The organism is Arthrobacter sp. TMN-49, from assembly GCF_054511095.1.
Genome location: NZ_JBTNDH010000001.1, coordinates 1 through 230,686, shown reverse-complemented (window position 1 = coordinate 230,686; position 230,686 = coordinate 1). Strand labels below are relative to the sequence as shown.

At 63.2% G+C, this 230,686-nt stretch carries 197 protein-coding genes, 5 tRNA genes, 3 pseudogenes and 1 riboswitch (1 of these 206 cut by a window edge); of the genes and pseudogenes, 109 read left to right on the top strand and 96 right to left on the bottom strand.

Going from position 1 to position 230,686, the window contains the following annotated elements:
• Positions 1 to 532: the 5' portion of a PheS-related mystery ligase SrmL gene (srmL, locus tag ACX80E_RS01025; protein ID WP_459299655.1), read on the bottom strand. 587 nt of this gene lie to the left of the window's left edge; the window shows 532 of its 1,119 coding nt (coding positions 1-532); its start codon is at positions 530 to 532; the stop codon falls past the left edge of the window.
• A 185-nt stretch (positions 533 to 717) separates the two neighbouring features.
• On the opposite strand from srmL, the gene ACX80E_RS01020 reads away from it, so the two are divergent.
• Together ACX80E_RS01020 and topA are read left to right on the top strand one after the other, a co-directional pair.
• The gene (locus ACX80E_RS01020) at positions 718 to 2,343 is read left to right on the top strand and encodes a DUF7059 domain-containing protein (RefSeq protein WP_459299653.1); all 1,626 of its coding nucleotides are present in this window, start codon (positions 718 to 720) and stop codon (positions 2,341 to 2,343) included.
• 290 nt (positions 2,344 to 2,633) lie between these two features.
• Positions 2,634 to 5,432, top strand: coding sequence for a type I DNA topoisomerase (gene topA / locus ACX80E_RS01015; RefSeq protein ID WP_459299651.1), 2,799 nt, complete (start codon positions 2,634 to 2,636; stop codon positions 5,430 to 5,432).
• Between the two features lie 69 nt (positions 5,433 to 5,501).
• Here the strand turns inward: topA and ACX80E_RS01010 are convergent, their stop codons facing one another.
• The 3 genes from ACX80E_RS01010 to ACX80E_RS01000 all read right to left on the bottom strand — a co-directional run bounded on the left by ACX80E_RS01010 (position 5,502) and on the right by ACX80E_RS01000 (position 9,613).
• Positions 5,502 to 5,942, bottom strand: a complete 441-nt coding sequence (locus ACX80E_RS01010) for a TlpA family protein disulfide reductase (protein WP_459299649.1) — start codon at positions 5,940 to 5,942, stop codon at positions 5,502 to 5,504.
• A 56-nt stretch (positions 5,943 to 5,998) separates the two neighbouring features.
• Positions 5,999 to 8,965 (bottom strand): Tn3 family transposase, encoded by a 2,967-nt coding sequence (locus ACX80E_RS01005; protein WP_459299647.1) that lies wholly within the window; start codon positions 8,963 to 8,965, stop codon positions 5,999 to 6,001.
• Positions 8,966 to 9,040: 75 nt separating this feature from the next.
• The gene (locus tag ACX80E_RS01000) at positions 9,041 to 9,613 is read right to left on the bottom strand and encodes a recombinase family protein (protein WP_459299645.1); all 573 of its coding nucleotides are present in this window, start codon (positions 9,611 to 9,613) and stop codon (positions 9,041 to 9,043) included.
• A gap of 320 nt (positions 9,614 to 9,933) precedes the next feature.
• On the opposite strand from ACX80E_RS01000, the gene ACX80E_RS00995 reads away from it, so the two are divergent.
• The 6 genes and pseudogenes from ACX80E_RS00995 to ACX80E_RS00970 form a co-directional block, all read left to right on the top strand.
• Positions 9,934 to 10,431, top strand: coding sequence for a hypothetical protein (locus ACX80E_RS00995; protein ID WP_459299643.1), 498 nt, complete (start codon positions 9,934 to 9,936; stop codon positions 10,429 to 10,431).
• 11 nt (positions 10,432 to 10,442) lie between these two features.
• Positions 10,443 to 10,952: a hypothetical protein gene (locus tag ACX80E_RS00990; RefSeq protein ID WP_459299642.1), complete on the top strand. Its 510-nt coding sequence runs from the start codon at positions 10,443 to 10,445 to the stop codon at positions 10,950 to 10,952.
• Positions 10,953 to 11,099: 147 nt separating this feature from the next.
• Positions 11,100 to 11,543: a lactococcin 972 family bacteriocin gene (locus tag ACX80E_RS00985; protein WP_459299640.1), complete on the top strand. Its 444-nt coding sequence runs from the start codon at positions 11,100 to 11,102 to the stop codon at positions 11,541 to 11,543.
• 198 nt (positions 11,544 to 11,741) lie between these two features.
• The gene (locus ACX80E_RS00980; protein ID WP_459299639.1) at positions 11,742 to 14,009 is read left to right on the top strand and encodes a hypothetical protein; all 2,268 of its coding nucleotides are present in this window, start codon (positions 11,742 to 11,744) and stop codon (positions 14,007 to 14,009) included.
• A 2-nt stretch (positions 14,010 to 14,011) separates the two neighbouring features.
• On the top strand, positions 14,012 to 14,653 hold the full coding sequence (locus ACX80E_RS00975; RefSeq protein ID WP_459299637.1) for an ATP-binding cassette domain-containing protein: 642 nt from the start codon (positions 14,012 to 14,014) through the stop codon (positions 14,651 to 14,653).
• 111 nt (positions 14,654 to 14,764) lie between these two features.
• Positions 14,765 to 15,121, top strand: a pseudogene (locus ACX80E_RS00970) (Tn3 family transposase); the annotation flags it as partial.
• Between the two features lie 90 nt (positions 15,122 to 15,211).
• On the opposite strand, the gene ACX80E_RS00965 reads toward ACX80E_RS00970, so the two are convergent.
• A complete protein-coding gene (locus ACX80E_RS00965) occupies positions 15,212 to 18,145 on the bottom strand; it encodes a helix-turn-helix transcriptional regulator (protein ID WP_459299635.1) in 2,934 nt (977 codons plus the stop codon).
• Between the two features lie 148 nt (positions 18,146 to 18,293).
• Here ACX80E_RS00965 and ACX80E_RS00960 point away from each other — a divergent pair, with 148 nt between their 5' ends.
• From ACX80E_RS00960 to proC, 4 genes are all read left to right on the top strand, one after another.
• Positions 18,294 to 18,524, top strand: coding sequence for a hypothetical protein (locus tag ACX80E_RS00960; protein ID WP_459299633.1), 231 nt, complete (start codon positions 18,294 to 18,296; stop codon positions 18,522 to 18,524).
• A 137-nt stretch (positions 18,525 to 18,661) separates the two neighbouring features.
• Positions 18,662 to 19,645: a Ppx/GppA family phosphatase gene (locus ACX80E_RS00955; RefSeq protein WP_459299631.1), complete on the top strand. Its 984-nt coding sequence runs from the start codon at positions 18,662 to 18,664 to the stop codon at positions 19,643 to 19,645.
• 11 nt (positions 19,646 to 19,656) lie between these two features.
• Positions 19,657 to 20,511 (top strand): sugar phosphate isomerase/epimerase family protein, encoded by an 855-nt coding sequence (locus ACX80E_RS00950; RefSeq protein ID WP_459299629.1) that lies wholly within the window; start codon positions 19,657 to 19,659, stop codon positions 20,509 to 20,511.
• 303 nt (positions 20,512 to 20,814) lie between these two features.
• Positions 20,815 to 21,651, top strand: coding sequence for a pyrroline-5-carboxylate reductase (gene proC, locus ACX80E_RS00945; protein ID WP_459299627.1), 837 nt, complete (start codon positions 20,815 to 20,817; stop codon positions 21,649 to 21,651).
• A gap of 46 nt (positions 21,652 to 21,697) precedes the next feature.
• Here proC and ACX80E_RS00940 read toward each other — a convergent pair whose 3' ends face one another.
• From ACX80E_RS00940 to ACX80E_RS00920, 5 genes are read right to left on the bottom strand one after another with little or no spacing between them, the layout of a single operon-like run.
• Positions 21,698 to 22,249 (bottom strand): methylated-DNA--[protein]-cysteine S-methyltransferase, encoded by a 552-nt coding sequence (locus ACX80E_RS00940; protein WP_459299722.1) that lies wholly within the window; start codon positions 22,247 to 22,249, stop codon positions 21,698 to 21,700.
• Between the two features lie 52 nt (positions 22,250 to 22,301).
• Complete coding sequence (locus ACX80E_RS00935; protein WP_459299625.1) at positions 22,302 to 22,940, bottom strand: RNA polymerase sigma factor; 639 nt, start codon at positions 22,938 to 22,940, stop codon at positions 22,302 to 22,304.
• A complete protein-coding gene (locus ACX80E_RS00930) occupies positions 22,913 to 23,422 on the bottom strand; it encodes a methylated-DNA--[protein]-cysteine S-methyltransferase (protein ID WP_459299623.1) in 510 nt (169 codons plus the stop codon). The genes ACX80E_RS00935 and ACX80E_RS00930 overlap by 28 nt, the downstream gene beginning before the upstream one ends.
• A 50-nt stretch (positions 23,423 to 23,472) precedes the next feature.
• The gene (locus tag ACX80E_RS00925) at positions 23,473 to 24,159 is read right to left on the bottom strand and encodes a potassium channel family protein (protein ID WP_459299621.1); all 687 of its coding nucleotides are present in this window, start codon (positions 24,157 to 24,159) and stop codon (positions 23,473 to 23,475) included.
• The gene (locus tag ACX80E_RS00920) at positions 24,152 to 25,558 is read right to left on the bottom strand and encodes a TrkH family potassium uptake protein (protein ID WP_459299619.1); all 1,407 of its coding nucleotides are present in this window, start codon (positions 25,556 to 25,558) and stop codon (positions 24,152 to 24,154) included. Before ACX80E_RS00920 ends, ACX80E_RS00925 begins: the two co-directional genes overlap by 8 nt.
• A 144-nt stretch (positions 25,559 to 25,702) precedes the next feature.
• Here ACX80E_RS00920 and ACX80E_RS00915 point away from each other — a divergent pair, with 144 nt between their 5' ends.
• The 6 genes from ACX80E_RS00915 to ACX80E_RS00890 all read left to right on the top strand — a co-directional run bounded on the left by ACX80E_RS00915 (position 25,703) and on the right by ACX80E_RS00890 (position 31,124).
• A complete protein-coding gene (locus ACX80E_RS00915; protein ID WP_459299720.1) occupies positions 25,703 to 26,851 on the top strand; it encodes an acetoin utilization protein AcuC in 1,149 nt (382 codons plus the stop codon).
• A gap of 71 nt (positions 26,852 to 26,922) precedes the next feature.
• The gene (locus ACX80E_RS00910) at positions 26,923 to 27,591 is read left to right on the top strand and encodes an ArsR/SmtB family transcription factor (RefSeq protein WP_459299617.1); all 669 of its coding nucleotides are present in this window, start codon (positions 26,923 to 26,925) and stop codon (positions 27,589 to 27,591) included.
• Positions 27,592 to 27,747: 156 nt separating this feature from the next.
• The gene (gene gdhA, locus ACX80E_RS00905; RefSeq protein WP_459299615.1) at positions 27,748 to 29,088 is read left to right on the top strand and encodes an NADP-specific glutamate dehydrogenase; all 1,341 of its coding nucleotides are present in this window, start codon (positions 27,748 to 27,750) and stop codon (positions 29,086 to 29,088) included.
• Positions 29,089 to 29,417: 329 nt separating this feature from the next.
• Entirely contained in the window at positions 29,418 to 30,539 is a 1,122-nt protein-coding gene (locus tag ACX80E_RS00900; protein ID WP_459299613.1) for a 3-deoxy-7-phosphoheptulonate synthase, read from the top strand.
• Positions 30,540 to 30,676: 137 nt separating this feature from the next.
• Positions 30,677 to 30,913 carry a helix-turn-helix domain-containing protein gene (locus tag ACX80E_RS00895; protein WP_459299611.1) on the top strand — a complete coding sequence of 79 codons (237 nt, stop codon included), beginning with the start codon at positions 30,677 to 30,679 and terminating at the stop codon, positions 30,911 to 30,913.
• 112 nt (positions 30,914 to 31,025) lie between these two features.
• On the top strand, positions 31,026 to 31,124 hold the full coding sequence (locus ACX80E_RS00890) for a 30S ribosomal protein bS22 (protein ID WP_074712200.1): 99 nt from the start codon (positions 31,026 to 31,028) through the stop codon (positions 31,122 to 31,124).
• Between the two features lie 210 nt (positions 31,125 to 31,334).
• Here ACX80E_RS00890 and ACX80E_RS00885 read toward each other — a convergent pair whose 3' ends face one another.
• Positions 31,335 to 32,147 carry an HAD family hydrolase gene (locus ACX80E_RS00885; RefSeq protein WP_459299608.1) on the bottom strand — a complete coding sequence of 271 codons (813 nt, stop codon included), beginning with the start codon at positions 32,145 to 32,147 and terminating at the stop codon, positions 31,335 to 31,337.
• Between the two features lie 162 nt (positions 32,148 to 32,309).
• Here ACX80E_RS00885 and ACX80E_RS00880 point away from each other — a divergent pair, with 162 nt between their 5' ends.
• A complete protein-coding gene (locus ACX80E_RS00880) occupies positions 32,310 to 32,612 on the top strand; it encodes a glutaredoxin family protein (RefSeq protein ID WP_459299606.1) in 303 nt (100 codons plus the stop codon).
• 173 nt (positions 32,613 to 32,785) lie between these two features.
• Positions 32,786 to 33,484, top strand: coding sequence for a redox-sensing transcriptional repressor Rex (locus ACX80E_RS00875; protein WP_459299604.1), 699 nt, complete (start codon positions 32,786 to 32,788; stop codon positions 33,482 to 33,484).
• Between the two features lie 112 nt (positions 33,485 to 33,596).
• Here the strand turns inward: ACX80E_RS00875 and ACX80E_RS00870 are convergent, their stop codons facing one another.
• The 3 genes from ACX80E_RS00870 to ACX80E_RS00860 all read right to left on the bottom strand — a co-directional run bounded on the left by ACX80E_RS00870 (position 33,597) and on the right by ACX80E_RS00860 (position 35,833).
• Positions 33,597 to 34,316 (bottom strand): hypothetical protein, encoded by a 720-nt coding sequence (locus ACX80E_RS00870; RefSeq protein WP_459299602.1) that lies wholly within the window; start codon positions 34,314 to 34,316, stop codon positions 33,597 to 33,599.
• A 137-nt stretch (positions 34,317 to 34,453) separates the two neighbouring features.
• Positions 34,454 to 34,924: a hypothetical protein gene (locus ACX80E_RS00865; RefSeq protein WP_459299600.1), complete on the bottom strand. Its 471-nt coding sequence runs from the start codon at positions 34,922 to 34,924 to the stop codon at positions 34,454 to 34,456.
• A gap of 351 nt (positions 34,925 to 35,275) precedes the next feature.
• Positions 35,276 to 35,833, bottom strand: coding sequence for a YceI family protein (locus ACX80E_RS00860; protein ID WP_459299598.1), 558 nt, complete (start codon positions 35,831 to 35,833; stop codon positions 35,276 to 35,278).
• Between the two features lie 165 nt (positions 35,834 to 35,998).
• On the opposite strand from ACX80E_RS00860, the gene ACX80E_RS00855 reads away from it, so the two are divergent.
• From ACX80E_RS00855 to ACX80E_RS00825, 7 genes are all read left to right on the top strand, one after another.
• The gene (locus tag ACX80E_RS00855) at positions 35,999 to 36,661 is read left to right on the top strand and encodes a histidine phosphatase family protein (protein ID WP_459299596.1); all 663 of its coding nucleotides are present in this window, start codon (positions 35,999 to 36,001) and stop codon (positions 36,659 to 36,661) included.
• Positions 36,662 to 36,784: 123 nt separating this feature from the next.
• On the top strand, positions 36,785 to 37,372 hold the full coding sequence (locus tag ACX80E_RS00850; protein ID WP_459299718.1) for a TlpA family protein disulfide reductase: 588 nt from the start codon (positions 36,785 to 36,787) through the stop codon (positions 37,370 to 37,372).
• Positions 37,373 to 37,388: 16 nt separating this feature from the next.
• The gene (locus tag ACX80E_RS00845; protein WP_459299594.1) at positions 37,389 to 38,144 is read left to right on the top strand and encodes a cytochrome c biogenesis CcdA family protein; all 756 of its coding nucleotides are present in this window, start codon (positions 37,389 to 37,391) and stop codon (positions 38,142 to 38,144) included.
• Entirely contained in the window at positions 38,144 to 39,850 is a 1,707-nt protein-coding gene (gene resB / locus ACX80E_RS00840) for a cytochrome c biogenesis protein ResB (protein ID WP_459299592.1), read from the top strand. The genes ACX80E_RS00845 and resB overlap by 1 nt, the downstream gene beginning before the upstream one ends.
• Positions 39,850 to 40,935, top strand: coding sequence for a c-type cytochrome biogenesis protein CcsB (gene ccsB / locus ACX80E_RS00835; protein ID WP_459299590.1), 1,086 nt, complete (start codon positions 39,850 to 39,852; stop codon positions 40,933 to 40,935). The genes resB and ccsB overlap by 1 nt, the downstream gene beginning before the upstream one ends.
• Positions 40,936 to 40,964: 29 nt before the next feature.
• Positions 40,965 to 42,218 (top strand): alpha-L-fucosidase, encoded by a 1,254-nt coding sequence (locus ACX80E_RS00830; protein WP_459299588.1) that lies wholly within the window; start codon positions 40,965 to 40,967, stop codon positions 42,216 to 42,218.
• A gap of 230 nt (positions 42,219 to 42,448) precedes the next feature.
• Positions 42,449 to 44,122: a ribonuclease J gene (locus ACX80E_RS00825; protein ID WP_459299586.1), complete on the top strand. Its 1,674-nt coding sequence runs from the start codon at positions 42,449 to 42,451 to the stop codon at positions 44,120 to 44,122.
• Positions 44,123 to 44,241: 119 nt separating this feature from the next.
• Here ACX80E_RS00825 and ACX80E_RS00820 read toward each other — a convergent pair whose 3' ends face one another.
• The 3 genes from ACX80E_RS00820 to ACX80E_RS00810 form a co-directional block, all read right to left on the bottom strand.
• On the bottom strand, positions 44,242 to 44,418 hold the full coding sequence (locus ACX80E_RS00820) for a hypothetical protein (RefSeq protein ID WP_459299584.1): 177 nt from the start codon (positions 44,416 to 44,418) through the stop codon (positions 44,242 to 44,244).
• A 422-nt stretch (positions 44,419 to 44,840) separates the two neighbouring features.
• On the bottom strand, positions 44,841 to 46,478 hold the full coding sequence (locus tag ACX80E_RS00815) for an ABC-F family ATP-binding cassette domain-containing protein (protein WP_459299582.1): 1,638 nt from the start codon (positions 46,476 to 46,478) through the stop codon (positions 44,841 to 44,843).
• Positions 46,479 to 46,971: 493 nt separating this feature from the next.
• Positions 46,972 to 47,493: a hypothetical protein gene (locus tag ACX80E_RS00810; RefSeq protein ID WP_459299580.1), complete on the bottom strand. Its 522-nt coding sequence runs from the start codon at positions 47,491 to 47,493 to the stop codon at positions 46,972 to 46,974.
• A 799-nt stretch (positions 47,494 to 48,292) separates the two neighbouring features.
• On the opposite strand from ACX80E_RS00810, the gene ACX80E_RS00805 reads away from it, so the two are divergent.
• From ACX80E_RS00805 to ACX80E_RS00790, 4 genes are all read left to right on the top strand, one after another.
• Positions 48,293 to 50,086, top strand: a complete 1,794-nt coding sequence (locus ACX80E_RS00805) for an ABC transporter ATP-binding protein (RefSeq protein ID WP_459299578.1) — start codon at positions 48,293 to 48,295, stop codon at positions 50,084 to 50,086.
• Complete coding sequence (locus ACX80E_RS00800; protein ID WP_459299576.1) at positions 50,086 to 51,831, top strand: ABC transporter ATP-binding protein; 1,746 nt, start codon at positions 50,086 to 50,088, stop codon at positions 51,829 to 51,831. Before ACX80E_RS00805 ends, ACX80E_RS00800 begins: the two co-directional genes overlap by 1 nt.
• A gap of 112 nt (positions 51,832 to 51,943) precedes the next feature.
• The gene (locus ACX80E_RS00795) at positions 51,944 to 52,087 is read left to right on the top strand and encodes a hypothetical protein (protein WP_459299574.1); all 144 of its coding nucleotides are present in this window, start codon (positions 51,944 to 51,946) and stop codon (positions 52,085 to 52,087) included.
• A gap of 72 nt (positions 52,088 to 52,159) precedes the next feature.
• Positions 52,160 to 53,206, top strand: coding sequence for an LLM class flavin-dependent oxidoreductase (locus ACX80E_RS00790; RefSeq protein ID WP_459299572.1), 1,047 nt, complete (start codon positions 52,160 to 52,162; stop codon positions 53,204 to 53,206).
• A 155-nt stretch (positions 53,207 to 53,361) separates the two neighbouring features.
• Here ACX80E_RS00790 and ACX80E_RS00785 read toward each other — a convergent pair whose 3' ends face one another.
• The 6 genes from ACX80E_RS00785 to ACX80E_RS00760 all read right to left on the bottom strand — a co-directional run bounded on the left by ACX80E_RS00785 (position 53,362) and on the right by ACX80E_RS00760 (position 58,585).
• Positions 53,362 to 53,832 carry a UPF0158 family protein gene (locus ACX80E_RS00785; RefSeq protein WP_459299570.1) on the bottom strand — a complete coding sequence of 157 codons (471 nt, stop codon included), beginning with the start codon at positions 53,830 to 53,832 and terminating at the stop codon, positions 53,362 to 53,364.
• Positions 53,833 to 54,045: 213 nt separating this feature from the next.
• Complete coding sequence (locus tag ACX80E_RS00780; RefSeq protein ID WP_459299568.1) at positions 54,046 to 54,429, bottom strand: RNA-binding S4 domain-containing protein; 384 nt, start codon at positions 54,427 to 54,429, stop codon at positions 54,046 to 54,048.
• Positions 54,430 to 54,546: 117 nt separating this feature from the next.
• Positions 54,547 to 55,548: a sugar phosphate isomerase/epimerase family protein gene (locus ACX80E_RS00775; RefSeq protein WP_459299566.1), complete on the bottom strand. Its 1,002-nt coding sequence runs from the start codon at positions 55,546 to 55,548 to the stop codon at positions 54,547 to 54,549.
• Between the two features lie 4 nt (positions 55,549 to 55,552).
• On the bottom strand, positions 55,553 to 56,728 hold the full coding sequence (locus tag ACX80E_RS00770; RefSeq protein ID WP_459299564.1) for a Gfo/Idh/MocA family protein: 1,176 nt from the start codon (positions 56,726 to 56,728) through the stop codon (positions 55,553 to 55,555).
• 11 nt (positions 56,729 to 56,739) lie between these two features.
• Positions 56,740 to 57,846, bottom strand: coding sequence for a Gfo/Idh/MocA family protein (locus ACX80E_RS00765; protein WP_459299562.1), 1,107 nt, complete (start codon positions 57,844 to 57,846; stop codon positions 56,740 to 56,742).
• 4 nt (positions 57,847 to 57,850) lie between these two features.
• Positions 57,851 to 58,585 carry a sugar phosphate isomerase/epimerase family protein gene (locus tag ACX80E_RS00760; RefSeq protein ID WP_459299560.1) on the bottom strand — a complete coding sequence of 245 codons (735 nt, stop codon included), beginning with the start codon at positions 58,583 to 58,585 and terminating at the stop codon, positions 57,851 to 57,853.
• 138 nt (positions 58,586 to 58,723) lie between these two features.
• Here ACX80E_RS00760 and ACX80E_RS00755 point away from each other — a divergent pair, with 138 nt between their 5' ends.
• Together ACX80E_RS00755 and ACX80E_RS00750 are read left to right on the top strand one after the other, a co-directional pair.
• Complete coding sequence (locus ACX80E_RS00755) at positions 58,724 to 59,971, top strand: ROK family transcriptional regulator (RefSeq protein ID WP_459299558.1); 1,248 nt, start codon at positions 58,724 to 58,726, stop codon at positions 59,969 to 59,971.
• A gap of 10 nt (positions 59,972 to 59,981) precedes the next feature.
• The gene (locus tag ACX80E_RS00750; RefSeq protein ID WP_459299556.1) at positions 59,982 to 60,338 is read left to right on the top strand and encodes a LacI family DNA-binding transcriptional regulator; all 357 of its coding nucleotides are present in this window, start codon (positions 59,982 to 59,984) and stop codon (positions 60,336 to 60,338) included.
• 11 nt (positions 60,339 to 60,349) lie between these two features.
• On the opposite strand, the gene ACX80E_RS00745 is transcribed toward ACX80E_RS00750, so the two are convergent.
• The 3 genes from ACX80E_RS00745 to aceA all read right to left on the bottom strand — a co-directional run bounded on the left by ACX80E_RS00745 (position 60,350) and on the right by aceA (position 64,487).
• Positions 60,350 to 61,054, bottom strand: a complete 705-nt coding sequence (locus ACX80E_RS00745; protein ID WP_459299554.1) for a DsbA family oxidoreductase — start codon at positions 61,052 to 61,054, stop codon at positions 60,350 to 60,352.
• A 342-nt stretch (positions 61,055 to 61,396) separates the two neighbouring features.
• A complete protein-coding gene (aceB, locus tag ACX80E_RS00740) occupies positions 61,397 to 63,061 on the bottom strand; it encodes a malate synthase A (RefSeq protein ID WP_459299552.1) in 1,665 nt (554 codons plus the stop codon).
• A 103-nt stretch (positions 63,062 to 63,164) separates the two neighbouring features.
• The gene (gene aceA, locus ACX80E_RS00735; protein ID WP_459299550.1) at positions 63,165 to 64,487 is read right to left on the bottom strand and encodes an isocitrate lyase; all 1,323 of its coding nucleotides are present in this window, start codon (positions 64,485 to 64,487) and stop codon (positions 63,165 to 63,167) included.
• 149 nt (positions 64,488 to 64,636) lie between these two features.
• Here aceA and ACX80E_RS00730 point away from each other — a divergent pair, with 149 nt between their 5' ends.
• The 5 genes and pseudogenes from ACX80E_RS00730 to ACX80E_RS00710 form a co-directional block, all read left to right on the top strand.
• On the top strand, positions 64,637 to 66,133 hold the full coding sequence (locus ACX80E_RS00730; RefSeq protein ID WP_459299548.1) for a helix-turn-helix domain-containing protein: 1,497 nt from the start codon (positions 64,637 to 64,639) through the stop codon (positions 66,131 to 66,133).
• Between the two features lie 117 nt (positions 66,134 to 66,250).
• Positions 66,251 to 67,093 (top strand): DMP19 family protein, encoded by an 843-nt coding sequence (locus ACX80E_RS00725; RefSeq protein ID WP_459299546.1) that lies wholly within the window; start codon positions 66,251 to 66,253, stop codon positions 67,091 to 67,093.
• Between the two features lie 124 nt (positions 67,094 to 67,217).
• Positions 67,218 to 67,736: a GIY-YIG nuclease family protein gene (locus tag ACX80E_RS00720; RefSeq protein WP_459299544.1), complete on the top strand. Its 519-nt coding sequence runs from the start codon at positions 67,218 to 67,220 to the stop codon at positions 67,734 to 67,736.
• 603 nt (positions 67,737 to 68,339) lie between these two features.
• Positions 68,340 to 70,226: an FAD-binding monooxygenase gene (locus ACX80E_RS00715; protein ID WP_459299542.1), complete on the top strand. Its 1,887-nt coding sequence runs from the start codon at positions 68,340 to 68,342 to the stop codon at positions 70,224 to 70,226.
• Positions 70,227 to 70,424: 198 nt separating this feature from the next.
• Positions 70,425 to 71,342 (top strand): annotated as a pseudogene (locus ACX80E_RS00710) (ATP-binding protein); the annotation flags it as partial.
• Positions 71,343 to 71,999: 657 nt separating this feature from the next.
• On the opposite strand, the gene ACX80E_RS00705 reads toward ACX80E_RS00710, so the two are convergent.
• The 8 genes from ACX80E_RS00705 to ACX80E_RS00670 all read right to left on the bottom strand — a co-directional run bounded on the left by ACX80E_RS00705 (position 72,000) and on the right by ACX80E_RS00670 (position 79,859).
• Complete coding sequence (locus ACX80E_RS00705) at positions 72,000 to 72,398, bottom strand: hypothetical protein (RefSeq protein ID WP_459299540.1); 399 nt, start codon at positions 72,396 to 72,398, stop codon at positions 72,000 to 72,002.
• A 46-nt stretch (positions 72,399 to 72,444) separates the two neighbouring features.
• Positions 72,445 to 73,254, bottom strand: coding sequence for an HpcH/HpaI aldolase family protein (locus tag ACX80E_RS00700; protein ID WP_459299538.1), 810 nt, complete (start codon positions 73,252 to 73,254; stop codon positions 72,445 to 72,447).
• Positions 73,239 to 74,024, bottom strand: coding sequence for a 2-oxo-hept-4-ene-1,7-dioate hydratase (gene hpaH / locus ACX80E_RS00695; RefSeq protein ID WP_459299536.1), 786 nt, complete (start codon positions 74,022 to 74,024; stop codon positions 73,239 to 73,241). The genes ACX80E_RS00700 and hpaH overlap by 16 nt, the downstream gene beginning before the upstream one ends.
• An 89-nt stretch (positions 74,025 to 74,113) precedes the next feature.
• Positions 74,114 to 75,187 (bottom strand): 3,4-dihydroxyphenylacetate 2,3-dioxygenase, encoded by a 1,074-nt coding sequence (hpaD, locus tag ACX80E_RS00690; RefSeq protein WP_459299534.1) that lies wholly within the window; start codon positions 75,185 to 75,187, stop codon positions 74,114 to 74,116.
• Between the two features lie 27 nt (positions 75,188 to 75,214).
• Positions 75,215 to 76,720 (bottom strand): 5-carboxymethyl-2-hydroxymuconate semialdehyde dehydrogenase, encoded by a 1,506-nt coding sequence (gene hpaE, locus ACX80E_RS00685; RefSeq protein ID WP_459299532.1) that lies wholly within the window; start codon positions 76,718 to 76,720, stop codon positions 75,215 to 75,217.
• Between the two features lie 34 nt (positions 76,721 to 76,754).
• Positions 76,755 to 77,459, bottom strand: a complete 705-nt coding sequence (locus tag ACX80E_RS00680) for a GntR family transcriptional regulator (protein WP_459299530.1) — start codon at positions 77,457 to 77,459, stop codon at positions 76,755 to 76,757.
• Positions 77,456 to 78,928 carry a fumarylacetoacetate hydrolase family protein gene (locus tag ACX80E_RS00675; RefSeq protein ID WP_459299528.1) on the bottom strand — a complete coding sequence of 491 codons (1,473 nt, stop codon included), beginning with the start codon at positions 78,926 to 78,928 and terminating at the stop codon, positions 77,456 to 77,458. The genes ACX80E_RS00680 and ACX80E_RS00675 overlap by 4 nt, the downstream gene beginning before the upstream one ends.
• 202 nt (positions 78,929 to 79,130) lie before the next feature.
• Positions 79,131 to 79,859: an IclR family transcriptional regulator gene (locus ACX80E_RS00670; protein ID WP_459299526.1), complete on the bottom strand. Its 729-nt coding sequence runs from the start codon at positions 79,857 to 79,859 to the stop codon at positions 79,131 to 79,133.
• A gap of 201 nt (positions 79,860 to 80,060) precedes the next feature.
• On the opposite strand from ACX80E_RS00670, the gene ACX80E_RS00665 reads away from it, so the two are divergent.
• The 3 genes from ACX80E_RS00665 (at position 80,061) to ACX80E_RS00655 (ending at position 83,476) form a co-directional block, all read left to right on the top strand.
• Positions 80,061 to 80,531: an Lrp/AsnC family transcriptional regulator gene (locus ACX80E_RS00665; protein ID WP_459299524.1), complete on the top strand. Its 471-nt coding sequence runs from the start codon at positions 80,061 to 80,063 to the stop codon at positions 80,529 to 80,531.
• Positions 80,532 to 80,714: 183 nt separating this feature from the next.
• Positions 80,715 to 81,800 (top strand): histidinol-phosphate transaminase, encoded by a 1,086-nt coding sequence (hisC, locus tag ACX80E_RS00660; RefSeq protein ID WP_459299522.1) that lies wholly within the window; start codon positions 80,715 to 80,717, stop codon positions 81,798 to 81,800.
• Between the two features lie 23 nt (positions 81,801 to 81,823).
• Positions 81,824 to 83,476, top strand: coding sequence for a thiamine pyrophosphate-binding protein (locus ACX80E_RS00655; RefSeq protein WP_459299520.1), 1,653 nt, complete (start codon positions 81,824 to 81,826; stop codon positions 83,474 to 83,476).
• Between the two features lie 179 nt (positions 83,477 to 83,655).
• On the opposite strand, the gene ACX80E_RS00650 is transcribed toward ACX80E_RS00655, so the two are convergent.
• The 4 genes from ACX80E_RS00650 to ACX80E_RS00635 form a co-directional block, all read right to left on the bottom strand.
• Positions 83,656 to 85,164 carry an APC family permease gene (locus tag ACX80E_RS00650; RefSeq protein WP_459299518.1) on the bottom strand — a complete coding sequence of 503 codons (1,509 nt, stop codon included), beginning with the start codon at positions 85,162 to 85,164 and terminating at the stop codon, positions 83,656 to 83,658.
• 190 nt (positions 85,165 to 85,354) lie between these two features.
• Positions 85,355 to 86,764, bottom strand: coding sequence for an aldehyde dehydrogenase family protein (locus ACX80E_RS00645; protein WP_459299516.1), 1,410 nt, complete (start codon positions 86,762 to 86,764; stop codon positions 85,355 to 85,357).
• A 163-nt stretch (positions 86,765 to 86,927) separates the two neighbouring features.
• Positions 86,928 to 87,893 carry an AraC-like ligand-binding domain-containing protein gene (locus tag ACX80E_RS00640; RefSeq protein WP_459299514.1) on the bottom strand — a complete coding sequence of 322 codons (966 nt, stop codon included), beginning with the start codon at positions 87,891 to 87,893 and terminating at the stop codon, positions 86,928 to 86,930.
• 99 nt (positions 87,894 to 87,992) lie between these two features.
• Positions 87,993 to 88,604 carry a TetR/AcrR family transcriptional regulator gene (locus ACX80E_RS00635; RefSeq protein WP_459299512.1) on the bottom strand — a complete coding sequence of 204 codons (612 nt, stop codon included), beginning with the start codon at positions 88,602 to 88,604 and terminating at the stop codon, positions 87,993 to 87,995.
• 144 nt (positions 88,605 to 88,748) lie between these two features.
• Here ACX80E_RS00635 and ACX80E_RS00630 point away from each other — a divergent pair, with 144 nt between their 5' ends.
• Together ACX80E_RS00630 and ACX80E_RS00625 are read left to right on the top strand one after the other, a co-directional pair.
• Positions 88,749 to 90,695 carry a primary-amine oxidase gene (locus ACX80E_RS00630; RefSeq protein ID WP_459299510.1) on the top strand — a complete coding sequence of 649 codons (1,947 nt, stop codon included), beginning with the start codon at positions 88,749 to 88,751 and terminating at the stop codon, positions 90,693 to 90,695.
• A complete protein-coding gene (locus ACX80E_RS00625) occupies positions 90,676 to 91,155 on the top strand; it encodes a hypothetical protein (RefSeq protein WP_459299508.1) in 480 nt (159 codons plus the stop codon). Before ACX80E_RS00630 ends, ACX80E_RS00625 begins: the two co-directional genes overlap by 20 nt.
• A gap of 56 nt (positions 91,156 to 91,211) precedes the next feature.
• On the opposite strand, the gene ACX80E_RS00620 is transcribed toward ACX80E_RS00625, so the two are convergent.
• A complete protein-coding gene (locus ACX80E_RS00620) occupies positions 91,212 to 92,531 on the bottom strand; it encodes an MFS transporter (protein WP_459299716.1) in 1,320 nt (439 codons plus the stop codon).
• 224 nt (positions 92,532 to 92,755) lie between these two features.
• On the opposite strand from ACX80E_RS00620, the gene ACX80E_RS00615 reads away from it, so the two are divergent.
• Positions 92,756 to 93,667, top strand: a complete 912-nt coding sequence (locus tag ACX80E_RS00615) for a LysR substrate-binding domain-containing protein (RefSeq protein WP_459299506.1) — start codon at positions 92,756 to 92,758, stop codon at positions 93,665 to 93,667.
• A 28-nt stretch (positions 93,668 to 93,695) separates the two neighbouring features.
• Here ACX80E_RS00615 and ACX80E_RS00610 read toward each other — a convergent pair whose 3' ends face one another.
• From ACX80E_RS00610 to ACX80E_RS00595, 4 genes are all read right to left on the bottom strand, one after another.
• The gene (locus ACX80E_RS00610) at positions 93,696 to 94,121 is read right to left on the bottom strand and encodes a GNAT family N-acetyltransferase (RefSeq protein WP_459299504.1); all 426 of its coding nucleotides are present in this window, start codon (positions 94,119 to 94,121) and stop codon (positions 93,696 to 93,698) included.
• 258 nt (positions 94,122 to 94,379) lie between these two features.
• The gene (locus tag ACX80E_RS00605) at positions 94,380 to 95,549 is read right to left on the bottom strand and encodes a hypothetical protein (protein WP_459299502.1); all 1,170 of its coding nucleotides are present in this window, start codon (positions 95,547 to 95,549) and stop codon (positions 94,380 to 94,382) included.
• Between the two features lie 114 nt (positions 95,550 to 95,663).
• Positions 95,664 to 96,941, bottom strand: a complete 1,278-nt coding sequence (locus ACX80E_RS00600; protein WP_459299500.1) for a hypothetical protein — start codon at positions 96,939 to 96,941, stop codon at positions 95,664 to 95,666.
• Between the two features lie 152 nt (positions 96,942 to 97,093).
• Positions 97,094 to 98,020: an NADP-dependent oxidoreductase gene (locus tag ACX80E_RS00595; protein ID WP_459299714.1), complete on the bottom strand. Its 927-nt coding sequence runs from the start codon at positions 98,018 to 98,020 to the stop codon at positions 97,094 to 97,096.
• A 224-nt stretch (positions 98,021 to 98,244) separates the two neighbouring features.
• On the opposite strand from ACX80E_RS00595, the gene ACX80E_RS00590 reads away from it, so the two are divergent.
• Both ACX80E_RS00590 and kynA read left to right on the top strand, forming a co-directional pair.
• The gene (locus ACX80E_RS00590) at positions 98,245 to 99,003 is read left to right on the top strand and encodes an alpha/beta hydrolase (RefSeq protein WP_459299498.1); all 759 of its coding nucleotides are present in this window, start codon (positions 98,245 to 98,247) and stop codon (positions 99,001 to 99,003) included.
• A 36-nt stretch (positions 99,004 to 99,039) separates the two neighbouring features.
• Entirely contained in the window at positions 99,040 to 99,888 is an 849-nt protein-coding gene (gene kynA / locus ACX80E_RS00585; RefSeq protein WP_459299496.1) for a tryptophan 2,3-dioxygenase, read from the top strand.
• 778 nt (positions 99,889 to 100,666) lie between these two features.
• Here the strand turns inward: kynA and ACX80E_RS00580 are convergent.
• From ACX80E_RS00580 to ACX80E_RS00560, 5 genes are all read right to left on the bottom strand, one after another.
• Positions 100,667 to 101,842, bottom strand: a complete 1,176-nt coding sequence (locus ACX80E_RS00580; protein ID WP_459299494.1) for a DUF3322 domain-containing protein — start codon at positions 101,840 to 101,842, stop codon at positions 100,667 to 100,669.
• Positions 101,839 to 105,267: an ATP-binding protein gene (locus tag ACX80E_RS00575; RefSeq protein WP_459299492.1), complete on the bottom strand. Its 3,429-nt coding sequence runs from the start codon at positions 105,265 to 105,267 to the stop codon at positions 101,839 to 101,841. The genes ACX80E_RS00580 and ACX80E_RS00575 overlap by 4 nt, the downstream gene beginning before the upstream one ends.
• The gene (locus tag ACX80E_RS00570) at positions 105,264 to 105,956 is read right to left on the bottom strand and encodes a DUF4194 domain-containing protein (protein WP_459299490.1); all 693 of its coding nucleotides are present in this window, start codon (positions 105,954 to 105,956) and stop codon (positions 105,264 to 105,266) included. Before ACX80E_RS00570 ends, ACX80E_RS00575 begins: the two co-directional genes overlap by 4 nt.
• The gene (locus tag ACX80E_RS00565) at positions 105,953 to 107,407 is read right to left on the bottom strand and encodes a DUF3375 domain-containing protein (protein WP_459299488.1); all 1,455 of its coding nucleotides are present in this window, start codon (positions 107,405 to 107,407) and stop codon (positions 105,953 to 105,955) included. The genes ACX80E_RS00570 and ACX80E_RS00565 overlap by 4 nt, the downstream gene beginning before the upstream one ends.
• 89 nt (positions 107,408 to 107,496) lie before the next feature.
• Positions 107,497 to 108,642, bottom strand: coding sequence for an alpha/beta hydrolase (locus ACX80E_RS00560; protein ID WP_459299486.1), 1,146 nt, complete (start codon positions 108,640 to 108,642; stop codon positions 107,497 to 107,499).
• A 255-nt stretch (positions 108,643 to 108,897) separates the two neighbouring features.
• On the opposite strand from ACX80E_RS00560, the gene ACX80E_RS00555 reads away from it, so the two are divergent.
• Positions 108,898 to 109,632: a queuosine precursor transporter gene (locus ACX80E_RS00555; RefSeq protein WP_459299484.1), complete on the top strand. Its 735-nt coding sequence runs from the start codon at positions 108,898 to 108,900 to the stop codon at positions 109,630 to 109,632.
• 110 nt (positions 109,633 to 109,742) lie between these two features.
• Here ACX80E_RS00555 and tgt read toward each other — a convergent pair whose 3' ends face one another.
• From tgt to ACX80E_RS00535, 4 genes are all read right to left on the bottom strand, one after another.
• Complete coding sequence (tgt, locus tag ACX80E_RS00550) at positions 109,743 to 111,104, bottom strand: tRNA guanosine(34) transglycosylase Tgt (protein WP_459299482.1); 1,362 nt, start codon at positions 111,102 to 111,104, stop codon at positions 109,743 to 109,745.
• An 80-nt stretch (positions 111,105 to 111,184) separates the two neighbouring features.
• A complete protein-coding gene (locus ACX80E_RS00545; RefSeq protein WP_459299480.1) occupies positions 111,185 to 111,901 on the bottom strand; it encodes an SRPBCC family protein in 717 nt (238 codons plus the stop codon).
• Positions 111,902 to 111,981: 80 nt separating this feature from the next.
• Complete coding sequence (locus ACX80E_RS00540; protein WP_459299478.1) at positions 111,982 to 112,521, bottom strand: NUDIX hydrolase family protein; 540 nt, start codon at positions 112,519 to 112,521, stop codon at positions 111,982 to 111,984.
• 55 nt (positions 112,522 to 112,576) lie between these two features.
• Positions 112,577 to 113,245 carry a VOC family protein gene (locus ACX80E_RS00535; RefSeq protein WP_459299476.1) on the bottom strand — a complete coding sequence of 223 codons (669 nt, stop codon included), beginning with the start codon at positions 113,243 to 113,245 and terminating at the stop codon, positions 112,577 to 112,579.
• 71 nt (positions 113,246 to 113,316) lie between these two features.
• On the opposite strand from ACX80E_RS00535, the gene ACX80E_RS00530 reads away from it, so the two are divergent.
• Entirely contained in the window at positions 113,317 to 113,916 is a 600-nt protein-coding gene (locus tag ACX80E_RS00530; protein WP_459299474.1) for a YdeI/OmpD-associated family protein, read from the top strand.
• 50 nt (positions 113,917 to 113,966) lie between these two features.
• Here the strand turns inward: ACX80E_RS00530 and ACX80E_RS00525 are convergent, their stop codons facing one another.
• Positions 113,967 to 114,467 (bottom strand): Lrp/AsnC family transcriptional regulator, encoded by a 501-nt coding sequence (locus tag ACX80E_RS00525; RefSeq protein ID WP_459299472.1) that lies wholly within the window; start codon positions 114,465 to 114,467, stop codon positions 113,967 to 113,969.
• Between the two features lie 113 nt (positions 114,468 to 114,580).
• Between ACX80E_RS00525 and ACX80E_RS00520 the strand changes: the two genes are divergently transcribed.
• Together ACX80E_RS00520 and ACX80E_RS00515 are read left to right on the top strand one after the other, a co-directional pair.
• Positions 114,581 to 115,819, top strand: a complete 1,239-nt coding sequence (locus ACX80E_RS00520) for a trans-sulfuration enzyme family protein (RefSeq protein ID WP_459299470.1) — start codon at positions 114,581 to 114,583, stop codon at positions 115,817 to 115,819.
• Between the two features lie 51 nt (positions 115,820 to 115,870).
• Entirely contained in the window at positions 115,871 to 116,617 is a 747-nt protein-coding gene (locus ACX80E_RS00515; RefSeq protein ID WP_459299468.1) for a phosphatase PAP2 family protein, read from the top strand.
• On the opposite strand, the gene ACX80E_RS00510 is transcribed toward ACX80E_RS00515, so the two are convergent.
• Positions 116,511 to 117,590 carry a glycoside hydrolase family 76 protein gene (locus tag ACX80E_RS00510; protein WP_459299466.1) on the bottom strand — a complete coding sequence of 360 codons (1,080 nt, stop codon included), beginning with the start codon at positions 117,588 to 117,590 and terminating at the stop codon, positions 116,511 to 116,513. The genes ACX80E_RS00515 and ACX80E_RS00510 overlap by 107 nt on opposite strands.
• Before the next feature lie 137 nt (positions 117,591 to 117,727).
• Here ACX80E_RS00510 and ACX80E_RS00505 point away from each other — a divergent pair, with 137 nt between their 5' ends.
• Positions 117,728 to 118,507: an SDR family NAD(P)-dependent oxidoreductase gene (locus ACX80E_RS00505; RefSeq protein ID WP_459299464.1), complete on the top strand. Its 780-nt coding sequence runs from the start codon at positions 117,728 to 117,730 to the stop codon at positions 118,505 to 118,507.
• On the top strand, positions 118,504 to 119,709 hold the full coding sequence (locus ACX80E_RS00500) for an acyl-CoA dehydrogenase family protein (protein WP_459299462.1): 1,206 nt from the start codon (positions 118,504 to 118,506) through the stop codon (positions 119,707 to 119,709). Before ACX80E_RS00505 ends, ACX80E_RS00500 begins: the two co-directional genes overlap by 4 nt.
• Before the next feature lie 98 nt (positions 119,710 to 119,807).
• On the opposite strand, the gene ACX80E_RS00495 is transcribed toward ACX80E_RS00500, so the two are convergent.
• Positions 119,808 to 120,611, bottom strand: coding sequence for a DUF1684 domain-containing protein (locus ACX80E_RS00495; RefSeq protein ID WP_459299460.1), 804 nt, complete (start codon positions 120,609 to 120,611; stop codon positions 119,808 to 119,810).
• Between the two features lie 130 nt (positions 120,612 to 120,741).
• Here ACX80E_RS00495 and ACX80E_RS00490 point away from each other — a divergent pair, with 130 nt between their 5' ends.
• The 13 genes from ACX80E_RS00490 (at position 120,742) to ACX80E_RS00430 (ending at position 129,367) form a co-directional block, all read left to right on the top strand.
• Entirely contained in the window at positions 120,742 to 121,308 is a 567-nt protein-coding gene (locus ACX80E_RS00490) for an SRPBCC domain-containing protein (protein ID WP_459299458.1), read from the top strand.
• Between the two features lie 130 nt (positions 121,309 to 121,438).
• A complete protein-coding gene (ppc, locus tag ACX80E_RS00485) occupies positions 121,439 to 124,258 on the top strand; it encodes a phosphoenolpyruvate carboxylase (protein WP_459299456.1) in 2,820 nt (939 codons plus the stop codon).
• A 124-nt stretch (positions 124,259 to 124,382) separates the two neighbouring features.
• Positions 124,383 to 124,688, top strand: a complete 306-nt coding sequence (locus ACX80E_RS00480) for a hypothetical protein (RefSeq protein WP_459299454.1) — start codon at positions 124,383 to 124,385, stop codon at positions 124,686 to 124,688.
• Between the two features lie 222 nt (positions 124,689 to 124,910).
• Positions 124,911 to 125,396 carry an Asp23/Gls24 family envelope stress response protein gene (locus ACX80E_RS00475; protein WP_459299712.1) on the top strand — a complete coding sequence of 162 codons (486 nt, stop codon included), beginning with the start codon at positions 124,911 to 124,913 and terminating at the stop codon, positions 125,394 to 125,396.
• Complete coding sequence (locus ACX80E_RS00470) at positions 125,393 to 125,596, top strand: DUF2273 domain-containing protein (RefSeq protein WP_459299452.1); 204 nt, start codon at positions 125,393 to 125,395, stop codon at positions 125,594 to 125,596. The genes ACX80E_RS00475 and ACX80E_RS00470 overlap by 4 nt, the downstream gene beginning before the upstream one ends.
• Positions 125,593 to 125,976, top strand: a complete 384-nt coding sequence (locus ACX80E_RS00465) for a hypothetical protein (RefSeq protein ID WP_459299450.1) — start codon at positions 125,593 to 125,595, stop codon at positions 125,974 to 125,976. The genes ACX80E_RS00470 and ACX80E_RS00465 overlap by 4 nt, the downstream gene beginning before the upstream one ends.
• Positions 125,973 to 126,587: a DUF6286 domain-containing protein gene (locus tag ACX80E_RS00460; protein WP_459299448.1), complete on the top strand. Its 615-nt coding sequence runs from the start codon at positions 125,973 to 125,975 to the stop codon at positions 126,585 to 126,587. Before ACX80E_RS00465 ends, ACX80E_RS00460 begins: the two co-directional genes overlap by 4 nt.
• Positions 126,584 to 127,201, top strand: a complete 618-nt coding sequence (locus ACX80E_RS00455) for a hypothetical protein (protein WP_459299446.1) — start codon at positions 126,584 to 126,586, stop codon at positions 127,199 to 127,201. The genes ACX80E_RS00460 and ACX80E_RS00455 overlap by 4 nt, the downstream gene beginning before the upstream one ends.
• Before the next feature lie 37 nt (positions 127,202 to 127,238).
• Positions 127,239 to 127,433 (top strand): CsbD family protein, encoded by a 195-nt coding sequence (locus ACX80E_RS00450; RefSeq protein WP_459299444.1) that lies wholly within the window; start codon positions 127,239 to 127,241, stop codon positions 127,431 to 127,433.
• Between the two features lie 22 nt (positions 127,434 to 127,455).
• Entirely contained in the window at positions 127,456 to 127,713 is a 258-nt protein-coding gene (locus tag ACX80E_RS00445) for a GlsB/YeaQ/YmgE family stress response membrane protein (protein WP_459299442.1), read from the top strand.
• A 132-nt stretch (positions 127,714 to 127,845) separates the two neighbouring features.
• The gene (locus ACX80E_RS00440) at positions 127,846 to 128,415 is read left to right on the top strand and encodes an RNA polymerase sigma factor (protein WP_459299440.1); all 570 of its coding nucleotides are present in this window, start codon (positions 127,846 to 127,848) and stop codon (positions 128,413 to 128,415) included.
• Positions 128,412 to 129,005 (top strand): Asp23/Gls24 family envelope stress response protein, encoded by a 594-nt coding sequence (locus ACX80E_RS00435; protein ID WP_459299438.1) that lies wholly within the window; start codon positions 128,412 to 128,414, stop codon positions 129,003 to 129,005. Before ACX80E_RS00440 ends, ACX80E_RS00435 begins: the two co-directional genes overlap by 4 nt.
• The gene (locus ACX80E_RS00430) at positions 129,002 to 129,367 is read left to right on the top strand and encodes a hypothetical protein (RefSeq protein ID WP_459299436.1); all 366 of its coding nucleotides are present in this window, start codon (positions 129,002 to 129,004) and stop codon (positions 129,365 to 129,367) included. Before ACX80E_RS00435 ends, ACX80E_RS00430 begins: the two co-directional genes overlap by 4 nt.
• 25 nt (positions 129,368 to 129,392) lie before the next feature.
• Here the strand turns inward: ACX80E_RS00430 and ACX80E_RS00425 are convergent, their stop codons facing one another.
• Positions 129,393 to 130,319, bottom strand: a complete 927-nt coding sequence (locus ACX80E_RS00425; RefSeq protein WP_459299434.1) for a pseudouridine synthase — start codon at positions 130,317 to 130,319, stop codon at positions 129,393 to 129,395.
• A gap of 92 nt (positions 130,320 to 130,411) precedes the next feature.
• On the opposite strand from ACX80E_RS00425, the gene ACX80E_RS00420 reads away from it, so the two are divergent.
• Positions 130,412 to 130,855, top strand: a complete 444-nt coding sequence (locus ACX80E_RS00420) for a GNAT family N-acetyltransferase (RefSeq protein WP_459299432.1) — start codon at positions 130,412 to 130,414, stop codon at positions 130,853 to 130,855.
• A gap of 51 nt (positions 130,856 to 130,906) precedes the next feature.
• Here the strand turns inward: ACX80E_RS00420 and ACX80E_RS00415 are convergent, their stop codons facing one another.
• Complete coding sequence (locus ACX80E_RS00415) at positions 130,907 to 131,731, bottom strand: DNA-formamidopyrimidine glycosylase family protein (RefSeq protein WP_459299430.1); 825 nt, start codon at positions 131,729 to 131,731, stop codon at positions 130,907 to 130,909.
• Positions 131,724 to 136,652 (bottom strand): ATP-dependent helicase, encoded by a 4,929-nt coding sequence (locus ACX80E_RS00410; RefSeq protein WP_459299428.1) that lies wholly within the window; start codon positions 136,650 to 136,652, stop codon positions 131,724 to 131,726. The genes ACX80E_RS00415 and ACX80E_RS00410 overlap by 8 nt, the downstream gene beginning before the upstream one ends.
• A gap of 206 nt (positions 136,653 to 136,858) precedes the next feature.
• Here ACX80E_RS00410 and ACX80E_RS00405 point away from each other — a divergent pair, with 206 nt between their 5' ends.
• On the top strand, positions 136,859 to 137,428 hold the full coding sequence (locus tag ACX80E_RS00405; RefSeq protein WP_459299426.1) for a hypothetical protein: 570 nt from the start codon (positions 136,859 to 136,861) through the stop codon (positions 137,426 to 137,428).
• A 36-nt stretch (positions 137,429 to 137,464) separates the two neighbouring features.
• Here ACX80E_RS00405 and ACX80E_RS00400 read toward each other — a convergent pair whose 3' ends face one another.
• The 7 genes from ACX80E_RS00400 to ACX80E_RS00370 all read right to left on the bottom strand — a co-directional run bounded on the left by ACX80E_RS00400 (position 137,465) and on the right by ACX80E_RS00370 (position 144,184).
• Entirely contained in the window at positions 137,465 to 138,121 is a 657-nt protein-coding gene (locus ACX80E_RS00400; protein ID WP_459299424.1) for a DUF4232 domain-containing protein, read from the bottom strand.
• 171 nt (positions 138,122 to 138,292) lie between these two features.
• Entirely contained in the window at positions 138,293 to 138,997 is a 705-nt protein-coding gene (locus ACX80E_RS00395; protein ID WP_459299422.1) for a YcnI family copper-binding membrane protein, read from the bottom strand.
• A 92-nt stretch (positions 138,998 to 139,089) separates the two neighbouring features.
• Positions 139,090 to 139,713, bottom strand: a complete 624-nt coding sequence (locus ACX80E_RS00390) for a hypothetical protein (RefSeq protein ID WP_459299420.1) — start codon at positions 139,711 to 139,713, stop codon at positions 139,090 to 139,092.
• Positions 139,714 to 139,741: 28 nt separating this feature from the next.
• On the bottom strand, positions 139,742 to 141,301 hold the full coding sequence (locus tag ACX80E_RS00385; protein ID WP_459299418.1) for a sensor histidine kinase: 1,560 nt from the start codon (positions 141,299 to 141,301) through the stop codon (positions 139,742 to 139,744).
• On the bottom strand, positions 141,292 to 142,029 hold the full coding sequence (locus tag ACX80E_RS00380) for a response regulator transcription factor (protein ID WP_459299416.1): 738 nt from the start codon (positions 142,027 to 142,029) through the stop codon (positions 141,292 to 141,294). The genes ACX80E_RS00385 and ACX80E_RS00380 overlap by 10 nt, the downstream gene beginning before the upstream one ends.
• 206 nt (positions 142,030 to 142,235) lie before the next feature.
• Positions 142,236 to 143,132: a diacylglycerol kinase catalytic domain-containing protein gene (locus ACX80E_RS00375; RefSeq protein ID WP_459299414.1), complete on the bottom strand. Its 897-nt coding sequence runs from the start codon at positions 143,130 to 143,132 to the stop codon at positions 142,236 to 142,238.
• Between the two features lie 8 nt (positions 143,133 to 143,140).
• Entirely contained in the window at positions 143,141 to 144,184 is a 1,044-nt protein-coding gene (locus ACX80E_RS00370; RefSeq protein ID WP_459299710.1) for an SPFH domain-containing protein, read from the bottom strand.
• Between the two features lie 80 nt (positions 144,185 to 144,264).
• Between ACX80E_RS00370 and ACX80E_RS00365 the strand changes: the two genes are divergently transcribed.
• Positions 144,265 to 145,026, top strand: coding sequence for an NUDIX hydrolase (locus tag ACX80E_RS00365; RefSeq protein WP_459299412.1), 762 nt, complete (start codon positions 144,265 to 144,267; stop codon positions 145,024 to 145,026).
• Positions 145,027 to 145,203: 177 nt separating this feature from the next.
• Here the strand turns inward: ACX80E_RS00365 and ACX80E_RS00360 are convergent, their stop codons facing one another.
• Entirely contained in the window at positions 145,204 to 145,470 is a 267-nt protein-coding gene (locus tag ACX80E_RS00360; protein ID WP_459299410.1) for a Txe/YoeB family addiction module toxin, read from the bottom strand.
• Positions 145,467 to 145,715 (bottom strand): type II toxin-antitoxin system Phd/YefM family antitoxin, encoded by a 249-nt coding sequence (locus tag ACX80E_RS00355; RefSeq protein WP_459299408.1) that lies wholly within the window; start codon positions 145,713 to 145,715, stop codon positions 145,467 to 145,469. The genes ACX80E_RS00360 and ACX80E_RS00355 overlap by 4 nt, the downstream gene beginning before the upstream one ends.
• A gap of 736 nt (positions 145,716 to 146,451) precedes the next feature.
• Here ACX80E_RS00355 and ACX80E_RS00350 point away from each other — a divergent pair.
• Positions 146,452 to 148,794 carry a coiled-coil domain-containing protein gene (locus ACX80E_RS00350; protein ID WP_459299406.1) on the top strand — a complete coding sequence of 781 codons (2,343 nt, stop codon included), beginning with the start codon at positions 146,452 to 146,454 and terminating at the stop codon, positions 148,792 to 148,794.
• Between the two features lie 439 nt (positions 148,795 to 149,233).
• Positions 149,234 to 149,416, top strand: coding sequence for a hypothetical protein (locus ACX80E_RS00345; RefSeq protein ID WP_459299404.1), 183 nt, complete (start codon positions 149,234 to 149,236; stop codon positions 149,414 to 149,416).
• Positions 149,417 to 149,926: 510 nt separating this feature from the next.
• Here ACX80E_RS00345 and ACX80E_RS00340 read toward each other — a convergent pair.
• Entirely contained in the window at positions 149,927 to 151,330 is a 1,404-nt protein-coding gene (locus tag ACX80E_RS00340; protein WP_459299402.1) for a GntP family permease, read from the bottom strand.
• Positions 151,331 to 151,415: 85 nt separating this feature from the next.
• The gene (locus tag ACX80E_RS00335) at positions 151,416 to 151,940 is read right to left on the bottom strand and encodes a gluconokinase (protein ID WP_459299400.1); all 525 of its coding nucleotides are present in this window, start codon (positions 151,938 to 151,940) and stop codon (positions 151,416 to 151,418) included.
• A gap of 191 nt (positions 151,941 to 152,131) precedes the next feature.
• On the opposite strand from ACX80E_RS00335, the gene ACX80E_RS00330 reads away from it, so the two are divergent.
• A complete protein-coding gene (locus ACX80E_RS00330) occupies positions 152,132 to 152,866 on the top strand; it encodes a FadR/GntR family transcriptional regulator (RefSeq protein ID WP_459299398.1) in 735 nt (244 codons plus the stop codon).
• A 331-nt stretch (positions 152,867 to 153,197) separates the two neighbouring features.
• Here the strand turns inward: ACX80E_RS00330 and ACX80E_RS00325 are convergent.
• Positions 153,198 to 153,287 (bottom strand) — tRNA-Ser (locus ACX80E_RS00325).
• Positions 153,288 to 153,367: 80 nt separating this feature from the next.
• On the opposite strand from ACX80E_RS00325, the gene ACX80E_RS00320 reads away from it, so the two are divergent.
• Positions 153,368 to 154,543 carry a DNA glycosylase AlkZ-like family protein gene (locus ACX80E_RS00320; RefSeq protein WP_459299396.1) on the top strand — a complete coding sequence of 392 codons (1,176 nt, stop codon included), beginning with the start codon at positions 153,368 to 153,370 and terminating at the stop codon, positions 154,541 to 154,543.
• 15 nt (positions 154,544 to 154,558) lie between these two features.
• Positions 154,559 to 155,026: a hypothetical protein gene (locus ACX80E_RS00315; RefSeq protein ID WP_459299394.1), complete on the top strand. Its 468-nt coding sequence runs from the start codon at positions 154,559 to 154,561 to the stop codon at positions 155,024 to 155,026.
• An 11-nt stretch (positions 155,027 to 155,037) separates the two neighbouring features.
• Here ACX80E_RS00315 and tadA read toward each other — a convergent pair whose 3' ends face one another.
• Positions 155,038 to 155,532, bottom strand: coding sequence for a tRNA adenosine(34) deaminase TadA (gene tadA / locus ACX80E_RS00310; protein ID WP_459299392.1), 495 nt, complete (start codon positions 155,530 to 155,532; stop codon positions 155,038 to 155,040).
• Between the two features lie 22 nt (positions 155,533 to 155,554).
• Between tadA and upp the strand changes: the two genes are divergently transcribed.
• Complete coding sequence (gene upp / locus ACX80E_RS00305) at positions 155,555 to 156,193, top strand: uracil phosphoribosyltransferase (protein WP_459299390.1); 639 nt, start codon at positions 155,555 to 155,557, stop codon at positions 156,191 to 156,193.
• 107 nt (positions 156,194 to 156,300) lie between these two features.
• Here the strand turns inward: upp and ACX80E_RS00300 are convergent, their stop codons facing one another.
• Positions 156,301 to 157,089 (bottom strand): formylglycine-generating enzyme family protein, encoded by a 789-nt coding sequence (locus ACX80E_RS00300; RefSeq protein ID WP_459299388.1) that lies wholly within the window; start codon positions 157,087 to 157,089, stop codon positions 156,301 to 156,303.
• 22 nt (positions 157,090 to 157,111) lie between these two features.
• Positions 157,112 to 157,840 carry an aggregation-promoting factor C-terminal-like domain-containing protein gene (locus tag ACX80E_RS00295; RefSeq protein WP_459299386.1) on the bottom strand — a complete coding sequence of 243 codons (729 nt, stop codon included), beginning with the start codon at positions 157,838 to 157,840 and terminating at the stop codon, positions 157,112 to 157,114.
• A gap of 2 nt (positions 157,841 to 157,842) precedes the next feature.
• Positions 157,843 to 158,039, bottom strand: a riboswitch (cyclic di-AMP (ydaO/yuaA leader).
• A gap of 200 nt (positions 158,040 to 158,239) precedes the next feature.
• Between ACX80E_RS00295 and ACX80E_RS00290 the strand changes: the two genes are divergently transcribed.
• From ACX80E_RS00290 to ACX80E_RS00275, 4 genes are all read left to right on the top strand, one after another.
• Positions 158,240 to 158,698 (top strand): MarR family winged helix-turn-helix transcriptional regulator, encoded by a 459-nt coding sequence (locus tag ACX80E_RS00290; RefSeq protein ID WP_459299384.1) that lies wholly within the window; start codon positions 158,240 to 158,242, stop codon positions 158,696 to 158,698.
• Complete coding sequence (locus ACX80E_RS00285; RefSeq protein ID WP_459299382.1) at positions 158,699 to 159,964, top strand: MFS transporter; 1,266 nt, start codon at positions 158,699 to 158,701, stop codon at positions 159,962 to 159,964.
• 640 nt (positions 159,965 to 160,604) lie between these two features.
• Positions 160,605 to 161,438 (top strand): winged helix-turn-helix domain-containing protein, encoded by an 834-nt coding sequence (locus ACX80E_RS00280; RefSeq protein ID WP_459299380.1) that lies wholly within the window; start codon positions 160,605 to 160,607, stop codon positions 161,436 to 161,438.
• A 167-nt stretch (positions 161,439 to 161,605) separates the two neighbouring features.
• Positions 161,606 to 162,127 (top strand): SixA phosphatase family protein, encoded by a 522-nt coding sequence (locus ACX80E_RS00275; RefSeq protein WP_459299378.1) that lies wholly within the window; start codon positions 161,606 to 161,608, stop codon positions 162,125 to 162,127.
• Here the strand turns inward: ACX80E_RS00275 and ACX80E_RS00270 are convergent.
• From ACX80E_RS00270 to ACX80E_RS00260, 3 genes and pseudogenes are all read right to left on the bottom strand, one after another.
• Positions 162,124 to 164,160, bottom strand: coding sequence for a YhgE/Pip family protein (locus tag ACX80E_RS00270; RefSeq protein WP_459299376.1), 2,037 nt, complete (start codon positions 164,158 to 164,160; stop codon positions 162,124 to 162,126). The genes ACX80E_RS00275 and ACX80E_RS00270 overlap by 4 nt on opposite strands.
• Positions 164,157 to 165,044, bottom strand: coding sequence for an ABC transporter ATP-binding protein (locus ACX80E_RS00265; protein ID WP_459299374.1), 888 nt, complete (start codon positions 165,042 to 165,044; stop codon positions 164,157 to 164,159). The genes ACX80E_RS00270 and ACX80E_RS00265 overlap by 4 nt, the downstream gene beginning before the upstream one ends.
• A gap of 209 nt (positions 165,045 to 165,253) precedes the next feature.
• Positions 165,254 to 165,939, bottom strand: a pseudogene (locus ACX80E_RS00260) (N-acetylmannosamine-6-phosphate 2-epimerase).
• Between the two features lie 643 nt (positions 165,940 to 166,582).
• Here ACX80E_RS00260 and ACX80E_RS00255 point away from each other — a divergent pair.
• The 3 genes from ACX80E_RS00255 (at position 166,583) to ACX80E_RS00245 (ending at position 169,012) form a co-directional block, all read left to right on the top strand.
• Complete coding sequence (locus tag ACX80E_RS00255) at positions 166,583 to 167,314, top strand: FadR/GntR family transcriptional regulator (RefSeq protein WP_459299708.1); 732 nt, start codon at positions 166,583 to 166,585, stop codon at positions 167,312 to 167,314.
• A 208-nt stretch (positions 167,315 to 167,522) separates the two neighbouring features.
• Positions 167,523 to 168,269, top strand: coding sequence for an alpha/beta fold hydrolase (locus ACX80E_RS00250; protein ID WP_459299372.1), 747 nt, complete (start codon positions 167,523 to 167,525; stop codon positions 168,267 to 168,269).
• Positions 168,266 to 169,012, top strand: coding sequence for an esterase/lipase family protein (locus ACX80E_RS00245; RefSeq protein ID WP_459299370.1), 747 nt, complete (start codon positions 168,266 to 168,268; stop codon positions 169,010 to 169,012). The genes ACX80E_RS00250 and ACX80E_RS00245 overlap by 4 nt, the downstream gene beginning before the upstream one ends.
• A gap of 143 nt (positions 169,013 to 169,155) precedes the next feature.
• On the opposite strand, the gene ACX80E_RS00240 is transcribed toward ACX80E_RS00245, so the two are convergent.
• A tRNA-Arg gene (locus ACX80E_RS00240) sits at positions 169,156 to 169,228 on the bottom strand.
• 298 nt (positions 169,229 to 169,526) lie between these two features.
• Here ACX80E_RS00240 and ACX80E_RS00235 point away from each other — a divergent pair.
• Positions 169,527 to 171,356: a phosphoenolpyruvate carboxykinase (GTP) gene (locus tag ACX80E_RS00235; protein ID WP_459299368.1), complete on the top strand. Its 1,830-nt coding sequence runs from the start codon at positions 169,527 to 169,529 to the stop codon at positions 171,354 to 171,356.
• 116 nt (positions 171,357 to 171,472) lie between these two features.
• Here ACX80E_RS00235 and ACX80E_RS00230 read toward each other — a convergent pair whose 3' ends face one another.
• From ACX80E_RS00230 to ACX80E_RS00215, 4 genes are all read right to left on the bottom strand, one after another.
• Positions 171,473 to 172,639 carry a globin domain-containing protein gene (locus tag ACX80E_RS00230; RefSeq protein ID WP_459299706.1) on the bottom strand — a complete coding sequence of 389 codons (1,167 nt, stop codon included), beginning with the start codon at positions 172,637 to 172,639 and terminating at the stop codon, positions 171,473 to 171,475.
• 109 nt (positions 172,640 to 172,748) lie between these two features.
• On the bottom strand, positions 172,749 to 173,198 hold the full coding sequence (locus ACX80E_RS00225) for an RrF2 family transcriptional regulator (protein ID WP_459299366.1): 450 nt from the start codon (positions 173,196 to 173,198) through the stop codon (positions 172,749 to 172,751).
• The gene (locus tag ACX80E_RS00220) at positions 173,198 to 173,656 is read right to left on the bottom strand and encodes a hypothetical protein (RefSeq protein WP_459299364.1); all 459 of its coding nucleotides are present in this window, start codon (positions 173,654 to 173,656) and stop codon (positions 173,198 to 173,200) included. The genes ACX80E_RS00225 and ACX80E_RS00220 overlap by 1 nt, the downstream gene beginning before the upstream one ends.
• 59 nt (positions 173,657 to 173,715) lie before the next feature.
• A complete protein-coding gene (locus ACX80E_RS00215) occupies positions 173,716 to 175,137 on the bottom strand; it encodes a phosphomannomutase/phosphoglucomutase (protein ID WP_459299362.1) in 1,422 nt (473 codons plus the stop codon).
• 96 nt (positions 175,138 to 175,233) lie between these two features.
• Between ACX80E_RS00215 and ACX80E_RS00210 the strand changes: the two genes are divergently transcribed.
• Positions 175,234 to 177,402 (top strand): RecQ family ATP-dependent DNA helicase, encoded by a 2,169-nt coding sequence (locus ACX80E_RS00210; protein WP_459299360.1) that lies wholly within the window; start codon positions 175,234 to 175,236, stop codon positions 177,400 to 177,402.
• A gap of 98 nt (positions 177,403 to 177,500) precedes the next feature.
• Here ACX80E_RS00210 and ACX80E_RS00205 read toward each other — a convergent pair whose 3' ends face one another.
• From ACX80E_RS00205 to ACX80E_RS00190, 4 genes are all read right to left on the bottom strand, one after another.
• Positions 177,501 to 178,217, bottom strand: coding sequence for a hypothetical protein (locus ACX80E_RS00205; RefSeq protein ID WP_459299358.1), 717 nt, complete (start codon positions 178,215 to 178,217; stop codon positions 177,501 to 177,503).
• A gap of 14 nt (positions 178,218 to 178,231) precedes the next feature.
• Positions 178,232 to 178,594 (bottom strand): PadR family transcriptional regulator, encoded by a 363-nt coding sequence (locus ACX80E_RS00200; RefSeq protein ID WP_459299356.1) that lies wholly within the window; start codon positions 178,592 to 178,594, stop codon positions 178,232 to 178,234.
• A gap of 316 nt (positions 178,595 to 178,910) precedes the next feature.
• Positions 178,911 to 179,001, bottom strand: a tRNA-Ser gene (locus tag ACX80E_RS00195).
• Between the two features lie 116 nt (positions 179,002 to 179,117).
• Positions 179,118 to 181,241, bottom strand: a complete 2,124-nt coding sequence (locus ACX80E_RS00190) for a prolyl oligopeptidase family serine peptidase (protein WP_459299354.1) — start codon at positions 181,239 to 181,241, stop codon at positions 179,118 to 179,120.
• Between the two features lie 94 nt (positions 181,242 to 181,335).
• On the opposite strand from ACX80E_RS00190, the gene ACX80E_RS00185 reads away from it, so the two are divergent.
• The gene (locus tag ACX80E_RS00185) at positions 181,336 to 183,279 is read left to right on the top strand and encodes an FAD/NAD(P)-binding protein (protein WP_459299352.1); all 1,944 of its coding nucleotides are present in this window, start codon (positions 181,336 to 181,338) and stop codon (positions 183,277 to 183,279) included.
• A gap of 67 nt (positions 183,280 to 183,346) precedes the next feature.
• Here the strand turns inward: ACX80E_RS00185 and ACX80E_RS00180 are convergent, their stop codons facing one another.
• Entirely contained in the window at positions 183,347 to 188,104 is a 4,758-nt protein-coding gene (locus ACX80E_RS00180) for an ExeM/NucH family extracellular endonuclease (protein WP_459299350.1), read from the bottom strand.
• Between the two features lie 291 nt (positions 188,105 to 188,395).
• A tRNA-Ser gene (locus tag ACX80E_RS00175) sits at positions 188,396 to 188,483 on the bottom strand.
• Between the two features lie 95 nt (positions 188,484 to 188,578).
• On the opposite strand from ACX80E_RS00175, the gene ACX80E_RS00170 reads away from it, so the two are divergent.
• From ACX80E_RS00170 to ACX80E_RS00120, 11 genes are all read left to right on the top strand, one after another.
• Entirely contained in the window at positions 188,579 to 189,562 is a 984-nt protein-coding gene (locus tag ACX80E_RS00170) for an NAD(P)H-quinone oxidoreductase (protein WP_459299348.1), read from the top strand.
• 156 nt (positions 189,563 to 189,718) lie between these two features.
• Positions 189,719 to 190,357 (top strand): PadR family transcriptional regulator, encoded by a 639-nt coding sequence (locus ACX80E_RS00165; protein ID WP_459299346.1) that lies wholly within the window; start codon positions 189,719 to 189,721, stop codon positions 190,355 to 190,357.
• Complete coding sequence (locus tag ACX80E_RS00160; RefSeq protein ID WP_459299344.1) at positions 190,354 to 191,079, top strand: ABC transporter ATP-binding protein; 726 nt, start codon at positions 190,354 to 190,356, stop codon at positions 191,077 to 191,079. The genes ACX80E_RS00165 and ACX80E_RS00160 overlap by 4 nt, the downstream gene beginning before the upstream one ends.
• A 1-nt stretch (position 191,080) precedes the next feature.
• Positions 191,081 to 194,008 (top strand): FtsX-like permease family protein, encoded by a 2,928-nt coding sequence (locus ACX80E_RS00155; RefSeq protein ID WP_459299342.1) that lies wholly within the window; start codon positions 191,081 to 191,083, stop codon positions 194,006 to 194,008.
• Between the two features lie 271 nt (positions 194,009 to 194,279).
• Positions 194,280 to 196,547 carry a carbon starvation CstA family protein gene (locus ACX80E_RS00150; protein WP_459299340.1) on the top strand — a complete coding sequence of 756 codons (2,268 nt, stop codon included), beginning with the start codon at positions 194,280 to 194,282 and terminating at the stop codon, positions 196,545 to 196,547.
• An 11-nt stretch (positions 196,548 to 196,558) separates the two neighbouring features.
• Complete coding sequence (locus ACX80E_RS00145) at positions 196,559 to 196,750, top strand: YbdD/YjiX family protein (RefSeq protein ID WP_459299704.1); 192 nt, start codon at positions 196,559 to 196,561, stop codon at positions 196,748 to 196,750.
• 33 nt (positions 196,751 to 196,783) lie between these two features.
• Positions 196,784 to 197,434 (top strand): bacterial proteasome activator family protein, encoded by a 651-nt coding sequence (locus ACX80E_RS00140; protein ID WP_459299338.1) that lies wholly within the window; start codon positions 196,784 to 196,786, stop codon positions 197,432 to 197,434.
• Between the two features lie 5 nt (positions 197,435 to 197,439).
• Positions 197,440 to 197,943, top strand: coding sequence for a hypothetical protein (locus ACX80E_RS00135; RefSeq protein ID WP_459299336.1), 504 nt, complete (start codon positions 197,440 to 197,442; stop codon positions 197,941 to 197,943).
• A gap of 146 nt (positions 197,944 to 198,089) precedes the next feature.
• The gene (locus ACX80E_RS00130; protein WP_459299335.1) at positions 198,090 to 199,145 is read left to right on the top strand and encodes an iron ABC transporter substrate-binding protein; all 1,056 of its coding nucleotides are present in this window, start codon (positions 198,090 to 198,092) and stop codon (positions 199,143 to 199,145) included.
• Positions 199,146 to 199,150: 5 nt separating this feature from the next.
• Entirely contained in the window at positions 199,151 to 200,749 is a 1,599-nt protein-coding gene (locus tag ACX80E_RS00125; RefSeq protein WP_459299333.1) for an ABC transporter permease, read from the top strand.
• A complete protein-coding gene (locus tag ACX80E_RS00120; RefSeq protein WP_459299331.1) occupies positions 200,746 to 201,891 on the top strand; it encodes an ABC transporter ATP-binding protein in 1,146 nt (381 codons plus the stop codon). The genes ACX80E_RS00125 and ACX80E_RS00120 overlap by 4 nt, the downstream gene beginning before the upstream one ends.
• 213 nt (positions 201,892 to 202,104) lie before the next feature.
• Here the strand turns inward: ACX80E_RS00120 and ACX80E_RS00115 are convergent.
• The 4 genes from ACX80E_RS00115 to tmk form a co-directional block, all read right to left on the bottom strand.
• Positions 202,105 to 202,180, bottom strand: a tRNA-Thr gene (locus ACX80E_RS00115).
• A gap of 109 nt (positions 202,181 to 202,289) precedes the next feature.
• On the bottom strand, positions 202,290 to 203,837 hold the full coding sequence (locus ACX80E_RS00110) for an alpha/beta hydrolase (RefSeq protein WP_459299329.1): 1,548 nt from the start codon (positions 203,835 to 203,837) through the stop codon (positions 202,290 to 202,292).
• An 18-nt stretch (positions 203,838 to 203,855) separates the two neighbouring features.
• Entirely contained in the window at positions 203,856 to 205,025 is a 1,170-nt protein-coding gene (locus ACX80E_RS00105; RefSeq protein ID WP_459299327.1) for a DNA polymerase III subunit delta', read from the bottom strand.
• Positions 205,022 to 205,693, bottom strand: coding sequence for a dTMP kinase (gene tmk / locus ACX80E_RS00100; RefSeq protein ID WP_459299325.1), 672 nt, complete (start codon positions 205,691 to 205,693; stop codon positions 205,022 to 205,024). The genes ACX80E_RS00105 and tmk overlap by 4 nt, the downstream gene beginning before the upstream one ends.
• Before the next feature lie 165 nt (positions 205,694 to 205,858).
• On the opposite strand from tmk, the gene ACX80E_RS00095 reads away from it, so the two are divergent.
• Both ACX80E_RS00095 and ACX80E_RS00090 read left to right on the top strand, forming a co-directional pair.
• Positions 205,859 to 207,064 (top strand): trans-sulfuration enzyme family protein, encoded by a 1,206-nt coding sequence (locus ACX80E_RS00095; protein WP_459299323.1) that lies wholly within the window; start codon positions 205,859 to 205,861, stop codon positions 207,062 to 207,064.
• 26 nt (positions 207,065 to 207,090) lie between these two features.
• Positions 207,091 to 207,450: a DUF2516 family protein gene (locus ACX80E_RS00090; protein WP_459299320.1), complete on the top strand. Its 360-nt coding sequence runs from the start codon at positions 207,091 to 207,093 to the stop codon at positions 207,448 to 207,450.
• 1 nt (position 207,451) lies between these two features.
• On the opposite strand, the gene ACX80E_RS00085 is transcribed toward ACX80E_RS00090, so the two are convergent.
• Positions 207,452 to 208,294, bottom strand: coding sequence for an O-methyltransferase (locus tag ACX80E_RS00085; protein WP_459299318.1), 843 nt, complete (start codon positions 208,292 to 208,294; stop codon positions 207,452 to 207,454).
• Positions 208,295 to 208,457: 163 nt separating this feature from the next.
• Between ACX80E_RS00085 and ACX80E_RS00080 the strand changes: the two genes are divergently transcribed.
• The gene (locus tag ACX80E_RS00080) at positions 208,458 to 209,204 is read left to right on the top strand and encodes a phosphoglyceromutase (protein WP_459299317.1); all 747 of its coding nucleotides are present in this window, start codon (positions 208,458 to 208,460) and stop codon (positions 209,202 to 209,204) included.
• A gap of 104 nt (positions 209,205 to 209,308) precedes the next feature.
• Here the strand turns inward: ACX80E_RS00080 and phoU are convergent, their stop codons facing one another.
• Positions 209,309 to 209,971 (bottom strand): phosphate signaling complex protein PhoU, encoded by a 663-nt coding sequence (phoU, locus tag ACX80E_RS00075; protein ID WP_459299315.1) that lies wholly within the window; start codon positions 209,969 to 209,971, stop codon positions 209,309 to 209,311.
• Between the two features lie 160 nt (positions 209,972 to 210,131).
• Here phoU and ACX80E_RS00070 point away from each other — a divergent pair, with 160 nt between their 5' ends.
• Both ACX80E_RS00070 and ACX80E_RS00065 read left to right on the top strand, forming a co-directional pair.
• The gene (locus tag ACX80E_RS00070) at positions 210,132 to 211,415 is read left to right on the top strand and encodes a sensor histidine kinase (RefSeq protein WP_459299313.1); all 1,284 of its coding nucleotides are present in this window, start codon (positions 210,132 to 210,134) and stop codon (positions 211,413 to 211,415) included.
• Positions 211,416 to 211,430: 15 nt separating this feature from the next.
• Positions 211,431 to 212,111 (top strand): response regulator, encoded by a 681-nt coding sequence (locus ACX80E_RS00065; RefSeq protein ID WP_459299311.1) that lies wholly within the window; start codon positions 211,431 to 211,433, stop codon positions 212,109 to 212,111.
• Positions 212,112 to 212,225: 114 nt separating this feature from the next.
• Here the strand turns inward: ACX80E_RS00065 and ACX80E_RS00060 are convergent, their stop codons facing one another.
• Complete coding sequence (locus ACX80E_RS00060) at positions 212,226 to 212,789, bottom strand: hypothetical protein (protein ID WP_459299309.1); 564 nt, start codon at positions 212,787 to 212,789, stop codon at positions 212,226 to 212,228.
• A 275-nt stretch (positions 212,790 to 213,064) separates the two neighbouring features.
• Here ACX80E_RS00060 and ACX80E_RS00055 point away from each other — a divergent pair, with 275 nt between their 5' ends.
• The 6 genes from ACX80E_RS00055 (at position 213,065) to glgX (ending at position 219,797) form a co-directional block, all read left to right on the top strand.
• Positions 213,065 to 213,547, top strand: a complete 483-nt coding sequence (locus tag ACX80E_RS00055; RefSeq protein WP_110499315.1) for a CarD family transcriptional regulator — start codon at positions 213,065 to 213,067, stop codon at positions 213,545 to 213,547.
• A gap of 97 nt (positions 213,548 to 213,644) precedes the next feature.
• Positions 213,645 to 214,424, top strand: a complete 780-nt coding sequence (gene ispD / locus ACX80E_RS00050; protein ID WP_459299307.1) for a 2-C-methyl-D-erythritol 4-phosphate cytidylyltransferase — start codon at positions 213,645 to 213,647, stop codon at positions 214,422 to 214,424.
• A gap of 5 nt (positions 214,425 to 214,429) precedes the next feature.
• Positions 214,430 to 214,936 (top strand): 2-C-methyl-D-erythritol 2,4-cyclodiphosphate synthase, encoded by a 507-nt coding sequence (gene ispF, locus ACX80E_RS00045; protein WP_459299305.1) that lies wholly within the window; start codon positions 214,430 to 214,432, stop codon positions 214,934 to 214,936.
• Positions 214,937 to 214,945: 9 nt separating this feature from the next.
• Positions 214,946 to 216,364, top strand: coding sequence for a cysteine--tRNA ligase (cysS, locus tag ACX80E_RS00040; protein WP_459299303.1), 1,419 nt, complete (start codon positions 214,946 to 214,948; stop codon positions 216,362 to 216,364).
• A gap of 224 nt (positions 216,365 to 216,588) precedes the next feature.
• Positions 216,589 to 217,584: a 23S rRNA (guanosine(2251)-2'-O)-methyltransferase RlmB gene (rlmB, locus tag ACX80E_RS00035; protein WP_459299302.1), complete on the top strand. Its 996-nt coding sequence runs from the start codon at positions 216,589 to 216,591 to the stop codon at positions 217,582 to 217,584.
• A gap of 2 nt (positions 217,585 to 217,586) precedes the next feature.
• Positions 217,587 to 219,797, top strand: coding sequence for a glycogen debranching protein GlgX (gene glgX, locus ACX80E_RS00030; RefSeq protein ID WP_459299300.1), 2,211 nt, complete (start codon positions 217,587 to 217,589; stop codon positions 219,795 to 219,797).
• Positions 219,798 to 219,906: 109 nt separating this feature from the next.
• Here the strand turns inward: glgX and glgP are convergent, their stop codons facing one another.
• Positions 219,907 to 222,522 (bottom strand): alpha-glucan family phosphorylase, encoded by a 2,616-nt coding sequence (gene glgP / locus ACX80E_RS00025; RefSeq protein WP_459299298.1) that lies wholly within the window; start codon positions 222,520 to 222,522, stop codon positions 219,907 to 219,909.
• Between the two features lie 223 nt (positions 222,523 to 222,745).
• Here glgP and ACX80E_RS00020 point away from each other — a divergent pair, with 223 nt between their 5' ends.
• Genes ACX80E_RS00020 through glgB form a run of 3 tightly spaced genes read left to right on the top strand, consistent with a single transcriptional unit; the run spans position 222,746 to position 230,301 of the window.
• Complete coding sequence (locus ACX80E_RS00020) at positions 222,746 to 224,794, top strand: alpha-1,4-glucan--maltose-1-phosphate maltosyltransferase (RefSeq protein ID WP_459299702.1); 2,049 nt, start codon at positions 222,746 to 222,748, stop codon at positions 224,792 to 224,794.
• A gap of 3 nt (positions 224,795 to 224,797) precedes the next feature.
• On the top strand, positions 224,798 to 226,585 hold the full coding sequence (gene treS, locus ACX80E_RS00015; RefSeq protein WP_459299296.1) for a maltose alpha-D-glucosyltransferase: 1,788 nt from the start codon (positions 224,798 to 224,800) through the stop codon (positions 226,583 to 226,585).
• A complete protein-coding gene (gene glgB, locus ACX80E_RS00010; protein ID WP_459299294.1) occupies positions 226,585 to 230,301 on the top strand; it encodes a 1,4-alpha-glucan branching protein GlgB in 3,717 nt (1,238 codons plus the stop codon). The genes treS and glgB overlap by 1 nt, the downstream gene beginning before the upstream one ends.
• 182 nt (positions 230,302 to 230,483) lie before the next feature.
• On the opposite strand, the gene ACX80E_RS00005 is transcribed toward glgB, so the two are convergent.
• Positions 230,484 to 230,686, bottom strand: a 203-nt coding sequence (locus ACX80E_RS00005) for a hypothetical protein (RefSeq protein WP_459299292.1), incomplete at its 5' end; no start/stop codon positions are given.

Genomic DNA, 230,686 nt, shown 5'->3' with positions numbered 1-230,686 from the left:
GGTGGGGACTGGGCACTGCACGCCAGCGAGCGCCCGGCAGGACAGCCTCAACCACTGTGCCGAGCATGGCCGTCAGATCGGGCACTGTCAGGAGCCCGCGTGAACGCAGCCGCCATAAATCCACCTGATGCGGCGTGCCCACATGGGTGCGATCCACGGCGTCGCGCCGGTACACCAGCCCCGGCAATACCGCCAAGGTGTCATAGTGGCCCAACTCCGGGCGCAGGGAATCCAGCACGGCAGGCATTCCGGCGGAGGTGTGGCTGCGCAGCATGACTGTGGGGCTGACCTGCCGGGAGTACCGAGCATCCCGGGTGATGTCTGTGGGGCTGAAACCTAGCCGGTCGTAGTTATCGCGCACGGAGACCAGCGGGCTGGGCCGGTGCTCGACAACGGGCACGCCCCAGAGCGCAGCGAGGGCGTCGGTAACCGAAGCGAGCATCGCTGACATGGCGTGTCCGGTAGAAGGCTCGCTCAGATCAGGGATGGAAAGCGCTGATTGCAGGGCAGAGGGGGAAAGATAGGTGTGCATGGGTGAATCCTTTGGTATCCGGGAGGCGGTGGGCGGGAACCCCTCAACCGCTGCCGGATGGACTCAGCGCGTCAGCGAAGCAGCCCATGCGGCCAAAGGCGGCCGAGGGCAAGTAAATTGCTGACGAGTCTGCATGCGTCGATTGTACCCCCGACCCCGCCGCTGCCACTCGGTAGGCTAGTCAAATGACTGACTTCAGCACCGTCCCCGACGCCCCTCGCAGTGACAACCCGGCCCTCCTTGCCGCCCTGGCCGCAGACCTCACCGCTATCAACTACACGGTCGACGGCGTGGCGGAGCTCCTTGGCGGGGACGCCAACCAGGCGCTGGCCCGGGACCAGACAGTTCCGGCCGCCTTGGCGCTGCGCAACAATCAGGACGCGTTGGCGACTGTGGTCAAGCTTTGGCTGCTCGCAAACCACCTTCCGGCGGATCAGCTCGCCCGGGCACTGCCCGCGACAGGCCTTGACGCCCTCGTGCACCTGGGTCTGATCGAATTCGCGCCGGAGCCAGGCATGGTTCGGGCCGCCGTCGACCTTCGCCCCTATGGTTGGCCCGCGGCGGCCGAAGGTGCCGCGGAGACGAACCTGTGGGTGGCCAGCGATCTTGGCGCCCACCAGCGTCCCGGTGTGCTGCGCAAGGACCACGTCCTGGGCATTGGCCAGGCGTCGCTGACGTTGGCCCAGGGCACCATTCGCCGTGAGGTGGACAGGGCGTTGGATGTGGGGACGGGTTGCGGGATTCAGCTGTTCCACCTCCTGCAGCACGCCAAAACTGTTGTGGCCACAGACATTTCGGCACGGGCCCTGGCGTTCACCCGCTTCAACCTTGTCCTCAACGCCCCGGAGCTGGGCCTGAATGCCACCGATTTTGACCCGGACAACCAACAAGCACGCGTCTCCCTGCGCCTGGGCAGCCTGCTGGAACCGGTGGCCGGTGAACGTTTTGACCTGGTGGTTTCCAACCCGCCGTTCGTCATTACGCCGCGGCACGGCGGTGAGAGCAGCGCTGAGCAGTTCACCTACCGCGACGGTGGGCTCGCCGGCGACGCCATTGTGGAGTCGCTGGTCCGCGAGCTGCCCGGTGTCCTGGTACCAGGCGGTGTGGCGCAGATGCTGGGCAATTGGGAGATTGTGGCGCAGGAGACGCCCGACGGCGGCACGGCAGCCCTCTGGCAGGCCCGCCCCGAGCGGTGGCTGGCCCCGGGCACCGACGCGTGGTTCATTCAGCGTGAACAAATCAGCCCGGGCGGCTATGCCGAAACGTGGTTGCAGGACGCCTCGCAGGGCCGCGATTCACAGGCCTACGCCGACGCCTATGAGCAGTATCTCCTTGATTTCGCCTCTCGCAACGTCACAGGAATCGGCTTCGGCTACATCTTGTTGCGCCAGCCAGCGCCGCATGAAACGGCCATCACCACGAACTTTGAGGAAATTCTGTACCCCATTGAACAGCCTGTAGGCCCGCACCTGGCCGCTGCGTTGGACCGGCAGCAGTGGTTGGATCAACACCCCGACATCGAGCACGTATATCTCCTGGTCGCCGAGGACGTCACGGAGGAGCGCCACCAAAAGCCGGGCGCCGAACACCCCGGCGTCATCCTGCTCCGCCAAGGTGCCGGGCTGCGTCGGACCAATCTCATGAGCACCGAGCTGGCCGGGTTGGTCTCGGCGTGCGACGGCGATCTGAGTGTTGGCCAAATAGTTGGCGCGCTCGCCGTGCTGCTCGAACGCGACGACGAGGAATTCGCGCACTCCCTCAACAGTGATGTCCGCAACCTTGTCAAGGACGGATTCCTGATCCCGGCCTAGCCCGGTGGCGGTACCACCGCCGTGATTCTGGGCACCCGGTAGTCGAAGGTGGGCGGCGCTGCCGAGCCACCCACCCCGGCGCGGCGGCTGCCTTCGCGGCAGCAGAATCAAGGGCGCTGAGGTCCGGCAAGCCTAGGGGTCGTGCCCCGGCCGAGCGGTCCCCGGGCACCCGGACCGGGGCATCAATTTTGGACCCAGTTTCCCCAGCAATACGCGTTCACGGTAAAAATATGGTGAACTAGGCTCTTGAGGACGCCGTTCGTCCCCCTTTCCTTCCCAGTAGGAGTACCGTGCCCAGCAAGGCAGCAGCCAGCAAGCCCAAGACCGGCAAAAAGCTCGTGATTGTCGAGTCCCCTGCCAAAAGCAAGACGATCGCCAAATACTTGGGCGAGGGTTTCGTCGTCGAAGCCTCCATTGGGCACATCCGTGACTTGCCGCAGCCTTCCGAACTCCCCGCGGAGCTGAAGAAGTCCTCGATCGGCAAGTTCGCCGTCGATCTTGAGAACAACTTCAAGCCTTACTACGTGGTGTCTCCGGATAAGAAGAAGAAGGTGGCCGAGCTCAAGGCGCAGCTCAAGGACGCCGACGAACTCTACCTCGCAACTGATGGGGATCGCGAGGGCGAGGCCATCGCGTGGCACCTGCTTGAGGTGCTTAAGCCCAAGGTGCCCGTGCACCGCATGACCTTTGCCGAAATTACCAAGGAATCCCTGCAGCGCGCCATGGGGAACCTGCGCGAACTGGACACCGACCTGGTGGACGCACAGGAAACCCGCCGCGTGGTGGACCGCTTGTTCGGCTACGAGCTGTCCCCGGTGCTGTGGCGCAAGGTGGCCCCGAAGCTTTCCGCAGGCCGTGTCCAGTCAGTGGTGACCCGCATGGTGGTGGAGCGTGAGCGTGAGCGCATGGCGTTCCGTTCGGCCAACTACTGGGACCTGGCCGGCACGTTCAGCCCCGCAACGGGTGAGTCCTTCGGCGCCAAGTTGGCTGCCGTGGATGGCCGCCGGGTTGCCTCGGGCCGCGATTTCAACGACCAGGGTGAGCTGACGGGCAAGAACGTTGCCCACCTGGACGAGGTTGCCGCCAAGGCGCTCGCAACTGCTTTGCAGGACGTGGCGTTTGCCGTCCGCTCGGTGGAGCACAAGCCCTACACCCGCCGCCCCGCCCCGCCGTTTACGACGTCGACCCTCCAGCAGGAAGCCGGCCGAAAGCTGCGCTTCTCCTCTAAATCGACAATGTCGACCGCCCAGCGCCTGTACGAAAACGGTTACATCACGTATATGCGTACCGACTCATCCTCCTTGAGCGATGAGGCAGTCAATGCCGCCCGCCGCCAGGCCTCGGAACTGTACGGCCCCGAATTTGTGCCCGCAACCAAGCGCGTCTACGCCAACAAGAGCTCCAACGCCCAAGAAGCGCACGAGGCCATCCGCCCCGCCGGTGACTCCTTCCGCACCCCGGCTCAGGTGGCCAGCGCCCTGCGTGGGGACGAGTTCAAACTGTACGAGCTGATCTGGAAGCGCACAGTTGCCTCCCAGATGGCTGACGCCAAGGGTTCGACGGCGACCATCAAGTTGGGTGCCACGGCTATTGGCGGTGCCGCTGACGGCCAAGACGCCGAGTTCTCGGCCTCCGGTACTGTCATCACCTTCAGGGGCTTCATGGCCGCCTATGAGGAGGGCCGGGATGAGTCCCGCAACGCCTCCGATGACTCGGACCGCCGCCTGCCCAACGTCAAGGAAAACGATGCGCTGAGCGCCGCCGATGTTGCGGCCAACGGCCACGACACCTCCCCGCCGCCGCGGTTCACCGAAGCGTCCCTGACCAAGGAAATGGAAGAGCGCGACATTGGTCGCCCGTCCACCTACGCCTCCACCTTGTCCACCATCATGGACCGCGGCTACGTCCGCAAGCAGGGCTCGGCCCTGGTACCCAGCTGGATTGCGTTCTCGGTGGTGCGCCTGCTGGAACTGCACTTCACCGACTACGTGGACTACGAGTTCACGGCCGGCATGGAAACCGGGCTGGATAAGATCGCCAACGGCCAGGACAAGGGTTCGGACTGGCTCAAGCGCTTCTACTTCGGCGACGACCACGACGCCGGCCTGCAGAGCATTGTGAACAACCTGGGTGAAATTGATGCCCGCGAGATCAACTCGATACACATCACAGACACCTTGGTGCTGCGCGTGGGCAAGTTTGGTCCGTACCTGGAGAGCACAGTTCCCACTGTGGACCCCAAAACGGGTGAAATTATTGAAGCTGCCCGCGCCAACGTCCCGGAGGATCTGGCCCCCGATGAGCTCACGCCCGCCAAGGCGCAGGAACTCATGGACACGGCAGCACCGGAGGAACGCGTCTTGGGCGTTGACCCGGTCAGCGGCCACACAGTCGTTTCCAAGAACGGCCGCTACGGCGCGTATGTCACCGAGGTGATCCCGGAGATGACCGAAGAGGACATCGCCAATCAGCCGGTCGAGTACTACAAAAACGGCAAGCCGAAGCCCCCGAAGAAGCCCGTCAAGGTCAAGCCGCGCACCGGCTCCTTGTTCAAGACCATGACTGTGGACACTGTCACGCTCGATGAGGCGCTGGCCATCATGAGCCTGCCTCGCGTGCTGGGCACAGATGCCGAGGGTGTTGAGATCACGGTTCAGAACGGCCGCTTTGGCCCGTACCTGAAGAAGGGCGCGGACTCCCGTTCCATCGGCACTGAGGAAGAAATCTTCACCATCACGCCGGAGCAGGCGCTGGAAATTTACTCCCAGCCCAAGCAGCGTGGTGCCCGCACAGCCGTGCCACCGTTGGCCGAGTTTGGTGAGGACCCCGTCTCAGGGAAGAACATTGTGGTTAAGGAAGGCCGCTTTGGCCCCTACATCACCGACGGCGTCACCAACATCACGGTTCCACGCGGAACCGAGGTGGAGGAGCTGACTCGGGAGATCGCCGTCGAGCTACTGGCTGACAAGCGCGAACGGGGCCCCGTCAAACGCACCGCCAAGGCGCCTGCGAAGAAGGCACCGGCCAAGAAGGCCGCCGCGAAGGCCCCCGCGAAGAAGGCTGCCGCGAAGGCGCCGGCCAAGAAGTAGCTTTGCCGTAACGCCAACAGCCCCGAACATCAGCCGATGTTCGGGGCTGTTGGCGTTTGCGCCGGATTCTTACTCTTCTGCCAGGGCGGAGGTGACCAGGTCCTTGAGCGTGCCCTTTTGGGCAACGCCGACGATCCGTGCGGCGACGCGGCCCTGCTTGTCCAGGACCAGTGTGGTGGGGACAGAGGTGGGCGCCACAAGCGCGGCCAGCGCCAGCAACACTCCGCCGTCCTTGTCAGCAATGCTGGGGTGGCTGAGCTTGAAATTGCGTTCGAAGGCCATGGCCGTGCCCTTTTCGTCCCGGATGTTCACGCCGGAAAATGTCACGCCTGCCCCGGCGAAGTCGACGTGGCTGTCATCGTAGAGCATGCCGGTGAACTGTACCGGCGCCAGGCGGTCGTCGGCCCCGTATTCGCTCACCGTTCCGTCCCCGGCAACGTAGTTCTTGTTGTCCCCAACATTGGCCGGCTGCGGCCAGGTCCACGGCCAGCAAAGGCACCACCACAGCATTGTGGGGAGAAACCGCACTGATGGGGGTGGCTTGTGAAAAAGTAGAATATCCGACGCTAAGGTTTTGTCGAGCGCCGTAGGGGCCTGTATTTGCCGGGTTTGATATTGTTGGTGCGGGGCCAGGTGTAATCCCCGGTGAGGTTGATGTGTTCCCATCCCAAGGGTGAGAGGAACCGCAGCAGCTCAGGGTCCGTGGTGTTGCCTTCCTGATTCAAGGTGGTGATGGTGCGGTCGAGGTAGACCGTGTTCCAGAGAACGATGGCCGCGGTGAGAAGATTCAGCCCCGAGGCCCGGTAGCGCTGTTGCTCGAAGGACCGGTCGCGGATCTCTCCCAGACGTTTGAAGAATACGGCTCGGGCCAGGGTGTTCCGTGCTTCCCCCTTGTTCAGTCCGGCCGTGACCTTGCGGCGCAGGTCGGGATCTTGGAGCCAGTCCAGCAGGAAGAGTGTTCGTTCCAGTTTGCCCAGTTCCCGCAGTGCGGTGGCGAGTCGGTTTTGGCGTGGGTAGGCGCCAAGTTTGCGCATCATCAAGGAGGCGGTCACGGTGCCGGTCTTGATGGATGCGGCTAATCGGAGGATCTCGTCCCAGTGTGCGGTGATGGTTTTTGTGTTGATGGTGCCGCCGATCAGCGGAGCCAACGTCGACAGTTCAGCGTCGTTGGTGGGTGTGTAGAGGCGGGTGTCGCCGATGTTGCGGATCCGGGGTGCGAACCGGTAGCCGAGCAGGTGCATGAGGGCGAAGAGGTGGTCGGTGAACCCGGCGGTGTCGGTGTAGTGCTCCTGGATGGCCAGGTCGGATTCGTGGTAGAGCAGCCCGTCCAGGACGTAGGTCGCGTCGCGGTCCCCGACGTTGATGAGTTTGCTGTGGAAGGGCGAGTACTGGTCCGAGACGTGCGTGTAGATCAGCCGTCCGGGCTCGGCACCGTATTTGGGGTTCACGTGCCCGGTGGATTCGGCCTGGCTGCCGGCGCGGAAGCGCTGCCCGTCCGAGGACGAGGTGGCGCCATCGCCCCAGTGTGTGGCGAAGGGATGCCCGTGCTGGGTGTTCACCAGTTCCGCCAGGGCGGCGCTGTAGGTTTCATCCCGGATGTAGGAGGCCTGGTGGCGGTCCAGTTGGGCGTAGGTGACGCCGGTGCATGACTCGGACATTTTCGTCAGGCCCAGGTTGATTCCGTCGGCCAGGATCGCGGTGAGCAGGAGTTGTTTGTCCTTGGAGGGTTGGCCTGACTTGAGGCTGGTGAAGTGGCGGGTGAACCCGGTCCAACCGTCGACTTCCATCAGCAGGTCGGTGATCCGGATTCGCGGGAACATGGCGCTGGCCTGGTCGATCAGGGGTTGGGCGTGCGCGGGGACGATCGTCTCGAGCGGGGTGATCTTCACGCCGTTGGCCGTGATCAGCACCCCGGGCAGTTCGTCGCGGGAGGCAAGCTCGTTGACCTGGTGCAGCCGTTCTCTGAGCAGGGCGAGGCGGTCCTCGAGATAGCGTTCGCCGCCGGTGGCCGTGACCAAGGGAAGTTCCCCGGCGTTCTTCATGGCCGTGTAGTCGGAGCCGGCCATCAGGTAGTCGTCGAAGTCGCGGAATTGGCGGGAGCCGGTGACCCACATGTCCCCGGAGCGAAGCGCGTTCTTGAGTTCCGCGAGGGCGCAGAACTCGTAGAAACCCCGGTCGGTGCCGGTTTCGGTGAAGACCAGGGGCTTCCACCGGGCCCTGATGAAGGCAATGGGTGCATCCTCCGGGATCTTACGGGCGCCTGAGGTGTTCAGGGTGCGGATGACATTGATCGCGGCCAGCAGGTCCTGTGCGGCGGGGGCTGCCTGCAGGTCCAGGGCGGCAAGAAACGCCGGGGTGTAGCGGCGTAGCGTGGTGAAGTGGGAGCTGACGAGGGCGAGGTGGTCTTCGAGGGCCGGCCGGGTGAGCTCCTTGGCTTGGGCTATGCTTTCGGCCAAGGATTCCCAACCGATCGCTGTTTCGATCGCGGCGAAGGGATCCTCGCCGGTTTCCCTGGCCTCGATGAGGGCATCGCCGAGCTTCGAATGCATGCGCATCATGGCCGTTACGGTGGCACGGGAGGCCAGGGTGTTCTGGTTTTGCTTGTTCTGGGCGGTGCGAATGATCCGGCCCATGATCCGGTCGTGCAAGTCAATGATTTCGTCGGTGACCGTTGCCATGCTTTCCACGGACAAGGCAAAGAGGGTCGCGTACCTGCGTCCGGGTTCGAATTTGGCCAGGTCCGCCGCCGTCATCGATGCGCCCTCGCGGGCCAGCTTCAACAACCTGTTCCGGTGCACCAGTTTGCCTGCGGCCCAGGGAAGACCAAGAGCACGCCAGGTCGTGAGCCGGTCGATGTGCTCGTTCATCGCCCGTGCGTTGGGGCGCAACGGGGCCTGCCGCAGCCAGCCGATTTCGGTCAAGGAACTATCGGGGCGGCGAAGCAACAACCCGTCCAGGCGCCGCCGGTGCTCGACAGAGAGGTGGCCGCAAATTGTGGCGTGGATTCGCCGATTCGCTTTGGTCAGGGCCTGCGCGCAGGCCCTTTCAATGACCCCCACTCCGGGCGAGGCGACCTTCCGTGATTGCAGGAAGTCCCGCGCCGCTTCGACCAAGAGAAGGCCCTTGTCCGTGTGCACGGCCACCTCGCCCACGTGTCCCACGAGCTGGCGGAAATCCGCGATTCCGAACGTGGACATGCCCAGATACGCGCGGATCTCCCGTCCGTGTTCCTGCCGCGTTTCCTCACGTGTCCCGTATTCGTCCCAGGCCTCGACCGAGATGCCCAGCTGGGTTGCCATCCAGGAAACCAGTTCAGGGGGCACTTCGGTGTCTTCGGCCAGAGTGATTCCTGGGTGTCTCAGCAGACAGAGCTGGATGGCAAGGCCCAGCCGGTTGGCATCTCCGCGGCGTTGCCGAATCAATGACATGTCCGTTTCGCCGAGCGTGTAGCGGGCCGACAGGTCCTCTTCATTGGTGGGAATTGCCAGGACCTGGCTGCGCTCGGCAGCCGTGAGCAAGGATCGTAGGGCCACTTCAGAAGTCCTTTCCGGTTGGATGGCCGTGGTCTACGGACGTGCCGTGGCACGGTGATGAGCATGGCTCACCGTTCATGGTTTGGCCAGGTGCCGGTAGATGGTGGGCCGGGTGACGCCGAATTCCTGGGCGATCTGTTCCACGGTGTGGGCACGTTTCCCGTCGGCGTCCTTTTCCTCATACATCTGCCGGGCCAGCTTGACCTGGCGCGGGCCGAGTTTTGGTTTCTGCCCGCCTGTCCGCCCGCGTGCCCGGGCTGCGGCGAGCCCGTCGCGGGTCCGCTCCGACATGAGCGCGTGTTCGAACTCGGCGATCGAGCCGATGATCTGGAAGAACATCCGCCCGGCGGGCGTGGACGTGTCGACGCCCTGGTCCAGGACCACCAGGTCCACGCCGCGTTCCTGCAGCGTCTTGGACAGGTCGATGAGGTTTTCCAACGAACGGCCGAGCCGGTCGAGCTTGGTGACGACGAGCTGGTCCCCGACCTTGTTGGCCGAGAGCAGCGCCTTGTCGAATTCGGGCCTGCGGGCGAGTTTCCCCGAGGCGGTGTCGAGGAACACCTGCTCGCAGCCGGCCGCGCGCAGGGCGTCGTGTTGGGCTTCGGGGTGCTGGTCGCGTGTGGAGACACGCCCGTATCCGATTCGCATCACCAAAATGTATCACCAACCCTGCTGGGCGTTACATAGGCGCGTACACGGAAAGCGTTACAAAATTGGCCGCGTGGTTCCGCGGTTCCCAAAACCGATTTTGGAGTGTCTCGCTAACGATCGTTACCGGACGCTGCGTAGGTTTAGTGCAGATTTTGACGAATTCACAAGCCACCCTAAGAACCGCGCGAAGAGGCCGCCCAGGCCTGAAGCGACGTATTTCCAGGAAGCACTTGTGTAGCGCCTAGCGCAATGGATAGATTCATGTCGTCGGTGATTATTGATAGCGATCGTCACGGCACATAGGGCAAGGGGACCCCATGAAAATCCGTAAGTTTTGGACGTTGATTGCTGCCTTCCTGATGGCAGTAGTTGTCGGGATGTCAGGCCAAGCAGCGTCCGCTTCATCGCTCACGTCGGAAACAACGGTAGGCGTCACCACCGTTGACGCGACCCAGGATCAAGACACGGCCCTGATGGCGGCGGCAGCATACAGGCCGCCTACGGCTGCGAATTTTCGGTACAACCTGATCCAGCGAACCGGTTACGACCCCGGGTCGCGGTGCCAGGCACACCACACCATGCCTCAAACCTTCAAAACGTACTTCGGCGCTAAGGGCATTCAGATCCACGACCCGAGTTACGGTCTGTGGTGGGTTTCGACTGCTGGGGTGGCCAACAACCACTCCTCTCTGGCCGCCGCGTACAACCGCGACTGGCAGAGATGGAAAGACCAGAACCTGAACGCGACGAAGGCAACCGTGCTTCAGTTCAACACGTCGATTACGGCCGTTTACGCGAGGTACTACCGTTGCTGAAAGGCGAGGGCTTGTCCGAGTGGGTTCGCATAGGGGCCAGATCAAGACGCAACGATGTGTGGCTCGACGTCTACGGACAAGGTAAGCCGAAGATCACCGGAGATCCCTGGTACATGCCCGACGGTGTCACCAGTGTCTACCCGTTCATCGAGGACTGGCGTCCTGAAGAACTTCCGTTCCCGGTTTGGCTTGCTCCCTACAACGGAGGTAAGAAGTTCGGTGACCTGCTGTGGACCGGTGGGATAGCTTTGAAGATTGCCTCCACTCGTTTCATCGAGGCACTTCGCGCCGCTGAGGTCACCGGTTACCGAACCTTCGAGGTCGAGGTTCGAGACCACGCCGGCTCGCCTGTCGAGGGATACACCGGCTTCGCGACCGATCCGTCCCCGGGGACTGACATCCAGAACCTCTACGGCCAGACATATCAGAACTCTGCTTTCATCGCCACACAGCGTGTCGTCAAGGCATTGCACGATCACGGAGCTGACCAGCTGGAGATCAGCCCCTACACCCCCGACTGACGTCGAAGCTCTCGCGCAGGGAACGAATCGCGCGACCACAACCTGGTGTCGGAACACACACCAGTCTCAGGCGCCGCGGCCACAAGGACCGGAGTGGCTCAGCATCACCGCGCCACCACAGCGAACCAACTCGAAGGAGAATAGATCATGGGTACATCTCGAATCGGCCGGACAATCGTGCTCGTCGGCGCAGCAGTCAGTCTTACTCTCGCCGCAACGGCGGGGGTAGCAGTTGCCGGAGGCAGTGGCGCTCCGGTCGCCAAGGACGGCGGCTCGGCCGTCGTGACCGAGCGGGGCACGACGACCGTCAGCGACGTCACCAAGCCCAAGCCCGGGACGGTGACGCCACTCGCCGTCACCACGAAGAAAGCCGGGGGTGGGACCTGGACCTACGGCAGGAGGGCCGCGGCGTTCCCCAACGACATTTGCTTCTCCAACTACGTGCACAACTCGGTCTACCACAGTGCCACCACTATCTTCGGCGACGGGAACAGCAAGAAGTTCGCCGACCCCTCGCTGTACGCGAACTCCTCGGTCACCAAGAACGGGTTCTTCACCGGCGGCTGCCAGTCGTACTGGAACACCTACTGAGCGCGCCTGCGTACTGGCCAGCTGAGCCAGCACGCAGCCATGAGTTCGTAGGCCAGTCCTCGAGGGCTTGAGTGACGTGAAACTAACGCAGGCTCCCGGTTGCCCGACGCGCATCTCTGCGCCGTTGCGCGTCCGGGAGCCTGCCTATGCGGTGCAGCGCTCAAACGGCGCGAGGCACCATGGAGAACCGGGAGAAACGTGCGCAGTCGACTGCTCTTTGTCTTAGCCCTGCTGGCGGTCACGGCGATGGTGTCCGCCTTGACTCTGGTGGCGAACATCCAGAACCGCCGCGCCGACGAGCAGACCGCTGTTAGCAAGGTCGGGGTCACCATAACCTGGCCTGATGTTGGGCCGGGTGCCGACCCAACTCTGACGTTGTCGATCCTCACCCAGGCGGCCCAGACCACCCACTCGAACGTCTTGCGTACATCTGTGGGGATCACCGCCAGCAATCGCACGGTGGCCACGCAGTACGTCTTGCTTGAACAGTCAACAACGGCACTGTTCGACGCCTACAACCTCACCAGCGGGCGCTGGCAGGACAGCGCTGAATTGAACAGCGCATCGGTGGCGGTCTCAACCATGAAGCAGCCACCCGGCGTCTCGGTCATCGGCGAGCCCTCGGTACTGCTCAACGCCTACGACGTCACCGTCTTGGGCCTTCCCGCCGCCTACAAGACACTTCCGGCCGCAGGTAAGTATGTTATCGAGGCGCCGACCCCGGCCTTGCAACAACAGTTTCTCGACATTGTCGCGGCCAGCTTGACCGCGGCGGGTCTACCCGTGTCGGCCAGCGACCTGCAAAGCGGCCCCAGCGACGCTGCCCTTCCGCAGGAGTCTCCGGTGAATCTGACCGGTATCACGCTGCTCCTGATGGTCACCACGTTCTTGCTGGCCTTGTACATCCTCCTCCGCGATGGGCGCCGTATCGGCGTCCTGCGACTCAACGGCTACTCCACCAGCCGGATCTGGTTCGCGGTGGTCGGTCGCCTCCAATGCATCGTCTCCGTAGCCTCAGCCGTCGCGTCTCTGGCCGTCCTGTCGGTGCTCCCGGGAGCTGACTGGGAGTTGCGTGTCGCCGCCCTTGGCGCTCTCACTGCCTTTTCGCTCGCCACCTTGGGCGCGACAATTGTGGCAGCCAATCTCGTGATTCGCGGTGTTCGAATTAGCGACCTCGTCAAGTCCGCTCCGGTTGCCGGTAAGGCTGCGCTCGGAGTCCTCCTCCTGGCCAGTACATGTAGCGGCGTCGTCTTGTCGGCCAGCCTGGCCCACCTGTGGACCGAGCGGGACGACCTGACGACCCAGCGACAGCTAGCACGTGCAGAAGAGGGCAACCGTGATTACGCGGTCTTCTACCCTCGCCTCGTCGGCGACGACGCGGTGGAACTGACGAGCGGCGGCAACGCTTCGACCATCTCCGAGGCACGCGAGCTGTACACCCTGCTCGACTCCCGTGGAGCACTCTACATCGACGCAACTGCCTACGAAGTGGTCGACCCCCAGCAAGGCCCCATCGACCAGGGTCCATTCCCTCCGTCGATACGCGTCAACACCAACTACCTGCAGGAGTACCCGGTTTATGATGAGGCTGGGAAGGCTATTTCGGTACCGCCATCCGAGGAGGAATGGATAGTGGCCGTTCCCGCCAAGTACAAGGCGAACAGTCAGATGCTTCAGGACATGTTAGAGGTACGACGCACCGGCAACGCGCAACGAGACGGCGCCTACCAAGGGGAAACGCGGATCGTTGGCGCCCCTGCAGAGCGCTTCGCCAATCAGCGCGTGCGCATCATTTGGACCGAACCCGGCCAGCAGGTATTCACGTTCAACCCAGCGGTCGCACCTACCCACCGCAGCATGGTCACCGATCCCATCATCGAGATCATGACACCCTCTAATAGCCTTACCATCGACCGCTTTAACGCAGTCACCGGATTCCTGGGCACATCACTCAAGGTTAAGGTGAACGGCGATTCCGCTCGTACCCTGACCGAGCTGCAACCGACACTCCACAACCTGCACCTCGATGACAACCTTCGCTATCTGGTGACACCAGATGAAGCCGCCCTGCAAAACCTCAGCGAGCTCGAGGAGGGGCTGAACCGGACCGCAGCCGTTGCCGGTGCTTCCGCCCTCGCCGTCGCGGGCCTCGCAGTGGCCGTCGTGCTCATGTTGGCCGACAGGTTCAACCGCGCACGGGCTATTCGACGCCTGCACGGACACGGAACCTTTCGCGCCAACCGAGAAGTCCTTCTTATCCTCAGCGCATCACTCGCTGCGCAAGTGATCCTAACGGCCGCGGCGCTATCCATTGCCGGCCCAGTCACTAGCGACGGCCAAGGAGCTACCGCACCGACCGTGGCACTAGCTTGCGCAGCAGTGTTAGCCGCCCAGACCATGGCGATCCTAGTGGCGATCACGGCTGCAGAACGCCGATCACTAAGCACGGGCTTAAAGGAAGGCTAACGATGACTCAAACGAGCTTACAGTTGGAATCTGTCACCAGACGATACGGAGATCACGTCGTACTCCGTGATTTCAACCTCCACGTAAACGCTGGAGAGATGGTGGCCCTCACTGGGCCCAGCGGGTCAGGCAAGTCTACGGTGCTCAACCTCGTCGGCCTCCTCGAAGCCCCCGACGCTGGGAGCGTATCACTGGCCCAGCGGCCAGCACCAGCGCCGGGTAGCAAGGCAGCGTTGCTCCTTCGTCGTCACACACTGGGCTACCTGTTTCAAAACTACGCACTGATCGACGGAGCGACCGTGGCCGAGAACCTACGAGTGGCCATGGCATACACCAAGCCGGGCACCTCTGCAGCCGACGCGATAGGTGCAGCCTTGGAACAGGTGGGGCTACCGGGGACTCAGAAGCGGCGCGTGCACACACTATCGGGTGGCGAGCAACAACGCGTTGCCATCGCCCGCCTGCTGCTAAAATCCTGCGACATCGTGATCGCGGACGAACCCACCGGATCACTGGATGGGGACTCCGCCGCATCTGTACTTGACCAACTCCAGATGCTCGCCGACGCGGGAAAAGCGATCCTTCTAGCGACCCATGACCCCCTCGTCGCCGGCCGCTGCTCCAGGATCGCCTCACTGGGGTAGCTTGTGAATTCGTCGAATATCCGACACCAGCCTCTACACATCCACCAACGATCCGGAGCTTGCCACCTTGGCGCCGCTGATCGGCGGCACCATCAACACGCAGACCATCACCTGCGCCGCAAGGTCACGGCCGGGCTCAACAAGGGCGAAGCCCGAAACACCCTGGCCCGGGCCGTTTTCTTCAACAGACTCGGAGAGATCCGCGACCGATCCTTCGAACAGCAGCGCTACCGAGCCTCGGGGCTGAATCTTCTCACAGCGTCCATCGTCCTCTGGAACACGGTCTACCTCGACCGAACCGTCACCACCTTGAAGTAAGAGGGCAATGCCACCGACCCTGAGCTGTTGCGGTTCCTCTCACCCCTGGGCTGGGAACACATCAACCTCACCGGCGATTACACCTGGCCACGCACCAACAAGATCAAACCCGGCAAATACAGGCCGCTACGGCGCTCGGCAAAACCTTAGCGTCGGATATTTCACTTTTTCACAAGCCACCCCTGATGGGCCCGCTTGGCGTCGTTGTGGCCATGAGCAACCGCCGCCGTGCAATGAAATTCAATTATTGCTTTGCACGCTGGGCGGCCTTTGCTCTGCCCCGGCCCGGCGGGTTGCCAGCCGGGACAGGTCAAGGCGGTTTGCGGCACCGCTCTTGCGCAACAAGTTGGAGATGTGCGAACTGACAGTTTTCTCACTGATAACCAGTGTCCGCGCAATTTCGCTGTAGGTGCGCCCTGCAATGACGTAGCCAAGAATTTCCCGTTCGCGCGGCGTTAGATCCGGCCACTGCCCAGACATGTCCGGCACCGCCGGAGTCGTGGTGTCGATGCGAGCCCTGGCGGCAAGGTCGGCCAGCAGCTCCTGGAGGGGAGCAGCCTGCAGCTCCGCCGCGAGGTCAAGTCCGCGGCGCAGCAACGAGGCGGCCTTTGTCCGGTGGGCATGGGCATGAAGCAGCAGCGACACCGCGCCACGCCAACAGGCGTAAGTCGCTTCCCAGAGGAACGAAACTAGGTGCAGGGCATCGGCGGCCTCGCTCCATTGCCGGGCATTGTTGCTGCCGTCCCTGGCACGGCCCACCTCAGCGTCGTAGAGGAGGTTGAGGGCCGCCAGCTGTTGCTGGTACGCCTCGGTGGTGTCCCCGGATTCCTGCAGGACTTGGGGGAAACGCTGCACCAAATCATCCAACAGGGCAAGGTGCTGGGCAGGGGGCAAACCCTCGTCCCGGGCCTTGCCCACCAGATCGGCAAGGGCGCGGGCGGCCAGAGGAATCAACCATTCACACATGGTGGGCTGCATCCCTGCTGCGGTGGCGCCCCGCATGGCAGCCACCAGGGCGGCGGCGGGATTCCCTGCGGCAAGGAACACCTCGGCCCGGATGGCGTCAAAACCCAAGTTCAGGAACTCCGCCTTGGCGGCGTAGAGCTCGTCGGCGCGTGCCAAGTGCGCCTCCGCCTCGCCCGTTCTGCCCTGCAAAGCGGCCAGCCGGGCCCCCGTGAGGCGGGAGTCGACGTCGGCCATGACACCCGGATCGGATCCATGGGCCACTCGAAGCGCCTCTGTGCACTCCCTCCACCTGCCGATCACCAGATAGCTGCTGGCCTCGTCGGCAGCCAATTTGGCAACGTATGCGTGCGGTGCGCCCAGGGCAAGCAGTTGCGCCCGGCCCGCACGCATAAGATCGGCATAGTGCTGGCTGGTCCAGCTTGCTGTGGCGTTTGCCTGCCAGAGCGTGGCATGGACATACGCCCAAAAATCTCTGGCCTGGACAGCGGCAGCCACGGCTTGCCCGGCAAGTTCCCTGCAGTCCTGCGCCCGACTGTCGTCCAGGGCAGCCATGGCGTTCGCCGTCAAGGCATAGCTCAGGGCACGCGGGTGGCTGGCAGCCACGGCCACCTTGAGCGCCTCACCGGCCTGCTCCGCGGCGCCAGGGGAGCCGTGCCACAGGCCCGCATGGGCGAATTCGGCCAGCGCCAGCGCATACTGCCAGCTGTCTGGGGCCACGGCGGACAGGCGCACGGCCGTGCGCGTGTCCTCAAGATCCATAAACGACCGCCCGGTGGCGTAGCGCAGCAGCGTGCGGCGCACCAAAAGTTCGGCCCTGTCGAGAGGGCGGGCACCGCCGTCGACCAGGGCCAGAAGGGCTTCCACAGCCTCCAATTCGTCGGCCTGGGCACCCGATTCCTCTGCCACCGTGCGCAAGCTGGACCATAAGTCCTCAAAGGTTTCCGGTGCGTCCGGCAGCCGGACGCGCAAGGTGAGGGCGCGCCGGAGCAGGCGCACCATCTCGGCGGTCCCGCCTGCATCTCCAGCGGCCGATGCTGCACGCAGCGCCCACACGTAGGCTTCCTCAATATGGCCAGCAAAGTGGTGGTGCTCGGCTAACGCGGCAAGGTCCTGAAAATCGGGCTTGTTCGCGCCCGCCAGTGAGTCTTCGTGGAAAACCGCAAACGCTGCATGCCAGTGCTTGAAGGCGTCGCCGTCCATCCGCTGGAGCAAAGCCTCCGCAATCAGGGGATGATGGAACCACCAGTGTGTGGCGTCCGGCTCGCAATCCAAGATGCCCGCATTTGCGCCCTCGTGCAGAAGTGGCAGGGCGGCCGGAGTTAGTTCCGTGGCGGCCATGACGGCCTCCAGATCCCGGGCACGAAGGGGCCTGCCGGCGACCGCCAAGAGCTGTGTGATCGTCTGGGCGTCGGGGGACAGGAGCGTCCACGAACGCAGCAGGGCCGACTTGAGGTCGGCTGCCAATTCAATTGGCAGATGGCGGGCATCGGCTTGAACATCGGCCACCACCAGCTTGTTGAGGTAGGCATTTCCGGCTGTGTGGGTGAAGACTTCCTGCACCAGACTTTGGTGCGGTGGTGCGCCCAGCAACCCGGCCAGCTGGACTCCCGTGTCGATCCGGTCCAGTGGCCCCAACGCCAGCCAGCCCACCCGGGGCAGGCGGCGAATGTCTGCAAGCCAGCGCACCAGCGGGTGCCCGTCCCAGAGCTCGCCGTTGCGCACCGTGGCGATGATTGCCAAACGGCGTTCCGACGGCCCTGCGATGAGGTACATCAGCACATCTAGGGTGCTCGCATCCGCCCAATGTAGGTCATCAACGATCAACACCACGGGCCGGAGCGCGCAGAGGTTTTCAAGCCACGCGTCAATAGCGACGGGGACGTCGGGGCGTGAGTCTCCGGAAACACCGTGCAGGGGACGCGCCACGCCATCGATGCTGGGGGCGTGGCGAAAGGCGGATCGCAAGGGCAGGAAAGGAACCGTCATGGAGGCCAGCGGCAGGGCGGCGCCTGCGAAGATCCACGGCGAGGACCCTGCCGTGCTGCAGGCCTGCTGCACCAAGAAAGTCTTGCCCACGCCAGCATCGCCGGTGACAAGCAGCGTGCCCGATACTCCGGTTGCCGCGCCGTCCAAAAATGCCTTGATGGCAGCCAGCTCCGTGGCCAGTCCAACGAGCCCTTCCCCGAGCGCAGCTGCGGTTCCGTCCACCTCACCAGTTTCCCACTTCTGGCCGGCCGTGTCCTAAGAATCTGAGGATGGAAGGTGACTTTATCAGGGGCAACCCCTGATGTTGTGTGACAGTCCTGGAGAGCACAGTGGTGGTATCAGGATGGCACCGTTTAAGGAGAACAAGATCATGTCTATTGCACACAAAGGGCCACGGTGGCTCGGTGTGGCGGCAGCTTTACTGCTGGCCACAGCCGTACCCGCCCCGGCCCAAGCGAAACTGGACCCGGGAACACCAACCCACGTCACGCAGGTATCGGTTTCCCCGCAATGCGCGCTCCGGCGGATTGAGCGGCAACTGACCCGCTGCGACAGCCTCACCGGAGCCGGGGTGCTGGCTCCGCTCTGGGTACCGGAGTAGCAGTCCCGCAACACCCGGGCACGACGTCGACCTTCCGCGGCCGCCGTCGTGCCCGGGCGTAGTCCGTGAGGGCAGTGATGACGGTGCGCCGGGGGTGGAGTATTTTACTTTTCCACCTGCCACCCCATAATGGGCATATGAGATTAGGCGTACTCGACATTGGCTCCAACACCGTTCACTTACTCCTCGTTGACGCACGGCCAGGGGCCAAGCCCGTGCCCTACGCCTCACACAAACGGCCCCTGAGTCTTGTGCAGCACCTTGATGACGAAGGCAACATCACCGACGAGGGCCAACGCGAGCTCATCGAGTTCATTTTGGAAGCCTGGGAGTTTGCTGCCCAACACAAAGCCAAGGACCTTTTGGCGTTTTGTACCTCAGCCATCCGTGAGTCCACCAACGGTGCGGCAGTGCTGGACCGGGTCCAGCATGAAACAACTGTCCGCCTGACGGAGCTCACAGGTGAAGAAGAGTCGGCCATGACGTTTTTTGCTGTGCGTCGCTGGCACGGTTGGGCTGCCGGGACCATCCTGAATCTGGATATTGGTGGTGGCTCCTTTGAAATCTCACAAGGCGCCAATGAGCTACCCGAGCTGGCGCATTCGGTGCCCTTGGGCGCTGGCCGGCTCACTCGGGACTGGCTGGCGGAGGACCCGCCCACGGCAAAGAGCATCAAGCAATTGCGCAAACACATCAAGGCCACACTCAAAGAGCCGGTAGCAGCCACGAAACTTCTCGGCCCGCCCAACATCGTCACGGGCTCCTCCAAGACGTTCCGGGCGCTGGCCCGCATCACCGGTGCTGCGCCGTCGTCCATGGGACCGTACGTGCGCCGCGACCTGCACATGAGCGATCTGGGGTTGTGGTCCCAACGATTGTCGGCCATGTCCTCGGCGGACAGGATGCACCTGCCGGGAGTGTCCGCACCACGGGCCCAGCAAGTGCTGGCCGGGGCGCTGGTGGCGCAAACGGCGATGGAGATGTTTGGTGTGACAACCATGCAGATCAGCCCCTGGGCCCTGCGTGAAGGTCTGATCCTGCGGCGGTTGGACCAGCTCGTGTTCGACGGCCCACTGGACCCTCCAGCTCACGTTGGTAAGCTGATGAACTCGAAGGACTAGACTAGGCGGACATGACTCAAACACCGACGGACTCCCCCCAAGCGCAAAGCCAGAATACGGACGGGGGCACCCCGCGAGCCCACATCCCGGTGGCGCTTTCCACCGCTTCGGTGTACCCACTTTCGGTCCATGACGGCTTTGCCATTGCTGCCGATCTTGGCTACGACGGCGTGGAAGTCCTGGTCACGCACAACGGCGACAGTCAGGACTCGGCTGCCCTGAATCGGCTGGCCGAACGCTATGACCAGCCCATTCTGGCCATCCACGCCCCCACGCTTTTGCTCACCCAGCAGGTGTGGGGCAGTGCCTGGAGTAAAATTCAACGATCGGCACAGATGGCCGTGGATGTCGGCGCCGAGGTAGTGGTGGTGCACCCGCCCTTCCGCTGGCAAAATGACTACGCCGAAACGTTTGCTCACGGTGTGCGGGACATTTCGGACTCCTTTGGGATCCGCATCGCCGTGGAGAACATGTATCCGTGGCGTGTACGCGGGCGTGAGGCGCTCGCCTATCTGCCACATTGGGATCCCGTACCGCAGGACTACCGCGACGTCACCTGGGACTTTTCCCACGCGGCCACTGCCGGCGCCTCAAGCCTTGACGCTGTCAGGGCGCTCGGGGAGCGGCTGCGGCACATCCACCTGACTGATGGCTTGTCGCCGTCAACCAAGGACCAGCACTTGATCCCCGGACACGGCACGCAGGAATGTGTTGAGGTGCTCCAACATCTTGCCCACAACGGGTTCGACGGCGCAGTGGTCGCCGAAATCTCCACCCGCAAGGCCAAGGGTGCCGGGCAGCGCGAGGAATGGTTGGCCGAAACCCTGGAATTTGCCCGGGTGCATCTGGGTCAAACCTTGCCGTAGCGGCGTGGCCTGACACGACGGGAACCGGGGGATTGGGCCCTTAAAATGAAATCGCCGGAGATTGCTCAGCCAGTGGATGGGGGGATCACTGGCGAGATCTCCGGCGATTTGACTGGTCTTCAGGACAAGACCAGTCCGATCATCACTCGCACCCTTATGAGGTAATTAAAAGATTACGGGGCGTGCTTGAGAATAGTCGGGGCGCCAGCTGTGCGTTTGCCATTAAACAGATTTAGCCCCTCTTCTTGGGCTGCAAACACACGCCCGTTTGCATGCTGTGCCGCGGCAAACCAAGATGGGGGAATGATGAAAAAGATTGTGTTTCTTGGCTGTGGCTCCATGGGTGAAGCAATTCTGGCGGGCATGTTGGCCGCCGGGGTGTCCCCACTCTCCGTTTCCGTGACCGTGCGGCGGCCGGAACGGGCCAATGAGCTGGCCACCCGCCACGGTGTCACCGCCTTGGCCTCCAACGAAGAATTAGACGCCAACGTCCAAGCCGTTGCTGGGGCGAGTGTTGTGATCCTGGGTGTGAAGCCCGTCGGGATAGCCGATTTGTGCCGCGAAATTGCTGGCTCGCTTGAATCAAACGCCGTGGTCATCAGCGTTGCTGCAGCTGTTTCCCTAGCGCAGCTGGAAGGGGCATTGCTGCCGGGGCAGCCGGTTGTGCGCTCCATGCCCAACACGCCCTTGAAGGTGGGGCGCGGAGTGGTTGCCCTCTCGGCAGGGACCTCGGCGGATGAGCACCACCTTGCAGCAGCGCACCAGATTTTCGACGGCTCGGGCGTGGTGATAGATATCCCCGAGGAGCAACAGAACGCCGTCTCAGCCATCAGCGGCTCCGGACCGGCCTATGCGTTTTATCTCGCCGAGGCCATGGCCGCCGCCGCCGAGGGCTTTGGCATCTCACCGGAGATAGCGCAGATATTGGCGCGTGAAACTGTGGCAGGCGCCGGCATGATGCTGGCGGAGCCGGGCGCCAATCCAAGTGATCTGCGCCGGGCAGTCACCAGCCCCAAGGGGACCACGGAGCAAGCCATTGCCAGTTTTGACCGGGATGACCTGCCAGGCATCATCCGGACCGGCGCCCGTGCAGCCGCAGCGCGTGCGGCCGCGATCACGGCAGAACTCGGCGAAAAGTAGCCGCCACAGCCACAAGAATCGGCCCCCGGGGTGCCAGAATCCGGTGCTAGTGCCCCGCTTCGAGCGCCAACAGCAGCGATTTGGCCGCCATGCCACCCAAATACGCGCCCTGGCTGCCATCGGCGCGGATCACCCGGTGGCATGGCACCACCAAAGGCAGCGGATTGCGCGCGCACGCGGTCCCCACCGCCCGCACGGCCCGCGGACTGGACGTCAGCGCCGCCACCTGCGCGTAGCTGACCGTATGTCCGTAGGCAATTTCGGGCAGATGCGCCAGCACCTCACGACGGAACCCGCTGGCCAGCCTGAAGTCCAGGGGCAGCTCAAAACTGTGGCGGCGGCCGGCAAAGTACTCATCGATTTCCCGCGCGGCCAGATCCAGCCGGGCAGGTGCCTGCACTATGCGAGGACTGATGGCTGAGGCCAGCGATTCGAGCACTGTCTGGTGCCCTTCGCGCGCAAACGCCACACGCACCAGCCCCAGCTCCGTGCCGGCCAGCAACAGCGGCCCCACAGGGGAATCCAGCACCCTGTAGGCCACATCCACTAGGCCATCCGCCGCTGCAGCCAGCTGAAACGCGCCACGCAGGCGCTCCACAGCGCCGGCCTCGGCAGCTGTGACCGAGGTAAATTCGGCGGGCAGCTCACTGTCAATCGTCACGAGAAATCCTTTCGTCCACGGGCCTGCTGTGCGCCAGGGCCACACGCAGCGCTTTCATGCCGGCGGAGGCGGCCCTGCGCGCAGCTTCCGGAGAATTCCCCAACAGCTGCGCCACCTCCAGATAAGGCAGCCCGGCCAGGTGATGGAATGCCACTGCCTCACGTTGAGTTCGGGGAAGCTGTCCCAGCGCCGCCCACACCATTGCCGCCTCCGCGTTGGCTTCGGCAGTACGTACGACGTCGTCCCCTCCACCGTGCCCGGCGGCAGCTCCGCGCGTATCAGGGGCGAAGATCCCGTCGGAGGAATCAGAGACACCGGAGTCAGACGCCGGTACGGGGAGCCGGAGCGCCTTCCGGTGATGGTCCACGGCCTTGTTGCGCGCTATAGTGACCAGCCAGGCCTGCCAGTTGCTGACTTGTCCTGCCGAGGGGTAGACCCGCAAGGCAGCCAGAAACGTTTCTTGCCAGACATCGTCGGCATCGCTGACACCCACCAGTGCGCGGCAGACCCGCAACACAGTGGCGCCGTGGCTGGCAACTAGAGCGTCAAAGGGCGGCAACGGTGCAGGGCCACGTGGCAACCGCGCCGGGACGGGGGCGCTCAAAACAGTGCCTCGGTGCCCGTCCACGCCGGATTCTCAAATTCCAAGAGGAACTGCTTGCGTGCCAGGCCACCGGCGTAGCCCACTAGTGAGCCGTCGGCGCCCACGACCCGGTGGCACGGGACGATGATGCTGATGGGGTTGCGGCCATTGGCTGAACCCACAGCTTGTGCCATGGACTTATCGCCCAGCATGGCCGCCAGCTCCCCGTAACTGCGCACCTCGCCGTGGGGGATTTCCCGCAGTGCCGCCCAGACCCGGTGTTGAAACGGGCTGCCGATGGGCGCCAAGGGAGTCGAAAATTCGTGGCGGGAACCATCGAAGTACTCGGCCAGCTCGGCAGCCGCCTGTCCCAAAACAGGTGATTGGGCAGCAGCCACCCGATCGCCCATCGTCTCCTGAGCAGGCCGACGTTTGTGTTCGGCCATGTACACAGCCTGCAGCCCGGCGTCGTTCGCCACAGCCGTCAACATCCCTAATGGTGAGTCAAAAGTTAGGTGTTTAAGCATCAGAAATACCTCCCTATCCTGTAGACGTTCGGCAGGGCGAGAACGTGAGTCTAGGGTCGGGAGGCGAAACGCTCCAGCAGGTCAACGTAGCCGGAAACGATGAGCATGTCGCGGCTGGAGACGCGCGTGTTCGGCTGGGCGTAGGTGAAATCCTCGCCCGGCGACTTCACACCCACCACCGTGACACCGTACTTGGAACGCACCTTGGACTCCTCCAGGGTGAAGCCCTGGGTTTCCTTGGGCGGGTACATTTTCACGATCGCGAAGTCGTCGTCAAACTCGATGAAGTCAAGCATGCGCCCGCCCACCAGGTGCGCAGCCCGGACGCCAGCGTCAGCCTCCGGGTAGATGACGTGATTGGCACCGATGCGCGTGAGAATCTTGCCGTGCGACTGCGTAATCGCCTTGACCCACAGGTGCGCAATACCCAAATCGACAAGGTTCACCGTGATGAGCACGCTGGATTCGATGGACGTTCCCACCCCCACGACGGCGGAGCTGAAGTCCTGCGCCCCAAGCTGGCGCAGCGCGTCAATGTTGGTGGCGTCGGCCTCCACGACGTGGGTGAGGACGCCAGCCCACTTTTGCACCAGCGCCGGATCACGTTCAATGGCCAGCACTTCGCGGCCCTGCTTGACCAGCTGGTGAGCCGTGGCAGCACCAAAACGGCCCAAACCAACGACCAAAACGGGTGCGTTGTGCGGCGGACGGTTGCTGGAGTCTGTCTTGTCAGCCAATGATGGGCCTCTCTTCCGGGTAGTGGTATAGCTGGCGGCGCTGGCGCAGGGCTAGAGCAGCTGCCAGGGTGATGGAGCCGACGCGGCCAAAGAACATCATGGCGCACAAAACATATTTGCCCGACGGCGGGAGCTCGGCACTGAGCCCTGTGCTCAGCCCGACCGTGGCGAAGGCGGAGATGGTTTCAAAAAGCACCCGGTCCAGGCTTTCACCGGAGATGGCCAGCAGCAAGCCACAGGCGATCATGACAAAGGTTGCACCCATCATGATGACCGAGATGGCCACACGCATGGTGCCCTGGGGGATGGTGCGGCCGTAAATTTTGACGTCGCTATCGCCGCGGGCCTCGGCAACAATGGCCAGGAACATCACTGCCAAGGTGGTGACCTTGATGCCACCGGCAGTTGACGCCGAGCCGCCACCCACAAACATCAGGGCATCGGTGAGCAGCATGGTGGAGGAATTCAACGCGTTCATATCCACCAGGTTGAAACCCAGGGAGCGGGTCATGACCGAGGCGAAAACGGAGTGCGTGACCTTGTCCCCTGTACTCATCCCGCCAATGGTGGCCGGATTGGTCCACTCGAAGGCCGCCCACAACACTGCCCCGGCCATCAGCAGCAGCAAGGAGACCTGAATCGTGAGCTTGGCGTGCAAGGTCCACTTCTTCACGCGGAATCCGGTGACCAATAGAACCATCATGACGGGGAAGCCGAGGCTGCCAATAAACCCACCAATCATCAGCGGGGTCAGGATCCACAGGTCAGCCTCATAGGGGACAACGCCGTCGGAGTGGGGGGTGAAACCGGCGTTGTTAAACGCCGAGATGGCATAAAAGGTGGCGTGCCAAATGGCTTCGGGGAGCGAATCGCCCAGCATGAGGAAGCGGGGGGCCAGCACCAGCGCCAACACCACTTCGACGGCGACTGAGGTGCTGATAACTATCCGCAGCAGTGTACCCACTTCGCCCAACAGCCCGGCGTTCATGGCCTCCTGGGCGATGAGCTTGCCACGGACGCCCAGGCGCTTGCTGACCATTAAGGACATCAGGGACGCCAGCGTCAAGATGCCCAAGCCACCAACAAAGATGCCAATCAAAATGACCAACTGGCCAAAGAAAGACCAGTGCACCGCTGTGGAAACCGTTGTCAGCCCTGTCACGCAGACGGCGGAAACCGCTGTGAACAGGGCATCGTGGAACGCCGTGGCCTGGCCGTCGCGGGCCGCCGCGGGCAAGCACAGGGTCAGGGTGAAGGCCATGATGACCACAGCAAAAACAATCAACGCCAAGCGGGCCGGGGAACTATTGGCGACCCCGTCCACGAAGTCGCGGACGCGCACCACGACTCTCAACGGCCATTTCGGGAGCCCTTGTCGAAGTGTTGAATTTGCTGTCAACGCTTAGCTGCCCTTCCTGCCATAGATGATGCCGAGCCGCGGATACGGCATTTGCCGCCATACTTCGATAGCCTGTGATTGATGTCATCATTCGCCAGCTCAGGGCCAGCGGCCGTCCCGACAAGCATAGTCTGCGATTCGGCCATGTCGGCGTACAACTTTGGCCCCAATCATCCAATGTCCCCGTCCCGGCTGGACCTGACAGCATCGCTGGCTCGCGAGTTGGGGATCCTTGAACTGCCGCAGGTGGATGTGGTGGAGTCCTATGTAGCAACTGATGACCAACTCGCCACGGTGCATGACCGGGACTACATTGCAGCAGTCCGCCGTGTGGGGGACGACCCAACCCTGAATGATCCTGACCGTGGCCTGGGCACCGAAGATGACCCCGTCTTCGCCGGAATACACCAGGCCAGCGCCAGGCTGGCCGGTGGCTCGTTGCTGGCCGCAAGTGCACTTATCAGCGGCGCCGTGCCGCGGGCCGTGAACTTTGGCGGCGGCATGCACCACGCCTTCGCGGGCAAGGCCAGCGGTTTTTGTATTTACAATGACACAGCGTTGTCCATTGTGAAGCTACTGGAATCGGGTGTTTCCAGGGTTGCCTACATAGATATTGACGCCCACCACGGCGACGGCACCGAGCGCATCTTTTGGGACGACCCCCGCGTCTTGACCATTTCACTGCACGAGTCCGGTGTGACCCTTTTTCCCGGCACTGGTTTCGCCAATGATCTGGGCGGGCCGCTGGCCGAAGGCACGGCGGTGAACGTCGCTCTCCCTGCTGGCACCTCGGATGCCGGGTGGCTGCGAGCCTTCCACGCCGTCGTGCCGCAACTCGTTGAAGCCTTTGCTCCCGAGGTCATTGTCAGTCAACACGGCTGCGACTCGCACCGGGAAGACTCGCTCAGCAATCTGAACACCAGTGTTGACGGGCAACGGGAGGCTGCGCTGAGCATCGCGGCGCTGGCGGACAAGGTGTGCGGCGGGCGCTGGATCGCCACGGGCGGTGGCGGATACAACATTGTCAGCGTGGTGCCGCGGGTGTGGAGCCACCTGATGGCGATTGTGGCGGGCAAACCCGTTCCGCTGCGAACCCCCGTGCCGGAGGCGTGGCGGAACTATGTTGCACAAAGATACGGCAAGGTGGCGCCCCTGCTCATGGGCGAAGACGCCGATACGTGGTGGCGGTCCTGGGAAGTTGGTTACAACCCGTCGGACGCGCTGGACAGGACAGTGATGGCTACCCGGAAAGCCGTTTTCCCCATGTACGGCCTCGATCCCTGGTTCGACTGACACTGCATCGAATTGGACCTTCTCGGAGAGTCAAAAATGCTGTGACGGGCATATGTCGTTAGAGTAGTGGGATGGTTGTTGAAAAAGTCTTCGCGGTGATTGCCGAAAGTACCCGCCGGGACATTTTGGAAGCCCTGGCTCAGGAGAGCAAGGCCGTAGGTCAGCTGGTGGATGAGCTAGGCGTTTCGCAGCCAACAGTGTCCAAGCATCTGCGCGTCCTGCGTGAGGCCGGTGTGGTGACCATGCGCGCCCAGGGGCAGAAACGTTTTTACGGGATCAATACTGAGCCGCTTGCATTGGTGGCAAGCTGGCTGGAATCCCTCGGCGCCACAGTGTCAACCCTTGACGGTGACCTGGACGTTGCGGCTACGGGCACACCCGCCCGTGCTGATCCCGTGGGCGCTCCAGCGGCGCCCCAGCCAGCACCCGCCGCGGCTGGCCCTGCTGCTGCGGGGAATGGTGTGCAGCCTGCGGAAACGCTGGTGGCTGCCGCAGTGAACGGCGCCAGGGTGCCCGGCGCTGGTACGCTCGGTACGCCCGGTGCGAGCAACGGCTCTGCCGCCGCCAATACGCCGGTACGAACCTCTTCCGATCAACTGGCTGTGGTGGCGCCAGCGAACGAAAACGACGGCGGCGTTCCCGGACAAATTAGCCGCAGCGTGGGACGAGCGGCCAACAAGGCTGCAGATTTGCTGGCAAATCTTCCGGCCTTGCCCACTTTTAGGCGCCGCAAGGACTGACCCCACGGACCGGCTCCTGCTCCGGCGAGATGTGCATGAACCTGCATGGCGTATCGAAGAATGGGAAAGATTGGCCTTACAGGCGCCATGACTGGAAAATTGCCAGAGAGCATATCTATGCGCATTTTTTGCGCCTCACCTTTTCTCAGGAGACTCATGGATACCAGGCTAGAAGCTGTCCGGGAGCAAGTTTTAGCCCGTAACCCCGGCGAAAAAGAATTCCACCAGGCTGTACTTGAAGTGTTTGACAGCCTCGGACCAGTTTTGGATAAGCATCCGGAATTTGTTGACGCAGCTGTTCTGCAGCGTTTGTGCGAGCCCGAGCGTCAGATCATTTTCCGGGTGCCGTGGATGGACGATGCCGGCCGCGTGCAGATCAACCGCGGTTTCCGTGTTGAGTTCAACTCGGCGCTGGGCCCGTACAAGGGCGGACTGCGTTTTCACCCCTCCGTGTATCTGGGCATTGTGAAGTTCCTGGGCTTCGAGCAGATCTTCAAGAACGCCTTGACGGGGATGCCCATCGGTGGCGGCAAGGGTGGGTCCGACTTCGACCCGCGCGGCAAGTCCGACGCCGAAGTGATGCGTTTCTGCCAGAGCTTCATGCTTGAGCTGTACCGCCACATCGGCGAGTACACGGACGTCCCCGCGGGTGACATTGGTGTGGGTGGCCGTGAAATTGGTTACCTTTTCGGCCAGTACAAGCGCATTACCAACCGCTACGAGTCCGGCGTGTTGACCGGTAAGGGTGTGGGTTGGGGCGGCTCGCTGGTGCGTCCGGAGGCCACCGGCTTCGGTACGGTGCTCTTCGCCAACGAGATGCTCAAGACGCGCGGCATGTCCTTCGACGGCCAGCGCGTGGTGGTTTCCGGTTCCGGAAACGTTGCCACATTCGCCATTGCCAAGGCGCAGCAGCTCGGGGCTAACGTTGTTGCCTGCTCCGATTCCTCCGGCTACATTGTCGATGAGAACGGCATTGACGTTGCCCTGCTGCGTCAGATTAAGGAAAAAGAGCGCGGCCGCCTGAAGGAGTATGCGGTTCGCCGCGGCGCTTCCGTCAGCTATGTTGAGGGCGGTTCCGTCTGGGACGTCAACGCGACGGTGGCGCTGCCCTGCGCCACACAAAATGAACTCAACACCGAGGCAGCCACGAAGCTGGTCAGGAACGGTCTCATCGCCGTGGCCGAAGGCGCCAACATGCCCTCCACCAGCGGAGCCGTTGCAGTGTTCCAGGAGTCCAGCACCTTGTTCGGCCCGGGCAAGGCAGCCAACGCCGGCGGTGTGGCCACCTCGGCGCTGGAAATGCAGCAGAACGCCAGCCGCGACGCGTGGACGTTCGAGCACACCGAGGCTCGCCTCACCCAGATCATGGTGGGTATCCACGATCGTTGTGCCGAAACAGCTGAGACGTATGGCTCTCCTGGCAACTATGTGGTTGGTGCCAACATTGCCGGCTTCGTCAAGGTTGCCGACGCCATGCTGGCGCAGGGCCTGATCTAGGCTCCGCCGCCTGAACTGACCCGCAGAAAACGCCGAGAAATCACCGGAATCGGTGATTTCTCGGCGTTTTCTGCGGGTCAGTTCAGGATCCGGTCGCTGCATGACGCGGCCGAGTTGCTGGCAGGGCAAATGTCGGCGTATGGTTTGGGCATGACAAACCGTTGGTATGCGTATTTTTCGTTGGCTCTGGAGGGGCCCGCGTCTAACTGACACGCATCCAATCACCTTCAGAGCCAACAGGACAGAGAATTCATTCTCTGTCCTTCGCCATTTCTTGGCGGGCTCCGAAGAGGGGCCCGCTGCCATCTTGCAGCAAAGGAAACCCCGCAATGAGCCCCGCAGCAGCCACCGAATCGCCTCTCCAGCCCACAGCCAATCTGCGCGTCAGCCGCTTCACGGCGCTGCCGTCACCGAGCGAGCTTGCAGCGGTGCTTCCGCTGAATGCCCACGCCAGCAACGTCGTCGAACGCGGCCGTGATCAGGTCCGGGCCATCATGGACGGCGTGGATGACAGGCTCCTGGTTATCGTGGGCCCGTGTTCCATCCACGACCCCAAGGCTGGGCTGGAGTACGCTCGCCGCCTAGCTGTCACAGCCAAGGAGCATGAAGAGGATCTGCTCATCGTGATGCGCGCCTACTTCGAGAAGCCGCGCACCACCGTGGGCTGGAAGGGCCTGATCAACGATCCGATGCTCGACGGCAGCCACGACGTCGCCACGGGCCTGGAGATGGCGCGCAACTTCCTGCTACAGGTGGCCCAGCTGGGACTGCCCACGGGCACCGAATTCCTCGAACCGATCAGCCCGCAGTACACGGCCGACCTGATCTCCTGGGGTGCCATCGGTGCGCGGACCACCGAAAGTCAGATTCACCGCCAGCTCAGCTCCGGACTGTCCATGCCCATCGGGTTCAAAAACGGGACCGACGGCGGCCTGCAAGTCGCCCTTGACGCTTGTAACGCGGCCGGTGCGCCGCAGTCATTCCTGGGCATTGACGGCAACGGCCGAGCCTCCCTGGTCAGCACCGAAGGAAATCAAGACACGCACGTGATCTTGCGCGGCGGTCGGACGGGACCCAACTACCGTGCAGAGGACGTGGCCGACGCTGCCGCGCAGGCCAGCAACGCGGGCATCAACCCGCGGCTCATCGTTGACGCCAGCCACGCCAACTCGGGCAAGAGCCACCACCGCCAAGCCGAGGTGGCTCTCGAAATTGGTGCCCAACTCGAAGCCGGTGACCCCTCCGCCCACAACATTGCCGGGATCATGCTGGAAAGTTTCCTGGTGGGCGGGGCCCAGAACCTCACGGTTGAGCAGGTGGCAGCCGGAACAGCCGAGCTGAACTACGGTCAGAGTGTCACCGACGCCTGCATGGACTGGGACGTCAGTGCCGAGGTGCTGGCCACCCTGGCGCGCAGCTCACGGATGCGCCGCAACAGCAGCGCCGCCTAGGCCCACGCAATGGCAAAAAATTGTGGTGCACACCATTCACAGTGCCCCCTTCTGCCCCTAGAGTTAGGGCTAGAGGCAGAAGGTGCCGTGTGCTGGACGCCGGAAAAGTTTTTGGGCGGCGAATACCGAGGTCAGCCATGACACAGGAGCAGAATTTCACCAATGTGCACTTCTTGACTGTTCAAGAAGTTGCCGAGATCATGCGCGTGTCCAAAATGACCGTGTACCGTATGGTGCACGCCGGAGAGCTCCCGGCAGTCCGCTTTGGCAGGTCATATAGAGTCCCGCAGAACGCCGTTGAGACGCTCCTCAAGGGTGCGGTGGTGGATGGCACAGGTGCTAGCGGAACTTCCGGTTCGGCGCAGACCGGTTAGGCACGGTAGTCTAGGAAAGATCCATTTTCGGCTTTGACCGATTCCTGCGATCGGTCGACCTAATCGTTTGGGCCTCACTAGAGGCCTTCTATGCAGTTTGTGAGGAACTTTCATGGGTTCAGTAGTTAAGAAGCGCCGCAAGCGGATGTCCAAGAAGAAGCACCGTAAGCAGCTTCGCAAGACGCGTCACCAGCGTCGTAATAAGAAGTAAATCTTCTTTTTTGCGAAAGCACCCGTTCACCTTCACGGTGGGCGGGTGCTTTTTTATGCCCGACGGCGGCGCCGCGCGTGGAGCTGGATGGGCCCACGCTCGCCTGGTTCCTGAGAAATCGCGTCAGCGCCTGCGCCCGGTTGGGCCCACAGCTCCGAGGGGCCCCGATCTCAGACGCGCCAGCGGCTGGAATCGGGGAGGAGCTGGGGATCAGCGGCGGCGCACGATGGAGATGCCCTTCCACAGGCCGTAGACCGCGCCTACTCCGGTGGCTGCCTTCAGGCCCAGCGTTGCTGCCCGGCGCCCCGAGCGGTAGTCATAGACGGGCCAGTTGTTGTCGCGGGCGTGCTTGCGCAGCTTCGCGTCAGGATTGATGGCCACAGGGTTTCCCACAGCTGTGAGCAGGGGAATGTCGTTGTAGGAGTCGCTGTACGCCCAGCACCGGGAAAGGTCCAGGCCTTCCGTCTCCGCCAATTCGCGAACTGCCCGGCCCTTGGCGGGCCCGTGCAGGATCTCACCCACCAGACGACCCGTGTACACGCCGTCGTCAACTTCCGCCACCGTGCCCAGGGCGCCTGTCAGGTTCAGGCGTGCGGCTATAACGCCGGCAACTTCCACCGGAGTGGCTGTCACCAGCCAGACTTGCCGGCCAGATTTTAGGTGTTCTTGGGTGAGTGCCTTGGTGCCGGGCCAGATCTTGGAGACGATCATCTCGTCAAAGACTTCTTCACCCAGCTGGCGCACAAATTCGGTGCTAATGCCGGCAGCCAGTTTTTGCGCAGAATCCTGAACTGAATGAACGTCGTTCATGTTCTCGCCGCGCAAGATGAATTTGGCTTGCTTCCAGCCGAATCCGGCGGCGTCTCCGAGGGTGAAGGCGCGCTTTTGATACATTTTCCGGGCCACATGGAACAAGCTGGCACCCTTCATCAACGTGTTGTCCACGTCAAAGAAGGCTGCCTCGCCCTGGTGTTGCGCAGTAGTCGAGGTGGCCTCGGCACTGTTGGTAGTCACGTCGGGCATGGAATGAGTCTAGTCAATCCAGCCCGGCTGTGCCGCTCACGCCACCTGAAGTAAGGCTTAACTGTGGTGAAACTTTCATTTAGCGAGCAGGCCGGTCCGCCAGCCGGTCGGAATCTGGTCCGTCAGCTGTGCGAACGTGCCACGACTGAGTACCGTTGAGGCATGGAACCTGCTGCCAACAGCGCAAAAACTCAAGCCACCCCCGCACACCCTGCCCCGCGGCTGGAACTGGTGACCAAGGCCGGCTGTCATCTTTGTGACGACGCACGCGAGGTTCTCAGGCAGGTAGCCGGTGGCCTGGGATTGAGCTGGTCGGAGATCACCATCGACGGCAATGCCGAACTCACTGCCCTGTACGGTGAGGAGATTCCTGTTGTCCTGGTCGACGGAATCCAGCGAGATTTTTGGCAGATTGACCCCGTCCGCCTCCGCGCCACCCTTGAGAGGGCCATGGCGAGGGCCTAGCCTTGGGCCAGCAAGCAGCCAACCACTGCACCTGAACTGTTTGGTATATCAAGGGCCGGGCTTTTGGCTATGACTAAGGACAGGTCCTAAAGTGGTTTAAAGCCGACGGCGGATCTTGCGGACACCTGCTCCTGACTCAGGGGCGGCTTAGTTTGAGAATGTGGAGTGTTGTCGTGATCCCAGTGCAGACCCCGGGTGACCAGCCGGCTGAACAGGCCCGGCAGCTGCCCCCTGCCACCGTGTCACGGCTCACCTTGTACTTGCGCACACTCAATGCCTTGCTCACTGACGGGGTGGAGAACGTATCTTCCGAGGCCCTTGCCGAATCCGCCGGCGTAGGCTCGGCGAACGTTCGCAAGGACCTCTCCTACTTGGGCTCCTACGGCACGCGCGGTGTTGGCTACGAGGTGGCGAATTTGAGCCGACAGATCGCCCAGGCGCTTGGCCTGACTCACGACTGGCGGGTGGCCATAGTTGGTGCCGGTAACTTGGGCAGGGCCCTTGCCCGGTATGCCGGGTTCGAATCGCGCGGATTTGATGTCGTGGCGTTGCTCGATGCTGATCAAATGCTGGTGGGAAACGAGATCGGTTGGCTGCGGGTCAGCGACGTGGCACATCTTGAAGCAGTGTTGGCGGGCACCCGCGCCAATATGGTGGTCCTGGCGCTACCTGCCGCGGTGGCACAATCCGTCTGTGACAGGGTGGTGGCCGCTGGCGTCCACAGCATTCTCAGCTTTGCCCCCGTGGCCCTGAGCGTCCCGGATCACGTAAATCTCCGCAAGGTGGATATGGCCACCGAACTGCAAATCTTGGCCTACCACGCGCAACGTTTGCAGGATCCGTCCCTGGAGCAACACCGCCCCGGGGCGTGACGCCGGTTCCCTCGTCACAGCGCCGGCGGTGCTCTTCGAACGTACAGTTGTGGCTGATGTTTGTGTGGCACACCCACCACAACTGTACGTTCGACGGGGGCGGGTACTGGTTTCAGCGCCCGGTGTTGCCGCGGCGGGCCTTGTGCGCCAGAAAGAACTCCTTGGCAGGTGACCTGTGCAGGATCACCACTGCTACTGCGCCCAAAGCAATCTGGATGAAGGTGAGGGGGTTCAGTTGCCCCAACAAGAGTAGAGAAAGGCAGGCCAGGACAAGGGCTGTGGTCCGGGCCCAGTTGGCGCCGCGACGGATTCGCCGTGCCAGCCAAAAATAGGTGGCAGTCATGGCGGCGCTGATGACCATGGCCATGAAGAACACCGTGTTGATGATCGCCGGGTCCGAATAGACCTCTGCCAGGGCCGGGTAGCCAGCCATGGATTCTTGCACAGCCTCCAAGGCGACGGCCTTGACCTGCGGCACCAAGAGCGCCAGCAACAACGCCACCACGGATAGTGCCTGCATAACCCCTGCGGCCATGATCAGCCGGGTCGCGAGGATCACGCGGGCAGGCGGCGCCAACGGTGCATCGGAGCCAACAGGCCCGCCGCTAATTGCACTGTTGGACGCAGCGCGGCCCTGAAATCCCGGGTACCTGGATGCGGGTGGCAGCGCCGGGGCTGAGCCGTGGCCTGCTTGGGCGTCCTTGACGTCCTGCGGCGGTTCCCACCCGGCGGGGGCGTATTGGCCATAACGGGGGACACCGGGGGATATTTCCCCATAGTTTCCCGGGCGGGGCGTGGTGTTCTCTTGAGGTTCTTCACCGGGCGTGGTCATGGCAGCTGCTCTTTCGGAGTCGACCGCGGCCCGGAGTAGACGAATGGGCCTTGAAGTAGCCCTAGCATGCAGAAAGGCCGCGGTGGGGTTTGCTCTAAACCCTACGCGACCTCACTGCGCCCCACTAGTTCTTGCCGCTACTGCGTGACTCCCCTGGCCTGGGAGTTAAGCCAGGCCGTTGATTCGGGCAGCCACATCAAGACCGTGGCCACAATGCCGAGCAGGCCACCGCCTGCGCCGAAGAACAGCAGGACGATGCTGAGGACGGCGATGGCCGACAATGCCATCCGCGCCCATTGCATGCCCTCCTTGAGCTTCATGGCACAGACAACTATGGCAAGGATCAACGCCAGTGAAATGATGGCAACAATGATCCCCTTGACGCCCTGCGCGCGAAGTTCCGCGCCGCTGCCCGGGATGGTGATGCCGAGGATGGAATTGTCCCTGGCGCCCAAAGCGATGACCGAACCGATCAGCAAAAGGAACGTTGCCAAGAGCCATAAGGCGGCTGATACCAGCCAGATGATGTAGGAAATCTTCAGCAGCTGCGGCAACCCGTCCATCTTGAACATCCCGCCAAAGCCGCCTACCGGCATGACCTCATTCATTGAACGAGGCCTATCCTTGGGCATCTCAAACTTAAAATCACCGGCGGGTGCCGGTCCGGCCTGCTGATACCCGGGAGGAGATTGCTGATAGCCCGGCGGCGGCATCGACCCAGCCGGAGGAGGCGCCTGCGGACCCGGTGTTTGGTACCCCGGAGGAGGCGTGGTGGGATCAGGCTGGGAACCGGCAGAAGACGGTTGCGAGCCTGATTGCTCGGGACCTTCAAACTCATTCGGTGTACTCATAGCAGTACCCTAGTCCTGGCCCGGGCACTTGTATAGATGTACTAGCACATGCACGAATGCCGGCCCGCCATCGTGGCGGACCGGCATTCGGGCAGTGCAGGGTGAAGACTATGCAGCTCTGACGAAGGCCACGTCGAGGGTGATGGTGACCTTGTCCGAAACCAGCACGCCGCCGGCTTCCAGGGCTGCGTTCCAGGTCAACCCGAATTCCTTGCGGCTGATGACAGTCTTGGCTTCAAAGCCTGCGCGGGTGGAGCCGAACGGGTCAACGGCTACGCCATTGAACTCGCCCTTGAAGGTGACGGGCTTGGAGATGCCGCGGATGGTCAGCTCGCCGGTCAACTCAAAGTCTTCCCCGTCGCCGGAGACTGCGGAGGAGGCGAAGGTCAAGGTGGGGAAGGTTTCGACGTCGAAGAAGTCGGCGCCCTTGACATGTCCGTCGCGGTTGGCGTCTCCTGAGTTGAAGCTGGCGGCCACGATGGTGGCCGTTACGGCGGAATCGGCGAGGGTCTCGCCGAGGGTCAAGGCGCCCTCAATCTCGGTGAACTGGCCGCGCACCTTGGAGATGCCTGCATGGCGGACTGTGAAGCCCACTGTGCTGTGCGAGGCGTCGAGGTTCCAGGTGCCCTGTGCGAGGCCTGTTGATTCAATGGTGGTTACTGACATGGGAGTCTCCTTGGAAGTATGAGCAAATCCGTGATTAGGGCAGCCATTGTGGTTGCCCTTCCCCAGGTATAAGCATGCGTTTGTATCTAATATTCCCGAGGCGGGGAAAAACTTTTCGCCCAGCGGATTAACCCCTTGTTCGCTAACTTTGAGAAACTTGAAAACATGTCCCGAGTAACAGTTCATCTTTTGCGCCACGGTGAGGTATTTAATCCCGATGGTGTGCTCTACGGCCGGCTCCCCGAGTTCCACCTTTCCGAGCGTGGCCAGGCCATGGCTGGCATGGTTGCAGAGCATTTCGCGGCTCAGGCGACCCGCGGCGCAGCCCCCGTCTATCTGGTGGCCTCGCCGCTGACCCGGGCGCAGGAAACAGCGCAGCCCACGGCTGCTGCACTGGGGCTGGAGATTGTCACCGATCCACGCATCATCGAGGCTGAGAATCACTTTGAGGGCCTCGTCATGAGCCGCGCCGAGTTGCGCAAGCCCAAGCATTGGCCCTATCTGGTGAACCCGTTGAGACCCTCCTGGGGGGAAGCGTACGCGGCCCAAGCCGAACGCATGCTCGAAGCAGCCCGGGACGCCCGCCGTCGTGCCTTCGAATTGGGCGGCGACGGCGCGCAGGCCATCATGGTCAGCCACCAGCTGCCCATCTGGGCCACCCGGCGCAGCGCAGAAGGCAAACCGCTATGGCATGACCCGCGCCACCGCGAGTGCACGCTGGCCTCCCTGACCTCGTTGACGTTCGACGGCGACGACGTGGTCGATGTTGTCTACAGCGAGCCGGCGGCGGTCCTGTTGCCCGGCGCCGCAACCACCCCCGGTGCCTAGCCCGAACAGGGTCACGGCACACAGCTGACAATCAGCTTTTCGACGTAGCGTAGAACATCATGCCAGTTCTGCGGATGCGCGATGGCTTCCCATTACACGAAAGGCACCATCGTGACTTCTTCGATGAGCCGGCGAGCATTGCTGACCACCGGCGGCGCGGCACTTGCGTTTGCCCTTGCCGCCTGCGCCGGTGAGGACCCCCTCGCCAAGCAGGCCAACGCCGGCGACAACAAGAATTACATTGCCGGCGACGGCTCGGTGACTGAATACGGTGCCGCAGAGCGCAAGGACCCCGTGGAGTTCACCGCAACCTTGTTCGACGGCGGGAAGGTCGACGCCGCCGATTTTGTTGGCCAAGTCACGGTCCTGAATTTCTGGTACGCAGCCTGCGCCCCGTGCCGTCTGGAAGCCCCGGACCTGCAGGCGCTCAACACCGAATTCGAAGCCAAGGGCGTGGCGTTCCTGGGCGTCAATGTGCGCGATGAAAAGGCCACGGCCGAAGCCTTCGAACGCAATTTTGGCCTGACCTACCCCAGCATTGTGGACAAGGACGGCGGTGTATTGCTGGCACTGACGAAGTTTGTGCCGCCGGCTGCCGTCCCCACGACACTGGTGCTGGACAAAAAAGGCCGCATCTCCGCGCGCATCCTTGGCGTTGCCGAAAAGGGCACTTTGAAGGCCCTGATCACCACAGCCGTGACCGAAAAATAGCGGCCGTCAACACTCCATGAACAATCCATTTGCCGAGACAATTCTCAGCGGCTCCCTGCTGCTGGCCATACCTGTTGCGCTGTTGGCCGGGCTAGTCTCCTTCCTTTCACCATGCGTGCTGCCGCTGGTACCGGGGTATCTGGGCTATGTGAGCGGGCTCAGCGGCGCCGACCTGCAGGACCAGCGCCGCGGGCGGATGTTCGCTGGGATCGGGCTATTTGTGCTCGGCTTCTCGGTCGTGTTCATGCTCATCGGTGCCGTCTTTGGCCAGCTGGGTGCCTGGCTGATGGGGCCCGACGCCGCCTGGGTCACCCAGGTGCTGGGCCTAGTGGTGATTTTCATGGGTGTGGTGTTCCTCGGTGGCATGAGCTGGTTCCAGAGCGAATCGAAGATTCATGCGAAACCTCCAGCCGGACTGTGGGGTGCCCCGATTTTGGGGCTAACGTTTGGATTGGGCTGGGCGCCCTGCATTGGCCCAACCTTCAGCGCCGTGCAGGTGCTGGCGTTCTCGGACGGGCCCAACGCGGCCAAGGGCGCATTCCTGACGTTCCTGTACTGTCTGGGACTGGGGCTGCCGTTCCTGCTGATAGCCCTCGGGGCGCGCAAGGGGCTGGGAGCGCTGGCGTTCTTCCGCAAGCACCGCCGCGGACTGCAATACTTTGGCGGCGGCATGCTGATCGTGCTTGGCTTGTTGATGGTCACCGGGTTGTGGGGAACGTGGATCAATCAACTGCAGTTCTGGCTCGCCAATGATGTGAGATTGCCAATCTAATGAAAGAGACAGTGTTGAAAGAGCCCAAGCGCAAGGAGCCGCATCCGGCCGGCGGCGACGTAGTCCTGCCGCAACTCGGGTTCATCGGCATGATGCGCTGGGCCTGGCGGCAGCTGACCAGCATGCGCACGGCCTTGTTCCTGCTGTTGATGCTGGCCGTGGCGGCTGTGCCGGGTTCATTGTTCCCGCAGCGTGCAACAAACGCCGCCGAAGTGACCCAGTATCTCAAGGACAACCCCACCTCGGGACCCGTCATGGACTGGTTCAAACTCTTCGACGTGTACTCCTCGCCGTGGTTTGCGGCCATTTACTTGTTGCTGTTCACCTCCTTAATTGGCTGTGTTCTGCCGCGCGCCAAGATTCACTACAAGGCCATGCGCTCGGCGCCCCCGCGGACCCCCAAGAGGCTCTCGCGACTGGCCGAATACGGCACAGTGGAACTTCCGGCCGGCAGCGGCATTGACGCTCAGGCGTCCGTCAAGGACGCGGCAGCGGTGTTGAAGTCCCGTGGCTACCGGGTGGATGTGCGCGACCTGGATACCGACAGGCCCTCGGTGGGTGCCGAGATTGGTTTCCTCAAGGAAGTGGGGAACCTGATCTTCCACACGGCCATGATTGGCGTGCTGGCCGCCATCGGCTTCAGCGGATTCTTCGGTTACAGCGGGCAGCGTGTCTTGGTGGAGGGTGAAACATTCGTCAACACGCTGGCCGCGTATGACACGTTCACCCCCGGAGCCAATTTTGCCGAGGACAGGCTGAGCCCCTACTCCGCCGAGTTGGACCGCCTGGTGGTTAAATATGACAGGTCAACGGAGGCCCACTATGGCCAGCCGCTGGACTTCACGGCCACGCTGAACGTCAAGGACGGACCCGGCGCGGAGTCCGAAAAGAAGACTCTTAAAGTTAACGATCCGGTTGCTGTTGGCGGAACAAACCTCTATCTGGTGGGCAACGGCTACGCCCCAATTGTCACCGTCAAGGACGGCAAGGGAAATGTGGCCTTCCAGGGCCCCGTCATCACCATCCCCACCGACGGCGCCTACACCTCCTTGATGGTGATCAAGGCCCCCGATGCCAAACCCAAGCAGCTAGGATTTGTGGGCTTCTTCCTGCCCACGGCCCTCATCGATGACAAGGGTGTGGCCTACGGATCGGACCCGGATCCCTTCAACCCCCAGCTGAATCTCAACGCCTACACAGGCGATCTAGGTTTGGACAGCGGGACGCCGCGCAATGTCTACACGCTCGACACCTCCAAGCTGGCCGAGATCAACTCACGCAACACGCACTCGGGCGGAATTGTGCTGGTGCCGGGGCAGTCTTACACCTTGCCGGAGGGCAACGGAACCATCAGTTTTGACGGCATCAAGCGATTCGCAGCCCTGGACATCAGGCACGATCCAGGCCAGGGCTACGTTTTGGTGTTCTCAGTCTTGGCATTGGCCGGGCTCATGGGCTCCTTGTTCCTCAACCGCCGCCGTGTGTGGGTCCGCACGGGCAACCATCCTGACGGACGCACCATGGTGGAGTTTGGCCTACTGGCCCGCGGCGAGGACCATCGCCTGGCTGGCGAATACGCGGCCATCAACAAGGCCTTGCACGCCAAATGGCTGGTGCCCATGGAAGCTGCGGGGCAAAATGGTGAGCAGGCACAAACAACAATCGACTCCGCGCAGGACGTCCCCGCGGCAGGTAAGGATCAGTAATGCCAGAGATCAATGAAAGCTTCGCCCAACTCAGTGAGCAGCTCATGCTGGTTGCGGGGTTGGCCTACGCCGTGGCTTTTTGCGCCTACGCCTGGGATTTGGTGACCTTTAGCCAGGCAGTCAAGAAAGGTTTGGCCGGTGAGAATGCCGTCCAGAGTCAAACGCTGAACAGCAAGGAATCCGCCCTGGTTGGCGCCCGCGGCGCCGCAGAACAAGGTCTGGGCTCCGGCCCGCAAGATCGGGCGGTTCGTCCCAGCAGCAAAACCCATGCCGGCTCAGACGGCATCACGGCCGGCGATTCTATGCTTTATGGCCAGGAGCGCCGCGTTGTTGCCCGCGTAGCCGTGGCACTGACTGTTGTGGCCGTCGTCGTACAGGGCTTTGCCGTGGTGTTTCGCGGGTTGGCTGCGGGCCGTGTTCCGTGGGGCAATATGTACGAGTTCTGCACCACCGGCAGCTTTGCCGTGGCTGTGGTGTTCTTGCTGGTGCTGACCCGCCGCGACCTGCGCTTCCTTGGCACGTTCGTCATTGGCCTGGTGCTGGTCATGGTGGTTGCCGCATCAGTCGCCTTCTGGACTCCCGTGGGACACCTGGTGCCTGCGCTGCAGAGCTACTGGCTGATCATTCACGTTTCCATTGCCGTGCTGTCCTCGGCATTCTTCACCATCACCTTTGCCATGTCCGTGCTGCAACTCGTCCAAGCCCGCCGTGAGGCTTCCATTGCTGCCGGTAAAAGGGACAAGGCACACGTGATGCGTCTTGTACCCAACGCGTTGAGCCTTGAAAACCTCTCGTACCGGATCAACGGCATTGCGTTTGTGGGCTGGACGTTGACGCTGATGTTCGGCGCCATTTGGGCTGAGAAAGCCTGGGGCCGCTTCTGGGGTTGGGACACCAAGGAAGTGTGGACGTTCGTTATTTGGGTGGTTTACGCCGGCTACCTGCACGCCCGTGCCACGAAGGGCTGGACCGGTACACGCGCGGCCTGGCTGTCCATTGTTGGCTACCTTTGCGTTGTCTTCAACTTCACCATCGTGAACATGTACTTCTCCGGCCTGCACTCCTACGCAGGTGTGGGCAGCTAATCAGTGCGTTGTTGTGAAAGGCTTGGCTCATGCATTCGGTGATCCCCACTCCTGCCCAACTCGCCTGGCAGCACGACGCCATGGGTGTGTTCTTCCACTACGGTGTGAACACTTTTCACGGCAAGGAGTGGAGCGACGGGACGCTGCCCGCGGCGTCCTTCAACCCCACCGCGCTGGACGCCGAACAGTGGGTCCACACCGCCGCCTCCCTGGGTGCCAAGTACGTTGTTCTGACCGCCAAGCACCACGACGGTTTCTGTCTCTGGCCCACAGCCACCACTGACTACTCCGTGGCGGCCTCGCCGTGGCGCGGTGGCACCGGGGACGTTGTTGCCGAGGTGGCTGCCGCGTGCAGGAAGTCCGGCATGAAGCTGGGCATCTACCTTTCCCCGTGGGACAGGAATGCCGCCTGCTACCCGGACCGGGAGGCCTACGACGACTTCTATCTGGCCCAACTGCGGGAGCTGTGCACCAACTATGGTGAGTTGTGTGAGCTGTGGTTTGACGGCGCCGGCTCGCAGGGCCGCGACTATGATTGGGACCGCATCAGCGCCCTGATCGCCGAGCTGCAGCCTGCGGCCATGGTCTTTAACATGGGAGCCCCCACCATTCGTTGGGTGGGCAATGAGGACGGTCTGGCCGCCGATCCCGTGCACTACGTGGTGGCTGAAACGAACTTCTCCAACTACACGGTCCATTCGGCCGCTCTCACCGAAGCCCTCTACCTGCCGCCGGAATGTGATGTTTCGCTGCGCCGGGGCTGGTTCTGGCACCCGGAAGATCAGCCCAAGGAAGTGGATCACCTGCTGGCCATCTACTACCGTTCAGTGGGGCTCGGCGCCAACCTGCTCCTGAACCTGCCCCCGGACACGCGCGGCTTGATTCCGCCGGAGGACGTTGCCCGGCTTGGCGAGTTTTCCCGTGAAGTTCGACGCCGGTTCCAGACACCTCTTGCGGCCTCGCTGAGCGCTGTCGGTGACGGTAGCTGGCTCGCCGACTTCGGCACGGAGATAGTTTTTGACCATGTACGCCTGAGCGAAGAACTGTCAGCTGGCCAGCGTGTGGCGGCTCACACTGTCTATGCCGCCGACGGCCAACTGCTGGTGGACGCTGGCACCATCGGCGCCCGGCGGATCCACGTCGTCGAGCCGGTGAAGACAGCGAAGCTGATCATTCGCCTCGACGGTGCGGAACCGGTGTTGAAGGCCGTCACCGCCTTCAGTACGGGTGTGAGCAATGTTCCAGAGATCGACTACCTGGCCACCACCGAATCCCCGGACTGAGCGGCCCGCAACGACGCGGGCCCGGCAGCCGCCAGCACCGCCACGCCACCGGCACACATGTAGCTTGACGCGGCAGCGAATGGTTGTGCGGGTGCGGTGGTAAAATCATGCTTGGAGCAATCCCCCTAACTTTTAGCGACACCGGAGCAGCTTTTTGGCCGAATGCGTCGCACGAGAAGGCAGCGCACCATCGCCGCCAGCCACCTACTACAGAATAAAGTTTGGAACCCATGAGAAGAACAGTTCGCCAGCTCCCTCCCGCCCTCGCCGACGGTGCCATGCGCATCGTCGCCCTCGGCGGATTGGGCGAGATTGGCCGCAACATGACAGTCTTCGAATTTGCAGGAAAGCTGCTGATCGTTGACTGCGGTGTGCTTTTCCCCGAGGAGCACCACCCCGGCGTCGACGTCATCATCCCTGACTTCTCCTACTTGAAGGACAGGTGGGCGGACGTTGTTGGTCTGGTGCTGACCCACGGCCACGAGGATCACATTGGCGGTGTGCCGTACCTGCTCAAGCACCGCCTCGACATCCCCGTCATTTCCGCCAAGCTGACCCTGGCCTTCCTGAAGACCAAGCTTGACGAGCACCGGATCAAGGGCAAGATGATCCAGGTCAAGGAAGGCGACCGCCGCAAGTTCGGCCCGTTCGACGTCGAATTCCTGGCAGTGAACCACTCCATCCCGGACGGTTTGGCTGTTGCCATTCGCACACCTGCCGGCCTGGTGCTGGAAACCGGTGACTTCAAGATGGACCAGTTCCCGCTGGACAAGCGCATCACCGACCTTGCCGGCTTCGCGAGGCTTGGTGAGGAAGGCGTTGACTTGTTCATGCCCGACTCCACCAACGCCGAAGTTCCCGGCTTCCTGGCCGCCGAGGCCGATCTGATTCCGGCCATCGACCAGGTCATGCGCACGGCACCGCGCCGCGTCGTGGTTTCCAGCTTCGCCAGCCACGTGCACCGCATCCAGCAGATCATCGACTCTGCGCACAAATACAACCGCAAGATCGCGTTCGTTGGCCGCTCCATGGTCCGCAACATGGGCACGGCGCGCGAGCTCGGCTACTTGAAGATCCCGCGCGGTATGCTCGTCGATGCCAAGGAACTTGAGCGGATGGCCCCCAACAAGGCCGTGCTCATTTGCACCGGCTCGCAGGGGGAGCCCATGGCCGCTCTGGCACGGATGGCCAGCGGTGACCACCAGATCAACCTGACCGAGGGTGACACTGTTCTGCTGGCCAGCTCGCTGGTGCCCGGCAACGAGTCCTCGATCTACCGCCTCATCAACGACCTCACCAAGCAGGGCGCCAACGTTGTCCACAAGGGCAACGCAAAGGTGCACGTCTCCGGTCACGCCAGTGCCGGTGAACTTGTCTACTGCTACAACCTGGTCCGCCCGCGCAACGTGATGCCCGTGCATGGTGAATACCGCCACCTGAAGGCGAACGCCGAACTTGCTGTCCGCACCGGCGTGGACCCCAAGCGTGCACTGATCGTTGAGGACGGAACCACTATCGACCTCAAGGACGGCGTGGCCCGCGTTACCGGCAGTGTGCCCGCAGCCTACGTGTATGTCGAGAACATGGTTCCCGGCGCGGCTACGGAAGAGTCCTTGCAGGACCGGCTCCGGTTGGCAGAGGACGGCGCCGTCACCGTCCTGCTGATTGTCAACCCGGACACCGGCAACATTGAAGAGGATCCGGAATACTTCCCTGTGGGCTTCAACCTCACGGAGAAGGACCTGGAGAAGGCCACCGGAATCGTGGAGAAGACCATCTCCGGGCTCCGGGGCGAGAAGACCGGCCACGGCGCTGAAAAGGCCATCGCCGAGGCCCTGCTGCGCTGGTCCGACCGGGCCCTGCGCCGCAAGCCGGTATACACGGTCATCATCGTCGAAGCATAAAACACGTCTGAACGAGGCCCGGAGGCCGCCCCAATCCCGTCAAGGATTGGGGCGGCCTCCGGGCCTTTTGCTTTCCCACATCTCGGTGACGGGGTGCCACGCCGCTGCGGGCAGGAATGCTACTTGCCGGCCATGGCGTCGATCCAGCTGGTGTTCCACTGGCCACCCCAATCGTCCTGTTTTTCAACGTACATGATGTCGGGGATCTCAGCGCCGTTCAGGCGCGCTGATTCGAATGCTCGCAGCTGTGCCATGCCGCTGGGTCCTGCACCAATAATTCCGACTCGCAATGTCATGTTGCTCTCCTGATCCCTTGGATTCTTCGTGTCGATAGTAAAAACGATGCTTTGAATCCGTGCCCGCCAGATGGGGCCAAACGGGCGTTTCTGTGGCGGAACATCATGGCGCAGGGTGCGCGGCGGCAGATGTGACTGCGGCAGTATTCTGGCGGATGGCCACCAGCGGTTCCTCAGGAGCTCATACGCATCAACGCCAACAAGGGTATCGAGGGGTAGCCCGGAACCGGGAAGTGGTGCGCAGAGGCACCAAGATTCGTTATGTAGTTGTTGCAAATCCAGAAAACAACAACCTGTTGCCTATTCCAACATTTTAGTGATGGTAAGCCAAAATCACATAACAGATAAGGAAACCTAACCCATTTAGGGTGCGGAAAATGACGCGGGGGCCGCCGAATGACGTTGGGGCGCCAGGGCAGTGGTTACTGTTCGGTGACTTTTCCGGCGCTGACGTCCCAGCGGGTGTCCAATCGGACGTTGTCCAGGAGCCTGCGGTCGTGGGTCACGAGCAGCAAGGTGCCCTCGTAACTCTCCAGCGCCTCCTCTAATTGTTCAATGGCCGGCAGGTCAAGATGGTTGGTGGGTTCATCCAGGACCAGCACATTGATGCCGCGTGCCTGCAAAAGTGCCAAGGAGGCGCGGGTGCGTTCGCCGGGGGAGAGAGCTGCCACTGTGCTTGTCACCTGATCGGCCTTGAGTCCGAACTTGGCCAGCAATGTGCGGACCTCGGCCTGGTTCAGGACCGGAACAAGCAACTCAAAGGCTGCGCCCAGGGGAGTGTCTTCGGGGAACTGGCTCCGGGCCTGGTCAATCTCGCCCAGCGCCACATTGGCGCCCAGGGAAGCCGTGCCGCTGTCCGGCGTTGTGTGGCCCAGCAAGAGCCTGAGCAGGGTGGACTTGCCGGCACCGTTGGGGCCCGTGATGCCAATCCTTTCGCCCGCGTTGACCTGTGCCGAGACGGGCCCCAGGGTGAAGTCTCCCTGCTGCACCACGGCCTCATTCAGGGTTGAAACAACTGTGCTGGAACGGCTTGCGGCGCCGATGCTGAACTGCAGCGCCCACTCCTTGCGAGGCTCCTCCACCTCATCGAGCCGGGCGATCCGGGACTCCATCTGGCGGACCTTCTGAGCCTGCTTTTCAGAAGATTCGGCACTTGCCCGCCGGCGAATCTTGTCATTGTCGGGGTTTTTCTTCATGGCGTTGCGCACGCCCTGCGAACTCCATTCGCGCTGGGTGCGGGCGCGACCCACCAGGTCAGCCTTCTTGTCGGCAAACTCGTCGTACGCCTCACGGGCGTGCCGCTTGGCGACGGCGCGCTCCTCCAGGAAGGAGTCGTAACCGCCGTCGTACACGGCAACTTTGTTCTGGGCCTGATCAAGTTCAACCACGGAGGTGATGCAGCGGGCCAGGAATTCCCTGTCATGGGAGACCAAGACAACGCCACCGCGCAAACCGGTGACGAACTCCTCGAGCCGGGCAAGCCCGGCCAGATCCAGATCGTTGGTGGGCTCATCCAGCAATACGATGTCGAAGCGGCTCAGCAGCAATGCAGCAAGGGCAACGCGGGCAGCCTGGCCGCCGGAAAGGCCCGTCATCAGGGCCTCGGGGCCAACGTCCAGGCCAAGCTCGGCAAGGGTGGCCGGGATGCGATCGTCCAGATCGGCGGCCCCGCACGCCAGCCAGTGGTCCAAGGCGTTGGAGTACTTGTCGTCGTCCTCGGAGTTGCCCGAGCCCAGCGCCTCAGCCGAGGACTCCATGGCTTCGGTGGCGTCGGTGCAGCCCGTGCGGCGGCCAATATAGGCGGCAATGCTTTCGCCCGCGAGGCGTTCGTGCTCCTGCGGCAACCAGCCAACAAACGCGTCCTGCGGCGCGGTGCTGACAGTGCCGCCCTGGGGTGCGTCGGCGCCGGCGAGCAGGCGCAGAAGCGTGGATTTCCCGGCGCCGTTGGCACCCACCACGCCAATGACATCGCCCGGGGCCACCGTGAAGGAAAGATTGCTGAATAAGGTGCGGTGGGCATGGCCTCCGGAGAGGTCCTTCACCACAAGTGTTGCGCTCATGCTTCAATCTTAAGTTGCTTCCGGAGCCAGCCCTGACGGTGGTGGCCAGCATCTCCCCCCGCCGGGATCTGTGTGGCAGCTGTTGGATCAAGAATTCCCGTGTTTTGGTGGGCGAGTTACAGGGATCGTTGCAACACTCCATACCTTTTGGAGTTGCGATACCGATGGAGTCTTCATCAATTAATGAAGCTTTTTTAGAGAAAATGTCATCGCCGGAAGACGGTGCCGGGCCGGCCGCAGAGCAGTCTTCGACGTTGGTTTCTTGGAGGGTGCCGCGGCGCAGGGCTCTTTCTGTGAGGTCCCTGAATCCGCGGTCGACTAGGTTCAGCCAAGACGACGACGTGGGTTGTTGGGGCGTTGTAGGACGTTGCCGAGAGCGACACGCCGTGCCGTGGTATCTCGAATATACTGCCATCAAAATGGTGGAACGGGTCTAACAAACCGGCTCCATCAAACCCGGGTCAAGCCGCTCTATCACTTTAGAACTTGCGACTTACCAAGGTCGGTTTTTACCGGGGATCAAACAGGCGAGGGATGCCACCCCGGTGAGGGAGAATACAGCTCCGACCAGCCCGGCGGGCCCATCACTTATCGGCGCGTTGAGGAGAAGGATGCCAAGGCCGAGACTGGCGATTCCACCGCCGAGACGCCACGCATACGTCGCCCTCATGATCGATTCGTATCTCGAAACCCCATACCTGTGCCACTTGCTTCGGCCTTTTCCTGGCGGGTTCGGATCGGTCTGGGTGGGTCCCTCAACGACGCAGCCGAATTCGTTCACCCACCGGCCGGTCCCTGCTTCCGGGCAGTGGGCGTGCACGCTCTTGGCGACGGGGTCGAAGTCCGCCGGGGATCCTCGAAACAGCATCTTCGAAAGGCTCACGTCGAATTCCACGCGGCCGTTCGCCCAATAGGCGTCGTAGCGGACCAGGCGTTCCGGGCGGTGCCGCCACCTTGAGAGGCGGATGAAAGCCGTCGCACGAACGGCGGCGGCTTGATCTACAGTTTCGAACATTGATGGATTCTTTCACATTCGGTGGATCCGCTACCGCGCGGAAGCTTTGCTGAATGCCGTGGCTGCCCACCTATCCATGACTACCCTTGTATCCATGGGTGGTCATGCTGTGACGAAGAAAATTTGAACAAGGAGACTCATCGGTCAGAGGGCTGCTTCGCCGGCGAGTTCACGGCACCGGGGCAGCTGAAAGCTACCAACAGGGAGATAGTGGTGTCCCTTTTTGAGCATTGACTGGAAGGTCATCCATGCCCGCCGCGGGTGACGCAGACTCGGCGGCAGTTGGCCTTTTTTCTAGTTGGTTTGTGGAATCAGAAGCAGGCACATTAGACCGATCGCCATTATGGAAATGAATGTGAGGGTAAAAACGATCAAGAATTTGTTTATGGTCTTGTTGGTCATAACGTCTACACGCGCCCCTTCTGGCGTTTCGCGGTGAATGCCAGCTCGCTGAGATGAATTCATGCCACCGTCCGGGCGGCACTTCTAAGGCGATACGTGATCCGCCGGCAGTCTCGATGCCGACAGTCTCGGTGCCGAAAAGCAGGCAGCGCGGTGCGCCTTGACCCAGGCGCCCACGGCGCTGCCCGCGGGGCCGACTCGGACAAAGCGTTCCCGGCACGCGCAGCCGATCTGGATGGGCCCGCGCGGCTCTTCCAAAAGACAAGTTTTTTGCGTTAGAGTTACATATTGTGAGTTAGACAACAGCAGCCCCACGCCGTCCGTTGATCGCCGCGCTTTGAAGCGCCGCTTGATCGCGTTAGACAAGTCTGCCAATCCACCAATTTCAGAAGGCCTTGTGCGCTCATTTCCCTATCCCGATGCCAGCAGTCCCGATCTCCGTTCACCGTCACGATTCCTGTGGTGGCTTGCCAAGGCCCAACGGGCGACGCTGCTTCTGGGCATCACTTACGGCTCCCTCTGGACAATTTCCCAGGGGTTGATCCCGTATGTCCTGGGTCAGGCCGTTGATCTGGGCATTGTTGCAGGGAACTTTGGTGCGCTCACAGGATGGGTGGGCCTGCTCCTTGGCCTGACCATCATCCAGGCGGCGACCTCAACGTTGCGGCATAGGGCAGCTGTGAGCAATTGGATGCAGGCCGCTTTCAGATGCTCGCAATTGATTGGTTACAAGGTCACCCGCAGCGGCGACGCCCTGCCGCAAAAGTTCTCCACGGGCGAGGTCGTCTCCACATCGGCCTCGGATGCGATGCGGATCGGCGAGATCTTTGACGTCTCCGCCCGTCTGGCCGGTTCGGTGGTCGGCTACTTGCTGGTGACGTTCTTGGTGTTTCAGTCCTCCTGGCAGTTGGGATTGGTGGTGCTCTTCGGTGTCCCCTTGTGCGGGGCCATGCTGTTGTTCGTGATCCGGCCCCTACAAAAACGCCAGCGGGAACAACGCGATGCCGCCGGAAAAATGACAGCCCTGGGGGCCGACACCGTGACAGGTTTGCGTGTGCTGCGCGGCATTGGCGGCGAGCACATCTTCGTGGAGCGGTACCGGGAGCGTTCACGGGAAACACAGCTGGCCGGCAACAAGGTGGCCTATTCGCTCGCCGACCTTGACGCCGCCCAGGTTCTGGTGGTCGGCGTTTTCAGCGTCGCGTTCACCTGGATTGGCGCCATGCAGGCACTTTCGGGCCAGATTGAAACCGGCCAGCTGGTGGCCCTGTACGGTTACGCCGTCTTCCTGGTCTCGCCCATCCGCACCGCCTCAGACGCCGTCTCCCGCTTCATTCGCGCCAGCGTTGGCGCCCGCCGCATCATCGATGTCCTGGCCACACCCTCTGCCGTGCACGACGGCGGCGCAACAGTTGGTGCGCCAACGGCACCGAGCGTCTTGCTTGACAGCAGCTCCGGCGCGCTGATCCAGCCGGGCCTGCTCACAGGCATCGTCTCGGCGGACCCTGCCGCGTCGGCGCAACTTGCCCGCCGCCTTGGCCGCTTTGAAGATGCGGTGCTGCGCGAGGCTCAAGTGCTGTGGGGCGAGGCCGCCCTGCACCTGGTCCCGCTGGGTCAGGTGCGCTCACGCATTGTGGTGTCCGACGCCGAGCCGCAACTGTTCACCGGCACCCTGCGTGAAGAGCTGGACCCGGCCGGGCGGCACAGTGACACTGGCATCATGGCGGCCATTGACGTGGCCAGTGCCGCGGATGTTTTTGACGGGCTGGAGTACGGCCTCGACGATGAAGTCACCGAGAAGGGCCGCGGCTTCTCCGGCGGCCAGCGCCAGCGCCTGGCCCTGGCCCGCGCCATCCTGACCGGGGCGGAGGTGCTGGTGCTCATTGAACCGACAAGTGCTGTTGATGCGCACACGGAATCCCGGATTGCCGCCGCGTTGACGGCCGAGCGGCGCACGGCGGCCAACACCACAGTGGTGGTCACTGCCAGCCCGCTCATGCTCGGTGCCATGGACACCGTCTATTTCCTCGACCGGGATGAGCGGCTCACCCAGGGGACGCACCACGAACTCCTGGCGACGCTGCCGGACTACCGCAACGTGGTGATTCGCGGCGCCGGCATGGACGGACATGCCGATGACAAGCACAAAGACAACAATCACGGCACCTCGGGCAGGGAAGGGCAAAACTGATGGCCAACAACAAGCTCCCAGTAGCGGATGCGGCGCAGGTCAAGGCCGAAGGCGTCCGTCTCATGCGCCAGCACAGCAAGCCCCTGACAATCGTGGTGGGACTCTACGTCCTGGCCGCCATCGCTGGCTTGGCTGGTCCGTTCCTGCTTGGCCGGCTGGTGGACGCCATCACCGACGGCACCACCGCCGGATTCGTCACCAACGTGGCGCTGGTGTTGGCCGCCTTTGTGGTGGTGCAAACGTTCCTGGCCCGCTGGGCCCGGCGCAGGGGCATGGTCCTGGGCGAAAAAGTCTTCGCCCAGCTGCGTGAGGAATTCATGGAGCAGGTGACCTCTCTGCCGCTGTCCACTGTGGAAAAGGCAGGTACCGGCGATCTGGTCTCACGCACCACCAACGACGTCGACGCCGTCTCGCATACAGTCAGATTTGGTGTGCCGCAGGTGCTGGTTTCGGTGGCCACCATTGCGTTGACGGTTGCCGCGGCGGTCTTCACCAGCCCGTTGCTGGCCGTGGCTTTGTTGGTGGGTGCGCCCATGCTCATCCCCGTGACGCGGTGGTACCTCAAACGCGCCACCCCCGGCTATCTGCGCGAACGTGAAAGCTACGCCGTCCTCAACGGTGCCATCACCGAGACCATCGAGGGTGCCCGCACTGTTGACGCGCTGAGCTTGGGACCGCACCGCCGCGGTCGGATCGACGCGGCGCTGCGCCGTTGCTTCGACGTTGAAAAGTACACCCTGGGCCTGCGCACAGTGCTGTTCCCGGTGGCCGATTTTTCCTTCTGGCTTCCCGTGGCGGCTGTCCTGCTGTGGGGTGGCTGGCTTGCCTCCAACGGGACAGTGAGCGCCGGGATGGTGGCCACCGTGGCACTGTACGCCATGCAGCTCATTGACCCGGTGGACACCTTGATCATGTGGATTGATGAGATCCAGGTGGGTGCGTCCTCCCTGGCCCGCATTGTGGGCATCCGCAATGTGACCGGTGACAGGACGGCCACCGACGCCCAGCCGGTGGACGAGTCCCTAGTGGTGGATGAGGTTCGCTACGCCTACCGTGAGGGCCGCGACGTGCTCCACGGGATCGATCTGACCCTGGTCCCCGGGGAGCGGCTGGCCATGGTTGGCCCGTCCGGCGCCGGCAAGTCCACGCTGGGGCGGCTGATTGCCGGCATCCACCCGCCCACCGCAGGATCGGTCAAGGTGGGCGGGGTTCCTCTGGTGGACAGGCCACTGGATGAGTTGCACCGCGAGGTGGCCCTGGTGACGCAGGAGCACCACATTTTTGTCGGGACCCTGGCGGACAACCTGCGCCTGGGCAAGGCCAGCGCTAGTGACGGCGAACTTGAAAAGGCCCTGTCCGACGTCGGATCCCTGGCTTGGGTGCGCGCCTTGCCCCAGGGACTGGCCACGGAGGTGGGCTCAGGTGCCCACACCTTGACGCCGGGGCAGGCCCAGGAGATGGCGCTCGCCCGCTTGGTGCTGGCCGATCCCCACACGCTGGTGCTGGATGAGGCGACGTCACTGATCGACCCGGCAGCGGCACGCGAGCTGGAATTCTCGCTGGGCGCAGTGCTCAGCGGACGCACGGTGGTGGCCATTGCGCACAGGTTGCACACCGCGCACGACGCCGACCGGGTGGCAGTAGTGGAGAAGGGGCGGATCTCGGAGCTCGGATCCCATGATGAGTTGCTGGCCATGGGTGGCGCGTACGCGGCGTTGTGGAATTCCTGGCGACAAGACGCCTAGAACAGGCCCTACTGCCCAGTCCAAAATCGGCGTAACGTGGGCAGAGGGGGCGATTTGGACCAAACGGCCCGAACCGACGCTGGTTTCACAACTGGAGGAGCGTTCGACGACGATGCCTGACAAGCAGCCACACCACCACGAACATAAAAAGATGGACAAGGGCCACGCCATCAAGGCCAAGCGGGCCCAGAAGAAGGCGCGCGGTGCCGCGGATGAGTCCGCCGATCCCGTTGCCCACGTAGTCAAGAAGCGGTAGCCGCACAAGACCCCCAGCCAGCTATATGCGTTTGCATGGAATAGCTGGCTGGTGGCCTGCGTTGAGCCGAGTATGGAAACAAACTTCAAAAAACGCCTTGGCTTCCTGTCCTTCGGTCACTACGGCGCAGGCCGTGGCTCCCAAACCAATACAGCCGCCGACTCCCTGCACCAGGCCATCGACTTGGCGGTTGCCGCGGAGGAATTGGGCATCGACGGGGCGTTCTTTAGGGTGCACCACTTTGCCCGCCAGCAGGCAGCTCCATTCCCGTTGATGGCGGCCATTGCTGCGCGCACCAGCCGGATTGAGATCGGCACCGGCGTCATCGACATGCGTTATGAGAACTCGCTCTACATGGCCGAGCAGGCGGCCGCCACCGATTTGATCAGCGACGCCCGGCTGCAGATCGGCGTGAGCCGTGGTTCACCCGAACCTGCCGCTAACGGTGCGGCCGACTTTGGGTATTACCCGCTCGACGGCGAGACCGGAGCCGACATGGCCCGGCGCCACACTGCCGCTTTCAGGCATGCTATTTCCGGGGCCGGTGTGGCCGAGCCCGGCGAGCACGCCTCCATGGGTGGCGAAAGGCTCCTGCGCATTGAACCGCAGTCACCGGGGCTACCCCAGCGGATTTGGTGGGGTGCCGGATCCCGCGGAACGGCAGTATGGGCAGCCCAGCAGGGTATGAACCTGATGAGTTCGACGCTGCTGACCGAAGATACGGGCGTGCCTTTTGACCAGCTTCAGGCCGAGCAGATTCAGCTGTTCCGGGATGAGTGGGCTGCGGCGGGGCACAACTTCACGCCGCGTGTTTCCGTCAGCCGCAGCGTCATTCCAGTGGTTGACGACGTTGACCACATGTACTTTGGGCTCCGCGCGCAGGCTGACAGCAAGGACCAGGTGGGCATCATTGACGGCCTGGTCTCGCGCTTTGGCAAGAGCTACATTGGCGACCCTGCCGATATTGCGCGTGATCTAGCCGCAGACGCGGCCGTGCAGGCAGCAGACACCGTGATGCTGACGGTGCCGAACCAGCTCGGGGTTGCCTACAACACCAAAATGCTGGCGAACATTGCCCAGTACATTGCCCCGGCCATTGGCTGGACGCCCAACCGCTGATCGGACCAGCACTGGGGACCGGGAATGTTGTCTGTGGCATGGGATTCCTTCGGTCAGTGGCATTGCCTGTGCGTCCGAGCTAGCTGCACCCGCGCGAATCTGGCAGTTCGCACCGATGTTTCCTCGAACGAAGCAGCGGTCCCGTAAAGCTGCGGCTACTGTGCTTCCGCGCGCAGTTGTGCCAGCGCGCCCTCAGTTTCGGCGTCTTCCACTTGTTCGTTGTCCCGGAGCCATTCAATGGCCCGCACCTTCATGGCGGCGTCATGGAATGCGTACCACTGCGACGGCAACTCGGGATACTGGTGGAGAACATCCTGAAAGTGGCGGAAGGGCTTGCTGCGTTCAATGGCACGACTCAGGCGATCCTGGCACTTGGGGTCCTGGACAGTGGAAATGAAGTTCTCCATGTCTGAATAGCCTTCGTAAGATTGAATCGGGTCGATTCGGATGCCGCCCCTGTCGTCCAGGTCCCATCCCTCCGCCTCCGCTTCGTCTGCGGCTTCTTCACCCCAGAGTTCAATTTTTCCGGTGGTTGGATCCAGCCAGAAGAATGTCTCCAAATCCATGAAGTTGAATTCCAGCGCTTGAGCCAGATCTTCGAGATTAATATCCTCCAGATGAAACATGGCACAAACCTCCGCGACGGGTGCTTGAAGACAGGAAACGTCCCCAACGTCAATTTTTCCTCGTGGGCAGGATCGGGGCAAGGGGTGCGCTCCTATCTGGAACGCAAGGCACCACGAAGGCGGTGCCCGGCTGCCACACCCGGGTTTGCGCCGCCGAAGCGATGATCGGCTGTGCCTCGCCGGAGTCTAGACAGGCTCGATCACCGGGCTGGTTTAGGGGTCCCCTCGCAGGCGGTCCATCTCCCTGCGGTCCTTCTTGGTGGGCCGGCCGGCGCCTCGGTCACGCTGCGGCAGGCCGAGTGCCGGGAGCACGGGGCGCGGGGGAGTGTGGTCGGTGAAGCAGTGTGAGGCGGCCTCGGCGCCCACTCGTTTGTTGATGAGCTGGCGGACTTCTAAAATCCTGTCATAGCCGGGCTGGCGGACGCGGACGGTATCGCCGGGCACCACAGTGTGTGAGGCCTTGGCGTTGACATCGTTGAGTTTCACGTGGCCCGCGCGGCAGGCGGCCGTGGCCATCGAACGCGTCTTGTAGGCCCGGATGGCCCACAGCCACGCGTCAATGCGGACGGAGGCCCGTGGAGTTTTTGGAATGCTCATGATGGAATCCACTCTAGCGCCGGGCGCCGAGTCAGACGGAACGCCGCGAGTGGGGCGCAGCGCAGCGTCTGACTCGACGAGGCGCCGTCTGACTCGGCGAATGGCAGGTGCGGCGGTCTAGTCCTGGTTGCTGAATGCCGCGTCGAAGGCCAGCGCTGACGGTGCAAAGTCGTACTTTTTCAGGGCGGCCAGTGCCTCGGGTGCGCCCTGGAGCCTGTCCATCCCGGCGTCTTCCCACTCGATGGAGATGGGGCCGTCGTAGCCAATGGCTGTCAGGGCGCGGAAGGACGATTCCCAGGGCACATCCCCGCGTCCAGCGGAGACAAAGTCCCAGCCGCGGCGCGGGTCTCCCCAGGGCAGGTGGGAACCCATGACGGTGTTCCGGCCCGTGGGGCGCAGCTTCGTGTCTTTGCAGTCAACATGGTAGATCCGGTCCTTGAAGTCCCAGATGAAGGAGACCGGGTCAATGCCCTGCCACATGAAGTGCGACGGGTCCCAATTCAGCCCAAACGCCGGCCGGTGGCCAATGGCTTCCAGCGTGCGCACAGTTGTCCAGTAGTCGTAGGCGATTTCGGAGGGGTGCACCTCGTGGGCGAAACGCACGCCGCATTCGTCAAAGACGTCGAGGATGGGATTCCAGCGGTTGGCAAAGTCCTGGTAGCCGGCCTCGATCACCGATTCCGGGACGGGCGGGAACATCGCCACGTACTGCCAAATCGAGGAACCCGTGAAGCCCACCACTGTTTTGACGCCCAGCGCCTGCGCCAGGCGGGCCGTGAGCTTCATTTCCTCGGCCGCGCGCTGGCGCACGCCCTCGGGATCGCCGTCGCCCCACACCTTGGTGCCAACAATCGCCTGGTGACGGAAGTCGATGGGGTCATCGCACACGGCCTGGCCCTTGAGGTGGTTGGAGATGGCCCACACTTGCAGGCCATAGCGTTCCAGCACGGCCAACTTGCCGGAGACGTAGCCGGGCTCGTCCCAGCGCCACGGGTCAAGATGATCCCCGGAGCAGGCGATTTCCAGGCCGTCATAGCCCCATTCGGAGGCAAGACGTGCCACATCTTCAAAGGGGAGATCGGCCCACTGGCCGGTGAACAAGGTGTACGGGCGGGGCATGGTGTTAGTCCTTTGCGACGAGGTGGGGTGCGGCGGTGGGAACTGTGGCGCCACCGGCAGCCGAGGAAGCTTCAATGGCGGCCAGGACGCGCTGCACGCCCAAGCCTTCCTCGAACGACGGCGACGGGTCAGAGCCGTTGGCGATGTCCAGCAGGAAGTCACGGATCTGGTGCGTGAAGCTGTGCTCCCAGCCAATCACATGTCCCTGCGGCCACCAGCCTGACATATAGGGGTGTTCGGGTTCGGTGACGAGGATTCGCCGGAACCCCTGGACCTCATCGGGTTCGGTGCCGTTGAGGAAGAACAGTTCGTTGGGGTTTTCCAGGTTGAAGGTCATTGACCCGGCCGTGCCATAAACTTCCAGGCGCAGCGCGTTCTTTTGCCCCAGCGCCACGCGTGACACATCCACGCTGGCCACGGCGCCGCCGGACAGGGTCAGCGTGGCCCAAGCGGCGTCGTCGACAGTTACCTGCTCGGGACCATCCGGGCCCGGCCGTTCGGTGATAAACGTATGCAGCCGGCCGGAGACGTCGGCTACTGTGTCATCGAGTAGGTATTGGACCTGATCCACCGCGTGTGAGGCGATGTCGCCCAACGCGCCCGACCCGGCGGTTTCCTTGCGCAGCCGCCACGTCATGGGGGCTTCATCGTTGGCCAACCAGTCCTGCAGGTACGACGCGCGGACCTGACGGACAGTGCCCAGCTCACCGGCTGCGATGAGTTTGCGTGCCAGCGCCAGGGCAGGCACGCGGCGGTAGTTAAAGCCAACCATCGACCGCACACCGAGAGCGCGTGCCGCCTGCGCCGCCGCCACCATGGCCTCGGATTCGGCCAGGGAATTTGCCAGCGGCTTCTCCACCAGAACATGCTTGCCCGCTGCCAGCGCCGCCGTCGCAATTTCAGCGTGCAGCCAGCCTGGCGCACAAATATCCACAATGTCTATGTCGTCGCGGGCAATGACCTCCCGCCAGTCGGTGGCGAATTCGCTCCAGCCGTACTTGTGCGCGGCCGCGGCCACGGCGCCGGCATCACGGCCCACCAAGACCTTCTGTTCAAAGTCGGGGACGTCAAAGTGGTTGGCCACTGTGCGCCAGGCGTTGGAATGTGCCTGGCCCATAAACGCATAGCCAATGGCGGCAATGCCTAGGGGGCGCGACCCGGAGGTCTGGGGGGAGGTCATGTCAGCGATTCCTAGAGAGTTGCTTCGGTGGGGTTCCAGTCAACGGGCAACGCCGGGGCAACTGGGGCGGTGCTGTGGACGGTGACGAACTCGCCGCTGTCCACGGACTCGGCGACCGAGACCATGGCGTCAAGGACGTGATACGCCAGTTCGCCCGGGACCCGGTGCGGCACGCCCGCCCGCAGCGAGCGGGCCATGTCCAGCACGCCCATGCCGCGGCCCTGAGCGGGGCCTTCCGCCTGAATGGTTGTCCACTCGTCCTCGCCGCGCTTGCACAGCTGAATCTCGCCGTCGAAGTTGTTGGGATCGGGCAAGGAGATGGTGCCCTCCGTGCCGGTGATTTCCACAAAACCCATACGGGGCTTGGGGGATTCGAAGCTGAACACGCTGTGCGAGGAGGCGCCGGAAGCAAACTGCACCATGGCGCTGACATGTGTGGGAACCTCGACGTCGAACACCTCCCCTTCCTTGGGCCCGGAACCGATGGTGCGGGTGGGGAAAGCTGTGGAGCCCACGGCGGCGACCTTGGCGATGGGACCAAACGTCTGAACCAGCGCCGTTAGGTAGTACGGGGCCATGTCGAACAACGGGCCGGCACCTTCTTGGAACAAAAAGGCGGGGTTCGGGTGCCAGGACTCCGGCCCGGGGGACTGGAACATGGTCAAAGCCGTCAAGGGCGTGCCAATGGCGCCGGCGTCAATGAGGCGCCGGGCCGTCTGCAGGCCAGCGCCAAGGAACGTGTCCGGGGCGCAACCGAGCCGCATGCCGGCCGCCTGCGCCTCCTTCAACAAGCCCAGTCCGCTGTCGCGGTCCAAGGAGAACGGCTTCTCCGTCCACACATGCTTGCCGGCCTTCACGGCCGCCGAGGCAACCTCCACGTGGGCGGCCGGGATGGTCAGGTTCACCACGATCTCCACATCGGGGTGGGTCAGGGCAACGTCAACACCGCCGGAGATGTCAATACCGTACTCGGCGGCACGTGCGGCGGCCGCGTCTTCGAAAAGGTCAGCGACCACCAAGACTTTGACGTCCGGGAACGTGGTGAGGTTATCCAAGTACTGCTTGCTGATATTGCCGGCACCAATAACTGCTACACCGACGGGTCCTGTTTTTGCCATGGGATTAGGCCCTTCCGCGGTTCAGGAAGGCAAGGCTTTGGGCAATGCCGTCGAAGATGTCGCCGGCATAGTCGTCAAATTCCACTACACCAACTTCCAAGGACTTGGCCGCGCCAATGACGTCCCAGATGGGCACCTCGCCCTGTCCGGCAGGCAGCTGGGCCTTGGTGTCAGTGGTCAGGGGGCCGTCCTTGATGTGGATGTACTTGACGCGTTCGCCCAGGCTGCTCAGGATGTCCACGGCGCTTTCTCCGCCCACGGAAACCCAGTACGTATCCACCTCCAGCACCAGTTCCGGATCAAGCAGCGTCTCAAAGTACTCCAACGCCGTGGTGCCATTGATCTTGGCCTCCAGCTCCCAGGCGTGGTTGTGGTAACCCACCCGGACTCCGTACTCGGCACCCTTCTTCGCCGCTGCGTTGAGTCCGTCGGCAATCTTCTGGATGTCCTCGGCATTCTGCCACTGCTCGGCGGCTATGTAGGGGTCAATGACTGTGGTGATGCCCAGCTTGTTGGCTGCGGCAAAAATTTCGTCCTGGTCGGTGCTCAGCAGCGGCGCATGGCCGGAAGGGGCTGTGATGCCATGGTCCTTGAAGGCTGCGGCGAGGGCATCGGCCGTGGCCACAAAGTTGTAGGGTTCAACCTTGGTAAATCCAAGTTCTGCCACGCGGGCAATGGTTCCGGCCAAGTCCTCTTCAAGTGGCTTGCGCACGGTGTACAGCTGCAGAGAATACGTCACTGGGGTCTCCTGGAATGCGTGGATGTGTGTTCCACTCCAAGCTAGGGGAACTTTTGCCGAGCGTCAAGCAAAAGATTGCGAAACGCCTCCCTACTATCGGATTGTGACAGATAGAAGCCGGTGTGTTATTTATTGAGAATGCCAAAGACACCAGTGCTCACCCCGCCTCGCGGCGCGTCATCGAACAGCGCCCCGGGCCCTGATTCCAGCGGGCAGCCCTACGGATACTCGCGTGCCGGCGATGTGTTTCAACTTTTGCGCGACGGGCGTGCACGGACCCGGGCGGAACTTGCCGACATAACGGGGCTGGCGCGCTCAACAGTGGCCGCCCGGATCGATGCCCTGAGCGCGGCCGGGCTGATTGGTCCCGCCGGCGAGGCCGTCTCCTCGGGTGGCCGACCGCCGTCGCGCTTTGCCTTTCAGCCATCCGCCCGCGTCATCCTTGCCGTCGATGTTGGTGCCACGCACGTTTTGATTGCGTTGCTGGATCTTCGCGGCACGGTGCTGAGCGAACTCAGCGAAACCATTGAGATCTCGGCCGGGCCCACGCTGGTATTGGATCAGGTACTGGAGCTGTGCGGCCGGCTTTTTAGCCAGGCCAGCCGCCACGAACGTGAACTTGTCGGGATCGGGATTGGCTTGCCGGGGCCCGTCGAGCACTCAACGGGGAAGCCCGCAAGCCCGCCCATCATGCCCGGCTGGGATGGTTTTGACGTGCCCGCCTATGTTCAGCAGCGGTTCGCCGTGGACGTGCTGGTGGACAACGACGTGAACATCATGGCCCTCGGGGAGCGCGCGTCGTACTGGCCCGACGCCGAGAATCTCCTGTTCGTCAAGGTCGCCACGGGCATTGGTGCCGGCATCATCAGCGGCGGGTTGCTCCAGCGCGGTGCTGACGGGACGGCCGGGGACATCGGCCACGTTCGAGTCCCCCGGGGCGGTGAGATCATGTGCCGCTGCGGCAACTTCGGCTGCTTGGAGGCTATGGCTTCGGGGCCGGCAGTGGCCGCGGCACTGGCAGCTGCAGGTGTGCCGGCAGCAACCGGTGAGGACGTGTTGGATCTGGCCCGGCGCGGAAATCTGGCAGCCATCTCGGCCATGCGCCAAGCTGGCCGGGACATCGGCGATGTGCTCGCCGCCTGTGTGAATCTGCTCAACCCCTCGGTCATTGTGATTGGCGGCGGGCTGGCATCGGCCGGGGAGTACCTCATGGCCGGCGTGCGCGAAATCGTGTACCAACGCTCCTTGCCGCTGGCCACCGCGCGCCTGCGCATTGTGCAGTCCATGGCGGCCGGCCACGCAGGTGTGCTCGGCGCCGGGCATATGGTCATTGACCACGTGCTCTCCGCCTCCAGCGTGGAACACTTAGTCCAACAGCAGCAGTAGGAGTTGCGCCGTGGGCAATGTGACAATCGCCGATCTGGCGCAGCAGTTAGGGATATCCAAGGCCTCGGTCTCCTATGCCCTCAACGGCAGGGCTGGGGTGGGTCAGGAGACGCGGGACCGCGTTCTTGCGCTCGCCGCCGAGCTGGGCTGGTACGCCAGTTCCAGCGCCCGAGCCCTGTCACAATCGCGCAGTGAAACCGTTGGCATTGTGCTATTGCGTGACGCCGAGCAGGTGGGTTCCGAGCCGTTTTACATGAACGTGTTGGCCGGTATTGAGGCAGTTCTCGCTGAGCGTGAACAGAACCTCATGCTGCGCATAGTATCGCCCGACGCCGTGTGCGGCCGATGGGAACCGGCCAGCCCGTAGGGGAGGCAACTCTAAAGTGCGCAACCGTCCGGGCCGCATGCTTCTGCGTCGGAGCCGCCCGCATTGACCATTGTCAACGGGTTGGCCTCCTGCCACGCTTCCTCAAGGGCCTGGGTAAACACGGTTGCGGGCTGGGCGCCGGAAATGCCGTACTTCTTGTCAATGACAAAGAACGGCACACCCGTGACACCAATGGCGCGGGCTTCGGCGAAGTCCGCACGAACGTCCTCGGCGTACTTGTCGGTGTCCAGCGCCTCGCTAATTTCCACGGTGTCCAAGCCGGCCTCGGTGCCAATGCGCACCAATTCCTCACGGTTGCCGATGTCGACCCCGTGCTCAAAGTGAGCCGAGAGCAGGGCTTCCTTGACGGCGTCGCCCTTCGCCTGGGCAGTGGCCAGGTGCAACAGCTGGTGGGCGTTGAAGCTGTTGGCCACCACGACGTTCTCGAACTTGTAGTTCAAGCCTTCGGCGGCGGCCTGCTCGGTGACATGGGCGAACATGCCCGACACCTGGGCCGGGTCCATGCCCTTGCGTTCGCTCAGGTAGCTCAGCTCGGTGCCGTCATAGTGCTCGGGGATGGTGGGGTCCAGCTGGTAGCTGCGCCACTGCACCTCCACGGCGTCCTTGTGCGGGAAAGCGTTCAGGGCGCTCTCAAAACGGCGCTTGCCAATGTAGCACCAGGGGCAGGCCACGTCGGACCAGATATCAATCTTCATACTTCGCCCAACGGGTCCCTTGCGGCGATTATTCCGGGGCTGTGGGCTTGCGTGATGGAGCTTACTGAAATCAGGCTCCGGGGGGCCCGGTCACGGTGGCCACCTAGCCGGGCAAACAGGCCCCCACCCACGACGGCGTGCCAGGCTGGTGGGGGAGTCTGAAATTTCAACCCCCACCAAGCTGGCACGCCGTCAGCGAGATAGACGAGAACGCGGCACGCCGTGCGCCGGCAAGGGGCCCTCGGGTGCCTACGTTCTGGATCGTTCAGTACTTTGCCTGCTTTCACCGGAACCCGACTCTCGGGCTTGCAGTGGCTACGCGTCCGGTGAAAGCAAGCAAACCTATACTGCAGCTAGTTCCCGCTCGCCAACCGGAGTCGGTTCGGGGGTTTCGTGCAGGTAATTGGTGTACGCGGAGGTGGTCAGGAAGGCCGGGAAGTCCTCGCCCAGGGCCACCGCCTCAAAGATTTCCAGAGCATCCTTGAACCTGTCGGCGTCAAACCGGGGCATCTTCTCAAACTCCTCCTCCAGCATCTCCTTCACCCAGTCAAAGGTGATGAGTTCGCCAGTGTCGGTGATTGCTTGGCTGTGGATCCACTGCCAGATCTGGGACCGGGAGATTTCGGCTGTGGCCGCGTCCTCCATGAGGTTGTTCAGGGCCACTGCGCCATGGCCGCGGAGCCAGGACTCAATGTACTGGATACCCACCCAGATGTTGGCGCGGATGCCCTGCTCGGTGATGTTGCCTTTGGTGCTGGCAATGTCCAACAAGGCCCTGTCATCGAGTTCGACGTCGTCGCGGGTGCGGCTGATCTGGTTCGGGTTCGTGCCCAGAACAGCGTCAAAGACCTCCATGGCCACGGGAACCAGGTCGGGGTGAGCCACCCAGGAGCCGTCAAAGCCGTCATTGGCTTCGCGGGTTTTGTCGGCACGGACCTTCTCCATGGCGTTGGCGTTCGCCTCCGGGTCACGGCGGTTGGGTACAAACGCCGCCATGCCACCAATGGCCATGGCACCCCGGCTGTGGCAGGCACGCACCAGCTGTTCGGTGTAGGCGCGCATGAACGGGGCCGTCATGGTGATCTGGTTCCTGTCCGGGAGCACAAACCGCGGGCCCCGGGTGCGGAAGTTCTTGATGACGGAGAACAGGTAATCCCAGCGTCCGGCGTTCAAACCGGAGGCGTGGTCGCGCAGTTCGTACAGGATTTCCTCCATCTCGAAGGCTGCTGTGATGGTCTCAATGAGAACCGTGGCCCGGATGGTGCCCTGCGGTATGCCGAGCAGCTGCTGCGCCTGGATGAAAATGTCATTCCAGAGGCGGGCTTCCAAATGGTTTTCAATCTTCGGCAGGTAAAAGTACGGTCCCTTGCCCTGGGCGATCAAGCGGCGCGCATTGTGGAAGAAGAACAGCCCGAAATCCACAATCCCGCCGGCCATCGGCTTGCCGTTGATGAGCAGGTGCTTTTCCGGCAGGTGCCAGCCGCGGGGACGGACCACAATTGTGGGCAGGTCCTGCGCCGGTGCCAGCTTGTACTCCTTGCCTTCGGGGCTGGTGAAGTCGATGCGACGCTCCAGGGCATCGATCAGATTCAGCTGGCCACGGATCACATTGCCCCAGGTGGGGGTGGAGGAATCTTCCATGTCAGCCAGCCACACCTTCGCCCCTGAGTTAAGGGCGTTGATGGTCATCTTCTTATCCACCGGGCCCGTGATTTCCACGCGGCGGTCCGCCAAACCCGGTGCCGGCGGGGCAACCCGCCAGTTGGGGTCTTCGCGAATGTGGGAGGTGTGGCTCAGGTAGCGGGGGTCGGTGCCGCTCAAGATCTGGGTGCGGCGTGTCTTGCGGGCAGCCAGGAGTTCCGCGCGACGGGCGGTGGTAGTGCGGTTCAGGGCTGCGATGAAGTCCAGGGCCTCGGGGGTGAGGATCTCGTCCTGGCGGTGGATGGGCTGTGCTGTCAGGGTGATGCCGTTGAACGTGATTCCGTTCAGGCTGTTCGTTGAGTTCATGGGGTGCGCTCCAAATCTGGTTCAACTGACCCGCAGAAAACGGCGAGAATCATCTCAAAATCGTGAATTTTCGGCGTTTTCTGCGGGTCAGTTGTTAAGGGGGTTAGTGGAACTGCTGGGCTTCTGTGGAACCAGCCAATGCGAGGGTGCCGCTGTTTGGGTTCAGGGCGCTCGCCACCAGGTCGAAGTAGCCTGTGCCCACTTCGCGCTGGTGCTTGGTAGCGGTGTAGCCGCGGTCTTCGGAGTCGAATTCGCGCTCCTGCAGTTCGACGTAGGCACTCATCCCGTCACGGGCGTAACCGTGGGCCAGGTCAAACATCGAGTAGTTCAGGGCGTGGAAGCCAGCCAGGGTGATGAACTGGAACTTGAAGCCCATGGCGCCGAGTTCACGTTGGAACTTAGCGATCGTGGCGTCGTCCAAATGTTTTCTCCAGTTGAACGACGGTGAGCAGTTGTAGGCGAGCATCTGGTCCGGGAATTCGGCGTGGACGGCGTCGGCAAATTTCTTCGCCAGCGCCAGGTCCGGGGTGCCGGTTTCCATCCAGATGAGATCGGCGTGCGGTGCGTAGGCCAGGGCCCGGGCAATACACGGTTCAATCCCGTTGCGCACATGGTAGAAGCCTTCGGGGGTACGCTCGCCGGTGATGAACGGCTTGTCGCGGTCATCGACGTCGGAGGTTATCAAGGTGGCGGCCTCCGCGTCGGTGCGGGCAATGATGACTGAGGGGACACCGGCGACGTCGGAGGCAAGCCTTGCCGCGTTCAAGGTGCGGACATGCTGGGCCGTGGGGATCAAAACCTTTCCGCCCAGGTGGCCGCACTTCTTCTCGCTGGCCAGCTGGTCTTCCCAGTGCACGCCCGCCGCGCCGGCACCGATCATGGACTTCATGAGCTCGTAGGCGTTCAGCGGCCCACCAAAGCCTGCCTCGGCGTCGGCCACTATCGGCACCAGCCAGTCCTCAACGCTCTGCTTGCCTTCGGAGAATTCGATCTGGTCGGCCCGCAGCAGGGCGTTGTTGATGCGCCGGACCACCGTGGGGACCGAGTTCACCGGGTACAGGGACTGGTCCGGGTAGGTGTTGCCGGAAGTGTTGGCGTCGGCGGCAACCTGCCAGCCGGAGAGGTAGATAGCCTTCAGCCCGGCCTTGACCTGCTGGACAGCCTGGTTGCCGGTCAGGGCGCCGAGTGCGTTGGTGTAGCCGTCGGGGCCGGCGTTGCGCAGCTGGTCCCAGAGCTTTTCTGCCCCGCGGCGGGCCAGGGTTTGTTCCTCGGTGACCCTGCCGCGCAGCTTCACGACGTCGGCACCTGAGTATGTCCGCTCAATCCCGTTCCAGCGGGGGTTGGCTGCCCACTCGAGTTCGAGGGCTGCGGCAGCCTGCGCATTGCTCTGCTCGGGTGTCTTTGCGGGTTCAAATGCTGCGCTCATGGTTCTCGCTCCTTTGCGGTGGGGATTATCGGTAATTGAAACCCGAGATCCGGCGTTCTTCTTCGTGATTTCTACTATTCAGAAGTTTTCAAGAGGTTTCTAGGGGTAAACACTGGAAAGATTGGCACTTCTTCACGTATTCTCAAGAAATGACAAATGTGGGCTGGAACACAGGAGAAGCACTGGCGCCGCGCGGCAAGGACGCCGCCGCAAACGGTGAGGTGGACATCATTTCGCTGGGCCGTAGGGTGCGGCACCTGCGCAAGAAACTGGGCATGACACTTGACGATCTCGGTGCGAAAGTGGGGGCCGCGCCGTCGCAGCTTTCCTTGATTGAGAACGGCAAACGCGAACCCAAACTGACACTGCTCCAACACCTTGCCGGGGCGCTCGACGTGGGGCTTGACCAACTGCTGGGAGCCGAGCCGCCCAGCCGGCGTGCAGCGCTGGAAATTGAGCTTGAAAGAGCGCAACGAGGCCCGCTCTACCTGTCTCTGGGACTGCCCACTGTGCGCGTGAGTTCGCGGCTTTCCACGGAAGTGTTGGAGTCACTGGTGGGCCTGCAACACGAGTTGGAACGACGCCTGGATGAACAGTCGGCGACGCCCGAGGAAGCACGCCGGGCCAACACCGAGTTGCGCATGGAAATGCGTGAACGCAACAACTACTACCCGGAGATTGAGCGGCAGGCCCAGGAGCTGTTAGCCAAGGTGGGTCATGACAGGGGGCCGCTGTCCCACCACGTGGCCGCCGACGTGGCCGAGCACCTGGGTTTTGACCTGCACTATGTGGGAGATCTGCCCCATTCCACCCGCTCGGTGACGGATTTGAAGAATCGCCGAATTTATCTCACGCAGGGCCAACGCTCCGACCACGACCCCCGGTCGGTGCTGTTGCAGGCGTTGGGGCACTACGTTTTGGGGCATACGACCCCACGTAGTTATGCCGACTTTTTGCGCCAGCGCGTGTACACCAACTACTTCGCTGCCTCCTTGTTGATGCCCGAGCGGGCCACCGTGGACTTCCTCAAGGAGGCCAAGGCCGCCAAGGAGCTGGCCATAGAGGACATTCGCGACGCGTTCGCCGTGTCCTACGAAACTGCCGCGCACAGGTTCACCAACCTGGCCACGGAGCATTTAGGGATCACCACGCACTTTCAAAAGGTCCATGAGTCGGGGATCATTCACAAGGCGTATGAGAACGACGGCGTGAACTTCCCTGCCGATCACACCGGCGCCATCGAGGGGCAGGCCGTGTGCCGCTTCTGGACTTCGCGGGCCGTGTTTGAGGTGCCGGACAAGTTCCGGGCCTTCAATCAGTACACGGACACGGCCGTCGGCACGTTTTGGTGTACAGCCCGCACGGAAAGGCATTCCTCGGGCGAATACTCGCTGAGCATCGGCGTGCCCTATGCGCACGTGAAATGGTTCCGGGGCAGGGAAACCACTGAGCGTTCGCAGTCAAAATGCCCGGATCCGGGGTGCTGCCGCAGGCCACCGGCGGAACTTTCCGCGGAGTGGGCCGGAAACGCCTGGCCTTCCACGCGAGCCAACTCGCACCTGTTGGCTGCCATGCCGCAGGGCGCCTTTCCCGGCGTCGATGAGACTGAGGTGTACAGGTTCCTGGCGTCCCACCAAGGGCGATGAACTCCGATTACCCAAGTCTTCGCCTGACGTTCACGTTGCGCGCGGGGCGCAATTGCCCTGCGCCACATAGCGTGAAGGTGTCAGCAGCACCAAGGCTCCCACCAGTGAGGAACTTTCATGATCACGCAACAACTCCCTGTCGTTTTGACCACCGAGGGCGCAGCCGCCAACAACGAAGATGTTGTGGGGGACAACGTGTCGGTAGTGAACGCCATGTACCTGGCACTTCTGAATGCACAAGAAATTGCGCCGAATGCGCTGCGTAGCTACTTCGTTGATTTTTACCTGACCCAGACACTTGAGGGCGGTTTCGCGCAGTATGTGTTCATGACCCCGGACAGGGCCGAACTGGACGGCTACATTAGCGAAGGTCTGGAACGGATGGGTGCCAAGGAGCATCTGGCACTCTTCAAACGCACCATTGCCCACTACGACGCCCTGTCCGAAGCCGACATGGAGGCCTACTTGGAAGGCGACGGGGAGACCGGCGTCCCTGAGGCAGTTGCGACGATGGAAGCGCTCGACGGCGAGTTTGAGGAGCTGCTGGAGACGGAGGACGTCACCGGGCTCAATGCCGCGTGGCTCCGCATCCAGCCGGACCTGCTGGTGCTCGGCGCGCAGGAGTTGGAGGCGCACATCGCCGCTCGCGTGGCCGGGATTCCGGATTTGGCGCAGCGCCAGGCGGAAGCTGAGGAAGCCGAGTTGGAGAATGCGTCCGATTTTGAGCTCATCATTCGAGAACTCTGCGACGTCGCCGGCCACGAGCTGGAGAAGATCACCATGGGGGATCCGAACTTTGAGCACGATGGCGAGACCGTGCTGGCCTGGCACTTTAGAACAGACAAGGGCGAGTTCATCATGCTCGAGGACGACGACGAGGCCGTCATGATCAACCCGGCGACGCAAGAGGTCATTGCCACGGTCGAATTTGACCTTGACGAGGACTACGTCGACGCCTAGCGGCTGCACGCAGTTGTCGGGGCGGGACCACGCTATTCTTGGTCCCGTCTCCGGCAGTTGGCTGCCGTGGGGCAGGAGGGACCCCGAACGCAGGATTGGCGCAGCCTTGCCGTAAGGTCAACCCATGGAAGATCTCAAATGGACAGTCACGGCCCCTGCCAAAACGTCGTGGCAGGCAATGCCCTTTGCCCCCGGCATGTACAAGATATACCTGAACGGCGCCCTGCCCAAGGACGCGAACTGGCCCGCGGAGTTGGCGCCCCTGAAGCGCGGTGACCTGCTGTATGTGGGGAAAGCGACGAACTTGCGCAGCCGTGCCAAGCACCATGCCGTGCAAACCTCCAAATCCACTCTTCGCCGTTCGCTGGCGGCCATCTTGGGACTGCAGGCGCAGTGGCACGGAAAATCCGCGCATCCGCGGCTGACCGACGCTGACGAAGAAGTGCTCAGCGCCTGGATTGTGGCCAACCTTGGGATGTCATTTTGCGTGGTGGCCGACCTTGAACCCGTCGCCGGCCTCGAAGATGCGATGCGCACCGAACTCTGCCCGCCCTTGAACCGGGACGGCCGCACTCCCGAGCAGTTGCACGTCTCGGTGGCCGCTGCGGCAGCACAGCGCAACGCCCTCCGCGACAAGGGCTGAGCCCCTCAACTAATACGCAAATAGAAATTGCGGGTACCACCGACGCGACGAAGTCGCCCAGCAGCTGACCCTACCCACGCCTTCCCTGACCTCGTCCCTCGGCCAGGGAACCCTCGGGCGCGGGGGCCCAGGCGCAGGGGGCTGTTCTGCGCGGAATTAGCGATGCACAAGTGCCCCAAAACTGCTGCGGGGGCCGTTACGGACATTCGATGCTGGTCTACCGGGGGCGAATGTCCGCAACGGCCCCCGCACCTCCCGAGAGGGGCCGAAGCGACAGCGGATGACCACTTCGGCCCCCGGTGAGCAGCAACTAATACGCAAATTCTATGTGCGTATTAGCTTTTTGGGAGCGGAAAATTTTCAAGGTGTTCGGAGTCATAGGGCAGCTTGCGCGCTTCACTGGCAGCCGATGATGCGCAGCTCTGTCACTGGCCCTCTACGACTGCTTTGAACGGTGCGCAGGAACGAAGAGGCCAGCACACGCTTGCGTGATCTGCCGCACACACTTATGCTTAGTGTGCGCTATTGGAACTAGGTGTTCACATAGCGAACACACACAAGTGGTGGTGAAGGTACCGCCCACGGCGCAGTGAGGAGATTCTTGTGCAGTTCCACCACCACGGTTACGTATCCGGGGACCCGCGCATCCAACCAGCGGCGGGGACAGGCATCGACCGTCCCGAGGAGCTTCCCGACGAGGTCGACGTGCTCATTGTTGGCTCTGGTCCGGCGGGCATGTTGACCGCGGCCCAGCTATCAGCGTTCCCGGACATCACCACACGCATTGTGGAGCGCCGGGACGGCCGGCTCGCGATCGGCCAGGCCGACGGCATCCAGGCCCGCAGTGTCGAAACGTTCCAGGCCTTCGGCTTCGCCGAGCGGATCGTCGCGGAGGCCTACCGGATCACCGAGATGGCGTTCTGGCGCCCGGATGCGCAGGACCCCACGCGCATCGTCCGTGGCGGGCGTGCCGTTGACGACACGACAGGAATCAGCGAGTTCCCGCACCTGATCGTCAACCAGGCGCGCGTGTTGGATTACTTTGCCGAGGTCATGGCCAACTCACCGGCCCGTACAACGCCGGACTATGGCTGGGACTTTCAAACGCTCCAGGTCGACGACGCGCAGGAGTACCCCGTCCACGTCACGCTCGTGCGCAACGCTGGCCCGGACAAGGGTGCTGAACGGAGTATCCGCGCCAAGTACGTTGTCGGTTCCGACGGAGCGCGCAGCAAGGTCCGTGCAGCGATCGGCTGCACCATGGCCGGGGACCAGGCCAACCACGCCTGGGGTGTCATGGATGTCCTGGCCCGGACCGATTTCCCTGACATCCGGCTCAAATGTGCCATCCAGTCCCACGACGGCGGCAGTATCTTGCTCATCCCTCGCGAGGGCGGGCACCTGTTTCGCATGTACGTCGATCTAGGGGTGGTGCCGGCGGACGACAATGGTGCGGTGCGCAACACCACCATCGAGCACATCATTGCCAAGGCCAACGCGATCCTCCACCCCTACACCCTAGACGTTCGCAACGTTGCCTGGCACAGCGTGTACGAGGTGGGCCACAGGTTGACCGACCGCTTCGATGACGTTGTTCCGGAGCAGCTCGGCTCCCGGACGCCGCGGGTGTTCATCACCGGGGACGCCTGCCACACGCACAGCGCCAAGGCCGGACAGGGCATGAACGTGTCCATGCAGGACGGCTTCAACCTTGGCTGGAAGCTCGCCCATGTCCTGGCGGGTCGCAGCCCGCAAAGCCTGCTGTCCACCTACTCTGCCGAACGCCAAGTGGTCGCCAAGAACCTGATCGACTTCGACAAGGAATGGTCCACCATGATGGCCAAGAAGCCCGAGGAGTTCGCCAACCCCTCGGATCTGGAGGACTTCTATGTGCGCACCGCCGAATTCCCGGCCGGTTTCATGACCGAATACGCGCCGTCGCTGATCACCGGCGCTGCCACGCACCAGAACCTGGCCACCGGATTCCCGCTCGGCAAACGCTTCAAGTCCGCACTCGCCTCCCGGGTCTGCGACACCAATCCGATCCACGTGGGCCACCAGGCAACGGCCGACGGCCGTTGGCGGATCTACGTCTTTGCCGATCAGGCCCCGGCCGGTGCTGCATCACCTGTCGCCGAACTGGCCCAGTGGCTGTCCACAGCGCCCGAGTCGCCTCTTGCGGCAACACCAAAGGGGTACGACGCCGATGCCTGGTTTGACGTCAAGGTCATCTACCAGCAGAATCACCAGGACATCGATCTCAACGCCGTCCCCGCTGCCTTCAAACCGCTGGTCGGGCCGTTTGCGCTCACAGACTATGAACTGGTCTACGGGGTAGTTCCCGGTGCTGACATCTTCGAGGCGCGCGGGCTCAGCCGCGACGGTGTGGTGGTTGTGGTCCGCCCGGACCAGTACGTGGCAAACGTTCTGCCGCTCACGGCCACCACGGAACTCGGGGAATTCTTCGGGAAGATCCTGAAGGCCCAGTAAGCTGCGGCATAAATGTTGAAGGGCGGGGCCGAAAACAGCGGCCAAAACACAAAATCACCCAGCGTCACTTAACGACCACCACACTAGCCAGAGGACGAATGCCCCGCCGAAACCACCCGGCGGGGCATTTTCACGCCACCCACAACGTCACCGACCACGACGCCCCCGTCGTCAAATACCGTCACGGGTAACAACTGGCTCCTTGGCTACGTCGAGGCCAAACTCCCGAACGTGTTCAACCACCTCGATGCTGCCCGTGCCGATGTCCTCGCGTTCACCAGCTTCCCAAAAGACGTCTGGCAACAGATCTGCTCAAATAGCCCCAACGAGCGGCTGAACAAGGAAATTCGCCGCCGCACCGATGTCGTTGGGATCTTCCCGAACCGGGATGCGATCACCCGCTTCGTGGGAGCCGTCCTGGCCGAACAAAGCGATGAATGGGCCGAAAGACGCCGCTACTTCGGACTTGAAGTCCTCGCCCGCTGCCGACTGACAACCATGGCCAGGTCACAGCGGCGCATGCTGAAGCTGCTCAAGGAATCGAAAACACCGAACCCGGCAGCGTGCGTGGAGGAAATCCATTACCTTCCCGATCGGACACTGAACCGGGAAGTCATCGCAAGGCTCGCTTCCTGCCGGTGGATCGAGAACACCACGAACCTGGTCATCCTCGGAAAATCCAGCGTCGGCAAGTCCTACCTCGCCCAGGCACTGGTCAATGCCGCCTGCCGGCGCGACTACACCGCACGCTACTTCCGGCTCGATGATCTGGCCAACACACTCGCCGTCTATCACCGCTCCGATCCGGAACGGCTGGCCTTCCTCGGAGGCCTGCGCGACTGTGACGTCTTGATTTTGGACGATTTTCTTACTACCCCGATCACCCCGGACGCGGCCAGTGAACTGCTCAACATTCTCGCCGGAAGGGAAAATCGCGGCGCCACCGTCGTGACGTCGCAGTTCGACCCCGAGGACTGGTACAAGTCGCTGCACGACGCAGTCGTCGCAGAATCCATCCTCAACCGCATCGTCTCGACCAGCGAGCTCATCCAGCTCGACAGACCGAACATGCGCCGACACGCCCAAAACGGGAAGGAAGGCACCCCCTCCATGTAAAACAGATGCAGCGGCGCGGCGCCCAGCGCTACCGGGTACCCACGCCGCTGCTACCAGGTCACCCCACACCCGCTACCAAAAGCTCCGTCCTAACAACTTGTCTGTAATTGGGGCATCTGCGACATCAAATTCAACAAGGCAGAGACAAGTACTTTTGCCGACGGAGGGTGGGATGTCGTCTTGCGCGCTTGCGCTTTGGGCGGTCCGCCTCTGATCGCTGCGTGCGGGATTGGATCCGCATGGTGGCTTACCATGGCACAACAAGCAAGAAATGAGGGGAAGTGTTTTGCGCTTCATAACATCCCCTCGTACCCATACATCTACAAAGATGGAGACTGCAGATGAGTAATACTTCCAATGGCCCCAGGTCGTCACGCAATTGGTTCGCCGATAACTTTCTGGCGGTTGTAATTGTATTGGTATTAGTCGTATCCGGTGTCTTGAATACCGCTTATGGACTTATTACCAATACCGTCATCAACGTCTTGCTGGCATTCCTTGGAATGGGAATTGTTTATTGGGTCATAAGGCATTCTGCGATGCGAAAATTATGAATTAACGAACAAATCATCCCTTAGATTGGGGCCGTTACCCTGTCTGGCCGTCGCGGGAAGGGCCACACCAGTCCATGGATTTCAGTGGTCGTCGTAACCCCAGTCAGTACCTATCGCGAATGATGATGCGCTGCCTTATCCCGGACACCACCAGGACAACAACAAGCGGAATCAGTGCCCACAACCACGTGGCAGGAAGCACCTCGAACGGCTCGTCCAGCTCCCAGATGACATTAGCGGCACTGTTGAAGAGCGCTCCGAGCGGAGCCGAAAGCGCCCACCCGAGTACCGCCCCAAGGACAGCGGGGCGGGCCGGCCAACTGATCCGAAGGCGCGCAAACAATGGCGCGGAGACGAAAGCGACGACGAACACGGTGAAGACGATGGTCGTCAAAAACATTGCATCTACCACGAACCCTGCAAGCATCATCCCGGCGGAAACCAAGAGCGTGAAACCCGCCGCGAGACCGAGCGTCACCATGGACTTGTCATTGCTAGTCATAATAGAGCCTTAATTCCAAGGGTTTAGTGGCGGGAGGGTGCGGGGACTAGTAACTGGCGGCGGGTCCGGCGTCGGCCGCTGGTACGTAGCTGGCGGCCAGGGCTTCGCTGCCCCGCGCCAGCAGCGCAACGTCAGCGCCGACCAGGATGAAGTCCGCCCCGGCCGCCAGGTAGCGGCGCGCCGTGGCCTCGGCGAAGGCGTTCACACCCACAGGCTTTCCGGCGGTTCTGGCACTTTTGATGCAGTGCTCGACGGCGGCCACCACCTCGGGGTGCTCCTGCTGGCCCAGGAACCCCATGGATGCGGCCAGGTCCGAGGGGCCGATGAAGACGGCGTCGATCCCGTCCACGGCCAGGATCTCCGACATGTTCGCGACAGCCTGCGACGACTCGATCTGCACCATCACCGTGATGGTTTCGGCGGCGCGGGTGAGGTAGTCCGGGATGCGGTTCCACCGGGCGGAGCGGGCCAGCGCCGAGCCCACGCCGCGGACACCGAGTGGCGGGTAGTGGGCTGCGGACACCGCGGCAGCGGCGTCGTCGGCCGTGTTCACCATGGGGATCAGCAGTGTCTGCACACCCAGGTCCAGATACTGTTTGATGATGACGGTGTCGTTGGCCGGTGGGCGAACCACGGCCGTGACGGGGTAGCCGTTGACTGCCTGCAGCTGGGCGAGGATCCCTTCCAAACCGTTGGGGCTGTGCTCGGCGTCGATCAACAACCAGTCAAGCCCGGCCCCGGCGCAGATTTCGGCGACCAGCGGGCTGCCAGAGCACACCCACATGCCAGCCAGTGGGCGCCCGGCCGCTGCCAGGGCGTCCTTGAACGAGGGCTCCGGTGTCAGACGAATTGGCATGTGATGGTCCCCAGATTTCCGTAGTCGGCGTACACGGTGTCCCCGGCAGCAACCCACATGGGGCGGGTGAAGGAACCGGCGAGGATGAGCTCGCCAGCTTTGAGCACGTCGCCGTGCGGGGCGATCTTGTTGGCCAGCCAGGACACGCCCTGGGCCGGGTGGTTCAGCACGCCAGCCGCCACCCCGGTCTCTTCGATGGTTTGGTTCTTGAACAAGATGGCTGAAATCCAGCGCAGGTCAAGGGCGTCCGGCTTGACCGGGGTCCCGCCCACCACCATGGCGCCCATGGCGGCGTTGTCGCTGATGGTGTCAACAATGGTCCGGCCAGCCATCTCGATCCGCGAATCGAGGATTTCCAACGCCGGCACCACATACTCGGTGGCGCGCAGAACGTCGAAGAGGGTGGCGTCCGGGCCGCTGATGTCATCCTTGAGCAGGAACGCCAGCTCCACCTCGACGCGCGGGTGCGAGTACTGCTTCCACTCAATCGTGGCGCCGTTTTCCAGGATCATGTCCTTGAATATGATCCCGTAGTCGGGTTCGGTGATGCCGGTGGCATCCTGCATGGCCTTGGACGTTAGGCCAATCTTGTGCCCGCCCAGCACCCGCCCGGCAGCCTCGCCGCGCTGGCGCCACAGCGTCTGCACCCGGTAGGAATCCTCCACAGTCATCTCCGGGTACCGCGCCGTCAGCCGCGGCACCGGCACCCGACTCTTTCCGGCCGCCACGAGCTCGTCGGCTATGCGGGCAATCGTTTCGTCGTCAAGCATGGTGTGTCTCCTCAGTGTCGAATCCGGTGCGTTGACCGCCTCCGCTGGCGGGGCATGTGCCCCGCGGTCAACGCCCAGCAAGTCTCTCGTTAAAGTTGCTGGCCCAACTTGAATCCGCGCTCCTCGCCCGGTTCGCGGGTGTAGGAGAAGCCGTCGGCGCCGACAGTGACGGCCATTTCGGAGGATTCGGTGCGCTTGACGACGGGCTGGGGGTTGCCATCCAGGTCCAGAACCAGGGAGGCCTCGGTGTACCAGGACGGGACCACCGGGTTGCCCCACCAGTCGCGGCGCTGGTTGTCGTGGACATCCCAGGTGATGGTCGGGTTGTCCGGGTCGCCGGTGTAGTAGTCCTGGGTGTAGATTTCCACGCGGTGGTTGTCCGGGTCCAGGATGTACAGGTAAAACGCGTTGGAGACGCCGTGGCGGCCGGGGCCGCGCTCGATCCGGTCCGAGATGCGCAGGGCACCCATCTTGTCGCAGATCTGGATGATGTTGTGCTTCTCGTGCGTGGCGAAGGCCACGTGATGCATGCGGGGGCCGTCGCCGCCGGTCAGGGCGGTGTCGTGGACTGTCTGCTTGCGGTGCATCCACGCCGCGTAGGTTACGCCGTCGGAGTCCTTGATGTCTTCGGAGACGCGGAAGCCCAGATCCTCAAGGTATTTGCGGCCGCGGGGCACATCCGGGGTGACCTGGTTGAAGTGGTCCAGGCGGACCAGTTCCCCGGCCGAGTAGAGGTCGTAGCGCTGGGTGAGGCGTTCCACATGCGTGGTCTCGTAGAAGAACTCGTAGGGGAAGCCCAGCGGGTCCTCCACGCGGACGGCGTCGCCGATGCCCGTGACGAAACCGTCCCGGCGTCGTTCGGTGCGGCAGCCCAGCTCCTTGTAGTAGGCCTCGGCGGCGTCCACCTCGGCCGGGGACTTAACCCGGAAGGCGGCAACCGCGACGGCGGCGACCGGGCCCTTGCGCAGCACCAGGTTGTGGTGGATGAACTCCTCCAGGGAGCGCAGGTAAATGGTGTTCTCGTCCTCGCAGGTCACGTGCAGGCCAAGCACGTCAACGTAGAACTCGCGGGACCTGGTCAGGTCGGAGACCACCAGTTCCATGTAGGCGCAGCGCACAATGTCCGGAGCCGGGGCTGCCGGGGTGGGGATGAAGTCAGTCATGGGGAACTCCTCGTTGAGTGGGGGTGGTCAGGTGGCGCTTGAGGCGCCGAACTTGGGGGTGTGGACGGTGCCCAGGGTGATGTGCACGGCCTGTTGGTCCGTGTAAAAGTCGATCGAACGGAAGCCGCCCTCGTGGCCCAGACCGGAGGCCTTCACCCCGCCGAACGGCGTGCGCAGGTCACGGACGTTGTGGCTGTTCAGCCACACCATGCCGGCCTCGACATTCTGGGCGAAGTTGTGGGCGCGGGTGAGGTTTTGCGTCCAAATGTAAGCGGCCAGGCCATACTTGACGCCGTTCGCCAGGGCCAAGGCCTCCTCGTCGTTCTCAAAGGGCGTGATGGCGACAACGGGGCCGAAGATCTCCTCCTGGAAGATCCGCGCCTCCGGGGCGACGTCGGCGAAGACTGTGGGGGCAACATAGTTGCCTGTTTCCAGGCCTTCGGGGCGGCCCCCGCCGGCCAGCAGGCGACCCTCGGTCTTGCCGATCTCCACGTAGCGCATGACCTTGTTGTAGTGCTCCGGGTGTACCAGCGCGCCCACCTCGGTTGCCGGATCGTGCGGGTCGCCCACCACAATGTTCTTGGCCCGGGCGGCGTACTTTTCACAGAATTCGGCGTAGATGGAGCGCTCCACCAGGATGCGGGAGCCGGCCGTGCAGCGTTCACCGTTGAGGGAGAAGACGCCGAACAGGGCGGAGTCGATCGCGGCGTCGAGATCTGCATCGGCGAACACCACGCAGGGGCTCTTGCCGCCCAGTTCCATGGACAGGCCCTTGAGGCTGGTGGCGGCGTTGCGGAAGATGGTCTGGCCGGTGGTCGTTTCGCCGGTGAAGGAGATCAGCGGCACGTCCGGGTGCTTGACCAGCGCGTCCCCGGCGTCCTCGCCCAGGCCGTTGACCAGGTTGAAGACACCGTGCGGCAGACCGGCTTCCTCGAAGATCGTGGCCCACAAGGAGGCGGACAGGGGCGTGAACTCGGCCGGCTTGAGCACGACTGTGCACCCCGAGGCCAGCGCCGGGGCGAGCTTCCAGGACTCCAGCATGAACGGCGTGTTCCACGGGGTGATGAGACCGGCGACGCCGATCGGTTTCCGGTTCACATAGTTGATCTGGGCGCCGGGGACCTTCATGGCGTCATCAAACTGGGCCACGATCAAATCCGCGAAGAAGCGGAAGTTCTCCGCGGCCCGCAACGCCTGGCCGCGGGCCTGGGTGATCGGCAGGCCGGAGTCAAACGTTTCAAGTTCGGCAAGCCGCGCCTCCTGCGCCTCGACGGCGTCGGCGATCTTGTTCAGGACGCGGGCGCGCTCCCGCGGCTTCATGCGCGGCCATGGGCCGTTGGTGAAGGCCTCGGTGGCGGCGGCCACGGCCAGATCAACGTCAGCCTTTTGCCCGGCGGCCGCCGTGGCGTAGTTGCTGTTGGAGACGGGGTCCAGCACATCGAAGGTCTCGCCGCCGACGGAATCAACAAATTTACCGTCAATGTAGTGCTGGATGTGGGTGGGCAGGTTGTCCGGAAGGTAGTGCTCGGCCATGGAGATTGTCCTTTTCTTCGCGTGCTTCGGGGGTTTAGATGCTGGGGGCGAGAGGCGTGTGGGCCCGCTGTTCGGGGGTGCTGCGGGCCAGGTAGGCGTCCAACGTGGCCGCGCGGTGGGCGCGGGCGGCGCGCTCGACGTCGTCGGGCCCCGCCCCGCTTTCAATGAGGTGCAGGATCGACTCGTGCTCGGCAACGGATTCCCGCGCCCGGCCCGGCACATAGCTGAACGTGGAGGCACGCAGGGCCCGGAGCCGGTTCCAACCGCGGTGGACTAGCTCCAGAATGTGCGGGTTGGGGCAGTTTTCAAACAACACACTGTGGAATTCCTGATTCAGCGCCGTGAAACGAACCGGGTCAAAATTCTCCAGGCATTCGCGCATCTGGTTGTTGATCTCGCGGGCACGGGCCAGGTCGGAGGCTGTGATCAGTGGGCAGGACAGTGCCGTGGCGGCACCCTCGACGATCGCCAGGGTCTGCATGGTGTACAGGTATTCCGTGGGGTCGATCCCGGCCACGGTGGCCCCGACGTTGCGCTCAAACGTGATGAAGTGTTCGGCCTCGAGCCGCCGCAGGGCTTCGCGCACCGGCACCACGCTGAAGCCGAGATCATCAGCCAGCTTCGCCAGCACCAGCCTGTGACCGGGGGTGTACTCGCCGACAAGGATTTTCTCCTTGATGGCGGCGTAGGCACGCTCCGACTTACTGCCGGCTGCCGTGCCTTCCTCCGGGGCGGTCACGGCTGCGCCGCCGGGTTGGGATGCGTGGTGGCCCAATCGGCGAACTTCGCCTGCCACGCCGCGTTCATCGGGTACAGGCCCTCGACGCCGTGGCCCTCGGTGACCATCTGGGCGATGAAGGTTTCCTGGTGTTCCTGGGCGATCGCGGCGTCGGCCACTTCCTCAACCAACGACGGCGGGATCACCAGCACGCCGTCGGCGTCCCCGACAATGATGTCGCCGGGCTGGACGGTGGCCCCACCGCAGGAGATGGTCAAGTCCGTGTCCCAGGGAATGTGCTTTCGGCCCAAAACGGCAGGGTGTGCGCCGGTGAAAAAGGTGGGCATCGCCAGGGCAGCCACGGCGGCAACGTCGCGCACGCCGCCGTCGGTCACAATGGCCGCGGCGCCGTTGATCTGAGCCCGCAGGGCAAGTATGTCCCCGACCGTGCCGGTGCCGGGTTCGCCGCGAGCCTCCATGACCAGCACCTCGCCCTCGTTCAGGGTGTTGATGATGCGCTTCTGGGCGTTGTAACCACCGCCGTGGGTCTTGAACAGGTCCTCCCGGTTGGGCACGTACCGCAAGGTGCGGGCCGTGCCGGCGATCCGCAGCTCCGGCCGGGTGGATTTGAGCCCGTCGATGCTGACGTTGTTCAGGCCACGCTGGCGTAGCTGGGCGCTGAGGGTGGCAGTGCCGACGCTGGTTAGCTTGCGTTTGAGCTCCGCACTGAGGCCCTTCGGGGGTAGTCCGGCGGCCTCGGCGGAGCCCCAGGCTTCCTCGCGGTCGGTGTCGGTGACCTTGGGCTTGTTGCCGAAGTCCGCCAGGGGTGTTTCGCCCTGGACGACGACTGTGCGCAGCCGCCCCGTGCTCAGCCCGGCGGCCGGGGCGTCGACTTCGACGTCGATGACGTCCCCGGGGACGGCAACCGAGGAGCCTGCAGGGGTTCCCGTAAGGATCACATCCCCTGGTTCCAGCGTCATGAGTTGGGACAGGTCGGCCACGATCTGGCTGAACGAGAAGATCATCCCTGCCGAGGAGTCGTCCTGGACGAGTTCGCCGTTGAGCCAGGTGCGCACGCGCAGGCCGGCCGGGTCAAGCCCGGCCGCGGGCAGGAGACCCGGGCCGAACGGGGTGAAGCCGTCACCGGACTTGGAGCGGAGGTTCGAGCCCTTGTCAGCATATTTGAGGTCGTACACGCCCAGATCGTTGCTCGCCGTGACCTGCCCAACATGGCCCCAGGCGTCCTCGACGCGCACGCGGCGGGCCGCCGTGCCAATGATGAGAGCGATCTCGCCCTCATAGGCGAGCAGCTCACAGCCGGCGGGGCGTTCAATGTGTGCGCCGCTGAGGCTCAGTGACGAGGACGCTTTCAGGAAGTACGACGGCGTGGCAGGGGTTCGTCCGCGCTGGTCGGCCCGCGACTGGTAGGCCAGGTGGACGGCGATAACCTTGCCGGTCTGCTTGACGGTGGCTGCGGTGACTTGTTCCACGGAATGCTCCTGGGGTGGGTGGGTGACTGCCCTAAAGATAAGATACGAAATCGTATACAATCACCGTAGCCGTGTTACCGCCGTCACGTCAACCATTGGGTGTGAAGTTTCTTGGGGGAGTGCGGAGCCGGAGTCGGCGCCCCCGCGGGTGCCTTTCCGCCTCCGCTTCGGGAGGGTGGCTTGGGGGACGCGCCAGGGCGCGCTACTGCAACTGCGATTCGATGGTGTGAGCACTTTCGGCCAGCCGGGCGCCAATGGCCGCCGGATCCGCGCCGGGGCCCAGGAAGACCACGCAGATGGCCGCCGGCATGCGCCCGGGAACGTGGATGGGCGCGGCGATTGCGGAGACTCCCGGCAGAACTTCGTCGTGGCTGGTGGCGAATCCCGCAGTCCGGGCGGCCAGTGCTTCGTGCCGGTAGGGCAGGCCAGGTGCCAGCCGAGCCCAAGCGTCCTCGCTGATGGCGGATTGGATGGCAATGCCGGGAGCGCCGGAGCTGAAGGAATGGCGCGTGCCCGGCCGCTGGGCCAGGGTTGCCCCTGAATGGCGGGGCTCCACCGTCAGGAGGGTGACAGAATCGCGGTGGTCCCAAACGGCAATGAACGCCGTCATGGCCAACTCATTGGCAAGTGCCGTCAGTTCCGGGAAGGCGGCCGTCTGCAGGTCGCGTGAGACACCGCGGGCGAGGGCTGCTAGTCCCGGGCCGGCCTGGACACGGCCGGCGTCGTCCCTCGTTAGGAGCGAGTGGTCCTCCAGCGTGCGCACTATCCGGTACGCAATGGAGCGGTGCACGCCCAGTGCCTCGGAGAGTTCGGCGATGGTCATGGGGGCCTGGGCGTCCGCCAGGATTTCTAGGGCGCGGATGCCGCGGGACAGGGTTTGTGAATGGGCCGGCACTTTCGTGGGGCGGCTTTCTCCTGCGTCTTTGCTCACTTCATCATCCTCTTCAGTCGCCGTCGGCTGGTTTGCTCCCCGGCCCGGGAGCGTACGGCCCGGTGCGAATGTGCCCTACGGCCGGCGTGGCCCTGTGCTCCGCGAGGACAGTGGGTTCAAGTATAGAACTTTGCTGGCCGCCTCCCGGCTCGCCCGGGCCGGATTGACTGCAGCGTGCCACCCATCACAGATAATGGACTCATGAAAGTTGACGCCTTGGATGCCGCCATTGTTGAGTTCTTCACGGAAGAGCCTGGAATTGGCGTACTGGAGTGCTCGCGGCGACTCAAAATTGCCCGCGCCACAGTGCAGAGCCGGCTTGACCGACTGCATGACGGCGGGGTCATCAGCGGGATCATTCCACAAATCAACCCCGCAGCCTTCGGCTACCCCGTCATTACCTTTTGTTCCATTGAAATTGCCCAGGGAATAGGCCACGGCGTTGTCTTCGAGGCCATCTCCACGATTCCGGAAATCCTGGAGATGCACACGGTCTCCGGAGCCAGCGACATCTTGGTGAAGATTGTGGCCAAGTCCACCACGGACCTCCAGCGGGTGCTTGACGCCCTGTCCCAGGCGCCGGGCGTTGCCCGCACCTCCAGCGTGATTGTTTTGGAAACGCACTTGCAAAACCGGCACCTGCCCTTGTTGAGGGCCGCCGCCGGATCTTGACCGTCCCACCCTTCCTACCGGCCAACGACTAGACAAATTGTCTAGTCGTTGGCCGGTAATGCTCGTCATTCTGTACATGTTGGTGGGTTGGTTTGCTGACGGTTGCACACTCGTGGCTGGTCTCCCTACATTGTGTTTGGAATCTTGTTCGCGGCTACCTGGCCGAAAAAGTTGGAGGACCACATGAGCATCCCGCAGCGCGCCGGGCTTGAGAGAATCCCGGCCTACCAACAAGGCAAGGCGCCGGAGGGTAGTGCCGGGTTGGTCCCTTACAAACTTTCCTCCAACGAAAACCCATACCCGCCACTGCCTTCGGTGCTGGACGCCGTGGCAGCTGCCGCCACGGACATCAACAGCTATCCGGACATGGCAGCATCGGAACTTGCTCAGGCAGTGGCCGCACAGTGGGGCGTCAGGGAAGAGAACATCTGCTTTGGGGCGGGATCCGTGGAAGTTGCTTCCCAGCTGATCCACGCGGTGGCCAATCCCGGGGACCAGATCATGTTCGCTTGGCGCTCGTTTGAGGCCTACCCGATTTTGGCAACAGTGGCTGGTGCGGTGCCGCAGCCCATTCCCTTGAACGCCGACGGCGGCCACGATCTCCCCGCTATGGCTGCGGCCATGACGCCGAGCACCAAATTGGTCTTTGTCTGCAACCCCAACAATCCCAACGGGGCCATGTTGAGCGCCGATGCCGTGGACCAGTTCGTCCGGGCCGTGCCGAGCGACGTCGTGGTGGTCATTGACGAGGCCTACGTGCAGTTCAACAAGAATCCACTCACGGCGGTGGGGATTGATTTGTTTAGGAAATACCCCAACGTAGTGGTCCTGCACACCTTCTCGAAGGCGTACGGGCTGGCAGGGCTTCGCCTCGGCTATGCCATTGCCCCGATCGAGCTCGCCGGCAACCTACGCAAAGTTGCTGTTCCCTTCACCGTCACCAACCTGGCCCAAAGTGCTGCCCTGGCATCCCTCAGGGCGCCTGCCGAACTGGCCGAACGCGTCGCGGGTATCGTCGCCGAGCGGGACCGGCTATATACGGGACTGGCAGCGGCCGGACTGCCCGTGCTGCCGTCCGAAGCAAACTTCGTGTGGCTGGAAAGCGGTGGGCACACGGCTGCCATGGCGGAGCTGTTTAGCGCCAATGCGATCTCAGTTCGCGTCTTCCCCGACGAGGGCATCCGCATCTCTGTTGGTGAACCGGAAGCCAACAACCGTGTCCTGGAAACCGCCGGTCATATTGCAGCCCTGCTTCTGCCAGCGTTGTGAACCACATACACAAAGGAAGTTCAATGACCACAGCACTGACCGTCTCCGACGTCGTTGCCGACAGCTGCGCCCGGCACACCGAGACAATCTTCGGCTTGATGGGCAACGGCAATGCGTTTTTCACGAGCAATGTCACCCGGCGTGGCCTGCGCTACATCAGTGCTCGCCACGAAGCAGGCACTGTTGCCATGGCGGACGCCTACCATCGGGCCTCCGGAAAAATTGCGGTGGCCACGGTGACCTATGGAGCAGGCTTCACGAACTGCCTCACATCGTTGGCAGAGGCAGCGAAGGCGCGCGTTCCCATGGTGGTGGTGGTCGGGGAGGTCCCCACCACTGGACCCCGCCCCTGGGACATCGATCAGGAAACTGTGGCGCGGGGGCTCGGCGTGCAGACACTAACGGTGGCCCGGGACAGTGCCATGGCTGTGACGGAGCAGGCTTGGGCATTGGCGTCCCGCGACATGCGCCCCGTGATTGTGGCGATTCCCTATGATCTCGCAGCAGTCGACGCAGGACCCCAGAAACCGGTGGTGCCCCTTGAAGATGCCGCCCTCCCCACCGTAGACGACGCCGCAACCCGGGACGTTCTCAGAGTGTTGGCTGGTGCCCAGCGGCCCCTGATCATCGCAGGCCGGGGCGCACTTCTCGCCGGAGCTGGCCCGGCACTGAAGGATCTCGGCGACCGGCTGGGAGCGCTCTTCGCCACCTCGGTCATGGCCAGGAATATCTTCTCCTCCGCCTGGGACTTGGGGATTGCCGGTGGGTTCGGCACTATGGCGGCCGTGGAGGTTATGCGGCGTGCGGATGTGGTCCTTGTGGTTGGTGCAAGCCTGAACACCTTCCAAACCCGGTATGGGACCTTGTTCGACGCCGGTGCAACAGTGATTCAGGTGGATCACGGTGAGCTGGCCACCAGCGCCTGTGTTTCCCGCTTTGTGCGCGCCGACGCCGGTGAGTTCGCGGCAGCCCTGCTGGCCGCGGCGCCTCCACGGTCTGGCCGGGGCTGGCGGGATGATTATCCGGAAGTCGCGGATGGGTCCATGTCGAAGCAACGTCCCGAGGAAGAATTCGCTGACGACGGCAGGTTGAACCCACGCGCGGTGGCCCAAAGGCTTGACTCAGTGCTGCCCGCCAACCGGACCATTGTCCAAGACGGTGGGCACTTCATTGGGTGGGCGCCCATGTACTGCCAGGTCCCGGATCCGCACGCCCTGATGATGGTGGGCACCGCGTTTCAGACCATTGGCCTGGGCCTGCCGTCCGCGGTGGGTGCCGCTGCCGCGCGGCCCGACCGGCTCACCGTTCTGGTCTCTGGCGACGGCGGGGCGCTGATGGGCCTGGCCGACCTGGACACGGTGATTCGCACCGTATCCAGCGGCGTCATGGTGGTGTTCAACGATGCTGCCTACGGGGCGGAGCTGCACCAATATGCTGTGCGCGGCCTCGATGACACGGCCATGCAAATTGACGAAGTGGACTTCGCCGCCCTTGGCAAGGCGTTGGGGGCGTCCGGCACCAAGATGCGTTCCCTGGCGGACTTGGACCAGCTGCGCTCTTGGCTGGACGACGGTGCCCGGGGGCTTTTTGTTCTGGACGTGGCTGTCTCCCAAACGGTGGTGGCTGAGTACATGCAAGAAAGTATGGCCCCTGTTTTGGCTGCCTTGACCAACTGAGCTGGTGGCGTTGATCAGCACTTTGGGCTGTCGGGACTGCCCGGCCCAGTGAGGATGACGTCAATCCTGACCCCGGAGGAGACGATGGACATGGCTGTCGTGGGAACCAAACTGACGGCGTCGGCTTGAGACGCCAAGGGCGCCCGGCGGAACCGGGCGCCCTTGGCAGCACTGTTGGCTCAGTTGACCTCGGAGGTGTCCGGTGCCCCGCCATAGCCGATGCCACAGTAGATGTCCGGGCGGTCCTTCTTGAGCTTCAGGCCCCAGAGCAACCCGGCAAGGCCGGGCACCACAACCAGTGCCGGCAGGATCCACGAGAGCGCCGAGTTGCCGTCCGAGCAGATCAGGACATTGAAATTGGCCACGATCAGCACGAACACCGCACCGAGTGTCAGGGCAGACAGTGCCGGCGCGATCATCCGGGTCCACAGGGAGTACCCGCCCGCGTGCTTGCGGAAGTAGCCTATGACGGCCACCGAAATCAGGACCAGGAGCAGAACCAGGCCGAAGGCCGCGGTGTTCGTCAGCCACGTGAAGAAGGTGAGCACGGGGTACAGCTCGCCCAGCTGGGACCCAATCCCGGCGACGGCAAACACGGCCAGCATGATCAGGGCCAGTGTGGACTGAGCCAGCGACCCGGCCACCGGGGCGTGCCGGGCGTTGACGCGGGCAAATTTGCGTGGCAGCACGCTTTCGCGTCCCAGCGAGAACACATACCGGGCCACAGCATTATGGAACGCGATCAGGGCAGCCAACAGGCTCGTAATGAACAATACCTGGGCGATATCGGAGACAAACACGGCGCCGTGACTGGCGAGGAAGGCGAACAGCAAGTCGGGGCCATACTTTTGAGATTCTCCAATGATCTGGCTGGGGCCTGTGCCGATGGTCATGGCCCAGGCGGAGAATGCGTAGAAGAGGGAAATGATGCCAACAGCAATGTACGTGGCCCGGGCGATGGACCGGGCGGGATCCTTCGCCTCTTCACTGTAGATGGCGGCCGATTCAAAGCCCATGAAGGCCGCCATGCTGAAGGCCAGGGCTGCGCCTACGCCCGCCGTGAACAGGTTCGACGGCGCCAATCCGGCGCCGCTGACGCCCTCAGGGCTCACAGCGAAGGCGATCACATCGAAAACGATGACGGCCACAAATTCCAGCCCCACGAGGACACCAATGATCTTCGCGGACAGGTCAACCTTGTTGATCCCCAGCCAGCCGACAATGACGAAGCCCACCAGTGCCGCCGCCCACCAGGGGACGTTGAGCCCAAGCTTTGCATTGACGAAGGACGCCGCGGCAAAGCCAAAAAGCCCGTAGATTCCGATCTGCATCGCGTTGTAGGAGATCAGCGCCACCCAGGCGGCTCCCACCCCCGTGGCCCGGCCGAGGCTCTGGGCAATGTAGGCGTAGAAAGCGCCGGCGTTGCGGATATGGGCGCTCATGGCTGCGTAGCCAACGGCGAACAGGGCCAGGCAAAGGCCGAGGACGATGAAGGACAGAGGTATTCCGACGTTCCCGGTGACGGCGAAGTTGCTGGGAATGCCGCCCGCCACCACCGTCAACGGGGCGGATGCTGCGATGATCATGAAGACGAGGGCGGGCACACCGAGCGTGCGCTTGCTTAGTCCTTTGCTGGTCCCGCGGCCGGCGTTGGTGCAGGTGGACGGGAGGGTTTGTTCCTGTGACATGAAAACCTCCATTGGGAGAATAAAGATGTCTTGAGTGTGTCAGGCATCACAGTCAATGGCTTGTTGTTCGCTGCAACGCCATTGACTAACAGTGCAGAACTTCCGTCGAGCCCACAAGGGGCGGGGCCTGCCAACGCGGGGGCCTCCACCGGAGTGGTGATGGCCCCCGCGATGTGCTGCGGTGATGCCCTCAGCCGTTGATGACTTGCGGGACGCCGAGGGCCTTGAGGCCTTCGACGCCGAATTCGAGGCCGTAGCCGGACTGCTTGGCGCCGCCAAAGGGGATGCGGGGGTCCACGCCGCCGTGGGAGTTGATCCAGACGGTGCCGGCTTGGATGCGGGCCGCGACACTGCGGGCCACGTCAAGGTCAGCGGACCAAACGGAGGCGCCGAGTCCGACGTCGAGCCCGTTGGCCATCGCCACGGCCTCGTCAACGGTGCTGTACCGGATGATGGGCAGGGCCGGGCCGAACTGTTCCTCGGCAACCAACGGATTGTTGTCCTCGATGTCGGCCACGAGCGTGGTGGGGTAGAAGTAGCCCGGTTGTCCTGTTTCCGGGTTTCCGCCCAGGAGCACCCGTGCTCCCGAGTCCTTGGCGGCCTCCACAAGCCGGGCCACGATGTCGAACTGCGCCTTGTTCTGCAGTGGGCCGAGCACATTGTTTTCATCCAGGCCCACGCCCATGGGCATGGCGACCGCCACGGCCGTGAGTTCTTCGCAGACGGCGTCGTAGATGTCTTCGTGGACGTAGAGGCGCTTGAGGGCCGCGCAGGTCTGGCCGGTGTTGATGAACGCACCCCAGAACAGGTTCTCGGCGATGGCCTTCGGGTCGGCGTCCGGGAGGACGATTCCGGCGTCGTTGCCACCAAGTTCAAGGGTCAGGCGCTTGACGGTGCCGGCTGAGGATTTGATGATCGCCTTGCCTGTTGCCGTGGACCCGGTGAACATGATCTTGCCGATCGCGGGGTGTTCGGCCAGGCGGGCGCCGACCTCCCTGCCACCGCTGACGGCCGAAAGCAGGCCCTCGGGGAGTTCCTGGTTTAGCACGTGGACCAGCGCCAGCACGCTCAACGGGGTGTACTCGGAGGGTTTGACGACCACGGCATTGCCCATGCGAAGGGCCGGGGCGATCTGCCAGATGGTGATCATCATGGGCCAGTTCCAGGGCCCGATGGCACCGACCACGCCGATGGGCCGGTAGTGGATTTGGGCGTGGGTCGCCCCGTCGTCGACCACTGTCTCGGCGGCCAGTTCGGTTGCCGCGGTGGCGCGCAGCCAAGTCGCACAGGCGCCCACCTCGAAGCGGGCGTTGGGGCCGTTAAGCGGCTTGCCCTGCTCGCGGGAGAGGAGGCGGGCGAGTTCTTCGGCGGACCGGTCGACGGCGTCCGCTGCCTTGAGTAGGACGGCGCTACGCGCGGCGTGGCCGAGTGCCGACCATGCCGGCTGGGCCGCGGTTGCCGCAGCGATGGCACGTTCCAAATCCTCAACAGTATGGACCGGGGCCTCACCCACCACGTCGCCCGTGGCGGGGTCCAACATGGTCCTGGTCTCCCCGGAGACCTGTGTAATCGCCGTGAGAAGGTCAGTGTACGTTTCCATGGATGCTCCAGTTCGAGTCAGTAAGCGCAACGCCGGTGGCGGCGCTGCCGTGATAATCCAAGTTTGGCCGACCGTCCGGGCACCGGTCTTGTCGATCCGTGAAGATCTGTTGCCCCAAGGCGAACACCTGCTGGCCGGCTAGCGGAACAAGCGGTTTTTGCCCTCAGGTGCGACTGTTGGACAGGCGGTAGGTGGTGGGGGGTTCGCCAAAGGCTGAGCGGAAGACGCGGCTGAAGTGTGCCGCGTCCACGAATCCCCAACGGGCGGCTATGGTGCTGACCGGGCGGTGGGCCAGCAGGGGGTCGCGAAGCTCGCGCCGGCAATTCTCGAGCCGGCGCGTGCGGATCCAGTGGGCCACAGTGGTTCCTGCCTCCTGGAAAACATTGTGCAGGTGTCGGGTGGAAATGAAGTGGGCGGATGCGACGCTTGCCGGGGTCAGTTCCGGATCGGCCAGATTGGCCTCGATGAAACGGCGGATCCTACCCAGGAGTTCCTCGTGCAGGCGCCCGGGGCCGCGCTCAGCCTGGTCCAGTTCCGCGGTAAACAGGGTACTCAGCAGGTCCACGGTGTTATGGGCCAGTCGGTGCCCGCTGGGTCCGGAAAGCACATCGAGGTTGTCTGCCAGCTGTGTCATGAAGGGGCTGATCATTCGTCCAAGTCCCTTGTCGGCGGCCATCCGTGTCGCTGTCAGGTGGCCCACCGAACCTGCTGGCAGGTCAAGGGCGTCGTGAGGGAACATCAGCACCAGCGAACGGCACTCGGAGGCGAAGGCCAGCGTGTACGGGCGGCTGGTGTCATACACCGCCAGGTCGCCAAGTTCCAAGACGGCCTCCCGGTCGTCCTGGACCAGTAGCCCAGTGCCGGCCAGTTGGAGATTGAGCTTGAAATACGGCCTGTCCGAACGGGCGATGAGCGCAGGTGTGCGGTGCACACTGTGCCCGGTGGCCGTGACCTCAATGATGGACAGCTCGTCCAGGAGGCGAGAACGCAGCCGGCCATGGAAACGACCGGGGTCGCTGGAGCGGACGTGCAGCGGCACAAACGACTTGGAAATGAGGTCGTGCCATGCGGCAAAGGAATGGGCCACGGCGGTTTGGACGCCGTCGGCGGTTTCAAGTGTGGCGTTCATTGGAAAATTCCCTTGTGTTGGGCAACACTTTTCCACCACTTTAGTGACTTATGTGTTTCCTGTCACTTATTTTCGACCATCGGCGAATAAAAATTTCCGCTACGGCCGTTCCGTTCCGTTCGCGGGGTTGAGCAGCAGTAGGTACGCGTCCAGCTGGGCGTTCAATTGGGCCGGCAAGTGTTCCCCGGGTGACATGGCGGCAATGATCTGGGCACCCAAGAGCATGCTCATTAGCTGGTTGATGATGTCCTCGTCCTTGGTTGGCGCCGTGACTTCGCCCCTGTTTCGAGCCTGGTGCAGGTGCACTTGCAGTCCGGCGCGCCACTGGTGCATGGATGACTCATGCAGTTCGGTCTTGGTGGCATCGGTGAGGGCTTTTTGCCAGAAGGGGATGACAATCCGGGCCTCGTAGATGCGGTCCTCGTCCAGCGGCAGCACCTCCTGGCAGAAGCCGTGCAGCGCCTCTATGCCCACTTTTCCGGCGGTCCGCTGCGCAATGCGCTGGTTGGTCCGATTGAAGACGTGCCCGAACGCGAAGGTGATGAGGTCATCCTTCGTGGGGAAGTACGGCTTCAGCGCACCATTGGCAAAGCCGGCCTCCGCAGCGATCTCGCGCATGGTGGCGCCCTCGATCCCGTGCTGGGCAATGATGCGCCAGGTGGCGTCGACCAGCTCAAGCCGCCGCTGGTCATGGTCGACAATTTTCGGCAATTAATTTCTCCAGAGGGTCGGTGTGGACCGGACGATATAGCTCGATCCCTTGTGATGCATCTTACGTGTGTGTATTCTCTACAACCATAGAATAAAAAACGTGAACGACCGGTTTCCGGCCGCCCACCCACGAAAAGAGTAGTCATGACAGTCACCAACGACGTCGACGCCGCGCCACTCGCGCTGGCCTCGGCCGCTGAAATTGCCTCCGTGCGAGAAATCCTTCAGACCGCCGGAATGTTGGCGGAGTCAGCACGCATCGCCTACCTAGGTCTCTTGGATCCGCCTCGGGGGCAGCAGGACGGGGTCGCGGTAAACCGCCGATACCGCGTGTTCCTGCTCGATGTTTCAGGTGCTGCCCCCAAGGATGCTGTCGTCTCGGTGACAAACGGCACCGTGGAGTCAGCTGTCGAGCTGGATACGGCGGTGACGGGGGAGCTGCCCGTTCTGGAAGAAGAGTTTGCCGTGGTGGAGGAAATTCTTGCCACGCACCCCGAATGGCTCAAGGCACTTGAGTTGCGAAAGTTGGACGTTGCCAAGGTGCGCGTGGCGCCCCTGTCTGCGGGCGTCTTTGACTACCCGGAGGAAAAGGGCCGGCGCATCCTGCGGGGGCTCGCCTTTGTCCAGGATTTCCCCGAAGACAGCGCCTGGGCCCATCCGGTCGACGGCCTAGTGGCCTATGTCGACGTCACCAACAAGGCTGTCGATCAGGTGTTGGACTTCGGTGTGGTCCCCGTCCCCGCCGAACACGGTAACTACACTGACCCCGGGCTCACCGGCCCGCAGCGGGAAACCCAAAAACCGATCAACATCACGCAGCCCGACGGCCCCAGCTTCACACTCACGGGCGGCAACCACATCGAGTGGGAGAAATGGAGCCTCGACGTCGGCTTCGACGCCCGTGAAGGCGTGGTCCTGCACAACGTGGCGTTCAACGACGGCGGGCGGATTCGTTCCATCATCAACCGCGCATCCATCGCCGAGATGGTGGTCCCCTACGGCGACCCCTCCCCGGTGCGGTCCTGGCAAAATTACTTCGATACCGGCGAATACCAGGTGGGCCAATACGCGAACTCCCTGGAGCTTGGCTGCGACTGCCTCGGTGAGATCACCTACCTCAGCCCCGTCATCAGCGACGCGTTCGGCAACCCCCGCGAGATCCGCAACGGCATCTGCATGCACGAGGAAGACTGGTCCATCCTCGCCAAGCACTCGGACCTGTGGACAGGGATTGACTACACCCGGCGCAACCGCCGCATGGTGATCTCCTTCTTCACGACCATTGGCAATTACGACTACGGCTTCTACTGGTACCTCTACCTGGACGGCACCATCGAGTTCGAGGCCAAGGCCACTGGCATTGTCTTCACCAGCGCCTACCCCGGCAAGGGGTACCCCTACGCCTCCGAATTGGCGCCGGGGCTCGGCGCACCGTACCACCAGCACCTGTTCGGGGCGCGCCTGGACATGGCCGTGGACGGGCAGCTCAACCGGGTGGAGGAGGAAGACGTGGTGCGCGTGCCGATGGGTGAGGGGAACGAGCGCGGCAACGCGTTCACCCGCAAACGCACAATCCTGGCCACGGAGTCCCAGGCCGTCCGCGAGGCGGACATGCGCAGCGGCCGGACCTGGGTTGTCTCCAACCCAACGTCACTGAACCGGCTGGGCGAGCCGGTGGCGTACAAGCTTCTTCCCCAGGGCCAGCCCATGCTGTTGGCGGACCCGGAATCGTCGGTGGCCAGGCGGGCCACGTTTGCCACGAAAGACTTGTGGGTCACCCAATTTGCGCAGGACGAGCGCTACCCGACGGGCGACTTCGTCAACCAGCATTCAGGCGGGGCCGGACTGCCGTCATTCATTGCGGCTGACCGCGATCTCGACGGCCAGGACATCGTCCTCTGGCACACGTTCGGGCTGACGCACTTCCCCCGAGTGGAGGACTGGCCCATCATGCCCGTCGACACGGTGGGCTTCAAACTCCGCCCGGAGGGCTTCTTTGACCGCAGCCCGGTCCTTGATGTGCCGGCCAGCGCTCCGGCCGGTGCCAACCATTGTGGTGGGGCCGGCGGCGATGACCACTGCAGCTGCTGACACGCCTCAATTTGCGGGCAGCGCCAGGTGGGCCCGGCTGCCGGTCCGCCTGTGTGCGGCCGTGGCACTGGCGGCGGTGGGGGCGCACGTGTGGATGGCGTGGGCGCACAGGGCTATGCCATGGGAAAGTGCATTGATGCTGCTCATGGCCGCCGCCTGCCTTCCGTGCGCAGTGGATGTATGGCGTCGCGGCCACGAACGGGCGGTGCGCCTGATCTTCGTGATGTCCCTGGTCATGGTGGCGGTGCATGTGGCACTTCTCCTGGGGTCAGGGTCAAAGCCAGGATCCCACCATGGCGGCATGGGGGCGCAGCTTGCCGGGGCGGCCGACTCGCATCCGCAGCCCGCGGCAATGCTCGGTGTCGTTGCCCTTGAGCTGGCCGTGGCCTTCTTGGCTGCGCGGCTAATGCGGCGCGGGCGTGAATGCGCCGCCGTCGGTCGGCCGTCCCCGAGATCTTAACGCCCGACGGCGGAACCCACCCAAGGTGGATGCCGCCGTCGTCCTGTTCTTGAGACTTACCGGGCTGAAGCCGCGACCGGTTCGCGCTTGTCAAAGATGGTGGCGCCAACCTCTTGTTCGGCCTGGTTGGTGATGCTGAGGTCGATCCCGGGGCGGTCCTTGAGCATGATGACAGCAGCCAGCCCGATGAGCGTCATGAGTAGCAGGTATCCGGAGATGGCGAGGCTGGAGCCCGTGGCCTGCAGCAGCGCCTGCGCGATCATGGGCGCAAAAGCGCCGCCCACTATCGCGCCGAGGGCGTAAGAGATGGAGACCCCGGAGAAGCGGATCGAGGCCGGAAAAATCTCGCTGTACCAGGCGGCTTGTGGGCCGTACGTCAGGCCCAATCCGAAGGTGAACAAGAACAGGGCCAGGTACAGGGCCCACAGTTCACCGGTGTTGATGAGCAGGAACAGCGGGAACACCGTCAGCGCCTGCGCGGTAAAACCGATCACGTAGGTGCGCTTTCGCCCGATCGTGTCGGCCATGCCGCCGGCCAGCGCCGTGAAGATGAGCCACATGGCGGCGGCGAAGGTCATGGCGATCAGCACAGGCGTCTTGCCCAAGCCCACGACGCCGTCGGGGTTGGTGGCGTAGCTGGGGATGAAGCCACCGGTGGCCATGTACCCGGCGGCGTTGTTGCCCGCGAAGATCAGGGCCGCAAGGATGACCAGCAGCCAGTGCTTGCGGAACAGCTCGAGGATCGGAACCTTAGGTTGTTGTTTCTTTTCGGCAATCTCCAAAAATACCGGGCTCTCCTCCACGGCCCTGCGGACAAAGTAACCCACACCGATGAGCACGACGCTCAGCAGGAACGGGATGCGCCAACCCCACGCCAGGAACGCTTCATCCGGGGCGATGACGCCCGTCATTAGCGCCATGATGCCCGAGGCCAGGAGCAGGCCGAGCGGCACGCCGAGTTGCGGGAATGATCCGGCCCGTCCGCGCTTATTGGCTGGCGCGTGCTCGACAGCCATCAAGACTGCGCCGCCCCATTCACCGCCGGCGGAGACACCCTGCAGGATGCGCAGCAGAAGCAGCAGGATCGGGGCCAGTACGCCGGCGCTGGCATAGGTGGGCAGCACGCCTATCAGCATGGTGGAGGCGCCCATCAGCAGCAGTGTCATGACCAGCACGCCGCGGCGGCCTATCTTGTCGCCGTAGTGACCGGCCAGGAAAGCGCCGAGCGGGCGGAACAGGAAGCTGATGCCCACGGAGGCGAAGGAGAGGAGCAGGCCGATCTGAGGTCCTGCCGGCTCAAAGAACAGGTGGGCAAACACCAGGCCGGCCGCCGTGGCGTAGATGAAGTAGTCGTACCACTCGACGGTGGTGCCGATGAGAGTGGCAAAGCGACGCGTCGCTGCGTGCGCCGTGTGTCAACTGCTCTTGAGTTGCTCATGGTCGTAGTCCTTGATTTTGGTCCGAAGGTACCGACAGGCCCGCACGCACCCTTGCGGCTGCGGACCGAGTATCGGGATGTAATCAGTGTCACAAAAATACTTCTGCGAGTAAACTTATAAAAGTAGGACTACATATTCGGCTAAATGAAAGAAAAAGTCTCGTGTCCAAGTTCACCCTCCGCCAGCTGGAGCTGTTTGTGGCGCTGGCCGACTTTGCCACACTCAGTGAGGCCGCAGCTTTTTTACACTTCTCCGAATCTGCGCTGTCCCAGGCCATTACGCGGCTGGAAAACTCCGTGGGTGAACAGCTGTGTATTCGCCGCAAGGCGCGGGGGCTGGCGCTCACCCCGGCCGGGGAATACTTTGCCGTGAAGGCCCGGGCATTGCTGAACGAGGCCGACGATCTGGTGGCGGGGATGAGCGGTGCCCAGGGGAAACTCAAGGGGCCCGTCAAACTGGGTTGTTTCGCCAGCTTTGCCGCCAGCGTGCTGCCCGCCATACTGGCCGGATTTCCCAAACTCCACCCCGACGTGGACGTGGAGGTGGTGGTGGGGACCCACGACGAGTTGCTGCCGGCACTGGGCAGTGGCCAGCTGGATCTGGCGATTGTCTACGACATGGAACTATCGACCGAATTTCAACGAAGAACCATCTACGAGACTGAGCTTCAGGTGGTGCTACCCATTGATCATCCACTGGCCCGGCAGGCAACCGTCGATCTGGCGGAACTGGCCCCGGAACCGTTGATCATGTATGACGCCAGCCCCAGCACGGCCAACACCCACCGCGTTTTTGCCGACCGCGGCCTGCGCCCGAACATCGTGGCACACATGCCGCAGATCATTTTGGTCCAGGCCTTGGTGGGTCGGGGTTTGGGCTATGGACTGTTGATGTCCCGGCCGAACTGGGCACCGGTTTCCATGGAAGGACTTCCCGTGGCGGTCCGCTCGCTGGCTCCACCCGTCAGCCAGACAACCATGTCGGGCATTTGGCTCAAAGGCTCCCGGCTCAGTCCCCGGGCACAGGCGCTGCTCGATTTCACCGTCGAGACGTTTCAAGTTCCGGCACACTAGCACCCGGTTACGTACAGCAGCTGCTTGTTCACGAACTCCTCCACGCCCGGGCTGCGTGGTTGAATCCAAAGACGCTGAGCCCCAAGGTGTGGGCGCCCTGGGAACGCGCGTAGTCCTCTGCGAGTTTCATGGTTGCCCGACCAAGCCCCTTGCCGCGCTGCTCCTTGTTGACGACTATGTCCCAGACCCACCATGAGTGGCTGTCTTCAGAGCTGTCTGTGCCTATCCAGAGGTAGCCGGCGATTGTCCCTGTGTCGTCAACGACATCGAACACGGCGTTATCTGTTGTCGGGATGCCGGCAGGAAACGAAGCGTCGATGCTCTCACGTGCATGCCGGTGGGCCTCCTGTGAAGACTCACCTGTCGCAACAAGATCGGATTCGTATTCGCTGCGGCTTCGTTCGAGCCATGCAGGGAATCGTTGGGCGCTGACAGGGATGAGATGAACAGTCATCTGCCCAGTTTTACATTGGGGTGCCGTGACAGCGGATTCAGCCACAGGAATCGTCGTTGAGAATGTTTTCCGAACGGTCGTTTGCGAGATTCCGGGGCATGCTCACCACGTCGCGAAATCACGGACCAACCGGCCTGCCTTGTGGTCGAACTGGGCCCTTCCCGAGGCAAAGACCTTGCCGTTGCTGGCGGAATCTCACGCTACGTGAGTAGTTGGCGACCTTGGTGGGCCATTGAGTTCTTGGGTCGCTAAATCCGCTCAGGTGCTGGCCGGGGCCGCGTCGATTTCGTCGTCGAGGAGTTCCAGGGCCGACGACAAGGCACTGCGCAGGGACGGCGGAACTGTGATGTGAGTGCCTATTTCGACGAGGCCCGTGGCGGCCAACCGCCGGAGCGAGGCGGCCACCATCATGGCCTGGACCTCCCCGGGAGCGAAGGGGTGTTCGGGGGCGAGGAGGGTATCAGTGCTATCGGGCCTGTTCGAGGCCGCCGTGGCCAGTGCCCGGGCTGTCTTGACCATGGTTGACTCGTCCGGGTTAAAGCCGGGGTACGGGATGATGGCGTCGCAGTACAGGAAATATGCCAGTACGGCGGTGTCGTTGAGGGCGCCGGCCGGATTGTTGCGGAAGGTCTGGCCGGCTCGGGTCACAGTGACACGCTTCCCGGCAGTTCTGATGAGTCCGGTGTCTATCAGCGCCTGCCAGTACTCCATCAGGCGCGGCAGCGCTGTCATGGACGTGACCGAAACCGGAGCCCCCGCCGGTTGATGCGCCCGGGAGGTGGCGGCCCCCACGGCGTTCATGTCAACGCAGGCGGCGGCACCGGCAATGTCCTTGCGGCGGACAGCACCCGCCGGGGTCAGCTCGCGGCCCGTGCCGATCCACTCCAGTAACGCCGCAGCCCAGCGAACGTAGGTCCTGGTGGCGCGGTCCGCCCCGGCCTCCGTCGGGTCCAGGCTCTGATGGGCCACGTAGGCGGCCAGCTTGGGGTTGGGCGGGGCCATGGAATCCCGGCCCGTGATGTCCAGCAACTCGACCAGGGCGTCCCGTGTGCCGGTCCATGCCAGGGTTGTGAGCAAGAACTTCAGGAACGAGTTCAGGGCAAGAGCCATGCTCACCCGCATTTCGGGGTGAAAACTTCCCGCCGATTCAAGGAGCAGCGTGGACATCTCCACATCCAGGTTCGTGGCATCCGGGGCCGGGACACTTTTGGCGTAGTTCTTAAAGAAGTCCAGCAGCAAAGCGGCGAGCCAGCTGGCCTGCTCGGCGTCAACCCCGGCGGCGATGGCCCATTCCTCGAAGCCGGGCAGGAGGGGATCCATCGCCTTGTGGGCAACGGCGTCGGTGAAGGACAACACCTGATGCGGGGCGGCGGGCTGTGCCGGGTTGTCCAGCCGGGATGCCCCGGTGTTCTTGGACTTCTTTGTCACGAACGTTCCTATCCCTCGAGTGTGTGATGACTTAACCGTAGTCGCTTCGGGGACGACGGCGGCGGGAACCTTCCGCGTGGCGGGCCGCTGCCAGCGCACCACGGAGAAGGCTGATCAGCCCGCGCCAAGTAGTGCGGCCAGGTCCAGTCCGGCGCCCGGTCCCACGGCCGCAACACCGAAGTCGTCCTTGAGCATGTCAACCAGATCCAGGCGGAATGCGGCCGGGACGACGATGTCCTCGCCAACAGTGACAAGGCCCTCCGCAGCCCAGCTGGCCACGTTCTTGGCACGGATGAGCAGCTGCGGGTCAGCTGTGTCGGGTGCTTGAAGAGCAGTGGCAAGGGCGGCGGATGCCGGCGGGGTTGCAGAGCCGCACCGGACCATGAAGGACGCCATGTCCAGGTGCCAGGGCTCGTAGGCTCCCTCTTGGGAACCAGTCAGGGTCGACACGAAGATGAACGTCCCCAGCATGTCGACGAACGTCTCCGCCATGGATGACTCATGTGCCAGGGCGTCCGTGGCGCTGGCCGACACAAACACCTTGCCAGTCTCGAATTGGATCAGCCCGGCGCTGGCTAGGAGGTGCCAGTACAGTTTGAGCCTGTCCATGCTTTCGGCCGTCAGTTCGGCGGTCGTTGCTGCTGCTTTGGCCGCCTCGGCGAGAATCCCGGCACCGCTGTGGCGCAGTGCGGCCGCGGCTTCAGCCCGGTCTTTTTTCCGCAGGATTCCCTTGGTGGTGGTGTCCCTGCCTTCGCCCACCCAAGCCAGCAGGGCAACGGTGTTCTGCCAGAGCGGGGAGCTGGCCGCGGCCGCGATGAACTGTTCGGCTGTCAGCGCGGGGACGACCACAGCCGGGAAGTCATAATCTGCCGGGTCGGGCAAGTCCGGGCCAATATTAGCGGCGGGCAGCAGTGCGGCCAAGTTCAGCTCCGTGGCGGGGTCCAGGCCGGGCCACGCGGGCTGCTTGAACACCTCCGCCAGCTCAACCAGGTCACCGGGGGTGCCCGTCCAGAGCGAGGCCTGGACCAGGTAGTTCACATAGTCCCGGACGCCGCTGCGCAAGGCAAAGGTTGACTGGGGGTTGGCGTCAGCCGAGACCTCCATGACCTCCCGCACGGCATCGGGCACCAGCGACAGGGCGTCGGTCTGCGGTTCAAGGATCCGGTACATGTCGAAGAAGTCGTCAAGGACCATCAAGCTGAAGTCAATGTCCTTATCGCCGTCCGTTTGGCCTTCCAGCCACAGCGCAAATCCCGGGGACAATGCCTCCATGGCGCGGTCCAGCCGGACGTCGGCCAGGGACATGAGGTTTGCGCGCTCGGCGGCGTCGGCGGCTGCCTTTGCCGGGTTGCCGAAACGGGACTTCTTGGTGCTCTTGGACTTCTTGGCCACTGGGTTCCTTGGTGCTGACGGGGAGGGTCTCCCTTAACCGTAGTCGCCACAGCCGGGGGCACGACTACGGGGCGCAGCATTCGTGCGAACGCCGCGCCCGCCGTCGAATCCGTCAGGGAAGTAACCTGCTGCCACCTGACGAACTTTTGTCCCTAGTTGCTGAACTCGGTGAGCACAATCTTGCCGGTGCCGTGGCCGGACATGCTGGCGGCAAAGGCGAGGGCGGCCCCTTGCATGGGGAAAGTTTGTGCCACATCCACGCTGAGCGTGCCGTCGTCAACCAGGACGCTTAGGCGCTCCAGTTCCGCAGCGTCGGGGCGAACCCAAATGTACGCCCCGCCGTGGCTAGGAACCGTCCAGTCGGCGATGGATGCGTGCCGGCCGCCGTCGTTGAGCAGGGCGAGTGTGTCGGCCAGGACGTCGCCGGCAAAGTCAGCCACAGCATCCACGCCGTCGGGGGCCAGGGCGCGCACACGCTCCACCAGGCCGGCACCGTATTCCACCGGTTCGGCGCCCAGTTCGCTGAGCCGTTCGTGGTTTCTGGCCGATCCCGTGGCGATGACGCGCGCGCCGGCCAGCGCGGCCAGCTGGATGGCTGTGCGCCCCACACTGCCGGATCCGTTGTGGATCAGCAAGGTTTGGCCAGCTGTCAGGCCCAAGGCATCGAGTGTGCGCTGGGCCGTCATGCCCGTCAGCGGAAGTGCCGCGGCCTGCTCCCATGACAGGGATGGGGGCTTGCGGGCAACAATGGCTGCGGGCAGGGCAATGAGCTCGGCAAAGCTGCCGCCCTGGACGGTGTCGCGGCGTCCGTAGGAGTAGACCTCATCGCCCACAGCGAACTCGGGGGTGTCAAAGCCAACTGCCTCCACCACGCCGGCAACATCCCAGCCCGGTGTCGCGGGGAAATTGATGTCCATGAAGGGATCCAGACCGCCGGACATGACCTTCCAGTCAACGGGGTTGACGCCTGCGGCCTTGACCCGGATCAGGACGGCGCCGGGGGAGACCTTGGGGATGGGGCGCTGGGTTTCTGCCAAGACCTCTGTGCCGCCGTATTGTGCGTAGGTCATGGCCTTCATTGTTGAACTCATGGTGGTGGTGCCTTTCGTGTGTGTACTTGCGGCAACCGGCAGGCCGCGCAGAAGATTCCCGCAGGCTGTCAGGCTGTGGGCCGGCACGTCCTCTGCGTCAGGCTGCCTGAGCGCTTCATTGGCGGCCGATGACGCGCAGCTCTGTCACTGGCGCAACACCCGCTATGAACGGTGCGCACAAACAAAAGGGCCCCTTTCGGTACGCTACTGCTATGAGTCATATCACCGCCCAGCGCTACGTCTACGGCACAGATCCTGCACAGTGGGCGGAGCTGTACCTGCCGGTGCGCAGGAGCGTGGCAGGTGTTGTGGTGGTGATTCACGGCGGGTACTGGCGCAGCGCCTATTCGGCCGATCTGGGTGCGCCCTTGGCCGCCGATCTGGCACGGCACGGGGTGGCTGCCTGGAACCTGGAATACCGCCGCATGGGCAATGGCGGCGGCTGGCCCACCACGTTTTTGGACATTTCCGCGGGCATTGACGCCCTGACTGTTGCTGCCGCCGAACACGGCCTGGATCTTGGCGGTGTGGCGGTTCTAGGCCATTCGGCCGGCGGACAGCTGGGTGTCTGGGCGGCGGGCCGGTCAGCTTTCCCGCCCGGAGCGGTCGGTGGGCAGCCGGCAGTGGCGGTGACCGGCGTCGTGAGTCAGTCAGGGCTGCTGAACCTTGGACAGGCGCAGCAGCTCGGGTTGAGCAACAACGCCGTGACGGCGCTCCTTGGCTCGAACGTGGCGCTGGCAGACCCGCTCGCCGCGGTGCCCCTGCCGGTGCCGATTCTTGCCGTCCAGGCCATGGACGACGCCGACGTGCCCGCCTCCCAGAGTGAAAGTTACGTTTCCGCGGCGGTCGCGGCCGGCGGCAACGCGCAGCTGATCAGGGTGCCGGGGGATCACTTTGAGCTGATCGACGTCGGCTCGGAGTCGTACGCCATTTGCCGGGATCTTGTGCTGGAATTGCTGGGCCGGGCGTAGGGTTGGTGGGTGAGCGCATCGGGAAAAGGAAAAGGTATGCCCAAGAACACCCGCAAGATCGAATCCGGTATTGAGACGGACTTCAGCGACAAAATGAGTTACGGCGGCTACCTGGCCTTGGATACGCTGCTGAGCGCCCAACAGCCCGTCAGCAAGCCCGAACACCACGACGAGATGCTGTTCATCATTCAGCATCAGACCTCGGAACTGTGGCTGAAGTTGGTGCTCCACGAGCTGCGCGCCGTGCGGGTGTACCTCTCCGAGGACAATTTGCGGGCGGCCATGAAGGGCGTGGCCCGGATCAAACACATTCAGCGCTCGCTGACGGAGCAGTGGAGCGTGCTGGCCACGTTGACCCCGAGCGAATACGCACAGTTCCGCGGCGATCTGGGCTCGTCCTCGGGCTTCCAGTCGTACCAGTACAGGGCCGTGGAATTCCTGCTGGGCAACAAGAACGCCGGCATGCTGAAGGTATTCGCCGGTGACCCGGCCGCCCACGAGCTGCTCGCGGAGCTGCTGGAGAGCTCCAGCGTGTACGACGAATTTTTGCGCCTGCTGGCACGGCGAGGCTTTGCCGTCCCGGCCGAAATCCTGGACCGCGACGTCACCCGCGCCCATGTGTTCAACGCCGATCTGGTGCAGCTGTTCAAGATTGTCTATGAAGCGCCGGATGCGCACTGGGACTTGTACGAGGCGTGCGAGGAGCTCGTTGACCTGGAGGACAACTTCCAGCTGTGGCGATTCAGGCACATGAAAACCGTGATGCGCACCATCGGCATGAAGCACGGAACAGGCGGCTCCTCCGGCGTGGGCTTCCTGCAACGGGCCCTGGAGCTGACATTCTTCCCGGAACTGTTTGCCGTGCGCACCGAAATCGGGCAGTAGGGCGCGCCAGCCGGCACGGCTCAGATATTGGCGTGGGCCTGAACGAAGATGCACAATCACGGCGAGTCCAGAAGCCGAAATAATGTCCAATTGAACAGGAGTATTGCCGTAATAGTTATCCAATTGGACAAGTCATTTGCCGTACATGCCTGCCCCAAGGAAAATTGCGTAACAAATTGATAGCCTGTAACGGCGGCGCGGCATAAATTTCGCTATCTATGTTTACCCTTAGGTAATTCCATTTGAATATGCAATTTATTAGGGAATTATGAAACTGTGGATTTCTCGCCGACTAGAAACGTTCGCGAGTGCCGTTACCGGACTCAGCATTAGCCAAGCAGTCACAGTGACCGCGACAGTTAGCTGCAGTTCTCCCAGGCTGAAAGTCGGTCAAGTCGGGAAAGGGTGCGCGGTGGGTACTCAATGTACGTACAAAGTTCAGCAACAAAGGGCCAAGCCTCCTAGCGGCGGAACAAGGCGCGCCAACGTTGCAACCAGCCGGTCCCCAGCGGCGCACGATCCGTCAACTCAGGACATTTCTTGCGGCCTTTAAGCGCCGGGCGAGCACTTGCGCTCAGCGCCCTACTATTGCTTGCTTCCGCAGGATGCAGCCTGGACGATATTCCGATCGACCAGACTGTTGCCAAGCACCTAAGACTAGTCTCTGACGCCCTTTCGAAGGACACGACGCTACTGATACAGGATGTCTCTCCACGCGTCGGACAACGCTGATGGGAGGGTCCCAGGCCGGCTCCCCGTTCAGCCTGGCGTGGACACCTCAGCTTTGGGCAGGTCCTCCCTGACGGGTTCTGGCGGCTTCCAGCACGGCGAGGGCGTATGCCCACTCCAAACGTTCCTGCTCCAGCCTGACATTGCCGCGGGCCGCCAGCTCGGCCATGACGTGCCGTTCTTCCGGCAATAGGTGGGCGAACGTGCCCGTCGCGGGCTTTGGCTCGGGCACACACAAGTCCATGTACTCGTCGAGGGTGGGCACGTCCATCAGGACAGTGGTGACGGCCAGGCCGTAGGAACGGAAACGGTTCAGGATGGCAAATCCGTGGCTGTCCAGGTCGCCCCAGTAGAGGATGCGCCCCGCGCGGATCCACGGAATGGCGGCGAGCCTGTCCACCGCGTAACCGGAACCGTGCACCACCACGGCGCCGGTCATGGGCGGCATGGCCAGCACGGATTCCAGGTTTTCAAACACAAACACGGTGCTGGGTGCCAGCTCCAGAGCGGCCAACGACGCCGCGGGCGCACCCACATCAACCAGACCGCCCGGTGCCAAGGTTGGATCAAGGAAGCGGACCCGAATGGTGCCGGGCGCCTTGGCCAGGCCCAGCCCCTCGGCACCGGTGGCGGCTGAGTGGAGGCGCTCCACCAGTCCGCGATGGGCGCCAACCCATTTTGAATCCACCCCGCGAATGGGCAGCTGGCGAACGTACAAGCCGGACTCGGGATGATCCCGCAGCCAGTCGAGCACACCCGCCAACCGGGCAAAATCGGCGTCGTCGAGCGCCTCGACGGCAACAATTGAACGGGCAACGGCCGCCGGAAAGTCCGTGCCTGGCGGAGCGGGCCGGGGCGTGGCAGCCGCCCACTCCATGAGCCGCGCGGCCCGCTCGCTGATTCTGCGCCAATGCGAAAGCGTCCCGCAGAAGCGGGCGACGTCGATCGGGCCCTCGAGCACGAGCCGTCCCGGTACGCGTTGGCGGCCTAGGCTGGCCCACTGCCGTTCGCTCCAAATAACTCCGGCGATGCCGTTCCACGAACCGACCCAGTCGATGGCCGCCCGACCTTGTTTCAGGGCTTGCGCCTCCGTGGGCGGGTGCAGCGGCAGTGCCAGGGCAGGGGCTGGCGTGGGCGTCGCGGCGGCCCACTGACCGCAGTGGCGTTGATACTTCTTGAGCGCCTGCGCACGGGCAGCCTCCTGCGTGACGGGGGCGGGGCTCAAAACAAGTGCCCGTCATTGGTGGCAACGGCAGCCTCGGCCACCTCTTCGGCAACCACAGCCTCGGCAAGCGCAGGACTAGACCCGGGAGCCGGCGTCGTACCGTCAATGGAGACCGAACCAACACGGGAGTCGTGGAAGTCCTTGCAAGTCACCACTGCCATGCCGCCAATGTAATCCTCCAATGTTTGGAGCAGTTTCAGGGGAGTGGCCAGTACCATGTGGAAGCCGAACTCGGTGAAGATGTCCATGGCCATGCGGGTGAACTTGCTGTCCGCCTTATCGAAGGCCTCGTCCATGATGACTGTGCCATACGCCGGGATGTCCGCATCGTCAGCGGCCAGCTGGTAGCGCAGCGCGGCAGCCAGACAGAAGGTGACCAGCTTTTGCCGCTGACCGCCGGAGAGGCCCGCGCTGGAGTCATGGACATTGACAACATGGCCGTCCGGATCGACCTCGGCGGCCGTGAAACGCACGTGCAAACGGGTGTCCAGGCACTGGTTGCGCCAAGACGCGTCAGCCACCTCGCTGGATGCCAGGCGTTCCATCATGCGGCGCATGACCTCAAATTTCGCCTCCGCGGCGCCATGCTCCTGCTCCACCCACGAACCGGCGCTGATGGTCTGCAGATCCGCAAGAAATGCTCGGCCAGCCTCGGTGCGGTTTTCCTTGACAGTGATTTTTAGGAAACGGCCTTCATCGAAAACTGATCGTCCCAGGGAGGAGTTGACGGGGGCAATCCGTTCACGGACTTCGGCCGGGGCGCGACGGATCTCATTGGCCAGTTGGGCCACGTTTTGTTGCGACTGGCGTTCGAGCAATTCAAAGAAGCGTGCCTCAAAGTCAGGCAGCCTGTCCGTGCGCAGTTGTTCCAGGACAGCAAGATAGCCCGCCCTGTCCTCAATAGCGGCCGTGAGATCTGCCGCTTTTGAGGGCCAGCGGCGGGAGAAGTCACCTGCGAGGGTTGCAAACGTTGTTCGGGCCTTGTCAGCCAATGCTGTGGCCCGCTTTTCCTCCCCCGCCAATTGGCCGGCCACTTTCATGGCGTCGCTGTCAATCCGCTCGTGGGTGATGTTCCTGCGGATGGCATAAAAGCGCTGTTCAAGCGCCTTCGCAATGTGGGTGGGGGTCGGGTGGGCGAGGTCCACGCTGGCACTGAGTTCCGCTATGACGACGCTGATGCCGGACAGCACGGCGGTGGCCGCGGCGGCTTCGTTGAGGCAAGCCGTCTCGGCATCCTTCGCCGCAACCACGCGTCGGTGTGCCTCGAGCGCGGCGGCCTCGGCAGCGCGGAGATCGCCACTGGCGGCCAGCATCTGGGCCAATCGTTCCTCGCGGGACCGGCGCAACTCGGCGGCAGCCGTCGCGTCAAGGTCCTGCCAGTCCGAATCGTGCAGGGCAGCCATGGCCTCAATCCTGCTTCTGGCGGCATCCATCTCGCCCTGGCAGGCATCAAGTTCGCGGCGGTAGGTGATTTCCTCGGCCCTGGCAGTCTGGGCCAGAGCCGTCAGGTGCTCGATCTTCTCCTGGTTGTCAAAGCCCAACACCCAGTGACTGCGATCATCAACACGGTGGCGGTCATCTTTTTCATGCCGGGTGGCGGAGCGTTTGACCTGCCCGGCCTGGGTCACCGCCTGTGTGGTGGTGGCCAACTCGGCGGGGGAATCAACGCATTCGTAGTCGTAATTGCGCGACAGCACCGAGTTGAGCCAGCCGGCCATGGGGCCCGGGGCCACCTCTACCCGGTGAATGAGGGAGCGCTCGGAGCTTGCTGGCAGGGGAGCCGCCGAACGCACAGGAATCGCTTCAAACACCAGCCGGGTGCCTAAAAACAGTTCGTCGACCGCGTCGCGCACACGTGTCAGGTGGGTGGCAGGTACCAGCATGACTGTCGCCAGGGGGCGCAGGACCCGCTCAATGGCCCCGGACCAGGCGCCGAACTCCTTCCGTACTTCCAACAACTCACCGGCAAAGGGGAACGCCGAAACAGGCAACCCGGCAGTGTCCGCCACCCGGGCACGGGCCTGGATCAGCCTGTCGTCCAGATTGGAACGGCGCAGGTGCAGCGACCGCAGTTCCGTTTCCAGTGAGCGCACCCGCGCCTTGGCTGCGGCCAATCTCTCGTGGATGGCCAAAACGGTGCCGTCACTGGCCGTCTTAGCCGCGTCAAAGCTGGCACGCTCGTGGCCTAGTGTGGCGCGCAGCTCCTGGAACTGCTCGAAGGTGGCCGGAAACTCGATCTTCACGGCCGCAAGACGAGCCTCAAGCTCCGCCCGTCGGGACCGGATGTCACGCTCGTTTTTTTGCGCAAGGGAGATCCACTCCCGTTGCGTCTTGAGCGCATCCCCGCCCTGCTGGTCAACCTGGCGTTGAGCCAGCGAGTGGGCGTCAGCCAGCTCGGCCACCTGTGTCGCGGCCGTCTGCGCCCTGTGTCGGGTTGAGCGCACGACGGCGTCGGCGCCCTTGCGTGCCTCCTGCGCCAGTCCCAGCCGCCAGGCATCCTTGAAAGTTGGCAGGGCGGCGCCATGGATTTCCGCCGCGGCCGCCAGGGCACTGTTTTCCTCAAACACTGCTATGGGATCCTCGAGCATGCCCAGTTGTGTCACCTGGTTGCGGGCCTCCACCACCAGGCGGTGCGCCTCCGAAAGCTCAGCAAATTGCGAGACGGCGTTTTCGGCCAGCTCAAACGTTTTCGGTTTGTCCAGCATGAACGAACGGAACAAGTCATCCAGACTTCCCAACGACTTGGCCGATTGCGTCTTGTGCAGCAACAGCACCCCGTTGTCCCCGGAGATACCCAAAACCCGGCAAAACTTGCTGGCAAACGCTGAATGCTTGTCGGTGATGGTCAGTGCCTGCGGCCAGGCGTTTTTGATGCGCCGGGTTTCAATACCGCTGCGCAGATGTTCCACAAACTCAGGCAGCGAGGCGTCCTCATTGAGAAGCAGGCTCAACTCGCTGACATCCGCGCTCGCGTTGGAGCCACGGCGCAGATGGTACAGCTTGATCAGGAGTAGGGGCTTCGCCTCAGCCCCGGACAGGCCATTGGAATACCGCAGCAGGACCCCGCTAAAGGTCGCCCCGGGACGGAGGTAGTCGCTGGAAACCTCACCGGTTTCCTCATCGGCACTGCGCCGCCACGCGCCGCGGACATAGCTGACAAGGCTCCTGTCATCCCCACGGGTTGAGGTGTCCTGGGCTGCCGCGTTGAAGTGCAGCTTCCCGCGTGGGGTGAGCACGGCCGCGATGGCATCCACGAGCGACGACTTTCCGGAACCTGAATGCCCCGTCAGCAGGAACCCTTTGCGGGCAATATCCACGCCGTGGTGGCCCTGAAACGTGCCCCAGTTGAGCACCTCCACACGGTCAAGTCGCCACTGTCCCGGACGCTGCTTTCCGCGCTTCAAGCCTGATTCCAAGGCACTCATTCGCTCTCCTCCACAACCGCGGCACTTTCGGCGTCGAGCATGTTCTCCGTGCGCGAACCCTGCGCCAGGCGGCGGTACTCCTGACGCACGGCAGCAATCTCCTCGGGTCCAAACACCAGCCGGAGGACAGGTGAAATGACAAAGCGGCCATCCGTGGACGTCGTCGACAGCAGCCCATACTTGACCATCTTCTGCCACGAGGTGCTGATGCGCTTGGCGAATCCGGCGGGATCGGCCCCGTCCTTGCCCCGATACACCTGGAGCTGGTCGGCAACTTCATCGGCACCCACAATGGCCTTGTTGCCGGTGGATTCATGGAGCAGTTGCTGGCGCAGGTGCAGCAGCAGGGCCGTGTCAAGGAACGTCAGTGTCGCCGTCCGCATGACCTTGGGGGCGTCAATATCGGCACCGGCATTGCGCACAAACGCCACCTGTGCGGCGTCGTCGGTGACAAGTTCCAAGAATAGATCGGACAGGCTGGAACGGATGGCGTCCTCATCCGCCAGCAGCGCCGTCCACAGCCGCCCATGATTGGCGGCGGATAGGTACGGGCCGCGGAGGAGCTGGACCAGGGCGCGTCTGGAGGACTCGCGCAGTGTGCCGGAATCACCGTCCCAGAGTACGGCGGCACCCACGTCCTGACCCTCGTGGGGAGAGGGCCCGGCCTGATTGTCGAAGGTGGGGCTCATGGTGCGATCCTGTCGGTGAAGAGATAGCGGTTTACGGTTCCGTGCATGGGAGAGCCTTGGGTGGAAGTCCAACGCAGATCCTCACGGCCCTCGAGCCGTGCGCCGTGTTCCTCGGCCAGTACCAGCAGGCCAACCACGCTGGCCACACCTTGGCTTGCCTCGAACAAACGCAAAACATCAGCGATGGTGGCCGCCTGGAGCCGTTCAAGGGTGGCATTGACGTTGCCCGTCAGCTCGGCCATGTCGATCTCGGAGGCGCGGGCCAGCGCCCGCAGCTCCTCGATGTTTACCGGTTCGCTTTCGTGGTGCACAATGTCCTGGGCTGACTCAAAATCTGCCGGGTTGTGCGGTTTCAGGGCCGAGACTGAATTCAGTGGAACACTTGTCAGATCCAGGGCGAGTCCTGTTTTCGCGTACGGTTTCACGGTTTGGGACGTTTCCATGGCGTGGCGCAAGGCTGCCCGCAAGTTCTTATTGATGAGCCGGTCCTGAACAAATTCCTGGCTTTGGACAAAGCGGCGCAAACTGCGGCTGAACGCTGTCATGACACCGTGAATTTCCGAGCTGCGGTCCTGCAACGTGGGCAGGATGCGGCGCAGGGTGCGTGCCTGGGACGGGCTGAGTTCCTTCACGAACGGCCGGTCCATGATGCCGTTGACGCTGTCCTCAAATTCCAGGCCCCGTTCCGGGTCCAGCAGCAGTGCATAGAATGCTGTGAAGCTGCGGCCCGCCTCGGATTGTTGGAGCAGATCGACGCCGCGAAAAATGTCCTCCAGGACGGTGCCGCGGGGGCCTTCCTGCTCAATGAGCTGCTCACGCAGGCCCCTATTCAATTTCTCCAGCTCCGCCCTGACGCGGGCAAAGTCAGCGGGCACTTCCTCGATCAACGCCAGGATGTCCCGGATACGCTCCACAGCCTGGTCGGCGGGCAGCACCTCCGCCTCGCCCGCGGCGACCCGCTCAATGTGCGCGTCCAGCCGCGCCCGCTCGTCATTCAGGGCAGCCAGGCGGGTTGCGGTGTCTGGGTCAGTGTCCCTGGCCAGTACCCGGAGCCGGTCCAAGATTGTGGCCAGCCGCGATTCGGTGACTGACGCGGAGGGTTCTGCCAGCTGCCCGACGAAGCGGATGGCCGTCAGGGCGCCCTGGGAGAGTTCGAAGGTTTCCTCCCTGGCGTCTTCGGCCGTACGGCGGATCAAAATACCGTCATTGCGCCAACTGGTGCAGTAGGCCTGAGCCGTCTGCGGTAGGTCCAGGCCTTGTCCACGCAACTCTTCCAAGTCTTCTTCGAGGCGCTCGAACAAGACTGGAGCTAGCAGGCGGCGGTCCTCCCCGCCCAAGTGAATACCCAGCAGGGCCACCGCAATGGCGGCGTTGCCACCGCGGAGCATTTTCCAAGCCGGTTCGTCGGCTAGGAGTCGTTGGGCCGCCAAGACAGGGCGCAAAATAGTCACGCCCCCAGCCTAGCCAGAACATGGGGGAAGTTTCTCACCTCGAATACTGGTGGCAGCACTTTCACAGTTGCGTAAGCAGGTGCCCCGAACTAACTTGTTCGTTCCTGCCAGCGCCGCTGCGCAGCCGCGTCGAGGGCAGCCTCCACCCACCGGCCCATGCCGGCGTACGCCTGAGCCCTGATCTCGGCCGGGGAAAGGAAGACGTCGTGGAAGGCGCCGGGAATTCTGTGCAGCGTCACATCAAGGCCCAAGTCGAGGGACCTTTTGGCCACTGAGTCCACGTTCAGCACCACATCGGCGGCCAGCACGTTGGTGGACCATTTGGGTTGCAGATAACTCTTGTCCGACAGCATGACCAACACGGGGGCCTTGATCCCCAAACCGCGGGCCAGTTGCGCCTGACCCTGAAACACGGCGTTTATGAATGCGGGGGTGACGGGGAAGCCACGGTCCGGGCGCCACCGGGATTCGTAGTCCCATTCCCCGTCGTAGCGTTTTGACACGGCCCGGGTGTAGAAGCCCGGATCGATCGGCGGCAGGGGTGTCAGGGGTTTGAACCGGCTGCGCGCGGAAATGAGGGGCGCCACCATGGCCCGCCCCATTTCGGTCGCCTGGAACTCCAGCCAGGGACTGTTAAGGACCACGGCGGCCGCCGCATCAGGGTGCCGCGCCGCCCACAAGCTCAGGGTCAGTCCGCCGGTGGAGTGCCCCAGCAGCACCAAGGGTCGTTCGTGCGGGACCTGGTGGACCGCGGCGCGTTCGCGGCCTGTCAGGGCATCAAGGGCGGCGCCGAGGCGCTGCCGGGCCTGATCCAGGAACGCCAGTTCAAAGAACTGTTGATCGGCTTCCTCATCGACTGCCGGCATGGCCAATACTTCCTCACGTCCCACGCGCCGGCCCATGGCCTCCAGCGCGGCGGCAATGTCGTCGTCGTACTCGGTGAGGGAGGCAACCTGGCCCGGAACAAGACCCGGACGCAGGCTGCGGCCATAGTTGTGCAGATCCAGTGCATAAAAGTTTGCGCCCGCGTGGTGCCAGAATTCGGCAAGCTCGCGCTGAAAGAAATAGTCCGACCAGCCATGGACATACAGGACATCGGCGCCCGTCAGGGGCGAGGGGTTCCACTCCGCGCCATCACCGGTGTAGCGGACCAGGGTGGCCAGCGAACCGGTGGGCAAATCAAGGGTGAGCTGTTCAAAGTTCGGGCCGAGGACATCTTTCTGCCAGGAAGTCATAGCTCGATGCTAGCGGCTGGGGCCAGCGGGTTGCAGCTGACCCAGGTGGCCGCCGTCCGCTGAAATGTCAGCCCGGCGTTTCGTTGCGGCCCATGCCATAGGGTGCCCGGGTGGGCAGAAGGGGCAGCTCATGGCAGAATTGGGGATGACCTGGGTGTAGACGGGTCCAGTGATAATACAGCCGACGGGCGCCACCTCCCCCGGGAGATGCCGGTATGAGCGAACCACTTAGCTAGAGAAAATTGAGACTCCATCATGTCCTCGCTGCAAGGCAATGCTTCGGCAACCCCGCTTTCACCAGGCGCCCGCGCCACCCCCTCCTTCGCCGCCGTCGGAAGCCCCTACTTTGGGATCCTGCTGGCGTGCATGGCGGTGATTGTTATTCTCTCCAATATTGGTGCCTCCAAGGGAGTGCTGATTGGGCCCGTCGTGACCGACGGAGGGTTCTTCCTTTTCCCCTTCGCCTACATTCTGGGTGATGTCATCAGCGAGATTTACGGCTTCAAGGTGGCCCGCAAAGCCATCTTGACCACCTTTGCGCTGTCCATTTTTGCGTCCCTGACGTACTGGGTGATCATTGCGCTGCCTGGTTTCACCGACGACTACGGTGTCACCAAGCAGCAGGCCTTGGAAGACGCGTTGGGGCCTGTGCCGCAAATTGTGTTGGCCAGCTTGTTGGCGTTCTTGGCCGGGCAGACCATCAACTCGTGGATCATGGTCAGGCTCAAAGCCCGCCAAGGTGAGCGCAAGCTGTGGGCCCGTCTGATGGGGTCCAGCGGTGTGGGGGAATTTGTTGACACGTTGATTTTCTGTGCCATCGCCGCGCCGGTTATTGGCATTGTGGGCTTCGCCATGTTCGCCAACTATGTGCTGGTGGGCTTTGTCTACAAAACCGCCGTGGAGTTTCTGTTCATCCCGCTGACCACCTGGGTGATCAGGTGGTTTAAGCGCAACGAACCCTCATACGCGGCGGCTTTAGCGGGTCTGTAACGCTCCGGGGGCCGTTGTGGACATTCGCCCATGGTCTACCACCATCGAATGTCCACAACGACATCCCCGCACCGCAGGGCATGCGGGAACCCGTCTGATTCGGCGCGGGCTTACTTTTTCGGGTAGTACCGGCGCAAAGTTTCGGCCTTGAACTCGAAGAACGTGCCGGCCTCGATGGCCAGGCGGGCGTCGTCGACCATTTTCACCACAAAGCGTTCGTTGTGGATGGAAATCAGCGTCGCCGACACCATCTCCTTGGCCTTGTACAGGTGGTGGATGTAGGCGCGCGTGTAGTTCTCGCAGGTGTAGCAGTCGCACTCGGGCGACAACGGCGTGAAGTCGCGTTTGTACTTGGCCCCGGACAGGTTGAAGCGGCCGTCGGGCGTGTAGAACGCCGAGGTGCGGGCCACCCGGGTGGGGGAGACACAGTCGAAGGTGTCGGCACCGTTTTCGATGGCTGTGAAGATGTCATCGGGCTCGGAGATGCCCAGCAGGTGGCGCGGTTTGTTCTCCGGCAGTTCCTCCGAACACCAGCGCACAATGGTGCCCAGGTTTTCCTTCTCCAGCGCGCCACCAATGCCGTACCCGTCAAAATTCATCTCGCCCAGATCGTGGGAGGCCTTGCGGCGCAGATCCTCATACTGGGCGCCCTGAATCACGCCAAACAACGCCTGGTACGGCTTGCCGACGCGCTCCCCGGTCAGCGCAAAGTGTTCGGCGATGCAGCGCAGGGCCCACAGGCGGGTCCTTTCCAGGGACATCTCCTGGTAGCTGCGCGAGTTCAGCAGTGTGGTCAGCTCATCGAAGGCGAACATGATGTCGGCCCCGATCTGGTGCTGGACCTGCATTGACACTTCGGGGGTGAAACGGTGCATGTCCCCGTTTAGGTGGGACTTGAACCAGACACCGTCGTCGTCAATGTGCGCCAGGCGTTCCTTGCCCACGGCCACCGAATCATCCGCCCCGGCATGCGGAGACGACGCCACGGCGTCCATGTTGATGACCTTCTTGAAGCCCGAGCCCAGGCTCATGACCTGGAATCCGCCGCTGTCGGTGAAGGTGGGGCCCTGCCAGTTCATGAACCTGCCCAGCCCGCCGGCGGCATCCAAAATGTCGGCACCCGGCTGCAGGTACAGGTGGTAGGCGTTGGCCAGTAGCGCCTGCGCACCCAGTTCGGCCATGGACTCGGGCAGCACGGCCTTGACCGTCGCCTTGGTGCCCACGGCAATGAAAGCGGGCGTTTTGATGGTCCCGTGTGGGGTGGTGATGACGCCCGTGCGCCCCTGAAACGTCCCGCCGTTGCGGGCAACCTGGTCATCGCTGGGCGAGCACGTCTCGTTCAGCCGGGTGATGACCTGGAAACCGAACTCGCTTTGCGAGGCCGGCTCGCCGGGAGCGGTGAACGGCGCTTGGCGTGGCGTTGTGGCAGGCTCGGTCGCTATGAGGGCTGTGACTGTTTCTGGGGAGGGCATGGTTCCATTTTGCCAGTCTTTGCCGGCGGCCCGTTCCGAAGGTGTCCAACGCAACGCGCCGTCAACAGCCGATGGGACGTTTAGTCGTCCGCGTAGTGGATTTCCATGAACGAGTCCCACGTCGAGGCAATGGCGTCAAACGCGTGAGCCCCCAAACCGTAGGTGGAGGCGCAGATTTGGGCGCCCGGATGCTCTCGCAAACCGGGCAGGGGTGCCTGTTGGGCCATGATCAGCAGGCCATCGCCGTGCTCGGCGTAATCCGCCACAGTCAACCCCACCTGAGTATCTGTGCGGTACCAGACCTTCCCGGCCAGGGTGGCGCCAGTATTGAGCGTGATCTCATAGGGTTCGCCGGCCTCGGGCAGCCAGCCGGTGTCAATGCCCAAGGAGTCCCAAAGGTTGGTGTGGGCGGCGCTGGTGCCGTCAACATAGATGGTGCGCCGGGGAGTTTTGGGGTGGCGTTCCACGGCGAACTTGAGCTGGTGCAAGAACATGGTCCAGCCCTGCGTCATGTCCGCATCGTATTTGGCCCACTCGCCGGTGCTGACCCCGCGGGTCAGGGTCAGCAAGGTGCCATCGTGGCGGGGTTCAAGGACGACGACGTCGCCCATTTCCAGGTCCAACCGCAAATGGTCGGCGCTTTCCTTGACACCGGAAAGGTAAATCTGCGTGATTTCATCGCCCAGCCCGTCCATGTCCCAGCCATGCCACTGCGCAATCCGTGCCGGTTCTCGGAGCATGAGCCACAGCTGTTCGGCGTCGGCATTGATGAGCAGAGAAATCTGGGTGGTCGCCATGGAACGTAATCTACGCCGGATACGTGAAACCGGCTAGTGTGCAGTCTCGAATCGTGTCCTTTGCTCCGGCGGGCGGAAAGCTAGCGGCCCAAGCCGGCGTAAGAGATCGCCTGACGCACCAGTGCCCCGCGCCCGCCAACAAACTCCGCTTGCACACCGTCGCTGAGTACGTCTTCGGGCGTCATCCAGGTCAGCTCCAGGGCGTCCTGGCGTGGTTCGCATTCGCCCGTCACGGGAATGACGTACACCATAGCCACAGCATGCTGGCGTTCGTCGGTGAATCCTGTTTGCGAGGGCGAGGGCAGGTACTCGGCCACGGTGAACGGCAGCGGACTGACAGGCAGTTGCGGAAACGCCAGCGGGCCCAGGTCCTTTTCGATGTGGCGGATCAGGGCCGCACGGATGGTCTCGCGGTACAGCACGCGCCCCGACACTAGGGTGCGCACCATGGCCCCTTCCTCGTCGGCTTGGAGCAGCAAGCCAATCTCATTGACGTAGCCGAGGGGGTCTACGCGCACGGGCACCACCTCCACATAGACCATGGGAAGCCGGTTGCGGGCCTCGTATAGGTCTTCGGGGGACAGCCAGCCGGGATAGGGATCAGGAGTACGGACGCTCATACCTAAGTTCTACCCCATCCGCGCCCCGCTCGCCGATTCCGTGCCGCGAACCACCTCAAAATTCCTGCGCATCCACAATCCGCAGGGCACCACCATGCGGGTTTTGGGCCTCCACAACATCACCATCGAGGGATGCCGGCACCCCCGCTGCGGTGAGGTGCGCGGCCAAGGCGGTGAGGTCGCCGTCGTACTTAAATCCAAGTTCGACGCCGGAGGACTCGCCCGGGAGGGTGGCGGTGAGACCACCGTTCTTGGCCTGAAAGGGCTGTGGGGCGTCCGGGCGCCCGGCGATAGGCTTGGCTCCTATGTCCGCCAGAACTTTCCGGGCGGCCTCCACGTCAGGGGTGCTCCACAGCTGCACCACCGTCAGGGGGCCAGCGGGGAGGGTAGCGGGAGGATCAACCACGGGGTCCGCCAGGAAGGTGAAACCGTCCGGGGCGGTGACTCGGACGCTGGGGCCGTGGCGGGAGTCGACCAGCTCGGCGTGCGTCCCGTCAGCCAGTGTGCGCTGGACGAAGAGCGCAGCGTCACGGATTTCAAAGCCCAGGGCCGCCGTGCCGTCCTGCTCACCAAGAACAACCCCCTGCAGGCCAACCTTGCCATGCCCGGAATCGAACACCTGCCAATCCCCGTCATCCTGGACGTGCCGCAGGCCCAACGCAAGGAGCACCTGAGCGTACTCAGCGAGCCTTGAGGTGAATAGGATGGGGCGGACGCGCAGCATGGTCTCTCCTGAAGAAGTGTTTGCTTAAATTATCAACCCCAACGTGCCCTGCGGGGCGATATTGTGGAGAAATGGTTGAACTTCCGGAGCTGCTCCTTGCTGACGCACCTGCCTGGCGGGCGTGGCTGCGCGAGAATCATGCCTCAAGTCCCGGCGTCCGTCTGGTGCTGCACAAAAAGGGTGGCTCGGTGACGGGCCTCAGCTACGCTGCGGCGCTCGATGAGGCGCTGTGTTTTGGCTGGATTGACGGGGTTGCTGGTAGCAGGGACGGTGGCAGCCACCTGCGGCGGTTTACTCCGCGCACCAAAACCAGCAAGTGGTCCAGGATCAATACGGGCCACGTTGACCGGCTTGTTGCTGCCGGGCAGATGGCGGCGGCGGGGCTTGCCGCGGCCGAGGCGGCCAAAGCTGATGTGCGTTGGGACGCTGCCTATGAGGGGCAGGCCAGTGCCGAGGTGCCGGCGGATTTGGCGGCTGCCATTGCCGCCAACCCGCGGGCCCAAGCCATGTTTGAGGTGCTGACGGCCACCAACAGGTATGCCCTGATCTACCGCACCACCACCGTCAAGACGCCCGCCGTCAGGGCCGCCAACGTCGATCGTTTTGTGCAGATGCTTGCCGACGGCAAGGCACCGTATCCGCAAAAACGCCGGCCCTCGGGCACGGTGTAGCGCCAGGCTGGCAGCCAGGCGCCGGCCAGCGCCGGGCGGACTGGCGTCGGCTACTCGGCGAGGACCCCAACGCCGTCGCGCGCCTCAAAAATCAGCTGTGTCTCGGTTTGGCGCACCACCTTGTTGACCGTGATGTGTTTGAGCACCAGGTCACGCAGGGCTTCGGGATTTTCAACACCCACGTGCAGGTGGAAGTCATCTTCGCCGGCAACGTGGAATGCCTGAATGACCCCTGGTATCTGTGTCAGTTTCGTGTACAGGGAGTTCACGTGCTCGGCGTTGTGGCTGCCCAGCCGCACCTTGACGATGGCCTGAAGCGGGAATCCCAGGGCGCTCAGGCTCAGCTTGACCCGAGTTCCCTCAATGACCCCGGCGTCCCGCATCATCCGCAGCCGGTACGCGCAGGTGGATTCGGCAAGACCCAGCCGTGTGGCTATGGCCTTGTTCGTCAGATCGGTGTCTGCGACAAGTGCCCGCAGAATCGCCAGATCCAGATGATCCAGCCCGGCAGATCCGGCGGCTTGTCCCCTGAGTGCTTGTGCTCTGAGCAAGGTGCCTCCTGTAGGGGTAGCTTCCCTTAGCGGGAATGGTTGATTTTGCTCAGTTTATTACTCATTCATTCAATTATCTAGATATTTGTTGTTCATACGTTCATTGTTGAGCCATGAACAGCGAATTCTTGAACCTTGACTCAGTGGCGGTGCACGGTGGCCGTGAGGACCTGCAGTCCCTGGGTGTCCATGCGCTCCCCATCGACCTGTCCACCACCAACCCGCTGCCCGATATTGTCCGGGGCGGGGACTCGTACGAGTCGATGGCGCTCGGTGGTCATCCGCTGGCCGACGGCGGTTCCGTCTATGCGCGCCTGTGGAACCCCACCGTTGCCCGCTTCGAGAGCGCCCTGGCCCAGTTGGAGAAGGCCCAGGCGGCCGTTGCCTTCGCCTCGGGAATGGCAGCCATGACGGCCGCGATCCTGGCCAGTAAGTCAGCCGCCAACGACTCGGGCCGCAGCGCTGAGGTACCGCATGTGGTTGCCGTCCGTCCGCTGTACGGCGGAACCGACCACCTCCTGGCCTCCGGCCTCCTTGGCGTGGATGTGACCTTCTGCACGGAAGACGAGGTTGCCGGCGCCATGCGCAACAGCACCGTTCTGGTGATCCTTGAGACTCCGGGGAACCCCACCCTTGACTTGGTGGACATCCGCCACGTGGTGGCCCAAGCCGGAGACGTGGACGTCCTGGTGGATAACACCTTCGCCACGCCCATCTTGCAAAACCCCATCAGCCTGGGGGCAGCCATGTCCTTGCACAGCGCCACCAAGTACCTTGGCGGCCACGGTGATGCTGTTGGCGGGGTCATCGCCTGCAGTGAGCACAACGCTGAAGCGCTTCGCCGCGTCCGGGCCGTCACGGGGGCCATCTTGCACCCGCTGGGGGCGTACCTGTTGCACCGCGGCCTGACCACGCTACCCATTCGTGTCCGCAGTCAGCAGGAGAGTGCCCGCACGATTGCCGGCTGGTTGGCGAACCACCCGGCCGTGGAGAACGTGTATTTCCCGGGCAGCGACGGCGACCCCAAGTCATTGCTGCAACACCAGATGCGCGGGCCCGGCGCCATGGTGGCCGTTAGCCTGCGTGGCGGCTTCGAAGCGGCCAACCGCTTCACCTCGGCCGTGCGCGTCTTCACCCACGCGGTTTCGCTGGGCGGGGTCGACTCCCTCATTCAGCACCCTGCGGCGCTCACTCACCGCCCGGTCGCCCCCGAGGCCAGGCCATCGGCAAATCTTGTCCGCCTTTCGATAGGCCTTGAGGGTGTCCAGGACCTCATCGCCGATCTGGACAGGGCCCTCAGCATGGTGGGGAACCCCGAGACGGAGCCCCTAGTTGGCAGTGTTGTGCACTAACGCGGCACTGCCACACGGGAAACCCTCGGGAACGTGCGCCACAATGGTTCGGTGCAAGCTTCCCTGAACGACCTCCTCACACCGCCATCTCAACGCCGCCGCTATGTCCGCGCTGCCCTGGTGGCCCTTGGCGGTGGGCTGCTCTTTGCGCTGGACCTGCTGGCTCTGGCGACCAACTCGGGCCTTGCCGCCTGGGACCAGTCAGTCCACAGTTGGTTCGCAGCTCAGCGCAGTAGCGGGGCAACGGATCTGTTCGAAATCATCACCACGCTGTCCTCGCCCACCTACATGACAATTCTTGGCATTGTGTGCGCGGCGCTCTGGGCTGCCGTGCGGCGAGAGGTGTGGCGGCCCGCGCTTCTGCTGGCGGCCATGGCCTTCACGGCGGTGTTCTCATTGCTCATCAAGCAGCTGGTGGCCAGGCCGCGTCCCCCCGTGGCGGATTTCATGATGGGCCCCGACAAGGATTTTTCCTTCCCCTCGGGCCACACCCTGGGCACGGCAGTCTTTATCCTGGTGACCTCCTACCTTTTGTTGTCGCGCCACAGCACCACGGTGCGCCGGATGGCTGCTGTGAGCGCGGCCGCTGTGCTGGTCCCGGTCGTTGCCTGCAGCCGGCTGTACCTTGGCTATCACTGGCTCAGCGACGTGCTGGCCTCCATGGCGCTGGCAGTGGTGGTGCTGGGGCTCGTCATGGCTGTGGACACGTGGCGGCCGCTGCAAAAATACTCCATCGCTGTACGGCGGCGGAGAGTTGTTCCGGAACCTGCCCGGTTAGCCCCGCGGCCGTCTCCTTGACTAGGGCCGACGCTGTTTCCCGGGCCGACGCCGGCAGCCTCTCGTCGCACGCGGCTAGAGCCAGGTAGCGGCACAGAATACCCGTGAAGAGGTTGCCGTCGCCGCCTGTTTCCAAGCGAAGGCCCGCACCGGGAGTGCTGAGGTGGCGGGCGACGGCGTCGATCAGTTCGGCGGCCGGGCCCAGGTATGCGGGCTGCTGCAGTTCCAGAAGGGCGGCCAGAATGGGGCCCTGGTTGTAGGTGTAGATGGTTTTTTCAATGGTGCGGCCACCGCTTGTGGGATGAATGCCGTCCACATACAGCCCCGAAACGGGGTCAAAGAGTTCGTTGCGCAGCCAGTCAACAATGCTCCGGGCCATCTCCACGTCGCCCGTCCGGGCAAAGTGCAGTGCCGCCGGACCGTTGACAGGGGTGTTTTTGAAATCGCGCTTGCGTGACCAGTAGATGCCCCCGCCCAGGACTAGGTCATGGCCCCGGTGTAACTGTTTGTGCAGGGAGGTGACGGCCAGCCTGGCCAGCGGAGACCGGCGGCCCGTGACGGTGATGCAGAGATCATTGAGCCGTGTGGCTGCCAGCGCCAGCCACGCCATGTCGTCGTAAAAGTAGTTGGGGAAGCGCAGAAAATTGCGGATCAGGATGCCGCGCAACAGGCCTTGTGCGCGTCGGATGTCCCTGACCGCGCCGGTTCCGTTGCCCGCGCGGTGGGCACGCTGTGCCGCATCAACTATGGCGTCCAGGTAGTGGGCCTGCCACCAGTAGTGCCAAGGTGACCGTGGGGACAAACGGGTGTGTGCGCCTGCCTGGCGGTCGGCTGGGGGCTCGCCAGCGGGGGCAGTCAGGGCGCCGATCCACGTTCCGGGCAGGCCCATGAGGCGGTGGCCAAAGCGTGCGTTGACATCTGCGCCGGCGTGTTCGGCGAGCGCAGCCCAATCGGTGGCTGCCGCTGCGCCGGGATCGAGGTGGTTGCCTGTCATGGCACTAAGCGTACTGTTTTGCTGTTCGACACAACGGGGGCACGGGAGCAATCTGGTCACTAATTTCAGTTAGTATTCATTAACGCAAACATTGCTTGGCCGAGTTCGTGGCTGGCAGCCCTCAATGAGGAGGATCCATGGAAATTTCACACAACGGCACCGTTGCACTGATCACCGGCGGTGCGTCGGGCCTGGGCGAGGCGACGGCGAGGCGCCTGCATGCGGCGGGGGCCGGCGTCGTACTCCTTGACTTGCCCAGCTCGAAAGGCGCAGAACTGGCGGCCGAGCTGGCGGAGCGGGCCGTGTTTGCCCCGGCCGACGTCACCAACGAGGCGCAAGTTCAGGCTGCGGTGGAGGCTGCCGCGGGGCTCGGGACGCTGCGCATAGTTGTCAACTGCGCCGGCATTGCCACGCCCGGCAAGGTGCTGGGGCGCGACGGCGTGTTGCCGCTGGAGCAGTTCAGCCGGGTCATCCAGATCAACCTGATAGGCACTTTCAACGTGGTGCGGCTGGCTGCCGCGGCCATGGCTGCAGCTGAGCCGCTGGCCGGAGAGTTCGGCCCCGAGCGCGGTGTCATTGTGAACACGGCGTCGGTGGCGGCCTTCGACGGGCAGATCGGCCAGCCCGCGTATGCCGCGTCCAAGGGTGCGGTGGCCGCCATGACCCTGCCGTTGGCCCGCGAGTTGGCGCGATCGCTCATTCGTGTAGTCACCATTGCGCCGGGCATTTTCGAGACCGCCATGCTGGCAGGGCTGCCCCAAGCCGCACAGGATTCGCTGGGCGAGCAGGTGCCGCACCCCTCACGACTGGGCAAGCCTGCCGAGTACGCGGCACTGGTGGAGCACATTGCCGCCAACGCCATGCTCAACGGCGAAACCATCCGCCTCGACGGCGCCATCCGGATGGCACCAAAATGACGTTTTCTCCGGGAGAGCTGCCCGGCGCCGACTTTTACAACTTTGCGGCCTCACTGAGCGCCGACGAGCAAGCCAAGATGGCGCAGTTGCGTGAATTTTTGGCCGCGGAGGTGACCCCGCACGCCGTCGGCTGGTGGAACGACGCCGAATTCCCGGCACAGATCCTGCCCAAGATTGCGGCCTTGGAGCTGGCCGCCCCTGACCGGCGCCAGTTCAGCCACTTGTTCACGGGCTTGGTGGTGGCCGAAATGACGCGGGCCGACACGTCTCTGGCCACGTTCTTCCTGGTCCACCACGACCTCTTTGTCCAGGCCCTCATCGACTTTGGTACGCCCGAGCAGAGGGAGCGGATGCTCCCGGACGCCATCTCCCTGCGCAGCACCGGCGCCTTTGCCCTGACGGAGCCCGACCATGGCAGCGACGTGGCGGGCGGGATGGTCACCACTGCCCGGCGGGTCATGGACGACGCCGGAACCCACTGGGTGGTCAACGGCGCCAAACGCTGGATTGGCAATGGGACGTTTTGTGACCGCATGCTCCTCTGGGCCAAGGACGCCGATTCCGGGCAGGTGCGCGGCTTCTTCCTGGACGCCACACTGCCCGGGGTGACGCGGACCAAGATCGAAAACAAGATTGCGTTGCGGACTGTGCAGAACGCGCACATCACCTTGGTGGATGTGCGCGTTCCGGAACATGACAGGCTCGCGTCAGTGAATTCCTTTGAAGACATCAACAAGTTGTTGCTGAGCTCGCGCATTTCCGTCGCGTGGCAGGCTGTGGGGCAACAGCTGGCAGCCTTTGACGTGGCACGTGCCTACGCCGTGGAACGCAAACAATTCGGGAAACCGCTGGCGGCTTTTCAAATGATCCAGGACCAGCTGGTCAAAATGCTGGGCAACGCCACCTCCTCACTCGCCATGATGGTGCGCATTGCAGCCCTGCAGGATGAGCACCATGCTGCCGGAACGGCGACGGCGCCCACCATGGCCCAGGTGGCGTTGGCGAAAGCCCACACCACTGCCGCCATGCGCGAGAGCGTGGCGATGGGCCGGTCCATTCTCGGCGGCAACGGTATTGTCAGCGACTTTGGCATGGCAAAGATCTTTGCCGACGCCGAAGCCATCTACACCTATGAGGGATCGCACCAGATCAACACCCTCATTGCCGGCCGGGCCATCACAGGCGTCTCAGCCATCGTCTAGCCCCCCGCTTTTACAGCTGACCCGCAGAAAACGCCGAAAAAAGCGTCAAAAACGCATATTTTCGGCGTTTTCTGCGGGTCAGTTCAATGCGGGGAGGGTCAGTTGCGCAGCTTGCGCTCGCCGCCCTCGATGGCAACCGGCACGCTGTTGTTCTTTGCGGGGGCCGGGCAGGTGCCAAAGTCGGTGAAGGCGCTGGGGTAGTTGATGGTGCGGTTGAAATCCACCACCACTGAATTGTCGGGGCGCGGCTTGGTCAGTTCCAGCTTGCGCCAATGAGTGCCGGTGGCGTCAGTGCCGTCGGCAAAGGTGACGATGAGCGAGCCCAGCGGGCCCTGTTCAGCGGCCAAACGGTAGCTCGTGCCGGCTAGCTCAAAAACAACGTCGCCCACCAAGGCGACCCGCCCTGGCACGTGCGGATGTGCTGTCTTGATGACCTCGGAACGGGGCTCCGCATAGGGTTCAAAGCTGCCATTCACCACCAGCGCGGGGTCGTAGCCATAGACGGGCACGGCCGTGAATTCAGTCAGCGTGGTTGACTGCGAATCACGGGTGCGGATCATGAAGCGGTTGGCTCGCATCCCCAGCTCAACAACAATGGAACCTGTTTTCACCCACAGGATGGACTCTTCGTCGGTAAGTCGTGCAGAAATGGTGCCCACCACTGCCTCCCCGCTTTCCACCCGCGTCAGGTGATCGTCGGCGGTGGCGGTCAGAAACGCCGTCGTACCATCAGAACTCCACAGCCCGGGTACGCCGGTCAGGGGTGCCGGGACGGCCGGCAACCATTGGAACGACGTGAGAGTTAGCCAGCCGTGCGGGGCGGCCAGCGCAGTATTGCGGCCCTGGCGGAAACGCTCCCACCGCTGGGTGAGGCGGTCGAGTTCATTAGTCTGCGTGCTCATGTGGCTCCTGCCGAACGGTGCTGTTGTTCTTTCCTTAGACACAACCGTGGGAGGCGTTTTGCTATTCCTCCAGCCGCCAGTGGCGCAGCGTGCTTGGGTCTGCGCCGCCCGGGGATGAAAGAATGGTGCCATGGTTACGAACTCACCCAACACTGCGCTGAACAAGGACATGACCCGTTTTGAGCTGGGCACGGCGGTCCCGCTGGATGCCGAGCGCACCCGGCTGACCCTGCTGCGGCACTATCCTGTGGCCCCGGACGTGCTGTGGGCCATGCTCACCGATCCGGACAAGACCCAGCTGTGGTGGGCCAAGGTGCGCGGGAAGGCTGCAACGGGCTCCTCCTTTGACTTGAAGTGGCTCAACGTCAAGGACGAAGGGCACGGGATCGAGACGGATTGGTGGAACGGGCGCGTCATCGATGCGGCGGCGCCGTCGTTGTTCGAACTCCACAACGCCATGCACGGGACCATCCGCATGGAGCTCACCGCGACGGAGGCCGGAACGGCGCTGGTGTTTACCAACGTGGTGTCCCTCCCGGCCGAGGTGGTGCTGATGTCGTTGGCCGGGTGGCATGTTCATCTGGATCATTTGCAGGAAGCGCTGGAGGGCAAAAGCGTTGATTGGCAGCACTGGTGGGATGACTTCTTCCCGTGCTGGGAGCAGATTCACGCCCTCTACGCAGCCACGTCGAACTGACATTATTTGAGACGGATTGGCTCTGGCGCACCAACCCCCAGTAGGATCCAAGCGGCCCTGTCTTGGGCCTCACCGTATTCAACGCCGCATACGAGCACCCCAGATTCATAGACCGTAAGGACGCTGACTCATGAGCTCAGACTTGCAAGCAAATCTTCAAGGCACGGCACAGGACCCGGATCAGGACACCGATTTGCGCCGCGACGTGCGCCGCGTCAGCACCTTGCTGGGCGAATCGCTGGTCCGCCAGCACGGCCCAGAGCTGCTTGCCATGGTGGAGCAGGTCCGGCTGTTGACCAAGGAATCCAAGGAAGCAGCCCGCGGCGAAAGCGGCACAGGCCCCTGGAGCGCTAACGACGTCGCCGTGCAGGTCCGCGAGGTTCTCGCCTCCCTGCCACTGGAGCAGGCGACCGACCTGGTCCGTGCCTTTGCGTTCTACTTCCACCTGGCCAACGCCGCCGAGCAGGTGCACCGGGTGCGGAGCCTGCGCAGCCGCGCGGACAAGGACGGCTGGTTGGCCAAGGCCGTCACCGAGATCGCCGAAAAAGCTGGTGCCGAGGCGCTCCAACAGGTTGTCAACGACCTTGACGTACGCCCCATTTTTACGGCCCACCCCACAGAAGCGTCCAGGCGTTCGGTGCTGGATAAGATCCGCAAGCTCTCCGACATTCTGGCCACGCCCTCCGCCGAAGGCAGCAGCACCCGCGCCCGTCAGGACCGCAAACTGGCTGAAATCATCGACCAGATGTGGCAGACGGATGAACTGCGCAAGGTCCGCCCCACCCCCATGGATGAGGCCCGCAATGCCATCTACTACCTGCGCAACATCCTCACCGACGCCATGCCGGAGGTCCTGACCGAACTGAGCGACCTGCTCGGCGAGCACGGCGTCTCCCTGCCTGCGGACGCGGCCCCGCTGCGTTTCGGCTCCTGGATTGGTGGCGACCGTGACGGCAACCCCAACGTCACCCCCGAGGTGACACGCGATGTGTTGATCCTACAGAACCAAAACGCCGTGAAGATCTCCCTGGTCCTTATTGATGAACTGCTCAGCGTCCTCTCCAACTCCAGCGCCTTGTACGGTGCCGACACGGAGCTGACCGAATCCATCGCCGCGGATCTGGCAAACCTGCCCCACATTGATCCGCGCGTCCTTGAACTCAACGCCGACGAGCCCTACCGCCTCAAGCTCACGTGCATCAAGGCCAAACTGATCAACACCCAAAAGCGCGTGGCCAATGACTCCTACCATGAGGTTGGTCGCGACTACAGCGCCACCTCGGAGCTCATCGCAGATTTGGGGCTCCTGGAAGTTTCGCTGCGCAACAACTCCGCCGCGTTGGTGGCCGACGGCGCCCTCGCCTCGGTGCGCCGGGCCATCGCCTCCTTCGGCCTGCACCTGGCCACCTTGGATATTCGTGAGCACGCCGACTACCACCATGACGCCGTCGGACAGTTGATGGACCGTGTTGGCGAACTGGGCAGGCCCTACGCCGAGCTGGACCGGGCCGGGCGGTTGGCCGTACTGGGCGCCGAACTGGCCAGCCACAGGCCGCTATCGGGCCACCCCATCAAGCTGGACGGCATTGCCGACGGCACCTACGACGTCTTCCGTGTGGTGCGCCGTGCCCTGCGCACCTATGGCCCCGACGTCATCGAAACGTACATCATCTCCATGACCCGCGGCGCCGACGACGTTCTGGCGGCCGCCGTGCTGGCCCGCGAGGCTGGTTTGGTGCAGCTGAGCGGCGATAACCGCTACGCCAAGATCGGCTTTGCCCCGCTGCTGGAAACGGTTGACGAGCTGCGTGCCTCGGCGGAAATTGTTGACCAGCTGCTCTCCGACCCGTCCTACCGCGAACTGGTCCGCCTGCGCGGCGACCAGCAGGAAATCATGCTCGGCTACTCGGACTCCAACAAGGAATCCGGCGTCATGACCTCGCAGTGGGAAATTCACAAGACCCAGCGAAAGCTGCGCGATGTGGCGCTCAAGCACGGCGTGAACGTGCGCATGTTCCACGGCCGCGGCGGCTCGGTTGGCCGTGGTGGCGGACCCACCTACGACGCCATCCTGGCCCAGCCCAACGGCGTGCTTGAGGGTTCCATCAAGTTCACCGAGCAGGGTGAAGTCATCTCCGACAAGTACTCCCTGCCGGAACTGGCACGGGAAAACCTTGAACTCTCGCTCGCTGCCGTGATGCAGGGTTCGGCCCTGCACCAGGCGCCGCGCCACTCAGACGACGACCTGAGCCGTTTCGGCGAGATCATGGAAGTTGTCTCCGACGCGGCCTTTGGCACGTACCGGACCTTGATTGACCACGAAGACCTGCCGGCCTACTTCCTGGCCTCCACCCCGGTGGAGCAGCTGGGCTCGTTGAATATTGGCTCGCGCCCGTCCAAGCGCCCCGATTCAGGCTCCGGCCTGGGCGGATTGCGGGCCATCCCGTGGGTGTTTGGCTGGACCCAGTCACGCCAGATCGTGCCGGGCTGGTTCGGTGTCGGCTCGGGTTTAAGGGCCGCCCGCGAGGCCGGCCGTGGTGCTGAGTTGCAGGAAATGCTGGCGCACTGGCACTTCTTCTCCTCCACCATCTCCAACGTGGAAATGACCCTGGCCAAGACGGACATGGACATTGCCGCCCACTACGTGGCCACGCTGGTTCCGGAACCGCTGCACCACCTCTTCGCAGCCATCCGGGCCGAGTACGATCTCACAGTTGCCGAACTTCAGCTCCTGACCGGTGAAAGGGAGTTGTTGGACAACCAGCCGCTGCTCAAGCGCTCCCTGACAGTCCGCGATCAATACCTGGACCCCATTTCCTACCTGCAGGTGGAATTGCTGCGCCGCGTCCGCGAAGCCGACATCACCAAGTCCGACGTCGATGAGCGCCTGCAACGGGCCATGCTGATCACCATCAACGGCGTGGCTGCGGGCCTGCGCAACACGGGCTAGGCTTCGCCCGCTCCCACTTTTCGGGAAAAGACGGCGCTCGCGCAAAAGGACACCGCTCCACCGGCGTCCCTTTGCGCAAGCGCCGTCTTTTTTGCGTGGTGCCCGATTCCCCTAGGCTGGAGCAATGCCTTCCTTCCGTGCCACCATCCAAATCACCGGCCTGCGACCTGGACACGCCCCCGAGGAAGTCATGGATGTGGCGGTCGCGGCCGTTGCTGCCGCCCATGTGGTCGAAGCCAAGCAGCTGGACATTGTGGCCGGCATCCCGAGGATCACCGTTCGTTTCATGGTGGCGGCCAGCGAGTACGACGCCGAGAACCAGTTTGCGCGCAACGCTGCGGTTTCCATGGCGCACGGGATCAATACTGTGGCCACCACGGGTGCGTTGCGCACCGCCCGCCGCTCGGCCGGCAAATGGCTGCCGGTCTAGCCCACAATCACCCTTCCCATCGAACTGACCCGCAGAAAACGCCGAAAATACGCGATTTTGCGGCGATTTTCGGCGTTTTCTGCGGGTCAGTTTAGGGTGTGACGCGGATCACTTTCTTTTCACCGTGACGATTCCTTCGCTCAGCACGCCTTATCTATGTAGGCGCCATTCGGTACCGAGTTTGAAGCAATTAATACGCGAAGAGTTTCTGGAGTGATTATTTTGACTATTCAGCCTCAGCCAAAGACCACAACTACAACGAAAAATGCGGCACGGCCATCATCGGCCACCCATGGCACCACCACAGTGGCGGACGGTGTGGTCGCTAAGGTCGCTGGCATTGCAGCCCACGACATTCCGGGTGTTTTTGCCCTCGGCGGTGGCGCAGCCCGTGCCTTGGGATCTCTGCGTGAGGCGGTGGGCCAGAAAGACCTGACCCAGGGCGTGAACGTGGAAGTGGGCCAGACCCAGGTGGCAGTTGATGTCACCATTGTGGTGGAATACCCGCACCCGCTGCAGAAGGTGGCCGATGCTGTCCGCGACGCCATCTACACGGCTGTCGAGGAGGTCGTGGGCATGGAAGTGACAGAGGTCAACGTGTCCATCACCGACATCCACATCGCCTCCGAGGATGCCGATGAGAAGCCAGCCCCCACCAGGCGGACCGACCATGACGAGGTGGCACCGCGCGAATCCCGTGTCTCATGACCCCGGCCCAGACCGGAGCGGCAGTAGCCGCCGTACTAGCCATTAGCGCACTGGTATTCGGTTTTTGGGCGATGCTCATGGTGGCGGTATTCATGGCCATCGGGGCGGTTGTGGGCTCGGTAGTGGCCGGAAAATGGGGGCGCAGAGTGGATTTGCGCGGCGCATTTGACGCACTTCGCGGAAAGCGCACCTCCTCATGAACGCCGGCGCGCTGGCCTCTGCCCACAGTGAGAGTCAGCAGATCCGCCCCAGTACGCGTGCCGGCTACACCACCATTTCCACCGGCACCATGGCGCAACTGGTCACAGCAGTGGCCGCAGAGGCCTTCACCGTCCCCAGGGACCAGGTGCGGGCCAGCCTCCGCGACGATCAGGGACAACTCAGCGTCTCGCTCGTCGTGGGGTTGACGCTTCAGCTCCCGCCAACCTCCGGCGGCACCGTGTTTGAGCGCGCTGCTGCCGCCAGGGAGAAGGTTGCGAGGCGCATTCACGAGCTTGCCGGAACCACCGTGCGACGGGTGGACGTCCGCTACACGGACCTTCACGGCGATGACCACAAAAAAGTAGGGAGAGTCCAGTGAGCAAGGCACACGCAAACATGCCACGAGTAGTGCGTCGGCTGGGCCTGCGCGAAACCCGCTCCAGCAGGGCTGCGCTTTCCATTGCCAGTGCCGTGGTGCTTCTGGCAGCGGTGGTGTGGCTTCTCCTGGAGTTGGTTCTCTCGGCAACGGGAAACGCGGCGTTGTTGATGTCTCCGGCAGATCTTGCCCGGCGCACAGCCTCACTGGCCACCGACACCCTGCCCGAAGCTCTCAGTGCAGGCGGGGTGGTGCTGGCGGTGCTGGGGGTTGTGCTGGTGGCGGCGGCAGTCCTGCCGGGGACGAAGGCGCGGCATGTCATGGGAATCCCCACGGCAGCTGGCAATCCGCGCTCAGCGGTGGTGGTTGACAGTGACGTCTTGGCAGAAGCCGTGTCACGGACAGCCCGCACTGTGGCCCGGATAGCGCCGGAACAAGTCACCAGCAGTGTGGGGCGCCATCGCATCGACGTGGTGCTCCGCCCGGGCTCCGGCAAAACGGTGGATACCGAAAGCGTCAGGGAAGCCGTGGAACGTGAGGTGACCAGCTATGGCCTGCGCCGTCCGCTGGCAGTCAACGTTTCCACGAGCCTGCACGGGGTGGTGGGCGCATGAACGGCACCCGCCACGGACTGAACCGCACGCTTCTGGGCCTGCTGGGACTGCTGCTCATCGGAGCCGGAGCCCTTGGCATACTTGCCGGTACCAGCAGGGGATTCGCCCTAGCCTGGACCGACGCCGGCACGGATGCCTGGGCCCGGATCCAGGAACAACTCGGTGCCGCCCGGATTTCCGGAGCCGAGCTGAGTTGGTGGACAGTTGCGTTGCTGGCACTGCTCCTGCTTGCGGCCGTGTTGCTGGTGTCCTGGATCGCCTCACAAGGCACTGGCCGCACGAATCAACTGGCACAGCTTGAAAACGAGTTGGGGGACACAACCGTGGACACGGTTGTGGTGAGCCAAGCCGTGAGGGTTGCCCTGGCGGACCACGTGCAAGTCCTTGCAACATCTGTGCAGTCGTGGAAAACCAAGGGCGGCTCCGGAATCCCGGGTACCGGGCTGAAGGTGAGCATCCAAGCCCGCAAAGGTGCCTCACCAGCGGAACTAGCCGACGACGTCGAACATCTCATCGACGGGATCGACACACTGCTGGGTATTCAAGTACCGGTGCTGGTTCGCATCAAGGCTGGCACCCGCAGCAAATTTGCCCGCCCTGAACGCGTGGCATGAAACAACACTCTATGCAGCAATCGACAAGGAGCGCATCATGGGACTGAACGAGAAGATCGGCAACAGCGCAGAAAAGGGTCTTGGCTCGGCCAAGGAAAAGGCCGGCAAGGTGCTGGGAAACCCGGATCTGGAACAGGAGGGGCGCCTCGATCAGGCATCGGCGGAAAGCAAGCAGGCCGGCGAAAACATCAAGGATGCGGCCCAAAAACTCAAAGACGGCTTCACTAACTAACTAACAACACAAGGAGAACACCATGGGTTTCTTTAGTTTCATCATTCTGGGCCTCATTGTTGGGGTCATCGTCAAGGCCGTCATGCCGGGCAAGGTGGGCGGCGGTTGGGTCACCAGCATCATTTTAGGTGTTGTGGGCGCTATTGTTGGCGGTTTCTTGGGGTCGCTCATTTTCCGTACCGATCTTGGAGAGTTCTTCGACATCCGGACCTGGCTGCTGTCCATCGGCGGCGGTTTGCTTGTCGCAGCAGGCTACGGCGCCATCAAGGGCCGCAACTAAACATCACCTGCTACTGGCCGGCAGAAGCTTCGGCTCTGCTGGCCAGTGCTGCGTATAAGCTCACAGACAAGCCCCGTGGTCAACACGGTGGAACAGGGAATGGGCAGGGACATCAAGAGAGGGCTCACGCCGGTGAAACGATTGCAAGATCTAAGCGGCAAGCTCGCCGACGCCCCTGACGCGGTACTAGCCGAACGGGCTGGGGATGGCGATGTTGACGCATTTGAGGCCCTGGCCCGGCGGCACGGACCGCTGATGCGGGCGTATGCGCGCCGGCTTGCGCGGACCTACGAGGAAGCCGACGACGTCGTGCAGGATGCGCTGATCACGGCCTGGAAGGACATTGGTTCCTTGCACGATGGGACAGCCGTCAAGGCGTGGCTCATGCGGATAGTGGGACATCGGGCGGTGGATGCGGGCCGGCGTCGGCGGTCACACGGCAATGTTGACGAGCAGCCGGAGGTGATTGACAAGGCGCCCACACCCGACCAGGCAGCAGTGGCAGGCTCCGCCCGGCAGGCATTGAACAATGCATTGGCCCGGCTGCCTGAGGAACAACGACGATGTTGGGTGTTGAAGGAATTTGGCGGGAAGACGTATGAGGAGATCGCCGAGGCACTGAACATCAGTACCGCCAGCGTTCGCGGCCGGCTGGCTAGGGCACGGACCACGCTTGTGAAGGAAATGGAGGAATGGCGATGAACTACACGCAAGACTGCGGCAGGCACATCGAGGACCTCAGTGATTACCTAGACACTGGCGATTCCCCGGATGCGGACCACATTGACTACTGCCCGCAATGCCAGGCGCGGCTGGCTGGGCTGCGCAGCCTCAAGGCGGCCGCCCGGGAATTGCTGGCCGGCGAGGTGGCCGCAGCAGGTGCCGAGGATGCCGGCTGGTTGGATGGCGTCCTGGCAAACTTGAAACTGGAGACCAGGGCCGGACGGTCGATTCCCTTGAAAGGGGGAGAGCTGGAGGACTTGAGCGAGTCGGAGGGTGCGGTCATTGCCATGGTTCGCGCCGTGGGAGATTCGTTGGGAGGGGTGCTCATTGGGCGCTGCCGCCTTGACGGTGATGTCGGCGTTCACGGCGCACCGGTGGACGTGAACATCAACGTCTCCGCCCGCTATGGTTACCAGCTGCCCTCCTTGGCCCAGGAACTACGGGCGGCCGTCTTGGCCCAACTTTTGTTGCAAACCGAACTGAACGTTGCAGCCGTCAACGTCGCATTCACCGACATGCGCCCGCCGCGCAGCGATGGGTCTGAGGCTACCGAGGAGGGTCGGCCATGAGCCTTGAGGGGGACATTCACCGCCTGGTGCTGGGCCTGGACGGGATCGCCACCGTCTATTCCGTGGACCCGCTGTGGATGACAGTGGTCAAGGAGCTGGGGTCGTTGCTGGCGTCCGGCGCCGGCCCTGCGCAGGTGCCGTTTGTGGTGTGCACCGAGGAATACGAGGCCGACGACGCCGCGGGGGACGGGCGCGCACCTCGTCCGGTCATGAACGTCAAAGTGCGGATCGGCACCGACGGTTCAGTGCCGGCGCCCGCCTTGGCCCGCTCGGTGGCGGCTCTGATCCGTGCGCACGTGGCGCAGCGGCGACCCGAGATGGACGTCAGGGCAGTGGTGCAGATTGCCGCGATAGCAGCCTGACCTCGCCGGCGTTGGCCGAACCGTATTAGTTGTGCTCGGGGAAAGCTGCAAGCTCCAGCTTCGAGGCGTACGTCATGGGTTCGTGGGTCAGCGGGTCGATGAAGGAAATGCTGTGAGCCAGCAACTGCAACGGGTTGGTGTAGTCATCCGGCGCCTTTTCATGCAGGACAGGGTAGAACGAGTCGTTCAGGATCCCTATACCTTGGGACGCCATATGGACGCGAAGCTGGTGTGTTTTGCCGGTGTGCGGGGCCAGGTCGTACAGGCCCAGCGTCTGTCCGGTTGTTTCATCGACACGCGTGTCCATGAGTTCAATCCGGGTTTCGGCGTTGGGTTCACCGGGAATCTCTTGGGCCAGAAGATATGTGCGCGATTTGATCATGCGGCTTTGCACCACCAGGGGCAGTTCCAGATCCTCGCGCACGGGCGCCACCGCACGGTATGTCTTTTGGATGCGCCGTTTCTCAAACAACGTTTGGTACATGCCACGGGTGTCCGGGTTGGCCGCAAACAGCAGCACTCCCGCCGTCATCCTGTCCAGCCGATGCATGGGCACCAGATCGGGCAAGTCAAGCAGCACGCGCAACCTGACAAGTGCCGACTCCTGCACGTACATGCCACCGGGGGTGGTGGGCAGAAAATGCGGTTTGTCCACCACAACAACGTTCTCATCCTGGTGCAGCACGGACAGTTCCACTGGCAGACGCTCCTCCACAGGGACTTCGCGGTAGTACCAAATGAACATGTGTTGGTTCAGCGGTGTTGCCGGTGTGACAATGTCCCCGCCCAGCGCCATGACTTCCCCGCGCTCAAATCTGTCCACAATGCCGGCCGGATCCACATGGCCGAACTTCTCCAGCACAAATTCCATGGCTGTTGTCCAGGGGCCTTCATCGGGCACGCGCACGCGGGTGGCATTGACGCCATTGCGCACGGGAAGCGGAGATTTCATCACCCTTCAAGGGTACCGACGCTTCCTGGCTGCCCTAACCACGGGCCTGGTGCCCATAGTGCGTGGCGGGCACGGCGTGGCATGATGTTGCCATGAGCGATCTGCACGTCAGGCGATTGGTCCGCGGCGACGAGGCTGTGGCCGCCACCATGTTTGCGATGATGGCTGCTGTCTTTGAAGGAGACAGTGAGCCGCTCTCCGAGAAATACCTTCAGGGGCTTCTTGGTGGTGATTCGTTTTGGGCCATCGCGGCGTTCGACGGGGCGGATGTGGTGGGCGGCCTGACCGCTCACACGCTGCCGATGACGCGCTCCCCGTCGTCGGAGGTGTTCATTTACGATCTTGCCGTGCGCGAAGACCACCAGAGGCAAGGCGTCGCAACTCAGCTGGTGTCTGAATTGCGCACAGCCGCCGCGCAGCGGGGCATCCACGAGGTGTTCGTCCCGGCCGACAATGAGGATCGGGGCGCACTGGACTTCTACCGGGCCCAGGGAGCAGCAGCTTCGCCGGTCACGTTCTTCACCTTCACCCGCTAGCGAACCGTTCGGCCGGCCTGCCTGCGCCGGCGTGGAGCGTTACCGAGTTCCTCAATCACCGCTGCCAGGTGGCACCTGGCAGCGCGGACAAAAGTAGATATCCCGCCCCGCCCGGGTGGGGTGCGCCGGATCAGCCAAGGTGGCGTGCTGAATCAGCGAGCCGCACCGTTTGCAGGGTTTTCCGGCCAGCCCGTACACCCACTGTGCGGCGTCGCCCCGCGCCGGACCGCCGGTGGTGGACCGGGTGGCCCTGTCCTTGTTTGCCTCCAGCAGCCGTTTGGCCAGCGCCACCATCCGGGGCAAATCGGGCACGTGGGCGACGGCCACGGTCGGGTGCACACCGCCCAGGAAACACAGCTCATTGCGGTAGATATTGCCAATGCCGGCAAGGTTTCGTTGGTCCAACAGGGCCAAGCCAATGGGTCGGTCCGGGGCTGCCCGAAGGCGGCGCAGGGCTTCGACGGCGTCCCAGTCAGCTCCCAGCAGGTCAGGCCCAAGATGCCCGACGGCGTTCCCCACTAACGCTGTTGGCAACACGTCCAGCGTGCCCAGCGAAAAGCCCACAGCCGTTGCCAGCTGTGTTTGCAGCACCACCCTGGCCGTGAAAGCGGGTCGCCGCCAGCGCGGGGCAGGGCCGTTGGGGGTACGAGGGTAGATATCCCAGCGGCCCTCCATGGACAGGTGCGAATGGATGACGTGCCCGCCCACAACCATGAGCAGGTGCTTTCCGCGGGACTCGACCGCTGAGACCACCTCCCCGCCCAAATTCAGTGTGGCGTATGCGGGCACCCTGAAATCACTTGAGGTCAGTGTTTGCCCCTCAAGCCCAGCGCGCAGATCCCGCGCCTGGCGCCAGACGGTGTCGCCCTCAGGCACGGATCCGCACCCCGAGCGGGGAACTATAGGCCCCTGCGCCCAGCAACGCCGCCGCCAACGGCGTGTGCAGAATCGGGGTCCCGTTCACTTTTTCGATGGCCATTTTGTCGATGGCGCCACGTTTGACCACCTGCACCAGGGCGGCGCCGGCCAAGGTAACGGCAGCGTCGTCCTCGCTAAAGCAGAGCAGTGTGCGCCCGCCGCGCTCCACATACAGCACCAGGGCGCCGTCGACCATCACCACCAGCGCCCCAGCCTTGCGCCCGGGCCGGTGCCCGGAGTCCAGTGGCGGCCAACTCAGCGCGGCACCATAGGGATTGGCGGGGTCCGTGGCGGCCAGCGCCAGAGCCTGCGGTGCGCGGTGTGCCAAGTCGGCGTCGTGGCTGAAGGTCCGCAGCCTGTCCACCGTGGCGGAGACGGCAAATTGGGCGGCACCAAGATGTTCGATGAAGTAGCCGCGGCGGCACTTGCCGCGTTCCTCGAGCCTGGCCAGCACCTTGTACATGAGCCCGAACCCGCCGGGGATGCCCTGATTCATGACCGAACCGCGCGTCACCACCCCGTACCTGTCAAGGAAAAGCTCGGCGAGGGCATGGCTACGCACGGTGGTTTGGGTGCTGGGCGCGGCGGTGGGATCGGCCACAGCATCCGCCGTCGGCAGCAAGCTCCAGCGGCCCGCGCCCAACGGCGGAACTCCGCGTTGCGCGCCGGCTGCCCGCCCCGGCAGCCGGCCATACCGTCCCGCGCGGGCAGGGCGCAGCCGCGACGGGGCCGCCTTCTGCTTGTGCGCCGCATGCCCGCCAGCCAGCAGCGCACGAATAGGGGAGAACGTGTCATTGCTGATCAGCCCGGCCCACAACAAATCCCACAGGGCTGTAGTCAACTCATCGTCCGACGCCACCAGATCGGGGCCGTGGGCTGCCGACTCGCGCAGCTGGTGGAAGAAGTACGCGCCACCGGTGCTCAAGACGGCCAACACCCCTTGGTGGAGTTCGGTGGGGGTGAAGTCAGCGCTCGGGGGCAAGGTGAGCGAGGCCGATTCGGCCACATGCAGGCTCAGCCAGCCGTCGTTGGAACCCAAGGAACCGGCCCCAGCCAGGAGAACTTCGCCCGTTGCGGTCAGCTCATCCAGCATTGCCGGACGGTAGTCGGCCACCCGCGCGGCCAGCACCAACTGCTCCCACGCCGACGCCGGAATGGGCACCCCCGCCAGCTGGTCAACAACCGTCAGCACACCGTCCAGACCGCGCAATGCGGGCGCTGTGGACGCGGCCGTGACATGCTGCCAGGCGGGCAGGAAACGCCCAAAAGTGCCGGCGTCGACGGGTTCAACCTCGGCCCGCAGAGCCGCCAGCGACCGGCTCCGTAGCTGTCGCAGCACCTGGACATCGCACCACTCGGGCACGCCGGCTTCGGCCCTGAGCGGCAAGAACTCGCCCTCGGTGACTCGCCTGTCAGCCGCCAGCCGAGTCAGCCCGGACTGCACGACGGCGACACCCAGTCCCAGCCTTTTCGCCGCTTCCGCCGCGGTAAACGGGCCGTGGGTGCGTGCGTAGCGGCCCAGCAGGTCACCGAGCGGATCGGCCACGGCTTCGATGAATGCCAGTGGTACGCCCATGGGTAGTGGGATGCCTAGGGCGTCGCGTAGCCGGGCAGCATCCTCGATGGCGGCGAACCGTTCCTCGCCCACCATCTTCACGCGCAGGGCGCGGTTTGCTGTGACAAGTGCCGCAAGGTGCGCGGCTGCCTCGGCACCATGCGCAGCCGAGGCGGCGCCGTCCATTTCCACCGCAGGGGTTCCGGTGGTCTCGGTTCCCGAGCCCGCGGTGGGGACAAGCCGCGCGGCAACCTCTGCCACGGTGAGCGGACCCAACAGGCGCAGCAGATCTGCCACACCCTCGCGCCCGCGGGCACGGCGGTCGCTGTCTTTGCCACTGCTGTCTGTGCCGCTGCCGGCCAGGCGCTGCAACTGCGCTTCGGTGGTGGCGATGACTGTGGGGTCCAGCAGTTCGCGCAGCTCGGCCCGGCCCAACAGCTCATCGAGCAGTGCCGGGTCCAGGGACAAGGCCGCCGCGCGGCGTTCGGCCAGCGGGGAGTCGCCCTCGTACAGGAAACTGGCCACATAGCCAAAGAGCAGCGAGCGGGCAAAGGGGGAGGGTTCGTTGGTGGTGGTTTCCACCAGGCGCAGCTCGCGACGCTCAATCGAGGTGGCAATTGCCTTGAGCGCCGGGAGGTCGTACACGTCCTGCAGGCATTCACGGACTGTTTCGAGCACAATCGGGAATTGCGGGTACTTCCGTGCCACCTCCAGCAGCTGGGCTGAACGCTGGCGCTGCTGCCACAGCGGGGATCGCTTGCCGGGATTCTGCCGGGGCAGCAGTAAGGCGCGGGCGGCGCATTCGCGGAATCGGCTGGCAAAAAGGGCGGAGCCGCCCACCTCCGCGGTGACTATCCCGTCCAGGTCCTCGGGGTCAAAGATGAACAATTCCGCGCCCGGCGGCTCGTCGTCCATGAGGGGCACGCGCAGCACAATGCCGTCGTCGGAGGCCATGGCTGAGCCGTCCAAACCGTAGCGTTCGTGCAACCGGGCCGCCACGGCGAGCGCCCACGGGGCGTGGACAGGCATGCCGAAGGGGCTGTGCAGGACCACGCGCCAGTCGCCGAGCTCGTCGTGGAAGCGTTCCACCATGAGTGTTTTGTCATCGGGGACCTGGGTGGTGGCGGCCTTTTGCTCATCCAGGTAGCCGAGCAGATTGTTGGCCGCCCACTCATCCAGGCCCGTGGCCGTGCACCGGGCCAGGGCCTTCTTGCGGGGGGCCGCACTGACGTCGCGGATAAACGCGCCCAACGCCTTGCCCAGCTCCACCGGACGGCCCAAAGAATCGCCCTTCCAAAACGGCAACTTGCCCGGCTGGCCAAAAGCGGGGGAGACCAGCACCCTGTCAAAGGTGATGTCTTCGATCCGCCAGCTCGTGGCGCCCAAGGCAAACACGTCACCGACGCGGGATTCGTACACCATCTCCTCGTCAAGCTCGCCCACGCGGCGCCCGCCCACGCGGCGCCCGCCCTTGTTGGTGGCCCCGGCGGCACCTGGTTCTTCGGAACCAACGATGAAGACGCCAAACAGGCCCCGGTCGGGGATGGTCCCGCCGGAGGTGACGGCCAGTCGTTGGGCACCTGGCCGGCCGGTGATGGTGCCGGCCGTCCTGTCCCACACGATGCGCGGGCGCAGCTCGGCAAACTCGTCCGAGGGGTACCGCCCGGCCAGCAAATCCAAGGTGGCGTCGAAGGCCGACCGGGGCAGGGCCAAAAACGGTGCACTGCGGCGGACGGTGTCAAACCACTCATCCACGTCCAGGGGTTCCAGCGCGGTGGCCGCCACGGTTTGTTGGGCCAGAATATCCAGCGGGTTGGCGGGGATGGAAAGCGGCTCAATCGCCCCGGCCAGCATCCGCTCCACGGTGACCGCCGAATGCAGCAAGTCGGCCCGATGCTTGGGGAACAAAATCCCGTCGGAAATCTCGCCCACCTGGTGCCCGGCGCGCCCCACACGCTGCAAACCGCTGGCCACCGACGGCGGGGACTCCACCTGGATGACCAAATCCACGGCACCCATGTCGATGCCCAGCTCCAGGCTGGATGTGGCCACCACAGCGCGCAACCGCCCTGATTTCAGATCGTCCTCAATCAGCGCCCGCTGCTCCTTGGACACCGAGCCGTGGTGCGCCTTCGCCAGCACCTGGGGCGCACCGGCCACGGAACCGGCCTGCGCCATCATCTCCGCCGGCAGCCTGGTGGCCGCCACCCGCTCCCCAGCCTCGGACCGCCACTGTGCCGCCGAAAGCTCAGCGACGTCGTCGGGCGCGGCGGTGGATGGTTCGACGTCGGCCCCGGGCTCGAGAACCAGCGCCGCAAGTTCCAGCCGTTCGGTGTAAATCTCGTTCAGCCGGCCCGTGAGCCGCTCAGCCAGGCGGCGCGAATTGGCGAAGATAATGGTGGACTTCTTGGCCAGCACGGCGTCCACAATTTTTTCCTCCACATGCGGCCAGATGGAGGCGTTGGGCGCCAGCCCGGAGGCCGGGCCAATATCGTGGGCGCCGGCCAGAGCGGGCAGTTCCGTCATGTCGGCGACAGGGACGGTGACGGCCAGGTTCCAGTTCTTGGTGCTGGGCGGGGCTACGATGGTCACCGGCGCGTGGCCGCCCAGGAAACGGGCAACGGTGGAATGCGGTTCCACCGTGGCGGAGAGACCAATGCGCTGGGCGGGGGTGTCCAACAGTGCGTCGAGGCGTTCCAAGGAAACAGCTAAATGCGCACCACGCTTGGTGCCGGCCACGGCGTGAACCTCGTCGATGATGATGGTGTGCACGTCGGTGAGCGTTTCGCGCGCCTTGGACGTCAGCATCAAATACAGTGATTCCGGCGTGGTGATCAGGATGTCCGGTGGGTGGGTGAGCAGGCGGCGTCGTTCATTGGTGGGGGTGTCACCGGAGCGAACCCCCACCGTGACATGCGGCGCGTCCACGCCCAACCTTGCGGCGGTTTGGGTGATTCCTATCAGCGGCGCGCGCAGGTTCCGTTCCACGTCGACACCCAGGGCCTTCAGCGGAGAGATGTACAGCACGCTGCTGCCCTTGGTGGCCGGAGATTTTGCCGCGGAGGCCGGAGGCGGGGTGGCGGGCGTTGCGCCTTCCCTGGCGATGAGTCCGTCAAGGGACCACAGGAAGGCGGCCAGAGTTTTACCTGAGCCGGTGGGTGCCACCACCAGGGAGTGCGCGCCGCTGGCAATGGCGTCCCATGCCCCGCACTGGGCTGGTGTGGGGGAGCCGAACGCGCCAAGGAACCATTCGCGCGTGGGTGCTGCGAACTGGTTCATGAGATCTGCTGGCTGAGTTGCGTGCACGGCTCCATCATGCCGCATGTGGCTGACATTGTGGCACTACGCCCGGGTGCTGCACACGCTTTCGGGACTGGAGTGGCGGGCCGGAGGCGCGGCGCTGTGCGTGAGTGTCGGTGGCTAGCGGTAACCTATCCGTAGGGGTGGCAATGGTTGCCGTTGCCGGTCCGTTGTTTTTCGCGTGCCCGGCGATTCTCCTGACACATCGGATTGCTGGGAGGACAAAGGCAGTGAAGACACGGCATGTTGGGAATAATTGGGTCCCTTTGCTGGGTTTGTCGCTGCTCTTTTTAGTCACCGGGGCCATCAGCATGGTGACTGTGCGCGGAAATGGTGCCTTTGCCGGCGTCTTTGCCGTAGGCACCTGGGTGATTGGTGCTGCCAGCGCGGGGTGGCTGTGGAAGCACCCGTCATGGTGGCTGGCCCCACGCAATCACTACTTGTATCTTGCCGGCGGGACGCTGCTGGGCGTGTTGTTGAGCGCCCTACTGCCGTTCCTGCACGGCTGCGGCCCCTGGGTGGTGCTGGGCGGCGCCCTCGTGACGTACGGCGTGTTTGAACGGTTCCGCTTCTTGATCACAGTGGGCGGCAGTGTGGCACTCGCCGGCCTGCTGGCCATGGCGATCCACGCCGACGTCGTTGGTGGCGCCATGCACCTGGTCTCGGCAGGCATCCTGGCCTTCGCCGCCAACAAACTGTACGTGTTGCGTCACGGCAGTCGCCGGGAATCCCAGGACAGCGACCCCGGCTTCATTGGCTCCTTCGAGGAGTTCGACCCCGAAGAAGCGCTCCGCCCGTAGTCTCCGCCCCTAGTCCCCGGCCCTAGCTCCCGGGCCTTAGGGCTGGAATGCGCCGATGCTCAGCAAGGTGATGCTGGCATTGCTGCACGCCGTCAGGGGGTGCGGGATCGCGAAACTGTCGGTAGCGCTCGGCGGGTAGACCAGGACTGCGTCGGCCGGCACGCGCTGGCAATCTTGATAGTTGTTGGCCTGTGTGTAGCGCAGCACTGCCGCGGCGCTTTTCCCCGGCGCCAGAGTGATGGGTCCGTTGGAAGGTGCCTGCGGGTCCCGCGCCGCCGGTGCTCCGATGGGCGTCGTGGTGCCGGCCTTGACCATGGACACGCCGGGGTAGCCGTCCAAGAGGCAATCGGCGTCCGAGGTGTTTGCCACTATCAGCTTCATATAATTGCTCCCCGCTGCGCCACCGCCGCCAGCGTCCAAGGAGCCCTGCAACGACGCTGCCGTGCAGAGGGCCGTGGTCGCTGGTATGTTCGCGGGCGTGGTGGGCGTGACACTTGCCGCGGACGACGGCGTCGCTTCAGGAGTGCCGGCAGTCGCGGTTGCGCTGGGGCTGGCACTGGAAGCTGTGGGAGTCGGCGCGGCGTTTTGCGGGGCACACGCCGCCAACGATGCCGCCAAAGCGACGACTGCCGCCAACGCGAGTACCTTGCTGAGGCGGAATCGGTATGCGGGGGCGTGCTGTGCGGATGTCATGACTCCACTTTTACCCCCAAGGGTGCCGGAGTCAACTGGCCCCGCCGGGAACCCTCAACCGCTCGAGGTAGCCGGTTAGCGTCGAAACCCGCCCCCGGGGTATGCGGGTCTCGACGCTAACCGGCTACCTCGGCGAGGATCGCGGCTGCAGTGGGGCCTGAAGCGGGGCTGTTATGCCTTGCGGGTGGTGCGCCAGAACGCTGCACCACCGAGGATCAGCCCGGCCAGCCCCGCGCCAAGGCCCAACCATGCCGGCCAGGTGGTGCCGGCGTCGTTCTTGGCAGCGACGTCAGTTGCAGACGGCGCAGCGTCCTGGCCGCCGTGCGCGTCCTCCGCCACAGCGGCAGTGACTGTCAGTTCGGGCGCCGGGGCCTTCACCGAGTCGTGGTCGGCGCCGGCAGCGGGGATTTCCTTCCAGTCAGTCTGGCCCGCTTCACATTCCTGCAAGGTGGGGAAATGCAGGGTGGTTCCGGCTTTTTCGGGCAGTTGCACGGACAGCGTGAAAGTGTCGCGCTGGTGGTCCGCAAGCGGTGTCTTGGCCGTGTAAGTGATGGATTTGGTGCGCTCACTGATCTTGCTGCCGTTGGCCAACGTTCGCGGGGTTTCCAGCTTCAGCGTGGACGTGGTGATGGTCCAGTTCGGGTTGACCGTGGGGGTGGCGTCGTTGAGCTCATCGGGCAAGGTGATGGTGACGGCCTTGGTGGGTGAGCCGTCGCAGCCGTGGCCCACCGAGAACGTCACCAGCGAGTATGCTCCGGCGGCTGTCTCGGTGGGGGTGGCGCTGACGTGGGCGGACGCGCTGCCCAGCCCCAACATCATCAGGGACGTGGTGGCGCCCAGGGCGAGGGTGGTCTTGAGGGTACGGGAAAAACGCATGAGGGGAAACCTTTCGAACGCGCAACAGCGCAGCATTACAGGGGGATGACACCCTGCGAGATGTTCGGAGGGTGCTAGGAGAAGGTTGCTGCCTATGCGGGCGGGCCGCGCCGCGTGTCGGGGCGCAGATTCCGCCACGGGCGGCGGGGGAGGGGGCGTGGAATGACGCCGGGGCGCGCAGCTTGGGCTGGCAGGGCAAGGACCGCTGCGGGGGACTTGTGGAGCGGTCGGAGCCAGTGCGCGAGGGACCAGAGCGCGTTTTCGCCGTAGGCCAGCAGGGCGGCTGCGGCCACTGTGGCTATGATGTGGGCCGCCCACATCCAGCCCGACACTGCCCCGGCGTGGTTCATGTGGTCCATGCCCGGAGTTGCCACCGCCTGCGCGGAGACCAGCAGGGCGGCGGCGTTCTCCTCGGCGGACATGGTGTGCTGATGCGGGCCCGCCGAGCCGGGGCCCGCCGTGGCGCTGGAGGAGAGTTTTTCAAACACCTGGTGCAATACCACTTGGCTGCTGCCGAGCAGGATCATCATGGCTGGCAGTGCCAGCCGGAAATGGGTGGCAACCGTTGAGCAGAGCACGTGCAGTGCCAGGAGGGCTGCCATGATGGCTGGTGCGGGTAAGGATCCACCAGCCACAAGGTGTGCCCCTGCTGCCAAGCCAAGAACTGTGGCGCCGACGAACACTGTTCGGAGCAACCTGAAGGGGGCGTTGCGCACACTGCTCCCTTCGACTCGGATAACCGTCCTATCCTATCGAGGAACGGCCGTCCCGTGAACCATGAGTTTCCCCAGATGTCCCGAGGTGAGCCACGCCGGGCAGGCGCACGATGAAAGTGGTGTGGCCGGGCGTGCTGGCCACACTTACCGCACCCCCGTGCGAACGAACCAACCCTTGGACAATGCTCAGCCCCAAGCCGGTGCTGCCGGCGGCGGCCGTGCGGGCCTGGTCAGCGCGGGAAAACCTGTCAAAGATTATTTCCTCGAATGCCGGGTCGATCCCTGGGCCGTTGTCGCTGACCGTCAGCACGCAGCTGCCGTCAGCGGCGTGCGACAAGGAGGTGTGCACAGCCGTCCCGGCGGGGGTGTGTTTGGCGGCGTTGGCCAGCAGGTTCAGCAGGACCTGGCGCAGCGCAGCATCGTCACACAAAACATCCACCGGCTCGTCGGGCACCGTGAAAGTCCACTGATGGTCGTCGCTGACCACTTGAATATCACTCACGGCCTCCATGACCAACGGAGTCATATCCACGGGGGCGGCCGGTGTGCCAACCTTCGCTCCGGCCGTGGTGCCCTGCCGGCCCTCATCCAGGCGTGCCAGCGTGAGCAGGTCCTCCACCAGCCGGCTCATGCGCACCGATTGATCCTGCACCCGGCTCAGTGAGGTTTGCCCGTCTGTGCTCAGCTGTTCGGTCATGGATAGCAGCTCGGCGTAACCGCGAATGGCTGTCAGCGGTGTGCGGAGTTCGTGGCTGGCGTCGGCCACGAAACGGCGAAGCTTAGTTTCGCTGTGCTGCCTGGCTTCCAGGGCGCGGGAAACGTTGTCCAGCATGGCGTTGAAGGCGTTCCCCACATTGCCCACCTCGGTGCCTGGGCGCGCTGCACTGTCCGGGACCCGCGCGCTCAAGGCCACCTCACCGGCGTCGAGCCTCAATGTGGCAACGTTGGTGGCGGTTTCTGAGAGCTGCGCCAACGGCCGCATATTGCGCCGTATGATGACCGTGCCGGCCCACCCCAGCACCATGAGCCCGGCCAGCGATACCAGCACGATGGACAACACCAGCGTGGACAGGGTTTGTTTGGTGGCGGCCAGGGGCAGGCCGGTGATGAGGGTGTCGCCGTTCGCCGCATGTGCCTGCAGCCGGTATTCGCCAATGGAGAGCGTCTTGCTGCTGAGTTCACCGTTGGTGGACAGCCCGGCAAGGATGTTGGCGTCGGCGCTTGTCAGTTTTTGCGGTGTGCCGGAGTTGGAGAGGATGCCTGCGTAGCGGACGACGTCGTCACTCAAGACGGCGCTGAGCTGGCCGACGCTGGTGGCACGGGCGTTGAGCGGGTCCGCCAGCGCGCCGGTGGCGGATTGGCTGGAGCCCGTGTAGAAGGCTGTGGTGCGCCCGGCTGCCTGCTGCAGGGAGGAGTCGAGCTGGTAGTTCACCGTGACGCTCAGGGTCGTGTAGCTGACCATGCCCACCAGCGCGCAAATGACCGTCAGCAGGGCCAACATGATGGCCACCAGGCGCGTACTTAGTGGCCAGGTGCCCGGGTGGAGGAGTTGCCTGGCCTTGGTGAGAGTGGCGCTGTTTAAAGGCATGGCTTGATCACGTAGCCGGAGCCTCTCACGGTGTGGATCATGGGTTGCTGATCGGCGTCGACCTTTTTGCGCAGGTAGGAGATGTAGAGCTCAACAATGTTGCTTTGGCCGCCGAAGTCATAGTTCCACACCCGGTCCAGAATGCGTGACTTGCTCAACACGTGGCGGGGGTTCTCCATGAGGTACTTCAACAGCTCAAACTCTGTGGTGGTCAGGGTAATGTCCACGCCTGCGCGTTGCACCACTTTGGTGTCCTTGTTCAGGGTCAGATCTCCCACGCTCAGCAGCGCGAACTGGGGGGCTGTGATCCCTGAACGCTGGACGATCCGGTGCAGGCGCAGGAGGACTTCCTTCATGCTGAACGGCTTGCTGACGTAGTCGTCGCCGCCGGCTTGGAGGCCCGTGATTTTATCCGCCACGGCGTCCTTCGCCGTCAGGAACAGGGCCGGCACCTCGGGGTAAATGTTGCGGATCCGCTGGAGCAGTTCCACCCCGTCCATGCCGGGCATCATGACATCCAGGACTAGTACGTCGGGCATAAACTCGCGGGCAGTCTTGACGGCTTCGAAGCCGTCGTGGGCCACGGCCACTTCCCAGCCGGATACTTCCAGGCCCCGGCGCATCAAATCGGCCAGCTCTGGTTCGTCATCCACCACCAGCGCGCGGATGGGTTCGCCGTCTGCCCGGCTGAGTTTAGGAGTTGCTGATGCTGGAGTTGGAAGAGCCATGTACCTATTCTCTGGCATCCACCCCGACGTTAACTGAGTAGTGCCCGAGTGTTCTCTGTGTCTTCTGGTCCAGTGGCGGCCCGAAATCTCCTCCGCTGCGGCCACTGGGGAAAATGCCACCGTTTGACGGAAATGCCACCGTTTGTACTATGGCATTTCCGTCAAACGGTGGCATTTTTAGCGAAGTCAGCATTTTCAACAAGAACTTACAGGATGCGGAGCGGTCGATCGCCCACGTGGACGCTGATTTCCTGACCCCAGGAGGCAGTCAGGCGGTCATCCTCCATGCCATCACCAAACACCACCAGCTGGTCGGAAGCCACCGTGATGCGCAGGGATTCGCCGGGTTCAAGCACGCCCTCGGTCAGGGAGGTGCCGGTGATGGGGGAGGGCCAGGCCTCGCGAACAAACCATGCGAGCTGGGGTGATGTGGGGGCCGGCAGGGCGCGCCCGCCACGTTCCAGCGCGATGGATGCGCACCAGCCAGTGGCGCCAGTGCCCGTGGACACGATCAGCCCGGAGGAGGAATGGCGCTCGGTCCGGCCGTCCGCCGTCGTGAGTTGATAGCGGGCCGACTGGTGTGAGGCATGCCCAATGAAGACCTCATTGAGCCCGGAGAGTTCCTGGCCGTCGTCGAGCCGGGCCGTCACGGTGGCGAGTTCCTCGCAGCGCAACTGTTCCAAGCCCCCTGTCTGGTTCAGGACCTGCAGCAACCGGGCGGCAGCTGCCGGAGAGTGCCGGACCAGGACGCCCGGATTTACGCCGGGTTCGGGGTCGATCCCCATCACGGGCTGGCCGTTGAGGTACTTGGCCACATTGGCCACGAGCCCGTCTTGGCCCACCACGGCTATGACGTCCTCGGAGGTGAGCATGAACCTGCTGAGGTCTGCACGTTCCACCTCGGCACGGCGCCACTCGGCAGGAATGGCCGCGCGGACAGTGGCTAAGGCGGCCATGAGATGCTCATGGCGCTCCTGGACGTCGTTGATGGTGCGGCCGCGGGTACGCAGGAAGAACTCGGCCTGACCGCGGGTGGCGTGCCGGTCCAGTAGCTCCTGTAACTCGGTGCGCCGGTAGACAATGACAAGGCGGCGGGTGGGCATGACGGGAGCTACCTTTCGTTGCGGGCTGCCACAGTGGCTGGCTGTGGCTGAGCTGCCGGAGCTTCCTTGAACAGCCCGGCCAGTGCACCGCTCAGGAGGTCCGGTGTGATGGTGAGGTTGCCGATGTTGGGCAGTGATCCGGCTGCCTCGCGGAAGGCGAGGGCCAGCAAGGTGGCTTGGTCCATGCCCTGGTAGACCTCCATGGTGGCGGCTTCTGTGGCTGCGGCGGCTGCACCGACGATGCGAACTTGGTTGGCCTCCGCGGTGGCACTGATTCCCTGGCGTTCTGCCGCAGCATGGGCCTGGATGAGTCCGGCGGCGGCGCGCTCCTCGGCTTCGCGGCGTGAGTTGGTGCCTTCCTGGGTGACCAGGTTTTCGCGCCGGGTGGCCAGTTCGATCTGGCTGGCCATTTCATTTTCGGAGATGGTCCGTTCGCGTTCGACGGCGACTGCCCGGCGTTCGTATACTGCCCGGTCGGCTTCGGCCTGGAGCTGTTCCCGGACCGGGGTCTGCAGGGCGCGTTCCACATCGGAGTCCGGGCGGACTGCCAGAACCTGCACGCCGAGAATCTCGATGCCGGTGGACAGGAGCCTGCTGTCCGTGCGGAGGGCTTCGGTGAGGACGTTGCGGAGCTGGCTGACGCCGTGTTCCAGTGCCTGCGCCAATGTGGTTGCGGCGATTTGGTCGATCGCGTGGCTTTGGCAGAGCTGGCCAATGATGGTGGCCACCTGCTCCTTGCCGGCGGCGGGCGGTGAGCCTGCGCCTTGGAGGCCGAAGTCGAGACGGCTGGAGACGGAGACGGGGTCGATGAAGCGGTAGGTCACGTTGGCCTGGACGCTGACGTCCTGGTGGTCGCGGGTGATGGCGTGGAAGAGGGTGGGCAATTCCTGATCGTCAACGGGAACCTCGCTCAGCACGGAATTTGCCGGCCGGAACCAGAATGCCTGGCCCACGCCCTGGTGCTTGACTGAGCCCTTTTGTAGGTGGACCACGTATCCGGTGGGGCTACCCAGGAAGTGGCTGATCCAGGGGTAGCGCTTGATGCTGGCCATGGGGTGCTCCTCAATCTCAAACATTTCACGTCACTTTGACGATAATTAAACTATAGGACCAGAGTTTATTTATTGTCAATATGACGATAAGTATCTACGATAGGTTCATGCCTGATTCCTACCCGGCGCCTGCTCGCTTTCCGGTGACCGTTGACGTCGTCGCACTCACCATCCTCGCCGGCGCCCTGCACGTGCTGCTTATTACGCGCCTCGTTGAGCCTTTCCAGGGCCAACTGGCACTACCGGGCGGGTTTGTGCTGGCTGGCGAGGACCTGGTGACGGCGGCGCGGCGCGAGTTGGTGGAGGAGACTGGCGTCCAGCAGGTCCCTGGGCATATGGAGCAGTTGGGGAGCTACGGGCCGCCGGGGCGCGACCCTCGTGGGGATGTGCTCACGGTGGCGCATCTGCTGCTGGCGCCGAACTTTCCCGTCCTGTCTGCCGGGAGCGACGCCGCGCATGCTGCCTGGTATCCGGTCGGCCAGGTTTTGGACGAAAGTGTGTTGCTCGCCTTCGACCACCGGCAGATTCTCGACGACGCCGTAGAGCGGGCAAAGTCGAAGCTCGAGTACTCGCCGCTGGGGGCGGCGTTTTGCGGTGAGGAATTCACCATCGCCCAGCTCCGCGCCGTGTATGAAGCCGTCTGGGGCACCCGTCTGGATCCCCGGAATTTCCACCGCAAGGCCACCGGTACGCCCGGCTTCCTGGAAGACACGGGACGGGTGTTGACGGGCGACGCCGGGCGCCCCGCATCGCTGTTCCGGCTAGCACCGGCCGCCCTTCCGGCTTCGGGTCGGCCCACGCGTGCCGTCCTCAACCCGCCGCTCATGCGGCCGCACGGCTGAGGCTGGCGCCTATCATGCCCGGTGAGGTCCACTGCGATTTCCTGAGTTTTCGTCTGCTTCGCCGGCGCCATCAAAATTGGGCATCACGCAGGGATTCCTTGAGAATCGCACAGATTATGCATGATTCGACAATCACAGCTTCAGTGCCGCCATTGCCTTGCGCAGTTAAGGGCCACGTCAGTAGTGGTAGCGGGCTTGCAGGATTGTCACGTGGTGATCATCTGCAATGTAAACAAGCCTGTTGGCCTCGTCGATGCGTCGGGACCAGGCGCCAGCCAGAGCATGTTTCAATGGCTCCGGCTTTCCGATTCCATCGAAAGGATCATCTCGGAGGACGTCCTCAATGAGGGTGTTGATGCGCTTGAGGGTTTTCCTGTCCTGAGTTTGCCAGAACAGATAGTCTTCCCACCCTTCGGCTGTCCAGGCGAGAATGCGTCCGCTCAAGGTTCCATAAGCCCGTGCTCGACGATGTTGCCTTCACGGGCCGACTCCAGCGCTGAAAGCAGGCGTTGCGCGTTCTTCGGTGAGCGCAGCAGGTAGCTCGTTTCCACCAGTGAGTCGTACTCATCCTTCGACATCAGGACAGCAGATCCGCGCTTTGACATGATCTCGACTTCAGTGTGATCGAGATTGACGCGCTCGATGAGGCCAAAAAGGTCGCGTCGGGCATCACTTGCTGTTATCGCCATTGCTTCCTCCAAGTTGTACTGAATATGGTACCACTAGGGGTTCTGTCTTGGCGTGGATCGGGCTGGAAGTGAGGCTAAGGAACGGCGAACGCGGCCCACATGGCCTGAAGCCATGACCGTGTTGAAGGGCGGAGTTTGGCTCCTGAAATAGGCCGTTGCCGCACCGGCGAAGAAGGGCGAATCCTAGACAGCGACACCCCTGGCCTTTCCCTAGGCAAAACAAAACCCTCACTTTCCTTACAAACAAAGGGAAACAGGGGTCTTGCTGATTGGCGGTGACGGCGGGATTTGAACCCCTATCGCACCCTCTTGCTGCTACTCGGAAAATCGCGAAAACCGCTGATGTTCCGGTCAGAAACGGTCCATATGGTCACGCTACTTCACGCCCATTGGCACCTTCTCACAAGTATTGGGTCTGACTAAGGTTTCGTTGACAGGTTGGGCTGAAATTTTGGTGACCTGCCATGCCTGGAAAGCACCCAGTCAACGGTCCTGATGGGTGCCCGGTCCGCAGTGGCTCTTACTGAACTGTTCCGGGGCGTGTTCTCGATGTGCCCTGCGTCTCCGCGGCAGGTAGCGGCGGCGCCTATTGGCACAAACAAGTACTCCGTGAAAAAAGCAAGTAGTCGCCACTCGCGTATTCCCTGCGGCGGCTACATAGCCTGATCCTTGTGCACTGGCCGCCGGCTGAGTGCAGCGATGTACTCCTGCATCACCACGAGCCCTGGGGGTTTCCATGAACACGACAAGAACTGCGTCCTTTTCCTCGCGCAGACTGGCCAGCGCTGCCATCATGACTGGTGTTGTCACCAGTATGTTGGTGTTTGCGCCTCCTGCAACGGCCGCTTCCAGCCCATCAGGGGGCATCTGCAACGGAGTCACCAACCAGTTGGCCCACCGCGGAGTGGTCCAGGAAAACTTGCTGAAGGCCGCCGCAAAGAAGAACGCCGCCATCATCACACAATTGCAGGCCCAGCGCGCTCAGCTTCAAAGCAGCGCCGATGGTCTCGCCGCACAGGTTGTGGCCGGGAATCAGGCGATCGCCAACCTTGAAGCGCAGGGAGTGCAGCTGGACACCGAGCTGGCGGCCGCAAATGTTGATCTGGCCGCGCTTCAGGCGGAGCAGGCAACCACCCAACAGGCCATTGCTGCAGCAGAAACAGCCATCACGAACTTGAATTCGGAGAAGGACACGGTGCAGGGCCAGCTCACGCCCCTGAAGTCACAGCTTGAGGCCAGCCAAGCCGCTGTGGAGCAGCTGAACGCCCAAGCCCAGGCGGCCGCCGACCAGGTGGCGGCCAAGACGGCCGAAGTTAGTGCTGCGCAAGGCGAACTCGCAACGCTGCAAGACTCCGCCAGCGGTGCTGCCGCCAAGCTCGCTGCCAAGAACACGCAGATCGTCGACGCCCAGACCGCATTGGTCGAGCTGGATCGAATCGCCGATGCCGCTGATGCCGCCGTCGCAACCGCGACCCAGGCTGTCACGGACGCCGCAGCCGAGCTCAAACGTTTGGAAGGCCTCGGCACCGCAGCCCAGACCGAACTCGACGCCCAGATTGTTAAGGTGAGCGAGGCGACAGCAGCTCTGGTAGCTCTCCAGACTGCCGCCACCAGCGCAACGGAAGTAGTCGCGGTCAAGAACAGCGAGATCACACAGGCACAGGGCGAACTGACAAACCTCCAGGCCGCCGCTACCGCCGCGGCGGAAGCCGTTACTGCTAAGAACACAGAGATTACCCAGGGGCAGGGCGCGCTGGCTGGTTTGAGGACGGCGGCGGATGAGGCAGTTGCCGCCGTTTCCGAGAACACGGCGATGATCACCGCCGCCAACGCGAGCATTGCCACGTTGCAGGGGCAGATCAATGCGGGCAACGTGAGCGTTGCTGCAAAGCAGGCGCAGCTTGCGACGGCGCAGGGTGCCCTGGCCACATTGAAGTCCAACGCGGCCACGCTTTCCGCCGAGATCGCCGCGCTTGAGCACAGGATTGCCACCGAGTTTCCGCCCACCAGCAACAGCAGGAAAAAGCAGGAACTCATTGCCGAGCGTGACCTAAAGCAGGTCTCACTTGATTCCGTCAAAACCCAGATCACAGCCAAGGAAGGCGAAATCGCCGCCTACCAGGGCGACCTGACAGCACTGCAGTCCGCCGTCGCCGCGCTGAACTCCCAGCTGCAGGTCGAACAGCAGAACAGCAGCGCACTGCAGCAGCAGGCCGCTCCGCTGCAGGCCGCCTTGGACGCGGCGAACGCTGCGGTCACCGTCAATCAGGGAGACATCGCAACGCTGCAGGGGCAGCTCCCGGTCCTTCAGGCTGCCGTAACCGTCGCAAACGCGTCCGCGACCGACAAGGCACGGGAGCTGAGCAACCTGCAGGGTCAGCTGCCGGCACTCCAGGAAGCTGAGGATGCCGCCAAGGCCGCTGTTGTCGTGCAGGAACAAACGGTTGCCGCACTTGAGGCCACGCTGCCGTCATTGACCGAGGGCCTGGCAGCAGCCCACGCCGCAATTGATGCCCAAAAGTCCGTGCTGGGGAGTCTGCAGGGCCAGTTGGTCGACGCCCAGAACGCTGCGGTGGCGGCCGAGGGGGCCGTGGCCGCCAAGCGTGCCGAACTTGACACACTCAATGGCGAATTGCCGGCGCTTCAGGAAGCGGTGGACAATGCAAACGCGTCCGTGGCCATCAAGCAGGGCGACATTGCCGCCCTGAATATCGCAGTGAATCAACTGCTCGCAATTCTTTCGGGGATCAATGCGCAGATCACCGCGAAGGAGGCCGATGTTTTGGCGCTGCAGGGACAGGTCGCGCCGTTGCTGGTACAGCTGAATTCCCTCAGCGGTGAGATCACCGCTGCAGACGCCGCGCTGGCGGCGCTGCAGGGGCAGCTCACGTCGCTGGACGGGCAGATTACCACCGCGCAGGCAGTTCTTCGTGACCTGGAGGCCCAGAAGAAATCCAACAGGGACTCGGTCAAGTCTCAAAAGGACTTGGTCAAGGGCCTGCAGGACCAGCTGGGATCGGTGCAGAGGCAGATCGGGGCCATTGACAGCCTGATCGCACTCGGTGGCTGTGCGGCTTGATCGGGGCAAAGTAAAGGCCCCCGCTTTCCTTATAAACAAAGTGAAGCAGGGGCCTTGCGCATTGGGGGTGACGGTGGGATTTGAAGTCTCATATTATCCCGTTGAATGCGCCACTTCGCTTGAATCTAGGGGAATTATCATCACGCTAAACCATGGAAATCAGGGTGCGTCCATGGACGATTTCCCCCTTCACACCCTCGCGGAAGTCGCGTCGATGGTTCACTGTTCAGAGGATACAGTCCGGCGTCGGGCTAACAGTAGGTTGTGGCCGCATCTCAGGGATGGTGGGCGATACCTTTTCAGTCCCTCTCAGATCAGCGAGATACGCGCTTCAATGATCTCTGGGCCTGTCGAACCTTGGAGCCGTGAGCGGCGGAATCGGGTTGCTCAAATGTTGAAGAAAATTCGGATTTAGTGCTAGATCAAGGGAAGCAACAGAATGACTGAAAAGCTCGCCTACACGGTCCAGGATGCTGCCGCAACGTACGGAGTGAGCGCGGACGTCATCCGGGCCCACATCAGGGCCGGTAAGCTCGTGGCACGATACCCAACATCCCGGCCCATTATCGGGGCTGATGAGCTCAAGAACTGGTTTGAATCGCTTCTCTCTGGAGCGCCTTAACACCTTCTCCGGCAAAGCGAAGATGCCCCCACCGTTTGGTTGAGGCATCTTCATTTTTCGGGGGAATCGAAAGGACCTCTAGCCATGGGCGTCGCGCAGCTTGAGAACCGGTACCGGGAACAGGTCAACCCGCCTGCCGGCTAGCGTCTCTCGATGACAGAATGGGATATTGAACAATTGCCCCTTGACCCTGAGTACTCCGGGGAATAGATGGGGCGATCGCAACGAGGCGACACATGGTTGATTACTTCTCACTGGACCAATCAGGGCGGACTCATGTTTTACGCGGATCATGCCACGGCTGAGGGCAGGTCCGACGACGAGCCGCTCACAGCAGATCAGGCCCTCGAAATGGCTGGTCTTTCCCATCTCGATCAAGGGTGTCCTGGAGCTGGCCAACGGAGTCGCCACAGCCTGGCGCCCCAGTAGTACGACGACGGCGGGGCGCCCGGAATTTCTCTGGACGCCCCGCCGTCGTACTTCAGTCAGCCGTGGCTGGCAGGTGCAGCGCTAACCCGCCACACCGGCCAGCAGGAATATGACCGCGGCGATGGCGAAGCCCATGACGCCGATCAGGGTTTCCATGACGGTCCAGGTCTTCAGGGTGGTCTTGACGTCCATGCCGAAGAAGCGGCCCACCAGCCAGAAGCCGGAGTCGTTGACGTGGGAGACCACCACGGATCCGGCTGCCACGGCGATAACCAGGGCGGCAACCTGCATGCCAGCCAGGCCGGCGGTGGCCACGGCTGGGGCTATGAGGCCGGCGGTGGTGGTCAGGGCCACGGTGGCGGAACCCTGGGCGATACGCAGGATGGCGGAAATCAGGAAGCCTGCCAGGATCAGTGGAATGCCCAGGTTACCCAGGACATCGGCCAGTGCCGCGCCGATGCCAGAGGCGCGGAGCACTCCGCCGAACATGCCGCCGGCACCGGTGATCAGGATGACCGAACAGACCGGGCCCAGCGAGGATTCGAGCAGTTTCTCTATGGCGCCGGCGTCCTTGCCGCGGCGGGTGCCCAGGACATAAACGGCCACCAGGACGGCGATCAGCAGGGCGACCGGGGTTTCACCGATGGTGCGCAGGACCTGGAACCACTGCTCGTTTTTGACCTCTTCGGACAGCACGCCGGAGGACGCAAGGGTGTTCAGGCCGGTGTTGATGAAGATCAGGACAAGGGGCAGGAGTAGCAGGCCGATAATGGTGCGGAAGCGTGGCGGGTGGGCCTCGGCTTCGGCGCTGGCTTGGCCCAGGATGGCCGGGACCGGGAGGACCAGCTTCTTGCCGACCCACAGGCCGAACAGGTAAGAGGTGACGTACCAGGTAGGTATGGCGGTGAGGAGGCCGGCGATCAGGACCAGGCCGATGTTGGCATCAAAGAAGGCAGCGGCGGAGACCGGGCCCGGGTGCGGTGGCAGGAAGATGTGCATCACGGAGAAGGCGCCGGCGGCGGGGAGGCCGTAGCGCAGCACTCCCCCGCCCAAGCGGTGGGCCACGGCGAACACGACGGGCAGCATAACCACCAGGCCGGCGTCGAAGAAGATGGGAAACCCGAAGATCAGGGAGGCGAGGCCCAGGGCGAACGGGGCCCGCTTTTCGCCGAACACGCCGATCAGGTAGTCGGCCAGCACCTTGGCGCCGCCGCTGGTCTCAACGATGCGGCCGAGCATGGCGCCCAGGCCCACGAGGAGCGCCACGGTGCCCAGGGTTGTGCCGAACCCGTTGATCAGCACAGGAACCACCTGGTTGGCGGGGATTCCGGTGGCGAATGCGGTGGCGAGGCTGATTACGATCAGGGCGACGAGTGCGTGCATCCGCAGCTTGATGATCAGGAACAGCAGCACGACGATCGATGCCGCGGCGATGAGCAGCAGAGGTCCTGCGCCCAGCGTTTGGGTCCATCCTTCGATGACCATGGTTCTCCTTTGAACAGAACTACTTGGGGATTGGGGAAAAATTGGGCCGGCTCGGTGGCCGAGCTCGGCAGTCGCTGAGCTCCGCCTAGACGGGAAGCGTGAGGCCAGCCAGCACGGCGGTGACGATCTTCTCCGGGGACCTGGAGATATCCAGGCGCAGGCTGCCGGCGGCAAGTTCGTTGCCGGTCAGCGGTTCCAGGGTGGCAAGCTGGCTGGGCAGGAGCGTAGGCGGCATAAAGTGGCCTTCGCGGCCCTGCATGCGCTGGCCAATCAGGTCGGCGCCGCCGTCGAGGTGGATGAACAGGACCCGGCCCTTGGCTTCGGAGAGCAGCTGACGGTAGCTCAGCTTGAGCGCGGAGCAGGTGAGCACGGTGCTCTTCCCGGCAGCGGCACGGGCGGTCATCCAGCCCTGGATTTCCCGCAGCCAGGGCCAGCGGTCCTCGTCCTGCAGGGGAATGCCCCGGGTCATCTTGTCGATGTTGGACTGCGGGTGGAACTCGTCCGCTTCGGCACAGGCCCAACCAAGCTGCTGGGAAAGAGCTGCCGCGATGGTGGACTTGCCGGAACCGGCAACGCCCATCACCACCAGGTGTGTGGCTGGATAGTGCATATTTTAACTCCGAAGAAGACGCTGTTGGCCAAATGAAGAGATTTCGTTGCGCATCTCACAATGAAGTGCGCTGGAAGATAAGGTATCACCATTTCAGGTGATAGGTACTATCTTTTAGTGTCACAAGTCATACCTTTGCAAATTTGTCGGTACGATTGAAGGGCGCACAAGCGCAGAGGAAAGCAGGAAAGATGTCGACGGCGACAGTACCGGACGCGGATGACGCGCACGACGGCGGGGCTTCCCCCGCCATGCACGAACGCGTTCTCGAGGCGGTTGGCTCCGCCATCGCGGCAGGGAACCTTCCTCCGGGCAGCCGGCTGACCCTTGAAGGTCTCCAACAGGAGTACGGCGTTTCCCGCACCGTTTCGCGGGACACCATGAAGGTCCTGGAGTCCATGAACCTGGTGTATTCGCGCCGGCGGGTGGGCATCGTGGTCCAGGAGCGCAGGCTATGGAATGTCTTTGATCCCAAGCTGGTGCGCTGGCGCCTGGGCTCTGTCCAGCGCGATATTCAGTACAGCAGCCTCACGGAGCTGCGCATCGCCGTCGAGCCCATTGCTGCTGCCGGCGCTGCCCGCCGGGCGAGCGCCGCGGAACGGGCCAGGCTGGTCTTCCTGGCTGCAGAGCTGAGGCGGCTGGGCGAAGCCGGCGAACTCGAGGCGTTCCTGGCGGTGGACATCGAGTTCCACTGCCTGCTGCTCCAAAGCTGCGGCAATGAGATGTTCACGGCGCTCGAAGGCATGGTGGCCGAGGTGCTCACCAGCAGGACCAGGCAGGGCCTGATGCCCTTCAAGCCGCGGAACGAAGCCTTACAGGCCCACGAGGATGTTGCGGCGGCGGTGGCCCGCGGTGACGCTGTGATGGCGGAGGCCGCCGTCCACCACATCCTGGACGAGGTCCGGAACGCGATGGGCCTGCGCTGACTCTTCCCGGCCACCGCGTACGTGAGTAGCCTGCAAATAGGGGCTCGTGCAAAGGGCCCGTAGGCGCCGTCCGGAGTAGGTGACCGCGCGGGTTTAGCTGGCGCTTGAACGGATTCCTCAGGGAGTGCCCGAGCAACGTCAGTTGTCTCGTGGCAGGCCCTTGGCAGGGCGCACGGTGTCCTCAGGAAGTCTGTCTACCGAGGGAACCGCCGGCAGCTGTGGGAGGGTGCCATATGAAAGCTTTGCCAATTCTTTGCCAATTGACCCAATTTCGGGCAAAGCAAAACCCCCACTTTCCTTGTAAACAAAGGGAAGCAGGGGCCTTGCGCATTGGCGGTGACGGTGGGATTTGAACCCACGTTAGGCTCTCACCTAAACAACATTTCGAGTGTTGCACCTTCGGCCGCTCGGACACGTCACCAACGCGTCAACAATACCGGTTCAAAGCCCCACAACAAAAATGAACCCCACCGGTGCCCGCAGATGGTGCAAGATAGCCCTATGGACAGCGCGATGCGACGTGCCTGGAGCTGGCACAAACAAGGTCTCGATGGATCGTTGGCGCACAGCAGCGCCGCAGAGGTGTTGAGCAGGGCCGGGTGGGCGCGGTCCATCGGCGGCGCCAATCCCTACCAGGCACTTTTCTCCCGCGCGGGCATTCGCCGGGAAGAGGCCGACGCCGATGTGGTGGCCTTGCGCATCCATGAACTTCCGACGGCGCGCGGCTGCACCTATGTGCTGGGCGCAGCAGACTTTGCGTGGGCGCTGACGCTCGGAAAACCAGCTGCCGAGTCCACCCTGAAGGTCTTGGACAGGCTGGGTGTGGCCCGCGAGGAAGTCCACGCCCTTGAAGCGCAAACCCTGCAGGTCCTGCAGGATGCCGCAGCCCAGGGTGAGGGGCCGCTGGATCCCCAGCAACTCAAGGACTTGCTGGGCGATGCCGTGCGCAGCCTGGGGGAAGAAGGCAAGAAGAAGGGTGCCTCCACCACGCTGCCCACAGTCTTGGGCCTGTTGCAGGCCGACGGCCGCATCCGCAGGGTCCCCGTCAACGGCCGGCTCGACCAGCAACGCTACGCCTACACCGTCTGGGGTCTTCCCGCTGCGGCAGAATCACCCGAACAGGCCCGCGCCACGTTGATGGAAAACTACCTTGCCTGGACAGGGGGAACCACGCTCAAACAAACCCAATGGTTCACCGCATTTACCGTCGCGCAAACTAAGGCCGCGCTCGCAGCCGCCCAGGCAGTGGAGGCGCACGGGCTGTGGATGCTGCCGGCCGATGCCGAGCATGCAGCTGACTTTCAAGCGCCCAAGGAGGAGCAAATCCAGCTTCTTGCCAGCAGTGATTCGCTGTTCCTGCTGCGCCGCAACGCCGCCGAGCACGTTGCGGACGAAGACGCAGATCTGGAGTTCCTCGATGCAAAACTGTCGCTCCAGGCGGACTTGCCGGACCACCCCATCGTGGACCGTAGCCGCATCATTGGCCTGTGGCAGTACGATCCCGGCGAGCAGCGCATTGCCCACCGGCTCTTTCACGCTCCGAGCAGTGCCGTGAGGCAAAGAATTCGGGAGGTTGAGGCGTTCATTCGCGAGGACCTAGGCGACTTCCGCACCTTCAGTCTGGATTCGCCCGCGAGCCGGCAGAAGCGGATTGACGACCTCAACGCGGCGGGCTGAACAGTGGTCAGGCCGGTGTGGCTGCGGGCAGTGGTGACGCTTGCCTCGATCGGGATGGCCGGCCCGGCCGTGGCCGCCTGTACACCGCCGCCGGTGGCGGTGTCACAGCCGTGCCTGCCGCCGCCGTACACACTGAGCCCCGAAACGGCCAAGCCCGGCGGCAGCGTCACCATCAGGGCCGACGATGCCAGCTGCAACCCGCGGTACGGCGAGAACGCCCAGATCCAGCTGGAGGTCCATGACGGTTCCGGCGCCAAGGTCGTGGAGGTGCTGGCGCCCATGAACGACGCCGGCGGTTTCAGTGCTGTCGTTGACCTCCCGGCTACCGTTGCAAGCGGCCAAGGCATGGTGTCCGCCTACCCGTACAACCTGGACTGGTGCGATGACACCGGACGGAACAACCGCGTGGGCGCCGTGGGGGACACGGACGTCCAACTCGTATCCTGCCTGTTGCCGTCACGGCCGCTCCAGATTGCGCCCTAACGGGCCGCCGGTCAGCGGTGTCCGCTAAAAAAGTCCCTCAACAGCGTGGCGCACTCGTCCTCGCGCACACCTGGAAACACCTCAACCCAGTGGTTGAGCCGGCGTTCGCGCAGAACATCAAAAACGGATCCCGCGGCCCCGGCCTTTTCATCCCACGCCCCGAAGACCACGCGCGGGACCCTGGCCAACACAATGGCCCCGGCACACATGGTGCACGGCTCCAAGGTGACCACCAGCGTGCAATCCGACAACCGCCAGGAACCCAATTTCGCCGCCGCTTCACGGATCGCCACCACCTCGGCATGCGCCGTAGGGTCCCCGTGCGCCTCACGTTCGTTGCGCCCCAAACCCACGATTTCGCCGTCGGGCCCTAGGACGACGGCGCCAATGGGGACATCCCCTGTGGTCAAGGCCCGTCGTGCCTCGGTGAGCGCAATGCCCATCCACTGGGCGTGTAAAGCCGTGGTGGTGGTCTCGATTGGGTCAGATTTCTCGGTGTTGGGCACGGCTCAATGGTAGCTTTTATTCATGCGCGTACTGGTTGCGGATCATCCGCTAATTGCCCACAAGTTGACCGTTCTTCGGGACAAGAACACTCCGTCCCCCATTTTTCGGCAGTTGACCGAAGAACTTGTCACATTGTTGGCCTATGAAGCGACGCGCGAAGTGCGCGTCGAGCCGGTCAATATTGAGACACCCGTGACCTCCACCGTGGGTACCGGACTGAGTAAGCCCACACCCCTGGTGGTGCCGATCCTGCGCGCCGGGTTGGGCATGCTGGAGGGCATGACTCGGCTGCTGCCGACAGCCGAGGTCGGCTTCTTGGGTATGGCCCGCAACGAGGAAACCCTCGAGGCCGTCACCTACGCCGAGCGTCTTCCCGAGGACCTCACGGGCCGCCAGGTGTACGTTCTGGATCCCATGCTGGCCACCGGCGGCACCTTGATCGAGGCTTTCAGGTTCCTGTTTGAGCGCGGCGCCGCGGACATCACGTGTATCTGCCTGCTGGCCGCACCGGAGGGTCTGGCCAAGCTTGAGGCCGCCCACGGCGACCGCGACAACGTGCATGTGGTCCTTGCCTCGATCGATGAAGGCTTGGATGAGAACGCTTATATTGTGCCCGGACTGGGCGACGCCGGTGACCGCCTCTACGGCGTAGCCGAATAGTCCCCAACCCCGGCCCCACTTCCCAAAAATGCCGCCGTTTGGCGGAAACGGCATAGGGCAAAACGTGGCATTTTCTTCAAACAGCGGCATTCTTCGCAAGGAGCCTCCTACAACAGCGAACGCAATGGCGTCCAGCCAACGGGCAACGGCCCCTTGATGGCGGCTCGGAGCTGGTCGGCCGCTGCCGACCAGCCCTGCGCTGCCGCGCCGCCGGCGTCACCAACGGCACCGCGGGCCACCCTGAAGCCCACATCCTCCAGGACGGCATCCGGTGCGCTGCCACGACGGACAGATGCCCGGGCGCTCCACGAGGGATCGTCCCAGCCGGCACCCCGCAGGCTCCTGTATTCGCCGTAGCGGGCCGTGTCAGCGTAGTTCCAGCACCATTCCCAAACGTTGCCGATCATGTCAAACAAGCCAAAGTCATTTGCGGCTTTCCCAGCAACGGGTTGCGGCCCCTGAACCTCATCCGTTGCCGTCCAGGCAATGCTCGCCAGCGAACCGTACGTGGGGGTGAGTGTCCCCGCCCTGGCCGCCCATTCCCATTCGGCCTCGGTGGGCAGCCTGTAGCCGTCGGCGCCAAGATCCCAGTTCACCTCACGGCCGTACACGCTGTAAACCGGCGCATATCCGGCCACGGCAGACGCCCTGTTGCACCACCGAACGGCGTCAAACCACGTGACCGGATGCATAGGCACGCCGGCAGGGAGCGGTGAGGCACCGGCGTCGTCCATCACGGAGCGCCAGGCGGCGGCGGTAACCTGCGTGCGGCCGAGGGCGAACGGCAGCAGCGCAACCTCCCGGGCGGAGCCTGTCCGGGCATCGCGGAGGGCAATGTTGCCGGCCGGAATCGCCATCAGGGCCAGTGCCGCCAGGCCCGAAACGTCACCAGCCACCGTGCCTCCTCTGAAAAGTTGTTTAGTACCAGCCCACGGATTCGGAGTGGGCCCAGGCGCCACAGGGTGAACCGTACCGTTCTTCGATGTAGCCCATGCCCCATCGAATCTGGGTCTGGTAGTTGGTGCTCCAGTCGCTGCCTTCGCTGTTCATCTTCTCAGCGGGCAGAGACTGGGCAATGCCGAAGGCCCCGCTCGAGGCGTTTTCTGCCGAGGTGAGCCATTCGGATTCGCGCTGCCAGAGCTGGGTGAGGCAGCTCATTTGGTCCGCGCCCCAGCCAAAGGAGGCCAGTTGTGTTGCGGCGTAGGCCTGAGCTGCTGCGGGGTCATCGACGGCAACGGCCTTCGGGGCAGCGGACTTGCTCGGAGCTACGGTCTTGACCTGCTCGGCCTTGACGGCGACAGGTGTTGCAGCGGCCGACGGCGAGGAGCTGACGGAGAGGCCGGGGAAGCTGATGGCGGCGTCCAGTGGCACTGATACGGCCGGTGCCGGAATTGAACTGTCCACGGCAGAAACCAGGCTGGTGTTGCCCTGGCCGGCAACAGTGTTCTCCCCGGACTGGGCCACGGATCCGGCTGCCACCAGTGCGCCCACGACTGCCACGGCGGCCAGGTACCTGGCTGCGACAGTCACGGGGGAGGTGGTCTTACTGACGGAGTGTGTTCCGGCTTTGGCGCCCGCCTGGCCAAAAAGCGACGGTCGGCGGGCCGAATCGGCGCGACGACGGCCGCGCTGCTGTGATGCAGACATAGTTGTAGCCTCTCTACGCCTGCGAGGTGAGCTGTCGGGAACGGACTAGAGAATCCGGCCACACAGGAATCACGGGCAGAGTGCACTGCCGGCAAGAACTGCGTTGGCTTAACCCCAAGGGCTTCCAGGTGGAAGGCCCGCAAAGATTGGGTCCCCCGTCTCTGCCATGGGTATGGAGGGAAATGGGCGGCGGCAGAGCTCGGCGATCCGTCCATTTGCGCCAAGAACCATGGATGATTCAGCGGGCACAAATCTCACAATAACCCAAACTCCCCACCATGTCACGTTTTGGTAACAACGTTTGTAGCAAGTGAGCAATCTGGCATTTACTTAGCAATGCTAACGATCTAGGGTTGGTAACTGAGAGTACAGAACTTTTTTTGAGGTAGCTGACACGTGATGACTGAAACTTCCCTAAGTAGGACGACGCCGGCGCGCAAGCCCATCGGGGTGGCGCCCCTGGCTGCCGAACTGCGGGTGGCGATCATGCACACCTCCCGCAGGCTGCGCGTCGAGGCAGCCACGAGGGAGATCAGCCCCGGGCAGTACTCGGTTCTGGCGGCCGTGCTGCAGGGGCCGCACACGGTGGGCCATCTGGCCGCGCGGGAACAAATACAAGCGCCCTCCATGACGCGGATTGTGAATGCCCTGACCGCGTCCGGGATGGTGAGCCGTGAGGAGAATCCCCAGGACAAGCGTCAGGTGCTGGTTCACATCACCGAGGCGGGGGCTGCTGCGTTGCTACGGGCACGCTCCAAGCGAACGGCGTGGCTGGCCCAACGCGTGGCCGCTCTCACCCCCGACCAGAGGACCACGCTGCACGAGGCGGCACTGATCTTGCAGGAGATGAGCGCATAAATGAGTTCCATGTTCCGTGCACTGAAGGTCTTTAACTACCGGCTCTGGGTGACTGGCGCCTTGGTGTCCAACATTGGCACGTGGATGCAGCGGGTTGCCCAGGACTGGCTGGTGCTGACCGTGCTCACCAATCATTCGGGCACAGCCGCCGGCATCACCACGGGCCTGCAGTTCTTGCCGATCGTCTTCCTTGGACCCTATGCGGGACTTCTGGGAGACCGGGTCAATAAACGGAAACTGCTGCTCATCACCCAGACAGCCATGGGACTCTGTGCGCTTTTGTTGGGAGTGCTGGTGGTCACGGGGGCCGTGCAACTGTGGCACGTCTATGTGTTGGCAACCCTGCTGGGCGTGGCCAGCGCCTTCGACGCCCCGTCACGGCAGGCGTTTGTCTCCGAAGTGGTCACTCAAGTGGACATACCCAACGCCGTGGCACTGAACAGCGCCTCCTTTAACCTGGCTCGCTTGGCAGGCCCCGGCGTCGCCGGTCTGGTGATTGCGCTGGTGGGGACTGGGCCAGCCTTCCTGATCAATGCGGCGAGCTTTGCCGCGGTGATCATTTCGCTGTGGCGCATGCGCACCCACGAGCTCATTCCGGCCGTGCGGGTACCCCGGGCCAAGGGGCAAATTCGCGAGGGATTCGCCTACATCAGGCATCGTCCGGATCTGATGATGATCATGGTGCTGGTGTTCCTGGTGGCCACTTTTGGAATGAACTTTCAGATCACCAACGCGCTCATGGCCACAACTGTTTTCCAGGTGGGACCGGGGGAGTACGGACTCCTTGGCTCGGTGATGGCCATCGGCACGCTGGCCGCGGCGTTGCTGGCCGCCCGGCGCAAAACCATGCGCATGCTGTACATCGTGGGCGGCGCACTGGCCTTTGGTGTAACGGTGGGCGTGGCCGCGTTCATGCCAAGTTTTGTCCTCTACGCGATTGCGCTGGTCCCTGTGGGCCTGGCATCACTGACGTTCATGAACGCGTGCAATACCACCGTGCAGCTGACAACGGACTCCGCGATGCGCGGACGTGTGCTGGCCGTGTACATGGTGGTGATGCAGGGCGGAACGCCCATTGGTGCCCCGCTGGTGGGCTGGATTGCCACGGAATTCGGCGCCCGCTGGTCGCTGGGCATGGGCGCCGTGGTGGCAGTTCTCGCGGGGCTGGCTGCCCTCATCATGCTGAACAGGCGCAACAACGTCACGCTGCGGCAGCAAATTGGGGCTCTCCGCCCCTTTACGCTGGCGCGCGGACTCCATCGCTGACAGCGGACCGCTGACGGCCGGCTGCGACGGGGCCACCGGCACGCGAGAAGGGCTGCCAACAAGCTGACGCCGGGTAAACCTTTGTTTACCTAGCGTAGAAAACTGGGAGCAGACTGGGCTCCGGTGCGGACTTGTCGGAGGCATAGTAATCGTGCCAGAACGCCGCTTGAACATAATTGGCAAAAACACGGATACCGCTGAATTTATGCATGCGAATTCGGCGTTCACGATGATTATGTTTGACTCAATTCGTCATTTTGCAGCAAACTGAGAGCAAAATGACAATGTAGAATTGATCACAAAGCAGCGCGTAATCTCACATGGTGGACGTTTCGGGCCTTTGTTACTTGCACGTTTGCTTTATTACGTAGGACACTGACTTATGTGAACACCTACTCAGTGAATTCTGCAGCCGCAGCAATTGCCCGCCTCGAAGCGAGGGGACGGCTATTGCGAGGTTGTCGAATGCAGGCCTAGATCGCACCACCTGGAAGCCACTGGGGGAAGAAGCAAGACGTGGCATATTTCAGGCCTTGGCCCCTGAGTCGGCCCTTCTCTATAGGGCAATAAAGTTCTGGATCCTCAGAGCTGAAGGAAGCATTCGCGCCGTCAAGTACGGCCATACACCTTAGGTTGTTCAATGTCAGTAGCATCCGGATATGTCCACATCTCTGTTCGAAATGCCGCCAAGGCGGTTGCTCGCAACACCGGCCAGGGTTCTTTGGCCCCTGCCGAGCACCCCGGCTATGCGGGCGCCTACCACCCCGACATGGCCACTACTGCATCCCGGCTGCGTGTTGTCCCCGCCGCTGAGGGGCACCCCATGACGGCGCCCACCGCGGTTATTGCCGGCGGTGACAAGTTGCGCGGTGTCAGCCCGGACAATGTGGCACGTGGCTTTGTCCTTTACGTCGGTGTGGATGAGGACACGGCCGCCGCGGCCGGCACGTCCTTGGCGAAACTGGCCCAGGACATCCGCGCCTACGCCCAAACCCTTGTTCCGCAAGCCCAGAGCTACGCGGCGGTGGCGATTGCGCCGTCGGACGCTGTCGGAACAGCCCTGGACGTGGTGCGCTCCACCTTTGGCGACCCCACGGTGGCTAGCCGCCAACGCCAAGAAGCAGTGCGGATTCCCGTCGCTGAGCAGCGCCCCACAGGCGTGTTGATCGATTTGGCCCGCCGCGAGGTTCACTTGGACGGGGACACCCTGAACCTGACGTTCAAGGAGTTCGAGCTGCTGAACTACCTGGTGGAGAACGGCACCCGGACAGTGGGCCGCGACGAACTTCTGGAAGGCCTGTGGAGCAACGCTGACGAAGTGCCCAACGAGCGCACCATCGACGTCCACATCCGCCGCCTGCGGTCCAAGCTGGGCCGTCTGGCCAACACCGTCCGCACCGTCCGCGGAGAAGGCTACCGTTTCTACGAGCACCCCGAAGTGGTTGTTTGGGCTGCGCCGGAATACTCCATCTGATCCCCACGCCCTCCCCAATTCCAGCCTCTGGCGCGTCTGCAATTGGGGCCCCTCGGGCGCGTGGGCCCAGCTCGATCACTACAAGTTTCAACGGTACGACGGCGGTTGCCGCACCTTAGGTGCGCGGACCGCCGTCGTACTTCTTTAACTGTCACTAAACTGTGAACATGAGTGAACACCACATTAAAAAGTTGATCTTGATGCGCCACGCCAAGGCGGCTTTTCCGTTGGGCGTGGAAGACCACGACAGGCCGCTGGCCCAGCGTGGCCACACTGAAGCCCCGCTGGCGGGCAAATGGTTGGTGGAGAACGCCGTGGTCCCCGACTTCATCCTGTGCTCCTCAGCCCTGCGGACCCGGCAAACGTGCACGTGGGTGTGCCAGCAATTGGCGGACAAGGCGCCCACGCCCAAGCTCGAGAGTGCCCTCTACGCTGCCGGGGCAAGCTCGATGCTCTCGGTGGTCAACCGTGTGCCGGAAACCGTGAACACGCTCATGGTGATCAGCCATATGCCGGGCGTCCAGTCGTTGGCTCTGCGGTTGGCTTCACGGGATTCGGATCAGGACGCGTACATGGACCTGGCGTCGGGCTTCCCCACCAGTGCCTTTGCCGTCTTTGACTACACGGGGGACTGGGCCACCCTTGACGGCCAGGATGCCCAGCTGAGCAATTTTGTGGTGCCCCGCTAGGCCTCAATCTCCGGCATCAGCGTCTTCAGCGTCCACGTCTTGTTCTTGTTGACGGCGGCCCAGGCAAACAGCAGGCCCAGCACCGTATAGCCCAGCAGGCCAAGCACAACGGGTATCAAGGGTGCCAGCTCAGCTCCGTAAATCAGGTGCCGCATGCCCTCGACCACATGCCCCATGGGTAGGATCTGGTGCATGATGTGTAGCGGTTCGGGCGTGGTCTGCCAGGGGAAGGTGCCACCGGAGGAGACCAGCTGCAACACCAGAAGGATCAGCACCACAAACTTCCCGGGGGTGCCCAGAAGGGCCACAATTCCCTGAATCAGGGCCGTGAACGCCAGCGACGCCAGCAGCAACAGGCCCAGGGTCAGCCACGGATGGCTCGGCTCCAAGCCCAAACCAAACTTCACCACCGCATACAGCAACAAGGCTTGGCCCGTAGCGACTGTGGCAAACGGCAACCAGCCGCCCAGGGCAATCTTCCAGGACGGCGCGTTCGACGCCAGCGCCCGCACTGTCAGTGGCCGCATGACCTGGATCAGCATGAACGCACCAATCCACAGGGCCAGGACCAGGAAGAACGGCGCCAGGCCGGAACCGTAGTTGGCGGCCTTGGCTTGCGAGATCGAATCCACCCGGATGGGGTCGGCAATGACGCCCGAGGCGTTGAGTTTGTCCTTGTCGGTGGGATCCGGCACAGATCCGGCACCCTTGTGCATTTGGGTGGACAGATCGGCAGCGCCCGTGGACAGCTTGTTGGAGCCAGTCTTGAGATCACCGACCCCTGTGTTGAGCTTCGTGGCTCCGGCTGCCAGCTGATTCGCCCCATCCAGGGCAGCGCCCTGTCCCTCTGCGAGCGTTGCGGCCCCCGTGGACAGTTCCCCAGCCCCGGCATGGGCCTGGGCAATCGCCGTCGTAAGGGCAGGTGTGGCACCGGCCAGCTTCGCGGCCCCGTCGGCAACAGCAGCGGAACCGTCGGCCAGCTTCTGGATGTCTGCGGCGTCCGTGGCGAGCTGATTCTTCACCCCGGTGACGGTGGGACTCGTGGCTGTCGATGCCAGCGAGGTACGGATCTTCGTGGCCTGTTCGGCGGTGAGAATTCCGTCACTCACCAGCTTGTCGAGTTTGTCATTGATGGCAGACGTTGCGGCGGTATCCAACTCGCCGGCCGTGCCAATGGCGCCTTGGACCTTGGCATTCAAGGCAGCGTTGCCGGCCGCCACTTCGGCGGCACCGTCGGAGAGTTTCTTGGTGTCCTCAGGCAGCTGTGCCGTTTGGGTTTCCAACTGTCCCAAACCCTTGTCCAGGGCTGCGGCACCCGACTGGAGCTGTTTGGTGCCCGTGACGAGCTTTGTCTGCCCTGCCACCATGTCATTGGTGCCGGTCAGGAGGTCCCGGGTACCGGTCTTTAATGTCCCCACGCCCTTGTCCAGGGTGGCGGCCCCGTCGGCGAGCTGTTTGCCGCCGTCGGCGGCTTTCACCAATTGGGCATGGATGGTGCCGTAGCCGCTCAGCAGCGAATTGGCCGTCTGCTGGCCCACCTGTTGCGCCACTGTGGCGTGGACCTGTGTGGTCACCTTGTCCACAATGGAGGTCAACAGGTAGTTGTTGGCGTCGTTGGTGGTCACGCTCATCATGGCCTGGGTGGCCGAGTCAAAATTCTCCGGCGAGGCCAGATTGGCTGAAAATTCCTTCGGAATCACCAAGGCAAAGGCAAAATCGCCGTTCTTCACGCCCTCATTGGCCTCTGCCGGGGTGTCCACCAGCCGCCAGTCGAATTTGTGGCCCTCCACCAGGTTTGCCGCCACGTCCTTGCCGACGTGCAGTTCCTTGCCGTCCTGGGTGACGGCGCCCTCGTCCTGGACGACTACGGCGGCCTTGAGCTGATCGAGATTGCCGTACGGATCCCAGTTGGCGTAAAGGTAGACGGCACCGTAGAGCAGCGGCACCATCACGATGGCCACGATGGTGAGCTTGGGCAGCAGGCCACCTGTCATGCGCTTGAGCTCGGACAATGCCAATCGGAAGACTGTCACAGGATTTCCTCCGTGGTGTGCTTTGGTGTTGTGGCGGTGGCTTCGGTTGCTTCGGCAGGTTCACCGGCTGCTGCAGATTCCACGTCAGCCGGGGCGCTGGCGGCCTCCTCGGGGTGGGTCCCGTCCTCCGCGGGCTGGCTCCCCGCCTCCTCGGGTTCGGACGCGGCTTCCTTGGAAGCCGCAGCCGAAGCGGCAGGGGCCTCCACGCCGTCGGGCTCCGCCCCGGAACGGGCATTTCCGGCAACAGCGGCAGCCCCCTCCCAGTCATCGGGCAGCCTGCCCACCACACCAATCACCACCACGGGTCGGAGCGGGGCGTCAGCAGGAGCGTCGGGGTCCAGGCCGATGGCACCGGTGGCCGTCTGTTCCAGCAGGGGCAGCCAGGCGGCGACATCTGCTGTGTGGCGGTCGGGGGAGTCCACCACCACCAAATCAACTTCCTTGTTGGCCAGCGCCAGTTCAAGCTGCAGGTGCAGGAGCCTGACGGGTTCAAGTTCCTCCACCCATTGCTCCAAAATGTCACGGAAACCGTGCCTGACCAGCCATTCGGTGGGGCGCGTGCGGTCGCGGAACTTGACGGGAACCAGCGCCAGATCCTCCGAGGTCAGGGAGCGGACGGTGAGGTGGTTCTCGGGGGCGTTGACGTCGGGGGCGTCCACAATGGCGCTGCGTCGGCGTAGGGACGCCATCGAACCGTCGTGCCCCAAGGCCACCGTGCCCGTGGAGGGCTTCATGCGGCCCGTCAAGGCCAGTGCCAGCGCCGTGCGCCGTTCCTGGCCGTCAGCTTGAATAAGGAGCACGTGCGCGCGGTGCGCCTCCACTGAGGTCGCCGGCAACAGTGTGTGCCTGCGCCCATCGATGTGCAGCCGGTGAGCAGTGAGCATGGGGGCGCTCCTTAGAAAGTGGGGTGAGCTGCACCAAATTAGCAGTGCTGACGAGTCGGTGTAAAATTTGCACGAATTCACTCACCAGTCACCTTTCCACATCAGTGGGCCCAGATCGGGGTCGCCCCGCCGCGCCGGGCACGGAAAAGGCGGCCTGCTCGCGTTCGATCGCCAGAAGGCCGCCTTGCCCGCGAAGTGCTGTGCGGTGACTAGCTGTTCAGTGCTGCCGTGAACCATCCGGTGATGGTTGAGGGGTGGGTGATGGCCGTGCCAACAACCACTGCAAACGCTCCGGCGTCCATGGCTGCGCGAGCCTGGGCGGGGGAGTGGATGCGGCCCGCGGCGATGAGCGGCTTGCCCAGATCTGCGGCAGCAATTTCAGCAAGCAGCTCCAGATCGGGGCCCTCAGTCATGGGGCGTTCGCCCGAGTAGCCGGCCAGGGTGGTGCCGATCAAGTCCGCTCCGGCGTTGGCGGCAGCCGCTGCGTCCTGGAATGAACCACAATCTGCCATGATTAGTGCATTGGATTCGGCGTGGATCCCGGCAATGGTCTCGGCAAGGCTCAAGCCATCCGGGCGGGGCTGCGGGTTCCGTCAATGGCCACAATATGGGCGCCGGCGTTGACACACGCCAGCGCGTGACGCAGCGTGGGGGTGATGAAGACGCCGTCGTGGCCGTCCTTCCACAACCCAATGACGGGAACTTCCACGGCGGCGCGGGTGAACTGAATGTCGGCAATGCCCTGAACCCGGACAGCAGAGGCGCCGCCAGCGACGGCCGACGCCGCAATCTGGGCCGTGGTGCGCGGGTCACGCAGGGGTTCGCCAGGGTAGGCCTGCGCGGAAACCACCAGCTGACCGGCGAGGGAATCAAGGTTGGTAAGTTTCAGCGTCACTGTGATTCCTAGAGGGTGGAACTATTTAGTGAGCAACGGCCACAGATGCTGCGCCCGCAACGGGGCCCACTTTACCCAGTGAAGCCCGCGCCACAGGCATCGCGGCCACCGGGGTCGACGGCGTTCGCCGCTACGTGGCCCATGCCGACAGCCGGGGCTAAGGTGCTGGTCAAACCGTCCGCGACCTGGGCGGGCGTGGGCGCCCGTGGGCGCCCGTGGCGCCAGAGGCCAAGATCCGCCACACTCGGCGCCCTGTCACCTAGCCGGTAGCAACACATAGGGAAGCACTACTGTGCCGGCAGGATTTTTCGCTTGCACCGGCAATGGCAGCGGTGCAGCCGCCAAAATAGCTGAACCGTCGACACCGTGCGACAAAACCGTCGGCTTCGGCATGCGGGGCAAGAGGGCGAAGGAGTGCACTGACGCACCGTCAACCCGTGAGCGGCGAAACGTCATTGGCATTGTGTAGGCAAGTTGTCGGACATCCGATATTCTAGGGTTTGGATCACGTTGGCGTTCCACTGGCGCCACTGCACGAAAGTCGCACGGAGTGTCACTTGCAGCAAGCGGATAATTTGCCCGAATATGTCCACTAAAGTGAGTAAAAGCATTGTTCTTGCGACGAATATTTTGAGGAGCTGTGTTGTCCATTTCGACGGTAACACCCAAGGCCCGTTTCAGTGCTCAGGTGCGGCTTCGCGCCCTGCAGGCAGACATTATGGAACTCATCCTTGACAGGGACCTTGACGCTGGCGATCCCCTGCCCACTGAAAGTGAACTCTCCGAAGTCCTCGGTGTGGGCCGCAATACCCTGCGTGAATCGCTGAAAGTGTTGCAGGCCTTGGGCGTGATTGAAATCCGCCACGGCTTTGGCATGTTTGTGGCGCCGAGCAACTTTGACGCGCTAGCCGACGGGCTCACCTTTCGCAGCCGTCTTTCATTGCGTCACGAGGGCCTTGAGGCGTTGCAGCTCGTTGATATCCGTCAGGCATTGGAGGCCGGCCTCGTCAGCGCCTGCATAGCTGTCGTCACGGATGAGCACCTTGCTCGCATTGAAGCTGCCGTGGGGAAAATGGAGGAACTGGCCCTACGGTCGGAGTCCTTCGCCGAAGCGGATGCCGAATTTCACCGTTCGCTCTTTGAACCCTTGAACAACGATCTTCTGATGAACCTGATGAGCGTTTTCTGGAAGGTTTACCGCAAGATTCACGTGGAGATCGGCATAGGCGGCGCCGACCTGATTCAGGTGGCGTCCCAGCATAGGGACATCTACAACGCAGTTGCCGCCAAGGACGCGAAGAGCGCTGCCGAGCTTCTCAACTGTCACTTTGACGGCATCCGGGCCAAGATCAGGCTCTTCGTTGATGCGGAGTAAACCCTTTTTCAACTGACCCGCAAATAGAATTTGCAGGTTTCACTGGCGCGACGGAGTCGCCCGAAAGCTGACCCGCAGAAAACGCCGAAAAAACACCGAAAATCCAAGATTCTCGCCGTTTTCTGCGGGGCAGTTGTGGTGGGGAGTGGTGGCGGGTGGGCCCGGGCGCTGGTTTCGGCGGGGCACGCATCTCGGAGATACTGTCACTATGAGCGTGCGAAAAGTCCGGGTGGCCGACTACGAGGTTGTCACCACGGACACTGACAAAGTTGGCGGGCGGACCTTTCTGCTGGTGCACGGAATTGGCATGGGCATCTCCTACTTCGCCCAGTTGAGCGCAGCGTTGGAAGATCAAGGACGCGTGGTGGCCATTGACTTGCCCGGCTTCGGTGATGCTCCCGAACCGGCCCAGGCACTCACCATGGCCGCGATGGGCAAAGTCCTCATCGACTTTGTTGAGGTGGAAAAGTTGGGCAACCCTGTCCTGATAGGACATTCCATGGGAACCCAAGTGGTGGCGGAAGCTGCAGCGCAAAGACCAGACCTTTTCCCCGACGTCGTGCTGGTGGCGCCCACTGTGAACAGGCACGAACGCACTATTCACAGGCAGGCCTGGCGAATGGTGCAAGACCTTTTCGGCGAAAGCCCCAAGGTACTGGGCCTAGGCATGCGCAACTATGCCAAAACGGGTCCGCGCTGGTTCATCAAGAAGCTGCACAGCATGATGGACCACACCATGGAGGACACCTTGGTGCAGATTCAGGCACGCACGCTTGTTATCCGCGGCAAACGTGATCGCGTGTGTCCCCACGGGTGGGTTGAGGAGGTCACCGCGCTGATCCCCGACGCCGTCATGGTGGAAGTGGATGGCCGCGGACACGAGACCATGGTCAAGGACGGGGCCTGCGTGGCCGGCTACATTGTGGACCACCTGGGGCCCGTGGTACAGCCGTGAAAGCGGTCAAACGTCTGGGCTGGTGGCTCCTCGACTACCTCTACGCGGGGTGGCGGCAGCTGCTGGGAATCTTTCGCCCCCGCTGTCCGGCCGAGTATGCCCGTGGTGATGGCGCCAAACCCGCCATCGTCTTGCTGCCCGGCGTGTACGAGACCTGGTTTTTTCTCGAGCCCGCGGCACGGCGCCTGAACGCCTCAGGTTTTCGCGTGTTTGGCGTGCCCCAGCTGGGCCACAATGGACGTGCAGTGCCGGACTCTGCCGCCATCGTGGCGCGGGCACTGTCAGCGTTGCATCGGGAGCATGGCGTTACCCGATGCATCTTCGTTGCGCATAGCAAGGGTGGGCTGATTGGCAAGCACGCCATGCTGGACGCCAAGGCGACTAACCCGCACGACGCCGGAGCAACAGTTCCTGCCCCGTCCCGCCCGGTGGAAATCCTGGGTCTGGTGGCCATCGCCACCCCGTTTTCTGGTTCCCTCTATGCCCGCTATATGCTCTCCCGCACCCTGCGTCATTTCTCTCCCGAGGACGCGGTGCTGATGTCCTTGCAGGCGCAGCTGGACGTCAATGAGCACGCGGTATCCATTTATCCCGAGTTTGACCCCCATATTCCCGGCGGCAGTGCCCTCCCCGGAGCGGTGAATATCGAACTGCCAATCGTGGGGCACTTCCGCACGCTTGGCCAGGAAACTTTGCTGGGTGCCGTCGACCATGCCGTGGCGCAGCTGAGTCAGCGGCGTTAATATCTGACCCGCAGAAAACGGCGAAAAATGGCTGAATTCTCAGCGTTTTCGCCGTTTTCTGCGGGTCAGATTGGGGGATCCACGGTTAGGTCAGTGGTTAACAAAAAAGCGGCCCACCGAAGTGGACCGCTTTTCTTATAAAGTGCGCGCGAAGGGACTCGAACCCCCAACCTCCTGATCCGTAGTCAGGTGCTCTATCCGTTGAGCTACGCACGCATATTTTGTTTCTTTGTTTCTTTGTTTTGTTTCCGACCCTCGGGCCGTGAATAACTCTAACCCAACTTTGCTCTGGTGTACAAATCGGAAAGGATGGAAACGCCCGTGTCCTCCGCCACTAGACCGGTATAGGTGATCTGAATCACAAATGTTGACCGTAACAATTTTGGGGAACCCCGGAAACTCGGGGGTTTGCTCTTTAGTGGAGTCAATACATCCCATATCCCATACCTCAATTCGCCGGATACCGCCCCCTAGCATTTAGATACCACCTACCCATTCGATGAAGGGACACGCAATGGGCAACGCGCCAGTGCAGGAAATCGTTGAGCAAGCAATGACCACCCACAAGGGCCTCGCCTCTTGGGTTGCAGAAGTTGCAGCTCTCACCCTGCCGGATCATATTCGCTGGGTGGATGGGTCCCTGGAGGAATCTGCCCTACTGACTGACCATCTCGTGGCCGAGGGAACTCTTACGCGGCTCAATCCCGAACTGTTCCCCAACTCCTTCGCAGCCTTCTCGGACCCCAAGGATGTTGCCCGGGTTGAAGGCAGAACGTTCATCTGCTCAGAAAATGAGCGCGACGCCGGATTCACCAATAATTGGATGGACCCGGCCGCCATGAAGGACATCCTGAACAAGAAGTTCGCCGGCAGCATGCGCGGACGCACCATGTTCGTCATTCCTTTCGTCATGGGCCCGCTGGACGCCCAGGATCCCAAGTTTGGTGTGGAGATCACCGACTCCGCCTACGTCGTGGCCTCCATGCGCATCATGGCCAACATAGGTACAGAGGTTCTGCGCAAGCTCGAGGACACCAACGCCTTCTTCGTCCCGGCCTTGCATTCGGTGGGTGCCCCGCTGGCCCCCGGCGAGGCGGATGTTCCGTGGCCGTGCAACGAAGAAAAGTGGATTGTGCACTTCCCCGAAGAGCGCTCCATCTTCTCCTTCGGTTCCGGCTACGGCGGCAACGCGCTCTTGGGCAAGAAGTGCTTCGCCTTGCGCATCGCCTCGGTTATGGCCCGGGATGAAGGCTGGCTGGCCGAACACATGCTCATCCTTAAGCTCACCAGCCCGGCGGACAAGACTTACCACGTGGCGGCCGCTTTCCCCTCTGCCTGCGGCAAGACCAACCTGGCCCTGCTCGAACCCACCCTCCCGGGGTGGAAGGCCGAGACGCTCGGCGATGACATCAACTGGATGCGCTTTGGCAAGGAGGGTGAACTGCGTGCGGTGAATCCCGAGTCAGGCCTGTTTGGTGTTGCGCCGGGAACGGGCTGGCACACCAATCCGAACGCCATGGCGGCCATCACCAAGGGCAACTCCATTTTCACCAACGTTGCCCTGACCGACGACGGCGGTGTTTGGTGGGAGGGGATGACGGAGGAAGTGCCCGCTCACCTGACCGACTGGCAGGGTCAGGACTGGACGCCGGACGCCGGCCGACCGGCAGCCCATCCCAACTCACGGTTCTGCACGCCCATCGACCAGGTGGACATGCTCTCCAAGGACTACTTCAACGCTGAAGGCGTCGAGATCAACGCGATCTTGTTTGGCGGTCGCCGCAAGACCACCATCCCCTTGGTCACCCAGGCCCGTGATTGGACCCATGGCATCTTCATGGGCTCAACGCTCTCCTCGGAAACCACTGCCGCCGCAACCGGCGCTGTTGGTGTGGTGCGCCGCGATCCCATGGCGATGCTGCCCTTCATCGGCTACGACGCCGGTGACTACCTCAAGCACTGGATTGAACTCTCCGCCAAGGCTAATCAGGCACGCCTGCCGAAGATCTTCTTGGTGAACTGGTTCCGTCGCACCGCCGACGGCGGCTTTGCCTGGCCCGGCTTTGGTGAGAACACCCGTGTGCTGAAGTGGGTTATCGACCGCATTGAGGGAACAGCTGAGGCAGTGGAAACACCCATTGGCTTTGTCCCAGCCGAAGGCTCGCTTGATCTGACCGGATTGAACGTCAGCAGCGCGGACATCGCCGATGCGCTGAAGGTGGAGCCGGGCGAGTGGGAAACAGAACTGGCGGGAATCCAGGAGTGGTACGCGCGCTTTGGCGCGTCGCTGCCGGCCCAGCTGTCAGCCGAGCTCGAAGGCTTGAAGGCTCGCTTCGCAGCCTAACGTGAACTAAACAATCTGACCCGCAGAAAACGGCGAAAATTGCGTCAAAGACGCATATTTTCGCCGTTTTCTGCGGGTTAGTTGTTTGGGTCAGATGTTTATGTCAGTTGTTGGGATTAGGCGCCGGCCAGCCACAAGTCGGGGCCGAAGACCTCGTAGTGGATCTTGGTTGACGGGATGCCTGCCTCGATCGCCTGATTGCGGATGGCCTTCATGAATGGCAGCGGCCCGCACACATACATGGCGGCGTTCGCCGGCAGGTCCAAACCTGCCAAGGACATGAAGCCCTTGTGGAAGCCGGAGGTGGGTTCCTCGAGCCACAGCTGCATTTCGGCCCCGTCGATGGCCGCAACATCGGCAGTCATCTGCTCGCGCAGCGCCCACGCCTCAAGGTTCTTCTCGGCGTGCAGCACCAAAACCTCGCGGTCGGCCCCGGCGGCGGCCAGTGACCGCAACGCCGACGCGGACGGGGTGCAGCCAATGCCTGCCGTGGCAAACACGACTGGCCCTTCGCCGTCGAGCGTCACATCGCCGTAGGGATTGGAAAGTTCGACGACGTCACCCACCACCACCTTGTTGTGCAGCACAGGCGAAACCTCCCCGCCGTCGTCCCGTTTGGTGGTGAATACGCGCCGGGTGGTGGATTCAACGTCGGCGCTGAGCGAATATTGGCGGCATTGCAGGAGGCCGTCAGGGAGTGCAACCTTGACCGAGACAAACTGTCCGGGGCGGGCAACTGTGACGGCGGTGTCGTCGGCCGGTTCCAGCACAAAAGTGATGGCGTCGGTGCCTGCGGCGTTCTTTTCAACAACCGTCCATGGCATCCACATCTTGTCATTGGCCTGCAGGGCGTACAGACCCTTTTCCAGCTTGATCAGGGCGTTGGCCATGAGCCAGTACACCTCGGTCCAGGCTTCGGCGATCTCGGCGGTGATGACATCCGCCAGTTCCTCGGCGATGGCCTCGAAGAGGTACTTGTAGACAATGGCGTACTGGTCCTCGGTGATGCCCAGGGACGTGTGCTTGTGGGCAATCCGGCTGAGTATCTGCTCCGGGATGATGTCCGGGTTGGCGATTAGGGCCGTGGCAAATCCCGCAATGGACCCGGCCAGGGCCTTCTGCTGTTCGCCATTGCTTTGGTTGGCGCGGCTGAACAGTCCGTCCAGGAGTTCGGGGTGGGCTGTCAACATGCGGTGGTAAAAGTTCGGCGTGATGGTGCCCAAGCGGGAACCCACCAGCGGCAGTGTTGCGGCAATGAGCGGGCGGGACTTGTCCGAAAGCATTGGTGCTCCTTGGGTGAGAGTCATGGTGACAATTCCAAAGTAGCATCTTGAATGCAACTTTAAGGACGCAACTTCTACAAGTCGTAGAAAAGTGCTGAGTTGTGGCGGTTTAGCCCGGCCGCACTGTGCTTAAGGTCACAGGAACGGGGCCCGCCGGAGTCTTTCTGGCCAGACTGTAGATGGTGACATCGTCCAACGAAGCGTAGAACGCTTCGCGGGCATGGTTCAGTGCCCCGCGCAGCCCGCAGTCGTGGATGAGCGGGCATGCGCCCATATCCGTGATGCACTTCGCCACGTCGCTGCGGTCATCCAAGTCCCGCAAGACTGCACCCACGGTCGCTGTTTTGCCGGCCAGGGAGATCCGCACGCCACCGCTGCGGCCGCGGATGGCATCCACGAGGCCCATCTGGCGCAGCTTCAGGACGGCCTTGCTGACATGGTTGTACGGTGTCCCCACAGCCTCGGCAAGCTCCCGGGTGGTGGGCAGCTCATCCTCGGGGACGGAGCAGAGCGCGGTGAGAAGCCGCAAGCTCACATCCGAAAAGCTGTTGATGCGCACTAGATCGGCCAGATCACTTTCTCGCCGGCTTCTAGGAATGGATTGCCAAATTCCCAGCCGTCGGGTGTCTGCCGGTAAGGGCGAACCGCTGAAACACCCACCCCGGTGCTGTGCTCGGCCATGACATGAATGGCGTCCGTGGCATCGTCGGGCAGGTGGATGTCGCAGACCACTGCCGCGGCCTTGTTCTGATCGCGCTGCTGGTGCAAAGCCTCAAACAAGTCGGCCACCATTTGGTCGGCGTCGAGCTCTTTTTCCTCATCGCCCTCCACAGCGTTGGGGGCTACGGCAACCAAGTTCAGCTCGCCGTCGTGCGTGAGGACAAGGCCCACCGGCAAAAATGCGCCGTGGGTCTCCACCTGCTCCCCGGCAACCCCAAAAGCTGTGCCAATGAGTTTGTTCAGGTCCTCCTGAACCAGCAGTTCGGCGGGGGACTGTTCGGTGGTGTTCTGCTCCATACATACTCCTGAAAATGGTGCGGTTACTGTGGCGAACTCGGGGCTAACAGGGGAAGCCGTTATTGGCGCACCAGTGCAAGGACGGCGTCTCGAAGATCGGCCATGGTGGGCGCGTCCACCGCTTCAGCGTTGAGACGCAGGAACGGTTCGGTGTTGGAGGCGCGCAGGTTGAACCACCAAGCGCCGTCCTTGGCAGTGAACGTGACGCCGTCCAGCTCATCAACCACAATATCGTCTGTGGTGTAGGCGGCCCGAACCCGGGCCACCGCTGCGGGGACGTCGGCCAGTTGGGAGTTGATCTCGCCGCTGGAGACGTAGGGCTCGTATTCGCGGCCCAGCTCGGACAGCGGGCTGTCCTGCTCACCGAGGGCGGCCAGGACGTGCATGGCCGCCAACATGCCAGTGTCAGCGTTGAAGAAGTCGCGGAAGTAGTAGTGCGCGGAGTGCTCGCCACCAAAAACGGCGCCTTCTGCGGCCATGGTGGCCTTGATGAAGGAGTGGCCAACACGCGTGCGCACCGCCCGGCCGCCGTCGTGATTGATCAGTTCGGGCACGGCACGCGAGGTGATGAGGTTGTGGATGACCGTGGGGTGTTCCTCGCCGAGCGCCTTGGCCCGGGCAATTTCGCGCCGGGCCACCAACGCTGTCACGGCCGACGGCGAGAGGGGTGCGCCGAGTTCGTCGATGACGAAGCACCTGTCGGCGTCGCCGTCGAAGGCCAGGCCAATGTCGGCGCCATGCTTGACGACGGCGGCCTGCAGGTCGAGCAGGTTGGCCGGCTCCAGCGGGTTGGCCGGGTGGTTCGGGAAGGTGCCGTCCAGCTCGAAGAACAACGGGACAATCTCGAAGGGCAGACCCGGCAACAGGACATCGCCGAGCACGGCCGGGGTGGTCATGCCGGCCATGCCGTTACCGGCGTCGACCACAATCTTCAACGGGCGGGAATCGGACAGGTCAACGAGCTTGCGCAAGTACTCCGCGTAGTCCTTCAAAACATCGGTATCGCTCTGGGTCCCGGCGGTTCCGGCGGCGGCGGCGGGAATGCCGTCCGTCAGGTACTGCTGGGCCACATCACGAATCTCGGTCAAACCAGTTTCGGAGGACAGCGGAACGGCGCCGGCGCGGGTCATTTTCATGCCGTTGTACTCGGCCGGGTTGTGACTGGCGGTGAAGACCACACCGGCGGCGTTGTGGACGCCCGAGGCGAAGTACAGTTCGTCGGTGGAGATCAAACCCAGCATCACCACTGTGGCGCCGCGGCTTGAGGCGCCGTCGGCAAACGCCTGCGAAAATTCGGTGGAGGAGGGGCGCATGTCCCCGCCAATCAGCACGGTTTGACCGGCCAAGGCCAGCACATCAACGAAGGCCGCACCTACTGCCCTGACCGAGTCAGTGGTGATGGTTTTACCCACAAGGCCGCGGACGTCATAGGCCTTGAAGGAGTTGGACAGGTCAACCGGCGAGTTATCTTCAGTAGTCACCCGACCATGTTACCGCCGGTGGCCGCACCATGGAGTTATCCACAGCTTTGTTGAGCCGTGCCATCTGGTGTCAGTGGGCGCTGGAATACTAGGGACATGACATTGCAACCAGCGCAGGCACATTTTTCGGCGCTCCCGTCAGAATCCGGCACGGACACACGCGCTCAGGCGCAAGTTGTTCTGCGGGCGCTGGTGGGGCGTGCGGATGCTGATTTTCACGACGGCCAGTATGAGGCCATTGAGGCGCTGGTGGATGCCGGCCGCCGGGCCCTGGTGGTCCAGCGCACCGGTTGGGGGAAGTCGGCTGTGTACTTTGTGGCGTCGCTCTTGTTGCGCGGACGCGGTGCCGGGCCCACCTTGATTGTCTCGCCCCTGCTGGCCTTGATGCGGGACCAGGTGGCGGCCGCCGAGCGGGCAGGCGTGCGTGCCATGGCCATCAACTCTGCCAATGCCACCGAGTGGGGCCAGGTGACTGCTGCCTTGGACGCCGATGAGGTGGATGTGTTGCTGGTGTCGCCCGAACGGTTGACCAACCCCTCTTTTCGGGAGAATCAGCTGCCCACCTTGATCCAACGCACCGGCTTGTTGGTGATTGACGAGGCCCATTGCATTTCCGACTGGGGGCATGACTTCCGCCCTGACTACCGCCGCATTGCTGACTTGATTGCGCAGCTGCCAGCATCTGTTCCGGTACTGGCGACGACGGCCACGGCGAATTCCCGCGTGGTGGCTGACATTGAAGAGCAGCTGGGCAAGGGCGTGTTCACCATTCGGGGCCCTCTTGCCCGCAAGTCCCTGCGGCTCGGTGTCCTGCGACTGGCTGACTCCCGCGACAGGCTGGGCTGGTTGTTGACGCACCTTGCCGAGCTGCCAGGCAGCGGCATCATATACACGCTGACCGTCTCGGCCGCCGAGGACACCGCCCGGCTGCTGGCCCAGGCGGGGCACGTGGTCAAGGCCTACACGGGACGCACCGACACCATGGAACGTGAATCGTTGGAGGAGGCCCTCAAGAACAACCAGGTCAAGGCCCTGGTGGCCACCAGCGCCTTGGGTATGGGCTTCGACAAACCAGACCTGGGCTTTGTTGTGCACTTGGGGGCGCCGTCGTCCCCGGTGGCGTACTACCAGCAGGTGGGCCGTGCCGGCCGTGGCAGCGCCAACGCCGATGTGCTGCTCCTGCCAGGAACGGAGGACGCGGAAATTTGGAAGTACTTCGCCACCGCCTCCATGCCCGCCCAGGACAAGGCCATGGCGGTGCTGACGGCCCTGGGCGAATCACCCAAACCCATGTCGACGCCGGCCCTGGAGGCGCGGGTAGACCTGAGACGAACACCGCTGGAGCTACTGCTGAAAGTCTTGGCCGTGGACGGAGCTGTGCGCAGGGTGAGTGGCGGCTGGGAAGCAACCGGCCAACCCTGGGTTTATGACGCAGAGCGCTACGAACGCATTGCCCAGGCGCGCGTGGATGAGCAGCAGTCCATGGTGGAGTACGAGCGCATGTCCGGCTGCCGGATGGAGTACCTGGCGGCCGCGCTGGACGATTCCACGGCTTCCCCGTGCGGGCGATGCGACAACTGCGCGGGGCGTTGGTTTAGTGCAGAGGTGGTGTCCAGTGCTGCCGAGGCGGCCGGGGCGTCCCTGCGCCATGCCGGGCTGCCGCTGGAGCCACGGGCCATGTGGCCCACAGGGATCAGCCAACTTGGCGTCCCCGTCAAGGGCAAGCTCAAAGCCGATGAGCTGCTGTCCACCGGGCGGATCCTGGCAAGGCTCACCGACCTTGGCTGGGGAAACTCCCTGCGTGCCATGTTTGCCGCCGGCGCACCGGATGCGCCCATCGATCCGGCCATGGCGCAAGCAGTGGTGGCTGTGTTGCGCGAGTGGGGTCAAGCCGGATGGGAGGGGGCGGGGCGCCCGGTTGCTGTTGTGTCGATGCCCTCGCGGACCAAGCCGCTGTTGCTGCGGTCCTTTGCCCAGGCCGTCGCCGAGATCGGCAGGCTGCCGTATCTGGGCGAAATGTCCCTCGAATTTGGTGGACCGACCGGGCAACGCGGAGGCAACAGCGCCTACCGGCTGGCAGGTGTCTGGGACCGCTTCAGCGTGGGCCCCGCGCTGGCGGAAGCGCTCGCCGGCTATCCGGGCGGGCCGGTCTTGCTGCTGGATGACCTGGTGGACAGCAGGTGGACGCTCACGGTGGCCGGCCGGGCCCTGCGCAACGCCGGGGCAGCTCAGGTTCTGCCCCTGGTGCTTGCTCAGGCGGGCTAGCCCCAGCGGCGTGCAGCCTCAGCGAACTGACCCGCAGAAAACGCCGAAAATTCACGGTTTTCCCGTGATTTTCGGCGTTTTCTGCGGGTCAGTTTGTTTTATGGTGCGACGACGGAGACGACGGCTGTGAGGCCGGCTAAGAACACCGCTAAGAGGGGGAACAACCACTGGGTCAGGACCTCGAACCAGCGGCGCCGTGGCTTCAGCTCCGGATTCAAGGGATCCACCACGGTGTCGGCAGGGGTGTGCAGGGTCAGGGTGGTGCCCAGCACCGAGAGGGCGATCAGCAATCCCGCGGAGACCAGCAAGGCAACTCCTGGCGAGAGCACCAGCAGGGCGCCGGCGGCATTGCGGGGCTGAAGCACCGCCGAGAGCACCCCGGCGCCGGCCCCCACGATGGGGAGCGCAATGAGCGCCCAGCAGTGCCGGACCACGTAAGCAAGGTATAGCGGAAGCGTCAGGGTCAGCGCCGCCAGTGCTGCAAAGCACGCCAGCTGAACGCCGCCAACCAGGAGTTGCCCGCCCCTGGACCACGGAGTCAGTGCCGCGGAGAAGGCCAGAAACACCACAAGGGACGCGGCGGTAAGCGCTACAACGCCGCGCAAACTTTCTTTGGCGGGACGGGGCGTTTCGGCGGCCAGGATGGCGGCGTAGTCGCGGGGCGTACCAAACGCTTCCTCGGGTGACTGGCCCGAATCAGCCACGAACTCCTCCACTGTGGCCAAGGCGTCGCCTATTTCCTGGCCCGGGACGTCGTTCAGGCGCAGTTCAAGCGTCAGTTCCTCGAGCCATTTCTTGTGGGGTGCTGTCTTCATCGATTGCTCCTTGGTCATTGCGAAACTCCTCGATTGTGCGCGGTGCTGATAAACGCCGTGGTGCCGGCGGTGAAGGCAATCCACTGCCGTCGCTGCCGTTCCAGTTCGGCCTGGCCGCTGGGCGTGAGCGAAAAGTACTTCCGTCCCGGGCCACTCTCGCCTGGCCGCCACTGCACCTCCACCCAGCCGGCCGTCTCAAAGCGGGTGAGCAGCGGATAGAGGGTCCCGCCCTTGAAGGCGCCAAGGCCGCCCTGCTCCAAGGCTGTGATGATGGCGTAGCCGTACGTGGGGCCAGCTTCCAGGGCTTGTAATGCGCAAAGCCCCAAGGACGCACGGTTCCAATCGCTGGGCCACGGCTCGTCAATTGATGAACTCATAGCTAGATAGTATGTCTAACTAGTTAGCGTAGCAAACGGATGCCTGGCAAGGTGCGGAGCACAGGGCTCATTAATCGGTCCGGGGGCCGTTGTGGACATTCGATGCCGGTGGACCAGCATCGAATGTCCACAATGGCCCCCGGAGGGCGCTGAAAGCGTTTTCGCGGCGTCGCCGCGCTCAAGCCCGGTGGCCATGGCGGCTGCGGCAGGTTCCGGCGGCAGGTTCTAAGATGCGCCCGGCGGAGCGCCCCAGCACCAGCACAGAAAAAATGCGCCCCCAACAAGAGTTGGGGGCGCATTTTTCACTGCATTTTCATGGCGGAGACGGGGAGATTTGAACTCCCGGTGGAGTTGTGCCCCACACTTCATTAGCAGTGAAGCCCATTCGGCCGCTCTGGCACGTCTCCAGCACTGGCTAGGGTAGAAGCCCCTAACCAGCATCCCAAACTTTACCCATGAGTGGGCCCTCAATGCAAAACGAGGGCCGGGGTGCAAGCCTCAGCGCACACGTTAGCGCAGCATTTTAGAATCCACCCGTCAGTGCCCGCCACAAAAATTCGTGCGACGCCGCGTGCAGGCGTGCTGCCTGCTCATTGTTTCCGGCCCCCGCATGGCCGCCTTCGACCGCCTCGTGGAACCACACGTCGATGCCCATGGCTTCCATCCGGGCCGCCATCTTCCGGGCCTGCACGGGCCCCACCCTGTCATCGGAGGTTGCTGTCCAAATGAACGTGGCCGGATAGTCGACGTCGGATCGCAGCAAGTGATACGGCGAGAACGTTTTGATGAACGCCCACTGCTCCGGGACGTCCGGGTCGCCGTATTCGGCAATCCAGGAGGCGCCGGCGGACAGTTTTGTGTAGCGTCGCATATCCAGCAGGGGCACGCCGCAGGAGACGGCACCAAAGAGCGCGGGGTAGTGAGTGAGCATATTGCCCACCAATAGCCCGCCGTTGCTGCCGCCGGCACAGCCAAGATGCGCCGGTTTTGCCACACCGCGAGCCGACAAATCCCGGGCCACGGCGGCAAAGTCCTGATACGCGCGGTGCCTGTTTTCCTGCAGGGCCGCCGTATGCCAGCTGGGACCGTATTCGCCGCCGCCGCGAATGTTCGCCACCACGTACACGCCGCCGCGCTCCAACCACGTCCGGCCCACACTGCCGCTGTAGGCAGGGGTACGCGACACCTCAAAGCCGCCGTACCCACTCAGCAAGGTGGGGTTCGCGCCGTCGAGCTTAAGATCCTTGGGCCCCACCTGAAAATAGGGCACGCGGGTGCCGTCGGCCGAGGTCGCAAAGTGTTGCTCCACGCTGTAGTTTGCGGCTTCAAAGAACGACGGCGCCTCCCGCACCAACGCCGCCGGCGTCACCGGGGTGCCAGTGGAGGTGGTGCCAAGGCCCGCGGGCAGGGTGCCGCGGTACACGGTGGAGGGCGTGAGGAATCCCGTGGCGACTAGCCAGTAGTCGTTGCCAGCCTCGGCGTCCACGGCGTAGGCGTCTGCCGAATGCAAGGGCGGGCAGGCGTCAAGTTCCTGCGCGGCCCACTCCGCGGCAGGGTTCAGCACCAGGATCTTGGCGGATACATCCGACAGCAGGCTCAGCAGCAGGTAGTCCCGGGTCCAGCTCCACGACTGCAGCGACTGGGCAGCTGTGGGGGCGAAGATGGTGCGCACCGCCCTGCCGCCGGCCAGGAAAGCGTCCAGCTCAATGGCCAGCAACGTGCCGGCGGCGTGGACGGTGCCCTCAAGGACCCAATCGGTGCGTGGGCGCAGCAGCAGCCACTGGCGGTGCAGCGAAACGTTCATGCTGTCCGGGACATCCAGGTGTACCCAGTCATCGCCCACCCGCAAGTAGCTGCGACTGTTGAAGAAATCCAGCACGTCGTACGCAACGTCCCGTTCAAAACCGGGCGTGCTGCTGTGGGACACGCCACCGCTGAGGTGGTCCAGCGGAACCGAGAACAACGGCTCCTTGGCTGCCAGCTCGGCCATGGACTCGCCGCGGCGCAGAACCCTGGTGGCCGCCGGATAGGAGGACGCCGTCATGGAGCCCTCACCGGTGTCGGTCCCCACATACAACGTGTCAGCATCCAGCCAGCTCAGGCGGGTCTTCGCACTCGGTATGCTGAAACCGCCCTCCACAAAAGCGCGGGTGCACACGTCAAATTCCCTGTACGCCACGGCGTCCCCGCCGTCGGGGGACAGTGCCACCATGGCGCGCCTGTACTCCTCCCCGGGAGCCGGGCGCAGCAAGGACGCCCCGGCCCACAGCCATTGGGCGTCCTCCGCGGCGCACAAGTCGTCAACATCCAGCAGGACCTGCCAGCTGGGGGAGGAGCTGAGGTAGCTCTCCCACGTGGTGCGACGCCAGAGCCCGCGCGGGTTGGCCTCGTCGCGCCAAAAGTTGTAGTACCAATCGCCACGTTTGGACACCATGGGGATCCTGTCCTTGGCGTCCAGCACCTCCAGCACTGACGCCTGGCGAGCCGAGTACGCCGGGTTGAGCAGGGCAGCGTCGGTGCGGGCATTGCGCTCACGGACCCAGGCCATGGCGGCCTCACCGTGAATGTCCTCCAGCCACAGGTTCTCGTCGAAATCTTGATCGGCTAGCTCGGGGGCAGTCTTCACAGGCGATGCGGCGTCAGTCATACCTCCATCCTAGGCAGCTGTGCCGGCTCCGGTGCGCTGTTCCTCCGGCGGCAGTGGGGCACGACAGTTAACCACCATCAGTTAAGCTCAAGGGGTGGAATCTTTGGACGTGCAGACAGTAGTTATTGTGGGGGCGGGGCCCCGCGGGACTTCCGTCATGGAACGTTTGCTTGCCAACCACGTGAGCAAACAGTCACCCCACGCGCTGCACATCCACCTGGTGGACCCCTTTCCGCCGGGTGCCGGGCATGTGTGGCGCACCGAGCAGTCGCGGCTGTACCTGATGAACACGCAAAGCTTTTTTCCCACGCTGATCCCTGACCAGGGTGTTGTTGCCCCGCCGCTGGCCGGTTCCAGTTTCAATGCATGGCGTGTTGCCCAGCGAGAAGCGCCCGTGGACATGCTCAGCCCCGAAGACAGGGCCGAACTTGCCGCGCTCGCAGCCACCGGATTCCCCAGCCGGGCCCTTTACGGGCGCTACCTGAGTTGGTGCTTTGAGCAGCTCAGCGCCCAGCTGCCCGGCAACATCACCCTCACGGTCCACGCCACCGAGGCGAAGCGGGTGGCGAGGGACCATGGAAACGGTGGGTTCGACGTCGCACTTCTCAACGGGGAAAAGCTGCGCGCACATCAGGTGGTGCTGGCGTTGGGACATGTGGAATCGAAGTTGAATCCGGCCCAGCGCGCGCTCCGTGATGACGCCCGCGCCAACGGCCTGACATACCTGCCCCCGGCCGTGCCCAATGACGTGAACTGGGCGCAGCTGCCCGCGGGCGAGACTGTCCTGGTGCGCGGCATGGGGCTGAACTTCTTTGACGTTTTGGGTCAGCTCACGGAAGGGCGCGGCGGGACGTTTGCGCCCACTGGCCGCCCGGCCGGCGAGGCGTTGAAGTACGTTCCCTCGGGGCAGGAGCCCGTCATTGTGGGTGCCTCCCGGCGCGGCACACCCTACCGGGCGAAGGCGGAGCTGGAGAGCTACTATCCGCACAGTGTCACGCTGAGTTTTCTGGGCGAGGACGCCGTTGCCGCCATCAGGGCCATGGGCGCCACGGCCGGTTTTGACCACGACATCTGGCCGCTGTTGCACCGCGACACGCTCTGGGCGTACTACACCACGTTGGCCCGGACCCGCCCCGACACTGTTTCGGCCCAGCTCCTGCCCGAGCTGGATGTGTTGCTGCGGGCCGGGCTCGACGGCGGCGACCCCGGGTGGGCGCAGCGGCTGAAGGAGCTGCTGGCCCAGCATGTCCATGCCGACCACATCCTTGATTTGCAGGGCCTTGCCCGGCCATTGTCCCGGCACCCGCTGCGCACAGGCACCAGCCACAGATTCACCTCGCACGCGCAGATGGACGCTGCCGTGTTGGCGTATTTGTCGGCCGATGCTGCCGGTTCGGCCCGTGGCGAGGACGACCCCGTCAAAATGGCCATTGGTGCCCTCAACGCCGGGCGGGCCATCATCAAGTCGCTCGTGGCGGACCAGGGAATCACCCAGGTTTCCTGGTTGGGGGAGCTTCGCGGCTGGTTTGAAGGCTTCGTGGAGGGACTGGCCAGCGGGCCGCCTGCCGTGCGCATGGAGCAGCTGGCGGCGTTGGTGCGTGCGGGCGTGGTGCGGTTTGCCGGCCCCGACCCGCTCTTTAGGATCCAACACGGCCAGTTCACTGTGAGCTCGCCCTGGGTTGCCGACGATCCGTGGGAAGGGAATTATTTGGTGGAGGCGCTGGCCCCGGCCAACCAAATCGTGGACAGCGACTCACTGTTGCTGACAAACCTGCTCGCCGACGGTTTGGCGCGACCCCGCGTGATGCTCCCTGCCGACGGCGAGCCGGTGGTCACCAGCGGTTTGGACGTCTCGGCGCCACCGTACAGGCCACTGGATGGCACCGGCGTCCCCGTCGCGGGCCTGTACGTCTTGGGCTTGCAGCTGTCCTCGGTGCAGTGGGGCACGGCCATTGCGGCAGAAGCGTCGGCGAAGTACCGCAGCGGTTACCGCACAGTCATGGACGCCGACGCGATCGCCGCGGACATTCTGGGCTGAGCGCCCACAGCCCGAGGGCCCCAAGGCAGAGACGCGTCAGCGGCTCCGCCTTGGGAGGGTGTGGGGACTAGTGCCTTGCCGCCTTGCGCCGTGCCGCCATGGCAACCGCTGCGCCGGCGCCCAGCAGGACCAACGCGCCCAGGCCCAGCGGGAGCGCTGCGGCGCCCGTGGCGGCCAGTGCGTCATGGCTATTGCCGCCAGCCGCGTCGGCGCCGGGGCCAGAGTCGGCACCCGAGTCGGCGCCGGCAGTCGAGGTGCCCGGGCTGGTGCCCGCCGGTGTAGTCGCCGGGGCTGAGGTTGCCGGGGTCGTCGGTGTCGTGGCAGACACCGGGATGCTGATGGGCAACCGTGCAGAAGTGCCGCCGTCGGTGGTGATTATGAAGCGGCCGCCGTCGAGCTGCTGTGGAACCGTGAAGTCCAAGGTTGCGGCGCCGTCGGCGACGGGGAAGCTGTCCAGGGTGGCCGGCGCCAGCTGCGCCCGGGTCGCGGCGAAACCGGTCCCGCCGCCACTGCCGGAGGGCTCATAGTTGAGCGTGATCCGGGTGGACTTGGTGGCTCCCAGCGAGCTCAAATCAAGCTTCTTCACACCAACGCTGACCTTTTGGCCCGCCGTGACAGTGGCCGGGGCGCCGATGATGTCCACGCCGCGGCGAGAGAAGTCGGGTGCAATGGGTGCCACGGCCGACTTTTTGCCCAGGTAAGCGACCCAGGCATCCCTGTCAACGAGGCCCGAATCCTTGGTGTTGCTGCCTTCGGTGAAAACGCGGAAGTTGTCCCCACCCGTGACCAGGAAGCCGAACGTACCTACGCGGTAGGAGCGGGCCGGGTCAATAGGTGCGCCGTTGACTGTCACCGAGGTGATGTGATCGCCGAGTTGCCGGGTTGAATCGTAGCTGTAGTCGATGTTGGCGGACAGCCCGAGGTTCAGGAACGGGCGGCTGGGGATGCTGCCGTCAGCATTGGTCTGCCACTGTTGCTCCAGCATGGTCTTCACCTGGGCTCCGGTGAGGGAGGTGGTCCACAGGTTGTTCACAAACGGCAGAACGGCGTTGGCGTTGGCGTAGCTGACCACGCCGTCGTCAAAGCCCGCATTCTTGTGCAGCAGGTCCGCGCGCAGGCCGCCGGGATTGACGACGCCGATCTCGGCCCCGCCTTTCTGGTCGGCCTTGAGGGCGTCCAGCAGGGCGTCGCCGACCAAGTTGCCCAGTGCGGATTCGTTGGCGCGGTCATCGCGGGTGTACTTGCCGGTTGCGGCGTCGTAGGTCTGCGCCGTGGTGATGTCGGCGGAAATCTTGCCAACGGGCACACTGCCAGCCACCTTGGCCGCGGCCAGTGCCTCATCAACGATGCTCTTGACGGCTTTGACGCGCGGGAACGTGGCAACAAGGGTTGCGTCGTCGGTGGTGGTCCTGGGCACATTGCCTTGCGTGTAGGAGGTGACTGCGTGGGTCTTGGCGTCCAACTGCAGTCGGATCTGGCCAACATACTCGCCGTAGTTTCCGGTCTGCACGATGGGGCGGGTTGTCACGGCTGCGCCGGCTGATGCGCCGGGAATCGGCGCGTCCCACGCGTACTGTTTGTGCGTGTGGCCGGTGAAGATGGCGTTGACCGAGGCGCTGGTGGTCGTCACAATTTTCTTGAACACCCCGTCGGCGGCGACTTCGCGCTCAAGACTTGACTTCTCGGGTGTTCCAGCCCCGGCGCCTTCGTGGTATTCGGCCACGATGACGTCGGCCAGCTTGCCGTCGGTGATCTTTTTGGCCACGCGGTTGACAGCCTCCACGGGGTCACCAAACTCCAGCATGGCGATGCCCGCGGGGGAGACCAGGGTGGATGTTTCACGGGTGATGGCGCCGATGACGGCAACCTTCACGCCGTTGACGGTGATGACCTTGTACTCATCAAGGACGGGTGTGGTGGTGCCCTTGGCGTAGACGTTGGCGCCCAAGTGGTCCCAGTCGGCGGCAGTGCTGAGACGACCGTCCAGATCGGCGTAGCCCTTGTCGAACTCATGATTTCCGACGGCGGAGGCGTCAAGTCCCAGCGCGTTCAGCACCTCGATGGTGGGTTTGTCATCCTGGGAGGCGGAAGCGAACAAGCTGGCACCAATGTTGTCACCTGCTGAGAGGAAGGCGGTGTTGGCGTCCCCGGAGGCCGCGCGCAGTTGTTCAACAGTGCCGGCAAACTTCACCGTGTTGGCGTCGATGCGGCCGTGGAAGTCATTGATGTTCAGGAGGTTGATCTCCTTGGTGGGTGCCGGCGCCCCGGCCAATGTCAGGCCGACCACCACGGGGTCGTGATCGGAGGCGGCAAAGGCGGAGGTGTCGTAGAAGTTGGTGGCGTTGTAGTTGTGGCGGCTGTAGCCCATGGCGATGGACTCCGCGGAGTTGATGTTCCATATGTCCACGCCGGTGATCAGTGCATCGGCTCCGGGTGAGGCAACAATATGGTCAAGTGAGCCACGCATACCGCCGAAGCTGTAGGACTGTTTCGTGGTCTTCGCGTTCTGGTTCACGTAGCCGGCAGTTGTCAGGGCCACCATGGGATCTTCAAACATGTAGGAGTTGAAGTCGCCCATGAGCAGCACCTTGTTGGTGCCCTGCGCAGCTTGCAGATCGGTGGAGAACTTGGCCAGCGCCTGGGCTTGCTTGGTCCGGGCCAGGTTGGAGTTGCCCTGGCCCTTGTCAGTGTCATCCGGGGTGGCTGCCGAGCCTTTGGACTTGAAGTGGTTGGCGATGAGCAGCACCTTGGCGGAATCGGCCGCGTCCGCCAACTTGAATGACTGGGCCAGCGGCTGGCGGGCAGTTTTTGTGAACGCTGGGTCATCGAGAATTACTGATTCGCCCACGGGTGCTGCCACGTTCTTCTTGAAGATGAACGCCGTGCGGATCACATCTTCTATGGCGACGTCCGGACGCTTGTCCGCGGCGGGGGAGCGGACATAGTCCCAGGTTCCGGGGGAGGCCACGTTGAGGGCAGCGACGAGTGTGGCCAGTGCGCTGTCACGGTCCTTGGCGAACTTGGCCGAGTTTTCGACCTCCTCCAGGGAGAGTACATCGGCACCGGAGGTGTTGATGCCAGCCACAATCTTGTCCTGCTGGCGTTGCAGACTCGCAGCATTGGCGGCGCCTCGCTGGTCACAGCCGCTTTTGACGGTGACGGGGTTGCCTGCCCGGTCGGTGTAGAACTGGCAGGAGGGGTTTTGCTCCCCGGTGGCCGTGAAATAGTTCTGCACATTGAACGTGGCAACTTTGAGGTTGCCGCCAACGTTGGTGGGCGTGGCCACGCGGTTGTTGCCGAAACTGATGGGTTGCACACTGGGCGCGTTGGCCGCTGTGAGTCCCTCTCGCGGCTGGAACTTGTAGGAGTTGTTGCGGTTGTCGAAGATGACAGGGGCGCTGAACTCGGCCGTGGAGCCAAGGCGCATGGGGGCCGAGGCGCTGAGCCACGGCAACGGCACCGACTGGCCGGTGGTGAGGAAGTTGGTGCTGGCGCCGTCGTCGAGCTTGATGGCCTTGGCAGCATTCTGCGCAATCTGGGCGGTGTGTGCAGCGGAACCAACAGGGCCGGCGGCCGTGGGTTGCAACAGGGTTTCTTCGCCTGCCGCCAAGCCAACCTCGCCGTAGTTGTTGAGCGAGTAATTGTCGGTGATGGTGAACTTGCCCGCGGGCGCCACCAGCATGCCCTCCAGGCTTTCACGCGTGGCGGTTGTTGACGGGACAGCAACAACGGCTGCCTTGACCTCCGCTGCGGGCTCCGCCAAGGTGGTCAGGGCGCCAGCCGCGACGTCAATTTCGGTGGTCTTGGCAGCATCTGCGGCATTGCCAAATTCCTTGACAGTGCCCGTGACCTGGACGTAGTCGCCAATGGCGACAGCGCCAACCGTCGCCGGGGAGTATACGAAAACGCCGTCGGAGGAGGTGTGCGTGGCAAGGTCAAGGTCCCCGCCAGTGCCAGGTGTCTGGATGAAGTAGCCGTTGAAACCGCCGGTGGGGTACGCCGCTGTGACTTTGCCCTTGGTGGTGACGGTGGTGCCCACATAGGGGCTGCTGGCGCCATCACCTTGAATCTGGGCAATGGTCTTGTCGCCGGAGTCAACGGGCGGAGGGGGAGGAGTAGCGCCGCCGCCGGTGCCTGTCGGGGAGGGCTCGGCTGTGGTGAAGTCTGCGGTGTTGCTGTCAGTGTCGGCGAAGTTGCTGCGGTGCAGGGACTTCGTGACGGTTCCGGCCGAGGACGCGGCCGTTTCAAAGGTGTTCGAGGTGCCGTAGCCGAGCACATCAACGATGCCGGGGGTGCCGGTCAGTGAACCCGTGGCCAGGTTGTCCGGCAGCTTCTGCGCCTGGTCGGAGAGGATGATGGTGCCGGATCCGGCTGCCGGGTTGATGGTGATGCCCGGGAAATCGGTGGCAGGCAAGTCCTGGCCATTGGCTCCGTTGGAGCCACCGTTCGCCAGGTAGTAGCCCTTGGCCTTGATGGTGCCGTTGAGCGCAGCCACGTTGCTGGGGGCGGCCGTGCCGGTTCCCGGGCGGTACTGCAGCGACCAGCCGTTGAGGTCAATGTCGGCGTTGGTGGGGTTGTACAGCTCCACGAACTTGTTCTTGAACGAGGCACCCAAGCTGCCACCGTTGAGATACGCCTCATTGATGACCACCGGTGCCGGTACCGGTGCCGCGGGAGCCGCTGGTGCCGCCGTCGGTGCCGTGGGCGAGCTGGCAGTGGTGGGCTCCTCGCCGGCCAGTGCCGGGGCCACGCCCAGCGGGGCCGCGACCAGCCCAAGTGCCATAATGGCACCCAAACCCGCCTTGATAAAGGTGTTGCTTGTCATGTCTCCAACTCTCGAAAGTGTGGCACGCCATTGTGCGGTGGGCGAAGAATGAACCGCAGATGGTGGTGAGGAGAACAACAAAGAGACCGCCCCAGTCAGCCCTACAGATCCGTGACTGAGCCAAACAGGTTAAGGTGAATCGCTCGTGAACACGCGCCTGCTCGGAAGTAAACACGAGGCAGCGGCTGGGTGCAAGTGGGCCGCCCGTGCCGGGGCAAATGTGGCGAAACGGGCAAAAAGACAACAAAAAAAGAAGCAGCCTCGTGATGAGACTGCTTCCCTTCATACGCGCGGAAGGTGCGAGATTCGAACTCGCGGTACGGGGTTACCGCACACTGGTTTTCAAGACCAGCTCCATCGGCCGCTCGGACAACCTTCCTTACCCTAGTAGTGTTTCATAGGCAGGGCTGTGCCACCAAAATGAGCGGTGGCACAACTAAGATTCACGGGTACTTGAAGGTGATGGAGAAGGTCATGAAGGCGATTGTTACAACGGGTGCCGGCGGGCCGGAAGTTTTGGCCCTGACCGAGGCGCCGGTCCCGGTGCCCGGCCCCGGCGAGGTGCTCATTGAGGTGGTTGCCGCCGGAATCAACCGGGCCGACGTGCAGCAGCGGCGTGGTTTCTATCCGCCGCCGCCGGGCGCATCGCAGATTCTGGGCCTTGAGGTTTCGGGCCGGATCGCCGCATTCGGCCCCCACGTGACAAAGCCGTTCAGCCTGGGCGAGAAGGTTGTGGCGTTGCTCACAGGTGGCGGGTACGCGGCCCAGGTGTGCGTTCCGGCGGGCCAGGTCCTGCCCTTGCCCGAGGGGATTGATGTTGTCACGGCAGCAGCCCTGCCCGAGGTTGCCGCAACCGTGCACTCGAACTTGTTCATGACGGCGCAGCTACAGGCCGGGGAAACTGTGCTGATTCATGGCGGCGCCGGTGGCATTGGCGCCATGGCCATTCAGCTGGCCAAGGCTGCCGGAGCCCGCGTCATCGCCACTGCAGGCAGCGATGAGAAGGCCGCCATGCTCACCGGCTACCTCGGCGCGGACCTGGCCATCAACTACCGCACCCAAGACTTCCTCGAAGGTGTCCGCGAATTTACCGGCGGCCTCGGCGCGAACGTGATTCTCGACGTCGTCGGGGCCAAGTATTTGGCGCGCAACGTTGAGGCACTGGCCAGCTACGGCAGGCTCATTGTCATTGGCCTGCAGGGGGGTGCGACGGCGGAACTGAACTTGGCCATGTTGCTCACCAAGCGTGCTGCCATCATTGGCACCACGCTGCGGGCCAGGCCCGTGGAGGAGAAAACGGCCATCATGGAGGGTGTGCGTGACCACGTCTGGCCGCTGGTGGCTAGTGGCGCCGTGCGGCCCATGGTGGATAAGACGTTCCCGCTGGCTCAGGTTGCCGCCGCGCACGAATACTTTGATTCGGGCGTGCACGTGGGCAAGGTGCTGTTGACGCTGTAGACGTACCGGCACCTGCATTGTGTGGGCCGTTTGGCCAATATGACGCTCCGCCGCTTGCTTTGACCATACTCAGTAGCTACATTTGCCATACGCGGTATGCATACCGTTGTCGCGGGGGTTCATTGGGGGCCTCCGCGCCGAGCAAGGGGATTATTGATGTCCATCAAACATTCGTTACTGGCGCTACTGGCGGAAAGCCCGCGCTACGGCTACCAGCTACGCGGCGAGTTCGAGGAGCGGACAGGTTCCACCTGGCCGCTGAACATCGGGCAGGTGTACACCACCCTTGACCGGCTGGAACGCGATGCCCTGGTAGAGAAGGAGGGTGACGACGGCGAAGGTCACGTCATCTACAGCATCACCAGCGCCGGTCGCACCGAGGTGATGGGTTGGTTTGCCCAGCCCGTTGCCGCAACAAATCCGCCGCGCAATGAGTTGGCCATCAAGTTGGCGCTGGCCCTGACACTCACGGACGTGGACGTTTCCGCCGTGGTGCAGGCACAACGCACAGCCTCGATGAAGTTGCTGCAGGACTACACTCGCCAGCGGCGGGCCGCGGCCAGCAACGCCGGCACACAACTTTCCGGCGGGTCCGGCACCGGAGATGCCAACGACGCCGCATGGTTGCTGGTGTTGGACTCACTGATTTTCACCACGGAAGCCGAAGTTCGCTGGCTGGACCACTGCGAAGGATGGATGGCCAAACGCGCTGCGTCTGCCGGTTCCGGCGCCCGACAGCCTCGACCATCGGCGGCAGGGAGTGCCGCTGCCGAGACCAAGGCGGTGTCACAGTGAGCAACGAAATTTTGCAGCTTGAAAGCGTCAGCCGGACCTATGGTGAAGGCGCCATGTCCGTGGCGGCTCTGCGCAACGTCAGCCTGACCATTAACGCGGGCGAGTTCGTGGCCGTCATGGGGCCCTCGGGCTCGGGAAAGTCCTCGCTCTTGACGCTTGCCGGGGGCCTGGACAAGGCCAGCAGCGGGGAGATTTTTGTTGAAGGAACCCCCTTGGGTGGGCTCAGCATCAATGAGCTGGCCCGGTTGCGGCGCCGCGCCGTGGGCTACGTTTTCCAGGACTTCAACCTTGTCCCCACACTGACGGCTGCCGAGAACGTTGCCCTGCCCCGGGAACTCGATGGCATTCCTGTCCGCAAGGCCCGCCGCCAAGCCAAGGATGCGCTGCGCCTGGTGGGTATTGAGGATTTGGCTGACAGGTTCATGGATCAAATGTCCGGTGGCCAGCAGCAGAGGGTGGCCATTGCCCGAGCCATTGTGGGCAACCGCCGCCTGATTCTGGCCGATGAGCCCACGGGTGCGTTGGATTCGGCCACGGGAGACGGCATCCTAGAAGTGCTGCGCAGCAGGGCTGAAGCCGGGGCCGCCGTCGTCATGGTCACACATGAGGCCCGGCATGCCGGCTGGGCGGACAGGGTGGTGTTCCTCAAGGACGGCCGCATTGTGGATGAGGCCGCCTCGCAGCAGGACCCGTCGGTGTTCTTGGCCGGATTGGCCCACTGAGATGCCGCTAGACCTGAAACCCGTCAAGGGTGGCCGGCGGCACCGGCTGCGCCTTGCCCTGACCATGGCCTGGCGGGACATTTGCCGGCACAAGGGGCGTTCGGCGTTGATTATCGCGTTGATTGCGCTGCCCATCTTCGCGATGTCGACGGCGGCCACAATCGGAATGAGCACACAGGCCACGCCAGCTGAAACCGTCGCCATGGAGCTGGGCCAGACGCAGGGCCGGCTGACTGACATGGGCACCCAGAACGCCACGTCCGTCCAACGCGTTCAAGGTGACCTGATGTTCGGATTGGGTGGCCCCGGGGTTGGACCGGACCCGAACTTTGTGGCGACTGCACCGGCGGATGCGGTGCCGGCCGGATTTACGGCCATCCCGTGGCAGTCAACCACCGTCCACACGCCTGTGGGCAAGGCGCAAGTTGAGGTGCCAACCACCGTCACCGATGTTCTCAACCCCGCCTTCAAAGGCAAGTACACGTTGCTTGACGGTGCGGCGCCATCCTCCGCAGCGCAGGCACTTGCAAGCCGCGGCCTCTTGGTGCGATTCGGCTTGGGGCTTGGCGAGGAACTTACGACGTCGGCCGGCACCTTTGAGATTGTCGGCACCATCCGCCCCGAGCGGCAGGGAGACGGCGAAGCGTTCCTTTTCCTGAGCGCGAAGCAAATCCCGGCAGCAATGGCGCCGAATCTGGGCCCGGCCACCATCTATTTGGTTGGCGACAAGGCCCTGGCGTGGACCGATGCCAAGACCTTCAACGCCAAGGGCATCACGCTGACATCCCGAAGTCTGCTCCTGGACCCACCCAGCAAGGCGGAGCTGGGGGCTGACGCGCAGAACCAGCAGACCAACGCAGGCCTGGCCGCCATGATGCCTGTGCTGCTCATGGGTGGACTCATCGGTGTCCTGGCCTTGCTGGAAGTGGGGCTGCTGGCCGGTGCCGCGTTTGCCGTGGGCGCCAGGAAGCAACAGCGCGACCTGGCCTTGCTGGCCGCATCGGGTGCCGAAAGCTCCATGGTCCGGACAACCGTCACCGCCAGTGGACTGTGGCTGGGCTTGGCCGGAGGCATGGCGGGGGCCGTGCTGGGCAGCGCTGCCGCAATGCTTGTGGTGGTGATAGTCAGGGGGCAGGGCAACGCCATGTTCCCGGGATTGCACCTGATGTGGCTGCCAGCCTTGGGCCTTGTTCTCCTGGGCGTGGCTGCCGGACTGGTAGCCGCCATGGTGCCCGCCCGCGCCGTGGCCAGGCAAGCCACCCTGGCGGCCCTGAAATCGGGCCGCACGGCAGACCTTCCTTCCAGGTGGACCAAATGGCTTGGTCTGGGCTTCCTGGTGCTGGCGGCCATGGCCATGGCGGCAGGGGTTGTTGTTAGCGTCATGGTTCGGGGCCGGGATGACTCCTATGTGTGGGTTCCGCTGAGTTCGGGTCTCATCATTGGCGGGGCCGTGGTACTTGTCCTTGCGCTCATTTGCCTGACGGGACGCATCATCGAGTTGCTCACGGCAAAGACAGCTTGGCTGCCCGTTCCCCTGCGGCTTGCGGCCCGGGATTCGGCCCGAAACCTGGGACGCACCATTCCGGCCGTTGCCGCGGTCCTGGCAGCCGCCACTCTCTCCGGTGCGCTCATGGTGGGAACTGCCAGCGCCATGGAGGACAACAGCAACAACCACCAGTGGCAGTACAACCTCAACCAAACAGGGATCCCCCTGGAATATATGAAAACCAAGACCACTGATCTGGGTGGTGGGGCGCAGAAATGGGAGCCGCAGGGACTGGCCACGGTGGATCCCCGGGATGTAACTACCCTGATGGCGGATACCTTGGGCCCCGACGTCACAACCCAAGTTCTGCGGGGCACGCCCCAGTGGTCCCAGTGTGAGCTCGACCAGCAGAAGCGCAACTTGGAAAACAACACCGGGCACGAGGTGCCCAACGCCACGCCATGCCCCAAATGGGCGCTCGCGGAGCCCGTGGCCAACCGTTGTGAACTGGCTCCGGACTGGAAGCCGGCAATTCTTGGTGACTGGCGCTGCGCAGGGTCCAAGAGCAGCCTCAACCTTGGCAGCAGCCTCCCGGACATCGTCGCCGGCGGTGAGGCTGAACTTGCTGCCTTGTTGGGACGGGTGCCAAGCGCCCGGGCCCTGCAGGCGTTGCGTGATGGTGGCATGGTCATCACGAACAAGGTCTACCTCCAGCCGGACGGAACAGCCAAGGTCATCAGCTATGACCCCGCCTCGCCGCGGAACTGGGACCAGAACATTCCCGGAAAATCGGGTGGACAGTTCATGCGACCGCTTCTGACACCGTTGGGAGCGCAGGCTCTGCCCGCAGTTGTTGAAGCACCTGAGAAGAGCCTTGGCTTCTACGGTGTAGTCTCGCCGGAAACGGCAGCGAAGCTGGACATGCCGGTAAGCAACCAGACCCTGCTGGTCACGTCACCCAAGAGTCTCAGTCAGGTGGAAACGGACCAGCTTCAATCGGCGCTGGCCCCACTGGTGGGGCAGTACAATGGCGTCCAGTTTGAGCGCGGCCCAGCAGGCAACATGGCCACCATTCTCTGGCTCATCGTTGCTGGCGGCGCGTTGATCACATTGAGCGCTGCCGGCATCACAGCCGGTCTGGCGCTCGCCGACGGTCGCAACGATCACGCCACTTTGGCCAGCATCGGGGCGGACACCAAGCTGCGCAAGGCCATCTCGGGTTCGCAAACACTCATGACGGCCATGCTGGGCACGGTGATGGGGGTCTTTGCAGGTGCGGTGCCCACTGTTGTGGTGTTGTCCCTGCTGCGCGGATTCCCCATTGTCATCCCGTGGCTGCAAATAGCTGCATTGATGATCCTGGTCCCGCTGTTCGGCGCAGCCGCCGCGTGGTTGCTCACCAAGGGCAAACTGCCCATGACGCGCAGGCAAACCCTCGTCTGAGCCACTGGGCTAGGGACTTCCGAACAAATATGCCGCCGTTTGACGGAAATGCCATAGTACAAACTGTGGCATTTCCGTCAAACGGCGGCATTTTGCAGGAGCGGACGACTAGGCCCGACCTGGCCGCCCCCATACGGTGAAATGCCGTTCATCGCGTGAACGCTACCTTTGACAGATTTGCTGTCATGACCCACAGCACACCGCCCATGTGTTGCGGGTCATACTGCTAACGTCAAATGGCCATATTTATGTCTTTAGCGTTGGGAAAAACATGACACTGCCGTCAACGAAGGCTGCCGAACCCGGTGATGTCCTCGTCCAGGACCCAGATTTGCCTCCCGTGGCCGTCGACCTTGACGCCGAGGCGGAAAAGCAGAAATGGACGCCGCTGAAGATTGCCGTGTGGGCGGCCATCGCACTTCTGGGCGGTGTCGCCTGGGTAGTTTTGGCTGTGGTTCGTGGCGAGTCGGTCAACGCCATCTGGTTCGTCTTCGCAGCAGTGTGCACCTACCTGATCGGTTACCGTTTTTACTCGAAAGTCATTGAAAAGTACCTAATCAGGCCCAATGACTTGCGGGCCACCCCGGCCGAATACAAGGCCGACGGCAAGGACTATGTGGCCACCGACCGCAATGTTCTCTTCGGTCACCACTTTGCCGCCATTGCCGGCGCAGGCCCCCTGGTGGGTCCCATCCTGGCAGCCCAGATGGGGTACCTGCCGGGCACCATCTGGATCATTGTCGGCGTCGTCCTTGCCGGCGCCGTGCAGGACTACCTTGTCCTGTTCTTCTCCATGCGCCGCGGCGGCCGGTCCCTGGGTCAGATGGCGCGCGAGGAACTCGGTGTCATTGGTGGCACGGCAGCCCTCATCGCCACGTTGCTGATCATGATCATCATTGTGGCCATCCTGGCGCTGGTGGTTGTCAACGCCTTGGGCGAATCCCCGTGGGGCGTGTTCTCGGTGTCCATGACCATCCCGATCGCCTTGTTCATGGGCGTGTACCTGCGTTACCTGCGCCCCGGCAAGGTCATGGAAGTGTCATTGATTGGTGTGGTGCTGCTGCTGGCAGCCATTGTGGGCGGCGGCATGGTGGCCGCTACTGAGTGGGGCGCGGCTGTGTTCCACCTGGACAAGGTGACGCTTGCCTGGGCCGTCATCGTCTACGGGTTCATCGCAGCGATCCTGCCCGTGTGGCTGTTGCTCGCCCCGCGCGACTACCTCTCCACATTCATGAAGATCGGCACCATCGTGATGCTGGCCGGCTCCATTGTGCTGGTCCGCCCCGAAATTAATGTTCCCGCGTTTAGCGAGTTCGCCGGCCGGTCCGACGGCCCCGTGTTCTCGGGCTCCCTGTTCCCGTTCCTGTTCGTCACGATCGCTTGCGGTGCGCTCTCCGGCTTCCACGCGCTGATTGCCTCCGGCACCACGCCCAAGCTGATTGAAAAAGAGCGCCAGGCCCGCTACATCGGCTACGGCGGCATGCTCATGGAATCCTTCGTGGCCATCATGGCCCTGGTTGCGGCCCTGTCCATTGACCGTGGCATCTACTTCGCCATGAACTCCTCCGCGGGAGCCACCGGCGGCACCATCGAGGGTGCCGCCGCTTTTGTGAATTCCTTGGGACTGACAGGCGTGCACGTTGACGCGGCCACGCTGGCGCAAACCGCGTCCGACGTCGGCGAGGAGTCCATCGTGTCCCGCACCGGCGGCGCACCAACCCTGGCCGTGGGTCTGGCCCACATCATGCAACAAGTGGCCGGCGGCAAGGCCATGATGAGTTTCTGGTACCACTTCGCCATCATGTTTGAGGCCTTGTTCATCCTGACAGCCGTTGACGCCGGCACCCGCGTGGCCCGGTTCATGCTCCAGGACTCCATTGGCAACTTTGTGCCCAAGTTCAAGGACACGTCCTGGCGTGTAGGCTCGTGGATCACCACCGGCATCATGGTGGCCGGCTGGGGCGCCATCCTGATCATGGGTGTCACAGACCCGCTCGGTGGCATCAACACCTTGTTCCCGCTGTTCGGCATCGCCAACCAGCTCCTGGCCGCCATTGCGCTGGCAGTGTGCCTGACCATCGTTTCCAAAAACACCCACATCAAGTACCTGTGGATCGTGGCATTGCCGCTGGTGTTCGTCACGGTGGTGACAGTGGTGGCCTCCTTCCAGAAGATTTTCTCCACCGTCCCGGCCGTGGGCTACTGGGCGCAGCATCAGGCGTTCACGCAGGCGCTGGCGGACGGGAAGACAAGCTTCGGCAACGCCAAGACTGTCGAAGCCATGGACGCTGTGGTCCGCAATTCGGCCGTTCAGGGCACCTTGTCTGTCGTCTTTGTGGTGCTGTCGATCATTGTTATTACGACGGCGGTCAGGGTCACCGTGCGCGCCATCAAGGCGGGCGGGGGACCCAGCAAGGAAGACCCCGCCGTTGCCTCACGCATTTTCGCCCCGGCATCCATGGCGGCCTCGGCCACGGAAAAGGTCATCCTGAAGGAATGGGCCGCATCAGGGAAGCAAGCTGAGCGGTCCGGGCACTAGCCGTGAAGACGCTGCGGCACGCTGGCGGAGCCCTGCGCGCCGTCACCAGGTACCTGAAAAGTGTCCTGGGCGAGGACAGCTATGAGAAATACCTTGACCACCACCGGGCCACCGGCTGCGCCACAGAGCCGATGACGCTCAAGGAGTTCTGGCGCGAGAAAACAGACCGGCAGGACGCCAACCCGGAAGGCCGCTGCTGCTAGGCGAGGAATGCGCCCCCGTGAGAGACTTTCACTATGACTGACAAGGCGCGCACCCCGGCCAACGGTTTTGCTGCTGAGGGGAAGATCATCGAGGAATCCGCAGCTACCGCCGGGCACCCGGCAGGGGACGCCGAGACGGCGGACGGGCACGCCCTCAAGCCCGCCAGCGTCGCGGACATGGTCGACCAGCCGGCTAAGGTGATGCGCATCGGGACCATGGTCAAGCAGCTGCTCGATGAGGTCAAAAGTGCGCCGTTGGATGATGCCGCCCGGGTCAGGCTGGCCGAAATCCATGAGCGGTCCATCGCCGAACTTGAGGACGGTTTGGCCCCGGAACTGGTGGCCGAACTACACCGCCTGAGCCTGCCCTTCACCGACGAAAAAACGCCCTCCGATGCGGAGCTGCGCATTGCCCAGGCCCAGCTGGTGGGTTGGCTGGAGGGCTTGTTTCACGGCATCCAGACGGCATTGGCGGGCCAGGCCATGGCGAACCAGCAACTTGCCGCCAGGCTGGCCATGCATCAGCTTCCCCCCGGGACAGTGATTGCCCCGGGCGTTGTGGTGGGTGAAAACGGTGAGCCACGGCGCGCAACACTGGGGCAGCAGGGCCGACCCGTCGGCGGGCCAGCCAATGATCCCACCCACGGCCAGGCCGAATCCGGCTCCCCTGGACAGTACCTCTGACGCGCATGCTCAAAGGACTTTTTAGTGTCAACCGGCAGGCCAGGCGCGACGACGCCGAGCTGGGCAAGGGTGTGTGGCGCCGGGCCCATGACAGGTTCCGCAGGGGCCTGGACCGTTTCCATCAAATGCTTGAAGGGCTGGCAGAGGCCGCACCACCAGCTATGGCGTCCCCGCACGATGCTGAGCGCATGGCGCAAAACTATGACGCCATGGTGCGCCTGGCCAACAGTCTTGCCGATCTCCTGCCCGAGGTGCGGGGAATTGCTGCCCAGGCGCAAGCCCTGGGGCCCAGTGAAGGGATGGAGATCCCGGCGGGTACTGGCGGGTATCTCACCGATGTTCACCGTGAACTCTCACGGGCTGGCAACGCGCTGGCGGCGACGGCGGAAGCGCTGGCGCTGCTGCGGCTGGGCGTGGGGGAGGTGGCCGGCGTCGAACGCAAGGCAGCCATCGTGCGCCAACATGTCAGCAGGGCTGGCGAGCTTTTACACAACAAAGCAACGTACTGAAAAGTAGCTCCGCTCAGTCACGCAAAATGACGCAACATCAGTAGATTTGCGTCACATTGACTTGCGCCTAAGGGTAGCCTTCCCTTCTAATGGAATGCGATCAGAATTCGTTCGCTAATTAACTCTACCGCCGAAAGGCCCCCATAATGTTTAGCAAGTTGCAGTTCAGCAAAGCCGCTTTGACGGCGCTGGCTGGAGTATCCGTCCTGGCACTTGCCGCCTGCAGTGGCGCAGCGGGACCGCAGGAGAGCAAAGGCGCGGCCGGCTCGACCGCTGACGCGATCACTGTCTACAACGCCCAGCACGAGTCCTTGACGCAGGCGTGGGTGGATGAATTCACCAAGGAAACAGGCATCAAGGTTACGCTTCGCCAGGGCAGTGACCTGGAACTGAGCAACCAGATCGTCGCAGAAGGCGCCAAGTCGCCGGCAGATGTGTTCCTGACCGAGAATTCCCCGGCCATGACGCAGGTTGAAAATGCCGGCCTGTTCGCCGACACCAGCGCCAAGGTGCAGGAGCAGGTTCCTGCCGAGTACCGCCCGTCAACGAACAAGTGGGCCGGCATCGCCGCCCGCAGCACGGTTTTTGCCTACGACACCACCAAGCTGAAGGCTGATCAGCTGCCCAAGTCGCTCATGGACTTGGCCGATCCCGCCTGGAAGGGTCGCTGGGCCGCGTCACCGTCCGGTGCAGACTTCCAGGCCATCGTCTCCGCCATGCTGGAGCTCGAGGGTGAGGACGCAACACTGTCCTGGTTGAAGTCCATGAAGGAGAACTTCAAGGCCTACAAGGGCAACAGCACAGCCATGAAGGCCGTCAATGCCGGCGAAGTTGAAGGCGCTGTCATCTACCACTACTACTGGTTCGGCGATGAGGCCAAGACCGGCGAGAACTCCAAGAACGTGGCCATGCACTACTTCAAGAATGAAGATCCGGGCGCGTTTGTTTCCATCTCCGGCGGTGGCGTCCTGGCCTCCAGCAAGCACCAGGACAACGCTTCGAAGTTCCTCGAATTTGTCACGGGCAAGGCTGGCCAGACCATTCTGCAGACCGGCACCAGCTTTGAGTACCCGGTTGCCTCCGGCGTTCCGGCCAACAAGAAGCTGACCCCGCTGGCTGACCTTCAGGCGCCCAAGGTTGACCCGGCCAAGCTGAACTCCGCCAAGGTGACTGAGCTGATGACGCAGGCTGGTCTACTGTAGTTTCAATGACCTCAGAACAAAGTACGACGGCGGATGGTGCGCCGGGTGCCAAAATCTCACGTACCGCCGCTGGGGGCCGAGGTTCACGCCTGGGCCCCTGGCCCGTCGTCGTCCTTTGTTTGCTGATTGCTGCGTTCTCCCTGCTGCCGCTGGGGTTCGTGGCGGTCTCGAGCGTCAACGCCGGGTGGGACACCATTGTGACCTTGGTGTTCCGCCCGCGCGTTGGCGAATTGTTGTTTAACACGCTGTCCCTGGTGCTGATCACGGTACCGCTGTGCGTGGTGCTGGGCGTTGGCGGGGCATGGCTGGTGGAGCGTACCCGCTTGGCCGGGCACAAGGTGTGGGCAGTGTTGTTGGCGGCGCCGCTGGCCATCCCGGCGTTCGTGAACAGCTATGCCTGGGTCAGCGCCATTCCGTCCCTGGGCGGCATCTTTGGCGGTGTCCTCATTTCTGTGCTTTCCTACTTCCCGCTGGTCTACATTCCCGTGGCGGCGGTGCTGAGCCGGCTGGACCCGGCGTTGGAACAATCCGCCGCGTCATTGGGGCTGGGACCTTGGCGAGTGTTTTTCAAGGTGGTGCTTCCACAACTGCGGCTGGCGGCCGCCGGCGGCGCCTTGCTCGTTGCGCTGCACCTGTTGGCTGAATACGGCGCCTTCGCCATGATCGCCTTCGACACCTTCACCACAGCCATCTATGACCAGTTCCGGTCAACCTTCAACGGCGCGGCAGCTAACATGCTGGCCAGTGTGCTGGTGCTGTTTTGCCTGTTGCTGCTACTGGCCGAGTCCAAGTCCCGAGGCAGCGCCCGGTATGCCCGGGTGGGTGCCGGGGTGCAATCCAGCCCCAACCGTCTGACACTGGGCAGCTGGCAGCTTCCGGCACAGCTGGCCCTGAGTGCGCTGAGCGCCCTGGCCCTTGGTGTGCCGCTGTGGCATGTGGGCCGCTGGCTGGTGGCCGGTGGCAGCGCGATTTGGGTGCGGGATGACCTCCTGAGCGCCTTGGTGCAAACACTGGGGTACGGCCTGGCCGGTGCCGCGCTGACAACAGTGCTGGCCTTTCCGCTGGCGTATTTGGTGATCCGCCACCCCGGCCCCGTCAGCAAGGTCCTGGAAGCTGTCAACTACATCTCCAGTTCCATGCCGGGCATTGTCGTGGCGCTGGCCTTGGTCACCATCACCGTTCATAACGTGCCGGCCATATACCAAAGCTCGGTGGTGCTGGTGGCTGCCTACGCGCTGCTGTTCATGCCGCGGGCGCTGGTGAATTTGCGGGCCGGATTGGCCCAGGTGCCGCTCGAACTTGATGAAGCGGCCCGGGCGTTGGGGAAACCGCCGCTGATCGCCTTCCTGCGTGTGACGTTGCGGCTTTCGGCCCCCGCGGCGGCGGGGGGCGCGGCCCTGGTGTTCCTGGGCATCGTCAATGAGCTGACGGCCACCTTGTTGCTGGCGCCCAACGGCACACGGACCCTGGCCACCCAATTTTGGTCCCTGAGCAGCGAAATTGATTACATGGGTGCAGCGCCGTACGCGCTGTTGATGATTGTGCTCTCAGCCCCCATGACGTATTTACTCTTTGTGCAATCCAAGAAAGCCGCAGGCCAATGACGTCTCAGCCCACAAGTCACCGCGGCACCACCAACAAGGCGGGCCGGACCGCCAGCGGGGTGCCGGATCACTTGCAGGTCACCGGCGTGCGCAAGAATTTTGGTGGCACCGAGGTGCTCAAGGGTGTGGATTTGGCGGTGGCGCAGGGCCGCACCACGGCCATTGTTGGCCCCTCCGGATCGGGCAAGACCACGTTGCTGCGCTTGATCGCGGGTTTTTCGGCGCCCGACGGCGGCCGTATTGCCTTGGCGGGTGAGGAAGTAGTGGGGCAGTCCACCTGGGTTCCAGCCCACAGGCGCAGCGTAGGGTACGTGGCCCAGGACGGGGCGCTATTCCCGCACCTGAGTGTTGGTGCCAACATCGCGTTTGGGCTGCCCCTGCGTGGCAAGGCTGCCGCGTTGCGGGTGGGGGAGCTGCTGGAGATGGTGTCCCTGGACGGCTCCTATGCCAAGCGCCGCCCCCACCAGCTGTCCGGCGGGCAACAGCAGCGGGTGGCGCTGGCGAGGGCCCTGGCCCGCCAGCCCGAACTGATGCTGCTGGATGAACCGTTCAGCGCCTTGGATGCCGGCCTGCGGGTTGCAACGCGGCGGGCCGTGTCCCAGACACTAGAGCAGGCCGGTGTTACAACTATTTTGGTCACCCACGATCAGGCCGAGGCGTTGAGCTTTGCCGACCAGGTGGCCGTCATGCGTGACGGCAAACTGGCGCAGATCGGTAGCCCGTTTGTTGTTTACACGCGCCCCGCGGACAGGGCCACGGCCGAGTTCCTGGGTGACGCAGTCATCCTTGAGGCGTGGATGGAGGGGTCGCTGGCGCTGTGTTCACTCGGCGGCATTCCGGTGCGCCGCCCACCCGTCCAGGGCAAGGTGCATTTGATGCTGCGCCCCGAACAAATCCGGATTTCCGCCGGCGGACCCATCCGTGGCCGGGTGGTGGACACGGACTACTTTGGCCCGGAAACCACTGTCCGGATCCAGCTCGAACCCATCCCCGTGGATGCCGATCACCCGGCGGACCCGCACCAGCCTGTAGGCGGGGAGATCATCAGCATCAGGCATTGGAACGCCATGTTGGCCCGCCCGGGAACGCAACTGTTCTTGAAAGTGGTCGGCGAAGGTGTTGTGTTCCCGCTGGAGGGCTAGTCCCCAGCCGGTGGCCGAGCCTGTCGCGGCCCGCAACGGCCATCTGTGCCGGGAGCTGCGATAAATGCTGCCGTTTGACGGAAACGCCACAGTACAAACTGTGGCAGTTCCGTTAAACAGCGGCATTTTTCACACCTTGTGCCAAATCTGCGGCTGCCGGGCACCGCAAAACTGGTTGTTTAACCAAAAAACCCCGCCGTGGCGGGGTTTTCGTGGAGCCTCCAAACAGAATCGAACTGTTGACCTTTTCATTACGAGTGAAACGCTCTACCAACTGAGCTATGGAGGCCTGTGCTAGCTGAAAACCCCAACTGGAGTTAGCCGCTGAACACAAGAAACAACTCTAATATGCCCGGGGCGGATGTACAAAATCGTCACCGCGCAGAAACCAGAAAAATTTAGCAGCTGGTGCCGGCGGCCGGCACTTTTCCGTCCACAAAATACGCGTCAACGGTGGCTGTCAGGCATTCGTTGGCCCGCCCATAGGCTGTGTGGCCGTTGCCCTTCCACGTGACCAGGACCCCGGTGTCAAGCTGCTTGGCCAGCGCCTGCGCCCAAGAGTACGGCGTTGCCGGATCCCCGGTGGTGCCCACCACCAGGATGGGTCCGGCGCCAGCAGCGGCGATGGGGGCGGGTTTTCCCGTTGCCGGGAACGGCCAGGATTTACAGGACAATCCGGAGAAACCCAACAGCTTCCCAAAGGTGGGGGCAGCTTTCTCAAGCGCGACGGCCTGTTCACGCATGTGGGTGACATCTGAATTCATGGTGTAGTCAAGGCAATTGATGGCGGTGAACGCCGCAGCGGTGTTGGACTGGTACTTGCCATCGGAGTCACGGTCGGCGGAGAAGTCAGCCAACGACAACATCCCCGATGCGTCACCGGCGAAGGCTTGCTTCAGTGCACCCTTCAGGGGTTCCCAGAGATCGGTGGAGTACATGGCAAAGGCTAGAGCGCCGGTAAATTCCGTTCCGGTCACCACGCGACCCTCAGGTGTTTGCTGGGGGGTTGCCGTGTACACGCCCTGCAGATCGCGGATCTGGGCCATGGCCTGATCGACGGTTCCACTGACGGGGCAGTCAGTGGAACCGATGCAGTCCTTGGCCCAGGCACGCAAAGCCTTTTCAAAGCCAACAGCCTGGCCCATGGACACCTGGTCAATGTCCAGGGATGGGTCCATGGCGCCGTCGAGGGAGAACTTTCCAACCCTTGCCGGGAACAAGCCGGCGTAGGTGGCCCCCAATTTGGTGCCATAGGAGAACCCCATGTAGTTCAGCTGCTTGTCGCCCACGACGGCGCGCAGAATGTCCATGTCCTTGGCCGAGCTGACCGTGTCAACGTGTTCAAGGACGGGTCCGGAGTTCTTCGCGCACAGTTCCGCTTGGCGCTTAGTCTCGGCCTCGGCGCGGGCCAGGTCGGCATCCTTGGACAGATCAAATTGTTCCTGCCGGGTGGCATCCATCTGGGCGTCGTCCAGGCACTTCACCCCGGCCGATCGTTGCACGCCGCGCGGATCAAAACCGACCACGTCGTAGGCGCCGCGCAGCTTGTCCGAAAAGTAAGTCTTTGCCCCATCCTTGACCATGTCCACACCCGAACCGCCGGGCCCGCCAGGGTTGACCACCATGGCCCCGAGCCGCTTTCCCGTGGCTGGCAGCCGCGTCACGGCTAGCTTGACGGTGTCCTGCCCCGGCTCCTGGTAGTTCACCGGGACCTCCACCTCGGCGCATTGGAAGCCGCCGTTGCACGAACTCCACGTCACGGCCTGAGTGTAGAAGTCCAGCAAGTCTGCCGGCACCTCACCGACCACCTCCGGCGCAGCGGACGACTTGACCGGAGCGTCCGGGGTCAGCACCGAACACGAGCTCAGCAACAGTGTTGCAATGCTGGCCGCGGCGGTGAGGAACAAGCGGTGGCGGTGACGCCGTCGTACATTTCCGGCAGGCATAGAAAAATCCTTCACAGCTTAGAGCAGGCTCACTGCCATGGCTTCAAGGGCCAGCAGCGGGGCAACATTGGTGGTGGTGAGGCGGCGGCGCACGGCGTTGATGGCGTCCATGCGTTCAAGCGTTTTTTCGGGGCGGGTGTGGGCGGCGAATTCCTGCAGCTGGGTGCGCAGGGGGTCGTTGACCAGTTCCACGGTCTCGCGTTCGACGCCGGAGCCGCCGCGCGTGTCCAGCTGCAGTACCAGCACATCCCGGTAGAAGGAGAGCAGATCCGTCAGAGCCCGGTCCAAATGGTCTGTCACCGAGCGTTTGGCGCGGCGCTTCTGGTCCTCCTCCAGGGCGCGCACCTGGCTGCGGATGGGCGGCGGCAGCGCGCCGGTCTCGGGGGCGCCCAGGTTGCGCAGCAGCGTGGCCTTCTCCACGGCGTCGCGCTCTTCGTTGGAGGAGGCAGCCTCCGCCTGGGCAAGCTCCAGCAAGGACGCCGCGGCCTGCACGGCTGTGGTGACATCGCGCAAATTCAACGGCAGCCGGACTGTCGCCTCACGGCGTTCCCGGGCACCGGGATCACCGGCCAGGCGGCGGGCAATGCCAATATGACTTTGGGCGGCCCGGGCAGCGTTGAGTGCCAGTTCAGGGTCGATCCCGTCCCGGCGCACCAGCAAGGCGGCAACATCTGCCACCGGCGGCAACCGCAACGTCAGGGTCCGGCACCGTGAACGGATCGTGACAAGCACATCCGCCGGGCTGGGTGCGCAAAGGATCCAGATGGTTCTAGGCGGCGGTTCCTCGATGGCTTTGAGGAGCACGTTGGTGGTGCGCTCGGCCATTCTGTCGGCATCACCGACGATCATGACGCGCCAACGGGCCGAGGACGGGCTGTCGTGAGCCTTACGCACCAGGGTGCGGGCCTCGTCGATCGAGATGGTGGTTTTTTCCGTGGCGACGAACGTGACATCGGCATTGGTGCCGGTCATGGTGGTGTGGCACGCCTTGCAAATGCCGCAACCCCGTGCCACCAGCTCGGGGCGTTCACACACCAGTGCTGCGGCAAAAGCCAGGGCAGCGTTGGAACGGCCGGATCCCGGCGGGCCCGTCAACAGCCAGGCATGGGTGGGCTTCTCGGACTGGGCTGCGCGACGTAGTTGTGCAACCACTGAGTCCTGGCCTTGGAGATCTACCCAGACACTCATGCGTGGCCAACGTCGCCGGCGCGTTGCGTTAAGAGCGCCGTGACACGGATTTCAATGGCCCGGGCAAGGTCGGGCACGGCGTCGCCGGCCGGCAACACCAGGTAGCGGCCGGGGTGCGCGGCAGCCAGTTCAAGGAATGCCTGACGGATGGTGGCGTGGAAGTCATCGGGCTCAGCCTCCAGCCTGTCCTCAGGGGTGCCGCCCGCAGTCCGCCTGGACCGGCCCGCCGCGGGCGTTACATCCAGCAAGACCGTCAGATCCGGCCATAGCCCGCCGGTGGCCCAGTCGTTGAGTTGCGCCACGGCGTCGGTGCCCAAGCCCCTGCCGGCGCCTTGATACGCGATGGAGGAATCGGCGTAACGGTCGCTGATGACCACCTCGCCGCGGGCCACGGCCGGGGCAATAACCTGGGTGGCGTGCGCGGCGCGGGCTGCGGCAAAGATGAGCGCCTCGGTTTTGGCGTCAATGGCGCCGTGCCCATGGTCAAGCACCAGGGACCGCAGCTTTTCGCCAATCGGTGTTCCGCCGGGTTCGCGGGTGCGCACCACTGTACGCCCGGCCCGGGCCAGGGCAGTGGTCAGCAAGGCAGCTTGGGTTGATTTTCCCGCGCCGTCGCCGCCTTCAAAAGCGATGAATATGCCCGGCGGCGGGGCAAAAGTAGGAGTCACACCATTAGCCTACCGGCCCAAGCTGCAAGCTTCTTGAGGCAGCCACCACCGCGGTGAGCGCTACCGCCACGTTGCGGAGGTCCTGACGTTGACGGCCCAGAATAATCCGGCGTCCGTGCCGGGCGTGGCGCAGCCGCGGTGACGCCGGGCACTATTCTGGTGGGTATGACCTACCGTGCTGCCGATCACTTCGAAGACCTCCACCCCGACACCGTTGTGGTGGCGGCGGGGCGCCCCGCCCGCGAGCATGATGCGCCCGTGAACCCGCCCCTTGTGCTTTCCTCCACCTATGTGGGGACAAGCACCATAGTGGACGGGGACAGGGCGTACGGTCGCTACTCCAACCCCACCTGGGATCCGCTGGAGGCTGCGTTGTCGGAGTTGGAAGGTGCAACACTTCCGGCGCTCATTTTTAGTTCGGGCCTGGCGGCTGTCTCGGCGGCGCTGTCCCTGATCCCGGTGGGCGGCGTGTTGGTCATGCCGGCGCACTCCTACCAGGGCGCACTTGTCATGGCGGCCGAACAAGCAGCCAAGGGACTGTTCACGCTGCGCACGGTGGACATTGCCAACAGCGACGAGGTCATTTCAGCCCTCACCGGAACAGGGGCTCGGGCCGCTGACATGCTGTGGCTGGAGAGCCCCACCAACCCCATGTTGGAGGTGGCTGACCTGCCGCTCCTGTGCGGTTCGGCCCACGCCGTGGGGGCCATCGTGGTTACCGACAACACCTTCTCCACCCCGTTGGTGCAAAAGCCGCTGGAACTTGGTGCCGACGTCGTCCTGCACTCGGTCACCAAGTACCTGGCCGGGCATTCCGACGTCGTCCTGGGCGCCCTGGCCACCTCCAATCCGGAACTGCGCGGCACACTGTTGCACTACCGTTCCATTCACGGCGCCATCGCCGGCCCGTTCGAGGCCTGGCTGGCCTTGCGGGGCTTGCGCACCTTGGCCCTGCGCGTGGAACGTTCGCAGGCCAGCGCCATGGACTTGGCCCAGCGCCTTGACGTGCACGACGCCGTTGAGAAGGTCAGGTTCCCGGGCCTGCCTCTGGATCCCGGTCACGAGCGGGCCAAGGCGCAAATGAACGGGTTCGGTTCCATCTTGTGCATTGAGCTGGCCGGCGGTGAAGCCGCGGCCACAGGTTTTGTTCAGGCCCTGCGGCTGTGGACTCCGGCAACGTCCCTTGGCGGCGTGGAGTCCTTGATTGAGCGCCGCCGCCGTCACACCAATGAGCCAGAAACCGTGCCCGTCAATCTCCTGCGGCTGAGCGTGGGAATCGAAAACGTCGAGGACCTGTGGCGTGACTTGGAGCAGGCGTTTGCACGCCTTGATGCCACCGCGCAGCTTTCGGACAAACAAGAAACCCTCTGAGCAGGGTTGCCCTGTAAGCTTGAATTGTGGCTACTATTTTGAGTTTTGTAGAGTTCTTCATCCTGGTTGGCTTTGGGCTGCTCGCCTTGGGCATTCAGGTGTGGGCGCTGAGCGATTGCCTGCGCACTCCCGCCGCGGATTTTGAGCGCGTCTACAAGAAAACCAAGACGTTTTGGACGGCCCTGACCGCCGGTGCCACCTTTTTTGGTGTCCTGTACGTCATTGGGCCCATCATGACCCTGTCGGTGCCGCCGCTGGGGATGGGCATGATTCTGTGCCTTGGCGGGGTCACCGCAGCCGGCGTGTACTTGGCTGATGTCCGTCCCGCACTGGTTGAAGTTCGCGGCCGCGGCAAAGGCCAGCAAAACCGCGGATCGTCCTGGTAGGTTAGGGCGCCACGGCTGACCACGCCACCGTCAGCTCACCCAAACGCCACCGTGCGGGCGCACGCACCACTGGCCAGCCGGCGTCGAACATTTCTTGGCACATGGCCAGCCAACGCTGTCGGTTGCCAAACGCGGAAAGCGCCGCCCCTGCCAGCCAGTGCTGATCCAGCGCCTGCAGGTAGTCGTGGATCTTCTGACCGGGCACGTTGTGATGGATGAGTGCCTTGGGCAGCCTCTCGGCAACGTCGCTGGGAAGGTCAAAGGCGCCAAAGCGCAGCGAAATGGTCAACGATTGCGGGCCTGAGCGGTCAAGGGCTACCCAGGTGCTGCGGCGGCCGATCTCATCGCACGTGCCGTCCACAAAAATGCCGTGCGGCGACAGGCGGGACCGGACCGTATCCCAGATGAGCAGGACGTCGGCCTCCTCATACTGGCGCAGCACGTTGAAGGCGCGGACCATGGTGGCCTGCCCCGGCACGGGAATCTCAAAACCGCCCACCCGGAAATCCAGGCCAGCATGTTCCAACGGCTTGGCAATGCGGACCCGCTCGGGTTCAATCTCAACACCTGTGACGTGCACGTCCGGGCAGACTGCCTGGAGGCGCCCGTACAGTTCAACAGCCGTGGTGGGCGAGCCCCCGTAGCCCAAGTCGATCACCAGCGGGTTGGTCTCGGAGCGCAGGCGCCACGCCTGCGGGCCCGCCAACCAACGGTCCACCCGGCGCAAACGGTTGGGGTTGGTGGTGCCGCGGGTGACATTGCCGAACGGCTTGTTGCGTTGGCGGCCAGCCCGTGCCGTGGGGTCGACGGAATTGCCCTTGACCCGCTGTGCACGTTGAACCACAGAACAAGTTTAGAGGAGCACGCAGGAGATTGATTCTGCGCACCGCGGCACCGCCATGGTGCGCCACTGTGAGAGCTGCGCACGATGGGTGGCCAATGGTGCGCAGAAGCAGTGCCGCGTAGCAATTGAAGGTCCGCGCATTCCCGCCCGGTAGGATGAAACCATGACTTATACGCTGATTTTGTTACGCCATGGCCACAGTGAGTGGAACGCCAAGAACCTGTTCACCGGCTGGGTGGATGTTGACCTGAACGATCAGGGCCGGACCGAAGCCGCCCGCGGCGGTGAGCTGCTCGTGGAGAACAATCTTCTCCCGGACGTGCTGTACACCTCGCGTCTGAAGCGGGCCATCAACACCGCCAACATTGCCCTCGATGTCGCCGACCGCGGCTGGATTGACGTTAAGCGTGACTGGCGCCTGAACGAACGCCACTACGGCGCGTTGCAAGGCAAGGACAAGGCCCAGACGCTGGCCGAGTACGGCGAAGAGCAGTTCATGGAATGGCGCCGCAGCTACGACACCCCGCCGCCGGTCCTGTCCGACGACAGCGAATTCTCCCAGGCCAACGATCCCCGCTACGCCGGCCTCGGTGAGGCCCTGCCGCGCACCGAGTGCCTCAAGGACGTCCTGGTCCGCCTGCTGCCGTACTGGGAGTCGGACATCAAGGAAGACCTCAAGGCGGGCAAAACTGTTTTGGTGACGGCTCACGGCAACTCGCTGCGCGCCCTGGTCAAGCACTTGGACGGCATCACAGATGACGCCATTGCATCCCTGAACATCCCCACCGGCATCCCGCTGGTGTACGAACTGGACGAGAACTTCGCCCCCATCACCCCCGGCGGCAAGTACCTGGACCCGGACGCCGCTGCGGCATCCATCCAGGCTGTTGCGAACCAGGGCAAAAAGTAACTTAAAGTTCGACGGCGGCGGGTCACCTTTGCTGAAAAGGTGGCCCGCCGCCGTTCCCCCACGTCCTCCCGCCACTCCCAAGCGGCAGATGGTGGGGCTAAAAACTACACGGTGAGGAAGTCCTCGGGCTGCCATTCACCTGTCACCAGGTAGGAAACCTTGCGGGCCACCGAGACGCCGTGATCGCCAAACCGTTCGAAGTAGCGGCTGGCCAAGGTGACATCGACTGTTGTTGCGGCGGTTTCCTGCCACTCCGGGGCTGCCATGGTGGAGAAAACGTGCTTGTGCAGCTTGTTGATCTGGCCCTTGGCTGCGGCGATGTCGCTCACCAGCTCCAGGTCACGGGTGTCCAACAGCTCCGTCACCTTGTGCGCGATGACGATGTCCAGACGCGCCAACTCGGCGAAGGTGGCGGTCAGGGAGGCCGGAATGACCTGGTTGGGGAAACGCAGGCGGGTCAGCTGGGCAATGTGCCGGGCCAGATCCCCCATGCGTTCCAGGGACGCGCTCATGCGTAGCGAACCAACGATCATGCGAAGATCGCTGGCCACCGGTCCCTGCAACGCCAGCACGTCAATGGCGCGCTCATCCAAGTCGTTTTGCAGGAAGTCAATCCGGGCGTCAGCGGCGATGACTTCCTGAGCCGTCTGCAGATCAGCTGCTGCGAAAGCGGTGGTGCCCTTGGTGATGGCCTCGCCCACCAATGCAGAGATCTCTATAAGTCCCTCGCCAATTTGGTGAAGTTCGGCCTGGAAAACTTTACGCACGCGTGTGTCCTTTCATGGGCAGCCCACGGGGGGCCTCAAGGGTTCCAGCATGCCACCTGCAAGTGAACATGAGCGCACCACTAAGTGAACGTTTGTTGAACGAGCACCGCCGGGAGGCTGTTTTGGCTAAAATCACCCCGCTAGAGCATAGGCTGGTGGCGTGGATCCCCTGTTGGTTGGAGTTGTTGCCGGGCTTATTGGCCTGAGCCTTGGCGTGTTTGGCATGCTCGCGTTTAGTTTCAGCGAAAGGTCGCGCAGACACCCGTTGACCATTGCCGAACCAACGTTGCCCGACGGCGCCGCGGAGGTTCTTTCAGTGGTGGGCAAAGCGTTCATCGTGATTGACACGGTTGACGGTGTGGTGCGGGCCAGTCCGGGCGCCTACAATTTTGGTCTTGTGCGCGGTCATACTGTGGTGCACAAGGAGCTGATTGAGCTGGCGCACAGAGTGCGTCGTGATGGTGTCATCGAGGAACGTGACCTGATCTTGCCGCGCCTGGTTTTGTCCCAGGCGGCTCCCCACCCGGCGCCACACACCAGCTCCAGCAGCACGCCGGGCCGGCCGGCGGAAGCCCACACGGCGACTGTCCCGCAAGCGTCAACGGCCCCCGGGCAGGGCACCCTGGTGATCCAGGTGCGTGTGGCGCCGCTGGGGGAGGAGTACATTCTTCTGCTGGCCGATGACCGAACCGAAATTGCCCGCACGGAAGCTGTCCGCAATGATTTTGTGGCCAACGTTTCCCATGAACTCAAGACACCCGTTGGTGCCATCTCGCTGCTCGCCGAGGCTCTTGAATCGGCGCCGGAGGATCAAGCCACCGTCCGCCGTTTTGCCAAGCGCATGATGACCGAATCGGCACGCCTGGCCGCCCTGGTGCAGGACATCATCGAGCTTTCACGGTTGCAGGGCAAGGACGTGGCCCGCGTGGGCACTGACGTTGACATGAACGCCGTCATAGCCGAGGCGGTGGACAGAACCCGTTTGCCGGCCCAGAGCAAGAACATCACTTTGGTAGTGGGGGCGCGGCAAGTCGCCGAGGTCCACGGTGACCAGGCCCAATTGGTGACGGCGCTGCGCAACCTGATCGACAATGCCGTGCGCTACTCCCCGGAAAACACCCAGGTGGGGATAGGTTTGTTGGTGGCCGACGGCGTGGTCTCCGTCAGTATTTCCGATCAGGGCGACGGCCTCTCGCCTGCCGAGCAGGACAGAATCTTCGAGCGGTTCTACCGCGTCGATGCCGCCCGGTCCCGCCACACCGGCGGTACTGGCCTTGGGCTGAGCATTGTCAAACACATTGTGAGCAACCACGGCGGCGAAGTGACGCTGTGGTCGGCACCCAAGCTGGGGTCCACCTTTACCGTGCGCCTGCCCCAGCTTTCCTATCCACCGTCCGACGCCGGTACCGGCAGTAGTGCTGACCGGCACCCCAGACTTATCTAAAGGAGCGCATCGAGCGTGAGCAGAATTTTGATAGTTGAAGATGAGGAGTCCATCAGTGACCCCTTGTCCTTCCTGCTGGCCAAGGAAGGGTACGAAGTCCAGGTTGTGGACAACGGCCTGGACGCCATTGTGGAGTTTGAGCGCAGCGGCGCCGATCTGGTGTTGTTGGATTTGCAGCTGCCGGGCATGAGCGGCACCGAAGTGTGCAAGAATTTGCGCCAACGCTCCAGTGTTCCTGTCATCATGCTTACGGCCAAGGACTCGGAAATTGACAAGGTGGTGGGGCTGGAACTTGGTGCCGATGACTATGTGACCAAGCCATATTCCTCGCGTGAGCTGATAGCCCGGATCCGGGCAGTGCTTCGACGCCTTGCCGAGCCGGAGGAACTGATGAACGCCACGGTGCATGCGGGCCCCGTGCGCATGGATGTGGAGCGTCATGTGGTGAGCGTTCACGGGGAATCTGTGGCATTCCCGCTGAAGGAGTTTGAACTCCTGGAAATGCTGCTGCGCAACGCCGGGAAGGTACTCACCCGCGGTCAGCTCATTGACAGGGTGTGGGGCTCCGACTACGTGGGCGACACCAAGACCCTTGATGTGCACGTCAAGCGCCTTCGCAGCAAGATTGAACCCGATCCGGCCGTCCCCAAATACCTGGTGACCGTGCGTGGTCTCGGCTACAAGTTCGAGCCCTAAACCGACACCGACCGCCGTCGCATATTCCTAGCGCGGCGGCCGTGGCATTAAAAGGCGGGGCCGGTCATCATCGTGATGACCGGCCCCGCCTTTCGCAGCGCATGGGTGCAGGACTTACGGTGCCGCTGTGGCAGGCGCGTCCGTAGCCGTAGGAACATCAGAGGGTGCCACGGTGGGATCAGCCGTCGGCACAAGGCTCTTGTATTCGTGCAGTGTGCCATCCAAAATCGGAACGTTGATGGTGGATGATTCGGTGGCTCCGCCGGACTGGCGCAGTTCAAGCGGTTCCATGGCGCCGGGCGGCTCGGCCATGGTGCTGAGGATGGCCTTGTCGCCGGCGGTGTCCAGCACCAGGGGAGTGCCGGGGCTGACGGTGATCTCAGTCTGGGAGCCTTGGGCGCCGCTGACGGTCAAGGTGATGTCGGCGTCGGACTGGTTGTAAAACGTACCAATGAGACGGCCGGGGCTGCCGGCGGCCTCGGAGACGACCAGTACGTTGCGCAGCTGCAGTTGGCCCACGTCCTTGCGGACTCCATCGGATGCGGAGTAGGTCAAGGTGGTGCTTTGCGGGTTGATGGCTGTGCAACCGGTGAAGGCCATGGCGCCAACGCCGATGGCTGCAATCAGGCTCAAGCGTTGCAGTCGGTTGGTACCGCGGATGCCGGCAGCGATTCTCACGTCAATAACTCCTCATGGAAAAGACAAAATATCTCCCGCCAGCTTATCCGTAAAAGGGCGCAATGTGCGCTTCCGCCATTGAGTGCGGACATTGCGCCCGGCGCACGCAATACTGCAAAGCACTTTGTGAGCGGTTAGTCAAGGGCTGGCGAATTCTCCAATTGTTGGAACAATTGCGCGGTCAGCGTAGCGCTTGCGGTCCCTGACCTGCGGAAACTCAAGGGAGTGGGTGGTTAGCCGTGGTAAACTAGGACTATTGGAAAGGGAGAATCCACATGCTCTTTGAGGTCGGCGAGACAGTAGTTTACCCACACCATGGTGCGGCAAAGATCGAAGAGATCAAGATGCGCACCGTCCGTGGTGAAGAAAAGATGTATCTCAAGCTCAAGGTTGCCCAAGGCGACCTGACCATTGAGGTTCCTGCGGAGAACGTGGACCTCGTTGGGGTTCGTGATGTTGTCGGCAAGGAAGGGTTGGAGCACGTTTTTGAGGTGCTTCGTGCGGAGTTTACGGAGGAGCCCACCAACTGGTCTCGCCGTTACAAGGCAAACCTGGAAAAGCTTGCCTCAGGTGACGTCATCAAGGTTGCAGAAGTTGTGCGCGATCTGTGGCGTCGGGACCATGACCGCGGCCTGTCTGCCGGCGAGAAGCGTATGCTCGCCAAGGCACGTCAGATTCTGATTTCCGAGCTTGCCCTGGCGGAAAAGACTGACGAAGACAAGGCTGCTGAAGTCCTTGACGAAGTTCTGGCTTCATAGTTTTCTTATCTTCTCGAAAAACCCCTGCACCGTTTGGTGCAGGGGTTTTTTGCGCACCTGAGGTCTTTTGTTCGCCGTCGCCGCTACTGTAGAGGCTATGACTGAGGTGAAGGATGGCTCGTGTGCAGTAGTAATAGTTGCAGCTGGTTCTGGACAGCGTTTGGGCTATGGGGTGCCCAAGGCGAGGGTTCCCCTCGGGGCAGAACCAATGCTTGTCCACGCGGTGAGAGGCGTGCTGAAGGCGCGGGTGGCGGCGCAGATTTGCGTGGCCATTCCGGCCCAAGACCAGGAATTGGCCGATATTTGTCAGCGGCTCGGTGACGAAGCCCAAACCGCAGGGGTGCTCTTCAACGTTGTTGACGGTGGCATGCAAAGGTCCGAGTCGGTATATGCGGCGTTGGCGCACATTGCCCACGGCATCACCACGGTGATGATTCACGACGCCGCCCGGCCCCTGACGCCGTCGGGCGTCTTTAACCGCGTCTCCGCGGCGTTGCGAGACGGCGCCAAGGCCGTCATCCCGGCACTGGCCGTGGTTGACACCATCAAAACGGTGGTGCCGGCAACCCTTCCGGCCACGGGCGCCGGCGTGGAGCAGGTGGTGGGCACCCCGGCGCGGAGCCAGTTGCGTGCCGTGCAGACGCCGCAAGGATTTGAGCTGGAAACCCTGCGCCGGGCCTACGCCCACGCACTGACACTGGATGAGCAGACCGCCGCGCAGATCACCGACGACGCCATGCTGGTGGAATCCCTCGGTGAACAAGTATTTGTGGTGCAGGGCTCCACGCACAGCCTGAAGATCACCTCACCGACTGATTTGCTCCTGGCCGAAGCAATGCTGGAAGGGCCGCTGCGCCCTCGCTGGGTGGAAGGGTAAAACGCATGATGTTGCCACGAACAGGCATCGGCGTGGACATCCACGCCTTCGCACCCGAGGATAGCCCCGCCCCGCTATGGCTAGCGGGGCTCTTCTGGGCAGGAGAGCGGGGGCTGAGCGGCCATTCCGACGGCGACGCCGTGGCTCATGCGGCAGCCGACGCCCTGTTCTCGGCCGCCGGGGTGGGGGATTTGGGGACCCACTTTGGTACAGACAGGGCCGAATACAAGGGTGCCAGCGGTGTGACACTCCTGGCCGAAGCCGCCCGGATTGTGCGGGCGGCCGGCTTTGACATTGGCAATATTGCCGTGCAATTTGTGGGCAACAGGCCCATATTCTCCCCGCGCAGGCACGAGGCTGAGGCTGTCTTGAGCACAGCCGCCGGGGCGCCGGTTTCGGTCAGTGCCACCACCTCGGACAAGCTTGGCTTCCCCGGCCGTGGTGAAGGCATCACGGCCATTGCCACAGCCCTTGTCATCAGTAACACCCCCACCTCCGTGCCGGAAAGGTAACCTAGAGCCGTGACCTTGCGCTTTTATGATTCCGCCACAGCTTCCGTCCGCGACTTTGTCCCCCTCAAGGAGGGTCGGGCGTCGGTCTACTATTGCGGTGCCACCGTGCAGGGGGAACCGCACATTGGCCACGTCCGTTCGGCCTTGGCTTTTGACCAGCTGACCCGCTGGCTGCAAGCCAAGGGGCTGGAGGTCACTGTTGTGCGCAATGTGACCGATATTGATGACAAGATCCTGCTCAAGGCGGCCGAGAACAATGAGCCGTGGTGGGCCCTGGCCTACAGATTTGAGCAGGCCTTCGAGGACGCTTACGACGCCCTAGGCATCCTCAAACCCACGTACGAGCCACGAGCCACCGGCCACATCCCGGAAATGCACGCCCTGATTGCGCTCTTGATTGAGCGCGGACACGCCTACCCGGCCCTGGATGGCTCCGGCGACGTGTACTTTGATGTCCGTTCCTGGAAGCAGTACGGCGCCCTGACCCGGCAGAGCATTGATGACATGCAGGCATCCCCCGACGCCGATCCGCGCGGCAAGAAGGACGCCCGCGACTTCGCCCTGTGGAAAGGCTCCAAGGCCGGTGAACCGGAAACGGCCAGCTGGGCGTCGCCCTGGGGCACCGGCCGGCCCGGCTGGCATCTGGAGTGCTCCGCCATGGTGACCAAATACCTTGGCACCGAGTTCGACATTCACGGTGGCGGGCTGGATCTGCGATTCCCGCACCACGAAAACGAGATGGCACAGTCCCAGGCAGCCGGACACGGCTTCGCCAATTTTTGGATGCACAACGGCATGGTCACCTATGAGGGTGAAAAAATGTCCAAGTCCATCGGCAACACCATCAACCCGCGGGAAATGCTCGACATCGCCCGCCCGCTCGTGGTCCGCTACTACCTGGGCCAGGCGCACTACCGCTCGGTGCTGGACTACCGGGCCGGCTCGCTCACGGAGGCCGGCGCCGCCGTCGAACGCGTTGAGACCTTTATCAACGCAGCGGCTGCCAAGGTCCACCCGGACGGCGCGTTCGGCGGGTATTCCCGGACCCCCCAAGCGTTCGACGCCGCCATGGATGATGACTTGAACATTCCAGCGGCGCTTGCCGTCCTGCACGAGACTGTGCGTGCGGGCAATACGGCGTTGGCCAGGAACGACGACGACGTGGCCGGCGTCGCGCTGCAAGCTGTCCTGTCCATGACGTCGGCCCTCGGCATCAACCCCACGGACCCGCAGTGGCAGCGCGGGCAGGGCTCCGAGGCGGAACTAAGCGCCCTGGATGTTCTGGTCAAGTCCGCGTTGGAGGACCGGGCCCGGGCCCGGACGGAGAAAAACTGGGGCGAATCGGACAGGATCAGGGACGTGTTGGCCGCAGCCGGCATTGACATTGCCGATTCCGCCAATGGCTCCAGCTGGTCATTGCGCAGGTAGCCCACACACCCTGAATATCCCATATTCGGGCCCGCGATGGGGTGCGTGAGAATGGGCACTTTTTGGGCTGACTTTCACCAAAATCGCGTGCAGGCCGTAAACTGATAGCTACGGGTTTCACTTTCCCGTTATCTCGTGCGCCTAAAATGTGCGTGCGTTCAAGTATGTTGACGACTTTGGGGCCTTGGAATCAAGGGCGCCGCACCAATCGTAAGGGTTTTACCATGGCCAACAGTTCCCGTTCCGGCGCCGTCCGCAAGCTCAAAAAGGGCCCCGTCAAGGGCACAGGCGGGCTGGGCCGCAAGGCACTCGAGGGCAAGGGGCCGACTCCCAAGGCTGATGAGCGCACGTACCACAAGGCCTACAAGAGCAAGGATCTGGCCGAGCGTTCCGCCGTCAAGCACGCGGGAACCAGCAATTCCCCGCGCCGCAACAGCGGACCCAAGGGCAAGGCCATGGAAGAACTCGTCACCGGCCGCAACTCGGTGGTCGAGGCGCTGCGTGCAGGCATCCCGGCCAAGGTCCTCTACGTGGCCGTGCGGGTTGACATGGACGAGCGCGTGCGTGAATCCATCAAGCTTGCGGCGGAGCGCGGCATTCCGTTGTTGGAGGCGCAGAAGCCTGAGCTGGACCGCCTCACCGAAGACGCCATCCACCAGGGCCTGGTCCTGCAGATTCCCCCGTACGAGTACGAGGACGCCGTTGATACGGCCGGGGAGATCATGGCCAAGTGGAAAAAGGGTCACATTTCTAACGCCCCGCTCATTGTGGCCCTTGACGGCATCACCGACACCCGCAACCTCGGCGCCATCATCCGCAGCGTCTCGGCGTTCTCGGGCCACGCAGTGATCGTCCCCGAACGCCGCAGTGCCGGCGTCACCGCCGCAGCCTGGAAGACCAGTGCCGGTGCCGCCGTGCGCGTCCCGGTCGCCAAAGCCCCGAACTTGAACCGCGCCATCGGTGCGTTCCAGAAGATGGGCTACTTCGTGTTGGGGCTCGACGGCGAGGGCGACGTTGCGTTGCCCGATCTGACCCTGGCACAGGAGCCGGTGTGCATCGTGGTTGGTTCCGAGGGCAAGGGCCTGTCCCGTTTGGTTCGCGAAAACTGCGATCAAATCGTGTCCATCCCGATCGATTCCGCCATGGAGTCCTTGAACGCCTCCATGGCCGTAGGCATCAGCCTCTACGAGATCTCAAGACAAAGAGCGGCCAAGGCTTAACCATGCCCGAAACCGTCATCGAGGCCATCGGCACCCTGGGGGCCGCACTTTCGCGCCATTCCGTTCTGGGAGTGCGCGCCATTCAGGGCGCCGAGGCCTCGATGGCCAACGTGGCCGTGTATTCCCCCGCCAACAGCACAGTGGTGCTGTGTTACCAGCCCCCCGGGGAGCAGTGGAAGGCTGTGCTGCTGCCGGACAAGACTGACGGCGTGCATCACGGCCTGGTACCGGACATGCCCGTGGGTAGCCTGTACGGTTTCTACACGAACTTCGCGGCAACTGAGGAGGAGATGCTCCGCATCGACCCCGATGCTGTGCAGTTGTTACTGGACCCGTATGGCCGGTACATTCACGAAGAAGTTTGCCCAACTGGCGAGATCAGGTACATGTCGGTGCGCATGGACTCCGGCTTTGATTGGGGCACTGTCGCCCGGCCGCACACCCCGTGGCGGGAAACAGTCTTTTACGAAGCACATGTTCGCGGCCAGACCATGTTGCACCCGGAGATTCCCGAAGAGATTCGCGGAACCTATGCCGGCATGGCGCATCCAGCCATGATCAAGCACCTGCTCAACCTCGGCGTGACGGCCGTCGAACTTTTGCCTGTCCACTTCCACATTGATGAGCCGCACCTCCACGGCACCGGCATGAGCAATTACTGGGGTTACAACACCCTGGGGTTCTTTGCCCCCCATGTGGAGTACGCCAGCCAGGCCGCGCGCGACGCCGGTCCGGCGGCTGTGCAGGCCGAGCTCAAGGGCATGATCAAACTGCTGCACATGGCAGGCATTGAGGTCATCTTGGATGTTGTGTACAACCACACTGCCGAGGGCGGCCAGGGCGGGCCCGCCTACAGTTGGCGTGGTTTGGCTGAAGAGCAGTACTACCGCATGCGTGAGGGCAACTACTACGACACCACTGGCTGCGGCAACACCCTGAACTTCGGCAACCCCCAGGTCATTAAAATGGCCATGGATTCGCTGCGCTACTGGGTGGAGGAATTCCATATTGATGGGTTCCGTTTTGACCTGGCAGTATCTTTGGCCCGCGATGGCCATCACGAGTTCACCAACCAACACCCGTTCCTGCTCGCGGCAGCAACCGACGGTGTGCTCTCCACCGCGAAACTGATTTCCGAGCCCTGGGATGTTGGCTACGGTGGCTGGCAGACGGGCAATTTCCCCACCGGCTGGGCTGACTGGAACGACTCGTTCCGCGACCAGGTGCGTGAAGTGTGGCTGACCGACAGGGCCGCCATGTTGGCCGGCTACCACCACAACGGTCTGGCCACCTTCGGTGATGCGCTGGGTGGATCGGCCAAGATTTTTGCTGGCTCCGGCCGAGGACAGTTGGCTTCGATCAACCTGATCACGGCCCACGACGGTTTCACCTTGGCCGATTTGACTGCTTACAATCACAAGCACAATTTGGACAACCAGGAAGACAACCGGGACGGGACCAGCAATAACCGCAGCTGGAACCACGGCGTTGAGGGCATCACCAACAACCCCACCACCGTGGCTCAGCGGGCCAAGACAGCACGCAATCTGATGGCCACCATGTTGTTGGCTCTGGGCGTGCCCATGATTGCTGCCGGCGATGAGTTGGGGCGCAGCCAGGGCGGCAACAACAACGTCTACTGCCAGGACAATGAAATCGCCTGGGTTGACTGGACCATGGATGAGGAGGCCAAGACCATGCTGGCCGCCACGATTCGATTGGTGCAGATCCGCAGGGACTTCTTGGCGCTTCAGCCCAGCACCTATCCCACTCGTGGCGGGCAGTCCTTCATCCACTGGTTTGGCGCCGACGGGCTGCCCATGACTCCTGAGCGGTGGAAGAACCCGCACGAACGCGTTCTGAGCATGTTGATGGGCTCCCCGGACGGGACCGTTGACGGCCTGGTGGTCTTCAATACCGGGGTCACGGATGAAGATGTGATCCTGCCGGCAAATCCGCGTTTCAGCGACGCTGCGCCCGAGGGTGAGACAGACGAGGGCGCCGGTGCTGCGCCGGAGGCGGTCGCCGGTGCTGAGGTATCCGCACCCCGGCCGTACATGTTGCGGATGACCACCGAGGCTCCCTCATACACCGACGACGGCGAACCGACCTTTAGGTTGCCCAGGTCGAGCCCGCTGATTCAGGCAGGGAACGCGGTGCGGGCGAACGCCAATTCCGTTCAGCTGTACCGCAACGACCTCACCCCGCGCTAGCTCCTCCTCCGCCCGGCAACTGACCCGCGCAGCAACTGACCCGCAGAAAACGCCGAAAATGTCCTCGAAATCGAGGATTTTCGGCGTTTTCTGCGGGTCAGTTGCCGGACTAAGCGGTGGTGATCAGACCCAGCTCCGCCGGATCGGCCAGTGCTTCGTGGTGGGGTAGGACCTGGATGCCGTAACCAAAGGTTCCTGAGCGGTCAATGATCAGCTCAGTGGCGAACTGGTAGCGTCCGGCACCGTTCTCCTTGACCGGGTGCAGGGGCAGGCTGCGCGTTGCCGTGAGCTCGTCGGAGTCACCCGCTGTCCCGTACACCACGGTGACATTGACGTCTTCTGGGCGAAGGTGGCCCAGCGTGATATTGGCGCGGACCTGCAAGGATTCACCAATTTGCGGGTCGTCGAGCAGTCCGTGCGACTCCACGTGCTCCACATGCACACCCGGCCAGGCGGGCCGGACAGTGTCAATCCAGGCAGCCAGTTCCTTGGTGGCGGCGTAGTCGTTGGCCCTGGCCAGGCGACCGGCCTCCGCTGCTGGCTGGTACAACCGCTGCACATACTCTGCCACCATGCGGTTGGCGGACACGGCCGGGCCAAGCTGCGCCAGGGTGTGCTTGATCATGGAAATCCAATGGGCCGGCAGGGCACCGTTGTGTGGCTGTGACGGTCCTGCCGCACCGGCTTCTGTGGTCACCACTTCGCCGTAGAAGCGCGGCGCCACCTGGGTTTCCAACAGTTCGTACAAGGCTGCGGCCTCAATATCGTCGCGTTCCTCATCACTGGTGCCAGTATTTGCCGTGGGGATCGCCCAGCCGTTTTCGCCGTCGTACAGTTCATCCCACCAGCCATCCATGACCGAAAGGTTCAAGGAGCCGTTGATGGCAGCTTTCATGCCCGACGTGCCGCAAGCCTCCAAGGGTCGCAGCGGGTTGTTTAGCCACACATCGCACCCGGGGAAGAGCGTCCTGGCCATGGCGATGTCGTAGTTGGGCAGGAAGACGATCCTGTGGCGCACCGCGGGATCATCGGTGAACTGCACCAGATCCTGAATCATTTTCTTGCCGGCGTCATCGGCAGGATGGGATTTTCCGGCAATGATGATCTGGATGGGATGCTCGGGGTGGAGCAGCAAGGCCTTCAGCCGGGCGGGGTCACGCAACATCAAGGTCAGGCGCTTGTAGGTGGGGACGCGGCGGGCAAAGCCGATGGTCAACACGTCCGGGTCCAGGGCGCTGTCGGTCCAGGCGAGTTGGGCGTCTGCGGCGCCGCGCTTCTTCCACGAGGACCGCAAACGACGCCGGGCGTCGCTGACCAGCGCGGCACGTAGCCGGCGGCGCATGGCCCACACCTCATCATCATCAATCTCGTACACCTTGGCCCAGTCCGGGCCGTCCAGCACCTCGGCACCAAAACGCTCCCGGGCCAACTCGGCCAGCGCAGGATCCACCCAGGTGGGCACATGCACGCCGTTGGTGACGGAGGTGATGGGGATGTCTTCCTGATCAAAGCCCGGCCACAAGCCAGAAAACATGCCGCGGGAGACAACACCATGAAGTTTGGCCACGCCGTTGGCCCGTTGGGCCAGGCGGAGCCCCATGACGGCCATGTTGAACACGGCCGGGTCGCCGCCTTCGTAATTCTCTGCACCGAGGGAGAGGATCTTTTCCACCGGCACGCCGGGAGCCAGCTTGCCGGCGAAGAAATGCTCGATCATGCTGCGCGGGAACCTGTCGATTCCGGCGGGGACAGGGGTGTGAGTCGTGAAAACTGTTGAGGCGCGTCCGGCGGCCAACGCCTCGCTCCATGACAGCGGGTGCTTGGTGACGGCCGGATCCATGAGTTCGCGGATCCGCTCAATGCCCAGGAAACCCGCATGGCCCTCATTGGTGTGAAAAACTTCCGGGGCCGCCGTGCCCGAAAGGCGGGTGTGCACGCGCAAAGCCTTGACCCCGCCCATGCCCAACAGCAGTTCTTGAGTCAACCGGTGGTCTCCGCCACCGCCGTACAGCCTGTCGGTGACGCCACGGGCGGCGTCGTCGTTCCCGGCCACGTTGGAATCCAGCAGCAGCAGCGGCACCCGGCCCACATCCGCGCGCCAAATGTGTGCGTGCATCACCCGGTTCCCGGGCAGGGGCAGCGAAATGAGCACAGGTGCGCCGTCGGCTTCGCGCAACAGCGTCAGGGGCAACGCGTCGGGGTCCAGCAGCGGGTACGTTTCCTGCTGCCAGGCATCCTTGGACAGCGACTGCTTGAAGTAGCCGGCCTGGTACAGAAGCCCGACGCCGATCAAGGGCACACCAAGGTCGGAGGCGGATTTGAGGTGGTCACCGGCGAGGATGCCCAAACCGCCGGAGTACTGGGGCAGGACGTCGGCAATACCAAATTCGGGGGAGAAGTAGGCAATGCATTGGGGCGCCTCAGGGCCCAGCTCTTGATACCAGCGCGGCTCGTTGAGGTAACAGTTCAGGCTCTGTTCGGCACTGGCCACCCGCGCCACCACGTCAGGGTCGGTGGCCAGTGCGTGTAACTGTTCACGGGACAGTGCCGACAGCATGGCCAACGGGTCATGGCGGGACTTGTCCCAGAGCACGGGATTGAGCGATTCAAACAAAGTACGCGTGGGCAGGTGCCAGGACCAGCGGAGATTGGTGGCGAGGCGTGTCAGCGCGGAAATCTGCGCAGGGACTGTTGTGCGAACTGTAAATCTGCGAATTGCTTTCATGCCGGTCACCCTAGCCCATGAAAGTTACACCCATATTGCCTCGGCCGTTTATTACCTACTTCATGACGCAAGCTGGCCGGTTCAAGACGAACTTTCACACCGTCGTGACGGCAGAAGACACCCAAATACGGACAGGCCTTCGCAATCTGGCAGGGGAGTCGCTAACGTCTAGTTTGTGAGTACTTCTAAGCCTTCGCGAAATGTGCCAGCCGCCACCTCACCCGTGGGCGCTGCCCGGCAGCTGTCCGTAGCGGTTAGCCCCGCCCAGGGGCTGCGTTTTGGCCGAATTCCCATCACCAACGTCCAGCCTGTGCTTGAGGGCGGCAAATTCCCCGCCAAGGGTGTCCGTGGCGCCGATGTCCGGGTCAGTGCAGTGGTGTTTCGTGAAGGCCATGACGTCTTGGGTGTCACAGGGGTCTTGATTGCTCCTGACGGGACGGTGGCGCAGCGCAGCAAACTCACACCACGCGGCAAGGGCTCCGATGCTTGGGAAGGTGTTCTCACCCCGGGCTTCGAAGGGGACTGGACCTTCCGTATAGAAGGCTGGAGCGATCTGTACGCCACATGGGCGCACAATGCCCAAATAAAGATCAACGCCGACGTCGATGTGGACCTCATGCTGGCCGAAGGCGCCCAGCTGCTGGGCAAGGCGGCACAGGAGGCACCCGGGGCCGAAGACGCAAAGGCGTTTGAGCATGCTGCTGGCACCCTTGCCGACTCGTCCCTGAACGTCAATGACCGCCTGGCCGCCGGGACAGGCGCGGCCGTCCGCGCCGCCGTCGACCATTTCCCGCTGGGGGACCTGGTGACCAGCAGCGAGGCGTTCCCCTTGAAGGTGGAGCGCGACGCCGCCGGCCGGGGCGCCTGGTACGAGTTCTTTCCGCGGTCGGAAGGGGCCACCCGGCACCCGGTGACCGGCGAGTGGACCAGTGGCAACTTCCGCTCGGCCACCCACAGGCTGCCCGCAGTTGCCGCCATGGGGTTTGATGTTCTGTATCTGCCGCCCATCCACCCGATTGGCGCTGTCAACCGGAAGGGTCCGAACAATACGTTGACGGCGGCGCCCGGGGATCCGGGTTCGCCGTGGGCCATTGGTTCGGCGGCTGGCGGGCATGACGCCATTCACCCGGATTTGGGCACCTTCGCCGATTTTGACGCCTTTGTGGCGGCAGCGAATGAGCTGGAGCTGGAAATTGCGCTGGATCTGGCGCTGCAGTGCGCACCGGATCATCCCTGGGCCACCGAACACCCGGAATGGTTCACCACGCGCGTGGACGGCACCATTGCGTACGCGGAAAACCCACCCAAGAAGTACCAGGACATTTATCCGCTGAACTTTGACAATGACCCGGCAGGTCTATCCCATGAGATCCTGCGGATTGTGCGGCTGTGGATTGACCACGGTGTGCGGATTTTTCGGGTCGACAACCCGCACACCAAGCCCGTGTGGTTCTGGGAATGGCTGATCGGCACGGTCAACGCCGAACGCCCGGACATTGTTTTCCTGGCCGAGGCGTTTACCCGCCCGGCCATGATGGCGGCGCTGGGGCGGGCCGGATTCCAGCAGTCCTACAGCTACTTCACGTGGCGCAATACTAAGGAAGAGTTGGAGGAGTACCTGGTCCACGTCAGCCGGGAATCGGCCGGCTATTTCCGGCCCAACTTCTTCGTCAACACCCCGGATATTCTCACCGAGTACCTGCAATTTGGTGGGCCCGCGGGGTTTAAGATCCGTGCCATTCTGGCCGCCATGGGCAGCCCCCTGTGGGGCATGTACGCCGGCTACGAGCTGTTTGAACATGTCGCCCGGCCAGGTTCTGAAGAGAACCTTGACAACGAGAAATACGAATACAAGGACCGTGACTTTGCTGCGGCCGAGGCGCACGGGAAGTCGCTGGCACCGTTTGTCACCATGCTCAACACCATCCGCAGGGCACATCCAGCATTGTTGGATCTGCAAAACCTTTCCTTGCATGAGAGCTCGGATCCGGCCACACTGGTCTTCAGCAAGCACAAGTACATTGCCGCCACGGAAGGTGCCCCTGCCCGCAAGGACACCATTATTGTGGTGATTAATGTTGATCCGCACAGCATGCGCGAGGGCGAGGTGACCTTGGATCTTGATGCCTTGGCACTGGACCGGCTTGCCCCCGACGGAACCTTCATTGTGGATGAGCTCATCACGGGCGCCACCTGGAACTGGGGCAAGAAGAACTACTTCCGCCTGGACGCCCATCTGGAACCCGCCCACATCCTGTACATCAGGCGGTGAGTCGTGGCCTTCACCCATTCCAGCGGTGCTCAACAGTTCAATTTGAACGCGCCCGGGCTGGCGCATGACCGGCACTGGTACCGTAAGGCTGTTTTCTATGAGGTGCTGGTGCAAAGTTTCGCCGACGCCAACGGGGATGGATCGGGGGACTTCTCCGGGCTGATCTCACGGCTGGACTACCTCCAATGGCTGGGGATCGACTGTTTGTGGCTGCCCCCGTTCTTTGATTCCCCATTGCTCGACGGCGGCTACGATGTGCGTAATTTCACCTCCATCATGGAAAGCTATGGCACCATCTCCGACTTCAAGTCGTTGGTGACCCAGGCCCATGAGCGGGGCATGCGCATCATCATTGACCTGCCGCTGAATCACACCTCCAACCAGCACCCCTGGTTCAAGGCCGCACGGGAGGACCCCACAGGACCGTTTGGTGACTTTTACATGTGGAGTGACACCGCGGAGCTGTACAAGGAGGCCCGGGTGCTCTTTGTTGACACCGAGGAGTCCAATTGGAGCTTTGACCCGGTTCGGCGCCAGTTCTTTTGGCACAGGTTCTTCAGCCACCAGCCGGATCTGAACTATGAGAATCCTGCCGTTCGGCAGGCAGTTTTCGACGTGGTGAGGTTTTGGCTGGAACAAGGAATTGACGGGTTCCGTGCCGACGCCATTCCCTATCTATTTGCAGAAGACGGCACCAGTTGCGAGAACCTGCCGGCCACGCACCAGTTCCTGCAGGAACTGCGCGCCATGGTGGACGCCCAGTTCCCGGGCCGGGTCATCATTGCCGAGGCCAACCAGATGCCCACAGAAGTGGTGGACTACTTTGGCACGGCGGAAAAGCCCGAATGCCACATGGCGTTTCATTTCCCCATCATGCCCCGGCTCTACTACGCTCTGCGTGATCAAAAGGCCGCACCCATCATTGACACCATGGCGAACACCCCCAATATTCCCCAAGGAGCCCAGTGGGGGACCTTCCTGCGCAACCATGATGAGCTCACCTTGGAGATGGTGACACCCTCGGAGCGTGAGGCCATGATGGGCTGGTATGCCCCGGACTCGCGGATGCGGGCCAATATTGGGATACGACGCCGGCTGGCACCCTTGCTGGATAACTCCCGGGCCGAGATTGAGCTCATCAACGCACTGTTGTTGGCCCTGCCGGGCAGCCCCTTCCTGTACTACGGGGACGAGATAGGCATGGGCGATAACATCTGGCTTGAGGACAGGGACGCCTCGCGCACACCCATGCAGTGGAACCCCGACCGCAACGCAGGTTTCTCCAACGTCGATCCGGGCAAGCTGTTCCTGCCCGTGGTGCAGTCCCTGGTGTATCACTACAACCACGTCAACGTTGAAGCGCAGATGGCCCACTCCAGTTCGCTGTTGCACTGGAACAAAAAGATTCTCGCCGTGCGCAAAGCCCATGCCGCCTTTGGGCTGGGCGGTTATGAGAACGTGCCCACCTCACACGCGTCAGTACTGGCGTTCCTGCGGGTACTGCCGGTGGGTAATGTCGAGGGGGAGAAACCAGAATCCATCCTGTGCGTTTTCAACCTGTCCCAACACCCGATCGCCACCACCTTGACCATGCCGGAGCTGGCTGGCCGCGGCCTGCGCGAAGTGTTTGGCGAGTCCATCTTTCCCGGGATTGGCGACGACGGCCAGATCACCTTGACGGTGGGCGCCTACGACTTCTTTTGGCTGCGTATCCGCTCACAGGCCTCCAATGCCCACTCCACCCAAACGCAGGCCCTGCCTGTCATTGACGGATCGGTGTACGGGTACTGATGTCCGGCAAACTTATCGACTTGCTGGCCGGCTGGCTCCCGCCACAGCGCTGGTACCCGCGCAAGGGTGCCGCCGGGCACGGCGCACAGCTGAGCATTGCAGATTCCTATGAACTGCACTCGCCCTATCCCGGCATTTCCCTGCACGTGCTGCTCGTCAACGTGTCGTTCCGGAGCAACGGCCCCGACGACGCTCCGGTGTCCAGTGCACACCAGGCCCCGTCCGACGCCGGATCTAGCCTCACGCTGCACGTCCCCTTGAGCTTTCACCAAGATAGCTCAACCGTGCCATCTCATGGTGCCGCGGTTCCCGGCGCCGCCCCGCCGCCGGAATCGGCGCTGCTGGGAACGGTTGAAGCCGGCCTTGAGGCAGATCCCGCCGGGAAGTGGCCCGCCGGCCGTGTCTACGACGGACTTGCCGACCCGGCGTTCATGCAAGCCTGGCTGGCGGAGTTGAGCCGCGAGGATTCCGCCGGGCACCAAGACGGGCGGGGCTGGCATATTTGGCGCAACCCCAAGCTTTCCGGCGTTGCTATGGGGGCCGTCAGTAATGTTCGCTTGGTGACCAGCGAACAATCCAACACCTCAGTTATTTTTCTGCTGGGCGAGCGGCCACTGATTGCCAAATTCTTCCGGGTGCTCTACCCGGGGAAGCACCCCGAGTCTGAAATTGGCGAGGCCTTTGCCCGGCTTGCGGTGGACGGCCACAACTTCAGCGTCCCCACACTGCAGGCTGCAGTGGGCTACGGTGTTGGCGGTCCGGCGCTTTTTGTGATTCACGACTTCGTCCCCAATGCGCGCGACGGGTGGGCCATTGCCCTGGCTGCGGCGGGGGCCGGCACAGATTTTTTCGACAATGCCTACGCCATAGGTGATGCCCTGGCCCGAGTTCACTGCGGTTTGCGCGAAAGCCTAGGCGAGCACGTCCAGGACGCTGCCGAGATTTCGGCGTTTACGCACGCAATAGGCACCAGACTGGACGTGGCCTGGAAGCAGGTACGCTCCGCCGTCGGGCCCTACGATGAGCACATCCGCAACATTTTAGTACAGTTGAACCAAATAACTCAGATGCCGCCAGCGCAGCGCATCCACGGGGATCTGCACCTGGGTCAACTCCTGCACCAGGAGTCAAAGGCTGCGCGCGGGTGGTACATCGTGGACTTTGAAGGTGAGCCGCTGCGGCCACTCAACGAGCGGGGCTGCCCGGATGTGACGCTTCGTGATGTGGCGGGAATGCTCCGTTCCTTTGACTATGCGGGGGCACAAGCCGCGGCGACGGGTACCGTGAGCTCTGCCGCAGGTTCACAATGGGCCCAACGCAGCGCCGAGGCGTTTATTCAGGGATACGAAAACGGTTCCGGGAATCGAATTGCCATTGACTCGGTACTTTTCGTGGCATTGTGGCTGGATAAGGCGCTGTACGAAGTTGTTTATGAATTACAGAATCGGCCCGATTGGGTATGGGTTCCAGTAAAGGCCGTGCGAGATTTTTTTGAATCAAGGGAAAGTGGTGTGGACATGGGACTAAATCAGATGGCCCCTCTGGCAGTCGATGCGGGAGTCTTGGCACGAATTTCCGAGGGAACGTACTACGCCCCACATTCCGTGCTCGGGGCACATTTAGGCGACAACGGAGTGGTTACTATCCGCACGCTGCGGCATTTGGCCCAGTCGGTGAATGTGGTGACAGGCAGCGGCGAGTACCCCATGACGCACGAACATGGCGGAATTTGGGTGGCAGTTGTGCAGGTTGAGGAGGCCGGGCACGTTCCGGACTATCGTCTGGATGTGGCCTATGCCGACGGCGTGCACCGCACGGACGATTCCTACCGGTACCTGCCAACAGTGGGGGAACTGGATCTACACCTTATTGCCGAGGGCCGGCATGAAACCTTGTGGACAGTGCTGGGTGCTCATGTGCAGCATTATCACTCCCAACTGGGCGAAGTCACAGGCGTTAGCTTTGCCGTGTGGGTGCCAGCAGTCCAAGCGGTGCGGGTCATTGGCGAGTTCAACGGCTGGGACGGCCGGGCTCATGCCATGCGCAGCCTGGGCACCAGCGGAATTTGGGAGTTGTTCATCCCGGATGTGGCGGCGGGCGATTGCTACAAATTTGAGATTCTTAGCGAACACGGTGAGTGGCTGCAAAAAGCTGACCCCATGGCCTACGGCACAGAGGTGCCCCCGCTGACGGCGTCGCGCGTGGTGGAATCCACATACTCGTTCAAAGACGGCGACTGGATGGCCCAACGTGCGCGCAAAGATCCGCACAATTCCCCCATGAGCGTTTATGAAGTTCACCTTGGCTCGTGGCGCCCGGGGCTGAACTATCGCGAGCTTGCCACGGAACTGGTGCAGTACGTGCAGGGGCTTGGGTTCACCCATGTTGAGCTCATGCCCGTGGCGGAGCACCCGTTTGGCGGATCATGGGGCTACCAGGTGACCTCCTACTTCGCACCGACGTCACGGTTCGGCCACCCCGACGATTTCCGTTTCCTCGTCGATTCCCTGCACCAGAGTGGCATTGGCGTCATCATGGACTGGGTGCCGGCACACTTCCCCAAGGACGAGTGGGCGTTGGCAAAGTTCAACGGTGGAGCGCAGTACGAGCACGCGGATCCCCGGCTCGGTGAACACCCCGACTGGGGAACGTTGATCTTCGACTTTGGCCGCAACGAAGTCCGCAACTTCCTGGTGGCCAATGCCTTGTACTGGTTGGAAGAGTTCCACATTGATGGACTGCGGGTGGATGCCGTTGCCTCCATGCTGTACCTAGACTATTCCCGCGAGGACGGGGAATGGAGCCCCAACCGCCACGGTGGCAGGGAAAACCTCGAAGCCATCAGCTTCCTGCAGGAAATGAACGCAACCGCATACCGGCGCAATCCCGGAGTTATCACCATTGCAGAAGAGTCCACGGCGTTCCCCGGCGTGACAGCACCCACCAGCGGTGGTGGGCTCGGGTTTGGCATCAAGTGGAATATGGGGTGGATGCACGACTCCCTCACGTATATGGCTGAGGACCCAATCAACCGTGGCTGGCACCACAATCAAATTACGTTCTCCCTGGTCTACGCGTTTACGGAGAACTTCTTGTTGCCCATCAGCCATGACGAGGTGGTTCACGGCAAGGGTTCACTATTGCGCAAGATGCCGGGGGACAGGTGGCAGCAGCTGGCCAATCTACGCGCCTACTTGGCGTTCCAATGGGCTCACCCGGGCAAGCAACTGATCTTTATGGGCACAGAGTTCGGTCAAGAATCCGAATGGAGCGAACAGCATGGCCTTGATTGGTGGCTGGCGGAGAACCCGTCCCACAGCGGCGTCCAACTGCTGGTGAAAGAGTTGAACCAAAACTATGCCAGCACTCCTGCCCTGTACGAGCAGGACAATGTCCCCGAAGGATTCACTTGGCTCAATGGTGGGGACAGTGCAAACAACGTGCTTTCCTTCGTCCGCCGGGACAAAGCCGGCAATCCGCTGGTGTGCATTGTCAACTTCTCCGGCGTCGCCTACGAGGGCTACCGCGTAGGCCTGCCCGCAGCAGGGCAATGGCAAGAGGTTCTCAATACCGACCTCGCAAGCTATGGCGGTTCCGATGTACGAAACGTGGGAGTGCTCGAGGCCCAGGACCGTCCCTGGGATGGTCAGAGCGCCTCGGTGCAGCTCCGCGTGCCGCCCCTTGGTGCCCTGTATCTGACCCCGCGGAAAGCCTAAATTTCGGGCCTGCCGGGAACGCCAACTTGCTGTTTGGTGTTCCCGGCAAGTTGGTGCTAATGTTAGTACTCCGCTGAACGAACAGTTCGGATCCGGACAAGACAAAAACATCGGCCTTAAAACAGGCTCAATGGTTTGTGTTCAAATGAAAGTTTGAATCTAGTCGAAATCACGGATTTGACCTACTGGAATTCATGCGGGTAAGATTGAAAAGTTGCCTCGGCACTGATCATTGCGGACTGTTTGTTGGTTTGGGTGTGTTGGCTGGGTGTGGTTGTTGTTTGAGAACTCAATAGTGTGCCAAGTTTTATTGATACCAATTTATTTATATTGAATTGGTTATTTGGTTTTGTTGTTGCCGCCCCTGTGGTGACGGCGAGACCGT

Coding starts and splice junctions, on each gene's coding strand:
- ACX80E_RS01020 (WP_459299653.1), top strand. CDS start 718: ATGACTGACTTCAGCACCGTCCCCGACGCCCCTCGCAGTGACAACCCG.
- ACX80E_RS01010 (WP_459299649.1), bottom strand. CDS start 5,942: ATGCTGTGGTGGTGCCTTTGCTGGCCGTGGACCTGGCCGCAGCCGGCC.
- ACX80E_RS01000 (WP_459299645.1), bottom strand. CDS start 9,613: ATGCGAATCGGATACGGGCGTGTCTCCACACGCGACCAGCACCCCGAA.
- ACX80E_RS00995 (WP_459299643.1), top strand. CDS start 9,934: ATGAAAATCCGTAAGTTTTGGACGTTGATTGCTGCCTTCCTGATGGCA.
- ACX80E_RS00985 (WP_459299640.1), top strand. CDS start 11,100: ATGGGTACATCTCGAATCGGCCGGACAATCGTGCTCGTCGGCGCAGCA.
- ACX80E_RS00975 (WP_459299637.1), top strand. CDS start 14,012: ATGACTCAAACGAGCTTACAGTTGGAATCTGTCACCAGACGATACGGA.
- ACX80E_RS00960 (WP_459299633.1), top strand. CDS start 18,294: ATGTCTATTGCACACAAAGGGCCACGGTGGCTCGGTGTGGCGGCAGCT.
- ACX80E_RS00955 (WP_459299631.1), top strand. CDS start 18,662: ATGAGATTAGGCGTACTCGACATTGGCTCCAACACCGTTCACTTACTC.
- ACX80E_RS00950 (WP_459299629.1), top strand. CDS start 19,657: ATGACTCAAACACCGACGGACTCCCCCCAAGCGCAAAGCCAGAATACG.
- proC (WP_459299627.1), top strand. CDS start 20,815: ATGATGAAAAAGATTGTGTTTCTTGGCTGTGGCTCCATGGGTGAAGCA.
- ACX80E_RS00930 (WP_459299623.1), bottom strand. CDS start 23,422: ATGCTTAAACACCTAACTTTTGACTCACCATTAGGGATGTTGACGGCT.
- ACX80E_RS00915 (WP_459299720.1), top strand. CDS start 25,703: ATGTCGGCGTACAACTTTGGCCCCAATCATCCAATGTCCCCGTCCCGG.
- ACX80E_RS00910 (WP_459299617.1), top strand. CDS start 26,923: ATGGTTGTTGAAAAAGTCTTCGCGGTGATTGCCGAAAGTACCCGCCGG.
- gdhA (WP_459299615.1), top strand. CDS start 27,748: ATGGATACCAGGCTAGAAGCTGTCCGGGAGCAAGTTTTAGCCCGTAAC.
- ACX80E_RS00900 (WP_459299613.1), top strand. CDS start 29,418: ATGAGCCCCGCAGCAGCCACCGAATCGCCTCTCCAGCCCACAGCCAAT.
- ACX80E_RS00895 (WP_459299611.1), top strand. CDS start 30,677: ATGACACAGGAGCAGAATTTCACCAATGTGCACTTCTTGACTGTTCAA.
- ACX80E_RS00890 (WP_074712200.1), top strand. CDS start 31,026: ATGGGTTCAGTAGTTAAGAAGCGCCGCAAGCGGATGTCCAAGAAGAAG.
- ACX80E_RS00885 (WP_459299608.1), bottom strand. CDS start 32,147: ATGCCCGACGTGACTACCAACAGTGCCGAGGCCACCTCGACTACTGCG.
- ACX80E_RS00880 (WP_459299606.1), top strand. CDS start 32,310: ATGGAACCTGCTGCCAACAGCGCAAAAACTCAAGCCACCCCCGCACAC.
- ACX80E_RS00870 (WP_459299602.1), bottom strand. CDS start 34,316: ATGACCACGCCCGGTGAAGAACCTCAAGAGAACACCACGCCCCGCCCG.
- ACX80E_RS00865 (WP_459299600.1), bottom strand. CDS start 34,924: ATGAATGAGGTCATGCCGGTAGGCGGCTTTGGCGGGATGTTCAAGATG.
- ACX80E_RS00860 (WP_459299598.1), bottom strand. CDS start 35,833: ATGTCAGTAACCACCATTGAATCAACAGGCCTCGCACAGGGCACCTGG.
- ACX80E_RS00855 (WP_459299596.1), top strand. CDS start 35,999: ATGTCCCGAGTAACAGTTCATCTTTTGCGCCACGGTGAGGTATTTAAT.
- ACX80E_RS00850 (WP_459299718.1), top strand. CDS start 36,785: ATGAGCCGGCGAGCATTGCTGACCACCGGCGGCGCGGCACTTGCGTTT.
- ACX80E_RS00845 (WP_459299594.1), top strand. CDS start 37,389: ATGAACAATCCATTTGCCGAGACAATTCTCAGCGGCTCCCTGCTGCTG.
- resB (WP_459299592.1), top strand. CDS start 38,144: ATGAAAGAGACAGTGTTGAAAGAGCCCAAGCGCAAGGAGCCGCATCCG.
- ccsB (WP_459299590.1), top strand. CDS start 39,850: ATGCCAGAGATCAATGAAAGCTTCGCCCAACTCAGTGAGCAGCTCATG.
- ACX80E_RS00830 (WP_459299588.1), top strand. CDS start 40,965: ATGCATTCGGTGATCCCCACTCCTGCCCAACTCGCCTGGCAGCACGAC.
- ACX80E_RS00825 (WP_459299586.1), top strand. CDS start 42,449: ATGAGAAGAACAGTTCGCCAGCTCCCTCCCGCCCTCGCCGACGGTGCC.
- ACX80E_RS00820 (WP_459299584.1), bottom strand. CDS start 44,418: ATGACATTGCGAGTCGGAATTATTGGTGCAGGACCCAGCGGCATGGCA.
- ACX80E_RS00815 (WP_459299582.1), bottom strand. CDS start 46,478: ATGAGCGCAACACTTGTGGTGAAGGACCTCTCCGGAGGCCATGCCCAC.
- ACX80E_RS00810 (WP_459299580.1), bottom strand. CDS start 47,493: ATGTTCGAAACTGTAGATCAAGCCGCCGCCGTTCGTGCGACGGCTTTC.
- ACX80E_RS00800 (WP_459299576.1), top strand. CDS start 50,086: ATGGCCAACAACAAGCTCCCAGTAGCGGATGCGGCGCAGGTCAAGGCC.
- ACX80E_RS00795 (WP_459299574.1), top strand. CDS start 51,944: ATGCCTGACAAGCAGCCACACCACCACGAACATAAAAAGATGGACAAG.
- ACX80E_RS00790 (WP_459299572.1), top strand. CDS start 52,160: ATGGAAACAAACTTCAAAAAACGCCTTGGCTTCCTGTCCTTCGGTCAC.
- ACX80E_RS00785 (WP_459299570.1), bottom strand. CDS start 53,832: ATGTTTCATCTGGAGGATATTAATCTCGAAGATCTGGCTCAAGCGCTG.
- ACX80E_RS00780 (WP_459299568.1), bottom strand. CDS start 54,429: ATGAGCATTCCAAAAACTCCACGGGCCTCCGTCCGCATTGACGCGTGG.
- ACX80E_RS00775 (WP_459299566.1), bottom strand. CDS start 55,548: ATGCCCCGCCCGTACACCTTGTTCACCGGCCAGTGGGCCGATCTCCCC.
- ACX80E_RS00770 (WP_459299564.1), bottom strand. CDS start 56,728: ATGACCTCCCCCCAGACCTCCGGGTCGCGCCCCCTAGGCATTGCCGCC.
- ACX80E_RS00765 (WP_459299562.1), bottom strand. CDS start 57,846: ATGGCAAAAACAGGACCCGTCGGTGTAGCAGTTATTGGTGCCGGCAAT.
- ACX80E_RS00755 (WP_459299558.1), top strand. CDS start 58,724: ATGCCAAAGACACCAGTGCTCACCCCGCCTCGCGGCGCGTCATCGAAC.
- ACX80E_RS00745 (WP_459299554.1), bottom strand. CDS start 61,054: ATGAAGATTGATATCTGGTCCGACGTGGCCTGCCCCTGGTGCTACATT.
- aceB (WP_459299552.1), bottom strand. CDS start 63,061: ATGAACTCAACGAACAGCCTGAACGGAATCACGTTCAACGGCATCACC.
- aceA (WP_459299550.1), bottom strand. CDS start 64,487: ATGAGCGCAGCATTTGAACCCGCAAAGACACCCGAGCAGAGCAATGCG.
- ACX80E_RS00730 (WP_459299548.1), top strand. CDS start 64,637: ATGACAAATGTGGGCTGGAACACAGGAGAAGCACTGGCGCCGCGCGGC.
- ACX80E_RS00725 (WP_459299546.1), top strand. CDS start 66,251: ATGATCACGCAACAACTCCCTGTCGTTTTGACCACCGAGGGCGCAGCC.
- ACX80E_RS00720 (WP_459299544.1), top strand. CDS start 67,218: ATGGAAGATCTCAAATGGACAGTCACGGCCCCTGCCAAAACGTCGTGG.
- ACX80E_RS00705 (WP_459299540.1), bottom strand. CDS start 72,398: ATGACTAGCAATGACAAGTCCATGGTGACGCTCGGTCTCGCGGCGGGT.
- ACX80E_RS00700 (WP_459299538.1), bottom strand. CDS start 73,254: ATGCCAATTCGTCTGACACCGGAGCCCTCGTTCAAGGACGCCCTGGCA.
- hpaH (WP_459299536.1), bottom strand. CDS start 74,024: ATGCTTGACGACGAAACGATTGCCCGCATAGCCGACGAGCTCGTGGCG.
- hpaD (WP_459299534.1), bottom strand. CDS start 75,187: ATGACTGACTTCATCCCCACCCCGGCAGCCCCGGCTCCGGACATTGTG.
- hpaE (WP_459299532.1), bottom strand. CDS start 76,720: ATGGCCGAGCACTACCTTCCGGACAACCTGCCCACCCACATCCAGCAC.
- ACX80E_RS00665 (WP_459299524.1), top strand. CDS start 80,061: ATGAAAGTTGACGCCTTGGATGCCGCCATTGTTGAGTTCTTCACGGAA.
- hisC (WP_459299522.1), top strand. CDS start 80,715: ATGAGCATCCCGCAGCGCGCCGGGCTTGAGAGAATCCCGGCCTACCAA.
- ACX80E_RS00655 (WP_459299520.1), top strand. CDS start 81,824: ATGACCACAGCACTGACCGTCTCCGACGTCGTTGCCGACAGCTGCGCC.
- ACX80E_RS00650 (WP_459299518.1), bottom strand. CDS start 85,164: ATGTCACAGGAACAAACCCTCCCGTCCACCTGCACCAACGCCGGCCGC.
- ACX80E_RS00645 (WP_459299516.1), bottom strand. CDS start 86,764: ATGGAAACGTACACTGACCTTCTCACGGCGATTACACAGGTCTCCGGG.
- ACX80E_RS00640 (WP_459299514.1), bottom strand. CDS start 87,893: ATGAACGCCACACTTGAAACCGCCGACGGCGTCCAAACCGCCGTGGCC.
- ACX80E_RS00630 (WP_459299510.1), top strand. CDS start 88,749: ATGACAGTCACCAACGACGTCGACGCCGCGCCACTCGCGCTGGCCTCG.
- ACX80E_RS00625 (WP_459299508.1), top strand. CDS start 90,676: ATGACCACTGCAGCTGCTGACACGCCTCAATTTGCGGGCAGCGCCAGG.
- ACX80E_RS00610 (WP_459299504.1), bottom strand. CDS start 94,121: ATGACTGTTCATCTCATCCCTGTCAGCGCCCAACGATTCCCTGCATGG.
- ACX80E_RS00595 (WP_459299714.1), bottom strand. CDS start 98,020: ATGAAGGCCATGACCTACGCACAATACGGCGGCACAGAGGTCTTGGCA.
- ACX80E_RS00590 (WP_459299498.1), top strand. CDS start 98,245: ATGAGTCATATCACCGCCCAGCGCTACGTCTACGGCACAGATCCTGCA.
- kynA (WP_459299496.1), top strand. CDS start 99,040: ATGCCCAAGAACACCCGCAAGATCGAATCCGGTATTGAGACGGACTTC.
- ACX80E_RS00575 (WP_459299492.1), bottom strand. CDS start 105,267: ATGAGTGCCTTGGAATCAGGCTTGAAGCGCGGAAAGCAGCGTCCGGGA.
- ACX80E_RS00570 (WP_459299490.1), bottom strand. CDS start 105,956: ATGAGCCCCACCTTCGACAATCAGGCCGGGCCCTCTCCCCACGAGGGT.
- ACX80E_RS00560 (WP_459299486.1), bottom strand. CDS start 108,642: ATGACTTCCTGGCAGAAAGATGTCCTCGGCCCGAACTTTGAACAGCTC.
- ACX80E_RS00555 (WP_459299484.1), top strand. CDS start 108,898: ATGTCCTCGCTGCAAGGCAATGCTTCGGCAACCCCGCTTTCACCAGGC.
- tgt (WP_459299482.1), bottom strand. CDS start 111,104: ATGCCCTCCCCAGAAACAGTCACAGCCCTCATAGCGACCGAGCCTGCC.
- ACX80E_RS00545 (WP_459299480.1), bottom strand. CDS start 111,901: ATGGCGACCACCCAGATTTCTCTGCTCATCAATGCCGACGCCGAACAG.
- ACX80E_RS00540 (WP_459299478.1), bottom strand. CDS start 112,521: ATGAGCGTCCGTACTCCTGATCCCTATCCCGGCTGGCTGTCCCCCGAA.
- ACX80E_RS00535 (WP_459299476.1), bottom strand. CDS start 113,245: ATGCTGCGCGTCCGCCCCATCCTATTCACCTCAAGGCTCGCTGAGTAC.
- ACX80E_RS00530 (WP_459299474.1), top strand. CDS start 113,317: ATGGTTGAACTTCCGGAGCTGCTCCTTGCTGACGCACCTGCCTGGCGG.
- ACX80E_RS00520 (WP_459299470.1), top strand. CDS start 114,581: ATGAACAGCGAATTCTTGAACCTTGACTCAGTGGCGGTGCACGGTGGC.
- ACX80E_RS00510 (WP_459299466.1), bottom strand. CDS start 117,590: ATGACAGGCAACCACCTCGATCCCGGCGCAGCGGCAGCCACCGATTGG.
- ACX80E_RS00505 (WP_459299464.1), top strand. CDS start 117,728: ATGGAAATTTCACACAACGGCACCGTTGCACTGATCACCGGCGGTGCG.
- ACX80E_RS00500 (WP_459299462.1), top strand. CDS start 118,504: ATGACGTTTTCTCCGGGAGAGCTGCCCGGCGCCGACTTTTACAACTTT.
- ACX80E_RS00495 (WP_459299460.1), bottom strand. CDS start 120,611: ATGAGCACGCAGACTAATGAACTCGACCGCCTCACCCAGCGGTGGGAG.
- ACX80E_RS00490 (WP_459299458.1), top strand. CDS start 120,742: ATGGTTACGAACTCACCCAACACTGCGCTGAACAAGGACATGACCCGT.
- ppc (WP_459299456.1), top strand. CDS start 121,439: ATGAGCTCAGACTTGCAAGCAAATCTTCAAGGCACGGCACAGGACCCG.
- ACX80E_RS00480 (WP_459299454.1), top strand. CDS start 124,383: ATGCCTTCCTTCCGTGCCACCATCCAAATCACCGGCCTGCGACCTGGA.
- ACX80E_RS00470 (WP_459299452.1), top strand. CDS start 125,393: ATGACCCCGGCCCAGACCGGAGCGGCAGTAGCCGCCGTACTAGCCATT.
- ACX80E_RS00465 (WP_459299450.1), top strand. CDS start 125,593: ATGAACGCCGGCGCGCTGGCCTCTGCCCACAGTGAGAGTCAGCAGATC.
- ACX80E_RS00455 (WP_459299446.1), top strand. CDS start 126,584: ATGAACGGCACCCGCCACGGACTGAACCGCACGCTTCTGGGCCTGCTG.
- ACX80E_RS00450 (WP_459299444.1), top strand. CDS start 127,239: ATGGGACTGAACGAGAAGATCGGCAACAGCGCAGAAAAGGGTCTTGGC.
- ACX80E_RS00445 (WP_459299442.1), top strand. CDS start 127,456: ATGGGTTTCTTTAGTTTCATCATTCTGGGCCTCATTGTTGGGGTCATC.
- ACX80E_RS00435 (WP_459299438.1), top strand. CDS start 128,412: ATGAACTACACGCAAGACTGCGGCAGGCACATCGAGGACCTCAGTGAT.
- ACX80E_RS00430 (WP_459299436.1), top strand. CDS start 129,002: ATGAGCCTTGAGGGGGACATTCACCGCCTGGTGCTGGGCCTGGACGGG.
- ACX80E_RS00425 (WP_459299434.1), bottom strand. CDS start 130,319: ATGAAATCTCCGCTTCCCGTGCGCAATGGCGTCAATGCCACCCGCGTG.
- ACX80E_RS00420 (WP_459299432.1), top strand. CDS start 130,412: ATGAGCGATCTGCACGTCAGGCGATTGGTCCGCGGCGACGAGGCTGTG.
- ACX80E_RS00410 (WP_459299428.1), bottom strand. CDS start 136,652: ATGCGGCATGATGGAGCCGTGCACGCAACTCAGCCAGCAGATCTCATG.
- ACX80E_RS00400 (WP_459299424.1), bottom strand. CDS start 138,121: ATGACATCCGCACAGCACGCCCCCGCATACCGATTCCGCCTCAGCAAG.
- ACX80E_RS00395 (WP_459299422.1), bottom strand. CDS start 138,997: ATGCGTTTTTCCCGTACCCTCAAGACCACCCTCGCCCTGGGCGCCACC.
- ACX80E_RS00385 (WP_459299418.1), bottom strand. CDS start 141,301: ATGCCTTTAAACAGCGCCACTCTCACCAAGGCCAGGCAACTCCTCCAC.
- ACX80E_RS00380 (WP_459299416.1), bottom strand. CDS start 142,029: ATGGCTCTTCCAACTCCAGCATCAGCAACTCCTAAACTCAGCCGGGCA.
- ACX80E_RS00375 (WP_459299414.1), bottom strand. CDS start 143,132: ATGCCCACCCGCCGCCTTGTCATTGTCTACCGGCGCACCGAGTTACAG.
- ACX80E_RS00370 (WP_459299710.1), bottom strand. CDS start 144,184: ATGGCCAGCATCAAGCGCTACCCCTGGATCAGCCACTTCCTGGGTAGC.
- ACX80E_RS00365 (WP_459299412.1), top strand. CDS start 144,265: ATGACGATAAGTATCTACGATAGGTTCATGCCTGATTCCTACCCGGCG.
- ACX80E_RS00355 (WP_459299408.1), bottom strand. CDS start 145,715: ATGGCGATAACAGCAAGTGATGCCCGACGCGACCTTTTTGGCCTCATC.
- ACX80E_RS00350 (WP_459299406.1), top strand. CDS start 146,452: ATGAACACGACAAGAACTGCGTCCTTTTCCTCGCGCAGACTGGCCAGC.
- ACX80E_RS00345 (WP_459299404.1), top strand. CDS start 149,234: ATGACTGAAAAGCTCGCCTACACGGTCCAGGATGCTGCCGCAACGTAC.
- ACX80E_RS00340 (WP_459299402.1), bottom strand. CDS start 151,330: ATGGTCATCGAAGGATGGACCCAAACGCTGGGCGCAGGACCTCTGCTG.
- ACX80E_RS00335 (WP_459299400.1), bottom strand. CDS start 151,940: ATGCACTATCCAGCCACACACCTGGTGGTGATGGGCGTTGCCGGTTCC.
- ACX80E_RS00330 (WP_459299398.1), top strand. CDS start 152,132: ATGTCGACGGCGACAGTACCGGACGCGGATGACGCGCACGACGGCGGG.
- ACX80E_RS00320 (WP_459299396.1), top strand. CDS start 153,368: ATGGACAGCGCGATGCGACGTGCCTGGAGCTGGCACAAACAAGGTCTC.
- upp (WP_459299390.1), top strand. CDS start 155,555: ATGCGCGTACTGGTTGCGGATCATCCGCTAATTGCCCACAAGTTGACC.
- ACX80E_RS00295 (WP_459299386.1), bottom strand. CDS start 157,840: ATGTCTGCATCACAGCAGCGCGGCCGTCGTCGCGCCGATTCGGCCCGC.
- ACX80E_RS00290 (WP_459299384.1), top strand. CDS start 158,240: ATGACTGAAACTTCCCTAAGTAGGACGACGCCGGCGCGCAAGCCCATC.
- ACX80E_RS00285 (WP_459299382.1), top strand. CDS start 158,699: ATGAGTTCCATGTTCCGTGCACTGAAGGTCTTTAACTACCGGCTCTGG.
- ACX80E_RS00280 (WP_459299380.1), top strand. CDS start 160,605: ATGTCAGTAGCATCCGGATATGTCCACATCTCTGTTCGAAATGCCGCC.
- ACX80E_RS00275 (WP_459299378.1), top strand. CDS start 161,606: ATGAGTGAACACCACATTAAAAAGTTGATCTTGATGCGCCACGCCAAG.
- ACX80E_RS00265 (WP_459299374.1), bottom strand. CDS start 165,044: ATGCTCACTGCTCACCGGCTGCACATCGATGGGCGCAGGCACACACTG.
- ACX80E_RS00250 (WP_459299372.1), top strand. CDS start 167,523: ATGAGCGTGCGAAAAGTCCGGGTGGCCGACTACGAGGTTGTCACCACG.
- ACX80E_RS00235 (WP_459299368.1), top strand. CDS start 169,527: ATGGGCAACGCGCCAGTGCAGGAAATCGTTGAGCAAGCAATGACCACC.
- ACX80E_RS00230 (WP_459299706.1), bottom strand. CDS start 172,639: ATGCTTTCGGACAAGTCCCGCCCGCTCATTGCCGCAACACTGCCGCTG.
- ACX80E_RS00220 (WP_459299364.1), bottom strand. CDS start 173,656: ATGGAGCAGAACACCACCGAACAGTCCCCCGCCGAACTGCTGGTTCAG.
- ACX80E_RS00210 (WP_459299360.1), top strand. CDS start 175,234: ATGACATTGCAACCAGCGCAGGCACATTTTTCGGCGCTCCCGTCAGAA.
- ACX80E_RS00205 (WP_459299358.1), bottom strand. CDS start 178,217: ATGAAGACAGCACCCCACAAGAAATGGCTCGAGGAACTGACGCTTGAA.
- ACX80E_RS00200 (WP_459299356.1), bottom strand. CDS start 178,594: ATGAGTTCATCAATTGACGAGCCGTGGCCCAGCGATTGGAACCGTGCG.
- ACX80E_RS00190 (WP_459299354.1), bottom strand. CDS start 181,241: ATGACTGACGCCGCATCGCCTGTGAAGACTGCCCCCGAGCTAGCCGAT.
- ACX80E_RS00180 (WP_459299350.1), bottom strand. CDS start 188,104: ATGACAAGCAACACCTTTATCAAGGCGGGTTTGGGTGCCATTATGGCA.
- ACX80E_RS00170 (WP_459299348.1), top strand. CDS start 188,579: ATGAAGGCGATTGTTACAACGGGTGCCGGCGGGCCGGAAGTTTTGGCC.
- ACX80E_RS00165 (WP_459299346.1), top strand. CDS start 189,719: ATGTCCATCAAACATTCGTTACTGGCGCTACTGGCGGAAAGCCCGCGC.
- ACX80E_RS00155 (WP_459299342.1), top strand. CDS start 191,081: ATGCCGCTAGACCTGAAACCCGTCAAGGGTGGCCGGCGGCACCGGCTG.
- ACX80E_RS00150 (WP_459299340.1), top strand. CDS start 194,280: ATGACACTGCCGTCAACGAAGGCTGCCGAACCCGGTGATGTCCTCGTC.
- ACX80E_RS00140 (WP_459299338.1), top strand. CDS start 196,784: ATGACTGACAAGGCGCGCACCCCGGCCAACGGTTTTGCTGCTGAGGGG.
- ACX80E_RS00135 (WP_459299336.1), top strand. CDS start 197,440: ATGCTCAAAGGACTTTTTAGTGTCAACCGGCAGGCCAGGCGCGACGAC.
- ACX80E_RS00130 (WP_459299335.1), top strand. CDS start 198,090: ATGTTTAGCAAGTTGCAGTTCAGCAAAGCCGCTTTGACGGCGCTGGCT.
- ACX80E_RS00125 (WP_459299333.1), top strand. CDS start 199,151: ATGACCTCAGAACAAAGTACGACGGCGGATGGTGCGCCGGGTGCCAAA.
- ACX80E_RS00120 (WP_459299331.1), top strand. CDS start 200,746: ATGACGTCTCAGCCCACAAGTCACCGCGGCACCACCAACAAGGCGGGC.
- ACX80E_RS00110 (WP_459299329.1), bottom strand. CDS start 203,837: ATGCCTGCCGGAAATGTACGACGGCGTCACCGCCACCGCTTGTTCCTC.
- ACX80E_RS00105 (WP_459299327.1), bottom strand. CDS start 205,025: ATGAGTGTCTGGGTAGATCTCCAAGGCCAGGACTCAGTGGTTGCACAA.
- ACX80E_RS00095 (WP_459299323.1), top strand. CDS start 205,859: ATGACCTACCGTGCTGCCGATCACTTCGAAGACCTCCACCCCGACACC.
- ACX80E_RS00080 (WP_459299317.1), top strand. CDS start 208,458: ATGACTTATACGCTGATTTTGTTACGCCATGGCCACAGTGAGTGGAAC.
- ACX80E_RS00055 (WP_110499315.1), top strand. CDS start 213,065: ATGCTCTTTGAGGTCGGCGAGACAGTAGTTTACCCACACCATGGTGCG.
- ispD (WP_459299307.1), top strand. CDS start 213,645: ATGACTGAGGTGAAGGATGGCTCGTGTGCAGTAGTAATAGTTGCAGCT.
- ispF (WP_459299305.1), top strand. CDS start 214,430: ATGATGTTGCCACGAACAGGCATCGGCGTGGACATCCACGCCTTCGCA.
- rlmB (WP_459299302.1), top strand. CDS start 216,589: ATGGCCAACAGTTCCCGTTCCGGCGCCGTCCGCAAGCTCAAAAAGGGC.
- glgX (WP_459299300.1), top strand. CDS start 217,587: ATGCCCGAAACCGTCATCGAGGCCATCGGCACCCTGGGGGCCGCACTT.
- glgP (WP_459299298.1), bottom strand. CDS start 222,522: ATGAAAGCAATTCGCAGATTTACAGTTCGCACAACAGTCCCTGCGCAG.
- glgB (WP_459299294.1), top strand. CDS start 226,585: ATGTCCGGCAAACTTATCGACTTGCTGGCCGGCTGGCTCCCGCCACAG.